This is a genomic window from Pseudomonas sp. GW821-FHT01C01, from assembly GCF_059422645.1.
Genome location: NZ_JBWKXF010000010.1, coordinates 1 through 165,770, shown reverse-complemented (window position 1 = coordinate 165,770; position 165,770 = coordinate 1). Strand labels below are relative to the sequence as shown.

The following is a 165,770-nucleotide window of genomic DNA, read 5'->3' as shown; positions in this document are numbered from 1 at the left end:
CCAAACACGCATCGAAAACAGTATTGCAGAAATGGGGGTATCCATAGATGTGGGAGCGGGCTTGCTCGCGAAAGCGGTGTATCAGTCGACATTTTTGGTGAATGTCATACCGCATTCGCGAGCAAGCCCGCTCCCACAGGTTCAGCGCATGACCACCGGTCATCACCAATGACCTCGATAGCTGGAGTCAACACCGACAACCCCCTAGAATCGCCGCCACGATTAAAGGAGACGACTTCATGCTGATGGTGATTTCACCCGCCAAGACCCTCGATTATGAAACACCGCCGGCGACCCAGCGCTTCACTCAGCCGCAGTACCTCGACCACTCCCAGGAATTGATCCTGCAATTGCGCGAGCTGACGCCGGCGCAGATCAGCGAATTGATGCACGTTTCCGACAAGATCGGTGGGCTCAATGCCGCTCGTTTCGGCAGCTGGACGCCCGCGTTCACCCCGGAAAACGCCAAGCAAGCACTGCTGGCCTTCAAGGGTGACGTGTACACCGGCCTGAATGCGCAAACCTTCAGCGAAGCCGATTTCGACTATGCCCAGCAGCATCTGCGCATGTTGTCCGGCCTGTACGGACTGCTGCGCCCGCTTGACCTGATGCAACCCTATCGCCTGGAAATGGGTACCCGGCTGGCCAACGCCCGGGGCAAGGACTTGTATGCGTTCTGGGGCACACGTATCAGCGAATGGCTGAACGAAGCCCTGGTCGATCAAGGCGATGACGTATTGCTCAACCTGGCCTCCAACGAGTATTTCTCGGCGGTCAAACGCAGCGCCCTGAACGCACGCATCATCAATACCGAGTTCAAGGACCTGAAGAACGGCCAGTACAAGATCATCAGCTTCTACGCGAAAAAGGCCCGCGGCCTGATGAGTCGCTTCGTCATCGAAGAACGCATCAACGATCCGGCCGCCCTCAAGCAGTTCGACGTCCAGGGTTATCGCTACAGCGCCGAGCAATCCAAACCTGACAATCTGGTGTTCCTGCGCGATCACGCACCAGAGTAATGCATCCAGTCGGCGCACAAGCTCCACAACTCTCGTGCGCCGACCCTTGATTCACTTCAGCCTTCCCCGCCTTTTTCGCCATATTTATGGCGCCAAAAAATCACCACTCGGTTTCCTAACTTTAGTTTCACTCGACATCAATCATTTTTTTGCGTAGTGGCACTGACTTTTTTTAACGGTAGTGGCAAAGAACTATCTACTCCATTTACCCGCCTATATATAAAGGGCGAAACGGCAAGTGCTATCAATTTGAGAGCAGTGCCATCTTTCTCAATATTTCAAAAAATTTCAGATTTCACGATGAGCGGACTGGAACTATGTCCAAACGCGCCGCTCATACCACCCGTAACGATTCTCGCCGAGCGTGTACGAGATAACTTACGCAGATAAGCGATTCTTGTAGCGAAGTTGTAATACTAACTTGCGCTGACTAATCACTGATTTGGACAACAGCAAGCGGACAGGAGATAACGCGGTATGACTATCCCCTACAAGGCCACGGCAGCGCCCCTATAAACGTGCTCACCCGAGCACCCAACCGCTTGATCCACGGGCTTTCGGCCTGAGATCAAGCGTGCAAAACCTTTTTGCACCTGCATCCCCTGAAAGGAGGATCTGCTGCATAACAGGGCAAATCATAATAACAAGGCCTAGTTGCGCACACCTTGAGTGCATTTATTTAGACACTCGTAACTTATATGCCAGCACACGGCATCGTTGCGCCTGTAAGGCGTACTTGCGAGTGCACTATCACCGCTGAACACCATTAACTCCGGCCATCTAATGGCTTGATCAATACAGAGGTAATTGCGATGCGCATCAGCATTTTTGGTTTGGGTTACGTCGGCGCAGTATGTGCCGGTTGCCTGTCTGCACGGGGTCATGACGTCGTTGGCGTCGATGTGGCCAAAGACAAGATCGATATGATCAATGCCGGCAAATCGCCGATTGTTGAACCGGGCCTGGGCGAACTTCTGGCCCAGGGCATCCAGACCGGTCGCCTGCGTGGCACCACCAACTTCGCCGAGGCGATTCGCGACACCGACCTGTCGATGATCTGCGTGGGCACGCCGAGCAAAAAGAACGGCGATCTGGAGCTGAACTACATCGAGGCGGTGTGCCGCGAAATCGGTTTTGTCCTGCGTGACAAGACCACCCGCCACACCATCGTCGTGCGCAGCACCGTGCTGCCGGGTACCGTGGCCAACGTGGTCATCCCGATTCTCGAAGACTGCTCCGGCAAAAAGGCCGGTGTTGATTTCGGCGTGGCCGTGAACCCTGAGTTCCTGCGCGAAAGCACCGCCATCGCCGACTACGACCAGCCGCCAATGACCGTCATCGGTGAATTCGACAAAGCGTCCGGCGACGTTCTGCAATCGCTGTACGAAGAGCTCGACGCACCGATCATCCGCAAGGACATCGCGGTCGCCGAGATGATCAAGTACACCTGCAACGTGTGGCATGCCACCAAGGTCACTTTCGCCAACGAAATCGGCAACATCGCCAAAGCGGTCGGTGTCGACGGTCGCGAAGTGATGGACGTGGTCTGCCAGGACAAGACCCTCAACCTGTCCCAGTACTACATGCGCCCAGGCTTCGCCTTCGGCGGCTCGTGCCTGCCAAAGGACGTGCGTGCCCTGACCTACCGCGCCGGTTCCCTGGACGTGGAAGCCCCGTTGCTCAACTCGCTGATGCGCAGCAACGAATCCCAGGTGCAGAACGCGTTCGACATCGTTTCCAGCCACGACAAACGCAAAGTCGCCCTGCTGGGCCTGAGCTTCAAGGCCGGCACCGACGACCTGCGCGAAAGCCCGCTGGTTGACCTGGCGGAAATGCTGATCGGCAAGGGCTATGACCTGAGCATCTACGACAGCAACGTCGAGTACGCCCGCGTTCACGGTGCCAACAAGGACTACATCGAGTCGAAGATCCCTCACGTCTCGTCGTTGCTCAACGCCGACTTCGACGCAGTGATCAACAACTCCGACGTGATCATCCTCGGCAACCGCGACGAGAAGTTCCGCGCTCTGGTGCAGGACGTTCCACACGGCAAGCAAGTGATCGACCTGGTCGGTTTCATGTCCAAGGCCACCAGCACCAATAGCCGGGCCGAAGGTATCTGCTGGTAACCGGCAGGTTGTAAGCGCTTCGCGCTGATCGCCGGCAAGCCGGCTCCTACAGGATCACCGCAAACCTGTTGGAGCTGGCTTGCCAGCGATGGCGTACCTGAGATCGCCATCGCCGGCAAGCCGGCTCCTACGGGGGGCGCGAGACTTGCAACTGACTTTAGGATTCCGATTATGCACAGGCTAAAACACGGCCTACTCCAGGCCGCCGGTTGGCTGTTCTACCTGAGTTTACTGATGGGCCTCGCCATGGCGTTGCCCGTGTCCACGTTCGACTCCGAGTCGAAGGACTTCATTTTCCTGATTGGCGCCGTGGGTATCTGGCGCTATTCGATGGGTGCCACGCACTTTGTGCGCGGCATGATTTTTCTGTACATCGTCTACCCGCACCTGCGGCGCAAAGTGCGCAAGCTGGGCAAAGCGGCTGACCCGTCCCACGTGTTTCTGATGGTCACCAGCTTCCGTATCGACGCGCTGACCACTGCGCAGGTCTACAGCTCGGTGATCCGCGAAGCCATCGACTGCGGCCTGCCGACCACCGTGGTCTGCTCCATCGTGGAGATGTCCGACGAACTGTTGGTGAAAAGCCTGTGGAACCGGATGAACCCACCGGCCCGGGTCAAGCTCGACTTCGTACGCATTCCCGGCACCGGTAAACGCGATGGCCTGGCCTATGGCTTCCGCGCCATCTCCCGGCACCTGCCAGATGATCGCGCCGTGGTCGCGGTGATCGATGGCGACACCGTGCTCGGCGAAGGCGTGGTGCTCAAGACCGTGCCGTGGTTCCAGCTGTTCGGCAACGTCGGTGGCCTGACCACCAACGAATTCTGCGAAGTGCGTGGCGGCTACATCATGAGCGAATGGCACAAGCTGCGTTTCGCCCAGCGCCACATCAACATGTGCTCGATGGCCCTGTCCAAGCGCGTGCTGACCATGACCGGTCGCATGTCGGTATTCCGCGCCACCGTGGTCACCAACCCGGACTTCATCGCCGACGTGGAAAGCGACTCGCTGCAACACTGGCGCCTGGGTCGCTTCAAGTTCCTTACCGGCGATGACAAATCGAGCTGGTTCAGCCTGATGCGCCTGGGCTACGACACGTTCTACGTGCCGGACGCGGCGATCAACACCGTTGAACACCCGCCGGAAAAGAGCTTCATCAAGGCCAGCCGCAAACTGATGTTCCGCTGGTACGGCAACAACCTGCGCCAGAACTCCCGGGCCCTGGGCCTGGGGATCAAACGCCTTGGCGTGTTCACTTCGGTGGTGCTGTTCGACCAGCGCGTGTCGATGTGGACCTCGCTGCTGGGCCTGACCGTAGCGCTGATCGCCAGCTTCAAGTACGGCACCGCGTTCATCCTGGTGTACCTGCTGTGGATCGGCATCACCCGGTTCATCCTGACCTTGTTGCTGTCGTGCTCCGGACACCGGATCGGCCCGGCCTACCCGGCAATTCTCTATTACAACCAGATCGTCGGCGCGCTGGTGAAGATCTACGTGTTCTTCCGCCTCGACCAACAGTCCTGGACCCGCCAGCCCACCCACCTGACCCGTGATCTCGCCAGCTTTCAACGTTGGTTCAACACCTGGTCGTCTCGGACCATGACCTTCTCTGCCGGCAGCATTTTTGTCGCCGTGCTGCTGTTGATGGTCTGACCGCCCCTTATTGAATTAACCAGGAAATCGCCCTTATGAATACCGCCGTCAACGCCAACGTAGTGCACGAATCCGAAGCCCAGCGCCAACACGCCCGCGTAAAAATCCCGGCCAAGTTGCGCTTCTTCGGCCCTGACCGGACACCGGTCGAAGCCCGGGTGATCGACCTGTCCGCCGGTGGCCTGGCGTTCAACGCCGGTCAGTTGCCGCTGAAAATTGGCGATGTGTACAAGGCCCGCCTGCAATTCGTCATCGACAACCTCGGCCTGGCCATGGACGTCGAGTTGCAGGTCCGCTCCTTCGATCGCGAGACCGGACGCGCCGGCTGCCAGTTCCAGAACCTGGAACCACGGGACATCTCGACCCTGCGCCACCTGATCACCTCGCACCTGGCCGGCGACATCGTCAGCGTGGGTGAAATGCTGGCGACCCTGCAGCGCGACAACTTCACCAAGGCGCGCAAGGTCAAGGACGGCGGCCACGGCATGTCCGCGTTCGGACGCCTGAAAGCCGTGACCTTCAGCCTGGGGATCTTCGTGGTGGGTGTGGCCGCCTTCGGCTTCGTTTTCAAATCGGTATACGGCATGTACTTCGTCAGCCATGCCCAGGCCGGTCTGGTCAGCGTGCCGGGCGTGAACATCACCATGCCCCGCGATGGCACCGTGCAGAGCCTGGTGAAAGCCGACGGCGTGGCCGCCAAAGGCGCACCGCTGGCGACCTTCAGCACCAGCATGCTCGACGTGCTCAAGGGCCATCTGGACGAAGACCAATTGCAACCGGCCAAGGTTGAAGAACTGTTCGGCAAGCAGATGACCGGCACCCTGACCTCGCCTTGCGATTGCACCGTGGCCCAGCAAATGGTCGCCAACGGTCAGTACGCCAGCAAGGGCGATGTGATCTTCCAACTGGTGCCGCGCAACAGCGAAGCCAATGTTGAAGCGCGCTTCTCCTATCGCCAGTTCGGCGACGTGCGCCCGGGGACTTCGGTGCGCTTCCAGATCGCCGGCGAGGACAAGAGCCGCACCGGCAAAATCGTCAGCAGCACCAGCCTGAAAAGCGCCGACCTGTCCTCGGACATCCGCGTGCTGATCCAGCCGGACGAAACCCTGGACAGCTCCCTCGCCGGCCGCCCGGCGGAAGTGAGCAGCGACCGTGGCCCGAACCTGAACTGGCTGATCGACAAAGCCATGGCTGTCGGTCTTTAAGTCGAGGACATGCCTGTGATTACTCCACCAATCCCAAGAACACCGCGCACCCTGTGGGAGCGGGCTTGCTCGCGAATGCATTCTGACATTCACCCTCAATGCCGGCTGACACACCGCTTTCGCGAGCAAGCCCGCTCCCACATGGGCTCTCTGTGTGCAGTTGCATTGGCGGTGAGCCTGGCCGGTTGCGCCGGCCTCCCCGACCAGCGCCTGGCCAACGAAGCCCTCAAGCGCGGCGATACTGCCACCGCCGCGGCGAACTACCGGCAACTGGCAGACCTGGGCTACAGCGAAGCGCAGGTCGGCCTGGCCGATATCCAGGTCGACAGCCGCGACCCGGCGCAGATGAAACAGGCCGAGGCGACTTACCGCGCTGCGGCCAGCGTTTCGCCGCGCGCCCAGGCGCGCCTCGGGCGCTTGCTGGTGGCCAAGCCCGGTTCCACCGAAGCCGAGCACCACGAAGCCGAAACCCTGTTGAAAAAAGCGGCCGCCGCGGGCGAAGGCAACACGCTGATCCCGCTGGCAATGCTGTACCTGCAGTACCCGCACAGTTTTCCCAACGTGAATGCCCAGCAGCAGATAAGCCAATGGCGTGCCGAAAACAGGCCGGAAGCCGGCTTGGCGCAAGTGCTGCTCTATCGCACCCAAGGCACCTACGACCAGCACCTGGATGACGTGGAAAAAATCTGCAAGGCCGCGCTCAACACCAGCGACATCTGCTACGTCGAACTGGCCACGGTCTACCAGAAACAGGCCAAGCCAGAACAACAGGCCGAGCTGATCAAACAGATGCAAGCGGCTCACGCTCGCGGCAGCGTTTCGGCGCAACGCGTCGACAGCGTCGCCCGTGTGCTCGCCGATGCGACCCTGGGCAAGACCGACGAAAAAACCGCGCAGTCGCTGCTCGAACCGATCGCACCGGGCTACCCGGCGTCGTGGGTCACCCTCGCGCAGTTGATCTACGACTTCCCGGAACTGGGCGACGTCGACCAGATGATGAAGTACCTGGACAACGGCCGCGCCGCCGACCAGCCCCGCGCCGAACTGTTGCTGGGCAAGCTCTACTTCGAAGGCAAACTGGTGCCGGCCGACGCCAAGGTCGCCGAGGAGCATTTCCAGAAAGCCGTCGGCCGTGAAGTCGCCGCCGATTACTACCTCGGCCAGATCTATCGCCGTGGCTACCTGGGTAAGGTCTATCCGCAGAAGGCTCTCGACCATCTGTTGACCGCTGCGCGCAACGGTCAGAACAGCGCCGACTTCGCCATTGCCCAACTGTTTTCCCAAGGCAAGGGCACCAAGCCTGATCCGCTGAACGCCTACGTCTTCAGCCAATTGGCCCTGGCCCAGAACACCCCGCAAGCCACCGAGCTTGCGCAAACAATCCAAACGCAATTGCCGCCCGACCGGTTGGCCGAAGCCCAGCGCCTGTTGAAACAAGAACAGGCCGTGCGCGGTGCCCTGAGCCCGAGCACGCCGGAACTGCATGCCCTGCAAGAAGAAGATGGCGAGGAATCCCAATGAAGTTGAATCCATTCATGAAGGCCGGCATTGGCCTGACATTCGCGCTGATCTGGTCTTGCCCGACGCTTGCTGCGATGACTGAAGAAACCAAGAACTTTGGCCTGGAAGTGAAGGTTACCGGCCAATCCGAAGACGACAGTGACCTCGGTACCCAGAGCGGTGGCGACGTCAACGGCGTCGGCCTCGATTTGCGTCCATGGATCTATGGCGAAAGCGGCGCGTGGAGCGCCTATGCCATGGGTCAAGCCGTGACGGCCACCGACATCATCGAGACGGACACCTTGCAAGGGACCGCCAGTGACGGCACCACGCCCACCGACAACGGTGATCGCAAGACCAAGAAAAACTACCTGGCCATGCGCGAATTCTGGGTCGGCTACAGCGGACTCACGCCGTATCCGGGCGAGCAGTTGAAGCTCGGTCGCCAACGTCTGCACAACGCCGACGGCCAATGGCGCGACACCAACATCGAAGCCCTGAACTGGACGTTCGACACAACCCTCTTGCGCGCCAACGTCGGGGTCGCCGAACGTTTCAGCGAGTACCGCACCGACCTCACGGAACTCGCCCCGAAAGACAAGGATCGCCTGCACGCCTACGCCGATGCTTCGTATCAGTGGACACCGGGCAACTGGGTCGGTATTCGCGGTCATCACACCCATGACAACGGCAAGCTCGACTTCCCGGAGCCGGGCGTACCGGCCGATTCGCTGGACAAGAAACAGAACGGTGACATCAGCTGGATCGGCCTGACCGCCGACAGCGACGCCTATAACTGGCGCAATACCAACACGGTCAATTACTGGGGCAGCATCACCGGCATGAGCGGTGACATCGACAAGGTCAACCCGCTGAACGCCGATGGTACGTCGCCGGCCGAAGCCAAGCGCGGTGAAAACCTCAACGGCTGGGCCACCGATATCGGCGTGCGCCTGCGCCTCGACCCGCAATGGCAAGTCGGTGCCGCCTATGCCCGAGCCAGCGCCGAGTACGAACAGAACGGTCTGGAAAGCAACCGCTCGAACTACACCGGTACGCGCTCGCGGGTTCACCGTTTCGGCGAAGCCTTCCGTGGCGAAATGCAAAACATGCAGACCGCGACTTTGTTCGGCTCGTGGATGCTCAACGACGAATACGACGCCAGCCTGATCTACCACAAATTCTGGCGCGTCGACGGCAACAAGCCGATCGGCAGCAATGGCATCAACGCCGTCGAAAACAACACCGACGATGCCACCGGCGCAATTCTTTCCACCACGTCCCTGCCGCTGAACGATGGCGAAAAAGACCTCGGTCAGGAGATGGACCTGGTGGTCACCAAGTACTTCAAGCAAGGCCTGTTGCCGGCGGCACTGAGCCAGTCGATCGACGAGCCTTCGGCCCTGGTGCGCTTCCGTGGCGGCGTGTTCAAGCCGGGCGATGCCTATGGCAGTCAGGTCGATTCGTACATGCACCGTGCGTTCATCGACGTGATCTGGCGCTTCTGATGCACATTGCGAAGGGAGTCTCCCAGATGAATCATCCAGCCCGAAAAGGCTCGATCAGCCTGTTGGCCGGCGCGATGCTGCTGGCCAGCGCGACTGGCTTCGCCAATGTAGAGCCGGCCAAAGTGGAACCGGCGAAGCCGGTAACCACGGCCAAGGAACTGCAACAGGCCAAGACCTACACCGTCAGCAGCGCACCGACCGCGCCGCTGGAACTGGCCACGCCGAAGCTGCCGGACGTTTCCGGCTACACCGCCGAGGCCATCGCCGCGAAGATCGTGCGCAGCAAACCGGGCAAGATCAGCCTGCGCCGGATGATGCAGGAAGACGCCCTGAAGGACTTCATCGGTGGCGACAACAAGATGGCCGAATGGGTGGTGCGTCAGCACGGCATCCCCCAGGCGATCTTCGTCGACGACGGCTACATGAACCTCAAGGACCTGGCGAAAAAGGTCCCCAAGCAGTACTTCAGCGAAACCTCGCCGGGCGTGTTCCTCTCCCGGTTGCCGATTGTGGTCGGTCGCCACGGCATCCTCGAAATCGACAAGCAGACCCAGGAACTGCGCCTGTCCCAGGAGGGCGGCGCGTTCCTGGTCAACGACGGCCAGCTGTTTGTGCGCGACACCAAAATCACTGGCTGGCGCGAGAAGGACAACGGCCCGGCGACGTTCAACTCGCCGAAGGAATTCCGCCCGTTCCTGCTGTCCTGGGGCGGCACCGAGACCTACATCGCCAACAGCAAGATCGCCAGTTTTGGCTACGCCAACAGTAAGTCCTACGGCGTGAGTATTTCCCAGTACACGCCAAACATGGCCAAGGTGCTCAAGCGTCCTGAGCCGACCGGCTGGATCGTCGGTTCCGAATTCTCGGACATGTGGTACGGCTTCTACTGCTACGAAACCCGCGACTTCGTGGTCAAGGGCAACACCTACAAAGACAACATCGTCTACGGCATCGACCCGCATGACCGCTCCCACGGTCTGATCATTGCCGACAACACGGTGTACGGGACCAAGAAGAAACACGGGATCATTATTTCCCGTGAGGTCAACGACAGTTTCATCTTCAACAATCGCAGCTACGACAACCACCTCTCGGGGCTGGTGATCGACCGTAACAGCGTGAACAACCTGATCGCCCACAACGAGATCTACCAGAACCACACCGACGGCATCACCCTCTACGAGAGTGCCGACAACCTGCTGTGGGGCAACCGCGTGCTGAGCAACAAGCGCCACGGCATCCGCATTCGTAACAGCGTGAACATTCGCCTCTACGAAAACGTCGCCATGGCCAACGGCCTGACCGGCGTCTACGGCCACATCAAGGACCTGAGCAACACCGACCGTGACATCAAGCTCGACCCGTTCGACGCCCAGGTGTCGCTGATCGTGGTCGGCGGTGAACTGGCAGCCAACGGCAGCGGGCCACTGTCCATCGACTCGCCGCTGAGCGTCGAGTTGTATCGCGTGTCGATGCTCGCGCCGACCAAATCCAGCGGCATCAGCTTCACCGGCATCCTTGGCGATCGCCAGGATGAAATTCTCGACCTGCTGGTGCGCCAGCAGAAAGCCGTGCTGATCGACCCCGTCGAACGCCAGACCGAAATGCGGGACTGAGGATAATCTTATGCACCCACACTTGATCAAACTACTCAGCCTGTCGGCCCTGACCGCCGGCATTCTCGCGGCCAGCACCGGTGCGCGCGCCGATGAGGTGCAAGCACCGAAATTCTCCGCCGAGCCGTGCTGCAGCCTGTGCCCGGCCGCTCATGATCCGAAGAACTACACCACCCGTTATCAGCAGAACTTCACCACGCTGGTGCAGGCTCAGGGTGACTGGTTGTTCCGTACGCAAGAAGACTTGCGCACCGAATTCGACACCACGCCCGCCGGCTACAAACGCATGAAACAACTGCACGATGCGTTCAAGAGCAAAGGCGTGGAACTCGTTGTGGTTTATCAACCTACCCGTGGCCTGGTGAACCGCAACAAGCTCAACCCGGCGGAGAAGGCCAGCTTCGACTTCGACAAGGCGCTGAAGAACTACAAGTCCATGCTCGGCCGTTTCGCGCAGATGGGCTACGTCGTTCCGGACCTGTCGCCGCTGACCAACGAGTCGTTGCCCGACACCCTGCCCGCCCACGATTTTTACTTCCGTGGCGACCAGCACTGGACCCCATACGGTGCCCAGCGCACGGCGAAAATCGTCGCCGAGAAGGTCAAGCAATTGCCTGAATTCGCCGACATTCCGAAGCGCGAATTCGAGACCAAAAAGTCGGGTCGCATGGGCAAGACCGGAACGTTGCACAACATGGCCGGTCAACTCTGTGGCACCAGCTACGCGATCCAGTACATGGATCAATTCACCACCGAGCCGAAAGGCGAAGCGGGTGATGGCGACTTGTTCGGCGATTCCGGCAACCCGCAAATCACCCTCGTGGGTACCTCCCACAGTGGCAAGAACTACAACTTCGCCGGTTTCCTCGAAGAGGCCATCGGCGCCGACATCCTCAACGTAGCGTTCCCCGGCGGCGGCCTGGAAGGTTCGATGCTGCAGTACCTGGGCAGTGACGAGTTCCAGAAGAACCCGCCGAAGATTCTTATCTGGGAATTCTCGCCGCTGTACCGCCTCGACCAGGAAACCATCTACCGCCAGATGATGGCGTTGCTGGACAACGGTTGCGAAGGCAAGGATGCACAGATGTCCGGCAGCGCCACGCTCAAGCCGGGCAAAAACGAGTTGATGGTCAACAGCAAAAACATGGACCTGCGCAACAGCAGCCACCAAGTCGACATCCGCTTCGCCGATACGTCGGTGAAAACCCTGCAAGCCACCCTCTGGTACATGAACGGTCGCCACGAGGACATCAAGATCGACAAACCGGAAACCTCCGAGACTGACGGGCGTTTCGCTTTCGAGTTGCGCACGGACGAAGACTGGGCTTCACAGAACCTGCTGGCCGTTGAAGTCCAGGGCCCCGAAGCCGGTGCCGCGCCTCAGAAAGTCGAAGCGAAAATCTGCAAACGCAACGTATTCCCGGGCGCCGAGCAGCGTACTGCTTCGGTCGGGCAATGAGGTCTGCTATGCGCAATCCGAAATTTTCAACACTGTTGGCACCCACGCTTTTGAGCCTGGCGATGTTCGCCGGGGCCACGCAAGCGGCGGCGCCACTGCGTCCACCCCAAGGCTATTTTGCGCCTGTGGATAAATTCAAGACGGGCGACAACAGCGAAGGCTGCGATGCGATGCCGACGCCGTACACCGGCTCGTTGCAATTTCGCAGCAAGTACGAAGGTTCGGACAAGGCCCGCGCGACCCTGAACGTGCAGTCGGAAAAAGCCTTCCGCGACAGCACCGCCGACATCACCAAGATCGAGCGCGGCACCAGCAAGCGCGTGATGCAGTTCATGCGCGACGGTCGCCCGGAACAACTGGAATGCACATTGAGCTGGCTGACGGCCTGGGCACAGGCCGACGCGCTGATGTCCAAGGACTTCAACCACACCGGCAAGTCGATGCGCAAATGGGCGTTGGGCAGCATGGCGTCGGCGTACATCCGCCTGAAGTTTTCCGACTCCCACCCGCTGGCCACCCACCAACAGGAAGCGCAAGTGATCGAAGCCTGGTTCAGCAAGATGGCCGACCAGGTGGTCAGCGACTGGGACAACCTGCCGCTCGACCAGACCAACAACCACTCGTACTGGGCGGCGTGGTCGGTGATGGCCACTTCCGTCGCCACCAACCGTCGCGACCTGTTCGACTGGGCGGTCAAGGAATACAAGGTCGGCGCCAATCAGGTCGACGCCGACGGCTACCTGCCCAACGAACTCAAGCGTCAGCAACGAGCGCTGGCCTACCACAACTACGCCCTGCCGCCGCTGGCGATGATCGCCAGTTTCGCCCAGGTCAACGGTGTGGATCTGCGTCAGGAAAACAACGGCGCACTGAAACGCCTGGGTGACCGGGTGTTGTCCGGGGTGAAGGATCCGGACCAGTTCGAGAAAAAGAACGGCAAAGAACAGGACATGACCGACCTGAAAGAGGACATGAAATTCGCCTGGCTCGAACCGTACTGCTCGCTCTACACCTGCTCGCCCGAGGTGCTGGCGAAGAAGCACAAGATGCAACCGTTCAAGACCTTCCGCCTCGGCGGTGACCTGACCAAGGTCTACGACCCGGCCAATGAAAAGGGCAAGGGTTCCTAAAGCCAGACACAACCTCCCTGTAGGAGCTGGCTTGCCAGCGAAAGCGCAGTGTCAGACGACATCTCTATCGGATGTGAAGACGCCTTCGCTGGCAAGCCAGCTCCTACAAGGATTTTGCGCTGGCTTTGAATGCAATACATCCCTCGGTTTTCGATGGGGGGTTTGGGGGGGCCGTTGGCCCTTGACTAACGCTGTAGGAGCCGGCTTGCCGGCGAATGGCCTGACCCGGTGTAACTGATGCACCGCTTTCGCTGGCAAGCCAGCTCCTACCTGTCAAACAAGGAGAGATCGGGATGGTTTTTTCGTCCAACGTGTTCCTGTTTTTGTTCTTGCCGATCTTCCTCGGCTTGTACTACCTGAGCGGGCAACGCTATCGCAATTTACTGCTGCTGATTGCCAGTTACGTGTTCTACGCCTGGTGGCGTGTGGACTTCCTCGCGCTGTTCGCCGGCGTCACGCTGTGGAACTACTGGATCGGCCTGAAAGTCGGTGCCGCCGGGGTCAGGACCAAACCGGCGCAGCGCTGGCTGCTGCTCGGCGTGGCGGTCGACCTGTGCATCCTCGGTTACTTCAAGTACGCCAACTTCGGCGTCGACAGCATCAACGCGATGATGACGTCAGTGGGTCTTTCGCCATTCATCCTGACCCACGTGCTGCTGCCGATCGGGATCTCGTTCTACATCTTCGAGTCCATCAGCTACATCATCGACGTCTACCGTGGCGACACTCCGGCGACCCGTAACCTGATCGACTTCGCGGCGTTCGTGGCGATCTTCCCGCACTTGATCGCCGGCCCGGTTTTGCGTTTTCGCGACCTGGCCGACCAGTTCAACAACCGCACCCACACCCTCGACAAGTTCTCCGAGGGCTGCACGCGGTTCATGCAGGGTTTCATCAAGAAAGTCTTCATCGCCGATACCCTGGCGGTAGTGGCCGACCATTGCTTCGCCCTGCAAAACCCGACCACGGGCGATGCCTGGCTCGGTGCACTGGCGTACACCGCGCAGCTGTATTTCGACTTCTCCGGGTACAGCGACATGGCCATCGGCCTGGGCTTGATGATGGGTTTCCGCTTTATGGAAAACTTCAAGCAGCCGTATGTCAGCCAGTCGATCACCGAGTTCTGGCGGCGCTGGCACATCAGCCTGTCGACCTGGCTGCGTGACTATCTGTACATCACCCTCGGCGGTAACCGCAAAGGCACGCTGATGACCTATCGCAACCTGTTCCTGACCATGCTGCTTGGTGGTCTGTGGCACGGCGCGAACATCACCTACATCGTCTGGGGCGCGTGGCACGGCATGTGGCTGGCGATTGAAAAAGCCATTGGCCTGAATACTTCGCCACGCAGCTTCAACCCGATCCGCTGGGTGCTGACTTTCCTGCTGGTGGTGATGGGCTGGGTGATCTTCCGCGCGGAAAACCTGCACGTCGCCGGTCGTATGTACGGCGCGATGTTCAGCTTCGGCGACTGGTCGCTGTCGGAACTCAACCAGGCCAGCCTCACCGGCCTGCAAGTGGCGACCCTGATCGTGGCCTACGTGACCCTGGCGTTCTTCGGCCTGCGCGACTTCTACACCAATCAGCCTCCGGTGAAGACCAAGCCTGCAGTGAACGTCGACGCCGACGGCCCGGCCGCTGCGACACCGGGAACGATCAAGGCCGTGCCTGGGGATAACCCGGCAAGCATCCATCAGCCTGGCTACACCGTCGGCGTCGAAGCCCAGGTGCAACCGGCCTACTGGAGCGCTGACTGGTCGCGCTACGTGATGCGTGCACTGGTGCTGCTGCTGTTCATCGCCTCGATTCTCAAACTCTCGGCGCAAAGCTTCTCGCCGTTCCTTTACTTCCAGTTCTGAGGGATCTGACCATGACCCGCTCATTACGCATCTTCTACATCGCGCTGTTCCTGGTGACCCTGCTGGTGCTCGGTCTGTGGTCGGTGCGCAGCTTCTTCGGCTTCAGTACCAACGCCGATGCGACAGTGCTCAACGGCCGCTGGACCAAGGCCGTGGAAACCCACTACGACGACGAGTTCCCGATCAAGCGCCTGGGTACCAATCTTTGGGCCGCACTGGATTTCAAACTGTTCAACGAAGGTCGTCCGGGCGTAGTGCTCGGCCGCGACCAGTGGTTGTACAGCGATGAAGAGTTCCATCCGGTGGTCAACGAAGAACTGAACCTGCAAGGCAACTACGCGCTGGTCGAAGGCGTGCGCCAGACTCTGAAAGAGAAAGGCGTGCAACTGGTGATGGCAGTGGTCCCGGCCAAGGTGCGCCTGTACCCGGAGCACTTGGGTGAAGTGAAACCGGCGAGCATCCACGCCAACCTCTACAAGGACTTCCACCAGCGCCTGGCCGCTGACCGGATTCCGGCCCCGGACTTGCTCGGCCCGCTGCAACAGGCCAAGCAGAACGGTCAGCAAGTGTTCCTGCGCACCGACACCCACTGGACTCCGGAAGGTGCCGAGATCGCCGCCAACCGCCTGGCCAAAACCATCGCCGACCAGTACCCGCTGAGCGGCGAGCCGCAGCGCTTCGTGACCGAACCTGCGGAGACCGTGACACACAAGGGTGACCTGCAGTTGTTCCTGCCGCTCGACCCGCTGTTCGAAAACCTGATGCCGGCGCAAGAGCCACTGCAAAAGCGCAACACCGTGGCGGCGGACGACCAGCCGGCCGGTGACGATGCCCTGTTCGCCAACACCGAAGTGCCGGTGGCCCTGATCGGCACCAGCTACAGCGCCAACCCCAACTGGAACTTCGTCGGTGCGCTCAAGCAGGCGCTGCACAGCGACGTGGTCAATTACGCCGAAGACGGTCACGGCCCGATTCTGCCGATGCTCAGCTACCTGAAAAGCGATGCCTTCAAGAACAGCCCGCCACAGGTGCTGATCTGGGAGTTCCCTGAACGATATCTGCCTGTGAACAACGAAATCGGCGACGCCGACCCGCAGTGGGTCGCAGAGCTTAAACAAGCCGGCGCGCGCCAACAAAACGTAGCCATCAACAACAAATCCGAGACGCCCGACCGGGCGCAAAACTGAAAGAGAGGTACACCATGACTTTCACTACAACTCCGCGTCGTCTCGCTAAACGCTTTGCCCTGGTTGCCGGCCTCAGCGTGCTGTCGGTGCAGGCTTTCGCCGGTGGCGACGCCGCCCTATACGGCCCGACCGCGCCGAAAGGCTCGACCTTCGTGCGTATCTACAACGCGAGCAACGCCGAAGTCAGCGCCACCGTCGGCAGCACCAACCTGAGCGATGTCGCGCCACTGTCGAGCAGTGACTTCAGCTTCATGCCGGGCGGCGACTACAGCGCCAAGGTCGGTAGCCAGTCCCTGCCGGTGAAACTGGCCGGCGACCACTATTACACCCTGGTCAACAACGCCAGCGGCGCACCGCAACTGATCGAGGAGCCGCCGTTCAAGAACAAGCAGAAGTCCCTGGTACGCGTACAAAACCTCAGCGACAAGGCGCTGACCCTGAAGACCGCCGATGGCAAGACCGACGTGGTCCCGAACGTTGCGCCCAAGGGTCGTGGCGAGCGTGAAATCAACCCGGTGAAAGTCAGCCTGGCGCTCTATGACGGCACCACCAAAGTCGGCGACGTGAAACCAGTCGCCCTGGAACGCGGTGAGGCGGCGGTGCTGTACGTCACCGGCAACGGCAGCAGCCTGTCGCCGGTCTGGGTGAAACGCCCGGTATCGACGCGCTAATACATTTGCCGGATTGCTGACCGGCACCTGTAGGAGCTGGCTTGCCAGCGAAGGCGTCCTCAAGGCCCCCTTCGCCGGCAAGCCGGCTCCTACAAAGGAACAGAGTCAGCCATTCGGGCTACGAAACAAAAACAAGAGTGAAACGACAGAACGCAGTAGCTCTAACCAATCGATATTAAAGGAGTAACAACATGATTCCGGTGATCTTGTCAGGTGGTAGTGGCTCACGTCTTTGGCCGCTTTCCCGTAAACAATTCCCTAAGCAGTTCCTGGCCCTGACCGGCGAACACACCCTCTTCCAGCAAACCCTGGAACGCCTGGTGTTCGAAGGCATGGACACGCCAATCGTGGTCTGCAACAAGGACCACCGTTTCATCGTCAACGAGCAGTTGGCCGCGCGCAAGCTGGAAACCCAGCGCATCCTGATGGAACCGTTCGGTCGCAACACCGCGCCGGCCGTGGCCCTGACCGCGATGATGCTGGTCAACGAAGGTCGCGATGAACTGATGCTGGTACTGCCGGCCGACCACGTACTGGAAGACCAGAAAGCCCTGCAACGCGCCCTGGCCCTGGCCACCGTCGCCGCCGAAAACGGTGAAATGGTGCTGTTCGGCGTGCCGGCCACCAAGCCGGAAACCGGTTATGGCTACATCAAGTCGACCAACGACTCGCTGCTGCCTGAAGGCGTCAGCCGTGTTTCGCACTTCGTCGAAAAACCCGACGTGAAACGCGCCACCGAGTTCGTCCAGTCCGGTGGTTACTTCTGGAACAGCGGCATGTTCCTGTTCCGCGCCAGCCGCTTCCTGGAAGAGCTGAAAAAGCACGATCCGGACATCTACGACACCTGCCTGCTGACACTCGAACGCAGCAAGCAAGATGCCGACACCATCACCTTTGACGAAGCCACCTTCGCCTGCTGCCCGGACAACTCCATCGACTATTCGGTGATGGAAAAAACCCAACGCGCCTGCGTCGTGCCGCTGACCGCTGGCTGGAGCGATGTCGGCTGCTGGTCGTCGCTGTGGGAAGTGAATGCAAAAGACGCCAACGGCAACGTCACCAAGGGCGATGTGGTGATCCAGGACAGCCGCAACTGCATGATCCACGGCAACGGCAAACTGGTATCGGTAATCGGCCTGGAAAACATCGTCGTGGTCGAAACCAAGGACGCCATGATGATCGCCCACAAGGACAAGGTCCAAGGCGTGAAACAGATGGTCAACACCCTCAACGAACAGGGCCGCAGCGAAACCCAGAACCACTGCGAGGTCTACCGTCCGTGGGGCTCCTACGACTCGGTGGACATGGGCGGGCGCTTCCAGGTCAAGCACATCTCGGTCAAACCGGGCGCGTGCCTGTCGCTGCAAATGCACCACCACCGTGCTGAACACTGGATCGTGGTCAGCGGCACTGCCGAGGTGACCTGTGACGAGAACGTGTTCCTGCTGACCGAGAACCAGTCGACCTACATTCCGATCGCTTCGGTGCATCGCTTGCGCAATCCGGGGAAGATTCCGCTGGAGATCATCGAAGTGCAATCGGGTAGCTATTTGGGCGAAGACGATATCGAGCGGTTCGAAGATATCTACGGGCGGTCGACGCCGGTTGAGCGTGGGGTTGCGGTGAAGACTATCGCGCAGTAAGCATCTGTAAACCTTGAGCCCCCGATCCACCTGCTGCGTTCCCTATCCGCAGCGGGTGGTTCGGGGGCTTTTTTTGTACTGAGTTTTTGTAGTGCCTCGACTGACCTCTTCGCGGGCAAGCCCGCTCCCACAGAAGACCGGGTGGAATACAACATTCGTGAACAACCAAAAAACCTGTGGGAGCGGGCTTGCCCGCGAAGGGGCCCCTGCAGTCATCGCGCAAATCTCTCCCATCGCCAATCGCACCTACGCTTAGGTAGGATGCTCTTCTCTGCTCCCGAGGTTTGCGCGTCATGTTCATCGGTGTCCTGCTGGTCATCACCTGGCTGATCCTGTTGTTGCGCTATCCGGCCAAGGCCTTGCCCGTTTCCATGGCTGCCGCCGTGGGGCTGGGCCTCGTCGCCACTTGGGTCATCTGGATGGACCACCGCGAACTCAAGCAACTGCAACGTCTTGAGCTGCGCATCAGCTACGCGCCGCAGCAGTGTCCCGCCGACCGGCCACTGCAATTGACCATGAACAACGGCAACGACGTGCCGTTGACCGAGCTGCGCTGGCGGGTCGCGGCTTACGCACCGGGCGATACGGTGAACCTGGCCGACAATCAATACACCGCTCCGCGCTATCGTGGCCCCGGCGAATTGCAAGCCGGTGGCAACTGGGAAGATTGCTTGCCGCTGCCGCCACTGCGCCCTGGCTACCGTCCGGAAACCCTGGAGTTTCGCGCCGAGCGATTGCAGGGCAGTTTTTCCGACTGATCCCTCCCCCCCATTTTTTGCACAAGGAATGCGCCATGCCCGTTGCGTTGATTACCGGTTGTTCCAGCGGCATTGGCCGTGCCCTTGCCGATGCGTTCAAGGTCGCCGGCTATGAAGTCTGGGCCAGTGCCCGCAAGGCCGAAGATGTCGCGGCACTCACTACCGCGGGGTTCACCGCCGTGCAACTGGACGTCAACGACGCTGCGGCGCTCGAAGCCTTGAGCGAGCGAATCAACCAACAAACCGGCGGCCTCGATGTGCTGATCAACAACGCGGGTTATGGCGCCATGGGGCCGCTGCTTGATGGTGGTGTACCAGCCATGCAACGCCAGTTCGAAACCAATGTGTTCGCCATCGTCGGCGTCACCCGCGCCTTGTTCCCGGTGCTGCGCCGGGCCAAGGGACTGGTGGTGAATATCGGTAGCGTGTCCGGTGTTTTGGTCACGCCATTCGCCGGTGCCTACTGCGCCTCGAAAGCCGCCGTGCATGCCTTGAGCGATGCCTTGCGCATGGAGCTGGCGCCGTTCGGCGTGCGGGTCATGGAAGTCCAGCCGGGGGCCATCGCTTCCAGTTTTGCCAAGAATGCCGGGCAGGAAGCCGAGCAATTGATCAGTGAACAATCGCCGTGGTTTCCGCTGCGCGAAGGTATACGCGCCCGGGCCAGGGCTTCCCAGGACAAACCGACCCCGGCCAGTGAGTTTGCTGCCGGATTACTCAAGGCTGTGCAGCAAGGCAAGCCACCACGGCTGGTGCGCCTGGGCAATGGCAGTCGTGCGTTGCCGCTGATGGCCAGTTTGTTGCCCAAGGGTTTGCTCGAATCCGGGCTGATGAAGCGGTTCGGGTTGCGTGGGCAGCTCTGACACCGCGTCGCCCCCTTCGCGAGCAAGCCCACTCCCACACTGGATCTTCAGTGAACTCAAAACTTGCACACGAAAGAGATCAAATGTGGGAGTGGGCTTGCTCGCGAAGAGGCCCGCACAGTCCCTACAAAACTTCAGGTAACAGCACGATGACCGACTACACCGAATACTTCGACGAAGTGATCCAGGCCCACGTGGCCATCGAACAATGGCTGGCCGAGGAACGCGAAACGTCCGAACTCGGAAAACTGCTGACCCGTTTTTCGCCGCAATTTTCCATGGTCTCGCCCCTCGGTCGGGTACTGGATTTTGATGCGCTGAACGAATTGTTCACGTTGGCAGGCGGCAAGAAACTCGGGTTCCGGATCGAACTCAGCGAGTTGCGTGGCATCGCGTTGCACGACGCTGGCGCGACCGTGAGTTACCGCGAACAACAGACCGATGCCACCGGACTGCACTCGGATCGCCGCTCCACGGTTGTGTTTGAAAAACACGCCGATGGCCGCGTGATCTGGCGGCATCTGCATGAGACGTTTTGCAAGGAGTGAATGCCCGACGCCTGCCTGATGGACCGCGCCGCGCCCTTCGCGAGCAAGCCCGCTCCCACACTGGATTTTCAGTGAACTCAAAACTTGCACACGAAAGAGATCAAATATGGGAGCGGGCTTGCTCGCGAAGCAGGCGACTCGGTCTGCAAGTCATGCATCAAACCCCCACCACCAACAGTATCCGAAGCCTCCTGTGGCGATTACTTTTGTATGCAACACCGCCACAGGACAATAGCAACAATCCAAAACATTCAATCAACAAACCCTTCTCGCCAAGTAGCAACCAACCCTATAACTTGCCTGCTAACCCATCATTCAATGGGTTACAACTAACAATTCCAAAAACCAAATTAGATGAAGGCAATAATATGGACGTTATTACTCACAACTCATTTAACTTTCCAATTACCAACGGGCGTGATCCGGACTTTGGCGACGAAGGTGCCATCACGTTATTCAAATTGGAGCACGAACTTGATATCGACCGGCACGTAAAAGGAATCAAAGTACTGGAGGACGACAAGATTCTGGTCGGTGCCTGGCTCGCCCGTAACCTGAAAGGGATTTATGGCCTGGCGCGTTTCAATCCCGACGGCAGCGTAGACACCTCCTTCGCCGACAACGGCCTGGCGCTTGGCAACTTCGCCAATGGCTACGACTCGGCCGGCGGTAGGCTGGCGATGCAGGCAGACGGGCACATCCTGATGCTCGGCTGGTCGCGAAAAGCCGACATCAACAGCCCCAAACGCCTGGTCATCGCCCGCTTCGACCACGACGGTGCAGTCGACCAAGGCTTTGGCCAGCGAGGCTGCGTGATGCTCGATAACAGTTCCCTCGGCGAACTGGTCAGCGACTCCAGCACACTGCAAATAATGGAAGATGGAAGAATCCTCATCAGTGCAACTTATCTCGATGGGGATATTTGCACCGCAGTGGCAATACGCATCAATACTCATGGCGACTTTGACAAATCTTTCAATAAGACAGGTCGAGTCGAAATTAAACATCCGACATTCATCGATACTTCAGTGAATGCACTGTTAGTAAAAGACAACACTATCCTGATCGCCGGAAGTGCCAAAACCCCAACTTCAGAAACACAGGGTTATATCGCGCGCTACTCCATCAATGGCGAACTGGACAACAGCTTTGGCGATCAGGCAACGCCTGGCTTTTCGACCTTAAAAATACCCAATGGCACGGTGATCTTTCATGATCTGATTGATACAACTGAAGGTCAGGTCGTCGGTATTGGCCAAGCCAGCACCGCGTACAGGAACTGGGGTCTGCTGGTGGGCCTGGACGCTACTGGTAACCCTCACTCTGCGTTTAATGGAGGCCGGCCAGTGTTGACGTTGTTCGATCCCGAGCATGGCAACGAATGGGTCTGCGGCCAAAAACAGGTCGATGGCAAAATCCTCACCGCGGGCGGCTCCCAGCGCCTGTACACCGCTCGCTATCAGGCCAATGGCTTGATTGACCGCAGCTTCGGCCAACACGGCAGCATCAAGGAAGACACGCCACTGGTGACCACCCCGGCTCAGCTTCAGCTTCAAGCCAACGGGCGCGTTCTACTGGCGGGCAACACCCTGGGGCTGGGCGGCGCACTGGGGCATATTTATGCCTATCCGGGCTGATCAACCTTAAGCCGCGAACGCGGGATCACGTTTTTTCAAAAGGATTTTGAAATGACAAAACTACTCAACATCAAAATGGACAACTTTGTTAACGGCATCCAGAAAGGTGTACCGGTGACGCTCGGCTTCGCCCTTGAAACCGATGGTGCACCCCCTCCTGTCGGGTCGCGCCTGCAGTTCCGGGTCTCGAAAGATGTGAGCCTGCTGCACGCCTCCATGCCGGCCACGGGTGCGCAAATGATCAACCATGCCCCCTTACATTTCAGCACCATCGCGATTAGCGATGTGCAGTCACAGGGATGGAATAGCAAACGTACGGTGACATTGAAGTCCGACAAGAACCTGTCCGGTTCCTCGATCGCCGAGTTGTGCGGGATCGTTTATTACCAGCCGACCTATCAGGAGGATATCTACTGCCCTGTCCTGGCAAGGATTGAAGAGCAGGAGATTCAAGCCTTCCAGGCGTTCAAAGGCACGTGGCAGGATCAGGTCAGCAAAGGCTGGATCTACAGCTATGACGTTATCCTGAGAGCCAATGGCAGGACGTTTACCCAGTGGAGATTCTCAAGTTCCGACTTGCCGCTGGGGACGAAAATCTTTGCCAATCCCTGGCTGGATGTGGTGCATGACGGTTCAGAAGGCGTGATGGAATTGCACACGCCACCTGGTGATCAGTACTTGCTGGAACCGGACAAGGATTTACCGGTGTCCATTCAACTTCTCTATCCGCCGGCATCGGGGCAGGATCCGGCATTGCGCAACCTTCCCAATCTCATGGCCTGGCCGCGCTAAACGATAAAAAACACCTCTATCCACCGGGATAGAGGTGTCCTTTGATAGCGAGCCTGCGCGCGAATGCAGCGACCCGATCTACCGGTTATGCCCCGCCATCCTGCTTCACCACCACCGTACAAGTAATCCCGGCCGCCAACACCACACCCTCCGGCACTTCATCGATGTGAATCCGCACCGGCACCCGCTGCGCCAGGCGTACCCAGTTGAAGGTCGGGTTGACGTCGGCGATCAGTTCGCGGCTCTCCGGGTTGTCACGGTCGTAGATACCGCGCGAGATGCTTTCCACGTGGCCCTTGAGTACTTCGCCACTCATCAGTTGCATGTCAGCCTTATCGCCGACGCGCACGTGGGGCAGTTTGGTTTCTTCGAAGAAGCCGTAGACCCAGAACGAGTTCATGTCGACCACGGCCATTTTCGCTTCGCCGATGCGCGCGTAGTCGCCGCGATGCACGTTGAGGTTGGTCACGTAACCGTCCACCGCGGCGCGCACTTCAGTGCGCTTGAGGTTGAGTTCGGCGGCTTCCAGTTGCGCCTGGGCCTGCTGGTAATCGGCGAGGGCCGAGTCGGCGAGATTGCTGGCGTCGTCGCGGTTTTCCCGGGAGATCACCAGGTTGTCCATATCGGCTCGACGATGGGCGTTGACCTTGCGCATCTCCCACGTCGCCTTGCGCGAGGCAACCAGCGATTGCGCCTGTTTCACCGCGAGGCGGTAGTGCTCGGAGTCGATTTGCATCAGCAAATCGCCCTTCTTCACCAGTTGGTTGTCACGCACCGGCACGTCTACCACTTCGCCAGTGACGTCGGCGGCGACGTTGATGATGTCGGCGCGCACGCGGCCGTCACGGGTCCACGGCGTGTTCATGTAGTGCTCCCACAAGGAGCGGCCGATCCACAGCGCAAGGGCCAGCACCAGCAAGGTCGCAAGCAGGCTGAAAAACTTTTTCATCGGGGCATTCTCAGTGATAGAGAGTCAACGGTAGACAGTCAGCGCCATGGCGCCGAACAGACAGGTAAACAGACTCAGGCGCAGCAACGCCGGGTGCCAGAAGAAGCGGTACAGGTCGAACCCGGACAGGAACCGGTCCAGCGCCCAGGCAAGCAGAGCCGCAATGAAAAACATCAGGGTCATGGTCGGCATGTACACGCCGTGGAAGGCGATTTCACGAGGCATGTTCAAGTCCTTGGGGCTGGCTGCGTGCGAAGGCGGCGAGCGGTGATTGCGGATCGAGCAGAGAGGTGCGGATGAAGTGCAGGTAGCTCTTCACCCGGCGCAACGCCGAGGTATCGAAGTGCGGGGCGAAGGGTTCGTCGGTGGACTGCACACGGTTGATCGCGTGATCGACGGCTATCAGTGCACGCTCGAGGTTGCTGCTGTTCGGTTGCAGGAACAACCGCACCAGTGCGCGTCCCATCACCCGGATCGCCTGACGCCACGGCTGGGATTCGGCATAGGCCGGATGCACCGGCAGAATCGCCTGCTCCTTGCGCAACTCGATGATCGCGTGGCCGACTTCCAGCACCACGAACATCCAGCGCAACAAGTCCCGCTGCACTTGCGGTTGACCCGCCGCAAAGCCGTAGGCCTGGTGCACCAGATCGCGGGTACGGCTTTCGAAACTCGATGCCAGCCCCTTGAGTTTGCCGCTGATGGCGTACACCACCTGAGCGCGCAAATCCTGCTCCAGCCGGCGCCACAGCCAGCGGCTGTTGGGCGGCAGAATGATCGCCCCGGCCGCTGCGCACACCAGCATGCCGAGCACCATGGCGATGTAGTCGTTGATGAAGGTGTAGGGGTTGTAAACCGTGAGGTTGTCCGGCACCGAACCGGTGCTGAAGAAGATCAGCAACCCCAGGCCAACTCCGGCGTATTGTGGCCGTGAACTGAGGAACGAACCGAGCACGATCACCGGGGCCAACACCATGCACAGCAATGGGAAACCGTCGATCCACGGATAGATGAAGAACATCTCGACGAAGCCGATCAATGCCCCGAGCAGCGTCCCGCAAGCCATCTGGAAGGCCATGCGTTTCGGGTTCGGTGTCGCCGCAGCCAGGCCAACGGTGGCGGCGGCAATCAGGGTCATGGTCGCCCCACTCGGCCAGGCCGTGGCCACCCAATAGCTGCCCAGCACTACCAGAATAAACGACGCACGAATACCCGACGCCGCGGCGGCCAGCCAGTTGGTTTGCCGGGTGAACGGCTCGTCCCAGCGCTCCCGTTCGTGACTGTGATCGGCCAGGGACGCATGGGTCTGCGCATAACCGTGCAGGTCGTCGACGAAGCGATACAGCAGCTCGTAGGCGGTATGGAAATCCAGTTGTTCGGCATCGCTCGGATTGCCCTGCTGGAACGTCGCCCGAAGACTGCGCACCCGCGCCGGCAAACCTTCCTTGTAGGCGGTAAGCACCGCGACCAGACGCGCCGCATCGGCGCTGGTCAGGGCGCGACCGCTGAAGCCGTCGAGCAACTCGGCGAGGTCTTGCAAGCCCGGTTTGATCGCCGCCACCACCTGGTCCGCCGCGCTGCTGCGCAAGCGTTCGAGCAATTGATGCAAGGCGTTGAAGCGCGTGGTGATGCCCATGAACTCGCTGTTCAAGCGACTGAGCCGGCCATTGCGCCGACGCATGTGCGGGTCTTCAAAAACCGTGACGCTGCGCAAGCCTTCCAGGCCCACCGCTTCGGCGATGAAACGCACGTTGCCGGCCTCGAACGCCTCGCGCTGACTGCGACCGCGCAAGCCGTCGGTGACGAACAAGGCGAACACACCAAAGCGCTGATACAACGCATTGCGCATCGCCGCACTGGCCGATTGCGGGAGGATGGCGGCACTGATCAGTGTCGAGCAAAGAATGCCCAACGAGATTTCCAGCACCCGCCAGACCGCGGCCATGAACGCGCCATCCGGATGAGCCAGCGCGGGCAAGCCGACCATCGCTGCGGTGTATCCGGCGAGTACGAAACCGTAGGCGCGAAAGTTGCGGCAGCGGGCGGCACCGGCGGTGCAGATACCAACCCAGATCGCCAGCGAACCGAGGAACAGTTCAGTGTTTTGCGCAAACAGCGCAATCAACGCGACCATCACCGACGACCCGGCCAAAGTGCCGAGAAAACGATAGAAGCCCTTGGCGAACACATGACCGCTTTGCGGCTGCATGACGATGAACACAGTAATCATCGCCGTGCGCGGTTGCGGCAGCTCCAGGCGCATGGCCAGCCATAGCGTCAGGAATGCCGCGAACAACACCTTGAAGATGTAGACCCAGGTCACGCCGTCGCTGCGTGCCCAGTCAAAGAAACCCCGGCGCCATTCAAGGGAGTAAAGCCAGCGCAAGGGTGCGGGCAAGGGAGTCATCAAATCCTGCTCAGTGAAAAATCAGCCAAAACTCGGAACCTGTGGGAGCGGGCTTGCTCGCGAAAAGGGAGTGTCAGGCAACAAAAGTGTCATCAGACACACCACCTTCGCGAGCAAGCCCGCTCCCACAGGTTTTGTGTTCAACGCAAAAGACTCGGGGTTTTCGGCGCCTGGGTCTGGCTGTCGTTCGGCACGTCGTTGCCGGCACCAAGGCCACCGCCCAACGCCGTCACCAGTTCGGCATGGGCGCTCAAACGCGCCGCCTGTACCTGCTGCTGCACTTGCTGCTGCTTGAACAGCAAGGTCTGGGCGTTGAGCACGTTGAGGTAGTCAGTCAGGCCACGCTGGTAGGCGATCATCGCGATGTCGTAGGTCTTCTGCGCGGTGGCCACCGACTCGGCGGCGAAAGCCTGTTGCTTGTCCATGGACTCACGGCGGATCAACTGGTCGGAGATGTTCTTCAGGGCATTGACCAGGGTCTGGTTGTACTTGGCCACGGCGATGTCATAGCCGGCCGAGGCTTCACCCAGCTCCGAGCGCAAACGTCCGCCATCGAAGATCGGTAACGAAATTGCCGGACCTACGCTGTAGTTGAGTTTCTTGCCGGTCAAAAACTCCAGGGCCCCGCCACCGGTGGCCATGTAGCCGAGGCTGCCGACCAGATCGACGTTCGGGTAGAAACCGGCATGGGCAACATCGATACCCCGCGCCTGCGCCGCCACTTGCCAGCGACTGGCAACCACGTCCGGGCGTTGGCCGAGCAATTGCGCCGGCAGCGACGACGGCAGTTTCAGTGGCGCCCCCAGCGACAGCGTTGGCCGCTGCAATTGCGCGCCTTCTCCCGGCCCCTTGCCGGCGAGGGCTGCGAGCTGGTTGCGGCTCAAGGCGATTTCTTCATCGAGGGCATCGATCTGTCGATGGGTTTCCGGCAGCGGCGTCTCGGCCTGGCTAACTTCGAAATGGGTGCCGATGCCACCGCTCAGGCGCTTTTGCGCCAGCTCGAGAATCTGTTGTTGCTGCTTCAAGGTCGCTTCGACGATGTCCCGCTGGGCGTAATGCAACGACAACTCGATGTAGACACGCACGATGTTGTCCTGCAATTCGAGCTGGGCCTGTCGCGCTTCGGCGACGGTCATGTGCGCCATGTCCACGGCGCGCTCGGTGGCATTGCTTTCGCGACCCCAGAGGTCAAGGGCATAACTGAAACCCAGCGCCGCGTTGTTGTCCCAGGTCGTGGAGTTGGCCAGCTCACCCGGCCCGTAGAATTGGTCGGTAGGCCAGTTGTGACGCTTGAGGGTGGCATCGCCATTGATCTGCAGCGACTCGGCTGCTTCGGCCACACCGGCCATGGACTTGGCCTGACGCACCCGGGCGGCGGCCATGGCCAGGGTCGGGCTGCCTTGCAGGGCGAGGTCGATCCAGCGATTCAATTGCGGGTCGCCATAGGCTTGCCACCATTGCGCGGTAGGCCAGTGCGCATCTTGCGCGGCGCTCTGGATCGCTTCGTCAGTGGCCAGTGAATTGACCTCCAGCGCCTTGTCCTGCGGGGCAATACCTCCGGTTCCGATGCAGCCGCTGATTGCCAGGGTTAAAGCCAAAACACTGAGCGGCTGAAGCGCTCTGCTGATGCGACGCGGCACTGCTGCGATTTCCTGAAATAGGGGGAAGGCATGAGATTTTCTGGAAACCGGAGATCCGCTTTTGTGGGAGCGGGCTTGCTCGCGAAGGCGGTCTGTCAGTCAACATCTCTGTTGAATGTGATGCCCTCTTCGCGAGCAAGCCCGCTCCCACAGGTTATGCGGTGGGTCGAGCCCCGGTTGCCCAAGTTGCGCAATTCTATGGGGAGGCCTGAAGGGCGATAAGCTGGGATTCCTGTGAATCTTTGTTACCGTTAACGAGATAATCCGTAGGTAGGGGTCACCGCCCCCGAAACTTCGTGTCACAATTTGCCATCGCACCCGAGAGCACCCCATGGACACTTTGCAAAACATGCGCGCCTTCAGTTACGTGGCCGAAGCCGGCAGCTTCACCGCCGCCGCCGTACAACTGGACACCACCACGGCCAACGTCTCGCGCGCGGTCTCCAACCTGGAAGCCCACCTGCAAACCCGCCTGCTCAACCGAACGACCCGACGCATCGCCCTGACCGAAGCCGGCAAGCGCTACCTGTTGCGCTGCGAACAGATCCTGGCCTATGTCGAAGAAGCCGAAGCCGAAGCCAGCGACGCCCACGCACGCCCGGCCGGGCAACTGAAAGTGCACACCATGACCGGCATTGGCCAGCACTTCGTGATCGACGCCATCGCCCGCTACCGCAAGACACACCCGGACGTGACCTTCGACCTGACCATGGCCAACCGCGTGCCGGACCTGCTCGACGAAGGCTACGACGTGTCCATCGTCCTCGCCCGTGAACTGCCGGACTCGGGCTTCGTCTCCCAGCGCCTGGGCATCACCTACAGCATCGTTTGCGCTTCGCCGGCCTACGTCAAAGCCAACGGCTGCGCACAAAAACCCAGCGACCTGCTCAACCACGCCTGCCTGCGCCTGGTGAGCCCGGTGATTCCGCTGGAAAAATGGGCCTTCGACGGTCCTGATGGCCAGGAAATGGTCACCATCAACAGCTCACCGTTTCTGGTGAACTCCGCCGACGCAATGAAATCCGCGATCATCAGCGGCATGGGCGTTGGCGTCCTGCCGCTGTACGCCGCGATAGAAGGCCTGCGCAACGGCACCCTGGTGCGCGTGATGCCCAATTACCGCTCGCAGGAACTGAACCTGTACGCCATTTACCCTTCGCGTCAGTACCTGGATGCGAAGATCAAGACCTGGGTCGAGTATTTGCGCGGATCGTTGCCGGAATTGCTGGCCGCGCATCAGGCGGAATTGGCGGCGTATGAATTGAGCGGGAGCCTGGGTGGGGTTCGGGTGGCGAATTGATGATCTCTCAGTTCACAGATTGATCCTTTGTGGGAGCGAGCTTGCTCGCGATGGCGTTCTTGCATTCAACATCACTGTGAGCAGATACACCGCTTTCGCGAGCAAGCCCGCTCCCACAGGTACTGTGTACACCGAACCAGACAATCAGGCCGGCCGGTAGGCCGCCTCGCTTTTGCTTTTACGCAGTGGGCAACCCGGCATGGATGGCCGATGGCGGCGGTCTCTGTAGGAGCGAGCTTGCTCGCGAAAAACCTGAGAGCACCGCGGGGTGTCAGGCTCCCCGCATCATCGTTGACCTCCATCGCGAGCAAGCTCGCTCCTACAGGCTTTTCCAAGTGACCCGCCGTAAGGGCGGAACCATAAGCCGCCGTTACCGCAGCAACGGATATGTACTCGGTCAACCAAGAACCTGGTCGGCTGAAAGGCCGCCAAGTCCCCCAAACTGACAGCGCCGTCAGTTAGCCGTCACCCTCCTGACCAGCAAACAGGTTTATAAAGGAAACTACCTTACCCACCTACCGACCACCCAGCCCCGGCGCCCCACTCGCATGCGAATCCAGACCAAATCCGCCCTGCTCGTCGCCCTTCTGATCGTCCTGGCAGCGCTGGGCCTGTGGTATGCCGCCAAACCGGCCAAGGCCAAACTCGCCACCCCCACCGCCATCCCCGTGCGCGTGGTCGCCGTCGCCGAAAAAGACGTGCCCCGCTATGTCAGCGGCATCGGCTCGGTGCTGTCCCTGCACAGCGTCGTGGTCCGCCCGCAAATCGACGGCATCCTCACCAAACTGCTGGTCAAGGAAGGCCAACTGGTGAAAAAAGGTGACCTTTTGGCCACCATCGACGACCGGTCGATCCGTGCCAGCCTCGACCAGGCCCGGGCACAACTGGGCGAAAGCCAGGCGCAACTGCAAGTGGCGCTGGTCAACCTCAAGCGCTACAAACTGCTCAGTGTCGACGACGGCGTGTCCAAGCAGACCTACGATCAGCAACAAGCGCTGGTCAACCAGCTCAAGGCCACCGCCCAAGGCAACCAGGCCTCGATTGACTCTGCAGAGGTACAGCTTTCCTACACACAAATTCGCTCCCCGGTCAGCGGCCGTGTCGGTATTCGCACCGTGGACGAAGGCAACTTCCTGCGCATGAGCGACGCCCAGGGTCTGTTCACCGTGACTCAGATCGACCCCATTTCGGTGGAGTTCTCCCTGCCGCAGCAAATGCTGCCGACCCTGCAAGGCCTGATCAACGACTCACAGCACGCCCAGGTCAAGGCCTACATCGGTGCCGACACCGACGGCGAAACCGGCAACCTGCTAGGCGAAGGCCACCTGACCCTGATCGACAACCAGATCAATGCCAACACCGGCACCATCCGCGCCAAGGCCGAGTTCGACAATCCGGGGCAGAAGCTCTGGCCGGGCCTGCTGGTGACGGTAAAGATTCAGACCGCTCTGGACAAAGATGCGCTGGTGGTGCCGCCGACAGTCGTACAACGCGGCCTCGACCAGCACTTCGTGTACCGGGTCAACGGCGACAAGGTCGAAGCCGTGCAGGTGCAGATGGTCTATCAAGGCAGCGGCCAGAACATCATCAAAGGCGTGAATCCGGGTGATGTGCTGGTCAGCGATGGTCAGTCGCGGCTCAAACCGGGTTCGACGGTGCAGGTGCTGACCGAGCCGTCGCAAGTGGTGCAATCGGAGGCCGCGCAATGAAGGGCCACGGTTCGATATCCGCCTGGTGCATCGACCACCCGGTGGCGACCGTCCTGTTGACGTTTGCCCTGGTACTGCTGGGCGCCATCGCCTTTCCGCGCCTGCCGGTGGCGCCTTTGCCCGAGGCGGAATTCCCGACCATCCAGGTGGCGGCGCAACTGCCTGGTGCCAGCCCGGAAACCATGGCCTCGTCGGTGGCCACGCCCCTGGAAGTGCAGTTCAGCGCCATCCCCGGAGTGACCCAGATGACGTCGAGCAGCGCCCTCGGTTCGACCAACCTGACCCTGCAATTCACCCTCGACAAGAGCATCGACACCGCCGCCCAGGAAGTGCAGGCCGCGATCAACACCGCCGCCGGCAAGCTGCCCAAGGACATGCCGAACCTGCCGACCTGGCGCAAGGTCAACCCGGCTGACAGTCCGGTGCTGATCCTCAGCGTCAACTCGTCGCTCATGCCCGGCCCGGAACTCAGCGACCTGACGGAAACCCTGCTGTCGCGTCAGATCAGCCAGATCGACGGCGTAGGCCAGGTCGCCATCACCGGTCAGCAACGTCCGGCGATCCGTGTCCAGGTCTCGGCGGACAAACTCGCGGCCATCGGCCTGACCCTCGCCGATATCCGCCTGGCGATCCAGCAAACCAGCCTCAACCTGGCCAAAGGTGCGTTGTACGGGGAATCGAGCATTTCAACCCTGTCCACCAACGATCAGTTGTTTCACCCCGAGGATTACAGTCAGTTGATTGTTTCCTACAAGAACGGTGCACCGGTCCACCTCAAGGATGTGGCCAAAGTCGTCAACGGCTCGGAAGATGCCTACGTACAGGCCTGGGCGGGCACGCAACCGGGGGTGAACCTGGTAATTTTCCGCCAGCCAGGCGCCAACATCGTCGAGACCGTGGACCGCATCCAGGCCGCCCTGCCGGGACTGGAAGCCATGCTGCCGGCCTCGGTGCAGGTCAAGACGCTGATCGACCGCACCCAGACCATTCGTGCCTCGCTGCATGAAGTGGAAATCACCCTGCTGATCGCGATCATGCTGGTGGTGGCGGTGATGGCACTGTTCCTGCGCCAGTTGTCGGCGACCCTGATTGTCTCGGCAGTACTCGGCGTGTCGCTGATCGCCAGTTTCGCCCTGATGTACGTCATGGGCTTCAGCCTGAACAACCTGACCCTGGTGGCGATCGTGGTGGCCGTGGGCTTTGTGGTCGACGATGCGATTGTGGTGGTGGAGAACATCCATCGCCATCTCGAAGCCGGCGACGGCATGCGCGAGGCGGCGATCAAGGGTGCCGGCGAGATCGGTTTCACCGTGGTGTCGATCAGCTTTTCGCTGGTGGCCGCGTTCATTCCGCTGCTGTTTATGGGCGGCGTGGTCGGGCGTTTGTTCAAGGAGTTCGCCCTGACCGCCACCTCGACCATCATGATTTCGGTGGTGGTGTCCCTGACGTTGGCGCCGACCCTCGCTGCGCTGTTCATGCGTGCGCCGGTGCATCACGCTCACGCCAAACCGGGCTTCGGCGAACGCCTGCTGGCGCTCTATGAAAAAGGCCTGCGCCACGCCCTCGCCCACCAGAAGCTGATGATCGGTGTGTTCGGCCTGTCCCTCGGACTGGCCATCGCCGGTTACATCTTTATCCCCAAGGGCTTCTTCCCGATTCAGGACACCGGTTTCGTTCTCGGTACGACCGAAGCAGCTGCGGACATTTCCTACGGCGACATGGTGAAAAAACACCTGGCGATGGCCGAAATCGTCGCCGCCGACCCCGCCGTCCAGACGTTTTCCCACTCGGTCGGCGTCTCGGGCAGTAACCAGACCATCGCCAACGGTCGCTTCTGGATCGCCCTGAAAAAACGCGCTGACCGCGATGTGTCCGCCAGCGAGTTCATCGACCGGATTCGCCCGCAGCTGATGAAAGTCCCGGGCATCGTGCTGTACCTGCGCGCCGGCCAGGACATCAACCTCAGCTCCGGCCCGAGCCGTGCCCAGTATCAATACGTACTCAAGAGCAATGATGGCGGCACACTCAGTACCTGGACCCAGCGCCTCACGGAAAAACTGCGGAGCAACCCGGCGTTCCGCGACATTTCCAACGACCTGCAACTGGGCGGCAGCATCACCCACATCAGCATCGACCGCAGCGCCGCCGCGCGTTTCGGCCTGACCGCCAGCGACGTCGACGAAGCCCTGTACGATGCCTTCGGCCAGCGCCAGATCAACGAATTCCAGACTCAGATCAACCAGTACAACGTGATCCTGGAGCTGGACACCCAGCAGCGCGGCAAGGCCGAAAGCCTCAACTATTTCTACCTGCGCTCGCCCCTGAGCGGAGAAATGGTGCCGCTGTCGGCGCTGGCCAGGTTCGATGCACCGACCATTGGCCCGCTGTCCATCGCCCATGACGGCATGTTCCCGGCCGCCAACCTGTCGTTCAACCTGGCACCCGGCGTGGCGTTGGGCGATGCGGTGATCATGCTCAACCAGGCCAAAGCCGACATCGGCATGCCGACCGCGATCACCGGCAATTTCCAGGGCGCGGCCCAGGCGTTCCAGAGTTCGCTGGCCAGCCAGCCGTGGCTGATTCTGGCGGCGCTGGTGGCGGTGTACATCATTCTCGGCGTGCTCTACGAGAGCTTCGTGCACCCGCTGACAATCATTTCGACCTTGCCCTCGGCGGGCCTCGGCGCGGTGATCATGCTATGGATTTGCGGCCAGGACTTTTCAATCATGGCCTTGATCGGGCTGGTGCTGTTGATCGGTATCGTCAAGAAAAACGGCATCCTGATGATCGACTTCGCCCTCGAAGCACAGCGCAATGGCGGACTGTCGCCTGAAGAAGCGATCTTCAAGGCCTGCATTACGCGGTTCCGGCCGATCATCATGACCACCCTCGCCGCCCTGCTCGGCGCCCTGCCGCTGATGCTCGGCTACGGCACTGGTGCCGAATTGCGCCAGCCCCTGGGGATCGCGGTGGTCGGCGGTTTGCTGGTGAGCCAGGCGCTGACGCTATTCACCACGCCGGTCATATACTTATGGCTTGAGCGGCTGTTCCATCGGCCTAAACCAGCGCCGGTTGTGGCGCTGGCGACCACAGACTGAGGCGGGGCCATGCGCGTTCTGATTATCGAAGACGAGGAAAAAACCGCGGATTATCTGCACCGCGGCCTGACGGAACAGGGTTACACCGTGGATCTGGCGCGGGACGGGGTCGAAGGCCTGCACCTGGCGCTGGAAAGCGACTACGCGGTGATCGTCCTCGACGTGATGTTGCCGGGCCTCGACGGCTTCGGCGTATTGCGCGCCTTGCGTGCGCGCAAGCAAACCCCGGTGATCATGCTGACCGCCCGCGAGCGAGTGGAAGATCGCATCAAAGGCCTGCGTGACGGTGCCGACGATTACCTGGGCAAACCGTTTTCCTTTCTTGAACTGGTGGCACGCCTGCAAGCGCTGACCCGGCGCAGCGGTGGCCATGAACCGGTGCAAGTGAGCATCGCCGACCTGTGGATAGATTTGATCAGCCGCAAGGCTACTCGCGGCGGCGCACGGCTGGACCTGACCGCCAAGGAGTTCTCGCTGCTCAGCGTATTGGCGCGCCGCCAGGGTGAAATCCTGTCGAAAACCGCCATTGCCGAGATGGTCTGGGACATCAATTTCGACAGCGACGCCAACGTCGTCGAAGTCGCGATCAAACGCCTGCGGGCCAAGCTCGACGGGCCGTTCGAAGAGAAACTGCTGCACACCATTCGCGGCATGGGTTATGTGCTGGAGAGCCGTGGTGTCCAGTAACTCCATTGCTCTGCGCCTCAGCGGCATGTTCACGCTGGTGGCACTGCTGGTGTTCCTGCTGATCGGCTGGGCGCTGTACCAGCAGGTCGACAAAGGCCTGGGCCTGTTGCCCGAAGCCGAGCTGGACGCGCGCTACAGTGTGCTCGAATCCACGGTCGGCCGTTACGGCACACCTGAGCATTGGGTGAAGATCAACAACAAGCTCAATCTGCTGAGCGAAGAAGACAAACGCATCAGTTTCTGGATCATCAGTGGCGATCCGCACTACGAATACGGCAACCTGACACCGACGATCCGCGCCTTTGCCCAAGGGCCGCTGGGCACGCGCGACATGCAACTGCCGGATCACCCGTATCCGCTGAAAGTGCTGGTCAGCGAATTTCCGGCCAAGGACCAACGTCCACCGCTGCGCTTCATGATCGCCATCGATACCGAAACGTTTTTCCAGACTCAGCATCAACTGTTGATCGCGCTGATCAGCCTGGCAATTGTCGGCGTGTTGCTGGCTTCGGCACTGGGTTATTGGGTGGCGCGGATCGGGCTCAAGCCGCTGATCAAACTGTCCCAGGAGGCCCAACGTCTGGCCCCGCCGTTGCGCTCGGGGCGCTTGCGATTGTCACCGTTGCCGCCGGAACTCGATCAATTCGTCAGCTCGTTCAACTCGACCCTGGAACGGGTTGAGCAAGCGTACTCACGCCTTGAATCGTTCAATGCCGACGTCGCCCACGAACTGCGCTCGCCACTGACCAACCTGATCGGCCAGACCCAGGTCGCCTTGACCCGCGGACGCTCCGCCGAGCATTACTTCGAAGTGCTGCAGTCGAACCTCGAAGAGCTTGAGCGACTGCGTTCGATCATCAACGACATGCTATTCCTGGCCAGTGCCGATCAGGGCAGCAAGGCGACCAAACTGATGTCCACATCGCTGGCGGATGAAGTGGCCACGACCCTGGAGTATCTGGATTTCATTCTCGAGGACGCTCAGGTCCGGGTTGAGGTCAGTGGTGATGCGCAAGTGCGGATCGAGATCGCACATCTGCGCCGGGCGTTGATCAACCTGCTGAACAACGCGGTGCAACACACCGGGCCCGGGCAGGTGATTCAAGTTCGAATCGAAGCCCGGGAGCATCAAGTCAGCATCGGCGTCGCCAACCCCGGCGAACCGATATCCCGCGAACACCTGCCACGGTTGTTCGAACGCTTTTACCGGGTCGATGCGTCGCGCAGCAACAGTGGCCACAATCACGGTTTGGGGCTGGCCATCGTCAAGGCGATTGCGTTGATGCATGGCGGCGATGTGTTCGTGCGCAGTGATCATGGGATGAACACCTTCGGCATTCACCTGCCCGTCTGAAACGCACAAACTACTGTGGCGAGCGAGCTTGCTCGCGCTGGGCTGCGAAGCGGCCCTGAAACCTGTGTACGCGTTCTTTCAGAAAGAACTGTGCTCTCCGGTTAACGACTGCTGCGCAGCCGAGCGGGAGCAAGCTCCCTCGCCACAAAAAGCGCTTTGCACTACTCACTATTGCCGTAACCGCAACAGTCCTTTCATCAATTCGCTCTTTTTCCCCTCGCCTCACATCCTTATCTTTGCCCGCACCAAACAGCACTTGCCAAGCAAGAAGGTTTTAAAGATGTCCAACAGTATGGGTATTGCCAGCGCTTTCGTTTTGTCCTCTTTGTTCCTGTCGCCATGGGCGATGGCGGAAGAATCGCAGACTTTCGTTGCGCATGGCGCGGCACGCGCTGCGGCGTTCGAAGACCATCAGATCGAGATGACGGCCAAGGCTGCGCAAGACTCCCAAGCCCCGCAAGCCTCCAGCACTCAGGCCCAGTCACCGGCCGAGAAAGACAGCTGATCGGCACCTGTCGCGCCTGTTTCCCTCGACACTTTTCATCGGCTCTTCCCTTTGAAAAGTTGTCTTCAAAGCCGCTGCTGTCAGCGGCTTTTTTTATAGTGGCGACTCAACCTTCATTGCAATTTTTGCAACGAAAGTCACTGACGTCCACGCCATTGATTAATCGTTTGAGCAGCCGGAACGAATCATTCGGCTGTTACGTTTATGGAACTACGCTTACAAGGTCCTTCCAGCAGACGTCTGTCTTATGACCGCAAGCCGAACCCCACAATTTTCAGGCAAAACCGGGCGACCCGAGATCATGGTGATCTTCGGCAGCACCCTGACTGTCATCTCGATCCTGTGCATCGTCACTTTTCTGCTGATCCGCGAACACGCCTACGCCCAGCAAACCGCTACACGCAGCGCGACCACCATTGCGCAACTGATCGATGCCGATGTCCTGCGTACGGTCGAACTCTATGACTTGACCTTGCAGGGCCTGATCGCCGCCGCCCAGCGGGACGACCTGAAGCAGGTTTCTGCGCAGATCCGCCATCTGGTGTTGTTCGATCGCTCCACCACCGCGCGCTACAAAGGCGACATCCTGTTGCTGGACAAGCACGGCGACGTGCTGGCTGACTCTTCACTGATCGAACCGAAACCGGGCAACTTCGCTGACCGCGACTATTTCCAGGCCCATGTCTTCAATCGCGACACCGGCATGTTTATCAGCCGGCCGTTCAAGCCGCGCTGCGACTGCGATGACCGCGACGAATGGCGCATCAGTTTCAGCCGGCGCATTTCCTCGCCCACGGGTGAGTTTCTGGGGGTCGCGGTAGCCTCGATGCGCATGAGCTACTTCGATCAGTTGTTCAACAGCCTCGACATCGGCACCGGCAGCACGCTGGGCATCATCAACAATGACGGGATCCTCCTGGCACAGAAGCCGTACCGGGAACCAAACTCCATCGGCAAAAGCTTCTCCAGCCGCCCCAATGTCGTGCGCATGCTACAGGAGCGCAATGGCACCTTCGAAAGCGTGTCGAGCGTCGACCATCAACGGCGCCTGTACACCTTTTCCCGGGTCGGCAATCTGCCGCTGACCGTCATCGTGGCCCTTTCCATCGATGAAGTGTTCGCCACCTGGAACCGCACGGCCTACGTGATCAGCGGTGCTACCGGAGTTTTGTGCATCGGCCTGTTGTGGCTGACCTGGCTGCTCTGCCGCGAACTGCGCCTGCGCCAATGTGCCGAGCAGGAGTTGGCGCAACTGGCGGCCACCGATGCCTTGACCGGCGTGGCCAACCGCCGGTCCCTTGATCAGGCTCTGCGCCATGAATGGTTTCGTGCGCAACGCAGCGGCAAGCCATTGTCATTGCTGATGATCGATGCCGATCACTTCAAGGCCTTCAATGATCGCCACGGGCATCAGGCGGGTGACGAAGCCTTACGGGCATTGGCCGAGGTCATCCGCGCCAACGTCCATCGCCCGGCGGACCTGGTGGCTCGCTATGGTGGCGAAGAATTTTCAGTGATCCTGGCCGAAACCGGCAGTGAAGGCGCGCGGCAGATCGCCGAACATATTCGTGAGGCTGTGCAAAAACTGCCACTGGTCGACGCCGGTGAGCAACCGATGAGCGTGAGTATCGGTATTGCCACCTGGACGGCGGCCAGCGAGATCAACCTGGAGCAGTTGCTGTTCAGCGCGGACAAGGCGCTGTATCAGGCCAAGGAAGGGGGGCGTAACCGGGTGGTGTGGGCCAGCTGAATTTTATGCTGAACCGACCTCTTCGCGAGCAAGCCCGCTCCCACAGTTGACCCCGCCCCCCCCTGTGGGAGCGGGCTTGCTCGCGAAGGGGCCTTCACTGCCACCATAGAAATCAGGACATAAAAAAAGGCCACCCGAAGGTAGCCTTTAAAAAACTAGAGAGGTTTTTTGCTTACACGGCCGCAACCGGGCGCATGTAAGAGATCGGTGCAGTGCTGGCGTCTTCGAACGTCACGACTTCCCAGGCATCTGTCTGCTCAATCAACTTGCGCAGCAGCTGGTTGTTCAGTGCGTGGCCGGACTTGAAGCCCTTGAACTCACCAATCAGGCTATTGCCCAGCAGGTAGAGGTCACCAATTGCATCGAGGATCTTGTGCTTCACGAATTCGTCTTCATAGCGAAGGCCGTCTTCGTTCAGTACGCCATCGGCGTCGACCACAATAGCGTTTTCAACGCTGCCGCCGAGTGCGAGGTTGTGCTTGCGCAGGTACTCGATGTCACTCATGAAACCAAAGGTACGGGCGCGGCTGACTTCTTTTACGAACGAAGTGCTGGAAAAATCCACGCTTGCACTTTGTGTGCGGTCACGGAAAACCGGGTGATCGAAATCGATCTCGAAGCTCACTTTGAACCCTTCGAAAGGGACGAAAGTAGCGCGCTTGTCGCCATCTTCCACTGTCACTTCACGCAGGATGCGGATGAACTTCTTGGCGGCGTCCTGTTCTTCCAGGCCAGCCGATTGAATCAGGAATACGAAAGGTCCGGCGCTACCATCCATGATCGGGACTTCGGACGCGGAGAGCTCGACGTAGGCGTTATCGATGCCCAGGCCTGCCATGGCCGAGAGCAAGTGCTCTACCGTGTCCACTTTGACGTCACCGTTAACCAGTGTGGTCGACATAGTGGTTTCACCAACGTTTTCCGCGCGGGCAGGAATCTGCACCACGGGATCGAGGTCGGCGCGACAAAACACAATGCCGGTGTCGACAGGCGCTGGCTTGAGGGTCAGGTAGACCTTCTCCCCGGAGTGCAGGCCGACACCTGTGGCACGGATAATATTCTTCAGGGTGCGTTGTTTAATCATGGCATGGGCCGCTTCAGCGCAAATTGCGAACTGGTATCAACAAAGGCTGGCGATGATAGCAGACCAGACCTTTGCTGAACACCAATCACCCGAATACCCCTGATACATTTCATCAATCGGCCTGACGACGCAGGAATGCCGGGATGTCCAGGTAGTCCAGGTCATCTTGCGGATTCATCTTCGCGGCAGTCGCAGCACCGGCCTGGGCCTGGTTGCGCATGACGGTCGGACGGTCCAGGTCACGGTAGTTCACCGCTGGAGCTTCCTGACGAACAGGGGCCTGTTGTTGTGGCTGCGAAGCCATCGAAGTGTGGACGGTGTTGTCGATGACCTTCACAGGCTTCTCGATTTTAGCGCCCAGACCGGTAGCGACGACAGTCACGTGCAGCTCGTCGCGCATGTCCGGATCGATAACGGTACCGACCTTGACCATCGCATGCTCGGAAGCGAATGCCTCGATGATGCTACCCACGTCGGAGTATTCACCCAGGGACAGATCCGGACCGGCGGTAATGTTCACCAGGATGCCGCGAGCGCCTTGCAGGTTCACGTCTTCCAGCAACGGGTTGCGAATGGCCGCTTCGGTGGCTTCGCGTGCACGGTTCGGACCGCTGGCGCAGCCAGTGCCCATCATCGCCATGCCCATTTCGCTCATCACGGTACGCACGTCGGCGAAGTCGACGTTGATCATGCCCGGACGCTTGATGATGTCGGAGATACCGCGAACGGCACCGGCCAGTACATCGTCAGCCTTGGCGAAAGCCGACAGCAGGCTTGCGTCTTTACCGAGGATGGTCAGCAGCTTCTCGTTGGGAATGGTGATCAACGAGTCGACGCTTTCGGAGAGCATGCGGATGCCTTCGTCGGCGATCTGCATACGCTTGCGGCCTTCGAACGGGAACGGACGGGTCACCACCGCAACGGTGAGGATGCCCATTTCCTTGGCCACTTCGGCAATGATCGGCGCAGCACCGGTACCGGTACCACCGCCCATGCCAGTGGTAATGAACACCATGTTGGTGCCCTGCAGGACTTCGGCAATGCGCTCACGGTCTTCCAGAGCGGCTTGACGGCCGACTTCAGGGTTGGCGCCAGCGCCCAGGCCCTTGGTCACGCCGGTGCCCAGTTGCAGGATGGTCCGCGCGCCAATGTTTTTCAGCGCTTGAGCATCGGTGTTGGCGCAGATGAATTCGACGCCTTCGATGTTGCTCTTGACCATGTGGTTGACAGCGTTGCCGCCGCCACCGCCGACACCGATAACTTTGATTACCGGGCTTGCGGGGATGTTGTCTACGAGTTCGAACATTTTCCCTCTCCTTTACATTCTCTAGTTTTTTCGCCTACTGCGTGCTTCGGTGTAACGGTGTTGCGGTAAATCTTCAGAAATTGCCCTGGACCCACTTCTTCAGGCGGTCCAGCAGCGGAGCCTGTGGCTCTTCGTTGCTGTAGCTGTCGCGGCTGCCGATGCCCGAGAACGAGATGCCATCGGACTGTTTCTGCAGGCCGTACATCAACAGGCCGACGCCAGTGGAATAGATCGGGTTGCGTACCACGTCATCCAGACCTTTCACGCCATGCGGCACGCCCAGACGGACCGGCATGTGGAAGATTTCCTCGGCCAGTTCGGTGGCGCCTTCCATCTTCGACGTACCGCCGGTCAGCACGATGCCGGCCGGGATCAGGTCTTCGTAGCCGCTGCGGCGCAGTTCGGCCTGGATCAGCGTGAACAGTTCGTCGTAGCGCGGCTCGACCACTTCGGCCAGGGCCTGGCGGGACAGCTCGCGCGGTGGACGGTCGCCAACGCTTGGCACCTTGATGGTTTCACCGGCACCAGCCAGTTTGGCCAGGGCGCAGGCGTAGCGAATCTTGATTTCTTCGGCGTACTGGGTCGGGGTGCGCAACGCCATGGCGATGTCGTTGGTCACCTGGTCACCGGCAATCGGGATCACGGCGGTGTGACGGATCGCGCCTTCGGTGAAGATCGCGATGTCGGTGGTACCGCCACCGATGTCCACCAGGCACACGCCCAGCTCTTTCTCGTCATCGGTCAGTACCGAATACGCGGAAGCAAGCTGTTCGAGAATGATGTCGTCGATTTCCAGGCCGCAGCGACGCACGCATTTTTCAATGTTCTGTGCGGCGTTGACGGCACAGGTGACCACGTGAACCTTGGCTTCCAGACGCACGCCGGACATGCCCAGCGGCTCGCGGACGCCTTCCTGGTTATCGATCACGTAATCCTGCGGCAGGGTGTGCAGCACGCGCTGGTCAGCCGGGATCGCCACGGCCTGGGCGGCGTCGAGTACACGCTCAAGGTCCGCAGAGCTGACTTCGCGATCACGAATCGCCACGATGCCGTGGGAGTTCAGGCTGCGGATGTGATTGCCGGCCACGCCAACGAATGCCGAGTGAATGCGGCAACCGGCCATCAACTGCGCTTCTTCGATGGCGCGCTGGATCGACTGCACGGTGGATTCGATGTTCACCACCACGCCTTTTTTCAGGCCACGGGACGGATGGGTGCCGATCCCGACGATTTCCAGCGTGCCGTCGTCCGCGACCTCGCCGACCAGCGCCACCACCTTGGAGGTGCCGATATCGAGACCGACGATCATTTTGCCGCTTTGCACGTTTGCCATGGGTCCTGCCTCTTCTTAATTCTTCGCGACAGCGGGTTGGGCTGCCGTGGGCGCTACAGGTTCCCGCCAGCCAACAGCGAGGCCGTTGGCGTAGCGCAGATCGATGCGCGCAATGTTCGTAATCTGTTCTTTGAGCGTCTTGTCATAGATGGCGATGAAGCGGCGCATCTTTTCCACCAGGTTGCCGCGTCCCAGCAGCAGTTCGATTCCAGGGCCGGCACTGCCGGGGCCGGTGGTCAGGAACCAGCTGCCGCGTTCACGCAATTCCAGGCGTGCAATCGAGAAACCCAGCGGCCTGAGCATTTGGCTCAACACCTGGTATTGCTGCATCACTTGCTGTTGAGCCCGCTGCGGGCCGAACAGTTGAGGCAAGTGTTCGTAGTTCGCCAGCTCGCGCGGGGTAAAGGCCTGGCCCTGGTTGTTCAATAGCGACTCGTCGCCCCAACGGGCCACCGGCAATTGTTCTTCCAGGCGGATCACCACTTGATCCGGCCAAACCCTGCGCACTTCGGCGTGGGCAATCCATGGCATCTGCTCAAGCTCGGTACGCATGCTTGCCAGGTCGATGGTGAAGAAGCTCGACGCCACGTACGGGGCGATCCGCTGCTGCACCGCTTGCTGGCTGATGTAACTCAAGTCGCCCTGCACGTTGATTTTGGTGATCGGCCGGTCGGCATACGGCAACAACCGTGTCGCGCCTTCGTAAGTACCGAACCCCAAGGCCACCAGCAGCACCGGCCAGAACAACGCTTTGAGAAAACCGAAGTTGGCTTTCGGCAGGCGCGCGGACATCGGCTCTTTGGCCACCATTCGGCTGGCACCCCGTGGCACCGGCTTGCGGCCGGGTGCGGGAGGCTGATGTCTGAGCTGAGCGCCTTGCATGGCCTTAACCTCTCGTCGACTCTTGGTTACCGGCAGTGTTGCCGGCAACGCTTTCGGCCAGAATGGCCAGAACCAGCTGCTGGAAATCCAGACCGGCGGCACGGGCCGCCATCGGCACCAGGCTGTGATCGGTCATGCCCGGTGCGGTGTTGACTTCCAGGAACCAGAACTGCCCCTCGGCGTCCTGCATCACGTCTGCCCTGCCCCAACCGGCGATACCCAGCGCTTCACAGGCTTTCGCCGTGAGGTCCATGAGTTCCTTTTCCTTGGCGCTGTCCAGACCGCACGGAATGCGGTACTGGGTATCGTTGGCGATGTACTTGGCGTCGTAGTCGTAGAAGCTGTGCGTCGTGCCCAGGGCAATCGGTGGCAACACCTGGTCACGCAGGGTGGCGATGGTGAACTCCGGACCGTGAATCCATTGCTCGACCAACACTTGCGAATCGTAGGTACTGGCCGCTTTCCAGGCGTCGATCAACTCGGACGCGGAACTCACTTTGGCCATCCCGATACTCGAACCTTCATGGGCCGGTTTGACGATCAAAGGGAAGCCCAGTTCCGTCGCTGCCGAAATACAATCGGCCTCGTTGCTCAGCACCGCATGACGTGGCGTCGGAATGCCCAGGCTGTGCCAGACCTGCTTGGTGCGCAGTTTGTCCATGGCCAGGGCCGAAGCCAGGATGCCGCTGCCGGTGTACGGAATGCCCAGGCATTCGAGCAGGCCCTGCATGCTGCCGTCTTCACCGCCACGGCCGTGGAGGATGATGAAGGCACGGTCGATCTTTTCATTGAGCAGACGCTGCAGAAGGTCATCGCCCACGTCGAGACCGAACGCATCCACACCGGCGCTTTGCAGTGCATCGAGAACGGCGTTGCCCGACTTCAGCGACACTTCGCGCTCGGCACTCTTGCCGCCGAACAGCACGGCAACGCGGCCGAAGTCTTTCGGCGCGATCGTGGAGACCAGGTTGGCGTAGGCAGCAGTCATTTCAACTTCCCCTTCTCCGGCGCGGCAACGGCACCGGCGAACAACTCACTTTTCAACAGTTTTGGCGCGAGACCGCCGATATCACCGGCGCCCTGGCACAGCAGAATGTCGCCGGCGCGCAGCAGCGGCTTGACCACGGGCGCGAGGTCGACACCACGCTCGATGTAGATCGGGTCGAGCTGGCCACGCTGACGGATGCTGTTGCACAGCTTGCGGCTGTCGGCGCCCGGAATCGGCTCTTCGCCGGCTGGGTAGACTTCCATCAGCAGCAGCACGTTGGCGTCGGCCAGCACATTGACGAAATCGTCGTACAGGTCGCGAGTACGGCTGTAACGGTGTGGCTGATAGACCATCACCAGACGGCGCTCCGGCCAGCCACCGCGTACGGCCTTGATCACCGCCGCGACTTCGGTCGGGTGGTGACCGTAGTCATCGACCAGCATCACGTTGCCGCCGTCCACCGGCAGTTCGCCGTAGACCTGGAAGCGTCGACCGACACCCTGGAACCCGGACAGGCCCTGGACGATGGCTTCATCGCTGACGCCTTCGTCGGTGGCGATGCAGATGGTTGCCAATGCGTTCAATACGTTGTGGTTGCCCGGCATGTTGACCGAAACATCCAGAGGCTCGCGGTCAGGGCGCAGCACGGTGAAGAAAGTCTGCATGCCTTGCTGGCGCACGTTGATGGCACGCACGTCACAGTCTTCGCCGAAGCCATAGGTGACCGTCGGGCGTTTGACCTGCGGGAGGATTTCACGCACCACAGGATCGTCCAGGCACACCACCGCCAGACCGTAGAACGGCAGGTTGTGCAGGAACTCGACGAAGGTTTTCTTCAGTTTGTTGAAGTCGCCGTCGTAGGTCGCCATGTGATCGGCGTCGATGTTGGTGACCACGGCCACCAGCGGCTGCAAGTGCAGGAAGCTGGCGTCGCTTTCGTCGGCCTCGGCGATCAGGTAGCGGCTGGTGCCGAGCTGGGCATTGGTGCCCGCGGCATTCAGGCGGCCACCGATGACGAACGTCGGGTCCAGGCCACCGGCCGCGAACACCGAAGCGATCAGGCTGGTGGTGGTGGTTTTACCGTGGGTACCGGCAACGGCGATGCCGTGGCGATAGCGCATCAGCTCAGCCAGCATTTCTGCACGCGGCACCACCGGAATACGACGCTCCAGGGCCGTGGCAACTTCCGGGTTGGACGTGTTCACGGCACTCGACACCACCAGCACGTCGGCGGCGGCGGCGTTCTCGGCGCGGTGGCCGATAAAGATCTGCGCCCCGAAGGACTCCAGGCGCTCGGTGACCGGCGACGCCTTCAGGTCGGAGCCGGACACGGCATAACCCAGGTTCAGCAGCACTTCGGCAATCCCGCACATGCCCACACCGCCGATACCGACGAAGTGGATGCGACGGATACGGCGCATTTCCGGTTGTGGCATGGCTTTCTGACTCTCAACCATGGGCCACCTCCAGGCAGCTATCGACAACGTTACGGGTGGCATCGGGTTTGGCGAGGCGGCGTGCCGCGTTGGCCATTTCGTTGAGTCGTTGTGGTTGCATCAGGACCTCTGTCAGGCGAGCGGCAAGATCCGCTGCACCAGTCGTTCTTTGCGGCATCAGGAAGGCTGCACCTTCACGGGCCAAATATTCGGCGTTGCGGGTCTGGTGATCGTCAATGGCATGGGGCAAGGGCACCAGCATCGAGGGCAGACCGGCAGCGGCCAGTTCACTGACGGTCAGCGCGCCTGCGCGACATACCACCAGGTCGGCCCAGCTGTAGGCTTGGGCCATGTCTTTGATGAAGGGCTGCACCTGCGCCTCGACGCCAGCCGCGCGATAGCGCTCTGCAGTCACTTCATCGTGGTTTTTGCCGGCCTGATGGAACACTTCCGGACGCAAGTCGGCAGCGACTTGCGACAGGGCTTCAGGCAGCAACTTGTTCAACGGCTCTGCGCCCAGGCTTCCGCCCAGGATCAGCAAACGCGCCTTGCGACCGGCCAGGGCGGGTCGCGATGTCTCGAGGAACAGTTCGGTGCGCACCGGATTACCGGTGGTCCGACGGCTGCTCGACAGGGTAAAGGTGTCGGGGAACGCTTCACAGACTCGGGCGGCCAACGGCACCAGCAACCGATTGGCGGTACCGGCCACTGCGTTCTGCTCGTGAACGATCACCGGCACACCGGCCAGCTTGGCGGCAACGCCCCCCGGACCGGTCACATAACCACCAAAGCCCACGACACAGACCGGTTGCAGACGGCGAATGATCGCCCGCGCCTGCCAGACCGACTTGAGCAACATGAACGGCGCCTTGAGCATCGACAGCTTGCCCTTGCCGCGCAGACCGCTGGCGTTGATCCGATGCAGCTCGATACCGGCGGCCGGCACCAGGTCGTTCTCGATGCCACGCGGGGTGCCGAGCCAGTGCACGGTATAGCCGCGTGCCTGGAATTCGCGGGCACAGGCCAGCGCCGGGAACACGTGGCCACCGGTGCCGCCAGCCATGATCATGACATTAGCGCCCATGGTGCGGCTCCTCGGCGAAGTCGCTCTCATGGAACTCCATCTCCTCACTGCCCAGGTGGGTTCGACTTTCCCACTCGATGCGCAGCAACAAGCCGAGACAGGCACAGCAAATCACCAACGAACTACCGCCATAACTGAGGAACGGCAGCGTCAGGCCCTTGGTCGGAAGCAGGCCCACGTTCACGCCGATGTTGATCAGGAATTGACCGATCCACAGAAAGGACAAACCGTAGGCAACATAAGCCGCGAAAAACTGCTTGGCCTTTTCAGCCCACAAACCGATGTACATGCCACGAATACACACGAAAACGAACAGTGCCACGGTGCACAGGGAACCTACCGCACCCAGTTCTTCGGCCAGGACCGAGAACACGAAGTCAGTGTGGGCTTCCGGCAGGTAGAACTGTTTCTGCACGCTGTTGCCCAGGCCGACGCCCAGCCATTCGCCGCGACCGAAAGCGATCAATGCCTGGGACAACTGATAGCCGGCACCGAACTGGTCGGCCCACGGGTCGGCGAAGTTGGTCAGACGCGCCATTCGATAAGGCTGCATTTGAATCAACAGCACCACCGCGCCGACAGCCAGGACCACCATCAGGGAAAAACGGAACAGCCCGACGCCGCCAAGGAACAGCATCGCCGCCGCCGCTCCCATCATCACGACGGTGGCACCGAAGTCCGGCTCCATCAGCAGCAGGCCCGCCATCGGCAGCAGCACGATGAACGGCTTGAAAAAGCCCATCCAGCTTTCGCGCACTTCTTTCTGACGACGCACCAGATAACCGGCGAGGTAGATCACCACGAACACCTTGGCGATCTCGGAAGGCTGGACGTTGAAGAAACTGAAGCCGATCCAGCGCATCGAGCCGTTAACTTCACGGCCGATCCCGGGAATGATCACCATCACCAGCAAGCCGAATGCCCCCAGCAGCATCAACCAGCCCAGGCGTTGCCAGGTGGCAATCGGGATCATCATGGTGACGATGCAGGCACCCAGGCCCAGCACCACATAAATAAGGTGGCGAATCATGTAGTACAGGGCGCTGCCCGACTGCACGGCCGCCACTTCGGTCGATGCCGAGGCAATCATGATCAGCCCCAGGCCGAGCAGCGTCAGGCAACCGGCGAGCATCGGGAAATCGAGGTCGATACCGCGCCCGGTGATGATCGGCGAAGGGTATGGCTTGATGATGTCTTTCAGGCTCATGCCAGTTCCTCCACGGCTTGGACGAACTGGTGACCACGGTCTTCGTAGTTCTTGAACATGTCGAAACTGGCGCAGGCTGGCGACAGCAGCACCACATCGCCCGGCTGGGCAGCGGCGCGGCATTGCTCGACGGCTTCGACCAGGGAGCCGGCGCGGATCAGCGGTACCCCATCGCCGATGGCTTCGCCGATCTTGTCGGAATCGCGGCCCATCAGGATCACGGCGCGGCAGTTGGCCGCCACCGGATCGCGCAGGTCCTTGAACTCGGCACCCTTGCCGTCGCCGCCGGCGATCAGCACGATCTTGCCGTCGATGTCCGCACCCAGGCCTTCGATGGCCGCCAGCGCGGCGCCAACGTTGGTGGCTTTGGAATCGTTGTAATAGCCCACGCCGTCGAGGTCGCGGACCCATTGGCAGCGATGCTCGAGACCGGCGAAGGTGCGCAGGCTCGACAGCATGGCATCGAACGGCAGGCCGACCGCATGGCCCAGGGCCAGGGCCGCCAGGGCGTTGGACTGGTTGTGGGCGCCACGAATCTTTAATTCGCGCACCGGCATCAGGTTCTGGAATTCGAAGGCCAGGTATTTCTCGCCGTCTTCTTCACGGATACCGAAGGCCTTGAAATCGGGTTTGCTCAGGCCGAAGGTCCAGCACGGCTGGCCCTCGCCGATCAACGGGCGACTCAGGGCATCCTGGCGATTGACCACGAACTGCCGGGCGCCACGGAAGATCCGGTGCTTGGCCAGGTGATAGGCCGGCAGACCGCTGTAACGGTCCATGTGGTCTTCGCTGATGTTGAGCACAGTTGCCACTTCGGCGTTGAGTTGATCGGTGGTTTCCAGCTGGAAACTCGACAACTCCATCACGTACAACTCGACGTCGTCGCGCAGCAGGTCCAGCGCCGGGGTACCGAGGTTGCCACCGACGGCAACACGCTTGCCCGCCGCAGCCGCCATTTCGCCGACCAGGGTGGTGACGGTGCTTTTCGCGTTGGAACCGCTGATGGCCACGATCGGCGCCTTCGCGTTACGCGCGAACAGCTCGATGTCACCGGACAATTTCACGCCACGGGCGGCAGCAGCCTGCAGGGCCGGGGTCGCCAGCGCCAGGCCGGGGCTGACGTACAGTTCGTCGGCACGGCACAGGAACTCGACGTCCAGCTCGCCACAACGCACTTCCACGTGCGGATAGTCACGCTTGAGCGTGGCCAGTTCCGGTGGATTGTCCCGCGTATCGGCCACGGCAAACGCCACGCCCCGGTTCGCCAGGAAGCGAACCAGGGACATGCCGCTCTTGCCGAGGCCGACAACGATGCGGAAGTGGTCAGAAGCGATCAGAGACACGAGTTTCTACCTCAGCTTCAGGGTGGCAAGGCCGATCAGCACGAGAATCACGGTGATGATCCAGAAACGGACGATCACACGTGGCTCGGGCCAACCCTTGAGTTCAAAGTGGTGGTGGATGGGCGCCATGCGGAATACGCGGCGACCGGTCAGTTTAAAAGAGGCGACCTGAATGACGACTGACAGGGTTTCCATCACGAACACGCCGCCCATGATGAACAGGACGATTTCCTGACGGACAATCACTGCGATGGTGCCCAGGGCCGCGCCCAGCGCCAGTGCGCCGACGTCACCCATGAAGACTTGTGCCGGGTAGGTGTTGAACCAGAGGAAGCCCAGGCCGGCTCCGATCAGTGCGCCACAGAACACGATCAATTCACCGGCGCCCGGTACATAAGGAATCAGCAGGTATTCGGCGAACTTCACGTTACCCGACAGGTAGCAGAAGATACCCAGACCGCCGCCAACCATCACCGTCGGCATGATCGCCAGGCCGTCGAGGCCGTCGGTCAGGTTGACCGCGTTGCTCGAACCGACAATCACGAAATAGGTCAGGACGATGAAGCCTGCGCCCAGCGGAATGCTGTAGTCCTTGAGCATCGGCAGGATCAGTGTGGTTTCCACCGGAGTGGCAGCCGTCACATAAAGGAAGATCGCCGCGCCCAGGCCAAATACCGACTGCCAGAAATACTTCCAGCGGCTTGGCAGGCCGCGGGAGTTTTTCTCGATCACCTTGCGATAGTCGTCGACCCAGCCGATGGCGCCGAACAGCAAGGTCACCAGCAGTACGACCCAGACGTAACGGTTGGTCAGGTCAGCCCAAAGCAGGGTGCTGACACCGATGGACGACAGAATCAGCGCGCCGCCCATGGTCGGTGTACCCGACTTGGACAGGTGCGACTGCGGGCCGTCATTGCGAACGGATTGACCGATCTGACGGTTCTGCAAAGTGCGGATCATCCACGGGCCGTAGCACAGCGACAAAACCAGCGCGGTCAGTACACCGAGAATCCCGCGCAGGGTCAGGTACTGGAAGACCGCGAAGCCTTTGTAGAACTGTTGCAGATACTCCGCTAGCAGCAGCAGCATTAATGTTTCTCCAGACTGGACCCGCACAAAGCGGCGACGACGTTTTCCATCGCAGCGCTGCGCGACCCCTTGATCAAAATGGTGGTGTTTGTGTCTTGCTCGGCGCCCAGGGCCTTGATCAGCTCAGCCTGCGTGCTGAAGTGAAAAGCCTGTGGACCGAATGCGTTCACGGCGTGGGCCATCATTGGCCCGACGGCGTACAGCGCAGAAACCTTGCCACGGGCGTACTCGCCCACGTCGCGGTGCCCTTGCTCCGCCCACTCGCCCAACTCGGCGATATCCCCGAGCACCAGAACGGTGCGGCCGGAAAAGCCGGCGAGTATATCAACGGCGGCGCACATGGAGGTGGGGTTCGCGTTGTAAGTGTCATCAATCACGCGCATGCCATTGCTGGCCAGTTGCGCGACGGTTCGACCCTTGACCGGTTGCACCGCGCCAAGGCCGGTGGCGATACCAAACAGCGACACCCCCAAGGCATGGGCGGCAGCGGCGGCGGCCATGGCATTGGCGACGTTATGGGTGCCGAGCAGGTTCAGTTGAACACGCTCCACACCTTCAGGACTGTGCAGGTTGAACGCCGGGCAGCCGCGGGCATCGGTGGCCAGGTCACTGGCATGGAAATCGGCGCTGGTGTTGCTCAACGCAAACGTCAGCACTTTGCGATCACCGGCGCGCGCCTTCCAGATACCGAATGCCTTGTCGTCGAGATTGAGAACGGCGACGCCATCGGCATCCAGCCCTTCGATAATCTCGCCCTTGGCCTCGACGATTTTTTCCGGGCCGCCGAATTCGCCGACGTGGGCGGTCCCGGCATTGTTGAGAATGGCCACATGCGGCTTGGTCAAGCCGACGGTGTAGGCGATTTCACCCAGGCGCGAGGCCCCCAGCTCGATCACCGCGGCGGTGTGCTCCGGCGCCAGTTCGAGCAAGGTCAACGGTACGCCAAGGTCGTTGTTCAGATTGCCACGGGTCGCCAGCACCGCGCCGCGCGTGCGCAGGATGCTCGCAAGCATTTCCTTGACCGTGGTCTTGCCGCTGGAGCCGGTCACGGCGGCAACAGGTTGGGTGAACGCGGCACGGTTCAACGCACCCAGTTGCCCCAGTGCCTGACGGGCGTCCTTGACCAGCAGTTGCGGCAGCGTACTGTCGGCGACCTCACGCTCGACCAGCGCCGCGACGGCGCCTTTGGCCGCCACGTCATTCAGATAATCATGACCATCGAAACGTGGCCCGGTCAGGGCAATAAACAGCTGACCCGGCTTGATCGCACGGCTGTCGATGCTGACACCGTCGAAACTGGCATCGACGGACACCAGGCGAGCATTCAGCGCAGCAGTCAGTTCGCTCAGCTTCAAGGCCTTAAGCATGGGCCACCTCCCACGCGGTCAAGGCATGATCGGCCTCGACCAGATCGGAGAAGGCATGACGCTCGCCGTTGATTTCCTGATAGTCCTCGTGACCTTTGCCGGCCAGGACAATCACGTCGTCCACCGATGCGCTGGCGATCAACCGGGCAATCGCCTGACCGCGACCGGCAACGAACGCCACTTTATCCACAGCCGTGAAACCGGCACGGATGTCATCGAAAATCACTGACGGATCTTCCGTACGCGGGTTGTCATCTGTTACCAGCACGCCATCGGCCAGGCGTTCGACCACTTCGGCCATCAACGGACGCTTGCCGCGATCGCGGTCACCGCCACAGCCAAACAGGCACAACAACCGGCCTTTGGCGTGTGGACGCAGGGCCAGCAGTACTTTTTCCAGCGCATCCGGGGTGTGGGCGTAGTCGACCACCACCAGCGGCTGCGAGCCACCGCCCAGACGCTGCATGCGCCCGGCAGGGCCTTCGAGCTTCGGCAGCACCTTGAGGATTTCGTCCAGGGCGTAATCCAGACCGAGCAGCGCACCGACCGCCGCCAGGACATTGCTCAGGTTGAAGCGACCGAGCAAGGTGCTGCGCAAGTGATGCTCGCCCTGTGGCGTGACCAGCGTGGCGCGCACGCCTTCGTCGTCGAATTGCGCCTGGCGGCAATACAGGTAGGCGCTGGAATCTTCCAGGCTATAGGTGATCAGCCGCGACTCGCGCTTGTCGGCGGCCAGTTGCCGACCGAACTCGTCGTCGAGGTTGACCACGCGGCATTTCAAATCATTCCAGGCAAACAGCTGGGCCTTGGCTTCGCCGTAAGCCTGCATGGTGCCGTGGTAATCCAGGTGATCGCGGGACAGATTGGTCATCACCGCCACATCGAAGGCCAATGCGGTCACGCGGCCCTGGTCCAGGCCATGGGAAGAAACCTCCATCGCCACGGCTTTGGCCCCGGCCTTTTTCAGGTCCGCCAGGGTCGCTTGCACGGCAATCGGGTTCGGCGTGGTGTGCAGGCCGCTTTCCAGTGCGCCGTAGAAACCGGAACCGAGGGTGCCGACCAGGCCGCAGTGCTGGCCGAGCAGGTCCAGTGCCTGGGCGACCAATTGGGTCACGCTGGTCTTGCCGTTGGTGCCGGTCACGCCCACCAGGTTCAGGTGATGGCTCGGCTCGCCATAAAAACGCCCGGCGATGTCCGACAGTTGGGCCGCCAGACCTTTGACCGGAATCAGCGGCACTTCAGTGATCGGCAGGACCGTGGCGCCTTCTACTTCATAGGCCACCGCTGCAGCGCCGCGCTGCAAGGCGTCAGCGATATGCGCGCGCCCATCGAATTTCCCGCCCGGCACGGCGAGGAACAGATCGCCCGCGCGCACATTGCGGCTGTCCAGGGCGAGTTCGCGAATCAGCAGATCGTGGCCGGCGTGAGGGAATATTTTGTTCAGGCTCAGAGACATCAGCCGCGCCCTCCATTAGCTTTCAGCGGAACGACCGGTGTTGCGTTCGCTTGTTGAGTGGGTGGCAGGTTGTCCGGCGTAATGTTCATCAGGCGCAGGGTGCCCGACATCACGCGACTGAACACCGGCGCGGAAACCAGGCCGCCGAAGTAACCGGCCTTGGTCGGTTCATCGATCACCACCACGATGGCGTAGCGCGGATCGCTCATCGGGCCGAAACCGGCGAACAGCGAGCGGTACGAGTTCTCGGCGTAACCCTTGGTGCCGACCGAGGTTTTACGTGCGGTACCCGACTTGCCGCCCACGTGATACGCCGGCACCTGCGCACGGAACACACCACGCGGGGCCTCGATTACTTGTTGCAGCATGCCTTGCATGGTTTTCGCAACCGCCTCCGGCAACACCTGAGTGGTTTGCGGCGCCTTGTCAGTTTTGATCAGGGTCAGCGGCGCGAGGCGACCGTTGTTGGCCAAGGCCGAGAAGGCGTGGACCAACTGGATCGCAGTCACGGAAATACCGTAGCCGTAGGACAGCGTGGCGGTTTCCGCCTTGCGCCATTCGCGGTAGTTCGGCAGGTTGCCGACGCGCTCGCCCGGGAAGCCCAGGCCAGTGTCCTGACCGAGGCCGACCTTCTGCGCCAGGCGGAAAATGGTTTCGCCGCCGATGTCGAATGCGACCTTGCTCATGCCAACGTTACTGGAGTTGATCAGGATACCGGTCAGGTCGAGCACCGGGCCTTCAGTCTTGGATACGTCCTTGATGGTGTATTTACCAATCTGCAAGCTGCCTGGATACACCTCGACAGTGTCGCTCGGCTTCCAGCGCCCGGTTTCAATCGCGGCGCTCATGGAAATCGCTTTCATGGTCGAACCCGGCTCGAACACGTCGATCATCGCGCGGTTGCGCATCATCGCCGGTTGCAGGTTGCGACGGTTGTTCGGGTTGTAGGTCGGCTGGTTGACCATCGCGAGAATCTCGCCGGTCTTCACGTCCATGATCACCAGGCTGCCGGCCTTGGCGCCGTTCTCGATGATCGCGTTGCGCAATTCACGGTTGGCCAGGTATTGCAGGCGCAGGTCAATGGACAACGCCAAGGGCTTGCCGGCCTTGGCGTTTTTGGTAACCTGGACATCCTTGATCAGCCGGCCGCGCCGGTCCTTGATCACCTGACGCTTGCCAGGGACCCCGGCCAGCCATTCGTCGTAGGCCAGTTCGACGCCTTCGCGACCGTGATCGTCGATGTCGGTAAACCCGACCATGTGGGCGGTGACCTCACCGGCAGGATAAAAGCGCCGGAACTCTTCGATGCCGTAGACACCCGGTACTTTCAGGTCAAGCACGGCCTGACCCTGCTCAGGCGTCAGCCCGCGCACCAGGTAAATGAATTCTTTGTTGGCCTGGGCTTCAAGACGCTCGGTCAGGGCTTTCGGATCTTGTCCCAGCGCGGCGGCCAGTGCTGGCCACTTGTCTTTCTCCAGCTGCATTTCCTTGGCGTTGGCCCACAGCGTAGTCACCGGGGTACTGACGGCCAAAGGTTCGCCGTTACGGTCGGTGATCAGACCACGGTGAGCGGGAATCGGAATATGACGAACGCTGCGCGCATCGCCCTGACCTTTAAGGAAGTCACGGTCGACCACTTGCAGGTCGATGATGCGCCAGGCAATCGCAGCCACCATGACGCCAAGCAACCCCAGCACTACGCGGAACCGCCACGGAAAGAGAGCGCCTTCGAGTTTCATCATGGCGCCACCATCTTCACGTCAGCGGCACCGGGGATGTGCATTTTCAATTGTTCGGAGGCCAGCACTTCGATACGACTGTGGGCCGTCCAGGTGCTCTGTTCCAAAATCAACCGGCCCCACTCGGCCTGTGCCTTGTCGCGCACGCTCAACTCGTTGTACAGCGAGTTCAGCAACTGGCGATTCCAGTGCGCGCTGTAAGACACGCCGATGGCCGACACGAGCACGCCGACAAACAGCAGCAGCATGAAGAAGCTTCCGCCGGGCAGTGGCTTGGCGAAAAGCTTGCTCACCGCAGCTTCTCCGCCACACGCATGACAGCGCTACGGGAACGTGGGTTGGCTTTGAGTTCGGCGTCGGAGGCCGTCTGCGCTTTGCCATGGACTTTGATTTTCGGTTCGAAGGCGACATGCCGAACCGGCAGGTTGCGCGGCAGGTTGTCGGCTTCGCCTTTCACCAGCTTGCGCATGAACAGTTTGACGATACGGTCTTCCAGCGAGTGGAAGCTGATCACCACCAGGCGACCGCCCACTTCCAGGCAATCCAGCGCGGCTTCGAGGCCGGTTTCCAGATCACCCAGTTCGTTGTTGACGTGAATACGCAATCCCTGGAATGCACGGGTTGCAGGGTTCTTGCCCTTTTCCCACGCCGGGTTGGCGACTTTCAGGACTTCTGCCAGATCACCGGTGCGCTCGAATGGCTTGATGTCGCGACGCTCGACCACGGCACGGGCCATGCGCCCGGAGAAGCGCTCTTCGCCGTATTCCTTGAACACCCGGGCGATTTCTTCCACGGGTGCGGTGTTGACGAATTCGGCAGCGCTGATTCCGCGGGACGGATCCATGCGCATGTCCAGCGGACCGTCATTGAGGAAACTGAAACCACGCTCAGGATCGTCAAGCTGTGGCGAAGACACGCCCAGATCGAGCAACACACCGCTGACCTTGCCGTTCATGCCGCGCTCGGCCACTTCGGCACCGAGCTCGGCAAAGCTGCGCTGCACAACGACAAAGCGGCCGTCTTCGGCCGCTAGCGTCTGCCCGGTGGCAATCGCTTGTGGATCTTTATCGAATCCGAGCAACCGACCATCAGGACCGAGCTGGCTGAGGATCAACCGGCTGTGCCCGCCGCGCCCGAACGTGCCGTCCAGATAGCAGCCATCAGGACGTACGGCGAGAGCCTCGACGGCTTCGTCAAGCAGTACGGTGATGTGGTTAAAGCCGCTATCAATAGTCACAGGATCAAATCACGCAGTTCATCAGGCATCGCGCCCGGTTGTTGAATAGCAGCCAGGTCAGCGGCAGAAACCGCGTTCCAGGCATCCTCGTCCCACAATTGGAACTTGTTCAGTTGGCCTACCAACATCGCGTGCTTATCCAACTTGGCATATTCACGAAGACGCGGCGGAACCAGAAAACGACCACTGCCATCGAGCTCGAGGTCGACGGCATTACCAATCAGTAAACGTTGCAGGCGACGGTTCTCTTCGCGAAGCGAAGGCAGTGCGCGCAGTTTGGTTTCAATAATTTCCCACTCATCGAGCGGGTAAACACATAAACAAGGATCAACGGCATCAATCGTGACAATCAACTGACCGGAACTACGCGAAACGAGCTCGTCACGGTACCGGCTCGGCATGGCGAGACGGCCCTTTGCATCGAGACTGATAGCGTTGGCTCCGCGAAACACGTCAGCGTTTCTCCAAATTTTAGCGTTTTGAGTTCAAAAAACCCACTTCATGCCACTTTTCGCCACTTGTGCACACTATAGGAATGCGCCCACCACACCGTCAAGGCGCGGGTTAAAGGAAAACCCTTACAGAACTGAGATTTAGGAGCATTAAGGGAGGAGCAACGAGAATCCGGCGGATGAAACTGCCCGATAACTTGAATCAGCACAGAAGGCTGCGTTCGGAAGTTAAAGTAATTTATTAAGAGTAAGATTTTTTTGGTATTACAAAAGAGGTTCTGCGGATGAATGTGCAAGGAGGGAAATTGCTATCACCATCCCCCTTGCTCAATGATTTAAGCAGAGGGGAGAAAAAGGTGGAGAGTCGATCTGTAAGCCGGGTTCTGTCTTGAACAGTCATTCGTCTACGATGGCCATCACTGGACATCTTTAGCAACCTACCCGGTCCCAGCGCGGGCCACGCCTTGGGACCCTATTTGGTCTTGCTCCAAGTGGGGTTTACCTAGCCACGAACTGTTGCCAGACGTGCGGTGCGCTCTTACCGCACCTTTTCACCCTTACCGGCGCCGAAGCGCTTAGGCGGTTATTTTCTGTGGCACTTTCCGTAGGCTCACGCCTCCCAGGCATTACCTGGCACTTCGCCCTATGGAGCCCGGACTTTCCTCCCCCCCCTAATTTTCATAGAGGGCAGCGACTGTCCGATCGACTCTCCACCGCGAAGGTTACCGGCAGAGCGCCCGAAGAACAAGCGCTAAGCGCCTTTGAGCGCGCCGGTACGTCGGGTTTTACTCCCCCTTCTGTTTATCCAGCGCAATCTGGTACAGCACATTCTTTCGCTCGCCGGTGATTTGCGCCGCCAACGCCGCCGCACGCTTGAGCGGCATTTCTTCGAGCAACAGGTTGAGGATGCGCATCGCTTCACTGCTGACGGCGCCCTCCTCCTCGGGCGCAGACCAGCCCGCCACCAATACCACGCACTCGCCGCGCTGCTGATTGCTGTCCGACTCGACAAACTCGCGCAGCTCAGCCAGCGGCAGCCCCTTGAGGGTTTCAAACGTCTTGGTCAGCTCGCGCGCAAGTAGCGCGAGACGCTCGGGGCCGAACACCAGTTCCATGTCTTGCAGGCATTCAAGGATGCGATGCGGCGCCTCATAGAAGATCAATGTGCGAGGCTCTTCCTTTACCTGCTCGAGGCGCGCTCGCCGCCCCACTGCCTTGGCCGGGAGAAAACCTTCGAATATGAAACGGTCGGAAGGCAGCCCCGCCGCCGACAACGCGGCAATCAACGCACAGGCCCCCGGAACCGGCACCACATTGATACCCGCAGCCCGGGCCTGCCGCACCAGGTGATAACCCGGATCGGAAATCAGCGGCGTCCCGGCATCGGAGATCAACGCCACGTTGTCACCGGCAAGCAGGCGAGTGATAAAGCGACTACCTTCATCCCGCTCGTTGTGCTCATGGCAGGCCGCCAATGGCGTCGAAATGCCGAAGTGTTGCATCAAGCGCAGGGAATGGCGGGTGTCTTCCGCGGCGATCAAGGCCACTTCACGCAGAATCTTCAGCGCCCGCGCACTGATGTCATCCAGGTTGCCGATGGGCGTCGCCACCACATAAAGCGAGCCAGCAGCGGAATTCAAAGCACCTGGAGCAGTCAAAGCGCACACCTCATGATCGGTAAAAGTCGCCATTGTAGCGCGTAGCGAGACTCGCGATACGCGCAACCAAACGCGGCTTCGGCGACCGTTTGTGCACTGGCGCAACATTTACACCAGCTAAATTGATCGATTCACGCCAGTAACATCGCGCCCCGGCCAGTGCTTGGGTACAATTCCACGCTAATTTGATCGAGTATCAGGAACGCTTACATGATCGCTTGCCTGCGGCTGTTATCTGCCCTCTGCCTCGCTGCCTTGCTGGCGGCTTGCGCCAGCTCGCCCTCCTCCAGCCTTGGCGAACTTCCACGGACACCGGACGCCAGTATCGAGCAGCTGCTTGAGAAGGCCGCCCAAAGCAAATCACCGGAAGATGCCGCCCTGCTGCGCTTGAGTGCTGCCGACCTGGCCTATCACCAGGGCAATGCCGGCCAGTCCGCGCAAATCCTGCAACAGGTGCCCATCGAGCAACTCAAGCCGGGCCAGCAGATTTTCGCCAACACCCTGGCGGCTGAATTGGCCATGACCCGCAATCAGCCCAAGGCAGCACTGACCGCCTTGAGCCATCCGAGCCTGCAACGCTTGAGCGAACTGCCTGTCGAACAACAGGTCCGTACCGGCACCGTTCACGCCCGCGCACTTGAAGCCGATGGCCAGACCCTCGCCGCCGCTCGCGAGCGCATTTTTATCGCGCCGATGCTCAGCGGTGAAGCCGCCCGCAAAAACCACGAAGCCATCTGGGTCCTGATCGCTTCGCTGCCAACCGAGCAGTTGCAGCCAAACACCGCCGATGACCTCGGCGGCTGGATGGCCCTGGCGCTGGCGGTGAAATCCGCCGGCACCCTGGAACAGCAACAAGCGGCCATCGACAACTGGCGCTCACGGAATCCGAAACACCCGGCAGCCATTCAATTGCCGCAGCCACTGACCCAGCTCAAGGAACTGGCCAGCCAGCCTCTGAGCAAGATCGCCCTGCTGCTGCCGCAGGACGGCCCATTGGCCTCGGTCGGCAAAGCACTGCGCGACGGTTTCATGGCCGCTCACTACCAGGCCCAACAGGCCGGGCAGAAACCACCCGCCATCGAGTTTTATGACAGCTCGCGCCTGACTTCCATGGACGAGTTCTACCGCAAGGCCCAGGCCGATGGCGTGCAACTGGTCGTCGGCCCGCTGGAGAAGCCACTGGTCAAACAGCTGAGCTCTCGCCCGCAATTGCCGATCACCACCCTGGCGCTGAACTACAGCGAGGGCGATCAAGGCCCGGCGCAGTTGTTCCAGTTCGGCCTTGCCGCTGAAGACGAAGCCCGTGAAGTGTCGCGCCGCGCTCGCGCCGATGGCCTGCATCGCGCAGCCATCATGGTGCCGAAAGGTGAATGGGGCGACCGCGTGCTCAAGGCGTTCAGCCAGGATTGGCAAGCCAATGGCGGCACTATCGTTGTTACCGAACGCGTCGATCAACCGGTCCAGCTGGCCCAGCAAATTGCCGACATGTTCCAGCTGCGCCAGAGCGAAGGCCGCGCCAAGAGCCTGCAAAGCACGGTTGGTTCTCAAGTAGCCGCCCAGCCGTCGCGCCGCCAGGACATCGAGTTCATCTTCCTCGCCGCAACGCCGCAGCAGGCCCAACAGATCAAACCGACCCTGAACTTTCAGTACGCAGGCGATGTGCCGGTCTACGCCACCTCTCACGTGTTCAGCGCCAGCGGTGACATCAACCAGTACAACGATATGAATGGCATTCGCTTCTGCGAGACGCCATGGCTGCTGGACGCCAATGATCCACTGCGCCGCCAGGTCACCGCCCAATGGCCTCAAGCCGCCGGCAGCCTGGGGCGCCTGTATGCGATGGGCGTGGACGCCTATCGACTGGCGCCGCGCCTGGGCCAGCTCAAGTCTCTGCCGGACAGCCGAATCGACGGTGAATCGGGCAGACTTGGCATGAGTCAGAGCCAGCGGGTCGTGCGCCAGTTGCCATGGGCCGAGTTCGCCAACGGCCAGGTTCAGCGCCTGCCGGACACCTCTCGCTGATGCCTGACAGGTCACGCCAGCAAAGCGGTAAGGATGCCGAGCGCCATGCGCTCGAGCATCTCCAACAACGGGGTCTGCGCCTGCTGGCGCAGAACTGGTTATGTAAACGCGGCGAGCTTGATCTGGTCATGCTAGATGGCGATACAGTAGTATTCGTTGAAGTCCGCTACAGAAAAAACACTCAATGGGGTGGCGCGCTCGATAGCATCGATGAGCGCAAACGGCAAAAACTGATTTTCGCCGCGCAATATTTTCTTCAGCGCGAGTCGCGCTGGGCCAATTCCCCTTGCCGCTTCGACGTGATTGCCATCGACAGCAACCTCGATCAGTTGAACTGGCTACAGAATGCCTTCGACGGCTGATCGCCGGCATTGCGAACCGGACACTATCACCCAACACTTTTGCTCTTTGCTTTGCGGGCTGCACATTCACGTGCCGAACAGCCGCGCTAATTAAGGTCACACAGATGGACATGCAATCCCGAATTCGCCAGCTTTTTCAGGCCAGTATCGACACCAAGCAACAGGCGATGGAAGTACTTGCACCGCACATCGAGCAAGCCAGCCAGGTCATGGTCAACGCCCTGCTCAACGAAGGCAAAATGCTTTCCTGTGGTAACGGCGGCTCCGCCGGTGATGCCCAGCACTTTTCATCCGAGCTGCTCAATCGCTTTGAGCGCGAGCGCCCGAGCCTGCCGGCCATCGCCCTGACGACCGACAGCTCGACGATCACCTCGATCGCCAACGACTACAGCTACAACGAAATCTTCTCCAAGCAGATCCGCGCACTCGGCCAACCGGGCGACGTGTTGCTGGCTATCTCCACCAGCGGCAACTCGGCCAACATAATTCAAGCGATCCAGGCCGCACATGATCGCGAAATGATTGTCGTAGCATTGACGGGACGTGATGGCGGCGGCATGGCGTCGCTGCTGTTGCCCGAGGACGTCGAGATTCGCGTACCGGCCAACGTCACCGCTCGTATTCAAGAAGTCCACCTGCTGGCGATCCATTGCCTTTGCGACTTGATCGACAGCCAATTGTTCGGGAGTGAAGAATGACCCCTAATCGCCTTGGCCTACTGGCCTTGACCCTGTGCCTCGGCATCAGCGGCTGCACCTCGGTAGTGACTGCCAGCCGTGAAGCACCGATTGAAGATGACCGCGGTACTCGTACGCTGGGCAGCAAGATCGACGACTCCCTGATCGACACCAAGGTTGGCGTGAACGTCGCCAAGGCCGACCCGGCCCTGGATAAAGACTCACACATCGTCGTCACCAGCTTCAACGGTGTCGTGCTGCTCGCCGGGCAAACGCCACGCGCAGACCTCAAGGCCAAGGCCGAACAGGCCGCCGCCGCCGTTCAGCGCGTGAAGCAGGTGCACAACGAACTGCAAATCCTGCCCCCCTCCTCGCTGCTGGCTCGCCAGAACGACACCTGGCTGACCACCAAGATCAAGACCCAGATGCTTGCCGATGCGAACATCCCCGGCTCGCGCATCAAGGTCGTCACTGAAAACGGCATTGTCTACATGCTGGGCCTGCTGACCAAACAGGAAGCTGCGCAGGCGACCAACCTGGTGCAAGGTGTTTCCGGTGTGCAGAAGATTGTGAAGCTGTTTGAGTACATCGACTGATCCCCCCCTGTGGGAGCGAGCTTGCTCGCGATGGACGTAAACGATGACGCGACTTTCAGGAATAACGCGTCGCCCTTGATCTCATCGCGAGCAAGCTCGCTCCTACAACGTAATAAAAAAGGCGATCCTTGCGGATCGCCTTTTTTATTACTTCACCACTTTCAGACTGGGTCGACCGCTTGGACGCGGCGGCTCGCTGTCAGGTGGTGGAAGATCGTCATCCGGTTCGATCTCTTCGTCCTCGCCCATCGGCGATTCCAGATCAAACACCATGCCCTGGCCGTTCTCCCGGGCGTAGATACCCAGGATCGATGCAATGGGCACGTACAAGGTGTGCGGCACACCACCAAAGCGCCCCTCGAAACTGACCGCCTCGTTGTCCATGTGCAAGTGGCGCACGGCTTGTGGCGATACGTTCAGGACAATCTGTCCGTCACTGGCAAAACCCTGAGGCACCTGCACCGACGGATACTCGGAATTGACCAGCATGTGCGGGGTGCAATCATTGTCCACAATCCACTCATAGAGCGCGCGGACCAGATAAGGTCGACTGGAGTTCATAGCGGCTCCTTAAGCCTTAGCGCATGTCGCGTTCGACACCAGACAGACTCGCCTGGAAAGCCTCACGCGCAAACTGGCGCTCCATATAATCAAGCAGCGGCTTGGCCGGCCGCGGCAGTTCTATACCCAGGATCGGCAATCGCCAGAGTATTGGTAGTAGGCAGCAGTCCACCAGACTTTGTTCCTCACTGAGGAAAAACGGCTTGTCGGCAAACAGTGGCGACACACCCGTCAGGCTTTCACGCAACTCTTTCCGAGCCACGGCACGGGCCGCTTCCTTGGTCCGCGAATCCAGAATCAGGTCCACCAGACCACACCAGTCCCGCTGAATGCGGTGTATCAGCAGACGACTGTTGGCACGCGCCACGGGATAAACCGGCAGTAGCGGCGGGTGCGGGTAACGCTCATCCAGATATTCCATCACCACAGTCGACTCCCACAACGCCAGGTCGCGATCGACCAGGGTGGGCAAGCTGCCGTAAGGGTTCACTTCAATCAGTTTAGGTGGCTGGCGACCAGCCTCCACGTAAATGATCTCGGCGCTGACACCCTTCTCTGCCAGTACGATGCGCACTCGGTGGGAATAGTGGTCGGCGGGGTCGGAGTAACAGGCCAACCGATTGGTCACGCCCATGGCGATCCTCCTCGCTTGTAGAAATTATCGAAAGCGGAAAAACGAGCGCGCCCAGAGGGCGCCTCTCGTAACGACTGGATCACCAGGTTCGCTACATCTTCAGAGGCGCCCTTGGGCGCGCGCGATTAACAGCAATAGCTTGAAGCTTTATCAGTGCACGTCTTTCCAGTATTCGCGTTTGAGCAGGTAAGCGAATACGAAGAAGAACGCCAGGTACAACAATACGTATGTACCGATGCGCTGATGTTGCAGCTTAACCGGGTTAGCCGAGTAAGCCAGGAAGGTTACCAGATTCTTGACCTTCTCATCGAACTGCTCTTCAGTCAGAGCACCGCTTTTCGGCACGATGGTCAGTTGATCACACGCTTCATGAGTCAGCTTCGCACCGTTCAACGGATCGTATTGCTTCTTGCCATCTTCGACGATCTGAACCTGTTTGCAACCGACGACCTGGCGACCTTGCAGGCCGGCCAGGACGTTAGGCATACCCACGTTCGGGAAGACCTTGTTGTTCACACCCCATGGGCGCGAAGGATCCTCGTAGAACGATCTCAGGTAGCCATAGAGCCAGTCAGTGCCGCGAACACGGGCAACCAGGGTCAGATCCGGTGGCGCCGCACCGAACCAGGCCTTGGCGTCCGCAGGCTGCATGCCGATGCTCATGTGGTCGCCGATCTTGGCTCCCGTGAATACCAGTTTTTCCAGCATCAACTCATGGGGAATGCCCAGGTCTTCGGCAACACGCTCATAGCGTTGGAACTTGGCACTGTGGCAACCCATGCAGTAGTTGGCGAACGTACGCGCGCCGTCCTGCATGGCTGCTTTATCGGAAACGTCAATGTCGACTTTTTCCAGCTCGGGGCCACCGTGCTCAGCTGCGAAAGCGAACACTGGCAGCGCAGCAAGCATCAATACAGCAAATAGTTTTTTCATCAGCCAGTCACCCTTTCCGGAACCGGTTTGGTCTTCTCGAGCCTGGTGTAGAACGGCATCAGAATGAAGTAGGCGAAGTACAGGAAGGTACATACCTGCGACAGCAACGTACGCTCAGGGGTTGGGGCCAATACGCCCAGTACACCCAGGATCACGAACGCGATGCAGAACACCCAGAGCCAGATCTTGCTCAACCAGCCTTTGTAGCGCATCGACTTGACCGGGCTGCGGTCCAGCCATGGCAGGACGAACAGCACAGCAATGGCCGCGCCCATGGCGATCACACCGAAGAGCTTGTCCGGAATCGCACGCAAGATGGCGTAGAACGGGGTGAAGTACCAGACTGGAGCAATGTGCTCCGGGGTCTTGAAGGCGTTCGCCACTTCAAAGTTCGGCTTTTCGAGGAAGTAACCGCCCATTTCCGGGAAGAAGAACACGATCGAGCAGAAGATGAACAGGAACACCACCACGCCGACGATATCTTTCACCGTGTAGTACGGGTGGAAAGCAATGCCGTCCAGCGGTATACCGTTTTCGTCCTTGTGTTTCTTGATGTCCACGCCGTCCGGGTTGTTCGAGCCGACTTCGTGCAACGCCAGGATGTGCAGCACCACCAGGCCCAGGATAACGATCGGCAGGGCAACCACGTGCAAGGCGAAGAAGCGGTTCAGGGTAATACCGGAAATCAGGTAGTCACCACGAATCCACTGGGTCAGGTCGTTGCCGATGACCGGGATCGCACCAAACAGCGAGATAATTACCTGGGCCCCCCAGTAGGACATCTGGCCCCACGGTAGCAGGTAACCCATGAAGGCTTCAGCCATCAGCGCCAGGTAGATCAGCATGCCGAAGACCCACACCAGCTCACGCGGCTTCTGGTACGAACCGTAGAGCAGGCCACGGAACATGTGCAGATAGACCACGATGAAGAACGCGGAAGCGCCAGTGGAGTGCAACAGACGCAGAATCGAGCCGTACTCGACGTCGCGCATGATGTATTCGACGGAAGCGAACGCTTCTTCCGCCGACGGGTTGTAGCTCATGGTCAGCCAGACACCGGTAACGATCTGGTTGACCAGAACGAGCAGTGCCAGGGAGCCAAAAAAGTAGAAGAAGTTGAAGTTTTTCGGAGCGTAATACTTGCTGAGATGGTCTTCCCACATCTTGGTTGCGGGAAAGCGCGCGTCAACCCAATCCATGAACTTGCTCATCACGCTTTCTCCGTATCGACGCCAATGACAATGATGTCGTCGGTCTCATAGGAATGCGGGGGAACCGGCAGGTTCAAAGGCGCAGGTTGCGACTTGTAGACGCGGCCAGCCAGATCGTAGTGGGAACCGTGGCAAGGGCAGAAATAACCGCCTACCCAGTCTTTACCCAGATCCGCAGGTGCCACTTCGGGACGGAAGGTCGGCGAGCAACCCAGGTGCGTGCAGATACCGATCAGCAGCAGAACCTCAGGCTTGATCGAACGGGTTTGCGGATCAACGTAAGTCGGTTGTGTCGAGTTCTTGGAGGTCGGGTCAACGAGCTGGCCCTCGATCTTCTTCAGATTCCCCAGGATTTCCGGCGTACGGCGGACGATAAACACCGGCTGGCCGCGCCACTCAGCAATCATCTGCTGGCCTGGCTCGACTTTGCTGACATTCACTTTCACCGGTGCACCTGCGGCTTTCGCCTTGGCACTGGGAAACCATGACCCCACGAACGGGACCGCAGCCCCCACCGCTCCTGCAGCACCCACCACGGATGTGGCTGCTACCAAGAAGCGACGCCGGCCTGCATTCACGCCGTCATTGCTCATTCAGTCCTCTCCCATCAGCTTTGTGGCCTGTTAAATCAGGCATCTACTAAGTAAATCTATGTACTTATAAAAATTTTGCCGAATGGTAATGAAAAGCCCCAATTCTGACAAGGTAATTACCGGAGCCCATCACCCCCAAGCCTTGTAGTATAGGGTGTCTATGGATGTGGCAAGTTGTCACAGCGCAATTCTTTGATAAATCGCAGGCACAAAAAAACGCCCAGCTCCGTGAGGAAACTGGGCGTTCTTTTTTTGAACGTGAAAGCGAATTAACGCTTCGAGTACTGCGGACGCTTACGCGCTTTACGCAGACCGACTTTCTTACGTTCAACTTCACGAGCATCGCGGGTTACGAAGCCGGCTTTACGCAGGGCGCTGCGCAGAGTCTCGTCGTAGTCCATCAGAGCGCGAGTGATGCCGTGGCGGATTGCGCCAGCCTGACCACTTACACCACCGCCGATCACGGTGACGTAGATGTCGAACTTCTCGACAGTCTCAGTCAATTCCAGCGGCTGACGAACTACCATGCGGGCAGTTTCGCGGCCGAAGAAATTATCCAGCGAACGGTTGTTGATGGAGATGTTACCAGTACCCGGACGCAGGAAAACGCGTGCGGTTGCGGTCTTGCGACGGCCAGTGCCGTAATTTTGAGTCGCCGACATAATGAACTATTCCGTTAAATCTTCAGTTCTTGGGGCTGCTGAGCAGTATGAGGGTGTGCAGCGCCCGCATAGACTTTCAGCTTACGGTACATGTCGCGACCCAGCGGGTTCTTAGGCAGCATGCCTTTGACCGCGGTCTCGATCACGCGCTCAGGGGCCTTGGCGATCAGCTTTTCAAAGTTGATCGACTTGATGCCGCCCGGGAAACCGGAGTGGGAGTAGTACATTTTGTCAGTGGTTTTAGCACCGGTAACACGGATCTGCTCAGCGTTGATTACGACGATGTAGTCGCCGGTGTCAACGTGAGGAGTGTACTCAGGCTTGTGCTTGCCACGCAGACGGCTCGCGATTTCGGTGGCCAGACGACCCAGGGTCTGACCTGCAGCGTCGACGACAAACCAGTCGCGCTTTACTGTTTCCGGTTTAGCAGTAAAAGTTTTCATTCTTTATAGCCTCAGGGGCCGCCCTGTAAATTAGACGGCGGATCTTACTGAATAGTGCGTACTTTGACAAGTCAAAGGCAGCCGGATACAGACGCTTTCGGGGGCTCGGGTCGGCGCGTCCGTTCAACGGCAAGATTCTTCGGCGGCGGCGCATCAATTCCACTGCAGAAAGAGGTGCGCAATTATGCAGATTGCGAAAAATAATTCAACCTGCTTTTATGATTGTTTTGCCCAAGGAGCACCCGATGGACTATCGCCAGCTAGGCCGAACGAATCTGAACGTGAGTGCCATCTGCCTCGGAACCATGACCTGGGGCGAGCAAAACAGCGAGGCAGACGCTTTCGCCCAGATTGAACGGGCCAAGAGTGCCGGGATCAACTTCATCGACACCGCCGAAATGTACCCGGTGCCGCCCAAGGCCGAAACCTACGCCACCACCGAACGCTATATCGGCAATTACTTCAAAAGCCGTGGCGACCGCGCCGACTGGATCCTGGCCAGCAAGATCGCCGGCCCCGGCAACACCATCGACTACATCCGCGACAAGAACCTTCGGCACAATCGTCAGCACATCACCGAAGCCGTGGATGCCAGCCTCAAGCGCCTGCAGACCGATTACATCGACCTGTACCAGTTGCACTGGCCGGAACGCAGCACCAACTTCTTCGGCCAGCTCGGCTACAAGCACAAGATCGAAGCCAACCTGACCCCGCTGGAGGACACCCTCGAAGCGTTGGACGAGCAGGTCCGCGCCGGCAAGATCCGTCACATCGGCCTGTCCAACGAGACGCCGTGGGGTACCATGCGCTTCCTGGCCCTGGCCGAAGCCCGAGGCTGGCCGCGCGCCGTATCGATCCAGAACCCGTACAACCTGCTCAACCGCAGCTTCGAAGTCGGCCTGGCGGAAATCGCCATCCGCGAGCAATGCGGCCTGCTCGCCTACTCGCCGCTGGCGTTCGGTTTCCTGTCAGGCAAGTACGAAGGCGGCGCCCGCCCGCCAAAAGGTCGCCTGAGCCTCTACAGCCGCTTCAGTCGCTATTTCAACCCGCAATCGGAAGCAGCCTGCAGCCGTTACGTGGCTCTGGCTCGCGAGCACGGCCTGGACCCGGCGCAAATGGCCCTGGCGTTCGTGACGCAGCAGCCATTCGTGACCAGCAACATCATTGGCGCGACCACGATGGAACAACTGGAGAGCAATATCGCCAGTTTCGACTTGAAGCTGTCGGAGGAAGTGCTGGAAGGGATCGAGGCGATTCACAAGGATCACCCGAACCCTGCGCCATAACCTTGCTTTTGTAGGAGCTGGCTTGCCAGCGAAGGCGACCTGCCAGGCACACCGCGTCGCCTGGTTCGCCGGCAAGCCGGCTCCTACACTCAGTACGCCAATCAAAGCGACCGCGCAATAATCTCCTTCATGATCTCGTTCGTCCCGGCATAGATCCGCTGCACCCGCGCATCCGCCCACGCCCGGGCAATCGGGTACTCCCACATGAACCCGTAACCACCGTGCAACTGCACGCACTCATCGAGCACCTTGCATTGCAGGTCAGTGCCCCAGTACTTGGCCATTGCCGCCGTCGGCACGTCGAGCTTGCCTTGCAGGTGCAACTCCAGGCAGCGGTCGACGAAAACGCGGCCGATCTGGATTTCCGTGGCCATCTCCGCCAGTTTGAACCGGGTATTCTGGAAATCCGCAATCGACTTGCCGAACGCCTTGCGCTCGCGGGTGTAGTCCAGCGTCCATTGCAGCGCCGCTTCGGCTGAAGCCAGCCCGCCAACGGCCACGGTGAGGCGCTCCTGCGGCAACTCCTGCATCAGGTAGGCAAACCCCATCCCGGCTTGACCCAGGAGGTTTTCCTTGGGCACACGCACGTCCTGGAAGAACAGCTCCGACGTGTCCTGGGCTTTCATCCCGACTTTTTCCAGGCGCTTGCCCTTGTCGAAACCTGGCGTATTGGCTTCCACCAGAAACAGACTGGTGCCCTTCGCGCCGGCCTTCGGATCGGTCTTGGCGACGACGATCACCAGGTCGGCCAGGTAGCCGTTGGTGATGAAGGTCTTGGAGCCGTTGATCACGTACTCATCGCCATCGAGCACGGCCGTGGTTTTCACCCCTTGCAGATCGGAACCGGCGCCCGGTTCGGTCATGGCAATCGCGGTAACCATCTCGCCGGACACCAGTTTTGGCAGGTATTTCTGCTTCAGCGTTTCACTGCCGTAATGCAGGATGTACGGCGCCACGATGTCCGAATGCAGGGAGAAACCGATGCCGGTCAGGCCAAGTCGCCCCACTTCCTCGATCACCACCGCACTGTAGAGAAAGTCCACCCCCAGGCCGCCGTACTCTTCCGGCAGGTGCGAGCAGAGCATCCCCGCCTCCCCTGCCTTGTTCCAGAGTTTGCGGTCGATATAGCCTTGTTTTTCCCATTGCCCATGGAACGGCACCGCTTCCTTTTCGAGGAACGTTCGCACGCTGTCGCGGAAAAGCTCGTGCTCGGAACTGAACAGGGTTCTGGGGATCATGCGGCACCTTTTCTTTATTTTTTGAAGGAGTTGACCTTCAGAGACTATGCCTCGCTTCCGATACAGGACACTGGACACATCCGACAAAAAATAAGACGATCCAGCCGTCTGGTGACCACTTCCCCCTATAAAAATAAAGTTGAATTATGTCTAACCAAGCCTCCACGCCCCTACGGCGCGTCAGCATCCTGGCCATTGACCGGGTTTTCGCTTCCACCCTCCTGCAAGCCAAGGATTTCTTCCACCTCGCCAGCCTGCGCTACGGCAAACAGCTGGGCCAGGGCCTGACACCGGCGTTCGAAACCCGCCTGGTCAGCCCCGACGGCAAGCCTGTCAACACGTTCAGCGATGTGATGATTCCGGTGGATGGCGCGCTGGAAAACGCCGACATCATCGTTCTTCCTGCGTTCTGGGACGATTTCGACAGCCTGTGCAAACGTTACCCGCAAGTCCTGCCCTGGCTGCGCCAGCAACATTCGCGCGGTGCCGTCCTGTGCGGCGAGGCGACCGGTGTTTTCTGGCTGGCCGAAGCCGGGCTGCTCAATGGCAAGGAGGCGACCACCTACTGGCGCTTCTTCAATGCCTTCGCCGAACGTTTCCCCCAGGTTCAACTCAATCAGGACAAGCACCTGACCGACGCCGATAACCTGTACTGCGCCGGCGGCACCACGTCGGCATGCGATCTGTACATTTACCTGATCGAGCGCTTCTGCGGCGCCAATGTGTCCCAGGCCGTGGCGCGGGACATTCTGTATGAGGTACAACGCAGTTACTCGCCAGGGCGCATCGGTTTTGGCGGGCAGAAGCTGCACCAGGACGTGATCATCCTGCAGATCCAGCACTGGCTCGAAGAACACTTCGCCGACAAGTTCCGTTTCGAAGACGTCGCCCGCGAACATGGCATGAGCATCCGCAACTTCATGCGCCGTTTCCAGACCGCCACCGGGGACAAACCGCTGCATTACCTGCAACGCCTGCGCATCGAAACCGCCAAGGGCTTGCTGTCCGGCAGCCGCAAGAGCATCAAGACCATCAGTTACGAAGTCGGTTACGACGATGCGAGCTTCTTCGCACGGCTGTTCCGCCAACACACGGAGTTGTCGCCGAACCAGTATCGCCAGCAGTTTCAGCAAGCGGCCTGAGGCCAGGGAAAGCATTGAGAAAGGCCTGCATCGCAGGCCTTTTTTTGTAGTTTTTTCCTACGTAAAAAGCGGAACGAAGAGCGCCAACGAACCCGATTGAGCTCATGTACGTGAAGTCTTCAACGCTTCAATCTCTCTCCCTGCATTCACCATCAGTGCTGACAGGGAAGATCAACAGTGACTATTGGATCAAGCGACAATTACCCTTCATCCGTTGCCGAAGAAGCCGCCACAACAACGCCCCCGGCTGATAACCCATGGGCCGCGCGTTTTCCCAATCCACCTGACTTGTGCTTCGACTATCGGGCGCTGGTTGAACAGGACAACGGCATCGCCCGGGCAACCGAGCAGCAACACCGGATTTGCATCATCGGCGCAGGCGTCACTGGACTGACGGCCGCCAGAGAACTCTATCGCTGCGGCTTTACCCAAATCACCCTCATCGAACAATCCAGGCGCATCGGCGGCAGGCACCTGACCGTCCTCGGCAGCCGGCACTCAACGCAAACTCATACACCATTTGAAATGGGCGCCATGCGCATGCCTTTTTTCAACCGGGCAGGCGAATCGCCGACAGAGGGCAGATCGCTGATGGCTTATTACGCCAAGGCGTTCGACCTGGCGTTTTCAGACTTTGCCAACCCCGGAAGCCAGTGGGTCAGTTCTACCGGGATCTATCTTCGCGAGGGCAGCATGGGCGGCGGAACAATTGCGCAGATGCTGGTATGGAAAAACCAGGATGGCCGGACTCCACCGCCCGGAGAAGAGCTGCAAAGGGTTTATGCCAAGTGGAAAGCTTTTGCCGATCGCATGACCCGGCATGTCGCGGCGGTGTACGCCAGCGACAAATGGGAAGCCATGTGGGCGGCGATCGTCGACAAATACGAGAGCGTGTCCTTCCGTAATCTGGTCAGCATGCCGGCCTTGCAAGCCTGGGATGAACGGTCGCCCGGAGACTTTGGCGGACTGGGAATGTCTGCGCAGGAGTCGGCCATTTTCTATGCCATCGGCATCGGTGACGGCAGTTGGGGGGCCTTTTACGATGTATGTGCCCTCTACCCCCTGCGCACGGCCATTTTCGGTTTCAGCAGTCATCTGCAACTGATCCATGGCCGGGTGGATACACAGGGTGATCCGCTGGCCTCACCCTGTCTGCACAGCGAAGCCGTTCATGACTCGGCGGGCCTTGGCTTCGACAGGCCGCGCTACATCGGGCTCGCCTCACTGAGCGAATGCCTGTTCTTCATGGCCATCGAGGAGACCGGAAAATCCGTCTATGAACACAGCCGCGAGCGAAGCAACGGCTTTCTCACCGACTCATCCGTTACCCGTCTGAGAAAGCTGGCCAACCGCAAAACACGCGTTTACTTCAACTGGAAACACAGCCAACCCACGTACACCCAGGAACACTTCGATGACTTCGACTCCGTCATCATGACCCTGCCGTCCTGGCTGATTGAAACCCGAATCAAACTTGAACATTTCACCCAGCAAATGCTGCCTTACGAGACAATCAATGCCTATAAAACGGCGCACTGGGAAACCAGCTGCAAAGTTTACGCACCCTTGAAAAAAACATTCCTGTCGAGCCCCGGAAAAATTCCGCAGGCCATCGTCACCGACAGTTTTATCCATGACGTCTATGCCTACCGCTACAACGATCACTACAGCGATGATTGCATTCTCTTGAGTTACACCTGGGAGGATGACGCCACCAAACTCGGTTTGCTGAGCGACAAGGAACTGGTGGCCCAATGTGTCGAAGAGCTGGACCGTATCCTGATGAACTGCGCCAATATTCAGGAGCGAATATCTCCCTACATTGGCATTGACCAGGCCGTGGTCCAACGCTGGATCACCGATAAAAACGCCCTGGGTTGTGCCAGGCTGTATCGCCCCGGCACCTATTACGACGCCGTCGGCTTGATGAGGTACAACAGGGATTTCGCCCACCTGTCAGGTTTGTATTTTTCCGGTGAGTCATTTTCAGTCGATGCCGGCTGGACGGAACCCTGCTTTCGCGGGGCCGTCGATGCGGTCATTCACATTTGCAACAAAACCGCCGCGACTTTCAATGGTGGCTTCACCATGAATAACTATCCGCACTACCAACTCCGCCCCTGATCCCCCTCACTCCAGAGCCATGCACGACGTGTATTGGCTCTTTCCCCGGCGCGCCTGTCGCCCCCGTCAACGCCTTCAATCTTCCATCTTGGGACAAGGACTACAGCCTTATCGGAAGCCGCTGACTTACGCCCAGTGGCTGATTCAACTCTTATAAACACGCAGTTAAACAGCGTGAATAACAATAAAAAGAGGTCATCCGTAATGAGCGAGCCAACAAGTCCTGTTCGTGTAGCCGTCGTGCAATTCGATCCACAAGTCGGCCTGGAGAATCGCGAAGCCAATCTGCGTCACAGCCTGGAACTGGCGCTGGAAGCGGTCAACGGCGGTGCGAATCTCATCGTCGTGCCTGAACTTTCCAACTGCGGTTACTTTTTCCACAACCGGCAGGATGCCTTCGACCATTCGGAGCGGGTTCCCGAAGGGCCAAGCGTGCAGAGCTGGATGGAGTTTGCCGGTAAACACAAGGTTTATCTGGTTGCCGGCCTGGCCGAGCGTAACGGCATGCGCCTGTTCAACACCAGCGTCCTGCTCGGGCCGGACGGCTTTATCGGCAAGTATCGCAAAGCCCATTTGTGGAATCTGGAGAAATTGTGGTTCACACCGGGTGATCTGGGTTTCCCGGTGTTTGATACGCCCATTGGCCGCATCGGGATGCTGATCTGCTGGGACATCTGGTTTCCGGAAGTACCGCGCATCCTCAGCCAGCAAGGCGCAGACATCATTTGCAGCCTGAACAACTGGGTCTGGACGCCACCGCCGCTGTTCGACGATGCCGGCAAGTGCATGGCGTCGTACCTGACGATGACCGCCGCTCATGTCAACAATGTGTTTATCGCGGCGGCGAGCCGGATCGGCGAGGAGCGAGGCGCTCGCTACCTCGGTTGTTCACTGATTGCCGGCACCAACGGCTGGCCGATTGGCGCGGTAGCCTCAGCGGACAAACAGGAAATCCTGTTTGCCGACATCGACCTGACCAGTTCACGCAGCGCCCCCATCTGGAACAACCTGAACGACCTGCATCGCGATCGTCGAGCCGACCTCTACGGCCAAATGCTCGGCTATACCCAGCACTCATGTCTCCCGCGTTGATCAGGAGACATCACTCATGAAAACCACAACCGACAAAAACCGCTCTATCCACCGAACGCCTTTCGATACGGCGATCATCTTGCTGATGATCGGCACGACATTGCTGATTATCTGGCTTTCATTCACCAACCGTTCCTTCTGGTCCGCTCACTGGCCAAGCTACAGCGACATGCTGTCGGGCCTGCCTGAGCCGAGCGCCTGGCTGCGCTGGGTCGTGGGAGACATCAGTGAAGTGGCTTTCTACAAACACGAGTTCGCCTCTATCGGGCTGCTGGCAGGGGCCTATCTGGCGTATTGGGCGAATCGCACGAAAAAGCCCTGGCAAGGCTTCGCCATTTCCTATGGCACCGGGTTGTGGCCGTGGCTGGTCACCAGCTCTCTGCTCGGTTTATTACTCAGCAATCTGCTGTGGGGCTGGACGGTGACCGCCACGAGCTGGCAACCCACCTTTGCCGCATTTGTCTCGCTGCCAGCGGCGATGGTGCTGATGTTTGGCGGCGGCTGGAAGGTCACGATCAACGGCGCGATCATGGGTGCCGTACTCGTCACGCCCATGTGTCTGCTGATCGTCAACCATGTCTGCAACCCACTGGGCTTGCCGGTGGTGATCGGTAATGTCTCGGGCATGGCGGTCGCCAGTGTGTTGGCTTTTCTGCTCTGTCGTTACCAGCCGAGCCTGGTGAAATCCGCCCCATGCGAAAGGCCCTCGGACCTTGCGCCCGCACCCGCCCTCACCAAAACGCCGGATTACGGCGTCGTCTGGAGCTTGCGCAGGGTCCTGGCCGACTTTTCGGAAGCACCGTTCTTTGGCAATGAACTGGCAAGCATCGGATTGTTGGCAGGCGCATGGCTGGCCTACACCTTGAACCCGATAAGCCCGGTTTACGGCTCAGGCCTGCTGCCACAACTGATCGGCGCCCAGGCGTTGACCTCTGCCATCGGCGTCGTGTTCTGGCGCCGACAATGGATGTTGCGCGGCTGGTACCCCACCTACGTACCGCTGGTGTCCGTCGTGCCTGCTGCGCTTTTGACTTATGGCGGCAGTTGGCAGGTCATCGTCTCAAGCGCAGTACTGGGAGCCTTGTGCGCACCACCACTGGCCTGTGCGATATCCGCCAGATTGCCGACCGACATGCACGGCTACATCGGCAATGTCCTGTCCATGGCTGTCAGCACGGTATTGATCATCCCACTGATCGGCTTCCTGATCGCGCCTTGAAGCACGCGGCCAATCGGCTGTATCACGACCTCAAAAGCGGATACAGCCACCTCTCATCGCAAGTAAGCGAGGTATGACATGGACCTACCCAAACTGGCCATCGCTGCGCTCGGAGGCACAGTGAGCATGCAAGCCAGGAACGCCGGCGAAGGCGTGATTCCGACGGTCAGCGGTGAAGCCCTGCTGGCATCCGTACCGCAATTGACGACGCTGGCCCGAGTGACGGTTGAAACCCTGGGCCTGCTGCCCAGTGCATCATTGAACTTCGGGTGCCTGCTGAGCGTACTTTCCTGGGCGAAATATCAGGTAGAGCAAGGTGCCGTCGGCGTGGTCATCACCCAAGGTACCGACACCCTCGAAGAAGCGGCCGTGTTTTTCGATTATCTATGGGATTGCGATGAACCCCTGGTCCTGACGGGTGCCATGCGTTCGGCCAAACAGGCTGGCGCCGACGGCCCGGCAAATGTGCTGGATGCCTGCCGTGTCGCGCTGGCCGAAAACAGTAGGCGGCGAGGTGTCCAGGTGGTGATGAACGGGCAGATTCATCAGGCCAGGTGCGTACGCAAAACCGACTCGCTTGCCCTGCAGGCATTCTCTTCGCCCAACTTCGGCCCCGCTGGCCTGCTGGTGGAAAACCACGTTGGCTATTTGTGTCCGTCGGTGCCGCGCAGCGTTCTGCCCTTGCCACAACAGACAACGCATAAGGTCGCCCTGCTGGAAGCGTCGCTGTCTGCCGATACCCTGTTATTGGAAAACATCCTCAAACTCGGCTACGACGGAGTGGTGATTGCCGGGTTCGGTGCCGGGCATGTCTCGGAGAGTTGGGCTGCGGTGATCGAGGTTATCGTCGGGAAGATTCCTGTGATCATTGCAACCCGCACCGGTTCTGGCTCCACCGCGCAACATTCCTACGGGTTTGCTGGCAGCGAGATCGATCTGATTCGCAAGGGCGCACTGATGGCAGGCTTTCTCTGCCCGCGTAAAGCCAGGATCCTGCTTTGGCTACTCCTCGGCTGCCAGCGGCAGGATGAATTGGCGAGTTATCTCAACGTTACCTTTCAACCCTGATGCAATCCCAGTAGGAGCGGGCTTGCCCGCGAAGGCGTCGGGCAAGTTGATATCCAGTTACTGACACACCGCTTTCGCTGGCAAGCCAGCTCCTACAGGGGATGGTGATGAGCCAACCAGTTTTTTCATTGCACAAAAAAGGCCTGCAATGCAGGCCTTTTTAGTTTTCGAATCTCGCCCTACGGCTTGTGCGCCCGGGACAGGAATTCGTGGGACTGCATTTCCAGCAGTCGGCTGAGGGTACGCTGGAACTCGAAGTTCAGGCGACCACCTGTGTACAGGTCTTTAAGCTCGACTTCGGCGGAAATGATCAGCTTCACGTTGCGGTCGTAGAACTCGTCGACCATGTTGATGAAGCGTCGGGCGATGTCGTCGGTAGTGACGCTCATCTGCTCGACACCGCTGAGCAACACGGCGTGGAAGATCTTGCCCAGTTCGATGTAGTCGTTCTGGCTGCGCGGGCCGTCGCACAGTTCGCGGAAGTTGAACCAGGCCACATCATCACAGGTGCGCAGGGCACGGATTTCGCGGTTCTCGATCATCAACACGTCGTTCTCGATCGCTGCCGTGCATTCCGGCGTCAGCGCGCGGAAACTCTTGCGCAGGCTTTCGTGGGACGCTTCGTCGAGCGGGAAGTGGAACAGTTCCGCTTGTTCGAGGTGACGCAGACGATAGTCGACGCCGCTGTCGACATTGACGATCTCGGTGTTCTGCTTGATCAGCGCAATGGCCGGCAGGAATCGCGCGCGTTGCAGGCCGTCCTTGTACAGGCCGTCCGGCACGATGTTCGACGTCGCGACCAGGGTCACGCCGTTCTTGAACAGTTCTTCCATCAGGGTGCCGAGGATCATGGCGTCGGTGATGTCGGAGACGAAAAACTCATCGAAGCAGATCACCCGGGCTTCGGTGGCAAAGCGCTTGGCAATGATGGTCAGCGGGTTTTTTTCGCCGCCCAGGGTTTTCATTTCTTCGTGCACGCGCTTCATGAAGCGGTGGAAGTGCGTACGGGACTTTTCCTTGAAGGGCAGCGCTTCGAAGAAGGTGTCCACCAGGTAAGTCTTGCCGCGACCTACGCCGCCCCAGAAATACAAGCCCTTGACCGGGGCCTGATCCTTCTTGCCAAACAACTTGCCCAACAGGCCCGGCTTGTTTTGCTCGGCCGCGACCAGGTCGTCGTACAGGCGCTGCAAATGACGCACGGCAGTTTCCTGCGCGGCGTCATGGAAGAATTCCGGGCGTTTCAGATCAGCTTGATATCGTTCTAGGGGCGTCATAATTCGTTAGCAAGGCAACAAAAACGGGCCGACACTGTAGCGACGGCCCGGAGGAATGGCAATCGGCCCTTGGTCGGGCCGAACTGTTGTTTATTCCTGAACAGGTGTCAGGGCGATGCGCAAAGCCTGGACGGCAGCATCACGCGCAGCACTGTCGGCAAAGGCCGGGCTGTCGGCAACGCACTCGCCTTCCAGCCAGACACTGAAGTTCAGGTCTTCATTTCGCACGTCCAGTGGCTGACCCGATTGCAGTTGCTTGGTCACCTGACCGGCGGTCTTGCCATCGGCGAAGTTGCGCGATAGCAGCAGTTGTTCGCCATCGGCGGCTAGCAGACGGAAGCGGAAACTGCCGTCGTCTTCACGGAAGCTGACAAAACGCGCAGCTTTCGCGGCTTTTTTCTTGATGGTCGTCGCCACCTGGGTCTGGGCAACAAAGGAGCGCAGGCCCACCGCTTCACGCAATTCATTGAGGAAGGGTGTCGCAACCGCACGAGCCTTTTTCGCGCCGTGTTGCAGGATGTCTTCCAGATCCGCCGGGCGCTCGATCAGTTGGTTGTAGCGCTCACGGGATTCGCCCAGTTCACTGTCCAGCAGCTGGAACAGACGATTCTTCGCTTCGCCCCAACCCAGGCCCTGCAATAGTTCGCTGTGGAACTCGTCGGCCTGCGCCGGGGTGGCGAACGCCTGGAACAAGGTGAACAGGTGCGAATTGTCCGGATCCTTGGCTTCGCCCGGTGCGCGGGAGTCGGTGACGATCCGCGAAATCGCGTCCTTCATCTCTTTGGCGCTGCTGAACAGCGGGATGGTGTTGTCGTAGCTCTTCGACATCTTGCGGCCATCCAGCCCCGGCAACGTGGCGACGCTCTCTTCGATCAACGCCTCGGGCATGGTGAAGAACTCTTTGCCCTGGCCGAACAGGTGGTTGAAGCGCTGGCCGATGTCCCGCGCCATTTCCACGTGCTGGATCTGGTCGCGACCGACCGGCACCTTGTGTGCGTTGAACATCAGGATGTCCGCAGCCATCAGCACCGGATAGCTGTACAGGCCCATGGTGATGCCGGCGTCCGGGTCTTCGCCGGTCTCGACGTTCTTGTCCACCGAAGCCTTGTAGGCGTGGGCGCGATTGAGCAGGCCCTTGGCGGCGACGCAGGTCAGCAGCCAGGTCAGCTCGGGAATTTCCGGGATGTCGGACTGGCGGTAGAACGTCACGCGGTCGACATCCAGGCCACCGGCCAGCCAGGTCGCGGCGATTTCCAAACGCGAGCGCTGGATGCGCAGCGGGTCATCGCATTTGATCAAGGCGTGATAGTCAGCCAGGAAGTAGAACGAATCGGCGTTGCTGTCGCGGCTGGCGACGATCGCCGGGCGGATGGCGCCGGCGTAGTTGCCCAGGTGCGGCGTGCCGGTGGTGGTGATGCCGGTGAGGATACGGGTACGAGTCGTCATGGGTAATCGCTTGTCAGACTGCAATCAATTCGAGAGACGCGGCAGGATCAGATCCTTGAGATCGGTCAGCTTGCCATGAAAAAAGTGTCCGCATTCTGCCACTTTCAGCAGCTCATGGGGGCGTTCGAGCTTGTCGGACCATTGGTAAACGACTTGTGGATCGATCACTTCGTCGGTTTCCGGCTGAATCAGTGTCAGTTCGCCGTGCTGCGGCAGCTGATCCTGATCCCCCAGGCGCATGACGGCGGGCGCGACCATGAACAGGTGCTTGAGCTGCTCGCCCTTGGCCTCAAGGCGCCCGCCGAGACTTGCGGCAACAAAACCGCCGAAGGAGAAACCGAACAGGGTCAGTGGCAATTCCGGGTGTCGGGCGCGCAACCACTCGGCCACGGCCTGGGCATCATCGACTTCGCCGGTGCCCATGTCATGTGTGCCTTCACTGGCACCGACGCCGCGGTAGTTGAAACGCAAGGTGATCAGTCCGGCGTCGCGCGCGGTGCGCTGCAGGGTTGAGACCACTTTGTTGAGCATGGTGCCGCCCTGCACCGGATTGGGATGGCAAATAAGCGCCAGACCACGCGGCTGCTCATTGTCCTGGCTGTTGTTTTCCAGAAGCAGTGCTTCCAGTTGACCCACTGGGCCATCAATCACTACAGGGGTTTCACGCATAAGCAAGGAAGGAACTCCGTGACCTCGAATCGGGTCGACTCGTCTAGCAAATTGTCTGTGGCTGTCTATTGCGAGTGAATCGCGGTATACAGCGCAGGTTCGAGCCGTTAACGTAAAGCAAAGCCGTTTATAGAGGAAGGACTCGTGGAACACTCGCTCTTAGTTTGGTTGTTACCGACTCTTGCCCTGGTTGTGGGTGTCGCCATTGGATTCCTGATCGCTCGCCTTGCGCCGAATGCCGCGCCTAGCAGCACACAACGTCAGCTGGACGATGTTCAGGAACGTTTCGACAGTTATCAGAACGAGGTGGTGACCCACTTCAACAGCACTGCGAGCCTGGTCAAGAAACTGACTGCGAGCTATCAGGAAGTGCAGGATCATCTCGCCGAGGGCGCCAACCGCCTGGCCCTGGACGAACAGACTCGCCAACGCCTGCTGGCTTCCCTGCACGCCGATGCGGCACAGGCACCCCGTGAACGCCTGACGCCACCACGCAATCAGGAGCCGCCTCGCGACTACGCACCGAAAGCCCCGAACGCGCCAGGCATGCTCGATGAGCATTACGGCCTGAAAAAGTAATCAGGTTTCGCGCATAGCAAAAAGCCCCCGGACAATCACTTGTCCGGGGGCTTTTTTGTTTCTGTTTCCAAATTTCTGTTGCCTGGCCTGGCCTCTTCGCGGGCAAGCCCGCTCCTACATTTGCACGTATTCCAATGTGGGAGCGGGCTTGCTCGCGAAGGGGCCGGATCTGACAACACAAAAAAAACCGCCCGACCTGTTAAGGATCGGGCGGTTTTTTTACGCCTGGGGTTCAATCAGACGATCAAGGGTACTGCTGAACCGTACCTTGCTGCTGGGCACCGTACTGCTGGCCCGGAATCGCCTTGAGGTTGACCTCTACGCGGCGGTTCTGTGCCCGGCCATTGATGTCGCCGTTGCTGGCAACCGGGCTATCCGGACCGGCGCCGCGAGCGCTCAGGTTGGCACCGCTGACACCTTGCGAAGTCAGGTAGGTTGCCACGCTCTGGGCACGACGCTGGGACAGGTCCATGTTGTGCTGGCGGCTGCCGGTGCTGTCGGTATAGCCGACGATCTCGATCTGGTTCTGGTTGAACTCTTTCAGCGAGCCCGCCAGGTTGTTCAGCGGCTGATAGAAACTTGGGGCAATGTTCGCCGAATCGGTAGCGAACGTGATGTTGCCAGGCATGATCAGCTTGATCTGGTCGCCCTGGCGCTGCACTTCAACACCGGTGTTGGCCATGCTGGCGCGCAGCTTTTTCTCTTGCTGATCGGCGTAGTAGCCGTAGCCGGCGGCGGAAGCACCGACCACTGCCGCACCGATCAGCGCGCCCTTGCCACGGTTATCGTGGTTGATGGCAGCACCGGCCAGCGCACCGGCCAGAGCGCCGAGGCCACCGTATTTCGCGGTCTTGCTCATGCCTTCGGAACCGCTATCCGCCTGGCCCTGTGCCTGGCCCTGACCGCCGTAAGGGTTAGGCGAGGCACAACCGGACAAAACGGCCACAGCCGTAGCGACAATAATCAAACGACGCGTGGTGAACATGTAAAGCTCCTACTTTTTGCATTCTGTGGTGCAACGGACCAAGGCATCAGCCTTTGCGGGCGTTGGATCATGTTAATCAGTAAAAATTCCAACTGTTACAAATCAGCCCCGAACAAACGGATTCTCGCGCATTTCGTCGCCCAGCCGGGTATCCGGACCATGTCCGGCTACCACGGTCGCGTCTTCGTCGAGGGTATACAGCCGCTGTTTGATCGAGCGCACGATGGTCGCCTGATCGCCACCCCACAAATCCGTGCGCCCGACGCCGCGACGAAACAGCGTATCACCGGCGATCAGCAGCTTAGCCTCTGAAAACCAAAAGCTCATGGAGCCCGGTGTATGGCCCGGCGTGTGCAGCGCCACGCCGCAGCCGCAGGCCAGTTCTTCATCATCGGCCAGCCAGCGGTCCGGGGACGGCACCGGGGTATAAGGGACGCCGAACATCTGGCACTGCATTTCCAGGTTATCCCACAGAAACTGGTCTTCCTTGTGTAAATGCAGGGTCGCACCGGTTTTCTCTTTGAGTTGACCGGAGGCCAGGAAGTGATCGAGGTGCGCATGGGTGTGAATGATGCTGACCACTTTCAACCCCAAGGCGTCGAGCCGCGCCAGGATCAGCTCATGATTGCCACCCGGATCGACGACGATGGCCTTTTTCGTCACCGGATCGCCGATGATCGTGCAGTTGCACTGCAAAGGGCCGACGGGGAAAGTTTCGCGGATTAAGGTGGGTTGCTGGGACATCGGGGCCTGCTCGATAAACGGGGACGAGCGATTTTCGCACAATTGAGTATCCAGCCAATGGCCACGATGTGTAACGTGAAAAATACTTAACCCAGTACTCCCAACTCCTTGGCCCGCGCCACGGCCTGCGTGCGTCGCTCGACCCCGAGCTTGCTGTTGATGTGGCTGGCGTGGGTCTTGACCGTGTGCAGGGAGATAAACAGCTGATCGCTGATTTCCTGGTTCGAACAACCTTGGGCGATCAATCGCAGGACCGCCAATTCCCGCGTGCTGAGCTGTTCCGCGGCCGCGCAGGACTCCAGCCCGGGACGGGCAGCCAATGCCGGCAGTTTTTCACTGAGGCTCAGGGAAACGGGGGTTGGCGGACAGAGTTGCAGCTGCCCCCGCAGCCAGTCCGGGTGTTCGGCCAGCAAGCCCTCAAAGGGTTGCAGCACCCCTCCGCCGGCGGCGTCCAGCGCCTGAGCCAGTGCCTTGCGTGCTTCCGGTTCGCGCCCGCTGCCAAGCAATAACATCACTTTCTGGGTCAACGCCATGGCACTGAGCATCTGCCGACCGCTTTGCTGGCCATGTTCCAGCAGCGCATTCAAACGCCCTTCGGCCAGCATCGGTTGGCCCTGGGTGACTTCCAGCAAGGCTTGTTGCAATTCGATATGCAGCGGCAATTGCGGGTGGAATTCCGGTGGTGCCGCGCCGTTTTCGCCGTTATAGGTCTGCCCCAGACGCGCCAGCCAGGCTTCGGCCAGATCGGTGCGTCCCTGGGCCAGCCAGAGTTCACATTTGACCAGGGTGATCATCGCCAGGTAGTAGATCGGCGGCACGTCCCAGATGTGCATCAGCCGTTCGGCTTCGGCAAGTTCGGCAAAGGCCTTGGCGAACTCGCCGCTGCTGCCTTCCAGCCTGGCAATCACGCAGTGGCCGATGAGCACGCTGATGTCACGACAGGCGCGCGCCTCGCTCAAACCGGCCTGCAATCGCACCCGCGCCACTTGCGGTTGCATGCGCAGGGCCAGCAAAAAGCCTTCGTACAAGGTCAGCCGGGCGCGAACCGCATACAGCCGTTGCGCAGACAAGCTCTGCAGGCGCTCCAATCCCTGACGGACCTCTTCCAGCGCCCGACAGACTTCCCCGCGCGCTTGCAGAACCCGGGCGCGATCGTAGTGCGCCAATGCTTCGAATAACGGGTTGCCGACCCGCTGTGCCAGCTCCAGCGACTCGCGGTTCAGCCCCCTTGCCCGCCACAAATCACCGTCGGCAATGGCCAGGTTGGACAAGGTCGAGAGACACATCAGGCGCTGGCCGTAACGCTTGGACGGAAGGCTGTCCAACGCTTCGCGGCAGTACCGCTGCGTCAGTTCGCGGTTGCCGCGCCCACGGGCAATGATGCCACTCAACGCCAGCCATTGAGCCAGCATGGACTTCTGTGCGGTGGCCGACGGCGCGGGCAGGAAGCGGCTCAAATGACTGGCCAGTTCCTCGGCCGCATCCAGTTGGCAAGCCATGCCCAGCGCCCAGCTATAGAGCACGATCAGCCGCGGCGTGCTGATCAGCAAGCTGTCAGGCAAGTCCATTTTCCAGCGCAGTAACATGCCGACGTTCTGCTCGGCCAGCAATTGCTCTTCGGAGAGGTTCTGTACCAGGTTCGCCGCGACGTCCAGATGACCGGCGCGCAAGGCCTGCTCCACGGCCTCATCGAGCAACCCCTGGGCATTGAACCAGCGGCAGGCACGCAGGTGCAGGCTGGCGGCCGGCACCATCGACTGGGAAGTCGGCCGCGTGCGCAACAGATCGGAAAACAAGTGGTGGTAACGATACCAATGGCCATGTTCGTCCAGCGGCACCAGGAACACCTGATGGGCGAGCAGGAAGCGCAGGATCTCCCCGCTGTCATGGGCGTCGCGAACGGCATCGCACAGTTCACTGCAAAAACGCTCTTGGGGCGCCGTGTCGTAGAGGAACGACTGGACCTCGGCGGGCAGGCAATCGATGACCTCTTCGAGCAGATAATCGCGGATCAGCCCTTCCCCACCGTGCAACGATTGCGGCAGCGCGCCATCGGTGCCCGCCTCCGAGGCGGCCAGCAGCCAGAAGCGCAGCCCCGCGACCCAGCCTTCGCTGCGCTGGATCAGGCTTTCCAGTGCCTCACCGCGCAAGGAACTGCTGTGCCGGTCGAGCAGGCTCAAGGCCTCGTCATGGGTCAGGCGTAAATCCTGTTCATGCAACTCAAGCAGTTGCCGTGACAGCCGCAGCCGCGCCAGGTGCCAGTCGGGACGCTGGCGACTGGTGACCATCACCAGCAAACCATCGGGAAGATGATTGAGGAAAAATTGCAGGCAACGGTCCAGCACCGGCCCCTGGGCCAGATGGTAATCATCCAGCACCAGCAGCAATGGCGCCGCCGTGGACAGGTGCCCGGCCAATTCGTCGAGCAGTCCGTCCAGCCATTCTTCGAACGCGAAGGGCTGATGGCGCTGGCGCATTTTCAATAGACCGAGGGATTGTCTGCCCAAGTGCGGAAAATAGTCCTGAAGGCCTTCCAGCAGGCGCTCGAGAAAACGCCCCGGGTCACTGTCTCGCGGGCTCAACCCCAGCCAGAGACTTTGCCAGTGCGCCGGCAACCCCTGACAAAACTCCACCGCCAACGAACTCTTGCCGAACCCTGCCGGTGCGCTGACCAGCAACAACCTGCCACCGAGCCCGGCACTCAGGCGCTCGCACAAACGTGGGCGCAACACATGGCCGTCGGGCAACGGCGGGCGGAAGAAGCGCCCGTCGAGTGTCGCGACAGCAACGTTTGCAGAACCTGGGGGTGTAGACAAATCAGTCATAGCCGGCTCTTGTTTGAATTGCGGGTGGCGGCGTTGCAGATGTCCGCAGCCTAGCCGTAAACGGATAGGGAATGAAGGTAATTGCTACAAATGGCTACAAAAAGTCTACAAACAAAAAAAAACGCCCCGAACCAGTCGGGGCGTTTTTCAGAGGGTGCGGCCTCTATTCAGTTCACCTCAGCGAACACCATCCTGACGCAAGGCGGCCGGGGTGAAGTCGCTGGTGGTTGCCTGGAAGCCGAAGTCATAAGCCGACTTCTCTTCGTTCTTCATGCCCAGTGCCAGGTAACGACCCGATTGCAGGTCATACAGGGCTTCGAGGGCATACCACGGCACTTGCTTGTCGTAGTAGTTCTCGGCATGCGCCTCGGCAACGCGCCACAGTTGACCACGACCGTCGTAATGGTCGATGACTGCTGCCTGCCAGGTGTCTTCGTCAATGAAGAAGTCACGCTTGGCGTAGATGTGACGCTGACCTTCCTTCAGGGTTGCAACCACATGCCACACACGACGCAACTCGTAACGAGCCAGGTCCTGGTTGATGTGGCCGGCCTTGATGATGTCGGCGTACTTGAGCTTCGGATCGTCGAGCTTGTAGGCATCGGAGGCGATGTACATCTCCTGCTTGCCTTCGAGCTTCCAGTCGTAACGATCCGGTGCACCGTTGTACATGTCCAGGTTGTCGGAAGTACGCAGGCCGTCGGCGGCAGTGCCCGGGCCGTCATAGGACACTTGCGGTGCACGGCGCACACGACGCTGGCCGGCGTTGTAGACCCACGCCGAGCGCGGCTCCTTCACCTGGTCGAGGGTTTCGTGCACCAGCAGTACACCACCGGCCAGACGTGCCGGCGCGGTCACTTTCTGCTTGAAGTAGAACAGGATGTTGCCCGGGTTTTTCGGGTCGTAATCCTTCATCTTGTCGCGGAACACGAACTGATCCTGGAAGTACACCAGGCTGAACGAACCGTTCGGCTGTGGTGTGGCCTGGGTTACCAGACGGGTCACGCTGCCCCCGCGATAGCGGGTGATGTGGTTCCAGATGACTTCCACGCCGGTTTTCGGAATCGGGAACGGCACGGCCGTTTCGAAGTTCTCCAGACCGTTACCGCCGGACACCAGGTTGGTGTTGGTGGCGTTGCGCTTGATGGCGGCGAACACGTCATCCGGCACGGTGGCACCGCGGTGAGACGGGTACACCGGCATCTTGAAGGTTTCCGGGTAGCGCTTGAACATCGCGTACTGGCCTGGGGCAAGCTTGGCCTTGTACTGGTCGACGTTCTGCGCCGTGATGGTGAACAGCGGCTTTTCGCTGGCGTACGGATCGGACAGGAAGCCTTTGCTGTCGACCGAACCGGCGTTCTTCGGCATCGGTTTCCAGGCCGGGATCGAACCGTCGGCGTTACCCGCCATTTCGGCGCCCATCGGGGTCAGGCTCTTGCCCAGTTTGTCGGCCTCAGCCGCAGGGACCGCCGCCATGACGCTGGTCGCCAGCAGCGAAAGACCCAGAACACCAGCGTGGAACAGACTCTTTGTTATTTTCATATGTGCGTTCGTCCTGAAAATACAGTGCTTAGAAGTTCACGCCGAGGCTGAGCGCAACGAAGTCGCGGTCATCCACGGTGGTGTACTTGCCGTCGAAGAAGTTGGTGTAAGCCAGGCTCGCGGTGTAGGTGTTCTGGTACTCGGCGTCGACACCCAGGCTCACCGCCTTGCGGCCTTCCTCAAAGTTGCCGCCAGGGCCAGGGGAATAACCGCTCACGTCATGGGACCAGGCAACGTTCGGCTTGAGGTTCACACCGGCAAACACGTCGTTGTATTCCCAGATGGCGCGACCGCGGTAGCCCCACGAAGTCGGGGTGGTGAAGCCTTCGTTGGTGCAGTTGCGGCTGCGGTTGTTGGTCGGAGTACCCGGACCGGCACCGTTGATGGTGCTGGTGTTGAGCGCCACGCAGGTATCGAGCGCGCCAGAGGCTGGCAATTCACCCGGGCCGTAGACCGGATCGCGGCCATAACGAACGTCGGAAGTGCTTTCCAGGCCGCCAACGTGGGTCACGCCCACTTCACCCACCAGGGTCAGACGGCTGGCGCCCATGACCTGGTCGAAGAAGTGCGTCAGGGTGGTCTGGAACTGGGTGACTTCCTTGCGACGATACCCGTGCAGGTCTTGACCCGGCACGCCGGTCAGCAGCGATGCATTGGTCAACGGGTTATTCGGGTTGTTATTGCCCAAAGGACGCACACCGGAGAACAGGATGTCGGTGGAGTTGAGCTGCACCGGAGCGTTCGGACGGTAGCTGATCTCACCGCTCCACGCCGTACCGGTAGGCAGGGTAGTGGAGAAGCTCAAGCCATACAGGCGAATGTCCTCGGGGTATTCGATGAAGTATTGCGAATTGCCTGCCACCAGCAGTGGCCCGAGTGCCGCGAACGGACCAGGGAGTCCCGCGGCCGTGTTGTAGACCGATTGCGGCGCACCGGTGGCGCTGAAGATCGGTGCACGGCTGTGGTAGTTCATGAAGTAGGCGCCGAACTCGGTGTCCAGCGGATCGAACATGTACTTGAAGGACGCGCCCCATTGACCGCTGTCGCGGGCATCACGATCCGGGCCACGACGCACCAGAACACCTTCTTCGTTGACGTCGACGCCGTTGGCGGCCAAAGGCCCCAGGGCAATGGCCGGAATTTGCGAGCGCTTGTTCAGCACGCGCAGGTTGTTGTCGCAGCCGTCGGCAACGATGTCCGGTTGAGAGAAGAACGTGCCGCAGTTATCGACGACGGTCTGGTCCCATTCAATTTGATAGAACGCTTCGGCCGAGAGGTTTTCGGTCAGGCTCTGGGACACATAGAACATGTTGACCGGGATCAGGCCTTCCTTGATCTCGGCACCCGGACGACGGAACGCGGACACGTCGATCGGGTTGATCGAGTTGATGCCGCCACCGATGAAGGTACTTTCACCCCAGCTCACGACCTGCTTGCCCAGGCGCACGGAGCCTGGCTGATCGGCGATGGAGTAGTTGTGGTAGACGAAGGCGTCGAGGAGTTGAGTGCCAGCGGACTTGGCGCCTTCCTTGCGACCGTCGTCACTGATGTCCTTGAACGGACGGCTTTCGTCTTTCAGTTCAAAGTCGTACCAATACTTGCCACGGACGAAAACACCGGTATCGCCGTATTTCAGTTCAAGGTCATGGATGCCCTTGAAGATCTTCGAGAAGGTTTCCCCGCTCTTGAAGTTCAGGTGACCGTCATCAGAGGTCTGCGACAGACCCTTGCCGCCGTTGTTGACACCAATCAGGTTCTTGTTCGGCTGCTGAGTAGACCAACTGGCACCAATCGACAGGGATGAGTCGAACTGACCTTCGATTTCACCAACGTTGAAACTGACGCCGAATGCTGGCCCGGCGAGCGTAGAGGCAAGACTGACAGCCAGGGGCAGTTTCGCCCGGCGCCAGAACTGGTTTACTGATGTCATCGACCCTACTCCATGTGCATTTTATTTTTATGGCAGTGAGCACTTCTAAAAACGCCGTGGATAACCGGGAGCCATGGCATCCCAAAGTCATTCCAAAGTTGCATCGCCCCGGTTCGTGCGGTTGCCCCGTTCTTAAAAATCCTTGAGCGGACTATAGCCAGCAGGTAGTAGCGCTTGATCCCTCTAAAGTGTGATTTGCAGTTGCCAGCCACTCTGGAACAGTCCTTTCGCCAGTCCGACACCCGTCGGCCCGGCAAGGATGGCTGAAAATTTTGATTTGACAAGCCAAGCGCTTGCTTGGTGGGGCTGGCGTGCCCTTTCGGGCACGCCGAGAGGCGCTTAAAGCGTCGAGAGGAAGGTGCTGTTGGTGGCTTGCCATTCGGTGATGTCGACACGAATGCGCTTCTTGTCGAGTTTGCCGACGCTGGTCTTGGGAATTTCAGTAACAAGGGCGATCTGGCTCGGAATCGCCCACTTGCTCAAGTGTCCCAGTTCCACAAACGGCTTGAGGTGTTCCTTGAGTTCCCGGGCCCCGATCGAATGCCCCTCACGGATCACCAGCAGGGCGAACGGCCGCTCGCCCCACTGCGGATCGGGGATCCCCACCACCGCTACTTCGCGTACCGCCACATGACGGCTGATCAGGTCTTCCAGATCCAGGGAGGAGATCCACTCGCCACCGGTCTTGATCACGTCCTTGATGCGGTCACGAATGTCGATCACCCCCATGCTGTCCAGGGTCGCCACATCACCGGTGTGCAGCCAGCCTCCGGCCCAGAGCTCGGCGCCCTTTTGCGGCTCGTTGAAATAACCCTCGGTGAGCCATGGCGCGCGTAACACCAGCTCGCCCTGGGTCTCGCCGTCGGCGGGCAGGAAGTTGCCCTCGGTGTCGACGATCGCCGCCTCCACCAGCGGCCCGGGCACGCCGGCCTTGATCCGGTAGGTGGTGCGTTCGTCTTCGGTGCCGGCCATCAATTCGTCGTTGAGGTGCGCGCACGACACTAGCGGCCCGGTTTCCGACATGCCGTACGCCGCGGTCAACTGAATGCCTTTGGCCTTGGCCGCCTCGTACAGCGTGCGGTTCAGGGCACTGCCGCCGATGACGATTTTCCAGCCGCCGAAGTCGACGTTCTGCGCGGCCTTGGCATTGAGGACCATCTGCAGGATGGTCGGCACGCAATGGGAGAACGTGACCTTCTCCTTGCGCCACAACTCCACCAGGTATTCCGGGTCATAGCGGCCGGGATACACCTGCTTGAGCCCGAGCATGGTCGCCACATACGGCAAGCCCCAGGCGTGGACGTGGAACATCGGGGTGATTGGCATGTACACGTCATTGGTGCCCAGCAGGCGCACGCTATCGATCGCGCCCATGATGGTCGACACGCCCATGGTGTGCAGCACCAGTTGCCGATGGGTGAAGTACACGCCCTTGGGATTGCCGGTTGTGCCGGTGGTATAGAACGTGGTCGCGACCGAGTTTTCGTCGAAATCCTCGAAGTCGTACTGCGGGCTCGCCGCTGCCAGCAGTTGCTCGTATTCGCCGACGAGGTTCGGCAGGTCCGCGTTTTTTTCCGGCTGGTCAGTCAGCAGCAGGGTTTTCTCGACCGTAGTCAGTTGCCCCTCGATTGCCTTGTAGAGGCCGACAAATTCGCTGTTGACCAGCACAAAGCGGTCCTCGGCGTGGTTCATGGTGTAGAGGATCTGCTCCGGCGACAGCCGCACGTTGATAGTGTGGATCACCGCGCCAATCATCGGGATGGCGAACATGCATTCCAGGTAACGATGGCTGTCCCAGTCCATCACACCCACGGCATCCCCGGGCTTGACCCCGGCCGCCGTCAGCACATTGGCCAGGCGGGCCACCCGTTCGATCAGGGTCGGGTAGCTGTAGCGCAACTTGTCGCGGTAGATGATCTCGCGGGTTTTCTCATAACGGGTACCGGACATCAGCAGCCGTTTGATCAACAGCGGGTACTGGTAAGCGCCTTCGGCCGGGGGAATAACGCGAGTCTGCAACATAAGAATCCCTTTAATCTGACTGCACGGTCGTGACTGAAAGTACGCACTGTAGTGCCCTTGAACGCCAGCCAAATCAGCCAAAGGAATGATTTGCAGAGCCCCGTAGATGCTAGCGTTACGCCATCATTCGTGAGGTTTGATCATCTGTAGGAGCGAGCTTGCTCGCGATGACCCCGGGATTACCGCGGGGTCAGATATCAAGTGTTATCGTTGACGAGCATCGCGAGCAAGCTCGCTCCTACAGCAATAAGTATCTGATCAATGCATCTCGGTAAAAGCCAGCTTTACGCCAATTGCAATCAGCACCGCGCCCATGGTCCGGTCGAACCAGTGGCCCATGCGAGCGAAACCGGCGCGTACGCGCTGCTGGCTGAACAACATCGCCACCAGACAGAACCAGACCGCTGTCGCCGCTGCCAGGTAAACCCCGTAACCGGCCTGCACGGCCAGTGGCGTGTGCGGGTTGATGACCACGGTGAACAGCGAGAGGAAAAACAGCGTGGCTTTCGGGTTGAGACCATTGGTGACGAAACCTGAGGTGAAGGCACCACGGGCCGTGCGCTCGCCGGCTTCCTTGTGCAGATCGTCCGCCACAGGCTTGGCCGGTTGCGCGCGCAGCGCCTTGTAACCGATGTACAGCAGGTAAGCAGCGGCGGCCCATTTCAAGGCATTGAACAGCACAATCGACTGGGACACGATCAGGCCGATCCCCAGCAGGGAATAACCCACGTGCAGGAAAATCGCTGTACCCACACCCAGCGCGGTCCAGGTGCCTGCGCGGCGACCGTGGGTAACACTCTCACGCACCACGACGGCGAAGTCCGGGCCGGGGCTGGCCACGGCCAGCAGGTGAATCAGGGCAACGGTCAAGAACTCTGTCCAGTACATGGGGGCTCCTCTGGGGCAGATTGATCAATAAAAATTCTGACGCGAACTCAGTTTCTGTGGCGAGGGAGCTTGCTCCCGCTCGGCTGCGTAGCAGTCGCAAAACCGGATAATACGTAATGGTTGAACAACTCGGGTTGCCTGGGTTGGGGCCGCTCCGCAGCCCAGCGGGAGCAAGCTCCCTCGCCACGGGTTTGGTATAACCGAGGCTTTGCGTATCTATTTATTTCATCTGGTAGGCTCGGCAGATTACGCCTTCAGTTCATTGCACAAAAGGTACAGTTGATGACGAACACTCGCCGCGCCGTTTTCCTCGACCACCCGTCCCTGGACCTCGGCGACCTTGACCTCAACCCGCTGCGCAGTTGTTTCAGCGATTTGCAGCTGTTCGCCCAGACCTTGCCCGATCAAGTCATCGAACACCTCAAGGGCGCCACCGTCGCCATCAGTAACAAGATCCTGATCGACGCCGCCGCCATGGCCGCCAGTCCCGACCTGAAGTTGATCCTGATCACCGCCACCGGCACCAACAACGTCGACCTCGCCGCCGCCCGCGCCCACGGGATTACCGTGTGCAACTGCCAGGGTTACGGCACGCCATCGGTGGCGCAGCACACGATCATGTTGCTGCTCAACCTGGCCACGCGCCTGGCCGATTATCAAAAAGCCGTCGGCGAAGGCCGATGGCAACAGGCCAAACAGTTCTGTTTGCTGGATTACCCGATCGTCGAACTCGAAGGCAAAACTCTTGGCCTGCTGGGTCATGGCGAATTGGGCGGCGCAGTCGCACGGCTGGCTGAAGCCTTTGGCATGCGCGTTCTGCTGGGACAAATTCCCGGACGCCCCGCCCGGCCGGACCGTCTGCCACTGGATGAACTGCTGCCCCGAGTCGATGCCCTGACCCTGCACTGCCCGCTCAACGAACACACCCGCCACTTCATCGGCGCCCGCGAACTGGCCTCGATGAAACCCGAAGCGTTCGTGGTCAACACCGCCCGTGGAGGCCTGATCGACGAACAGGCGCTGGCGGACGCCTTGCGCAACGGGCATTTGGGCGGCGCTGCCACTGATGTGCTGAGCGTCGAACCGCCCATCAACGGCAATCCGCTGCTGGCCCACGATATTCCGCGCCTGATCGTCACCCCGCACAACGCTTGGGGCAGCCGTGAAGCGCGCCAGCGGATCGTCGGTCAAGTGACCGAAAACGCACTGGGATACTTCAGCGGTAAGGCGCTGCGAGTCGTCAGTTGATAAACTGCGGCACTTTTTTCCACGGGAGCAGTTATGGATCCGCGCAGTGAAGTACTGCTTCGTCAGGCCGAGTTATTCCAGGGTTCGGTGCTGTTGGCCGGTTTACCCGCCGACGACTTGCTGGGCCGTCTGCCCGAGGCTCATGGCTGGTGCTGGCACGCCGGCGATCAGGCCGCGCTGGACGCCCGCTTCGCCGAGCGCAGCCATTTTGGCGTGAACGCGCCGGAGCGTGAATTCGATACCGCCGTGGTCTTTCTGCCCAAGGCCAAGGACCTGACCGATTACATTCTCAACGCCCTCGCCTCGCGGCTGGCCGGTCGCAAGCTGTACCTGGTCGGCGAGAAAAAAAGCGGCATCGAAGGTGCCGCCAAACAACTCAACCCATTCGGCAAGCCACGCAAACTCGACAGCGCGCGCCACTGCCAGCTCTGGCTGGTCACCGTGGCCAATGCACCGCAGGCCAAACCGCTGGAAAGCCTGGCGCAGACCTACGAACTGCCGCTGGCCGAAGGCCCGCTGAAGGTGATCAGCCTGCCGGGGGTGTTCAGCCATGGTCGCCTGGATCGCGGCAGCGCGCTGCTGCTGGAACACCTGGACAAACTGCCCAGCGGTCACTTGCTCGATTTCGGTTGCGGCGCCGGGGTTTTGGGCGCGGCGGTGAAACGTCGCTACCCGCACAATCAGGTCACGATGCTGGATGTGGACGCCTTTGCCGCTGCCAGCAGTCGCCTGACCCTGGCGGCCAATGGTCTGGAAGCCGAGGTGATAACCGGTGACGGAATCGATGCCGCCCCGATGGGCTTGAGTGCCATTTTGAGCAATCCGCCGTTCCATGTCGGCGTGCACACCGATTACTTCGCAACAGAGAACTTGCTGCGAAAAGCAGCGAAACATCTGAAAAACGGGGGTGAACTTCGCTTGGTAGCGAATAGTTTCCTGAAGTATCAACCGCTGATCGAAGAGCACCTTGGCGTGTGTGCGATCAAAGCCGAGGGACAGGGTTTCAGAATCTACCGGGCCAAACGCGGATAAAACCTCTTTGAAAAAGAAGGCTTGCCGAAAGGATTTTGCCTAGGCAGAATCCGCTCCGTCCTAGGGGAGTAGTCTCCCACGAGCGCCACGCTCGTCCGGCATGCGTCAACATACTTGGTCCTCAGACCATGGCGCATGCGACCCAAGCATCCACATCAGTTGGATAGCAGGGTTTGACAAGACCTATGACACGCACACCTTACCCGGGGCGGGAAGGCTGTACGTGTCATAGCCGTGTCGACCCGCCCCTTAGGAAAACCCCTGATGCTGGATTCACTACTCGTACCTACCGCAATCGTTGCCTTGGCCGAAATCGGCGACAAGACGCAACTGCTCGCGCTCATTCTCGCTGCCCGTTTCCGCAAGCCCTGGCCGATCATCGCCGGTATCGTCGCCGCGACCCTGGCCAACCACGCGGCCGCCGGCGCAGTCGGTGCCTGGGTCGGCAGTTTCTTCTCGGATACGATGCTGCACTGGATCCTCGCCGCGAGCTTCGCCGCGACCGCACTGTGGACCCTGGTGCCGGACAAGATGGATGACGACGAAGCCAGCACCGCCCGCAAGTTCGGGCCGTTCCTGACCACGCTGATCGCGTTCTTCCTGGCAGAAATCGGCGACAAGACGCAGATCGCGACCGTGATGCTGGCCGCGCAATATCCGGAGTTGTGGCTGGTGATCATCGGTACCACCCTCGGCATGCTGATTGCCAACGTGCCCGTGGTATTGGCCGGTAATTTTGCCGCAGACAAATTGCCATTGACCCTGATCCGTCGACTGGCGGCGTCGGCGTTCTTCATCCTGGCGATTGTCGCGGTGTACAAGGCGATGCAGAGCAGCGGGTGGGTTTGACGAGGTAACGCAGTAGACCGCGTTATCGTTCTTCGCGAGCAAGCCCGCTCCCACATTGGATGTTCAGCGAACACAAAATCTGTGATCAATTCAAAACCAGTGTGGGAGCGGGCTTGCTCGCGAAGAGGCCAGCAGTCTCACCGCATGACGATCAGGACTTCTTGGCCCGCTCGTACAAAGGCATGACCTTCGGAATCGCCGCCTTCAACGCCTCAATACGACTCGCCGATGCCGGGTGAGTGCTCATGAACTCCGGTGGCGCACCTTCCGAAACCTTGCTCATCTTGTTCCACAGGGTGATTGCGGCATTCGGGTTGTAGCCGGCGCGGGCGGCCAGTTCCAGGCCGATCAGGTCCGCCTCGTTTTCATTGGCGCGGCTGTTGGGCAAGGTCATGCCGTAGTTGGCCACGGTATCGGCCAGGGCCATGGTGTCCTGCCCCAATCCCAACAAGGCACCGGCGCCCTGCTTGGCCATTTCGATGCCGTAAGCCTTGGACATCGCTTCACGACCATGCTCGCGCAAGGCGTGGGCGATTTCATGGCCCATGATCGCGGCGATTTCATCGTCGGTCAGTTGCAGGGTGTCGATCAGCCCGGTGTAAAAGATGATCTTGCCGCCAGGGCCGCAGTTGGCGTTGAGTTCATCGCTCTTGATCAGGTTGACTTCCCACTTCCACTGGGCCGCATCCGGACGAAACGTCGGTGCCTGGGCAATCAGCCGGTCGGCAATCACCTGAACCCGCCTGGCTTCATTGCTGGTCTTGTCCAGCACACCTTTGCTGGACGCCTCACCCACTGTCTTCTGATAGGACTGGGCGTACATCTGGTCGACCTCTTGCGAGGACAACATGCTGAACATGTACTGCTTGCGCTCAACGCCTACAGCGCCACCACTGGTGGTGTTGACCGACTGACAACCGGTGAGCAGCAGCGCTGCGCTCAGTGCACTGGCAACCAAAATCTTGTTCATCAAAAAAACCCCTGAAAACATGCCGCGTATCCTAGGCGTGGAAATGTATAGACGCCAGATACAATGAACGTAAGACGCACAATTCGGACAAAGCTCTCATCGCTGTAGAAAAAATTCACATACGACGACAACCCACAGCCCATCACGCCGCACATTGATTCATTTGCGACATCCGGCGCGCAAAAACAATCATTTCAGCGGCCCGCACTCATGCCCGCCCGACACCCTGCCGATACACCTGGGCAGACGTCCTTTCGCGTGCGGAGCCCCCATGAAATTCAAGTCGATCCAGTTTTCCGTGGCGGCCCTTGCCGGCGCCATTGTCCTTAGTGTCGTGGCAGCGCTGGTGGTGTACGCACTGTTTTCCGGCGCCCGGACGCAAGACATGGTCCAGGAACGGACCCAGGCACAATTCGAGCAAGTCATCGAACAACGCCTGACGTCCCTGGCGCAAACCCAGGTCAGCCAGATCCAGCGCGAACTCGAAGCACCGCTGCTGATAGCCGGCGCACTGGTGCGGGTCAATGCCTTGATCGGCACACCGGGTGCCGATGGCGAGCCTGCGCTGAGCCTGAGCCGCGAGCAATTGATCGGTCTGATCAAGGAAAACGTGGTCAAGAACCCGAAGATCCTCGGCACCTACATCGGTTGGGAAAAAGACGCACTGGATCACAACGATGCGGCCTACGTCGGCACCCCGGTGGCCGGCATCGACGCCAGCAACGGGCGCTTCCTGCCCTGGTGGTTCCGCAACGAAGACGGCACCCTGGGCCTGGACAAACTGGTGGACGTCGACGACCAGAAAGTCCTGTCCACCGGCGTGCGCGCCAGCGAGTACTACCTGTGCTCGAAAGAAACCAAAAAATCCTGCGTGATCGATCCGGCGCCCTACAAGGTCGGCGACAAAATCGTCATGCTCGCCTCCTTTATTGAACCGATCATGCTCAACGGCGCCTTCCAGGGCATCGTCGGCGCCGACCTGTCGGTCAACTTCATTCAGGAAATGCTCCTGGGCGCCAACCAGAAGCTCTACAGCGGCGCAGGTGAAATGGCCCTGATCGGTGGCAATGGCCGGATCGTTGCCTACACCAAGGACCCGAGCAAATTCGGCGAGAAGGTCAGCGACATCCTCGACAGCAAGCAGATTGCCAACATGGCCAACCTCAAGCGCGGCGAAGTCACCTACACCGTCGACAAGGCCCAGGGCCGGATCGAGTTGTACCTGCCGTTCGGCATCGGCCAGACCGAAGCCCGCTGGACCCTGATGCTGCAATTGCCACTGAATGCGGTCATGGCCGACCTGCAAAAACTGCAGGCCGACCTGAATGCACAGCGCAAATCCGACACCTTCGGCATGGCGATGGTCGGTCTGGTGATTGCCGGTATCGGTTTGCTGGTGATCTGGCTGGTGGGCCACGGCATCGCCCGTCCGCTCAAGCAGATGGTGGCCATGCTCGACGATATCGCCCAGGGCGAAGGTGACCTGACCCGGCGCCTGACCAGCGACCGCGCCGATGAACTGGGTTCGATCGCCAAAGGCTTCAACACTTTCCTGGCCAAGTTGCAGGCGATGATCACCCAAGTGGTGACGTCGGTGCAGAGCGTCAGTGATTCGTCGGAACACACCGCCGACATCGCCATCCGCACCAACACCGGCGTACACAAACAAATGGCCGAGATCGATCAAGTGGCCACCGCCGTGCAGGAAATGACTGCCACTGCCCAGGACGTGGCGCGCAACGCAACCCAGGCCGCACAGGCCGCCAGCCACGCCGATCAGGCCGCGAGCCAGGGCATGCAGATCGTGCGCGACACCTCGAATTCGATTGGCGCTCTCGCCGTGGAGATCGGCAAGGCCGTCGGCGTGGTGCAAACCCTGGCCAAGGACAGCGAAAACATCAACGCCATCCTCACCGCCATTCGCGGGATCGCCGAGCAGACCAACCTGCTGGCCCTGAACGCGGCCATTGAAGCCGCCCGTGCCGGCGAGCAGGGCCGTGGTTTTGCCGTGGTGGCCGACGAGGTGCGTAACCTGGCGCAGAAAACGCAAAAGGCCACTGAAGAAATCCAGACCATGATCCAGCAATTGCAGCAAGGCACGCGGGACGTGGTGCGAGTCATGGAAGACAGCCAGAACCGCACGGACGAAAGCGTACTGCACGCCTCCAAGGCCGCCGAAGCGCTGGAAACCATTACTCAGGCGGTGTCGGTGATCAACGACATGAACACCCAGATTGCCAGCGCGGCCGAGGAGCAAAGTGCGGTGGCGGACGACATCAACCGCAACGTGATCAACATCGGCCAGGTGGCCAATGAAGTGGCGGGCGGTGCGGATGAGTCGAGCGCGGCGAGTGCGAACTTGACCAAACTGGCCGAGCAGCAGCGGCGGTTGATCAATCAGTTCAGGGTCTGATTCAAAGGCCCCATCGCTGGCAAGCCAGCTCCTACAAGGGATCTGCGGTGTAAACAAATCCCCTGTAGGAGCTGGCTTGCCAGCGAAGGCCTCAGCACACCCGACACATCAACCCGGCGTCAGACACTCCGGCCCATTGAGCTTCGGATCATTCACCATGTTGGCCAGCACCCGTTCGCGCAACGCGGCAGGTTCACTGGCCAGCAATGCTTGCAAAGCATGCAGCGGCGTCTCGGGGTCCAGCCACGCGGCCTGCCCCGCCTCATCAAGAATCAACGGCCGCCGCTGGCTCGCCGCCGGTTGGGTAATCACGGCGGTACTCAGCCAAACCTGCTCCTGGACCGGATACGCCTCCCAGATCGCCGCAAAAAACAATGACGAGCCCTCCCCCGGTGTCAGCCAGTACGGGCGCTTGCGCGTCGTTCCGCGCCATTCGTAGAAACCGTTGGCCGGCAACAGGCAACGCCGCAAGCGCAGGGCTTCGCGAAACATCGGTTGTTCGGCAACGGTTTCGGCGCGGGCATGGGCCGGGGTGCGAGACAGATCGGTCAGCCAGGGTGGCGTCAGGCCCCAGCGGGCGCGGGCCAGCGTGCGCTGGCCATCAGGCCCGGCCCGCAGCATCAACACCGAATCATTGGGGGAAATGTTCCACTGCGCCTGCTGGTCGGCGGGAAAACCGGGCAGCGCCGCGAAGGCGGGATTCCAGCGAAACAGGGCATAACGTCCACACATGGGGCAACACGGCTCTTGATCAAACGAACGCCAGCCTAACAGACCAGCGTGCCGGGAAAGCTCTCCGGTTCATCGCCGGACAGCGGCAGCGCGGCATTGTACGCGGTGATCAGCTCGCGGGCGTATTCGGCCTGGTCGTTATCGACCGACAGCCCGAGCAGGCCATAGATCGGCAACTCGCCACTGCCACCGAGCAAATCACGGCCCACCAGATGCGCCTCGATACCCTCGCTGGCGAGCATGCCTTGCAGCAACTCGCCTTCCATCAGGTTTTCCGGATCGTAGATTCGCTGCATATGCGCCCTCAATCGTTTTCACTGAAAACCTCGAGATGCCATTCCTCACCGTGAACCTGCAAAACAAAGGTTATTGGCTTGCAGCACACCTGACAGTCTTCAATATAGGTCTGATCGCCACCGGACAAATCCAGAGTAGTCTCAACCTCCTCACCACAATACGGACATTCATACTGCGCAGTTTCCAGCATCGCGGTCTCCCAAGTGACTTGTGCGTATAATCGCCGGTCTATTTGCAGGGCTATTTTTGTCTGGCTACTTTTTCAGACCGTGCCCCGCCGGTTTTCGATCAAAACCTTTACTTACCCTAGCCGTTTCTAACAAGAGAGCATGATGGGCGAATTCGATGCCATCCGACCTTACGACGACAGTGAAGTCCCGGCAGTGCTGGCACGACTGCTCGGCGACAAGGCGTTTCTAGATATCCTCACCCACTTCAGCTTTCCGCGTTTTGCCGGCGCTTTAGGTTGGGCACTCAAACCTTTTATAGCCCATCGGCTGCGCCGTGAGTTTGCCGGCGTGACCTCCGTGGCCACGCTGCAGGACAAAGTCGAGCATTACGTCGACCATACCATTGAGCGCGCCACCGACGGAGTTACCTATACCGGTGTGGAGCAATTCAAGTCCGGCAGTGCCTACCTGTTCATCGCCAACCACCGCGACATCGTGATGGACCCGGCCTTCGTCAACTACGCCGTGTACCACGCCGGCCTGCCGACTCCGCGCATCGCGATTGGCGACAACCTGTTGCAAAAGCCCTTCGTCAGCGACCTGATGCGCCTGAACAAGAGCTTCATCGTGCACCGTTCGATCAGCGGTCGCCGGGAGAAAATGGCCGCGTACCAGTTGCTGTCGGCGTACATCAATCACTCAATCCGCAACGATTGCGCCTCGATCTGGATTGCCCAGGCCGAGGGCCGCGCCAAGGACGGTGACGACCGTACCGAATCGGCGATCCTCAAGATGTTCCACATGAGCCGCAAGGACGAGCCGTTCGGCGAGGTCATTCAGTCGCTGAACCTGACACCGGTGTCGATCAGCTACGAATACGACCCGTGTGATCAGGCCAAGGCCCGCGAACTCTACATCCGCGCCACCACCGGCAGCTACACCAAGGTGCCGGGCGAGGATGACGTGAGCATCGCCAAGGGCATCACCGGCTACAAGGGCCGGGTGCACGTGAACTTTGCCGCGCCGATCACCGAACTGTTCGAAGACACCAAGCAATTGGCGGTCGAGATGGACAAGCAAATCCTCAGCGGATACCGCTTGTTCCCGGTGCACTACCTGGCTTACGCGCAATGGAAAGATGCTGATCCGCAGTTACAGGTGCCGAAGGCTGCCGAGGTGTTCCCGGCCGAAGAACTGTCCAAGGCCCAGGAAGAATGGCAACGCCGCCTGGACGCCTGTCCTGAAGAGCATCGTCCATTCCTGGTGCTGCAATATGCAACGCCGGTGCGTAATCAGTACCGGGTGAAGGCTGGCTTACCGCTGTAAGCGATTTCAATCAGATGCAAAAACGGCGCCCTTGAGGCGCCGCTTTTGTATCGGTTCACCACAACACCTGTGGCGAGGGAGCTTGCTCCCGCTGGGCTGCGCAGCGGCCCCAAACCTGCAAGCACTGTTGTGCCAGGCAAACCGCGTGCACTGTTTTTACGACTGCTGCGCAGTCGAGCGGGAGCAAGCTCCCTCGCCACAGGTGCTGCGTCAAGTCTTTAGACCTGCGTGCTGATCCACGACACCAGCAATGCCATGCCCATGCAGGCAAAGCCGAAGATGTAAAAAAACCGGTTCATGCGCAAGGTCGCCCAATCCAGCGTGGGCTCTACATTGGGGCGACTCTGGCGCTGCGCTTGCAAACTGGCCATCGCGCGCCGTTCGCGTCGACGGGTGGAGTGCAGCAACCAGCCGCCCGGGAAGACAAAGAGCAAGGCCAGCAGATTGACCAATTTGGCGGGATGGGCGGTAAACAGCGTCATCAATTGCAGCGACATCACAAACCTCAGGCAAAACAGGTGTGGCTGGTGCCGAACCGGCGACCGCGGCGCGAATTCTACCGAAAGCCTTAACGCCTGCCCTCTGTTTCCGACAAATAACGAAGCAATTGATCAATGGCTGTCCTGAGTCACGGCTTCGTCATCTGCATCGGCGACCATGCGCGCCTCGAAACCGACACGGACCACGTCATGCTCCACGCCGAAAACCAGGATCGTCTTTACCTCATCACCCCCAGCGAAGAACAACAAACCCTCGTCGGCAGCCTCGCCTTCAACGTTCAAGACCGCCATTGGCTGGTGTATTGCGCCTTGGGCGGGCATCAGCATGCGGATTTGCCGGAAACGGATTTGCTGACCGGTGTGAGTGTGCTGGATTTTTACTCAGAAGCAGCCTGACACCACGCCCCTTGTAGGAGCTGGCTTGCCAGCGAAAGCGTCTGACCATTCAATATAAACGTCGACTGACAGTCCGCCTTCGCTGGCAAGCCAGCTCCTACAGGTGCGGTTACGCATGAAAAAGCCCGGGGCCATTGCTGGCACCGGGCTTTTTCACATCCAGCGAGGTTTATTCGCCGAGAATCTGACCCACGGTCGGGTCCTTGAACAGGCGGGTCAATGCATCACTGAGCACATCGCTGACCAGTTTGGTGTTGGTTTCCTGGTTCGGCGCCATACCGAAGCGCTGGTCCAGGGACGAACCATAACGGCCGCTGTAGCGACGGTTGGCGTTCTGTACGTCCGAGCGGAACGTCGCGCCGATGGTGGCTTCGGTCACGTACAGGCCTTCCTTGGGCGACTGGTACTTCAATTCTGTAAGGGTCACGGTCAGTTGCGGTGCATTCATGGCATTGTTCGTCGGGGTGAAGCCCAACAGGCGCACGGCGGCTTCAGCCTGGGCCTGCAGCTTCGGCAGAATCTGCGCGCCCTGCACGGTAATCGCGCTGGTCTCCGGATACAGACCACCACGGGTACCCAGTGTCGGCGACGGACGACCGTCCACGACACGCACCACGACCGGCTGGCCATGGCCGACCGGGGCCAACTGGGCGGTCAGCTTGGGTTCCGGGCTCAGTTGTTGCGGGCTGTGGGCGCAGCCAACCAGGGTCAAACTGGTCACAGTGATCAAACCGAACAACAGGCGTTGCAACATGCTCTTCTCTCCAGAATCAGGCACAAACAGGCCCGCAGTATAGCGGTGCGCCACTGTAGGGAACCAGCACCTCACAGTGTTTGATGAAATCTCTGACAACCCTTTGGAAAGGCAGTTCTTGTCACACAGTTGTCACCGCCCATACACTTGCACGTAATGGCTTGCGACTATCGTTTTCTCCAGAAAACCAACAAGGTACTCCACCATGCGCCATCTGATCTCTCTGTTCGCGCCTCGCCCGCTGCATCGCTGCTTCGCCCTGCTCGACCGCAACGGCCACTGCCAGGCCTTCAAACAGTGCAGCCTCCAGCCCATGGGCGATGGCTGGGTTGAAATCGAAGAGATCCGCCTGAACTGGCTGAATCAGCCGCTGCCTGCCGACGCCCGCGTCGTTTCGCAACAGCATCAACCACGCTCGCGTGCACAACAACTGATGACGACCTGACCAAACACCTAATAAAAGTCATTAAACACGACCATTTCCCTGCGTTTCTTAGATACAATCTCCCCCCGATTATAAGGACGTCTCCTGATCGGGCCTCGCAGCATCGTCAATGCGCTTGTATTGACACCCCGCACCGCCCACAGAGAGCCGCCCACACAGATCGAGTGAAGCTGGCGCGCTTGCTGTTTTGTTGAGCAAAACCTCCACTTTTCGCGAATCTGCAGAGCTGTCATTACGCTCGGTCACTGAGCTGTTTGCCCGTTTTGCCTGCCCTGTATCCCATGGCGGCAATCCATCCGGGCACGGTGCCAGGCTGGGACAGCCCTTTTTGAGGTTCACGTCTTCAAAAGAGCGTGAAAAAAACGGGTTTTCACAACTTCACAAGAGTGTGGCGAGCAAATGAATAGTTTTGCGTCTGAACATGCACCATTAGCGTCTACAACAGCCCAACGACACAGGACCGAGTATTCCTCGAACACCGGAGCCTGAAGCCTGTCCGCTACGGATTTGGTTGCACAAACGGATGTATCGACCATAAGTCGAATTGCCTCCCGCGCGCTGAAATGAGTTCATATGGCTCATAGGCCCGGCAGGTAGCGTCCGTCGAAGTTGCGATAAATTGCGAAGATTCGGACATGGCGATCCTGCCATGGGTACCTGGGGCAACACTGACACGCCCCGGAACGCCTGGCAGCCATGCCGACAATTTGGTGCTGCAGATTTTGGAGACGCGTTAAATGGCGCATAACGAAGCAGTCGACGTAGTACTGGTTGGGGCCGGCATCATGAGTGCCACCCTTGCGGTACTGCTCAAAGAGCTCGACCCCGCGATCAAGCTGGAAGTCGTCGAGCTGATGGATTCCGGTGCCGCGGAGAGTTCCAACCCGTGGAACAACGCCGGTACCGGTCACGCCGGGCTGTGTGAGCTCAACTACACGCCGCAGGCAGCCGATGGCGCCGTCGACATCAAGAAAGCCGTGCACATCAACACCCAGTTCGAGGTGTCGAAGCAGTTTTGGTCGTACCTGACCAAAAAAGGCACATTCGGCTCGTGCAAATCGTTTATCAGTCCGGTGCCACACCTGAGTTTCGTGCAGGGCGACAGCGGCGTGTCCTTCCTCAAGGAACGCTTCAAGGTGCTGAGCAAGCACCATGCCTTCGCCGACATGGAATACACCGAAGACAAGGCCAAAATGGCCGAGTGGATGCCGCTGATGATGCCTGGCCGCGATCCTGGCGAAACCCTCGCCGCGACCCGCGTGATCAATGGCACCGACGTCAACTTCGGCGCCCTGACCAACCAGTTGCTCAAGCACCTGACCAGCGCACCCGATGCCCAGGTCAAGTACTGCAAGCGCGTGACCGGCCTCAAGCGCAGCAACGGTGGCTGGACCGTCAGCATCAAGGACGTCAACAGCGGCAACACCCGTGAAGTCGACGCCAAATTCGTCTTCCTCGGCGCAGGCGGCGCGGCACTGCCGCTATTGCAGGCCTCGGGCATCGAAGAAAGCAAAGGCTTCGGCGGCTTCCCGATCAGCGGCCAGTGGCTGCGCTGCGACAACCCGGAAGTGGTCAAGCACCACCAGGCCAAGGTGTACAGCCAGGCAGCCGTAGGTTCGCCGCCAATGTCCGTGCCGCACCTGGACACCCGCGTGGTCGATGGCAAGAAGTCCCTGCTGTTCGGACCTTACGCCGGCTTCACCACCAAGTTCCTCAAGCACGGTTCCTTCATGGACCTGCCGATGTCGGTTCGTGCCGGCAACATCGGCCCGATGCTGGCGGTGGCGAAAAACAACATGGACCTGACCAAGTACCTGGTCAGCGAAGTGATGCAGTCGATGGAGCAGCGCCTGGACTCCCTGCGTCGCTTCTACCCTGAGGCGAAAGCCGAAGACTGGCGCCTGGAAGTGGCCGGCCAACGGGTGCAGATCATCAAGAAAGACCCGAAAAAAGGCGGCATCCTGCAATTCGGTACCGAACTGGTCGCGGCCAAGGACGGTTCCCTGGCGGCACTGCTCGGCGCTTCGCCTGGTGCCTCGGTGACCGTTTCGATCATGCTGGAACTGATCGAGAAATGCTTCCCGGGCAAAGCCAAAGGCGAATGGGCTACCAAACTGGCCGAAATCTTCCCGGCCCGTGAAAAGGTTCTGGAAACCGACGCTGCGTTGTATCGCAAGATCAACACGCAGAACAACGTTGCCCTGGAACTGGTTGAAGCCAGCAGCGAGACCGAAAGCTACGCTTGATTCGGCCCCATGAAAAAACGCCCCGCCTCTGTAGGAGCTGGCTTGCCAGCGAAAGCGTCGCTTCAGATACACCGAAGCGCGTTCTTCGCCAGCAAGCCGGCTCCTACAGAGGCGGGGCGTTTTTTATGACCGGAAAACGATCTTAACCGCGAACCTTTTCGATCAGCTCGATGTAATCCGGCGCGTTGCGCTGATCCTTGATCAGGGCAACGAAGTCATTGCCGTGCTCATCCTTGCCATTCACGTCGTAACCCGCTTCGACGAAAAACGTCAGGAAACGCTCGAAATCGTCGATACGCAGGCCACGGTAGGCCTTGACCAGTTTGTGCAGGGACGGAGAAGTTGCGTCGACCGGTTCGAAATCGAGGAACAACTTGATCTGCTCGTCGCCGATCTCGTCACCAATCACTTGTTTTTTATCTTTACGCATTGCCGACTCCAGCTCGCAGACATTACACGGGGCGGGCAGTTTACCCCCGCGCAGGCACAGGGCTCAACGCGGACGAGTGCTGCCGGTGTGCAGATCGGCCCAGACATGGCCATTGGCGTAGCTGAGAAACTGGCAATACACCGTGTCGTTGCGCAACAAATCAATCACCACCCGGTATTGCGCCAGCGGGTAATAGAGGGTCAGGGTCTTGCTCGACTCGTCGTAAACCGGCTTCTTCAGGCTTTTGCTTTCACCATCGAAATTGACCAGCACCTGACTGATGGTGGCGCCCTTGTTCAAGGATTTGCCCTTGAGACGAATCAGCAGCGGCGACGTGACCGGGATCGGCTGTTGATTGGATTGACGCTGAGCACCGACCACTACCGAATAATCGGTAACCTGCATCAGTTGCTGCTGTTCGGGATCAGCATCGCGCAGAGTGAGGTCGTCCGGCGGCAGGAATTGACTGTGCATGGGCGCCGGCGCGGCGGCAAGGGGCAGGCTGAGGGTCAGCAACAGGGCGGCGCAGCAGCGGATGGAACGGCTCATGACAGGCTCCGGAATCGGGGCCGAGCACTCTAGCATGGGGCAGAAGGAAGTGGTTCAAGTCCACAGAACCCCCTGTGGGAGCGGGCTTGCTCGCGAAGAGGGAGTGTCAGTCAACATCACTGCAACTGACACACCGCATTCGCGAGCAAGCCCGCTCCCACAGGGGCAAAGATCAGTCGAACTGCGCGCGCATCCAGGCCTGATACTCGGCAACACCGGGCTCGCCTTCGCGCGGCGCCCAATGCGCCAGTTCACCTTCACCGACCGGACGATAAGGACCGGCCTTGCATTCGAACATCAGGCTGTCGGCCTCCAGCACCACCAAACCGTGGAACACACCGGTTGGCAGGTCCACGCCAACACAGTCGCCACCGGCCTGAAGCACGGTCTTGCTCAGCACCGTACCGGTCTCGTCAAAGATCAACACGCCCAGCCGGCCCTTGAGGACCAACAGGGTTTCAGCCTTGTTGTCGCCCAAATGCCGGTGAGGCGGGATATACGTGGACGGCTGCAACCCCACCGCCATGCGATGGCAAGCGTCTTCCATCTGATGGAAATTGTGATGCTGGCGCCCACGAGGATTGGCCGCGGCTTTCCCGGCCAGCTCGGCGAACAAGGTCTGATCCAGAAAGCGAGGCGTATCCATGTATTACATTCCTTTAACGGCGAAAATCCCGTTGGCGTTACGCCAGTAGCCTTTGTAGTCCATACCGTAACCGAAGATGTAGCGGTCGATGCACGGCAGACCGACGAAATCGGCCTTGAGGTCAGGACGGGCCTTGCGGTCGTGGTCTTTGTCGATCAGCACGGCGGTGTGCACTTTACGTGCGCCAGCGTGTTTGCAGAAATCGATGATCGCACCCAGGGTGTGACCTTCGTCGAGGATGTCGTCGATGATCAGCACATCACGGTCGATGAAGGAAACTTCCGGCTTGGCTTTCCAGAACAGGTCGCCGCCGCTGGTCTCGTTGCGATAGCGGGTGGCGTGCAGGTAGGACGCTTCCAGTGGGAACTGCAGATAGGTCAGCAGCTTGCCGGAGAAAATCAGCCCGCCGTTCATCACGCAGAACACCACCGGGTTACTGTCGGCCATTTGTGCGTTGATTTGTGCACCGACGCGGGCGATGGCCGCCTCGACTTCAGCTTCGGTGTACAGGCAGTCAGCCTCTCGCATGATTTGACGGATATGCTCGAGATCAGCGGACATGGCGCTCTCCAGGGGGTGACGGATTCGGAAAAGCGGGCAAAGGTACGCATCAAGCGAGGCCAGATCAAGCGTTTGTGGACTAACGTACTGTATGTCTATAGGACAACACCCTCGGATAGATTAATCTAGGCCGGTTTTTTTGCCCGCCGCCGGAGCCTTTCCCCATGCCCATCCATGAGATCCGCCACCCGCTGATCCGTCATAAACTTGGCCTTATGCGCCGCGCAGACATCAGCACGAAGAATTTCCGTGAGCTCGCTCAGGAAGTCGGCGCCCTGCTGACCTATGAAGCCACCAAAGACCTGCCGCTGGAAGCCTACGATATCGAAGGCTGGTGCGGCACCGTATCGGTCGAGAAAATCGCCGGCAAGAAAATCACCGTGGTGCCGATCCTGCGTGCCGGCATCGGCATGCTCGAAGGCGTGCTCAGCCTGATCCCGGGCGCCAAAGTCAGCGCCGTCGGCGTTGCCCGCAATGAAGAAACCCTGCAGGCCCACACCTACCTGGAAAAACTGGTCCCGGAAATCAACGAACGCCTGGCCATGATCATCGACCCGATGCTCGCCACCGGCAGTTCCATGGTTGCCACCATCGACCTGCTGAAAAAAGCCGGCTGCCGCGACATCCGCGCCATGGTGCTGGTTGCCGCCCCGGAAGGCATCGCCGCCGTAGAGAAGGCTCACCCGGACGTGATCATCTACACCGCTTCCATTGATCAAAAATTGAACGAACATGGCTACATCATCCCAGGGCTGGGCGATGCCGGCGACAAGATCTTCGGCACCAAGCAGAAGGACGCGTGACCATGCAGGATGAGTTCAACGATCCGCTCTGGCGCACGGTGCTGTCGGGTGCACAGATGCTGTTCGTGGCCTTCGGCGCCCTGGTGTTGATGCCGCTGATTACCGGTCTCGACCCGAACGTGGCGCTGTTCACGGCCGGCCTGGGGACGATCCTGTTCCAGATCGTCACCGGGCGTCAGGTGCCGGTGTTCCTGGCATCGAGCTTTGCCTTCATCACCCCGATCATTCTCGCCAAGGGCCAGTTCGGCCTGGCCGCGACCATGGGCGGCGTGATGGCGGCGGGTTTCGTCTACACCTTCCTCGGCCTCGCGGTGAAGATTAAAGGCACCGGTTTCATCGACCGCCTGCTGCCGCCGGTGGTCATCGGGCCGGTGATCATTTCCATTGGCCTGGCCATGGCGCCGATTGCCGCCAACATGGCCATGGGCAAGGCCGGCGATGGCAGCGAGCTGATTCATTACCAGACGGCGATGATGATCTCGATGCCCGCGCTGCTGACCACGCTGATCGTCGCAGTATTCGGCAAGGGCATCTTCCGCCTGGTGCCGATCATCTCCGGCGTGCTGGTTGGTTTCGGCATGTCGTTCTACTTCGGCGTGGTCGATACCGCGAAGATTGCCGCTGCACCGTGGTTCGCGATTCCGCACTTCACGGCCCCCGAATTCAACTGGCAGGCAATTCTGTTCATCGTCCCGGTGGCCCTGGCCCCGGCCATCGAACACATCGGCGGCGTGATTGCCGTGGGTAGCGTGACCGGTCGCGATTACCTCAAAAAGCCCGGCCTGCACCGCACCCTGCTCGGCGATGGCATTGCCACCACGGCGGCCGGTCTGTTCGGCGGCCCGCCCAACACCACCTACGCCGAAGTGACCGGCGCGGTCATGCTGACCAAGAACTACAACCCGAAAATCATGACTTGGGCGGCGATCTTCGCCATCAGCCTGGCGTTCATCGGCAAGTTCGGCGCACTGCTGCAAAGTATTCCGGTACCGGTGATGGGCGGGATTCTCTGCCTGTTGTTCGGTTCGATTGCGGCGGTGGGGATGAACACACTGATTCGCCACAAGATCGATCTGGGCGAGGCGCGCAATCTGGTGATTGTTTCGGTGACCCTGGTGTTCGGGATCGGCGGCGTGCTGATCGGCACCGGCACCGGGCCGGACGATTTCGGCCTCAAGGGCATCGCGCTGTGCGCGGTGGTGGCGATTGGTTTGAACCTGATCCTTCCGGGCAATGACAGCTGGAAGCACAAGAAGGCGAATGAGCCGCTGATCTAAGCAGGCTCGGATTTTTCGCTGACTGTAAGACCCTCTTCGCGAGCAAGCCCGCTCCCACAGTTTTGGAATGCATTTCCCTGTGGGAGCGGGCTTGCTCGCGAAGCTTTTAAAGCGCCAACGGCGCCCTTTCGCACAACACACTCAACGCCCGCGCCCAATGCGGGTCAGCGTTGAGGCACGGCACCAGCACCAACTCCTCGCCCCCCGCCTCGCGGAATTGTTCTTTGCCGCGATCACCGATCTCTTCCAGTGTCTCGATGCAATCGGCAACGAATGCCGGGCACATCACCAGAATCTTTTTCACACCGCTTTTGGCCAGTTCATCGAGGCGCGCTTCGGTGTAGGGTTCGATCCATTTGGCACGCCCCAGGCGCGACTGAAACGACACCGACCACTTGCCCTCCGGCAGCCCCAGGCGCTTGGCGACCTCTGCCGCCGTACGCAGGCATTGACCGCGATAACAGGTAGCGACCACCTCCGGCGGCGCCCCGGCGCAGCAGTCACCGCCGCCCTCGAAGCGGTGACCGGGGTTGAGTTTCTTCAAATGCCGTTCCGGCAGGCCGTGAAAGCTCATCAGCAAATGATCGAAATCCTGCTCCAGATAGGGCTTGGTCGTGGCCACCAGCGCATCGAGGTATTCCGGTTGATCGTAGAACGGTTGCAGCACCGACAACTGCAAATCGAGGTTTTTCTCACGTAAAACGCGTTTGGCTTCTTCGATCACCGTGGTGGTGGTGCTGTCGGCGAACTGTGGATAAAGCGGCGCCAACGTAATCCGCTTGTGCCCCGCCGCAGCCATGCGCACCAGCGTCGATTCGATCGACGGCTCGCCGTAGCGCATTGCCAACTCGACCGGGCCATGCTGCCACTGGCCGCTCATGGCTTGTTGCAGACGACGGCTGAGCACTACCAGCGGCGAACCCTCGTCCCACCAGATCGAAGCATACGCAAGGGCCGACTGCTCGGGACGCTTGATCAGGATCAGCGACACCAGCAGGCGTCGAACTGGCCATGGCAGGTCGATCACGTACGGGTCCATCAGAAATTGATTGAGGTAACTGCGCACATCCGCCACCGAGGTGGAGGCAGGTGAACCCAGGTTGACCAGAAGCAACGCGTGATCGGTCATGCAACGTCCTATTTCAAAGGCGACCGGACAGATCGTCCAGAGCCGCGCGCAAATCCGTGAACTGAAAAGTGAAACCAGCCTGTAACAAACGCACCGGAGTGGCGCGCTGACCGCCCAGCAATAGCAAGGACAACTCGCCCAGCCCCACCTTCAATGCAAAGGCCGGCATCGGCATGAAGGCCGGGCGATGCAGCACGCTGCCCAACGCCTTGGCAAACTCGCGGTTGCGCACCGGTTTGGGCGCGCACGCATTATAGGGACCGCCGACCTCGTTGCGATGCAGAAGAAAATCAATCAGGGCGATTTGATCGTCGATGTGAATCCACGGCATCCACTGCCGGCCGTTGCCGATCGGCCCTCCCAGACCCAGTTTGAACGGCAGTAACAGCCGCGACAAAAAGCCGCCCTCCGCCGACAGCACCAACCCGGTACGGATGAGGATGACGCGAATGCCCAACGCCTCAGCCCGCAGCGCAGTCTCCTCCCAAGCGATGCATAACTGACTGGCGAAATCTTCGCTGACCGGTGCCGAGTTCTCAGTCAGCTCGCGTTCGCCGCCATCGCCATACCAGCCGACAGCCGAACCCGAAATCAAAATCCGTGGTTTCTGTTCGCGATGTTCGAGCCACGCCAACAGGGTTTCAGTGAGCGTGATGCGGCTGCTCCACAACAAGGCTTTGCGCTTGTGCGTCCAGGGGCGGTCGGCAATCGGCGCTCCGGCAAGATTGATGATCGCATCCACGGGCTCCTGCCCCAGATCCTCCAGCCGAGCAACTCCACGCACTTGTGCACCACATATTTTCGCGACTTTTTCAGGCTTGCGACTCCAGACAGTCAGGCGATGTCCCTGGCCCAACCAGTGCCGGCAGAGCTGACGTCCTATCAAACCAGTACCGCCGGTCAGCAATATGTGCATGACTTCTTCCTCGCGTGGCGTTTTACCCTGTCCATTAGTCTATTTTTATAAGCAGGGATCTTTGGTATCGAGCAGGCTCTATGTTTAACAATAGGCCAAGCTGTCAGAACGAGAACGCTAAAAGTTATACCAAAAAACAATATTGTACAGGTTTGAACCCCGGCGTAGTCTGTACAGAAAGGTAAACGAGGCCCCTATGACTGTACCTATCGCGATCATTGGCACCGGCATTGCCGGACTCTCCGCCGCCCAGGCCCTGACTGACCTCGGGCATGTGGTTCAACTGTTCGATAAAAGCCGCGGTAGCGGCGGGCGCATGTCGAGCAAGCGCAGCGATGCGGGGGCTCTGGACATGGGTGCGCAATATTTCACCGCCCGTGACCGGCGTTTTGTCAACGAAGTCCAGCGCTGGCAGGCCAAGGGCTGGGTCGCCGAGTGGACACCGCAGCTGTACACCTACCATGGCGGCCAGCTCAACCTGTCGCCGGACGAGCAGACCCGCTGGGTCGGCACGCCGCGCATGAGCGCCATCACCCGCGCCCTGCTCGGTGACCTTGAAGTGCATTTCGCTTGCCGGATCACCGAGGTCTACCGCGGTGAAGAACACTGGCACCTGCAGGACGCCGAAGGCTTCACCCACGGACCGTTCAGCCACGTGGTCATCGCCACGCCGGCCCCGCAGGCCACGGCTCTGCTGGCATCAGCGCCGAAACTCGCCGGGGCCGCCGCCGGGGTGAAAATGGACCCGACCTGGGCCATCGCCCTGGCCTTCGAAACGCCGCTGGAAACGCCCATGGAAGGCTGCTTCGTACAGGACAGCCCCCTCGACTGGCTGGCCCGCAACCGCAGCAAACCCGGACGCGACAACATCCTCGACACTTGGGTGCTGCACGCCACCAGCGCCTGGAGTCGCCAGCACATCGACTTGCCCAAGGAAGCAGTGATCGAGCAGTTGCACGGCGCGTTTGCCGAACTGCTGCACGATTCCATGCCCGCGCCGAGCTTCAGCCTCGCCCACCGCTGGCTCTATGCCCGCCCCGCCAACAGTCACGAATGGGGCACCCTGGCCGATGCCGACCTGGGGCTGTACGCCTGTGGCGACTGGTGCCTGTCCGGACGCGTCGAAGGGGCCTGGCTCAGCGGCCAGGAAGCCGCCCGCCGCTTGCATGAACACCTGCAGTAAAGCGCACCATCCCGAGCAAATCGCTGCTGTCGCCATGGACAGCAGCCCGCCACAAAACTTATACACAGCATTTGACTTGTACAACTTCGAATCTATCATGAAGTTATCTTGTACAGACTCGAGCGTCTGCACAGGTTCAGATTCGAGGTGCTCCGATGTCCCACTCTCCCGCCAAACAGAAAATCGCCATCAGCGCCTGGCAGCAGCTATGCCAAGAGGGCCTGACCCGGCGTGGTCTCACGGACTTTCACTCGCGCTACAAATACCTGCTGATGGCCCATAACCCGGTGCAGTACAAAGCCCTGGGCCACCTGCTCGGCAACATGGGCCATACCGATCCGAAGGACCTGGGCCCCCGCTATTTCAGCGAATTGATGTCGGCACTGAAAAAATCCCCCACCCGCCGCACTCATAGCAACGTCCTGCAACACCTCAGTGGCTACCTGAAACAGGCCATCAGCCGCGAAGAAAGGCAGGAAGTGCAACATGTGATCAGCCAGTACCGCCTGGGCCTCGTGCCGCTGGTGGTGCCGCTGACGCTGCTCAAACATCACTTTCGCCAACACCCCGATCCGTACATCGCAAAGCAGGTCTACCTGCAACCGCACCCGGAAAACCCCAGCCTGCGAAATGCCATCTGATGAAAAAAGCACTCGACACCAGCGCCCGCGAAGATCTCGGCGATGACTTTGAAAAGGCGCTGGACGAAGGCTGGTTGCCGATCCGCGAAGTGGCGCGGCAAACCGGCGTCAATGCCGTGACCCTGCGCGCCTGGGAGCGGCGCTATGGCCTGATCGTGCCGCAACGCACACCCAAGGGGCACCGGTTGTTTTCGGCCGACCATGTACAACGCATCCAGACTATCCTCACCTGGCTCAACCGTGGCGTCGCCGTCAGCCAGGTCAAGCCGTTGCTCGACTCGCCGCAAGCCTCCAGCGAGCCCGTCGACAACGATTGGCACGTCTTGCTGCAAACAATGTTGAACGCGGTCAGCGGATTGCAGGAGCGCGCCCTGGATGACAGCGTTAATCAGGCGATGGCGCTGTATCCGCCGCGAACCCTGTGCGAGCAATTGCTGATGCCCTTGCTGGCCACTCTGGAACAACGCTGGCAAGGCCAGTTCGGTGCGCAGATGGAGCGGGTGTTTTTTTGTGCCTGGTTGCGCAGCAAATTCGGCGCACGCATCTACCATAACAATCGTCAGTTGCGCACTGTGCCGCTGCTGTTGATCAACCACTCGGACCTGCCCGTGGAGCCCCACCTGTGGCTCACGGCCTGGCTGATCAGCAGTGCCGATTGCCCGGTGGAGGTTTTCGACTGGCCGCTGCCTGTCGGAGAACTGGCATTGGCGGTTGAACTTCTGCAACCCCGTGGGGTTCTGCTTTACTCCAGCAAGGCCCTGAACCTGGCGCAACTGCCGAAACTTTTCAAAGGCGTCAGTTGCCCAAAAATGATTGCCGGACCAACGGTATGCATCCACCACGCCGAGTTGTCCGTGAGTACTACCGAGATCGCTGATTTGTACCTGGCCGAAGATCCGCTGTCGGCACATCAGGCACTCGTTCAGCGCGGGCTGATTTAAATGAATCGCGTGGATACCAAAATGCAATTGATCTGGCTGCGCAGCGACTTGCGTCTACATGACAACACCGCCCTCTCGGCCGCCGCGGCTTGCGGCCCGTGCGTGGCGGTGTATCTGCTGAGCCCGGAACAATGGCTGGAACACGACGATGCGCCCTGCAAAGTGGATTTCTGGCTGCGCAACCTGCGCGAGTTGAGCCGCGAACTGGGTCAACTGAACATTCCCCTGCTGATCCGCCAGGCACCTCGCTGGGAGGACGCGCCAACCGTGTTGCTAAACCTGTGCCGACAGTGGCGGATCGACGCGCTGTACTTCAACGAAGAGTACGGCATCCACGAATCCCGTCGCGATGCAGCGGTCACCCGGATGCTTAGGGCCGAAGGCATCGAGGTTCACCGCTATCCCGATCAATTGTTGTTCAAGCCCGGTAGCGTGCTGACCCGGTCCGGCACTTACTTTCAGGTCTTCAGCCAGTTCCGCAAAGTCTGCTACGAACGACTGCACCACTCGCTACCCAGCCTGGTACGCGCGCCGCAGAAACAAGCGCCGTTGAACATTGCCAGCGACGCGATCCCCTCGAGTGTCGACGGTTTCGCAACACCCGGTGACCACCTGCGCAGCCTGTGGCCGGCGGGCGAAGCCGAAGCCCGGCGTCGCCTCGAGCGCTTTAGCGATGCGCAGATCGAGCACTACCAAAGCGAACGTGATTTCCCGGCGAAGCCCGGCACCAGTCAGCTTTCGGCCTATCTCGCCGCCGGGGTGATCTCTGCTCGCCAATGCCTGCACGCGGCCCTGCACAGCAATCAGGGCGAATTCGAAAGCGGCAAGACCGGCGCCGTCACCTGGATCAACGAACTGCTGTGGCGCGAGTTCTACAAACACATCCTGGTGGGCTACCCACGAGTTTCCCGGCACTGCGCGTTTCGCCCGGAAACCGAAACGCTGGCCTGGCGCAACGCCCCCGACGAACTTGCCGCCTGGCAACAGGCACGCACCGGCTTGCCGATCATCGATGCCGCCATGCGCCAACTGCTGGCAACCGGCTGGATGCACAACCGCCTGCGCATGGTGGTGGCCATGTTCCTGAGCAAAAACCTGCTGATCGACTGGCGCGAAGGCGAACGCTTTTTCATGCGTCACCTGATCGATGGCGACCTGGCGGCGAACAATGGTGGCTGGCAGTGGAGTTCCTCCACCGGCACCGACTCGGTGCCGTACTTCCGGATTTTCAACCCGTTGAGCCAGTCGGAAAGATTCGACCCCGAGGGCCTGTTCATCAAGCACTGGCTGCCGGAACTGGCCGGGCTGAACAAAAAGGAAGTGCACAACCCGGCCAATCTCGGCGGCCTGTTCGGTGTTGTGGATTACCCCTCACCGATCGTCGACTTGAGTACCTCCCGTACGCGCGCGTTGACGGCGTTCAAAAATCTGCCGTCACGGCAATACGCAGCTGTTGGATCATGAGTTACCGCCACCGGGATTACTTCGATGCCGTGGCTCTGCCTTATGAATATTTACCCGTATTGGGCCGGCTAATTGCCTGGCTGAAAAGGAGATTGGGATGAGTCGTTCACTCGCACGACGATACTGGCTGACGGGTGCCAGCAGCGGCATTGGTGCCGCCCTGGCTGAAGAAATCCTGAAAAGCGGTGCGCACCTGGCCGTCAGTTCGCGCTCGGTGGCCCCCCTCAAAGACTTGTCGCGACGTTATCCGGGGCAAGTGCTGGTGGTTGCCGGAGACCTGACCAACAGCCAGACCGTGCGCGAAATCGGCGAGCAGATTGCCGAGGACTGGGGCTCGCTGGACACCGTGATACTCAACGCCGGCACCTGCGAGTACGTGGACGCCAAACAGTTCGATGCGTCGATTGTCGAGCACGTGGTGCGCACCAACCTGTTGGCCAGCAGCTATTGCATCGACGCCGCCCTGCCTTTGCTGCGGGCTGGCACCGCACCGCATATGGTAGCCATGGCCAGTACGGTAACTTATCTGCCGCTGCCCAGGGCAGAAGCCTACGGCACCTCGAAAGCCGGGCTGCGTTATCTGTTCGAATCCCTGCGCATCGACCTGGCCCCCGAAGGAATAGAACTCACGGTGATCAGTCCCGGGCTTGTCGAAACGCCGCCGGCAGCGAAAAACGACTTCCCCATGCCCTTGAGCTGGCCGGTGGAGAAAGCCGCGCGGTACATCTTCGAAAAACTCAGGGACCGCCCGCTGGAAATTGCTTTCCCGGCAGCGTTCATGGCCACCCTTTGGCCGCTCTCCAAACGGCCGGACCAAGTGAAACTGGAGATCGGCAGGCGCATGGTACGCAGCCAGCCGCCGATCAAGGATCAACCGTGAAAATCGTCATTATCGGCAGCGGTATCTCGGACGTTTCGATACTTGAGCGTCCGTCAGACCTTTCACACAGCGCCCGGTGACTGCCTTACACTGCGCGCCATGAAAACCATCCCCCACACGCAAATCGCGGAACCCGCGGTCACCTGTTCGACCTGCGCAGCCTGTTGCTGCCAGCTCGAAGTCATGCTGATCACCGATACGGGTGTACCTGAACGGTTCATCGATACCGATGACTGGGGCGGGGAAGTGATGCTGCGCCTGGACGACGGCTGGTGTGCCGCGCTGGATCGCAACACGATGATGTGCACCATTTACGAAAAACGCCCGCTGATCTGCCGGGAGTTCGAGATGGGCGCACCGGAGTGCATCGACGAACGCCAGGGGATTTCGACGGCGTATCGCTAGTCTTGAAGTCCCCCAATACAAATGTGGGAGCGGGCTTGTTCGCGAAGGCGGCGCGTCAGACAACAAGGTGTTGAATGCTCCACCGCTTTCGCGAGCAAGCCCGCTCCCACATTTAAAACAGCGTCGGTGCTTACAACGGCAACGTGTAGTGCAGCGAGTAGCTTTCTACACCGTCGTTGGAACTGGCGAGCCCGGCGTTGGAATAGTGCGTCGCACGGATCCCGACTTCATGGCCGCCATTAAAGCGCAGGCCAAAACCGAGACGGTCTTCAAACTGGAAAGCGCTGCCGATGTTGTTGTCTTCGAGTCGGGTATTGGAGAACGCCGCCACGCCAATGCCCGCTTCAACGTACGGCTTTACGTTCTGGCCGGCAAATTCGTAAACGAATACCGGGGAGAACGACAGGCTGTTAGTGCTGGAGGTCTTGTCGCCTTCCCAGTAGGTGTAGGCGCCGCTCCAGTAACCGGTTACGCGGCCGACGTCACTCTGCCACCAACTCTGGTCCCAATCGAATTGCATGCCCAGTCGATACGTCATGGTCGAATCGCTGGTCTGACCTACCGCGAACTCCACACCTGCCGCCTGAGCGGTAAAAGTGTGCCCCATCAGTGCGGCCGCAATCGCGGCCAAGCAGAATAGTCGCTTCACTAGAAACTTCCTTTTCCGAACAATTTCGTATGGTTTTTTTTTGTTGCCCAACCCTGCAAAACTATTGAAGTCAGCGATTTATCAGAAGTTCACCCCAATTCATCGTATTCCCCCGGACAACCTTCTACCTGTTGAAGCTTCGCACAATGCCGGAGGTATTCCACAGTGTCGGCAAGATATTTCTGAAATGAAGCGGATCGGCGCTGGTCCAGAACTGCGCCTCACGGGCAGGCCCATCGGCGAGCAGCTCGCCTTCGACCAGCAACCGCTGAAGCTGGCGTGCGACGGCGGCGCCGGTGTCGATCAGGCTGATGTCCTCGGGGATCATCTGCCGGAGCATCGGCTTGAGGAAGGGGTAATGGGTGCAGCCGAGAATCAGGGTGTCCGCGCCGGCGGCCAACAGCGGCTCGACATACCCGGTCAGCAGTTGACGCAGTTCGGGGCTATGCAGGTCACCGTTTTCAATCAGCTCCACCAGCCCGGGACAGGGCTGGGTGATCACTTTCACGTCCGTGGCAAAGCGGTCGAGCAACGCCGCGAACTTGGCGCTCTGCAAAGTGCCGGTGGTGGCCAGCACCCCCACCACGCCGGAGCGGGTTGCGGCGGCGGCCGGTTTGACGGCCGGCTCCATGCCGACAATGGGCCATTCGGGATAGTCACGACGCAAGTCGGCAACACCGGACACCGTCGCCGTGTTGCACGCCAGCACCAGGGCCTTGGCGCCCTGTTGCCGAAAGAAGTCGGCCATCACGCTGCAACGCTGTCGGATAAATTCCGGGGTTTTCTCGCCGTAGGGAACATTCCCGCAGTCGGCGACATATAACAGAGACTCATTGGGCAGCAAACGCTGGATCTCGGCCAGTACCGAGAGCCCGCCGACACCGGAGTCGAACACGCCAATCGGCGCTTCACGCATGTTTCGACCCACAGACGCTGCAACCCGGATCCCGCTTGACCCGCAACTCGCGAAAGCGCGTGCCCAAGGCATCGATCAACAGCAAACGCCCCACCAGTGGCTCACCGAATCCGGCCAGCAACTTCAGCGCTTCGAGGGCTTGCAGACTGCCGACCAGCCCCACCAGCGGTCCGACCACGCCGGCCTCGCTGCAAGTCAGTTCGGCTTCGCTGCCGTGCCCGTACAAACAGTGGTAGCACGGACTCTCCGGCCGACGCGGATCGAACACCGACAGTTGCCCTTCGAGGCGAATCGCCGCACCGCTGACCAGCGGTTTGCCGGCCGCCACACACGCAGCATTGACCGCTTCACGGGTGGAAAAATTGTCAGAGCAATCGAGGACCAGATCTACCCCGGCCACCACGGCGGCCAGGGAATCTTCGTCCAGCGCCGCACGATGGGCGATCAGTTGAATTTCAGGATTGATCGCGGTCAGGCGCTTGAGCGCCGAATCGACCTTGCTCATGCCGACGCTGTCGGTGTCGTGAATGATCTGGCGTTGCAGGTTGGTCAGGTCGACCGTATCGAAGTCGGCCAGGTGCAACTCGCCAACGCCGGCGGCCGCCAGATACAGCGCCACCGGCGCGCCAAGGCCGCCAAGACCGACGATCAATACGCGACTTTGCTTGAGCCGCAACTGTCCGTCGATATCGATGTGTTGCAGCAGAATCTGCCGGCTGTAGCGCAGCAACTCCTGATCATTCAGCACGGCAGGCGCCCCAGACTGGTGCGTTGGTGACCGCCCAGATCGGTGCGGCTGTGGACTTCTTCAAACCCTCGGGTCAGCAGCAAATCGCGGACCGCCTCGGCCTGATCATAGCCATGTTCGAGCATGAGCCAGCCGCCGGCGTCCAGATAATCCGGCGCCTGGGCGACGATCAGACGCAGATCGTCGAGCCCGTCGACACCCGCCACCAGAGCGCTGGCCGGTTCGAAGCGCACATCGCCCTCGACCAGATGCGGATCGGCCGCTGCAATGTAGGGCGGATTGCTGATGATCAGTTGAAAACGCTGACCTTCCAGGGCGCTGAACCAATGGCTGCTCAGCACCTTGGCGTTGTTCAGGTGCAGGCGCTGGCGATTGCGCTCGGCCAGGGCCACGGCTTCCAGCACGCGATCCACGGCCGTGACGCTCCAGGCCGGACGCTCGCTGGCCAGGGCCAGGGCAATCGCGCCACTGCCGGTGCCGAGGTCGAGCACCTTGGCCGGTGTGGCTGGCAACAGTTCCAGCGCAGCTTCCACCAGCAGCTCGGTGTCCGGGCGCGGGATCAGCGTGTGTGGCGCGACTTCCAGATCCAGCTTCCAGAAGCCTTGCTGGCCAAGGATATAGGCCACCGGCTCACCGCTGCGGCGGCGCTGCAAATACTCGGCGAACGTCAGCGCCGCTTCGCTCGGCACGATGCGCTCCGGCCAGGTGTGGAGGAAGCTGCGGGACTTGCCCAACGCCGCCGCCAGCAGCAATTCGGCATCCAGACGCGCCGTCGGCGAGTCGGGTAAATCGGCGGCGCGCAACAAACTGGCAATGATCGTCATTTACTCACCTATCGCTGCCAGTTGATCGGCCTGGTACTCGGCCAGCAACGGCTCGATCACCGCCTCGACGCCGCCGGCGAGGATCTCGTCGAGGGAATACAAGGTCAGGTTGACCCGGTGGTCGGTGACCCGGCCCTGGGCAAAATTGTAGGTGCGGATGCGCTCGGAGCGATCACCGGAACCGACCAGCAACTTACGCTCGCTGGCGATGGCGTTGGCCGCAGCGGAGGTCTGCTGATCGTTCAGCTTGGCCGACAACCAGGACATCGCCCGGGCACGGTTCTTGTGCTGCGAACGTTCTTCCTGGCACTCGACCACGATGCCGGACGGCAAGTGCGTAATGCGAATCGCCGAATCGGTCTTGTTGACGTGCTGACCACCGGCGCCGGAGGAGCGATAGGTATCGATGCGCAGGTCGGCCGGGTTGATCTCGATGGCTTCCTGTTCGTCCGGCTCGGGCAATACCGCCACGGTGCAGGCCGACGTGTGGATGCGGCCCTGGGATTCGGTCGCTGGAACCCGCTGCACACGGTGCGCACCGGATTCGAATTTGAGTTTGCCGTAGACGTTGTCGCCCTCGACCCGGGCAATCACTTCTTTATAGCCGCCGTGTTCACCCTCGTTTTCCGAGAGGATCTCCACCCGCCAGCCACGACGCTCGGCGTAACGCGAATACATGCGGAACAGGTCGCCGGAGAAAATCGCCGCCTCGTCGCCGCCGGTGCCGGCACGGATTTCGAGGAACACGTTGCGACCGTCGTTAGGATCCTTGGGCAGCAGCATGCGTTGCAGGTCGGCTTCAAGCGTGACCAGGCGTTCCTTGGCCTCGCGGACTTCTTCCACGGCCATTTCACGCATGTCCGGGTCGCTGTCCTTGAGCAGTGCCTGGGCACCTTCGAGGTCATCCTGCACTTTCAGCAGTTCTTTATAGGCGCTCACGATCGGTTCAACTTCCGCGTATTCCTTGGAATAAGTACGGAATTTGTTCTGATCGGAAATGACCTCGCCGTCGCCCAGCAGGGCGGTCAATTCCTCGAAACGGTCCTGGAGGATATCCAGCTTATTGAGCAGTGACGCTTTCATTGCGGTTTTTTATCCGAAAAGCTATCCGATGAGCCCTCACCGAGGGCAAAGAGTTCCTGGGCCATCGCCAGCGCATCCAGGCGACCTTCGGCAGAGAGCTTTTTCAACTGCACGCTGGGTGCGTGCAACAGTTTGTTGGTGAGCCCGCGAGCCAGTTGCACCAGCACCTCTTCGGCACTGCTGCCATTGGCCAGCATGCGCTGGGCCTTTTGCAATTCTTCGTCGCGCAGGCGTTCGCTCTGTTGACGATAGGCCTTGAGCACGTCCACCGCCGCCAATTCACGCAGGCGGACCATGAAGTCTTCGGCGCCGACCGAGACCATCTCTTCGGCGGCCTGGGCAGCGCCCTGGCGGCTCTTGAGGTTCTCGGCCACCACCTCGTGGAGATCGTCGACGCTATAGAGATAAACGTCGTCCAACTCACCGACTTCTGGCTCGATATCGCGCGGAACGGCGATATCCACCATGAAAATCGGTTTGTGCTTGCGCAGTTTCAAGGCGCTTTCCACGGCACCTTTACCCAGGATCGGCAATTGGCTGGCGGTGGAACTGATGACGATATCGCTGCGCACCAGCTCGGCCGGAATATCCGACAGCAACACCGCATGGGCGCCGAACTGTTCGGCCAGAATGCTGGCGCGCTCCAGTGTACGGTTGGCGACGACGATGCGCTTTACCCCCAGGTCATGCAGATGGCGGGCGACCAGGGTGATGGTCTCGCCGGCGCCAATCAACAACGCCTGGCTGCGTTGCAGGTCGCTGAAAATCTGTTTCGCCAGGCTCACCGCGGCAAACGCCACCGACACCGGGTTCTCGCCGATGGCAGTGTCGGTACGCACCTGCTTGGCCGCATTGAACGTGGCCTGGAACAGCCGCCCGAGCAATGGACCGATGGTGCCGGCCTCACGGGCCACGGCATAGGCCGACTTCATCTGGCCGAGAATCTGCGGTTCGCCCAACACCAGCGAGTCGAGCCCGGAAGCGACCCGCATCATGTGACGAACTGCCGCATCATCTTCATGCACATAGGAGCTTTCGCGCAGCTCGTCGAAGCTCAAATGATGATAATCAGCCAGCCAGTGCAGCACGGTGTCCGCCGACAGGTGATCCTGTTCTATATAGAGCTCACTGCGATTGCAGGTGGAGAGGATCGCAGCTTCGCGGCTGTCGGTGAGTCGGCAGAGCTGCTGCAAGGCCTCAACCAGCTGCTCAGGGGTAAAAGCCACGCGCTCGCGGACGTCTACTGAAGCTGTCTTGTGGTTAATACCGAGTGCAAGGAAGGCCATTCAAAGTCGCTGATGGTGACGTGAAGCCGGTAATTGTCCTACTTCGACGGAATCAGAACAACTACTCGATATCTATCGCCCCGGTAGGTGACGCTCACGTTGCGAGCGGTTCTCGTTTACACACAATCCCTGTAGGAGCTGGCTTGCCAGCGAAAGCGGCAGGACGGGCGCCCTATCTGTCGACCGGTCCACCGTATTCGCTGGCAAGCCAGCTCCTACAGGGGGCGGTGAGAATGTGAAAATGGCGGGCCGGTTATGTTTGGCCGAAAGCTTGTGTCATGATGATCTGACCGCAGGTTAGTCGTCCTCTTCCTATATGAATAGATCTTCCGCGTTGCTCCTCGCTTTTGTCTTCCTCAGCGGCTGCCAGGCCTTGGCACCCGTTTCGCCGGACGGTACGCCGCCGGTTGAAGACAGCACCCCGGCCCCTGAAAAGCCCAAGGTCTACAGCTCGTTCAGCGAGGAAACCATCTTCAGCCTGTTGAGCGCCGAACTGGCTGGCCAGCGCAATCGTTTCGACATTGCCCTGGACAACTATGTAACCCAGGCCATCAATACCCAGGATCCGGGCATTTCCGAGCGGGCATTCCGTATCGCCGAATATCTGGGCGCCGATCAGGCAGCCCTGGACACCGCGCTGATCTGGGCCAAAAACGCCCCCAACGACCTTGAAGCGCAACGCGCCGCCGCCGTGCAACTGGCACGCGCCGGGCGTTATGACGACTCCATGGTCTATATGGAGAAAGTCCTGCAAGGCAAGGGCGACACCCATTTCGACTTCCTTGCGCTGTCTGCGGCAGACACCGACCAGGACACCCGCAACGGCTTGATGAAAAGCTTCGACCGTTTGCTGCAACGCCATCCGGACAACGGCCAGCTGATTTTCGGCAAGGCCCTGCTGATGCAACAGGATGGCGACGCCAAAGGCGCGCTGAAGCTGCTGGAAAACAACCCTCCCGACAACGGCGAAATCGCACCGATCCTGCTGCGCGCACGCCTGCTGCAAACCCTCAATCGCGGTGACGAGGCTTTGCCGCTGCTGCAAAAAAGCATCAAGAAATACCCGGACGACAAGCGCCTGCGCCTGACTTACGCACGCATGCTGGTTGAACAGGACCGCATGAACGACGCCAAGGCCGAGTTCTCGAGCCTGGTTCAGCAGTACCCGGAAGACGATGAACTGCGCTACTCGCTGGCATTGGTCTGCCTGGAAGCCAAGGCCTGGCAAGAAGCCAAGGGTTATCTGGAAGACCTGATCGCCCGAGACAGCCACGTCGACTCGGCGCACCTGAACCTCGGCCGCATCGCCGAGGAACAAAACGACCCGCAAGGCGCGTTGATCGAGTACGCCAAGGTTGGCCCGGGCAGTGACTTCCTGCCGGCACAATTGCGTCAAGCCGACATCCTGATGAACAACGGCAAGACCGCCGAAGCGCAACGCAAGCTGGCGGCAGAGCGCGACGAGCAGCCGGATTACGCGATCCAGTTGTACCTGATCGAAACTGAAACCCTGTCCGCCAACAATCAGGGCGACAAGGCCTGGAATGTTCTGCAACAGGCTTTGCAGAAATACCCGGACGACTTGAACCTGCTCTACACCCGCGCCATGCAGGCGGAAAAACGCAATGACCTGGCGCAGATGGAAAAAGACCTGCGATTGATCATCAAGCGCGACCCGGACAATGCCATGGCGTTGAACGCCCTCGGCTACACCCTGTCTGACCGCACCACGCGCTACGCCGAGGCCAAGGCCCTGATTGAACAGGCGCACCAGATCAGTCCGGAAGACCCGGCGGTACTCGACAGCCTTGGCTGGGTGAATTACCGCATGGGTAATCTCGATGAAGCCGAGCGCCTGCTGCGCCAGGCCCTGGATCGTTTCCCCGATCAGGAAGTCGCCGCTCACCTGGGCGAAGTCCTGTGGGCCAACGGCAAACAGCGTGAAGCCAAACAAGTCTGGGGCAAGTTCCTCAAGGAACAACCCGACAGCCCGACCCTGCGCGGCACCATCAAACGCCTGACCGGATCAGAGACTCTTTAAGATTATGTTTTTGCGCCATTTTATCGTTTTCAGTTTTATCGCCCTGCTCGCTGGTTGCGCGGGTCTGGGTCCCCGCGAGTCGGTCGAGGGGCACGGCAACCCTGCCCAATGGCGTGAGCACAAAGAGCAACTGACCGGCCTCGATGGCTGGCAGATCGATGGCAAGATCGGCATTCGAGCACCGAAAGACTCGGGCAGCGGCACGCTGTTCTGGTTGCAACGCCAGGATTACTACGACATTCGTCTGTCCGGACCACTGGGCCGCGGCGCGGCTCGCCTGACCGGTCGGCCGGGCAAGGTGTCGCTGGAAGTTGCCAACCAGGGACGCTACGACGCGCCGACCCCGGAAGTGCTGCTCGAAGAACAGCTGGGCTGGAAATTGCCGGTATCCAATCTGGCCTGGTGGGTGCGCGGGCTCCCGTCTCCGGACAGCAAAAGTCGCCTGACACTGGATGCCGACAGTCGCCTGGCCAACCTCGAGCAGGATGGCTGGAAGGTTGAATACACCGACTACACCCAGCAAAACGGTTACTGGCTGCCCGAGCGAATCAAGCTGCATGGCACCGACCTTGACGTCACACTGGTGATCAAGGCCTGGCAACCACGCAAACTGGGGTCATGACATGCCGGCCAATCGCCTGACACTGCCTTCGCCGGCCAAACTCAATTTGATGCTGCACATCCTGGGTCGCCGCGAAGACGGCTACCACGAACTGCAAACGATGTTTCAGTTTCTCGATTACGGCGATGAAATCACCTATGCCCTGCGCGATGACGGTGTGATTCAACTGCACACCGAATTCGCAGGTGTGCCCCACGACAGCAACCTGATCGTAAAAGCCGCCAAAAAACTTCAGGAACAATCCGCCTGCACACTGGGCGTCGATATCTGGATCGACAAGATCCTGCCCATGGGCGGCGGCATCGGTGGCGGCAGCTCGAACGCCGCAACGACATTGCTTGGACTCAATCATCTGTGGCAATTGGGCTGGGATGAAGATCGCCTGGCCGGCCTGGGGTTGACGCTGGGCGCCGACGTCCCGGTTTTCGTTCGTGGTCACGCGGCTTTTGCCGAGGGCGTGGGGGAGAAACTGACCCCTGTCGACCCGGAAGAACCGTGGTATCTCGTGCTGGTGCCGCAAGTCTCTGTAAGTACGGCAGAAATTTTTTCAGATCCGTTGTTGACACGTAACACTCCTCCCATTAAAGTGCGCCCCGTTCCCAAGGGAAACAGTCGAAATGACTGCTTGCCGGTGGTAACAAGGCGTTATCCAGAGGTACGTAACGCTTTGAATTTGTTAGGTAAATTTACCGAAGCAAAACTCACCGGAACTGGAAGTTGTGTGTTTGGGGGCTTCCCAAGCAAAGCTGAAGCTGATAAAGTCTCGGCCCTTCTGACAGAGACCCTTACAGGTTTTGTAGCAAAAGGAAGCAACGTTTCGATGTTGCATCGCAAGCTGCGAAGTCTGCTCTAAAGGAATCGATTACTGGGTAATCGTTGCAACAGATACAGGGGCGTCGCCAAGCGGTAAGGCAGCAGGTTTTGATCCTGCCATGCGTTGGTTCGAATCCAGCCGCCCCTGCCATTTTCCTATACTCATCCAGGTTACCCTCAGCCTTCAGGTACTGCGCGTGTCCAAGATGATGGTCTTTACGGGGAACGCTAACCCCGATCTGGCTCGGCGTGTCGTACGTCAGCTGCATATCCCTCTCGGTGACATCTCTGTCGGTAAGTTTTCCGACGGCGAAATTACAGCCGAGATCAATGAAAACGTCCGCGGTAAAGATGTCTTCATTATTCAGCCGACTTGCGCTCCGACCAACGATAACCTGATGGAACTGGTAGTGATGGCTGATGCCTTCCGCCGCTCCTCGGCTACTCGTATCACTGCTGTTATTCCTTACTTTGGTTATGCCCGTCAGGATCGCCGTCCGCGTTCCGCACGTGTGGCTATCAGCGCGAAAGTCGTGGCTGACATGCTTACCGTAGTCGGCATCGACCGTGTTCTCACGGTTGATTTGCATGCTGACCAAATCCAGGGTTTCTTCGATATTCCGGTAGATAACATCTACGGCTCCCCGGTTCTGGTGGATGACATCGAAGATCAGCGCTTCGAAAACCTGATGATCGTGTCCCCGGACATTGGCGGCGTCGTGCGTGCACGTGCCGTTGCCAAATCCCTGGGCGTGGATCTCGGGATCATCGACAAACGCCGTGAGAAAGCCAATCACTCTGAAGTGATGCATATCATCGGTGATGTCGAAGGGCGTACCTGTATTCTGGTCGATGACATGGTCGATACCGCCGGCACCCTGTGCCACGCGGCCAAGGCCTTGAAAGAGCATGGCGCTGCCAAGGTTTTCGCCTACTGCACGCACCCTGTGCTGTCGGGTCGGGCGATCGAAAACATTGAAAATTCCGTGCTGGACGAGCTGGTGGTGACCAACACCATCCCGCTGTCCGCTGCAGCACAAGCCTGTGCGCGTATCCGCCAACTGGATATCGCACCGGTAGTTGCCGAGGCGGTCCGCCGCATCAGCAATGAAGAATCGATCAGCGCGATGTTCCGCTAAGGGCCCTGCCCTTCTCGAAATGTCTCGTTGACGAAAAGCGCCCCGCCCCGGCATTCCTGTCGGGGCGGGGCTTTTTTGCCCATATCGCCTTTAGCGCTGGTCGCAAACGCTGGGGCGAGTGTGGTTATTTTGGAGATACAACATGAACGATTTTACTCTGAATGCTGAAGTGCGTTCCGACCTGGGGAAAGGTGCGAGCCGCCGCCTGCGTCGTCTCGCAAGCCTGGTTCCAGCTGTAGTTTACGGTGGCGACAAAGCCCCTGAATCCATCAGCATGCTGGCCAAAGAAGTTGCCAAACTGCTCGAAAACGAAGCGGCTTACAGCCACATCATCGAGCTGAACGTTGGTGGCACCAAGCAGAACGTCGTGATCAAAGCCCTGCAGCGTCACCCGGCCAAAGGCCACGTGATGCACGCTGACTTCGTACGCGTAGTCGCTGGCCAGAAACTGACCGCTATCGTTCCAGTGCACTTCATCAACGAAGAAGCACCGACCAAGAAAGGCGGCGAAATCTCGCACGTTGTTGCCGAGATCGAAGTTTCCTGCCTGCCGAAAGATCTGCCTGAGTTCATCGAAGTCGACCTGGCTAACGCTGAAATCGGTTCGATCATTCACCTGTCGGACCTCAAGGCTCCTAAAGGCGTTGAGTTCGTGGCCCTGGCACACGGCGATGACAAGGCTGTTGCCAACGTCCACGCTCCACGTGTTGCTCCAGAAGCTGCAGAAGGCGCTGCAGAGTAATTTCACTCTGCACGCCGGAGTGACCGGAAACATCGCGGACTAGAGCGTAGCGAGAAAGCGGGCGAGAACGCGGAGTTTACATCATGGTAAATGAGCAATTTTCGTCCACTTTCGCCGCTCTCCCTGATTGCGGCGATGTTATCCACCACTCCAATGAAGGGCCCCTATCGTGACTGCCATCAAACTGATCGTTGGCCTGGGTAATCCAGGTGCTGAATACGAACAGACCCGGCATAACGCAGGGGCCCTTTTTGTTGAGCGCATCGCGAACGCACAAGGTGTAAACCTTGTGGCGGACCGCAAATATTTCGGCCTGACCGGGCGCTATTCGCATCAGGGTCAGGATGTTCGTCTGCTGATCCCCACCACGTACATGAACCGCAGCGGCCAGGCCGTAGCGGCACTCGCCGGTTTCTTCCGCATCAAGCCTGAAGAAATCCTCGTGGCGCATGACGAACTCGACCTGCCTCCGGGCGTTGCCAAGCTCAAAGTGGGCGGCGGCCATGGCGGTCACAACGGGTTGCGCGACATCATTGCGCAACTGGGTAATCAGAACACTTTCCACCGCCTGCGGCTTGGCATCGGTCACCCGGGCGTCGCCAGTATGGTTTCAAATTTCGTCCTGGGTCGTGCGCCACGCGCCGAACAGGAAAAACTCGATGCCAGCATCGACTTTGCCCTCGGCGTGCTGCCGGATATCCTCGCCGGGGAATGGAACCGCGCGATGAAAAACCTGCACAGCCAGAAGGCCTGACTCACTCCTCGGGGAAAACACCATGGGATTCAATTGCGGCATCGTCGGTCTGCCTAACGTCGGCAAGTCCACCCTGTTCAACGCCCTGACCAAATCCGGGATCGCGGCCGAGAACTTCCCCTTCTGCACCATCGAGCCGAACAGCGGTATCGTGCCGATGCCGGATCCGCGTCTGGAAGCCCTGGCGGCCATCGTCAATCCAAAGCGCATCCTGCCGACCACCATGGAATTCGTCGATATCGCAGGCCTGGTAGCCGGCGCGTCGAAAGGCGAAGGCCTGGGCAACAAGTTTTTGGCCAACATCCGTGAAACCGATGCCATCGCCCACGTGGTCCGCTGCTTCGAAGACGAGAACGTGATTCACGTCTCCAACAGCGTCGACCCGAAACGCGACATCGAAATCATCGACCTGGAACTGATCTTCGCCGACCTCGACAGCTGCGAGAAGCAACTGCAAAAAGTCGCGCGCAACGCCAAGGGCGGTGACAAGGACGCAGTGGTCCAGAAAGGCCTGCTGGAACAACTGATCGCTCACTTCACCGAAGGCAAGCCGGCGCGCAGCCTGATGAAGAACATGGGCACTGACGAGAAAGCGGTGATCAAGGGCTTCCACCTGCTGACCACCAAGCCGGTCATGTACATCGCCAACGTCGCTGAAGACGGTTTCGAGAACAACCCGCACCTGGACGTGGTCAGGGCCATCGCCGAAGAAGAAGGCGCCGTGGTTGTACCGGTGTGCAACAAGATCGAAGCGGAAATCGCCGAGCTCGATGACGGCGAAGAGAAAGACATGTTCCTCGAAGCCCTGGGCCTCGAAGAGCCTGGCCTGAACCGCGTGATCCGCGCCGGCTACGAAATGCTGCACCTGCAGACCTACTTCACCGCCGGTGTCGAAGAAGTCCGCGCCTGGACCGTCCGCGTCGGTGCCACCGCACCTCAAGCCGCTGGCGTGATCCACACCGACTTCGAGAAAGGCTTCATCCGCGCCGAAGTGATCGCCTACAACGACTTCATCCAGTACAAGGGCGAAGCCGGTACCAAGGAAGCCGGTAAATGGCGCCTGGAAGGCAAGGATTACATCGTTAAAGACGGCGACGTGATGCACTTCCGCTTCAACGTGTAACGGTGACCGTGGATTTACACGGAACCCGGTAGACTGAAAATCCCCGTAATCACTCGCTGATACGGGGATTTTTGCGTCTTGGGATCACCATCCTCCTCCATTGTGATCTGGGTTGTTGATTGACGCCTGAAGCCGGTTTTAAAAACCGGGTACGACGGAAATTCGGAGATCAAGGCATGCTGACCGACACCGCCGTGATACACCTTCTGTCAGGTCACTTCGGGTAAAGGGTGCGCTTTCTCAGGCGGTTTGATTGAGCCGATGTAAACCGCAAAGATAGTCACCAGTGCGCCGCAAATCTGCAGCGTGGAGCTGGCCTTGCCGAGAAAGGTGACATCAATGAAATACGTGATCACCGGCTCCAGTAACAGGATCAGTCCGGCCAACCCCAGGCTGATGGCTCCGATCGAACGGTTGACCAGCAACCAGCCGACAAACTGCACCAGTACCCCGTATATGATCAGCATCAGCAAGGTTTGCCCATCCACGATGGCCAAGCTCTCCCCAGTTGCCAGCGCGTATGTCAGCAGAACCAGTGCCGCCCAAAGACTCAAATTGAGCATCTGTGCGATCTTGTCACCCCCGCCGTCAGGCAACTGGGTGTTGATCTTCAGGAAGTACACGCAGATGGCATACGCCAGCCCCGAGAGCACGCCATACACCACGCCCTTGATCCCTACCGCACTGGTCATCTCGGGTAGCAACAACAGATAGAGCCCGACAAATGCCAAGGTAATGGATACCAGGAAGTAGATCGAAGGTTTTTCCTTCAACAGGTACAACCCCAGCAGGGTCATGAAGAACACCTGACAGTTGGTCAGGATCGACCCGATGCCCGGGCCGACGATATAGATGCTCTGGTGCCAGAGCACCAGGTCAATGGCCAAAAACACCCCAGCCAACGCGGTGTACAGCTGCGCCTTGGCGCTTTTGAGCAGCACCGGTGTTTTGCGCACCTTGAGCAGCAGGAAAAACAGGATCGAGGCGAACACCATCCGATAGAACCCTGCGCCACCCGCGCCGATATGGGCGAAAGCGACGGCTAGAGCAGACAGACTGAGCATCAGTCCACCGATGATCAATTCAATGATTGCCCGATTGTTATTAATCGACATGAGAAACCTCATTGATAACGTCCGGTATTAACTTTATGAGCACTCGCAACTCCCCCCTGGGCAACAAATATCAGACTCGACAAAGCAGAAAAGCCCCAAAGGTCTTTTCTGCCGCGCGCGAAAAAACAACTAACGTTTAATTGGCATTAATAGTTAGCAGCAACACAACTCTTTAAACTTCTTGCGCGGCCAACTTTAACCATTGTTGTACCGGTGCATAACCCAGAATGTTTTCGACATAGCCCTGCAGTTGCGCAGGGATGGCAATACCATAACGACGGAAGCGAAACACCACCGGAACAAACATCGCATCAACAATGCCGAAGTCACCGCAGAGAAACTGTGTTGAACCGCTCACCTCACGGAGTTGGTTCCAGATAGCGAATACCCGCACTATTTCCTCTCGGGTCTCGGCGGTCAGGCTTTCCGGGATGTCACCGGTGTTCAGGCCAAACGACATCTGCGTGCGCAGGTGGGTGAAACCGGAGTGCATCTCTGCCGCAGCAGCTCGTGCCAGGGCCTTGACCCGTGAATCTTGGGGCCAAAGGTTGGCGGCAGGATAGGTGTCAGCAATGTATTCGCTGATGGCCAGGCTGTCGTTGATGACGACATCATCCAGCAGCAGCGCCGGTACCTTGCCGGAGGGTGAGTGCTCCAGAATGCGTTGGCGGGTGTCGCTTTGTTCCAGTTTGATCTGAAGGGTTTCAAATGCAACATCCGCTGCCACAAGAACCAGCCATGCACGAAATGACCATGAAGACTTATTGAAATCCCCAACTACCAGTTTTGTAGACATCGCATCCCCTAGCTTGTGTTATGAAATAGGTGCTAAATTTAGCGACCTGCTTTCCATACGTATTGCACAAAACTGGACAATTCATGGATGAGAATCGCCGTAACAAAGCCCCTCAAAAAGACAAGGACTTTGTTCAATTCTGGCGTATACCCGAAGGCGACTGTGAGTTGTTATCTGCGCGTTACAGCACTCAATCTTTCGGCCGACATTCACATGACCGGTACGCTATCGGCGTTATAAGTAGCGGTGTTGAAAAACTTTTTTATCGCGGCAGTTACTACATGGGGGTCGCTGGCAGTGTGGTCACCATTCCCCCAGGGGAGATCCACGACGGCTTGCCGGGCCATGATGAGGGCTGGATGTATCGAATGCTCTATATCGACCCCGAATGGGTCAATCGGACAGTGTTTCAAGGGCGTTTTTCAGACGATCATATTCATCTTTTTCAAACAGCTCTGAGCCAGGCCCCCGACTTCGCCCGGACCTTTTTGCATCAACATCAAATCATTGAAAAATCCCCCCCCAGCCTTGAACGGGAAACTATCTTGCTGGATCTGGTGACGCAGCTCTTCGAGCGCAGCGGAGCACCCATCGAACCCGTCAGTGCGGCTGAGCAACATGCAGTGCAAAAGATCAAGAAGAAGCTCGAAGACGAGTTCGACAAACATCTGTCTCTGGAAGAACTGGCGCAACTGGTGAACCTTGACCCGCTTTACCTGATCCGGGTATTCAAAAAAAGCGTTGGCGTCTCCCCCCACAGCTATCAAATCCAGAAAAGAATCGCCCAGGTCCAAAAACTGCTGCGCACCGGGTCCAGCCTCACCGAAGCGTCATTCGCTTGCGGCTTCTTCGATCAAAGCCACATGACCCGGGCCTTCAAAAAAGTAGTCGGCATCACACCCGGCAGTTTCCGCAACAGCAGTGCCTGAACCTTTACCCAATGTGGGAGCGGGCTTGCTCGCGAAGAGGGAGTGCCAGTCATCATACATTTAGCTGACATACCGCATTCGCGAGCAAGCCCGCTCCCACAGGGATTTGTGTCGATTCAGGGCTTTTTGGTTCGCGGCAGGAAAATCGCCAGCACCCCGAACAACGGCAGGAACGAACACAGGTAGTACACGTATTCGATGCCGCGAATGTCCGCCAGGTGCCCGAGCAACGCCGCGCCGATCCCGCCGAAGCCGAACATCAAACCGAAGAACACCCCCGCGATCATCCCGACATTGCCCGGCACCAGTTCCTGGGCGTACACCACGATGGCCGAGAACGCCGAGGCGAGGATGAAGCCGATGACCACGCTGAGAATGCTGGTCCAGAACAGGTCGACATGCGGCAGCAACAATGTGAACGGTGCAACGCCGAGAATCGAGAACCAGATAACTGCCTTACGCCCGATCCTGTCGCCAATCGGCCCGCCAAAGAATGTCCCCGCCGCGACCGCGCCGAGAAACAGGAACAGGTGCAACTGCGAACTGGCCACCGACAGGTCGAACTTTTCGATCAGATAGAACGTGAAGTAACTGGTGAGGCTGGACATGTAGAAGTACTTGGAGAACACCAGCAGCCCGAGCACCACCAGGGCACTGATCACTCGGCCCCTGGACAGGCCGTGGGTCGCTGCCTGACCTTGCTTGAGCTTGAACAGGTTCAAGTGGTTGGCGTACCAGCGGCTGATCCGGTAGAGCACGAACAGCGCAAACACCGCGAACAGGCCGAACCACGCCACGTGCCCCTGGCCGTAGGGAATGATGATCGCTGCCGCCAGCAACGGACCGAACGCCGAGCCTGCGTTACCGCCGACCTGGAAGGTCGATTGCGCCAGCCCGAAGCGCCCGCCCGAAGCCAGTCGCGCCACGCGGGACGCTTCCGGGTGAAAGGTCGAAGAACCGATACCGATCAAGCCCGCCGCCAGCAGGATCAACGGAAAGTTGCCGACCATCGACATCATCAGAATCCCGACCAGAGTACAAACTGTACCGGCTGGCAGTAGCCATGGCTTGGGATGGCGGTCGGTGTAGTAACCGACCCACGGCTGCAGCAGCGAGGCCGTCAACTGGAATGTCAGGGTGATCAGGCCGACCTGGGTGAAGGTCAGGCCATAGTTGGCCTTGAGCATCGGGTAGATCGACGGCAGCACCGACTGGATCAGGTCGTTGATCAAATGTGCCAGCGCCACCGCGCCGATGATGCGCATCACCAGGGGACTGCTTTGGGGCGTAGCGGACGCCGGCACCGAGCCGGTCTGAGCGTTGCTGATAGCCATGGGGTTTTCCGTACAACAGGTGGGTGCAAACGGGCAGGTGCGTCAATGTGCCATTTTTCGGTGCGACAGCGCCATCCCCTTAGCCAGCTAACGAACTCGTTTTTCATCGCGACTACATTGGTGGCGCAAAGCCATGGTCTGAATCTTGCCTTGCTTATCCGCTTCAACGCGGCCGCCTTACAAAGGAGACCGAGAATGGGAAGTTTCGCCACAGAGTCGGCCTACAGAGCAGACAAGGGTGAACTTTCGAGGCCTTTTAAGAGGGCACCAGTCGGGGGCATCAACCTTCGACGCACGCCAATGGTGCGTGGTATCCAGAGGAGTCATGGGGCATGCAGGCTTTTTTATTACCGGGGATCGGACTGCTGGGGCGTTTCGGTTTTGCACGCAAATTCCAGCTGTTGTTTTTGCTGTTTATCCTGCCACTGGCTGGCAGCCTGTGGATGATCGGCCAGGACTATCGCGACAAACTCAGCCTGATCTCCGGCGAACGTGCCGGGGTGCGGCAACTGCTGGCTCTTGATGCGCTGGATGACCTGCTCGCCGCCCAGCGTGATCGCGCCGCCCGGTGGCGCGCCACGGAAACCAATCGCCAGCCAACACCCGCCACCCTCGCTTCGATGGCCGCCTTCGATGCGGTTCAACCCGCCGTCAGCCAGGCCACCTCCGAGCTGGGCAATGCCCTGCAAAAAGAAGGCGCCGAGGGCGAAAGCCTGACGCGTTACCAGGCCCTGCAAACCGCCCTCGATGGCCTCGACTCAAAAAGCCTGAGCAGTGTTGGCTGGTGGCCGGATGGCTACGATCGCTTCACCAACGCCTTGAGCGCCCTGCAAGCCTTACGCGAGCAAATCGCCATGGACAATCGCCTGACACTGGCGCCGTGGCTGGAGACTTATTTGCTGACGCAGATCTCTACCCAACACGCGCCAGAGCTGATTGAGCGAGTCGGTCGCCTGGCGGCGGTGGGCCAGGCGTCAGTGGTGTCCGGACAGTTCACCCTGCAAAGCCGTCTGCAACTGCGCGACTTGCGCAGCCGCATTGGCGACGCCCGTGAGCAGCTGGTCAAAACCGCGGGCTTGCTCGAAGCGCGCTTGCCCGGCGCCCTGCAAACCTGGGCCGGGCAATACCATGACAGCCTCAAGCACCTGGACGCCGGCCTGAAGGTGCTGGATGACGGCGTGTTCGGTGGCAGCATCAACCTCAAGCCGGATGACTTCGAGCGCAGTCTCGATGCCCTGCTCTCCGACCTCGCCTCATTGCGCCAGCAGTCGCTGGTGTCGCTGGATCAACGCCTGGATTATTACCACGGCTCGGCAATCCGCCAATTCACGGTGGTGGCCGCCGTGTTGGGTTGCCTTTTGCTGGCCGCGCTGTATCTGTTCATCTGTTTGCAGGCTTCGATTCGCCGTAGCGCCAGCGGCATCACGGTACTCGCCGAAGCCTTGCGCGATGGCAATCTGAGTGTGCAAGTGCCGGTTCAGGGACGGGACGAACTGGCGCTGATCAGCACCGCGCTGAACGTCGCCGTGGTGCAACTGCGCAGCAGCCTGCAAGGGGTCGATCACGAAACCCTGCAGCTGAGCAACGCGGTGCAAACCCTCAACCATCACTCCAGTGACGCCTTGGGCGAAGTCGAAGCCCAGCAGTTGCAGATCAGCCAAATTGCAGCGGCGGCGACGCAACTGGCCGCCACTTCACAAGGGGTGGCCCACAGTTGCGAACAGGCGTCCGGCAGCGCCCAGCACACCCGGCGCATTGCCGCCGACAGCAGCCGGGACAGCCTGCGCACCACCGCGAGCATCCAGCAACTCAATCAACGCCTGAACGAGACAGCGGCGGCACTGGGCCGGGTCAGCGAGCAGGGACAGCAGATTCAACTGGTGGTCGACACCATTCGCGGCGTCGCCGAGCAGACCAACCTGCTGGCACTCAACGCCGCCATCGAGGCGGCCCGGGCAGGTGAGCAAGGGCGCGGCTTCGCAGTGGTGGCCGATGAAGTGCGCAGCCTGTCGCAACGCACGCAATCGTCGACCGCACAGATTGCCGGCACGGTCGACAGCCTTCGAAATACCGTGAACGAGGCTGTCAGCCTGATGGAGGCCGCGTGCAGTCAGGCAGAGTCCGATGCACAAGCGGTCACCGGCCTCGGTGAACGACTCGGGGAAATCGCCAGTGCGGTGCAGAATGTCACCGATACCCTGGCGCAAATCGCCACGGCGGTGGAGGAACAGGCCAGTACCGCCGACGAGGTCAGCGGCAATATCCAACAGATCGATCAAGCGGCGCTGCGTTTGCTCGAAGGTGCCCGTGCGGTGAACCAGGCAGCGGACACCTTGAGCCACGGCAGCAAGGCCCTCAGCGACAACACCGGGCGCTTCCGTTTGAGTTGAATCCGGCGGTGCTTCTCAGGTGTGGATCACCGCTTCCGGAAAGTCCTGCTCCAGCTCGGTCTTGAGCCAATCGATAAACCACGCCACGTCCGCCGAGAGCTCGGCGGACGGCGTCAGCACCCGATAGCTTTCCAGCTTCACTTGCGCGTCCACCACCCGCACCAGCTTGCCTGTATTGAGTTCTTCGCGCACCAGCACTTCATTGGCCAGCGCAATGCCCTGCCCGCTCTCGGCCACCGACAATGCGTGGTCGTTGTTGACGTAGAGCATGTCCGAATTGAGGTGGATGTCGAGGTCATTGGCGGCGAACCACAGGTTCCACCACTCGCCGTCATCGACGTGAATCAGGTTGTGTTTCACCAGGTCCGCGGGGCTGCCAATGGGCGCGACGCTGGCCAGATATTCGGGGGAACAGATCGGAAACACCCGAGGACAAATCAGGCTGGTGCGGGAGTGGGCATATTGGCCGTCCACCCCGTAGACGATGCCCAGGTCAGCGCTTTTGCCATCCACTTCGGTGAAGGTCGAATTGGGTTCGATGGCGAACTTCAAACCCGGTCGCAGGTGACGCATGGCCTCGATTCGCGGCATCAGCCAGCGCTTGGCGAACCCCGGCACCACCATGATGCGCAGCCAGCGCTCGGCGTGTTTGGGCTGTGCCTCTTTTCCGGCTTCGATGATCAGTTGCAAGGCGGCGGCGATCTTGCGGTGGTACTTCTCCCCCGCCACTGTCAGGTTGACCCCGCGAGACGTACGTTCGAACAGCTGGATTCCCAGCCAGTCCTCCAGCAATTTCACGTGGCGGCCGATCGCAGGTTGGGTCACGTGCAGGGTTTTGGAGGCTTCGACATAGCTGCCCAATCGGGCCGCGGCATCAAAGGCACGCACCGCGTTGAGCGGCGGCAAACGGTGGTCAGCCATGGTTTCCGGGCGCCTTTTGCTGTTAAATTTTTTAACAGCCCCTATGTTAAAATTGAAGTTTCGCCCCCGCAACCCCTCGCTGATAATCGATCCACAGCAGAACAAAAAAACAGCTGGTTACAACACCCGAACGCAATCTCGATCCTGCCCAGAAAAATAATATCCATGGTCCGACGGCCCGGCTGTTTACAGCACTCGCGGACGATGGGGGAATCGGAGGTAACGCATGAATGCCCTGCATTCGCTGCAAACACTGGCGGTGTCCATCCGCTCAGTGCGTAAAGTCTACGGTGATCCACGCACCGGTCCGGTGGCACTGAAAAGCATCGACCTGGACATTCGCGACAACGAATTCTTCACCCTTCTCGGCCCTTCGGGCTGCGGCAAGACCACGCTCTTGCGGATGATCGCCGGGTTCGAATTTCCCACCGAGGGCGAGATTCTGCTCTACGGCGAAAACATCGCCGACCGCCCGCCCTTCCAGCGTCCGGTCAACACCGTGTTCCAGCATTACGCGCTGTTCCCGCACATGACCATCGCCGAGAACCTGGCCTTCGGCCTTGAATCCCACCCGATGGGCAAAGTCCTGAACAAAACGCAAATGGCCGAACGGGTGCGCGAGATGCTTGCCCTGGTGCAAATGGAACGCTTCGCCAACCGCAAGCCGGCGCAACTCTCCGGCGGCCAGCAACAGCGCGTTGCCCTCGCTCGTGCACTGGCGCCGCATCCCAAAGTCTTGCTGCTCGACGAACCGCTCTCGGCGCTGGACCTCAAGCTGCGCCAGGCCATGCGCGAAGAGTTGAAAACCATCCAGGCACGCACCGGGATCACCTTCATCTTTGTCACCCACGACCAGGAAGAAGCGCTGACCATGTCCGACCGCATCGCCGTGTTGTCCGAAGGCGAAGTGCAGCAGGTCGGTCGCCCGGAAGACATCTACGAACGCCCGCGCAATCGCTTTGTCGCGGACTTCATCGGCGAAACCAACTTCATCGAAGGTACGGTCACCCGCGTCGAAGACGGCCTGGCCTGGTTCGCCGGCCCGTCCGGACATCCGCTGCCTGCGCAGCCGTGCAGCGATGTGCGAGTCGGGGCCAACGTTGCATTGTCCGTGCGCCCCGAGCGCTTGCATCTGGTGCCGGGCAGCACCGAAGGCGCTTTGCCTTGCCGGATCGAAGCGCAGATCTACCTCGGCACTGATCTGCAATACCAGGTCAGCCTGAGCGATGGCTCGCGCCTCACCGTGCGCACCCCCAACTGCGTCGACCAGAGCAAACGCTTCGCAGTAGGAAGCCAGGCCGGTCTGTTGTTCGACCAGGGTAGCGCCAGCGTCCTGCACGATTGAGCACGAGGAATTGCCATGCACGCTTTACCGATTGCCAACACGCTGGAACGTCGGCGGGCCTTCCAGAGTTTTCTCGGTGTCAGCCCGGCGCTGATCGCCATCGGCCTGTTTCTGATCGTGCCGATCCTGATCGTCATCGGTTACTCATTGATGGAGGCCAACCCCTACGGCGGGGTGAACAAAGTGTTCAGCAGCGATGCCTACACCTCGCTGCTGTTCGAACGGCAACTGGACGACAGCCTGGCCTTTGCCGACTCCTATCTGATCATCGCCTTGCGCTCCATCGGCATCGCCGGGCTGACCACGCTCATCACCCTGTTGATCGGTTTTCCGGTGGCCGTGTGGCTGGCCATGCAACCGGCCCATCGCCGTGGCTTGCTGATCTTCCTGATCACCGTGCCGTTCTGGGCCAACCTGCTGATTCGCACCTACGCCTGGATTCTGCTGCTGCGTAACACCGGGGTGATCAATAACAGCCTGATGGGCCTCGGGGTCATCGACCAGCCGTTGCAACTGCTCTACACCGACGGCGCGGTGCTGCTGGGGCTGGTTTACACCTACGCGCCCTTCGTCGTGCTGCCGATCTACGCCACCCTGGAAAAAATGGACATCCGCCTGCTCGAAGCCGCTCAGGACCTCTACGCCGGCCGTGTGCGCACCCTGCGCAAAGTGGTGTTGCCGATCGCCAAACCGGGAATTCTCGCCGGCGCCATCCTTACGTTCGTGCCTTGCCTGGGCGCAATGATCGCCCCGGAACTGCTCGGCGGCGGCACGCGAATGATGCTCGGCAACCTGATCTTCCGGCAGTTCAGCGATGCCCGTAACTGGCCCTTCGGTGCGGCACTTTCGCTAGTGCTGATGGCGGCGGTGATGTTGGTACTGACGGTCTATGCCCTGCGTGCCGAACGCCAGCGCATTGCCAAAGGAGGTGCGTGATGATCGGCCTGTTCAAACGCAATACGCTGGGCGTGCAGGACTTCCCCGGCTTCGGCGGCTTCAGCTTCCTGTTCTACCTGTACCTCTACGCGCCAATCGTGGTGCTGGTGGTGTTCTCGTTCAACGCCAACCAATCGGCCACAGTGTGGACCGGTTTCAGCCTCGACTGGTATCGCGCGGCCTTCGCCAATCAGGCCCTGCGCCAGGCGGCCGGCAACAGCCTGTTGATCGCCGTCTGCGCCAGCATGGTCGCCACGGCCATCGCCACCCTCGCCGCCCTCGGCACTTCACGGGGTGCGAAGTTCAAGGGCCTGCAACTGTCCATGGGCGCGATCATGTTGCCCCTGGTGCTGCCGGAAATCGTGGTCGGCGTCGCCACCCTCGCGCTGTTCTCCACCATCGGTCTGTCCCTGGGCTACGGCAACCTGATCATCGCGCACACGGTGTTCTGTATTCCGTTTGCCTTTCTGCCGATACGGGCACGCCTGAACGACATGGACCTGTCCCTGGAACAAGCTTCGGCCGACCTGTATGCCGGCCCATGGCGGACTTTCCGCAAGGTCACCCTGCCGTTGCTGATGCCGGGGATTTTCTCGGGTTTGATGCTGGCCTTCATCGTCTCGCTAGATAACTTCGTGATCTCGATGATGGTCTCCCAGGCCGGCACCACGACCTTGCCGATCTTCATCTTCGGCCTGTTGCGCATGGGCGTGACACCCGACGTCAACGCCGTCTCAACGCTGATCCTGGGCGTCTCGGTGCTGTTCGTCACGCTTTCCTATCTGCTGGGCAAAAAGAAATCCTGAACCTTCTACGTACTGTGGGGAAATAGCATGAGCAAGTGGATTAAAAGCATCGGCACTTCGTTGTTCCTGACTTTGCCGCTGACCATGGCCGGCAGCGTTCAGGCCGCGGAAAAACTCAACGTGGTGAGCTGGAGCGGTTACTTTTCGCCGGAAATTCTCGCCAAATTCCAGAAGCAGACCGGCATCGAAGTCACCGTCGACTCCTACGACTCCAATGAAACCCTGTTGGCCAAATTGAAACAGGGCGGTGCCGGTTACGACGTGGCGATTCCGTCGCACCAGTTCATTCCGATCCTGATCAAGGAAAAACTGCTGGAGCGTTTCGATCCGGTCAACGAGCCCTACTACGCCGGCGTCGTCGACAACCTGAAAAAACCCACCTGGGACCCGGAAGGTGCGTACTCCGTGCCGTTCATCTGGGGCACCACCAGCGTGGTACTCGACACCGGGCGCTACAAAGGCCCTGCCGACAGCTACAAGGTGCTTTACGAGCCGCCTGCCGAGCTGCAAGGGCGGATCAACATGTTCGATTCGGTCAGCGACGTGGTGGACATGGCCAGCCTGTACCTGAACATTCCACTGTGCAGCGAAGACCCGAAACAGATGCAACAAATCCTGACCCTGCTAAAGGCGCAGAAACCGTTCGTCAAAACCTACAGCTCCAAGGCTGGCTCGATCCGCGAAAACCTCGCCTCGGGTGAAATCGACATGTCGACCTTCTGGGGTGGTTCGTCGATGCGCGCCCGGGAGATGAAACCGGGCCTGAAGTACCTGTACCCGAAAGAAGGCGTGCTGGCCTGGGTCGACAACATGGTCATCCCGACCGGCAGCAAGAACCCGGCGAACGCCAAGGCCTTCATCGCGTTCCTCAGCCAGCCTGAAAACGCCGCAATGACCCAGAACTTCCTCAAGCACCAGAGCCCGATCAAGGGTGTGGAACCGTTCCTCGACGCCGGACTGAAAGACGCCCCGGAACTGCACATTCCCGAAGGCACCCAGGTGGTGTTCAGCAAGACCTGCGGCGAAGGCGCGATCCGCCTGGCCGACCGTCTCTGGACCAACCTGATGCGTTGATCCCTGCCGCCCCGGCGCAATGGCGGGGCGTTTTTCCAGCCGTCTGAAAGGCCGCTTGCAATGACTTCTAACAACATCAGCGAACTGGTCCTGTTGCAGGCCCATGAACTCGCCGAACGTATCCGCCTGCGCCAGGTTTCCTGCCGGGAAGTGATGCAGACTTATCTTGCCCATATCGAACGCTTCAACCCGCAGGTCAACGCGCTGGTGAGCCTGCAAGCGCCGGAAGACCTGCTGGCCCAGGCCGATCAGCGCGACGCCGAACTGGCCCGTGGCGAGTATCGCGGCTGGATGCACGGCCTGCCCCACGCGATCAAGGACCTGTCCCTGACCCGCGGCATCCGTACCACCTTCGGCTCGCCGCTGTTCAAGGACTTCATTCCCGAACGTGACGGCATCATGGTCGAACGGATCAAAGCCGCCGGCGCGATCATCATCGGCAAGAGCAACACACCGGAATTCGGACTCGGCTCGCAAAGCTATAACCCGCTGTTTGGCGCGACCGGCTGCGCCTACGACCCGAGCAAAACCGCTGGCGGCAGCAGCGGCGGCGCGGCAGCGGCGCTGGCCATGCACCTGGTGCCGGTGGCCGATGGCAGCGACATGATGGGCTCGTTGCGCAACCCGGCCGCCTTCAACAACATCTTCGGTTTCCGTCCGTCCCAGGGCCGCGTGCCCTTCGATGACAGTGCCGACCTGTTTATCGACCAACTCGGCTACGAAGGCCCCATGGCGCGCAGCGTGCGCGATGCCGCATTGCTGTTGTCGGTGCAGGCCGGGGCCGATGTGCGGGCACCGCTGTCGATTGCCGAGTCCGGCAGTGCTTTTGCGGCGCCGCTGGATCGGGACTTCAAAGGCACTCGTTTGGGCTGGCTCGGCGACTTCAACGGCTACCTGCCGATGGAGAAAGGCATCCTCTCGCTGTGCGAAAAAGCCTTTGCCGATTTCGAAAGCCTGGGTTGCCATATCGAGCCCGTACAGTCCGAATTCGCTCCAGAGAAGCTGTGGAGCAGTTGGCGGACCTTGCGTCACTGGATGGTCGCCGGCTCGTTGGGCGCGACTTATGCCGACCCGCAAAAACGTGCGCTGTTGAAACCGGAAGCCCGCTGGGAAGTGGAAAACGGCCTGAAACTCTCGGCCAGCGACGTGTTTGCTGCCTCGGTGACGCGCAGCGACTGGTATCGGGCGATCTCCAGGCTGTTCGAACAATACGACTACCTGTTGCTGCCCAGCGCTCAGGTGTTTGCGTTCGATAAGACACAACCGTGGCCCGCCTCCATCGAAGGCGTGACCATGGACACCTATCACCGCTGGATGGAGGTGGTGATTCCCGCCACCTTGTCCGGGTGCCCGGTGGCGAACGTACAGGTCGGCTTCAACGCCAGCGGTCTGCCCATGGGCCTGCAAATCATCGGCAGACACCAGGCCGACTTCGCAGTCCTGCAATTGGCGCACGCCTATGAACAGGCCAGTCGCTGGTTCCAGCGCTGCCCTTCACCGCTGCTCAGAGGAGGGATTTTGATAAACGGTTGAAAGCGCAGAGAAATATTTTAGATTTGTGCTTGACGCATCCCCGTTACCGGTGAATAATGCGCGCCACTTGGCTACATAGCTCAGTTGGTTAGAGCATAGCATTCATAATGCTGGGGTCCGGGGTTCAAGTCCCTGTGTAGCCACCAAGTACTAAAAACGGCTTACCGAAAGGTAGGCCGTTTTTTTATGCCTCGTTTTTATATCCCTGCAGGAGCGAGCTTGCTCGCGATGGTCGTTAACGATAACGCGTGTTTACTGGTTAAACGCGGCGCTCTTGAGTCCATCGCGAGCAAGCTCGCTCCTACACCGTCGGCAAAGCGGACAACGCCCGCTCCCAGATCTGCCACGTCCGCAACCAGACCATCGCCTGCCAATCACTGTCGGCCGGATAGAACTGCTCCAGCAGATTCAGCTTGATCCCGCGCCCTGTCGCGTCACTCGGGTTGCCGTGCAAATGCAGCCAGTGGTCATCACGCAGATGACGATGAACGTCCGGCCCCGGATACGTCCCACACTCGATGACGAAAGGCATCAAGCGCACCTGCGGCAGCGCATCGATCAATGCCTGCGAGGTGTAGCCAGTGGCCGTTGCCGCCACGCCGGTTTCGCTGACGGTGTCGGCGCCGGTTTGCAGGCTGTAGAGCCACGGCCCGTAGATCGCCTGCGCATCTGGCAGCGCCGGATAAACGGACTCAGTGATGGTCAACAACATCGGATGACCGTACTCGCCAGCCCCAGTGTGCAGGTCGAAACACATGGCGACCTCGGCATGGGCCACGTGCTTTTGCAGGATCTGGTGCAGCGTGCGGTTCGACCAGCTCGGTGCCAGCCCGCCGAAAAACAGTCCATCGGGATGAGCATGCTGACCGCCCTCGACGATCGACATCACCGCCGGCCAGCCGTGCTGGCGAATCTGCTCGTCGAGCATGGCATCGGCGCGATCTCGCGCGGGTCCGTGCAACTGCGGGCAGACATAGATTTCGTGCAGGGCGTTGTAGGCCTGGTTGTCCGGCAGCGGTCGCTGGAAATCCAGGTGATTGCGGTTCAGGTCGATGTTGTCTTCATTGACCCGGCGCAACCATGCCATGCCCCAAGGGTTGATGGCATGGATAATGACCACGGCGACATCCGTTGGCAGGGATCGCTTGCCCAACTCCTGCAGCCATTTGATCTGGCAGCCCGAGCCATAGAAGCCTTCAACCCCGTGAGTACCGCTCAGCGCAATCAACAGGCGCTTGGCGCCCGGATCACCGAGCACCGCCACATCGGTACTCAGCGACTCGCCGAACGGACCTTTGAGCGGGTGTGGATATTCCGTCAGTGTTGCGCCTGCCGTGGTCGCGGCGGCCAGGAACTGTTCACGCTGGGTGCGGTAACTGGGCTGGGATGGAAACTCGGTTTGCATGTCTGCCTCTTGTTGATTTTCTGGCCTGTCTGTTGGCAACGACCCTACAGAAAATCCTGCCATTGATGAAGGACAAAAACGTCGTTGCCGTGGGACCTGGTTTGCGTCCCTCCCGGTCGGCCGATAAAGTCCATTGATCGTAGATCCAACGGACGGAGTACCCCACGTGTTTTCAACCTTCCCTTTGCAGCGCTTTCGCTTGCCAACCCTGGTTCTGCTCGCCAGCGCCTTGACCCTGGCCGCGTGCAACAACGCTTCGGTGCCGACGCTGCCGCTCGCCCCGGAAAGCGCTTCCGGTTTCCGCACCGACCTGCGCACCCAACACGCCGAAAAATACATGGCCGCGGCGGCCAACCCGCTGGCGGCCGAAGCCGGACGGGATATGCTGCGCCGGGGCGGCTCGGCCATCGATGCCGCGATTGCAATGCAAGCGGTGTTGACGCTGGTCGAGCCACAGTCTTCGGGCATCGGTGGTGGCGCCTTGATCGTACTTTGGGATGGCAAAGCCGTGCGCACCTACGATGGCCGTGAAACCGCCCCGGCCGGCGCCACCGAGAAACTTTTCCTGCAAGCCAACGGACAGCCGATGGCGTTCACCCAGGCGCAAATCGGTGGTCGCTCGGTGGGTACCCCCGGCGTGCTGCGCGCCCTGGAACTGGCCCATCAAAAACACGGACGCCTGCCTTGGGCGCAGCTATTTGAACCGGCCATCCAGCTCGCCGAACAAGGCTTCGCCATTTCGCCACGCCTGCACCAGTTGATCGCTGCGGATTCGTCCATGTCACGCTCGCCGGAAATGATGGCTTACTTCCGAAATGCCGACGGCAGCCCTAAAGCCGTCGGCACCAACTTGAAGAACCCGGCACTGGCCGCCGTGTTCAAACGCATCGCCCATGAAGGCCCGGATGCCTTGTACAAAGGCCCGGTCGCTCAAGAGATCGCGACCAAGGTGCAGGGCCACGCCAACCCCGGCAGCTTGTCCGTGAGCGACCTCGCCAACTATCAGGCCAAGCAACGCGCACCACTGTGTACCGACTACAAGCGCTGGCAAGTCTGCGGCATGCCACCGCCGTCGTCGGGCGGCATCGCCGTGGCGCAAATCCTCGGCACGCTGCAGGCCCTGGAGACTCGCGATAAACGCTTGGCGCTGGCGCCGCTGAAACCGGTCAAGACCAAGGCCCCGGCCGGCATCGAACCCGACCCGCAAGCTGTGCACCTGATCGCCGAAGCCGAACGCCTGGCCTACGCCGACCGCGCTCAGTACGTCGCCGATACCGACTTCGTTCCCGTGCCGGTCAAGGGTCTGGTCGAACCGGCTTACCTGGCCAGCCGCGCCGCCCTGATCGGCGAACGCAGCATGGGCACGGCCAAACCCGGCACCCCGCCGGGCATTCAGGTGGCCTACGCGCCAGACCGTTCGCCGCTGCGGATTTCCACCTCGCAAGTAGTGGCCGTCGATGACGCCGGCGGCGCCGTGTCGATGACCACCACCATCGAGTCGGCGTTCGGCTCCCACATCATGGTTCAGGGTTTCATGCTCAACAACGAGATGACCGACTTCTCGTTCATCCCCGAGGAAAACGGGCAGAAAGTCGCCAACCGCGTCGAACCCGGCAAACGCCCGCGCTCATCCATGGCCCCGACCCTGATCTTCGACCGCCAGAGCGGCGAATTCCTCGCCACTGTCGGCTCCCCCGGCGGCTCGCAAATCATCGAATACGTGGTCAAATCCACCATCGGCCTGCTCGACTGGAACCTCGATGCGCAAGCCGCCATCAACCTGCCCAATTTCGGCAGCCGAAACGGCCCGACCGAACTGGAACAGGGACAGTTCAGCCCGACGCTGATTCAGGCGCTGAAAGACAAAGGGCACAACGTAAGCGAGATCGACATGACCAGCGGCACCCAGGCGATCGTTCGGGTGAAGGATGCCCAGGGCAAAGCGTCACTCACGGGAGGTGCCGACCCGCGGCGTGAGGGGCAAGCGCTGGGGGATTGAGTCACGCGCTGGAATGATGAAGGGCCTTCACTGGTCTGGAACTCACTTCATTTTCGACTCGGACGCGATCTCTTGTAGGAGCTGGCTTGCCAGCGATGGTGGTTAACGATAACGCGTGTGAACTGGATAAACGCGGCGCACTTGCGTCCATCGCCAGCAAGCTGGCTCCTACAATTCCCCAGGAATGCGTGAAGAACCTTTTGTTTTTGAGCAAGCGAACTTCAGCAGCGCACTTATCGACTGATCTTCAACCCCTGCCGGACATGATGCTTTTCCAGCGCCAGCTCGATCAACCGCGTCACCAGTTCGCTGTAGGTCATGCCGGTGGCCTGCCACAGTTTCGGGTACATGCTGATGCGGGTGAAGCCGGGCAGCGAGTTGATTTCGTTGATCAGCACTTCGCCGCTGTCGGTCAGGAACACATCGACGCGGGCCAGGCCGGAGCAACCCAGCACCTGAAATGCCTCGACGGCCAGGGTCCGAATGCGTTCGCTGGCCTCGACGCTGATATTGGCCGGCACCACCACTTCAGCGGCCTTGTCGTCGATATATTTGCTGTCATAGGAATAGAACCCGCTGTGCACCACGATCTCGCCGCAGCCACTGGCGATGGCGTCTTCATTGCCGAGCACTGCGCATTCAATCTCGCGGCCGCTGACGGCAGATTCGACCAACACCTTGGTATCGAAACTCAAGGCCAGTTCCACCGCCGAGGTGTATTCGGTCTCGTCGGTAACTTTGCTCACGCCCACGGAGGAGCCCTGATTCGCCGGTTTGACGAACAGCGGCAAACCGAGCCGGGACTGAACCTCGGCAAACCCGGTACGCGCCGCCGTGGCGCGGGTCAATGTCACGAATGGCGTCACGGCCAGGCCGGCATCGCGCAGCAGGCGCTTGCTGATGTCCTTGTCCATGCACACGGCGGAGCCGAGTACATCGGAGCCGACAAACGGCAGATCGGCCATGCGCAGCAAACCTTGCAGGCAACCGTCTTCACCGAGGGTGCCGTGAACAATCGGGAAGATCACATCGACGTGACCGAGCAATTCCTGGCTGGAGGTTTCCACCAGTTGCTGGCTGGCTTTGCCTGGCACGACAGCCAATTCGCGATTGGACTGATTGAGGGCGATCAGCGCCGGGTTTTCCTGATTCAGCAAAAAGTTGGAAGGGTCGTTGAGGTGCCAGTGGCCTTGTTTGTCGATACCGATCAGCACCGGCTCGAAGCGAGAGCGATCAAGGGCGTCGACAATATTCTTCGCCGACTGCAGCGACACTTCGTGCTCTGCCGAGCGCCCGCCAAAGATAATCCCTACACGCAGTTTTCTCATCGCCTGGCCTCTTGGTGAATGTGCTTACAACTTGAATAGTCGAAACCTTACGGCTGCAAGGTCTTGCCGTCCACCGGCTCACCAATGGTCAGGAAGTGCCCGCCTGCCACATGGTGCAAGGTGCGCAAGGCATCTTGGCCTTCGAAGTGCCAGCGCCCTTCGCTGAACACGCGCTCGTCGGCCTGAGCGGCAATCACTTCGGCCAGGAACAGATCGTACTGCTGGTGATTGTTCGGCTCCGGCAACAGGCGACATTCCAGCCAGGCCACGCAGCCTTCAAGCATCGGCGCATCAATCGACTCACCGGTGAACGTCTGCAAGTCGTAGGTTTCAAACTTGTCGCGCCCCTGATCCTGGGTCAATTCCAGGCCGGAGGTCGAACCGACGGTCTGCACAATGTCGGCCTGGGCAGCGCAAGGAACGTTCAGCACAAACGTGCCCGAGGCTTCCAGCAACTGGCGAGTCCAGGTGGACTTGTCCAGCACCACGGCAATTTTCGGTGGTTCGAAATCCAGCGGCATGGCCCAGGCTGCCGCCATGATATTGCGCTGGCCACCGTGGGCGGCGCTGACCAGCACGGTCGGGCCATGATTGAGCAGACGATAAGCCTTGGACAAGGGAACCGGACGGCGGTGGGAAACGCTCATGGAAGTCTGCTCCTGGGGAAAAGAGCCGATTGTAGCGCCCACGTAACCCTGTGGGAGCGGGCTTGCTCGCGAAAGCGTCAGTTCAGTCACAGTTGCGTTGGATGACACACCGCTTTCGCGAGCAAGCCCGCTCCCACCAAGAGCTGATCGCAGGTCAGTTAGTGAGCTGATTGGCAAACTGCCCCACCGCATTGACCACTTTCTGCGCGCCGTCCTGGATCTCGACAATCACCGTACCCGCTTCCGCCGCCAGTGCCAGGCCCTGTTCGGCCTGAAGCTTGCCGTCGGTCATAAGCGCCACGGCGTTGCGCGCCATGTCCTGGTTCTGCCGCACCACAAGGACGATTTCATCGGTGGCCTGGCTGGTGCGCGAAGCCAGCTGCCGAACCTCATCCGCCACCACGGCGAACCCCCGCCCCTGTTCGCCCGCACGCGCCGCTTCGATGGCCGCGTTGAGCGCCAGCAGGTTGGTCTGCTCGGCAATGCCGCTGATGGTTTTGACGATGGTACCGATCACCAGCGACTGTTCGTTCAGGGCTTCGATGCCATCGCCGGCGGTTTGCATATGTTTGGCCAGGTCACGCATCACGTCCACGGCCTGGGTCACCACGGCATTACCGCGCTGGGCGCTTCGGTCGGTTTGTTGCGAGGTGCCGTAGGCGATGTTGGCGGCCTCGGCGACGGCTTGCTCCTGATTGACCTGATCGGTAATCACCGTGGCGAACTTCACCACCTTGTAGAGATTATTGCTGGCATCGGTCACCGGGTTGTAGGACGCCTCCAGCCAGACTGTACGACCATGGCTGTCGACACGTTTGAAACGGTCGGCCACGTACTCACCCGCGTTCAGGCGACGCCAGAAGTTCTGGTACTCGGCACTGTTGTATTCCTCCGGCTGGCAAAAGGTACGGTGATGTTTGCCCTTGATCTGCGCCAGGCTGTAGCCCATACCGTTGAGGAAGCGGTCGTTGGCGGTCAGCACGTTGCCGTTGAGGTCGAATTCGATCACCGCCGTGGAGCGAACCAGCGCACCGATCAGGTTCTCGTGTTCGCGGGAAGCCTCGATGGTGCGGGTCAGGTCGCTGGAGAAGATCGAAAAATGCTTGATCTGCCCGTCGGCCGAACGCACCGGTTGCAGGATCGAGCGCAACCACGCTTCCTGGCCCGTGCCGCGCAACAGGCGCACCGCACCGGCGAAGTGCTCGCCACGGGTCAGCGCGTTCTTGAAACGCTGCTGGAACTCGTCGGTTTTCACGTGATCCGGGACGAAGTCGTCGATGTGTCGGCCAATCAGGTCGGCGCTTTTGTAATGCATTTCGCCAAGGAAGTTCTGATTGACCGACTGAACCCGTCCATCACTGTCGAGGTTCAGCACCAGCATCTCGCTTTCCAGACTTTCCTTCACTTGCTGGAGGCTGGAGAGTTCTTCACGAAGAGCCGACAGCTCCTGCTTCAAGCGTTTATTGAACATGGGAAAGCACCGATGGACAGGGGTAGAAAGCGATATGCAGCCTAACCATCGGCCTTGGAAACATTTTCTTAAGCGTGCTTCAGGCTTGTCCTACAAAAAATAGTTACAAGCCGCACAATCAATGCGCGCCCGCGGCAGAACAGCCTGCGATTCTCGGCATCCGCGCACCGAAATATGCCGCGCTGCCCACGCCCACAGCTCCCATCACCGCACTGAACATCACACAGATCCATGGACTCCACGGCATCAGGCCGATCAACAACAGCGGCGTGACACTCGCCCATGCTGCGTAGGCGATGTTGTAAGTGAACGAGATGCCCGAGACACGAATCCGCGCCGGGAACAGGCTGACCATCACCGATGGCACCGCGCCGACCACCCCGCAGGCCAGCCCTGCCACGGCGTAGGCCAGGCCGATCCAGTCGCCGCCCATGATCAGGCAGCTGTAAAGCACACCGATGCCCAGCGGCAGCAGCAGGCTATAGAGCATCACCGTGCGCCAGGCGCCGATGCGGTCGACCAGAAGTCCTGCGAGCACGCAGCCGATGTTCAAGAACACAATGCCCAGCGCGCTCAAGGCGAAGGTATGGCTGGCGGTCATGCCAAAGGTTTTCTGCATCATGGTCGGGGTGATGACCACGAACACCACCACCGCCGAGGTCAGCACACAGGTGAGAATCATCGCCGGCAAAATGGCCAGGCGATGCTCGCGCAAGACCGTGCGCAGCGGCAGTTCGGCGGCCGCCTCGCGTTGCGCCTGCATGGCCGTGAACACTGGGGTTTCGCTGAGCCAGCGACGCAGCCAGACACCGATCACGCCAAACACGCCGCCCAGCAGAAACGGGTAACGCCAGGCGTAATCGAGAATTTCCGCCGGAGTAAATGCCTGCGCCAGGAAGGTTGCGGTCAACGCACCGATCAAATAGCCGAAGGTCAGCCCCGCCTGCAAAAAACCCAGGGCATAGCCGCGATGGGCAATGGGCGCGTGCTCGGCGACGAATACCCAGGCACTCGGCACTTCGCCGCCCACCGCCGCGCCCTGGAGGATGCGCAGGGCCAACAGCAGCAACGGTGCGAAATAACCGATTTGCGCGTAGGTCGGCATGATCCCGATCAGCAGGCACGGCAACGCCATCATCAGGATGCTCAGGCTGAAGACTTTCTTGCGCCCCAAACGGTCGGCGAAGTGCGCCATCAGGATGCCGCCCAACGGTCGCGCCAGGTAACCGGTGACGAAAATCCCGAAGCTTTGCAGCAGGCGCAGCCACTCGGGCATTTCCGGCGGGAAGAACAACTGGCTGAGGGTCAGGGCGAAAAACACGAAAATGATGAAGTCGTAGATTTCCAGCGCCCCGCCGAGGGCGGCGAGCCCCAGGGTCTTGTAGTCCGAGCGGCTAAACGGAGCCGGGCGCGAATCGGTGTTGGCAGTCATGTAAAGAACTCTGGCACAGGCAAAAACCAAGGCGCCCATGGTCTACGCAAACGCGCTGGCGGACAACCCGTTAGACCAAAGTCCCATAGCCACAAATCAGCCCCGCAAAAATCCTCGTCTTGAATTAATGTTGGCGTCTGTCCAGACGGGCGGTAACTGCCCCGAAGACCACAACAAACATAAAAATCCGAGGTACTCCCGTGGCCGCTGATATCGAAGATAGCCGCTCCGCCCGCTTTGCCCTGCGCTGCTCAAGTTTTGCCGAACGCTGGTTTCCTGACTCCTGGGTGTTTGCTGCCCTGGCGGTGATTATCGTGGCCCTGGCCACCATGGCGATGGGAGCCAAACCCACCGACGCTGCCATGGCGTTCGGTGACGGATTCTGGAGCCTGATTCCATTCACCATGCAGATGGCCTTCGTGGTGATCGGCGGTTATGTGGTCGCCAGTTCGCCACCGGCAGTGAAACTGATCGACCGTCTGGCGAAAATCCCGAAAAACGGCCGCTCTGCCGTCGCCTGGGTCGCCCTGATTTCCATGGTCGCGTCGTTGCTGAACTGGGGCTTGTCCCTGGTGTTCGGCGGATTGCTGGTGCGCGCCCTGGCCCGTCGCACCGATTTGAAAATGGACTACCGCGCCGCCGGTGCCGCCGCGTACCTGGGTCTCGGTGCTGTGTGGGCGTTGGGCCTGTCGTCGTCCGCGGCGCAACTTCAGGCCAACCCGGCCAGCTTGCCGCCATCGATTCTGTCGATCACCGGGGTGATCCCGTTCACTCAAACCATTTTCCTCTGGCAGTCCGGTGCGATGTTGCTGGCGTTGATCGTGATCTCGCTGATCATCGCCTACGCCACCGCGCCAGGCCCGAACTCGGCGCGTGACGCCAAGGCCTGCGGCGTCGACCCGAGTTTCAACCTGCCACCGTTGCAACCTCGCACCCGCCCCGGCGAATGGCTGGAATACAGCCCGTTGCTGACAATTCTGCTGGTGTTGCTGGCAGCCGGGTGGCTGTTCCATGAGTTTTCGACCAAACCGGCCATCAGTGCGATTTCCGGGCTGAACACCTACAACTTCCTGTTCATCATGCTGGGTGCCCTGTTGCACTGGCGTCCGCGCAGCTTACTGGACGCTGTGTCCCGCGCGGTGCCGACCACCACTGGCGTGTTGATCCAGTTCCCGCTGTACGGCTCGATCGCCGCGTTGATGACCACGGTAAAAGGCGCCGATGCGCAGACCCTGGCGCACCACATCTCGACCTTTTTCGTCAGCATTGCCTCCCACGACACCTATGCCCTGCTGATGGGCGTGTACTCGGCGATCCTCGGTTTCTTCATTCCGTCCGGTGGCGGCAAGTGGATCATCGAAGCGCCGTACGTCATGCAGGTGGCCAATGACCTGAACTATCACCTGGGTTGGGCCGTACAGATCTACAATGCCGCCGAAGCGTTGCCGAACCTGATCAACCCGTTCTACATGCTGCCGTTGCTGGGTGTGCTGGGGCTGAAGGCGCGGGACCTGATCGGCTTCTCGTTCGTGCAGTTACTGGTGCACACGCCGCTTGTGCTGCTGCTACTCTGGGTGTTGGGGACGACGCTGGCCTATACGCCGCCAGTGATGCCATAGCCTGAATTTACAACCTACGAAAATACATGTGGGAGCGGGCTTGCTCGCGAAGGCGGTGTGTCAATCAACGTGGAGGTCGATTGATCCAATGCCTTCGCGAGCAAGCCCGCTCCCACATTTGAAATGTGCCACCAGCGGTTTCAGTATGTAGTACCCCACTTCCGGGAACCCACGCTGAAAAGGATCTGAGCATGCTAAAACTCGCAGGACTCACCCTCGCGGCCCTCACCCTGAGTGCCACCGCCCACGCCGATGTCGCACTGAAACTGGGCAGTACCGAACGCGTTACCCGTCTCTTCGCCTATCCCAACAACTGCAACGTGATCTGCTTTCGCAACTGGACGCTTGAACAAACCGTCGAGCATTACCTGACCCAAAGCGTGCAGCGTGATGGCTATAGCGGGGCGAAGGTTCTGGTCAAGACCGATAACAATCAGCTCCATGCCGAAATCAGCGGCGTACCCAACGGCTATGAAAAGCCCCTGGCGGCGCTGCTCGACGCCGGTGATCTGGCCTACAACGGCGCCAGCAAACTGAATGCCGATGGCAAGTGGGCGTATAGCTGGTACCTGTTCCTGCCTTTGGGCATGGCCCTGGAAAACCGCAAAAGCGTCGAACTGCTGCACTTCCCGCCAGACTATTCGCTGACCCAGGCCCAGGATTACCTGAGGTCCGCCACCACCGATCGCTGGGCCACGCTGCTGACCGCAAACGGCATCCCGGCCGGGCAGACGCCGGGCTACCAGACGATCATCGACATCGCCCCGATTGCCGCACCGTCCAACGCTGGCAAGGACCTCGAAGGCGTTTACGGCTACTTCAAGGATTACCAGACCACCATGGTCAAGGAAGTCAGCCTGAACGCCAGTGGCGCAGCACTGCCGATGGTCGCCTTCGGCGCACCGGTGCGTAACTGGATCAAAGAGCAATACGGGCCGACGGTGAACGTGTTGGGCCTGGTCCAAATCAACCCGGACAACGGTGTGAAAGTACCCGTCTTGGGCTCCAACCACCCGAGTTACATTTGGTATGCCGCCGACCCGGCAAACTATACCGGCAGTGATGCCCAGGCCAAGGCCGATGCGGCAGGCCTGAAAGTCATGGGCCAGGATTTGAGTGCTGCGTGCTGGCAGGCCGCCATGGGCCGCCAACCGGACAGCAATCCAGACGTCGAGCTCAATACCTGCACGCAAACCTGGCAAGTGGCCCAGAAAGAAAAAACCTGCGAGCTGTTCTACACCTCGATCCGCAACCTGACGCCCCAACAGGCCGTGGGCAAATGCGCGACAGCTTCGATCGTGTCCCAGCTCAAACAGCTCAAGGCCCCAGCGCCAGCCACTGCGAAACCTGCTCCACCTTTGTAACCCGATGTACGGCTGTCAATCTGTCACTTATGACAGTAGACCGCCCGTAGTATCTGCGAGAGGCTTGGGCTGAACCCATGTGCTGCAGCGCTGACAGGACCGTCGGCGCAAGGAAGTCGCAGCACCGAGCAGACAAGGATCGTTATGAAAGCCAACGCATTGCGCAAGTCTCTCGCGCCGCCACCCGCAGGTGTTTATCCCTTCGCGGAGCTCCCCCTTCACCTCGGATTTCCTTCTCTGGACGATTTTGAAATCCTCTCCGACGACAAAGGCACAGCAAAGGCCGCTGTGGCGCTACGCGATTTTCCCCGGATCAGCCGAATCTGCCGGGTATCGGGACATTTGCTGCCCTATCGCCGTCGTCATACACGACAACTCGCGCCCGGCGTGCATGTCTACGACCCGCGTTTCTGTGGGCTGCTGCGACACTCCTGCGACCCGAATGTCTTTCTGGACATGAGTGAACTGTGGTTGTGGGCATTGAAAGACATACAAAAGGGCGACTGGCTGTCGATGGACTTCGCCGCCACCGAAGACAAACTGCTGCGCCAGTTTGCCTGTCGCTGCGGTTCGTATAACTGTCGGGGCTGGATCACCGGTTACGATGAGTCGCCCAACGCCGACGGCCAGGCGTTCCTGCAACGCTGGCGTCGGCAAAGCCACGATTGACGGACTTTATTGTGAATCGACCGGCCGCAGGCGGTATTGCGGCGGCAATTGCTCGAATCCGCTGATGGTGGTGTTCAGGCTTTTCCAGCGACCATCCTTGATGCCGTAGATGCAACCGTGGACCGACAGGCTCTGCCCGCGGTGCCAGGCATTTTGCACAATGCTGGTATGGGCGACGTTGGCCACTTGCTGAATCACGTTGAGTTCGCAGAGGCGGTCGACCTGTTCCTCTTCGGTGGCCAGTTTGGCCAGCTCTTCGCGCTTCTCGTAGTAGAGGTCTCGAATCGAACGCAGCCAGCCGTCGATCAAGCCGAACTGGCGATCCTGCATCGCGGCGCGCACACCACCGCAGCCATAATGACCGGTGACGAGAATGTGTTTGACCTTGAGCACATCGACTGCGTACTGAATCACCGACAGGCAGTTCAGGTCGGTGTGCAGCACGACGTTGGCCACATTACGGTGGACGAACAGATCGCCCGGCAACATGCCAACGATCTCGTTGGCCGGCACCCGGGCGTCGGAACAACCGATCCACAGGAACTCCGGTGTCTGTTGGCGGGCCAGCTTGGCGAAGAAGTCAGGATCTTCCTCCTTGATCGCAGCGGCCCAACGCTCGTTGTTATCAATCAGATCTTGTAATTCGTTCATGCTTTGAAGCCTCAAGAATGATGCGCAGCTTTGACTGACAACCGTCCGTCGGGGTCACGCGCGAAAATGCAGATGCTCTCCTGATCCGGAACACGGGGCTCCATGCCGGTGGAATTCTCGGTAGCCACGTGGGTCAACCGTAGTAGGGCCTACAGTATGAGGAATTGCCATGAATGATTCACGACGTCCGTACGATGCGGTGCAACCGGATCCCGTCGATGACGACGAAGACCGCATGGGCTCGGTGCGCGAGCTGGATTTCGACGCCGAAGAACCCAGCGCCAGAATCGGTGACGAACTGCCGGAAAAGGAGCGCGAGCAACTGATGCCACGCCAGCGCATACGTGAAGCGGGCCTGACCGGGGCCTCGACCGATGACCATCAACCTACCGACGATGACCTTAGCCCGGAAACCCTGATCCGTGAAGACGGCGCCCGGGATGCCCATGAGGCGGGCAATGATAGTCGTGCGGATTGGGACCTGAGCATCGTCGATGAGGACGATATCGGCGGTGGCAACGGACTGGATGAGGCGGAACTGGCGCTGCGCGATCCGATGGACGGCAAGCGATAGTTTTTTAGTGCCTGTTCAGCCGCCTTCGCGAGCAAGCCCGCTCCCACAGGGGAATGCATTCCAAATGTGGGAGCGGGCTTGCTCGCGAAGCTTTTAAGCTCAATCCACCAAAGTGCAGGCCATGACCACCGCATCTTCGCGCCCGCCCACTGCCGGGTAGTAATCCCGACGCCGGCCGATCTCGTTGAAGCCGTAACGCTCATACAGCTTGAATGCCGCGGTATTGCTGTCGCGCACTTCCAGGAAACACTCCCGGGCGTCGGCCTTGTAGGCAATCGACATCAAATGCTCAAGCAATGTCAGCCCCAGGCCACGACCCTGATTTTCCGGCTTGACCGTAATGTTCAACAGATGCGCCTCGTCGAGGATGATCTGCACCACACCGTGGCCTACCTGTTGCTGACCTTCGAACATCAGCCAGATCTGGTACTTGCCCAGGCCATCGAGGAAAATCCCGCGGGTCCAGGGATGGCTGTAGGCCGCGTATTCGATTTTCAGTACAGCTTCCAGGTCCGCCTCGGTCATCGGGCGAAACGATACAGCGTCACTCATTCGATTCTTTCCAGCGCGCCATCAGCCGACGCATGGCTTGCCAGACATCAGCCTTACGCTGTGGCTCTTCCATTAATAATTCCAGGCCCGGCACCGCCCAGGCCGAGCCCAGGCCTTCGATCTGCAACTCGCGATTGAACGCCCCGGCATCCGCTTCGCCGGCAAATCGCACGGCGGGCAGGCCGATCAGCCACAAGCAGACGCATGGCGTTTCTTCCATCCGCACCGAGAGAAAACCTTGCACGAAGTCGCGGGCCGCTTCCGGGCCTTGATCCATCGTGCCACGCACCAGCAACGGCCAGCGTACCGGCTCGCCGACGATCTGCGGGCTGTCCGGCAGACCGGCGGCGCGCAACATGTCCTTGAGCAGCAGGTAAGCAGGATCGCGAGTCTGGAAGGGTTCGCCTGTGGGTAACTCCACCAGCAGCAGGCAACGCCCGGCCCGTAGCAATTGCAGGGCGAAACGCGGCGGTGGCACGATCGGCGCCTTGACCGCGACGGGCGCCTCTTCGGCCTCCTCCACCGGTTTCGCCCCGGTGCGCGTGCTCGCCAGCGATGGCCGCGGAACTTCGATCTTCACTCGCTCGGCCGGTTTGACCGCCGGCGCCACGGGCGTCTCAGCCACGACAGCCGGCACGACAGGCGCGAGCATAACTGGCTCGGGCATCTCCAGCAGTTCGGGCCGGGAAGGCGCAGCAAAGGGCAATTCGGTGCGCGGCAGCCAATTGACCACCTGCATAGCAGCCAGATAAGCGCGACGACGGGACTCGATAAGCAAAGGTCAGCCACTTGTGGATAACTAAAGTGCGCTGATTCTACCGCCGTTCGCTCAAGATCGCCCGCAGTTGATCGATGCACATTACCGAAAAGAAGGCGACAGCCCGTCCCGCGAGTGAATCGCATTGCCCCCGATGCAGTACAATCGCGGCTTTTAATCGCCAACCAGCCGGCCATTCCGATGATCGAACCCAAGCGCGTCTTGCGCGCCCTCGCTGAACACTGGGCACTTCTGGAGCCACTGTGCGAGCACTTCGACCAAGGCACACTGAGCCTGAACGAACTGCGCACGCAACTGGCCGCCCAGCAACTGGACAGTACGCCGCAGGACATTACCAGCCTGCTGGACGTGTGGATTCGCCTCGACATCCTGGTTCCCGTGGCCAAAAGCCCGAACCGTTTCGAGCTCAATGCGCAGATTCACGACTTCCTCGCCTATCTGCGCCGTGAACACCGTCTGGGCCTGTGCCTGGAGATCGAAGCCTACCTGCGCCACCTCGAGCGCCTGGCCGGCTACATCCAGGACGCCTTCGAGATCCGCGATGGCAACGATCTGGCGCGCCAGTTGCGCCTGCTCGACATGCGCGTACGTGACGTGCTGAAAAAACTCGATAACGACGAACAGGCACTGGTGGCCGTCGCCGAACGGGCGAAAACCAGCGACCGGCAGATTCCGTTGCGCCAGCGTTACGCTGAAGTGCTGGCGACCTGGGACGAATACGTCGAGCCGATGATTGATCTGGTGAACGCCGATGGCGCCTTCGAACAAGGCGTGCGCAAGGTCGAAACCGTCCTGCTGAAGATGCTCAGCGAACAGCAACGCCTCGGCCACCTGGTCGACGACGACATGCTGCTGCGCACTCACGCGCGCATCCTCGAAATGCAGACCAGCGCCCAATTGACCTTGCGTCATGCCCGCGAGCTGCTGTTGCCGCTGCGTGAAGAGGCGCGCCGGCACAACGCCGTGACCCGTGGCGCGGCCCTGGCCCTGGCCGCCATCCGTCGCAAGGGCATCGACGCCGTACCACAAGCGGCGATGCCGCTGTTCACACGGCCGCAAAGCACGTTCCTCGGCAGCGCCAGTCAGGTTGAAGCCTACGTCTACGCGCTGGCGCGTTTCGAACCGAAACCGGCGCGTTTCCCCAAGGCCCACAAAACGCAAAAAGGCGAAGCCCCACGGGCGCCGCGCACGGTTCGAGAAATGCTCGAACGCTGCGAAGACGCCCTGCCGATGCCGGATCTGATGACCTGGCTGCTGGAGCAGGAACCGGACGGCGCCACCGACGAATTGCTGTACTGGTTCTCGCGCCTGTCGCGGGAAAAACGCTTCAAGCGCGAGCGTCTGGAACGCCGCGAATACCACACTCACGAGCATCAGGTCAGCCTGCGCTCCTTCGCCCTGCTCTCGGTCAGCGATACCGCCGAGGATTCTGCGAGCACTCCCTATGCATCTTGATCTTTCCGAACTGTCCCAACTGGCACCGATCTTTCGCGAGCTGTTCAAGGGTTACCACGTCAGCCGCCGCGATCCGGAACTGTACGCACAGTTATCGAACTTCCAGGACCAGTACCGCACGCTATTCAAGGCCCTGGGCTTTGAACTGGTCTGCGACACCCGCGGCTTCTACTACTTCGTGCCGGACCTCGCTGCGGCCGCGGTGAACAAGACCGCCCAGCGTCTGGCGCTGTTCACCTTCATCCTCGTCGAGCACCTGGCCGATCAGGGCCGCGACCCAATCGCCGTGCTCGACGGTGGCAGCCTGGGGCGCGATGAGTTGCCGTCGCTGCTGGAAAAATACCGGGACCTGTTCATCCAGGCCGAAGTGCAGACCCAGGATGAGCTGGAAGAAAAGATCATGCGCCGCATGACCCAACTCGGTTTCGCCAGCGAAGAAAACGGCGTCTACCGCTTCCTGCCGCCGATGCACCGCTTCCTCGACGTCTGCCTGTCGGTGCAGCAGGACCGCGATCTGGCCGCCAGCCTGCACAGCGTCCTGCCGTTGCCGGTGCCGGTGCTGATCGACGAAGACAGCGACGAAAAACTGCTGCAGACCGACGACCCGCTCGACCTCGCTGAGTTTGCCGATGAGAGCGAAGAAGACGCCCTGGCCCGGGCCATTGCCGAAGAACAGGAGCTCGACGCATGAGCAAGGAACGTTACGGCATCCGCCGCTTTGCCCTTTTGAACACCGCCGGCTACAGCCTCGGCCTGTTTCCGCTGGAAGAACCGCTGTCGGTCTATGGCGCGAACAACCTCGGTAAATCCGCCTCGATCAACGCCCTGCAGTTCCCGATCCTGGCGCGCATGTCGGACATGAGCTTCGGCAAGTACAGCCTGGAACAATCCCGGCGCTTCTATTTTGCCTCGGACACCAGCTACATCCTGGTCGAAGTCAACCTGCCCCACGGTCCGCACGTGATCGGTGTGGTCGGCCGCGGCCCGGGCGGCGGTTTCGGTCACCAGTTCTTTGCCTATGCCGGCAAACTGGACCTGGCCCACTATCAGAAAAACGACACCTGCCTGCGCCAGAAAGAACTGTTCACCAACCTTGAGCGCGAAGGCCTGAAAGCCTACGAACTCAAGCCGGACGAACTGCGCCGTTTGCTGGTCGGTGGCCACACCTCGATTCCGCTGGACTTGACGCTGATCCCACTGCGCTCCACCAGCGAGCAAAGCCTGAAGACCTTCCGCGCACTGTTCATCAACCTGCTGCACATGCGCGAAATCACCGCGGCCAAGCTCAAGCAACTGTTCCTCGATGCATTCGAACACAGCCTGCGTTCCGGCAGCGTCGATTACATTGCCGCGTGCGAAGAAGCGTTCCGCGATGTGCGACGCATGGAGCAGGACTACAACTCGCTGGTCGCCGCCGGCCCACTGGTCGAAGCCCTGGCCAACGGCGTGAAGCAACGCGACATCCTGCGCGGCAAACTGCACCGCATCTCGCCGCTGCTCGATTCGTTGCTGGGCACCTGGTCGGACTACGCCAGTGCGCGCAAGGAAGAGCTGACCATTCAGGCCGAGCACTACCGCAACGAGCAGGACGCCCTGCAAAACGACCAGCGCGGTGGCACTCAGGAACTGATGCGCCTGGAGCGGGAAATCACTGGCATCCAGCGCTGGCTCGGCGAACTGGCGGTACTCAAGCATCGCTTTGCCCTGATCGATGACGTCAAGGTGCTGGAGCAGCAACTGCTCGCGGCCAAGGACGCCCACGACGAACTCGCCGGTGCGCTCGCACAGTCCCGCCAGTTCAGCGCCGAGGACCTGGAAGAACGTTTGCGCGACCTGGAAAAACGCCTGAAGTCGGTCAAGCAGCAACTCGACCACGCAGACAACAACAGCTACGCCCGCCTGCGCGAAGAATTCTCACAGCAAGACGTCGAACGCCTGATGCGCCTGTTCAACAGCGCACTGTTCAGCCTGCCGCTGGGTGAACACGGCATCACCCTTGACGACGATGGCGAGTGGGTCAAATCCGTAGAGCTGATCCTCGATGGTTTCAAAGGCGAACGCTTCGAAGTGCCGGGCCTGTCGATCGACATCTCGCACATCGAACCACCGGCCTTGCAGGCGCTGGCTGACCGAGCGGCCCTGCGCGACCAGAAAGAACGCCTGGAAAAAGAACTCAAGCAACTGAAAACCCAGCAAGCCGTGGCTGCCGACCGCGCCGCGAGCAAGACTCAGACCGAAGCCCTCTACCAGCAAGTGCTGGATGCGCAGAAAGCCCTGGAAGATTTCCGCCGCGCGCAAACCCTGAGTGCCGAGGAAGGCGACAAGCTGGAACAACTGGCGCAGATGGAAGCCGCCCAAGACGAATTGAAGCGTTCCAGCGACGCCTTCACCGAGCGCGTCCAGCAACTGTCGGCCAAGCTGCAACTGGTCGGCCGCCAGATCGGCGATATGGAAGCCAAGCAACGCACCCTCGACGACGCCCTGCGCCGCCGTCAGTTGTTGCCGGCAGACCTGCCGTTCGGCACGCCATTCATGGACCCGGTCGACGATTCCATGGACAACCTGCTGCCGCTGCTCAATGACTATCAGGACAGTTGGCAAGGCCTGCTGCGGGCCGACGGCCAGATCGAAGCGCTGTACGCTCAGGTGCGTCTCAAAGGCGTGGCCAAGTTCGACAGCGAAGACGATATGGAGCGTCGCCTGCAACTGTTGATCAACGCCTATGCGCACCGTACCGACGAAGCCCTGACCCTGGGCAAGGCTCGCCGTGCCGCCGTGACGGACATCGCCCGGACCCTGCGCAACATCCGCAGCGACTACGACAGCCTCGAACACCAGTTGGCGCTGTTCAACCGCGAGATCAACAAACGTCAGGTCTCCAACCTGCAAAGCTTCCGCATCGTGCTCGCACCAAACAAGGAAGCGCTCAAGCACATCGACCAGATCATCCACAGCGCCGGTCAGTACGAGGAAGGCGAAACCCTGTCGGTGTTCGACCTCAGCCAAAGCGCCGAGCAGGACAACAAGAACGAAGAGGCCAAGGAATACCTGGCGCGACTGGTGGCAGCCAACCACAACCAACTCGGTCTCAAGGACTTGTTCGAACTGGCGTTCGAGATCACCAAGGTCAATGGCCAGCCGGTGATCCACACCGACATCGACGGCGCCGCCTCCAACGGCACCACCATGACCATCAAGGCGCTGACCAACATGTACTTGTTGCTGCACTTGATGGACCGTGACCAGGCCGGTCGCGTGCGCCTGCCGTACTACCTTGACGAGGCTGCGGACATCGACGAGAAAAACCAGGCAGCCTTGCTGGAAACCAGCCTGCAACTGGGCTTCGTGCCGATTCTGGCGAGCGTGAAGCCGCAGGTCTGCGCCAGTGTCGCCATCGACCTGGAAGGCGGCAGCGGCCCGGCCGGCATCTACATCGACGAAGCGGACTGGAAGTACATCCGTCGTCACGACCAGGTCAAGGCAACGGTCAACGAACAAGCGGATGAACCGGAGCTGGACGCGGTCTGACGCTTGAAGCGAAGGCAATAAAAAGGCCGCGATCCATTGGATCGCGGCCTTTTTTTGGGCGCTGAATTAGATTTTCAGTGAGTTCAAGGGCCTCTTCGCGAGCAAGCCCGCTCCCACATTTGATCGTATTTCTTCAGGAACAACCCAGCCCCTGTGGGAGCGGGCTTGCCCGCGAAGGCGTCTTCACAGACGCCCAATCAAATCCCTGTTATTTACCAAGGCTAATCTTCGGCGCCCAGCCCAGCCATTCCTCTTCAAACTTGTCGAACAGCGCGAACGTCTGCTCCGGTCGCGCCGGGCTGCCCATGCGCTCGCCGTCCGGCGTGGCGAAGGCGACACCGCCCTGAATCATCGTTTCCAGGGATTCAGTACGCACCGTTGCGCCTTTGAACAGGCCGACATCGAAGTCGAAACCGCTGGTGTTCCAGAACCGTGTGCCGCTGCGTACCAGTGGCGCGTACTTCGGCTCGATCAGGATATGGATCAGTACACGATCAGCAGTCTCTCCCAGCTCATAACCAGTCACCTTGCCCACTGTGATTTCGCGATACGTCACCGGCACGCCGGCCTTCAACGAACCGCGACGGGCGGCGCTCAGCACCAGACTCAATCCCGCTTCCTGCTTGGCCGTTTCCGGCGCAGTGGCCAAAGCGACAAAGTTCTTCTGCGGCCCCAGATTCTTCGGTGCCGGTTGCACCTCGATGTATTGCCCGGTTACCAGGGTCTCGAGGTTGGACGTCTTGATCAGGCCCAGTTCAGGCTTGACCACCCAGAACTGACTACCGACCCGGGCGATGCGCTCCGGCACTTCTGTAATCCGTGCGGTCAGCAGCACCGATTGCAGATCCTCGCTGAGATCAACGTCTTCCACCTTGCCGACATCCAGCCCCTTGAAACGAATCGGAGTGCCGGTACGCAAGCCATCAGCGCGATCGAGCTTGATCGTGATGACTTCGCCTTTCTGCGTGGCCTCTTCATGGTTCGCGAACAGCCGGAAACGTGGCACACGCTTTTGCAACGGGGCTTTGTCTCGTGGGGTCTCGAAGGCAATGCCGCCGGCCATCAAGCTCTGCAACGATTCACTTTTAACCTGGACCCCACCGGTCAGCCCGCCCGTGAGGGTGATGCCACTGGCGTTCCAGAAGCGCGTCGAGGCGTTGACCAGGCCTTCGTATTCCTTCTCGATGTGCACACCAATAATCAGTTGTTTCTTGGTGCGTGAGAACTGATAGCTCTGCACGGAGCCGACTTTAACCTGCTTGTAGAGAACCGGGCTGCCGACTTCCAGCGAGCCGAGATTTTCCGTGAACAACACCAGGTGCAGACCCGGTGCACGCAGATCCAGCGGCGGCGCCTTGGCCCGTGCCACAAACTCCCGTTGTGGAGCCGAACCCTTGTCGCCAGGTCGCACAGCGATGTAGTTGCCTTTGACCAACGCCTCAAGGCCGGTAATCCCCGCCAGGGAAATCGACGGTTTGACCACCCAGAATTGTGTGCCTTCGACCAGGTAATCCTCGGCCAACGGGTCCATCGTCAACTCGGCGGTGGCCCCGGACAGGTCAGGATCGACCTTCAGCGCCTTGAGATTGCCGACCTGAATGCCTTTGTACATCACCGGCGTGCGACCTGCCTGCAAGCCTTCAAAGTCGCTGAGCTTGACCTTGACCCGGATACCGGCTGCCGCCGCATCGAAATCTTCATAGAGCCTGAATGGCAGGCTTGGGTCGGTAGGCGGGCTGTCCTTGCGGTTTTCAGGCGTAGCGAACGCAATACCACCGGCGACGATGCTGGCAAGGGACTCGCTGCGCACTTTCACACCGGACAGATTGGCGTCGATGCTGATGCCACTGGCATTCCAGAAACGCGTGTGTTTACGCACCAGTTTGGCGTAGGTCGGCTCAATGAAGACCTTGAGCTCGACAGTGCTCTGATCTTCGGAGAGCACGTAGCTCTTGATCTGCCCCACCTTGATCTGTTTGTAGAACACCGGGCTGCCGCGGTTCAACGAACCCAGGCGATCAGCCTTGATGGTCAAGTGCAGGCCGGGCTGGGCATCGGAGAGCGGCGGCTCCTGGGCCAGGGCCTTGAACTTGCGAACCGGCTCGCCTTCCCCCGGGCTGATGGCAACATAGTTACCTGAAACCAGCGTCTCAAGACCGGTAATCCCCGCCAACGTCACGCTCGGCTTGACCAGCCAGAAACGCGTGCTGGTTCGCAGGTATTGCTCCACGTCCTTGTTCATTTCGATGCTGGCAATCACACCTTTGGAACTGCCCTCGTCATCGAGCTTGAGGCTTTTGACCTTGCCGACCGGCATGCCCTTGTAGACAACTTCCGTCTTGTTGGCCTGAATGCCTTCGCCACTTTCAAAGCGCACCTGAATCTCGATGCCATTCTCGTTGTAAGCACGCCAGCCAAGCCAGCCGCCGATGATCAGGGCGATCAGGGGCAACACCCAGATGGCAGACCAGTTCGAGGCCGGTCGGGTTTTCGCTACAGGCAAATCAGTCATGGTCGTCGTCCGACTCCGTGTTATCCCAAATCAGTCGGGGATCGAAAGTTACTGCGGCAAGCATCGTCAGAATCACCACAGTGGCGAAAGCGATGGCGCCAAGATTGGCTTCGATGCTGGCAAGCCGCCCAAAATTCACGACCGCCACGAGAATGGCGATCACAAAGATATCCAGCATCGACCAGCGGCCGATGAATTCAATGAAACGGTACATCCAGATACGCTGGCGGGCCGAAAGTGGCTGGCGGCGTTGCACGGAAAACAACAGCAGCGCGATGCCCACCAGCTTGAAGGTGGGCACCAGGATACTGGCGATAAACACCACGGCTGCAATGGGGAACATTCCGTAGTGCACCAACTCGATCACACCGGCCATGATCGTGCTGGGCGCGCCTTTGCCCAAGGAGTTGACGGTCATGATCGGCAACAAATTGGCCGGTATGTAAAGAATGGCGGCGGTAATCAGCAATGCCCAGGTGCGCACCAAGCTATTCGGGCTGCGGGCATGCACCAGCGCTCCGCAGCGCGTACAGATTTGCTCATCGGTATCAGCTTCCTGCCTGTTCAATTCATGACATTCCTTGCAAATCAGAATGCCTGCATCAATCGCCCGCATGGGCATCCTCTCCTGATAACGCTTGCCAGATCTGGTGAGGCGACATTACGACCTCCAGCCAGACTTGAATCAGCAACAAACCAATGAAACACGCCAGGCCGAGACCTACAGTGATTGCCGCCATATCTGCCAGCTTGACGATCGCCACCAGCACGCCCATGAAGTAAACCTCGAGCATCCCCCATTCGCGTATGTGGTGATAAATGCGATAGAGCAACAAGCCGTAGCTGCGTCCGACATCAAAACGGATACTCAACAATACGGCCAATTGGCACAGTAGCTTGAGCAGCGGGATCGCCATGCTGCACAGGAACACCACCACTGAAACGCTTTGCATCCCTGTGTCAAAAAGGGCGACAACACCGCTCCAGACAGTGTCTTGCGAAGATTGCCCGAGCAGATTGAGTTGCATGATGGGTAAAAAGTTCGCCGGAATAAACAACAACAGGGCGGCGATGACCAAGGCGAGACTACGCTGTACGACGTTGTAGCGATTGGCATAAAGCTCGTAGCCACAGCGCGGGCACAGGGCTTTTTCACCATGGGCGAGTACGGGTTTGCGCATCAGCAGGTCGCACTCATGACAGGCAACCAGATTGTCTAGCGGTAATTCTGACAGCCCTGGGGCGTCAACCGGATCCGGCATAAAGGCTCTGACTCTGAAGAAGTTGGGCCTATTCTAGTGCCATGGGCTGAAAATAACTGTGCAAAATGTGCAACGGCCAGCCCTGTTTTTTCACGCGCAAAAACAAAACCCCAACTGCTTTCGCAATTGGGGTTTCGGAATTTAATCTTGACGATGACCTACTCTCACATGGGGAAACCCCACACTACCATCGGCGATGCATCGTTTCACTGCTGAGTTCGGGATGGGATCAGGTGGTTCCAATGCTCTATGGTCGTCAAGAAATTCGGGTACTGAGTCGTGACCAGAGGGCCTCGCTTCAGCAAATTGGGTAGGTGATAGTTTGGTGTTTTGTGAGTATCTCGAACTTTCGGTTCATTGCGTCTTCACACACCGCAATCTGGTGCCTTTTCAGGTCAGCA

At 59.9% G+C, this 165,770-nt stretch carries 144 protein-coding genes, 2 tRNA genes, 1 rRNA gene, 1 other RNA gene, 5 pseudogenes and 1 riboswitch; of the genes and pseudogenes, 78 read left to right on the top strand and 75 right to left on the bottom strand.

Annotation, left to right across the window (positions count from 1 at the left end; translation table 11 throughout):
• The first annotated feature begins 239 nt into the window (after positions 1 to 239).
• From yaaA to AC07XF_RS10075, 18 genes are all read left to right on the top strand, one after another.
• Positions 240 to 1,019, top strand: a complete 780-nt coding sequence (yaaA, locus tag AC07XF_RS10160; RefSeq protein ID WP_495026355.1) for a peroxide stress protein YaaA — start codon at positions 240 to 242, stop codon at positions 1,017 to 1,019.
• A gap of 812 nt (positions 1,020 to 1,831) precedes the next feature.
• Entirely contained in the window at positions 1,832 to 3,148 is a 1,317-nt protein-coding gene (locus AC07XF_RS10155) for a nucleotide sugar dehydrogenase (RefSeq protein WP_116265018.1), read from the top strand.
• A 171-nt stretch (positions 3,149 to 3,319) separates the two neighbouring features.
• Positions 3,320 to 4,801, top strand: coding sequence for a mannuronan synthase (alg8, locus tag AC07XF_RS10150; RefSeq protein ID WP_007989947.1), 1,482 nt, complete (start codon positions 3,320 to 3,322; stop codon positions 4,799 to 4,801).
• 35 nt (positions 4,802 to 4,836) lie between these two features.
• Complete coding sequence (locus AC07XF_RS10145; RefSeq protein ID WP_495026354.1) at positions 4,837 to 6,006, top strand: PilZ domain-containing protein; 1,170 nt, start codon at positions 4,837 to 4,839, stop codon at positions 6,004 to 6,006.
• A 9-nt stretch (positions 6,007 to 6,015) separates the two neighbouring features.
• Entirely contained in the window at positions 6,016 to 7,527 is a 1,512-nt protein-coding gene (gene algK / locus AC07XF_RS10140; protein ID WP_495026353.1) for an alginate biosynthesis TPR repeat lipoprotein AlgK, read from the top strand.
• Positions 7,524 to 9,014 (top strand): alginate export family protein, encoded by a 1,491-nt coding sequence (locus AC07XF_RS10135; protein WP_007989940.1) that lies wholly within the window; start codon positions 7,524 to 7,526, stop codon positions 9,012 to 9,014. Before algK ends, AC07XF_RS10135 begins: the two co-directional genes overlap by 4 nt.
• Positions 9,015 to 9,040: 26 nt before the next feature.
• Positions 9,041 to 10,630: a mannuronan 5-epimerase AlgG gene (gene algG / locus AC07XF_RS10130; RefSeq protein WP_495026352.1), complete on the top strand. Its 1,590-nt coding sequence runs from the start codon at positions 9,041 to 9,043 to the stop codon at positions 10,628 to 10,630.
• Positions 10,631 to 10,640: 10 nt separating this feature from the next.
• Positions 10,641 to 12,089 carry an alginate O-acetyltransferase gene (locus tag AC07XF_RS10125; protein WP_007989937.1) on the top strand — a complete coding sequence of 483 codons (1,449 nt, stop codon included), beginning with the start codon at positions 10,641 to 10,643 and terminating at the stop codon, positions 12,087 to 12,089.
• 8 nt (positions 12,090 to 12,097) lie between these two features.
• A complete protein-coding gene (locus AC07XF_RS10120; RefSeq protein WP_495026351.1) occupies positions 12,098 to 13,219 on the top strand; it encodes a mannuronate-specific alginate lyase in 1,122 nt (373 codons plus the stop codon).
• Positions 13,220 to 13,512: 293 nt separating this feature from the next.
• Complete coding sequence (locus AC07XF_RS10115) at positions 13,513 to 15,078, top strand: MBOAT family O-acyltransferase (protein WP_495026350.1); 1,566 nt, start codon at positions 13,513 to 13,515, stop codon at positions 15,076 to 15,078.
• Between the two features lie 11 nt (positions 15,079 to 15,089).
• Positions 15,090 to 16,265 (top strand): alginate O-acetyltransferase, encoded by a 1,176-nt coding sequence (locus AC07XF_RS10110; protein WP_495026349.1) that lies wholly within the window; start codon positions 15,090 to 15,092, stop codon positions 16,263 to 16,265.
• 14 nt (positions 16,266 to 16,279) lie between these two features.
• A complete protein-coding gene (locus AC07XF_RS10105) occupies positions 16,280 to 16,936 on the top strand; it encodes an alginate O-acetyltransferase AlgF (protein ID WP_495026348.1) in 657 nt (218 codons plus the stop codon).
• A 191-nt stretch (positions 16,937 to 17,127) separates the two neighbouring features.
• A complete protein-coding gene (locus AC07XF_RS10100) occupies positions 17,128 to 18,579 on the top strand; it encodes a mannose-1-phosphate guanylyltransferase/mannose-6-phosphate isomerase (protein WP_495026347.1) in 1,452 nt (483 codons plus the stop codon).
• A gap of 293 nt (positions 18,580 to 18,872) precedes the next feature.
• Complete coding sequence (locus AC07XF_RS10095) at positions 18,873 to 19,337, top strand: multidrug transporter (RefSeq protein WP_495026346.1); 465 nt, start codon at positions 18,873 to 18,875, stop codon at positions 19,335 to 19,337.
• A gap of 35 nt (positions 19,338 to 19,372) precedes the next feature.
• Positions 19,373 to 20,197, top strand: coding sequence for an SDR family oxidoreductase (locus AC07XF_RS10090; protein WP_495026345.1), 825 nt, complete (start codon positions 19,373 to 19,375; stop codon positions 20,195 to 20,197).
• A 149-nt stretch (positions 20,198 to 20,346) separates the two neighbouring features.
• Positions 20,347 to 20,745: a DUF4440 domain-containing protein gene (locus tag AC07XF_RS10085; protein WP_495026344.1), complete on the top strand. Its 399-nt coding sequence runs from the start codon at positions 20,347 to 20,349 to the stop codon at positions 20,743 to 20,745.
• Between the two features lie 152 nt (positions 20,746 to 20,897).
• Positions 20,898 to 22,382 carry a hypothetical protein gene (locus AC07XF_RS10080; RefSeq protein WP_495026343.1) on the top strand — a complete coding sequence of 495 codons (1,485 nt, stop codon included), beginning with the start codon at positions 20,898 to 20,900 and terminating at the stop codon, positions 22,380 to 22,382.
• Between the two features lie 51 nt (positions 22,383 to 22,433).
• Complete coding sequence (locus AC07XF_RS10075) at positions 22,434 to 23,174, top strand: hypothetical protein (RefSeq protein ID WP_495026342.1); 741 nt, start codon at positions 22,434 to 22,436, stop codon at positions 23,172 to 23,174.
• A gap of 85 nt (positions 23,175 to 23,259) precedes the next feature.
• Here the strand turns inward: AC07XF_RS10075 and AC07XF_RS10070 are convergent, their stop codons facing one another.
• From AC07XF_RS10070 to AC07XF_RS10055, 4 genes are all read right to left on the bottom strand, one after another.
• On the bottom strand, positions 23,260 to 24,123 hold the full coding sequence (locus AC07XF_RS10070) for an efflux RND transporter periplasmic adaptor subunit (RefSeq protein WP_495026341.1): 864 nt from the start codon (positions 24,121 to 24,123) through the stop codon (positions 23,260 to 23,262).
• 24 nt (positions 24,124 to 24,147) lie between these two features.
• Complete coding sequence (locus AC07XF_RS10065) at positions 24,148 to 24,348, bottom strand: DUF1656 domain-containing protein (RefSeq protein WP_007989920.1); 201 nt, start codon at positions 24,346 to 24,348, stop codon at positions 24,148 to 24,150.
• Positions 24,338 to 26,530 (bottom strand): FUSC family protein, encoded by a 2,193-nt coding sequence (locus AC07XF_RS10060; protein ID WP_495026340.1) that lies wholly within the window; start codon positions 26,528 to 26,530, stop codon positions 24,338 to 24,340. Before AC07XF_RS10060 ends, AC07XF_RS10065 begins: the two co-directional genes overlap by 11 nt.
• A gap of 140 nt (positions 26,531 to 26,670) precedes the next feature.
• Complete coding sequence (locus tag AC07XF_RS10055) at positions 26,671 to 28,170, bottom strand: efflux transporter outer membrane subunit (RefSeq protein WP_495026339.1); 1,500 nt, start codon at positions 28,168 to 28,170, stop codon at positions 26,671 to 26,673.
• A gap of 331 nt (positions 28,171 to 28,501) precedes the next feature.
• On the opposite strand from AC07XF_RS10055, the gene AC07XF_RS10050 reads away from it, so the two are divergent.
• The 7 genes from AC07XF_RS10050 (at position 28,502) to AC07XF_RS10020 (ending at position 38,573) form a co-directional block, all read left to right on the top strand.
• Positions 28,502 to 29,470 (top strand): LysR family transcriptional regulator, encoded by a 969-nt coding sequence (locus tag AC07XF_RS10050; protein WP_046041939.1) that lies wholly within the window; start codon positions 28,502 to 28,504, stop codon positions 29,468 to 29,470.
• 548 nt (positions 29,471 to 30,018) lie between these two features.
• Positions 30,019 to 31,179: an efflux RND transporter periplasmic adaptor subunit gene (locus AC07XF_RS10045; RefSeq protein ID WP_495026338.1), complete on the top strand. Its 1,161-nt coding sequence runs from the start codon at positions 30,019 to 30,021 to the stop codon at positions 31,177 to 31,179.
• Positions 31,176 to 34,277 (top strand): multidrug efflux RND transporter permease subunit, encoded by a 3,102-nt coding sequence (locus tag AC07XF_RS10040; protein WP_495026337.1) that lies wholly within the window; start codon positions 31,176 to 31,178, stop codon positions 34,275 to 34,277. Before AC07XF_RS10045 ends, AC07XF_RS10040 begins: the two co-directional genes overlap by 4 nt.
• A 9-nt stretch (positions 34,278 to 34,286) precedes the next feature.
• Positions 34,287 to 34,964, top strand: a complete 678-nt coding sequence (locus tag AC07XF_RS10035; RefSeq protein WP_007989910.1) for a heavy metal response regulator transcription factor — start codon at positions 34,287 to 34,289, stop codon at positions 34,962 to 34,964.
• Positions 34,954 to 36,318 carry a heavy metal sensor histidine kinase gene (locus AC07XF_RS10030; protein WP_495026336.1) on the top strand — a complete coding sequence of 455 codons (1,365 nt, stop codon included), beginning with the start codon at positions 34,954 to 34,956 and terminating at the stop codon, positions 36,316 to 36,318. The genes AC07XF_RS10035 and AC07XF_RS10030 overlap by 11 nt, the downstream gene beginning before the upstream one ends.
• A 280-nt stretch (positions 36,319 to 36,598) precedes the next feature.
• Positions 36,599 to 36,823, top strand: coding sequence for a hypothetical protein (locus AC07XF_RS10025; protein WP_495026359.1), 225 nt, complete (start codon positions 36,599 to 36,601; stop codon positions 36,821 to 36,823).
• A gap of 247 nt (positions 36,824 to 37,070) precedes the next feature.
• Positions 37,071 to 38,573: a sensor domain-containing diguanylate cyclase gene (locus AC07XF_RS10020; protein WP_495026335.1), complete on the top strand. Its 1,503-nt coding sequence runs from the start codon at positions 37,071 to 37,073 to the stop codon at positions 38,571 to 38,573.
• A 172-nt stretch (positions 38,574 to 38,745) separates the two neighbouring features.
• Here AC07XF_RS10020 and lpxC read toward each other — a convergent pair whose 3' ends face one another.
• From lpxC to rsmI, 18 genes are all read right to left on the bottom strand, one after another.
• Positions 38,746 to 39,657, bottom strand: coding sequence for a UDP-3-O-acyl-N-acetylglucosamine deacetylase (gene lpxC, locus AC07XF_RS10015; RefSeq protein WP_007939852.1), 912 nt, complete (start codon positions 39,655 to 39,657; stop codon positions 38,746 to 38,748).
• Between the two features lie 112 nt (positions 39,658 to 39,769).
• Entirely contained in the window at positions 39,770 to 40,963 is a 1,194-nt protein-coding gene (ftsZ, locus tag AC07XF_RS10010; protein WP_108228495.1) for a cell division protein FtsZ, read from the bottom strand.
• A gap of 73 nt (positions 40,964 to 41,036) precedes the next feature.
• Entirely contained in the window at positions 41,037 to 42,296 is a 1,260-nt protein-coding gene (ftsA, locus tag AC07XF_RS10005) for a cell division protein FtsA (protein ID WP_007989901.1), read from the bottom strand.
• 15 nt (positions 42,297 to 42,311) lie between these two features.
• On the bottom strand, positions 42,312 to 43,178 hold the full coding sequence (locus AC07XF_RS10000; protein WP_495026334.1) for a cell division protein FtsQ/DivIB: 867 nt from the start codon (positions 43,176 to 43,178) through the stop codon (positions 42,312 to 42,314).
• A 4-nt stretch (positions 43,179 to 43,182) separates the two neighbouring features.
• Positions 43,183 to 44,166, bottom strand: a complete 984-nt coding sequence (locus AC07XF_RS09995; RefSeq protein WP_495026333.1) for a D-alanine--D-alanine ligase — start codon at positions 44,164 to 44,166, stop codon at positions 43,183 to 43,185.
• On the bottom strand, positions 44,163 to 45,623 hold the full coding sequence (gene murC / locus AC07XF_RS09990) for a UDP-N-acetylmuramate--L-alanine ligase (RefSeq protein WP_007989894.1): 1,461 nt from the start codon (positions 45,621 to 45,623) through the stop codon (positions 44,163 to 44,165). The genes AC07XF_RS09995 and murC overlap by 4 nt, the downstream gene beginning before the upstream one ends.
• Positions 45,616 to 46,686: an undecaprenyldiphospho-muramoylpentapeptide beta-N-acetylglucosaminyltransferase gene (gene murG / locus AC07XF_RS09985; protein WP_495026332.1), complete on the bottom strand. Its 1,071-nt coding sequence runs from the start codon at positions 46,684 to 46,686 to the stop codon at positions 45,616 to 45,618. The genes murC and murG overlap by 8 nt, the downstream gene beginning before the upstream one ends.
• Complete coding sequence (ftsW, locus tag AC07XF_RS09980; protein WP_007989890.1) at positions 46,676 to 47,893, bottom strand: putative lipid II flippase FtsW; 1,218 nt, start codon at positions 47,891 to 47,893, stop codon at positions 46,676 to 46,678. Before ftsW ends, murG begins: the two co-directional genes overlap by 11 nt.
• Positions 47,890 to 49,236 (bottom strand): UDP-N-acetylmuramoyl-L-alanine--D-glutamate ligase, encoded by a 1,347-nt coding sequence (gene murD, locus AC07XF_RS09975; RefSeq protein ID WP_495026331.1) that lies wholly within the window; start codon positions 49,234 to 49,236, stop codon positions 47,890 to 47,892. Before murD ends, ftsW begins: the two co-directional genes overlap by 4 nt.
• Positions 49,237 to 49,242: 6 nt before the next feature.
• Positions 49,243 to 50,325 carry a phospho-N-acetylmuramoyl-pentapeptide-transferase gene (gene mraY, locus AC07XF_RS09970; RefSeq protein WP_007989886.1) on the bottom strand — a complete coding sequence of 361 codons (1,083 nt, stop codon included), beginning with the start codon at positions 50,323 to 50,325 and terminating at the stop codon, positions 49,243 to 49,245.
• Positions 50,325 to 51,692, bottom strand: a complete 1,368-nt coding sequence (locus AC07XF_RS09965) for a UDP-N-acetylmuramoyl-tripeptide--D-alanyl-D-alanine ligase (protein ID WP_495026330.1) — start codon at positions 51,690 to 51,692, stop codon at positions 50,325 to 50,327. The genes mraY and AC07XF_RS09965 overlap by 1 nt, the downstream gene beginning before the upstream one ends.
• A complete protein-coding gene (locus AC07XF_RS09960; RefSeq protein ID WP_007989883.1) occupies positions 51,685 to 53,148 on the bottom strand; it encodes a UDP-N-acetylmuramoyl-L-alanyl-D-glutamate--2,6-diaminopimelate ligase in 1,464 nt (487 codons plus the stop codon). The genes AC07XF_RS09965 and AC07XF_RS09960 overlap by 8 nt, the downstream gene beginning before the upstream one ends.
• A complete protein-coding gene (locus tag AC07XF_RS09955; RefSeq protein ID WP_177323553.1) occupies positions 53,148 to 54,887 on the bottom strand; it encodes a peptidoglycan D,D-transpeptidase FtsI family protein in 1,740 nt (579 codons plus the stop codon). Before AC07XF_RS09955 ends, AC07XF_RS09960 begins: the two co-directional genes overlap by 1 nt.
• Entirely contained in the window at positions 54,887 to 55,180 is a 294-nt protein-coding gene (gene ftsL, locus AC07XF_RS09950) for a cell division protein FtsL (protein ID WP_046026702.1), read from the bottom strand. The genes AC07XF_RS09955 and ftsL overlap by 1 nt, the downstream gene beginning before the upstream one ends.
• Positions 55,177 to 56,124, bottom strand: a complete 948-nt coding sequence (gene rsmH / locus AC07XF_RS09945; RefSeq protein WP_007989877.1) for a 16S rRNA (cytosine(1402)-N(4))-methyltransferase RsmH — start codon at positions 56,122 to 56,124, stop codon at positions 55,177 to 55,179. Before rsmH ends, ftsL begins: the two co-directional genes overlap by 4 nt.
• Positions 56,121 to 56,576 (bottom strand): division/cell wall cluster transcriptional repressor MraZ, encoded by a 456-nt coding sequence (gene mraZ / locus AC07XF_RS09940; RefSeq protein ID WP_007989875.1) that lies wholly within the window; start codon positions 56,574 to 56,576, stop codon positions 56,121 to 56,123. Before mraZ ends, rsmH begins: the two co-directional genes overlap by 4 nt.
• A gap of 356 nt (positions 56,577 to 56,932) precedes the next feature.
• Positions 56,933 to 57,286, bottom strand: an RNA gene (gene rnpB / locus AC07XF_RS09935) — RNase P RNA component class A.
• Between the two features lie 75 nt (positions 57,287 to 57,361).
• Complete coding sequence (rsmI, locus tag AC07XF_RS09930) at positions 57,362 to 58,267, bottom strand: 16S rRNA (cytidine(1402)-2'-O)-methyltransferase (protein WP_495026329.1); 906 nt, start codon at positions 58,265 to 58,267, stop codon at positions 57,362 to 57,364.
• Between the two features lie 177 nt (positions 58,268 to 58,444).
• Between rsmI and AC07XF_RS09925 the strand changes: the two genes are divergently transcribed.
• From AC07XF_RS09925 to AC07XF_RS09910, 4 genes are all read left to right on the top strand, one after another.
• Positions 58,445 to 60,256, top strand: coding sequence for a penicillin-binding protein activator (locus AC07XF_RS09925; protein WP_495026328.1), 1,812 nt, complete (start codon positions 58,445 to 58,447; stop codon positions 60,254 to 60,256).
• Complete coding sequence (locus AC07XF_RS09920) at positions 60,256 to 60,618, top strand: YraN family protein (RefSeq protein WP_495026358.1); 363 nt, start codon at positions 60,256 to 60,258, stop codon at positions 60,616 to 60,618. The genes AC07XF_RS09925 and AC07XF_RS09920 overlap by 1 nt, the downstream gene beginning before the upstream one ends.
• 104 nt (positions 60,619 to 60,722) lie before the next feature.
• The gene (locus AC07XF_RS09915; protein WP_007972584.1) at positions 60,723 to 61,316 is read left to right on the top strand and encodes a phosphoheptose isomerase; all 594 of its coding nucleotides are present in this window, start codon (positions 60,723 to 60,725) and stop codon (positions 61,314 to 61,316) included.
• On the top strand, positions 61,313 to 61,891 hold the full coding sequence (locus AC07XF_RS09910) for a BON domain-containing protein (protein WP_007989868.1): 579 nt from the start codon (positions 61,313 to 61,315) through the stop codon (positions 61,889 to 61,891). Before AC07XF_RS09915 ends, AC07XF_RS09910 begins: the two co-directional genes overlap by 4 nt.
• A 147-nt stretch (positions 61,892 to 62,038) precedes the next feature.
• On the opposite strand, the gene AC07XF_RS09905 is transcribed toward AC07XF_RS09910, so the two are convergent.
• From AC07XF_RS09905 to rplM, 7 genes are all read right to left on the bottom strand, one after another.
• On the bottom strand, positions 62,039 to 62,452 hold the full coding sequence (locus AC07XF_RS09905; protein WP_085715923.1) for a ClpXP protease specificity-enhancing factor: 414 nt from the start codon (positions 62,450 to 62,452) through the stop codon (positions 62,039 to 62,041).
• A 16-nt stretch (positions 62,453 to 62,468) separates the two neighbouring features.
• Positions 62,469 to 63,086 (bottom strand): glutathione S-transferase N-terminal domain-containing protein, encoded by a 618-nt coding sequence (locus tag AC07XF_RS09900; protein ID WP_007972581.1) that lies wholly within the window; start codon positions 63,084 to 63,086, stop codon positions 62,469 to 62,471.
• Between the two features lie 150 nt (positions 63,087 to 63,236).
• Positions 63,237 to 64,019, bottom strand: a complete 783-nt coding sequence (locus tag AC07XF_RS09895; protein ID WP_495026327.1) for a cytochrome c1 — start codon at positions 64,017 to 64,019, stop codon at positions 63,237 to 63,239.
• Positions 64,019 to 65,230 (bottom strand): cytochrome b, encoded by a 1,212-nt coding sequence (locus AC07XF_RS09890; RefSeq protein WP_310053977.1) that lies wholly within the window; start codon positions 65,228 to 65,230, stop codon positions 64,019 to 64,021. Before AC07XF_RS09890 ends, AC07XF_RS09895 begins: the two co-directional genes overlap by 1 nt.
• The gene (gene petA / locus AC07XF_RS09885; RefSeq protein ID WP_495026326.1) at positions 65,230 to 65,823 is read right to left on the bottom strand and encodes a ubiquinol-cytochrome c reductase iron-sulfur subunit; all 594 of its coding nucleotides are present in this window, start codon (positions 65,821 to 65,823) and stop codon (positions 65,230 to 65,232) included. The genes AC07XF_RS09890 and petA overlap by 1 nt, the downstream gene beginning before the upstream one ends.
• Before the next feature lie 269 nt (positions 65,824 to 66,092).
• Entirely contained in the window at positions 66,093 to 66,485 is a 393-nt protein-coding gene (rpsI, locus tag AC07XF_RS09880) for a 30S ribosomal protein S9 (RefSeq protein ID WP_003228056.1), read from the bottom strand.
• A gap of 14 nt (positions 66,486 to 66,499) precedes the next feature.
• Entirely contained in the window at positions 66,500 to 66,928 is a 429-nt protein-coding gene (gene rplM / locus AC07XF_RS09875) for a 50S ribosomal protein L13 (protein ID WP_003228062.1), read from the bottom strand.
• A gap of 245 nt (positions 66,929 to 67,173) precedes the next feature.
• On the opposite strand from rplM, the gene AC07XF_RS09870 reads away from it, so the two are divergent.
• Positions 67,174 to 68,214, top strand: a complete 1,041-nt coding sequence (locus tag AC07XF_RS09870) for an NADP(H)-dependent aldo-keto reductase (protein ID WP_429365855.1) — start codon at positions 67,174 to 67,176, stop codon at positions 68,212 to 68,214.
• A 101-nt stretch (positions 68,215 to 68,315) separates the two neighbouring features.
• On the opposite strand, the gene AC07XF_RS09865 is transcribed toward AC07XF_RS09870, so the two are convergent.
• Complete coding sequence (locus tag AC07XF_RS09865; RefSeq protein WP_495026325.1) at positions 68,316 to 69,452, bottom strand: acyl-CoA dehydrogenase family protein; 1,137 nt, start codon at positions 69,450 to 69,452, stop codon at positions 68,316 to 68,318.
• 146 nt (positions 69,453 to 69,598) lie between these two features.
• Between AC07XF_RS09865 and AC07XF_RS09860 the strand changes: the two genes are divergently transcribed.
• The 5 genes from AC07XF_RS09860 (at position 69,599) to AC07XF_RS09840 (ending at position 76,097) form a co-directional block, all read left to right on the top strand.
• Complete coding sequence (locus tag AC07XF_RS09860) at positions 69,599 to 70,594, top strand: GlxA family transcriptional regulator (RefSeq protein WP_495026324.1); 996 nt, start codon at positions 69,599 to 69,601, stop codon at positions 70,592 to 70,594.
• A 177-nt stretch (positions 70,595 to 70,771) separates the two neighbouring features.
• Complete coding sequence (locus AC07XF_RS09855; protein ID WP_495026323.1) at positions 70,772 to 72,718, top strand: flavin monoamine oxidase family protein; 1,947 nt, start codon at positions 70,772 to 70,774, stop codon at positions 72,716 to 72,718.
• Between the two features lie 204 nt (positions 72,719 to 72,922).
• Complete coding sequence (locus tag AC07XF_RS09850) at positions 72,923 to 73,810, top strand: nitrilase family protein (protein WP_495026322.1); 888 nt, start codon at positions 72,923 to 72,925, stop codon at positions 73,808 to 73,810.
• Between the two features lie 16 nt (positions 73,811 to 73,826).
• On the top strand, positions 73,827 to 75,029 hold the full coding sequence (locus tag AC07XF_RS09845) for a hypothetical protein (protein ID WP_495026321.1): 1,203 nt from the start codon (positions 73,827 to 73,829) through the stop codon (positions 75,027 to 75,029).
• Between the two features lie 78 nt (positions 75,030 to 75,107).
• Positions 75,108 to 76,097 carry an asparaginase gene (locus AC07XF_RS09840; protein ID WP_495026320.1) on the top strand — a complete coding sequence of 330 codons (990 nt, stop codon included), beginning with the start codon at positions 75,108 to 75,110 and terminating at the stop codon, positions 76,095 to 76,097.
• A 179-nt stretch (positions 76,098 to 76,276) separates the two neighbouring features.
• Here the strand turns inward: AC07XF_RS09840 and zapE are convergent, their stop codons facing one another.
• The 3 genes from zapE to AC07XF_RS09825 form a co-directional block, all read right to left on the bottom strand.
• Complete coding sequence (zapE, locus tag AC07XF_RS09835; RefSeq protein ID WP_495026319.1) at positions 76,277 to 77,371, bottom strand: cell division protein ZapE; 1,095 nt, start codon at positions 77,369 to 77,371, stop codon at positions 76,277 to 76,279.
• 90 nt (positions 77,372 to 77,461) lie between these two features.
• A complete protein-coding gene (locus AC07XF_RS09830; RefSeq protein WP_495026318.1) occupies positions 77,462 to 78,817 on the bottom strand; it encodes a tryptophan--tRNA ligase in 1,356 nt (451 codons plus the stop codon).
• A 24-nt stretch (positions 78,818 to 78,841) separates the two neighbouring features.
• Positions 78,842 to 79,486 (bottom strand): alpha/beta hydrolase, encoded by a 645-nt coding sequence (locus tag AC07XF_RS09825; protein ID WP_495026317.1) that lies wholly within the window; start codon positions 79,484 to 79,486, stop codon positions 78,842 to 78,844.
• 144 nt (positions 79,487 to 79,630) lie between these two features.
• Between AC07XF_RS09825 and AC07XF_RS09820 the strand changes: the two genes are divergently transcribed.
• On the top strand, positions 79,631 to 80,065 hold the full coding sequence (locus tag AC07XF_RS09820; protein ID WP_495026316.1) for a Z-ring associated ZapG family protein: 435 nt from the start codon (positions 79,631 to 79,633) through the stop codon (positions 80,063 to 80,065).
• Between the two features lie 244 nt (positions 80,066 to 80,309).
• Here the strand turns inward: AC07XF_RS09820 and AC07XF_RS09815 are convergent, their stop codons facing one another.
• The 7 genes from AC07XF_RS09815 to AC07XF_RS09785 form a co-directional block, all read right to left on the bottom strand.
• Entirely contained in the window at positions 80,310 to 81,050 is a 741-nt protein-coding gene (locus AC07XF_RS09815) for a YiaD family glycine zipper/OmpA-like lipoprotein (protein WP_007989831.1), read from the bottom strand.
• A gap of 102 nt (positions 81,051 to 81,152) precedes the next feature.
• On the bottom strand, positions 81,153 to 81,794 hold the full coding sequence (locus AC07XF_RS09810) for an MBL fold metallo-hydrolase (protein ID WP_108228478.1): 642 nt from the start codon (positions 81,792 to 81,794) through the stop codon (positions 81,153 to 81,155).
• A gap of 86 nt (positions 81,795 to 81,880) precedes the next feature.
• A complete protein-coding gene (locus tag AC07XF_RS09805) occupies positions 81,881 to 84,619 on the bottom strand; it encodes a winged helix-turn-helix domain-containing protein (protein ID WP_495026315.1) in 2,739 nt (912 codons plus the stop codon).
• Between the two features lie 177 nt (positions 84,620 to 84,796).
• A complete protein-coding gene (locus tag AC07XF_RS09800) occupies positions 84,797 to 86,161 on the bottom strand; it encodes a DUF1329 domain-containing protein (RefSeq protein WP_495026314.1) in 1,365 nt (454 codons plus the stop codon).
• Between the two features lie 28 nt (positions 86,162 to 86,189).
• Complete coding sequence (locus tag AC07XF_RS09795) at positions 86,190 to 88,091, bottom strand: DUF1302 domain-containing protein (protein WP_495026313.1); 1,902 nt, start codon at positions 88,089 to 88,091, stop codon at positions 86,190 to 86,192.
• 339 nt (positions 88,092 to 88,430) lie between these two features.
• Positions 88,431 to 90,113, bottom strand: a complete 1,683-nt coding sequence (locus AC07XF_RS09790) for a fatty acid--CoA ligase (RefSeq protein WP_495026312.1) — start codon at positions 90,111 to 90,113, stop codon at positions 88,431 to 88,433.
• A gap of 258 nt (positions 90,114 to 90,371) precedes the next feature.
• Positions 90,372 to 91,001 carry a LysE family transporter gene (locus AC07XF_RS09785; protein ID WP_204932032.1) on the bottom strand — a complete coding sequence of 210 codons (630 nt, stop codon included), beginning with the start codon at positions 90,999 to 91,001 and terminating at the stop codon, positions 90,372 to 90,374.
• Between the two features lie 282 nt (positions 91,002 to 91,283).
• On the opposite strand from AC07XF_RS09785, the gene AC07XF_RS09780 reads away from it, so the two are divergent.
• The 3 genes from AC07XF_RS09780 (at position 91,284) to AC07XF_RS09770 (ending at position 94,130) form a co-directional block, all read left to right on the top strand.
• Positions 91,284 to 92,249 (top strand): 2-hydroxyacid dehydrogenase, encoded by a 966-nt coding sequence (locus AC07XF_RS09780; protein WP_495026311.1) that lies wholly within the window; start codon positions 91,284 to 91,286, stop codon positions 92,247 to 92,249.
• 33 nt (positions 92,250 to 92,282) lie between these two features.
• A complete protein-coding gene (locus tag AC07XF_RS09775; RefSeq protein WP_495026310.1) occupies positions 92,283 to 93,281 on the top strand; it encodes a methyltransferase in 999 nt (332 codons plus the stop codon).
• Between the two features lie 50 nt (positions 93,282 to 93,331).
• Positions 93,332 to 93,456: riboswitch (yybP-ykoY riboswitch) on the top strand.
• 89 nt (positions 93,457 to 93,545) lie between these two features.
• Positions 93,546 to 94,130 carry a TMEM165/GDT1 family protein gene (locus AC07XF_RS09770; RefSeq protein ID WP_008016665.1) on the top strand — a complete coding sequence of 195 codons (585 nt, stop codon included), beginning with the start codon at positions 93,546 to 93,548 and terminating at the stop codon, positions 94,128 to 94,130.
• Positions 94,131 to 94,281: 151 nt separating this feature from the next.
• Here AC07XF_RS09770 and AC07XF_RS09765 read toward each other — a convergent pair whose 3' ends face one another.
• Positions 94,282 to 95,100, bottom strand: coding sequence for a M48 family metallopeptidase (locus AC07XF_RS09765; RefSeq protein WP_495026309.1), 819 nt, complete (start codon positions 95,098 to 95,100; stop codon positions 94,282 to 94,284).
• Positions 95,101 to 95,371: 271 nt separating this feature from the next.
• Here AC07XF_RS09765 and AC07XF_RS09760 point away from each other — a divergent pair.
• Positions 95,372 to 96,658, top strand: a pseudogene (locus AC07XF_RS09760) (methyl-accepting chemotaxis protein); the annotation flags it as partial.
• 12 nt (positions 96,659 to 96,670) lie between these two features.
• Positions 96,671 to 97,513, top strand: coding sequence for a methyl-accepting chemotaxis protein (locus tag AC07XF_RS09755; RefSeq protein WP_495026357.1), 843 nt, complete (start codon positions 96,671 to 96,673; stop codon positions 97,511 to 97,513).
• Between the two features lie 108 nt (positions 97,514 to 97,621).
• Here AC07XF_RS09755 and AC07XF_RS09750 read toward each other — a convergent pair whose 3' ends face one another.
• The 3 genes from AC07XF_RS09750 to AC07XF_RS09740 are packed head-to-tail and all read right to left on the bottom strand — an operon-like array spanning position 97,622 to position 98,732.
• Positions 97,622 to 98,245 (bottom strand): SOS response-associated peptidase, encoded by a 624-nt coding sequence (locus AC07XF_RS09750; protein ID WP_007981312.1) that lies wholly within the window; start codon positions 98,243 to 98,245, stop codon positions 97,622 to 97,624.
• 35 nt (positions 98,246 to 98,280) lie between these two features.
• The gene (locus AC07XF_RS09745) at positions 98,281 to 98,541 is read right to left on the bottom strand and encodes a putative signal transducing protein (protein WP_310053940.1); all 261 of its coding nucleotides are present in this window, start codon (positions 98,539 to 98,541) and stop codon (positions 98,281 to 98,283) included.
• Positions 98,542 to 98,549: 8 nt separating this feature from the next.
• Complete coding sequence (locus AC07XF_RS09740) at positions 98,550 to 98,732, bottom strand: zinc ribbon domain-containing protein (protein ID WP_204932018.1); 183 nt, start codon at positions 98,730 to 98,732, stop codon at positions 98,550 to 98,552.
• Positions 98,733 to 98,874: 142 nt separating this feature from the next.
• Between AC07XF_RS09740 and AC07XF_RS09735 the strand changes: the two genes are divergently transcribed.
• Complete coding sequence (locus AC07XF_RS09735; RefSeq protein WP_495026308.1) at positions 98,875 to 100,038, top strand: 1-acyl-sn-glycerol-3-phosphate acyltransferase; 1,164 nt, start codon at positions 98,875 to 98,877, stop codon at positions 100,036 to 100,038.
• A 218-nt stretch (positions 100,039 to 100,256) separates the two neighbouring features.
• On the opposite strand, the gene AC07XF_RS09730 is transcribed toward AC07XF_RS09735, so the two are convergent.
• Positions 100,257 to 100,535 carry a hypothetical protein gene (locus tag AC07XF_RS09730; protein ID WP_495026307.1) on the bottom strand — a complete coding sequence of 93 codons (279 nt, stop codon included), beginning with the start codon at positions 100,533 to 100,535 and terminating at the stop codon, positions 100,257 to 100,259.
• A gap of 192 nt (positions 100,536 to 100,727) precedes the next feature.
• Between AC07XF_RS09730 and AC07XF_RS09725 the strand changes: the two genes are divergently transcribed.
• Positions 100,728 to 100,934 (top strand): hypothetical protein, encoded by a 207-nt coding sequence (locus AC07XF_RS09725; protein ID WP_253558854.1) that lies wholly within the window; start codon positions 100,728 to 100,730, stop codon positions 100,932 to 100,934.
• Between the two features lie 169 nt (positions 100,935 to 101,103).
• Here the strand turns inward: AC07XF_RS09725 and AC07XF_RS09720 are convergent, their stop codons facing one another.
• Positions 101,104 to 101,688 (bottom strand): YajG family lipoprotein, encoded by a 585-nt coding sequence (locus AC07XF_RS09720; RefSeq protein WP_007981326.1) that lies wholly within the window; start codon positions 101,686 to 101,688, stop codon positions 101,104 to 101,106.
• Positions 101,689 to 101,893: 205 nt separating this feature from the next.
• Between AC07XF_RS09720 and AC07XF_RS09715 the strand changes: the two genes are divergently transcribed.
• Positions 101,894 to 102,133, top strand: coding sequence for a hypothetical protein (locus AC07XF_RS09715; protein ID WP_495026306.1), 240 nt, complete (start codon positions 101,894 to 101,896; stop codon positions 102,131 to 102,133).
• 737 nt (positions 102,134 to 102,870) lie between these two features.
• Positions 102,871 to 104,379: a malate dehydrogenase (quinone) gene (mqo, locus tag AC07XF_RS09710; protein ID WP_495026305.1), complete on the top strand. Its 1,509-nt coding sequence runs from the start codon at positions 102,871 to 102,873 to the stop codon at positions 104,377 to 104,379.
• A gap of 142 nt (positions 104,380 to 104,521) precedes the next feature.
• Here the strand turns inward: mqo and AC07XF_RS09705 are convergent, their stop codons facing one another.
• The 4 genes from AC07XF_RS09705 to AC07XF_RS09690 form a co-directional block, all read right to left on the bottom strand.
• Positions 104,522 to 104,809: a PA4642 family protein gene (locus AC07XF_RS09705; RefSeq protein WP_007973850.1), complete on the bottom strand. Its 288-nt coding sequence runs from the start codon at positions 104,807 to 104,809 to the stop codon at positions 104,522 to 104,524.
• A 63-nt stretch (positions 104,810 to 104,872) separates the two neighbouring features.
• Positions 104,873 to 105,358: a hypothetical protein gene (locus AC07XF_RS09700; RefSeq protein WP_495026304.1), complete on the bottom strand. Its 486-nt coding sequence runs from the start codon at positions 105,356 to 105,358 to the stop codon at positions 104,873 to 104,875.
• 172 nt (positions 105,359 to 105,530) lie between these two features.
• Entirely contained in the window at positions 105,531 to 106,004 is a 474-nt protein-coding gene (locus AC07XF_RS09695; RefSeq protein ID WP_007981336.1) for a WbuC family cupin fold metalloprotein, read from the bottom strand.
• 3 nt (positions 106,005 to 106,007) lie between these two features.
• Positions 106,008 to 106,565: a hypoxanthine-guanine phosphoribosyltransferase gene (locus AC07XF_RS09690; RefSeq protein ID WP_495026303.1), complete on the bottom strand. Its 558-nt coding sequence runs from the start codon at positions 106,563 to 106,565 to the stop codon at positions 106,008 to 106,010.
• A 164-nt stretch (positions 106,566 to 106,729) separates the two neighbouring features.
• Here AC07XF_RS09690 and upp point away from each other — a divergent pair, with 164 nt between their 5' ends.
• Together upp and AC07XF_RS09680 are read left to right on the top strand one after the other, a co-directional pair.
• Positions 106,730 to 107,368, top strand: coding sequence for a uracil phosphoribosyltransferase (upp, locus tag AC07XF_RS09685; protein ID WP_495026302.1), 639 nt, complete (start codon positions 106,730 to 106,732; stop codon positions 107,366 to 107,368).
• 2 nt (positions 107,369 to 107,370) lie between these two features.
• The gene (locus AC07XF_RS09680; RefSeq protein WP_495026301.1) at positions 107,371 to 108,645 is read left to right on the top strand and encodes a uracil-xanthine permease family protein; all 1,275 of its coding nucleotides are present in this window, start codon (positions 107,371 to 107,373) and stop codon (positions 108,643 to 108,645) included.
• Between the two features lie 106 nt (positions 108,646 to 108,751).
• Here the strand turns inward: AC07XF_RS09680 and hemH are convergent, their stop codons facing one another.
• Both hemH and AC07XF_RS09670 read right to left on the bottom strand, forming a co-directional pair.
• Positions 108,752 to 109,774: a ferrochelatase gene (gene hemH, locus AC07XF_RS09675; protein ID WP_495026300.1), complete on the bottom strand. Its 1,023-nt coding sequence runs from the start codon at positions 109,772 to 109,774 to the stop codon at positions 108,752 to 108,754.
• A 13-nt stretch (positions 109,775 to 109,787) separates the two neighbouring features.
• Positions 109,788 to 110,690: a TIGR01777 family oxidoreductase gene (locus AC07XF_RS09670; protein ID WP_495026299.1), complete on the bottom strand. Its 903-nt coding sequence runs from the start codon at positions 110,688 to 110,690 to the stop codon at positions 109,788 to 109,790.
• 196 nt (positions 110,691 to 110,886) lie between these two features.
• On the opposite strand from AC07XF_RS09670, the gene AC07XF_RS09665 reads away from it, so the two are divergent.
• From AC07XF_RS09665 to AC07XF_RS09635, 7 genes and pseudogenes are all read left to right on the top strand, one after another.
• Positions 110,887 to 111,873 (top strand): NAD(P)/FAD-dependent oxidoreductase, encoded by a 987-nt coding sequence (locus AC07XF_RS09665; RefSeq protein WP_495026298.1) that lies wholly within the window; start codon positions 110,887 to 110,889, stop codon positions 111,871 to 111,873.
• Between the two features lie 185 nt (positions 111,874 to 112,058).
• A pseudogene (locus tag AC07XF_RS09660) lies at positions 112,059 to 112,514 on the top strand (YbgA family protein); the annotation flags it as partial.
• On the top strand, positions 112,514 to 113,455 hold the full coding sequence (locus AC07XF_RS09655; RefSeq protein WP_495026297.1) for a MerR family transcriptional regulator: 942 nt from the start codon (positions 112,514 to 112,516) through the stop codon (positions 113,453 to 113,455). The pseudogene AC07XF_RS09660 and the gene AC07XF_RS09655, both read left to right, overlap by 1 nt.
• A 21-nt stretch (positions 113,456 to 113,476) precedes the next feature.
• Complete coding sequence (phrB, locus tag AC07XF_RS09650; RefSeq protein WP_495026296.1) at positions 113,477 to 114,919, top strand: deoxyribodipyrimidine photo-lyase; 1,443 nt, start codon at positions 113,477 to 113,479, stop codon at positions 114,917 to 114,919.
• 2 nt (positions 114,920 to 114,921) lie between these two features.
• Positions 114,922 to 115,020 (top strand): annotated as a pseudogene (locus AC07XF_RS09645) (nuclear transport factor 2 family protein); the annotation flags it as partial.
• Positions 115,017 to 115,799 carry an SDR family NAD(P)-dependent oxidoreductase gene (locus tag AC07XF_RS09640; protein ID WP_495026295.1) on the top strand — a complete coding sequence of 261 codons (783 nt, stop codon included), beginning with the start codon at positions 115,017 to 115,019 and terminating at the stop codon, positions 115,797 to 115,799. The pseudogene AC07XF_RS09645 and the gene AC07XF_RS09640, both read left to right, overlap by 4 nt.
• 99 nt (positions 115,800 to 115,898) lie before the next feature.
• Complete coding sequence (locus tag AC07XF_RS09635) at positions 115,899 to 116,204, top strand: YkgJ family cysteine cluster protein (protein ID WP_007981864.1); 306 nt, start codon at positions 115,899 to 115,901, stop codon at positions 116,202 to 116,204.
• Positions 116,205 to 116,334: 130 nt separating this feature from the next.
• Here AC07XF_RS09635 and AC07XF_RS09630 read toward each other — a convergent pair whose 3' ends face one another.
• The 6 genes from AC07XF_RS09630 to hemA all read right to left on the bottom strand — a co-directional run bounded on the left by AC07XF_RS09630 (position 116,335) and on the right by hemA (position 121,710).
• Positions 116,335 to 116,853, bottom strand: coding sequence for an acyloxyacyl hydrolase (locus AC07XF_RS09630; RefSeq protein WP_495026294.1), 519 nt, complete (start codon positions 116,851 to 116,853; stop codon positions 116,335 to 116,337).
• A 124-nt stretch (positions 116,854 to 116,977) separates the two neighbouring features.
• A complete protein-coding gene (murI, locus tag AC07XF_RS09625; RefSeq protein WP_495026293.1) occupies positions 116,978 to 117,769 on the bottom strand; it encodes a glutamate racemase in 792 nt (263 codons plus the stop codon).
• On the bottom strand, positions 117,762 to 118,517 hold the full coding sequence (locus AC07XF_RS09620) for a molybdopterin-synthase adenylyltransferase MoeB (RefSeq protein WP_495026292.1): 756 nt from the start codon (positions 118,515 to 118,517) through the stop codon (positions 117,762 to 117,764). The genes murI and AC07XF_RS09620 overlap by 8 nt, the downstream gene beginning before the upstream one ends.
• Positions 118,511 to 119,341, bottom strand: coding sequence for a peptide chain release factor N(5)-glutamine methyltransferase (gene prmC / locus AC07XF_RS09615; protein WP_495026291.1), 831 nt, complete (start codon positions 119,339 to 119,341; stop codon positions 118,511 to 118,513). Before prmC ends, AC07XF_RS09620 begins: the two co-directional genes overlap by 7 nt.
• The gene (gene prfA / locus AC07XF_RS09610; protein ID WP_495026290.1) at positions 119,342 to 120,424 is read right to left on the bottom strand and encodes a peptide chain release factor 1; all 1,083 of its coding nucleotides are present in this window, start codon (positions 120,422 to 120,424) and stop codon (positions 119,342 to 119,344) included.
• On the bottom strand, positions 120,421 to 121,710 hold the full coding sequence (gene hemA, locus AC07XF_RS09605) for a glutamyl-tRNA reductase (RefSeq protein WP_495026289.1): 1,290 nt from the start codon (positions 121,708 to 121,710) through the stop codon (positions 120,421 to 120,423). Before hemA ends, prfA begins: the two co-directional genes overlap by 4 nt.
• Positions 121,711 to 122,026: 316 nt before the next feature.
• Between hemA and AC07XF_RS09600 the strand changes: the two genes are divergently transcribed.
• The 8 genes from AC07XF_RS09600 (at position 122,027) to ychF (ending at position 128,944) form a co-directional block, all read left to right on the top strand.
• The gene (locus tag AC07XF_RS09600) at positions 122,027 to 123,751 is read left to right on the top strand and encodes a tetratricopeptide repeat protein (protein WP_495026288.1); all 1,725 of its coding nucleotides are present in this window, start codon (positions 122,027 to 122,029) and stop codon (positions 123,749 to 123,751) included.
• 4 nt (positions 123,752 to 123,755) lie between these two features.
• Positions 123,756 to 124,373, top strand: a complete 618-nt coding sequence (gene lolB / locus AC07XF_RS09595) for a lipoprotein insertase outer membrane protein LolB (protein WP_495026287.1) — start codon at positions 123,756 to 123,758, stop codon at positions 124,371 to 124,373.
• A gap of 1 nt (position 124,374) precedes the next feature.
• A complete protein-coding gene (ispE, locus tag AC07XF_RS09590; RefSeq protein WP_495026286.1) occupies positions 124,375 to 125,226 on the top strand; it encodes a 4-(cytidine 5'-diphospho)-2-C-methyl-D-erythritol kinase in 852 nt (283 codons plus the stop codon).
• A 36-nt stretch (positions 125,227 to 125,262) separates the two neighbouring features.
• Positions 125,263 to 125,337, top strand: a tRNA-Gln gene (locus AC07XF_RS09585).
• 46 nt (positions 125,338 to 125,383) lie between these two features.
• Positions 125,384 to 126,325, top strand: a complete 942-nt coding sequence (locus tag AC07XF_RS09580; RefSeq protein ID WP_003171603.1) for a ribose-phosphate pyrophosphokinase — start codon at positions 125,384 to 125,386, stop codon at positions 126,323 to 126,325.
• 142 nt (positions 126,326 to 126,467) lie between these two features.
• Positions 126,468 to 127,067 (top strand): 50S ribosomal protein L25/general stress protein Ctc, encoded by a 600-nt coding sequence (locus AC07XF_RS09575; RefSeq protein WP_007973891.1) that lies wholly within the window; start codon positions 126,468 to 126,470, stop codon positions 127,065 to 127,067.
• Positions 127,068 to 127,236: 169 nt separating this feature from the next.
• Positions 127,237 to 127,821 carry an aminoacyl-tRNA hydrolase gene (pth, locus tag AC07XF_RS09570; protein ID WP_007973893.1) on the top strand — a complete coding sequence of 195 codons (585 nt, stop codon included), beginning with the start codon at positions 127,237 to 127,239 and terminating at the stop codon, positions 127,819 to 127,821.
• A 22-nt stretch (positions 127,822 to 127,843) separates the two neighbouring features.
• Positions 127,844 to 128,944 carry a redox-regulated ATPase YchF gene (gene ychF / locus AC07XF_RS09565; protein WP_007981836.1) on the top strand — a complete coding sequence of 367 codons (1,101 nt, stop codon included), beginning with the start codon at positions 127,844 to 127,846 and terminating at the stop codon, positions 128,942 to 128,944.
• Between the two features lie 209 nt (positions 128,945 to 129,153).
• Here the strand turns inward: ychF and AC07XF_RS09560 are convergent, their stop codons facing one another.
• Complete coding sequence (locus tag AC07XF_RS09560; protein WP_495026285.1) at positions 129,154 to 130,059, bottom strand: DMT family transporter; 906 nt, start codon at positions 130,057 to 130,059, stop codon at positions 129,154 to 129,156.
• A gap of 172 nt (positions 130,060 to 130,231) precedes the next feature.
• Positions 130,232 to 130,855: a glutathione S-transferase family protein gene (locus AC07XF_RS09555; RefSeq protein WP_008046055.1), complete on the bottom strand. Its 624-nt coding sequence runs from the start codon at positions 130,853 to 130,855 to the stop codon at positions 130,232 to 130,234.
• 83 nt (positions 130,856 to 130,938) lie between these two features.
• On the opposite strand from AC07XF_RS09555, the gene AC07XF_RS09550 reads away from it, so the two are divergent.
• The gene (locus tag AC07XF_RS09550; RefSeq protein ID WP_495026284.1) at positions 130,939 to 131,784 is read left to right on the top strand and encodes a helix-turn-helix domain-containing protein; all 846 of its coding nucleotides are present in this window, start codon (positions 130,939 to 130,941) and stop codon (positions 131,782 to 131,784) included.
• Positions 131,785 to 131,900: 116 nt separating this feature from the next.
• Here the strand turns inward: AC07XF_RS09550 and AC07XF_RS09545 are convergent, their stop codons facing one another.
• Positions 131,901 to 133,118 carry an MFS transporter gene (locus AC07XF_RS09545; RefSeq protein ID WP_495026283.1) on the bottom strand — a complete coding sequence of 406 codons (1,218 nt, stop codon included), beginning with the start codon at positions 133,116 to 133,118 and terminating at the stop codon, positions 131,901 to 131,903.
• 332 nt (positions 133,119 to 133,450) lie between these two features.
• On the opposite strand from AC07XF_RS09545, the gene AC07XF_RS09540 reads away from it, so the two are divergent.
• Complete coding sequence (locus AC07XF_RS09540; RefSeq protein ID WP_495026282.1) at positions 133,451 to 135,508, top strand: methyl-accepting chemotaxis protein; 2,058 nt, start codon at positions 133,451 to 133,453, stop codon at positions 135,506 to 135,508.
• A gap of 15 nt (positions 135,509 to 135,523) precedes the next feature.
• On the opposite strand, the gene AC07XF_RS09535 is transcribed toward AC07XF_RS09540, so the two are convergent.
• A complete protein-coding gene (locus AC07XF_RS09535; RefSeq protein WP_495026281.1) occupies positions 135,524 to 136,429 on the bottom strand; it encodes a LysR substrate-binding domain-containing protein in 906 nt (301 codons plus the stop codon).
• A 226-nt stretch (positions 136,430 to 136,655) separates the two neighbouring features.
• Here AC07XF_RS09535 and AC07XF_RS09530 point away from each other — a divergent pair, with 226 nt between their 5' ends.
• The 6 genes from AC07XF_RS09530 to AC07XF_RS09505 all read left to right on the top strand — a co-directional run bounded on the left by AC07XF_RS09530 (position 136,656) and on the right by AC07XF_RS09505 (position 142,269).
• The gene (locus AC07XF_RS09530) at positions 136,656 to 137,774 is read left to right on the top strand and encodes an ABC transporter ATP-binding protein (RefSeq protein ID WP_007997126.1); all 1,119 of its coding nucleotides are present in this window, start codon (positions 136,656 to 136,658) and stop codon (positions 137,772 to 137,774) included.
• A 15-nt stretch (positions 137,775 to 137,789) separates the two neighbouring features.
• Positions 137,790 to 138,710 (top strand): ABC transporter permease, encoded by a 921-nt coding sequence (locus AC07XF_RS09525; RefSeq protein WP_007981819.1) that lies wholly within the window; start codon positions 137,790 to 137,792, stop codon positions 138,708 to 138,710.
• Entirely contained in the window at positions 138,710 to 139,516 is an 807-nt protein-coding gene (locus AC07XF_RS09520) for an ABC transporter permease (protein WP_007981818.1), read from the top strand. Before AC07XF_RS09525 ends, AC07XF_RS09520 begins: the two co-directional genes overlap by 1 nt.
• A gap of 27 nt (positions 139,517 to 139,543) precedes the next feature.
• Positions 139,544 to 140,590 carry an ABC transporter substrate-binding protein gene (locus AC07XF_RS09515; RefSeq protein ID WP_007981817.1) on the top strand — a complete coding sequence of 349 codons (1,047 nt, stop codon included), beginning with the start codon at positions 139,544 to 139,546 and terminating at the stop codon, positions 140,588 to 140,590.
• Between the two features lie 60 nt (positions 140,591 to 140,650).
• Positions 140,651 to 142,123 carry an amidase gene (locus AC07XF_RS09510; RefSeq protein WP_495026280.1) on the top strand — a complete coding sequence of 491 codons (1,473 nt, stop codon included), beginning with the start codon at positions 140,651 to 140,653 and terminating at the stop codon, positions 142,121 to 142,123.
• 69 nt (positions 142,124 to 142,192) lie between these two features.
• Positions 142,193 to 142,269 (top strand) — tRNA-Met (locus AC07XF_RS09505).
• Between the two features lie 155 nt (positions 142,270 to 142,424).
• On the opposite strand, the gene AC07XF_RS09500 is transcribed toward AC07XF_RS09505, so the two are convergent.
• A complete protein-coding gene (locus tag AC07XF_RS09500; protein ID WP_495026279.1) occupies positions 142,425 to 143,528 on the bottom strand; it encodes a DUF2817 domain-containing protein in 1,104 nt (367 codons plus the stop codon).
• A 166-nt stretch (positions 143,529 to 143,694) separates the two neighbouring features.
• On the opposite strand from AC07XF_RS09500, the gene ggt reads away from it, so the two are divergent.
• Positions 143,695 to 145,527: a gamma-glutamyltransferase gene (ggt, locus tag AC07XF_RS09495; protein ID WP_495026278.1), complete on the top strand. Its 1,833-nt coding sequence runs from the start codon at positions 143,695 to 143,697 to the stop codon at positions 145,525 to 145,527.
• Between the two features lie 233 nt (positions 145,528 to 145,760).
• Here the strand turns inward: ggt and ddlA are convergent, their stop codons facing one another.
• The 5 genes and pseudogenes from ddlA to AC07XF_RS09470 all read right to left on the bottom strand — a co-directional run bounded on the left by ddlA (position 145,761) and on the right by AC07XF_RS09470 (position 150,405).
• Positions 145,761 to 146,855, bottom strand: coding sequence for a D-alanine--D-alanine ligase (ddlA, locus tag AC07XF_RS09490; RefSeq protein WP_495026277.1), 1,095 nt, complete (start codon positions 146,853 to 146,855; stop codon positions 145,761 to 145,763).
• Positions 146,856 to 146,902: 47 nt separating this feature from the next.
• Complete coding sequence (locus AC07XF_RS09485) at positions 146,903 to 147,502, bottom strand: flavin reductase family protein (RefSeq protein ID WP_495026276.1); 600 nt, start codon at positions 147,500 to 147,502, stop codon at positions 146,903 to 146,905.
• 154 nt (positions 147,503 to 147,656) lie between these two features.
• Positions 147,657 to 148,091 (bottom strand): annotated as a pseudogene (locus tag AC07XF_RS09480) (methyl-accepting chemotaxis protein); the annotation flags it as partial.
• Positions 148,092 to 148,244: 153 nt separating this feature from the next.
• Positions 148,245 to 148,883, bottom strand: a pseudogene (locus tag AC07XF_RS09475) (PAS domain-containing protein); the annotation flags it as partial.
• A gap of 208 nt (positions 148,884 to 149,091) precedes the next feature.
• Complete coding sequence (locus AC07XF_RS09470) at positions 149,092 to 150,405, bottom strand: MFS transporter (RefSeq protein ID WP_495026275.1); 1,314 nt, start codon at positions 150,403 to 150,405, stop codon at positions 149,092 to 149,094.
• Positions 150,406 to 150,605: 200 nt separating this feature from the next.
• Here AC07XF_RS09470 and AC07XF_RS09465 point away from each other — a divergent pair, with 200 nt between their 5' ends.
• The 3 genes from AC07XF_RS09465 to AC07XF_RS09455 all read left to right on the top strand — a co-directional run bounded on the left by AC07XF_RS09465 (position 150,606) and on the right by AC07XF_RS09455 (position 154,057).
• A complete protein-coding gene (locus AC07XF_RS09465; RefSeq protein ID WP_204931938.1) occupies positions 150,606 to 152,024 on the top strand; it encodes a TIGR00366 family protein in 1,419 nt (472 codons plus the stop codon).
• A gap of 191 nt (positions 152,025 to 152,215) precedes the next feature.
• On the top strand, positions 152,216 to 153,388 hold the full coding sequence (locus AC07XF_RS09460) for a hypothetical protein (RefSeq protein ID WP_495026274.1): 1,173 nt from the start codon (positions 152,216 to 152,218) through the stop codon (positions 153,386 to 153,388).
• 144 nt (positions 153,389 to 153,532) lie between these two features.
• The gene (locus AC07XF_RS09455) at positions 153,533 to 154,057 is read left to right on the top strand and encodes an SET domain-containing protein (RefSeq protein WP_495026273.1); all 525 of its coding nucleotides are present in this window, start codon (positions 153,533 to 153,535) and stop codon (positions 154,055 to 154,057) included.
• Positions 154,058 to 154,063: 6 nt separating this feature from the next.
• On the opposite strand, the gene can is transcribed toward AC07XF_RS09455, so the two are convergent.
• A complete protein-coding gene (can, locus tag AC07XF_RS09450; RefSeq protein WP_007981797.1) occupies positions 154,064 to 154,708 on the bottom strand; it encodes a carbonate dehydratase in 645 nt (214 codons plus the stop codon).
• Between the two features lie 169 nt (positions 154,709 to 154,877).
• Here can and AC07XF_RS09445 point away from each other — a divergent pair, with 169 nt between their 5' ends.
• The gene (locus tag AC07XF_RS09445; RefSeq protein WP_495026272.1) at positions 154,878 to 155,282 is read left to right on the top strand and encodes a serine kinase/phosphatase; all 405 of its coding nucleotides are present in this window, start codon (positions 154,878 to 154,880) and stop codon (positions 155,280 to 155,282) included.
• Between the two features lie 99 nt (positions 155,283 to 155,381).
• Here AC07XF_RS09445 and rimI read toward each other — a convergent pair whose 3' ends face one another.
• Complete coding sequence (rimI, locus tag AC07XF_RS09440; protein ID WP_007981794.1) at positions 155,382 to 155,834, bottom strand: ribosomal protein S18-alanine N-acetyltransferase; 453 nt, start codon at positions 155,832 to 155,834, stop codon at positions 155,382 to 155,384.
• Entirely contained in the window at positions 155,827 to 156,573 is a 747-nt protein-coding gene (locus AC07XF_RS09435; RefSeq protein ID WP_495026356.1) for an energy transducer TonB, read from the bottom strand. The genes rimI and AC07XF_RS09435 overlap by 8 nt, the downstream gene beginning before the upstream one ends.
• Positions 156,574 to 156,792: 219 nt before the next feature.
• Between AC07XF_RS09435 and mksB the strand changes: the two genes are divergently transcribed.
• The 3 genes from mksB to mksF are packed head-to-tail and all read left to right on the top strand — an operon-like array spanning position 156,793 to position 161,595.
• On the top strand, positions 156,793 to 158,067 hold the full coding sequence (gene mksB / locus AC07XF_RS09430) for an Mks condensin complex protein MksB (RefSeq protein ID WP_495026271.1): 1,275 nt from the start codon (positions 156,793 to 156,795) through the stop codon (positions 158,065 to 158,067).
• On the top strand, positions 158,057 to 158,758 hold the full coding sequence (gene mksE / locus AC07XF_RS09425; protein ID WP_008016584.1) for an Mks condensin complex protein MksE: 702 nt from the start codon (positions 158,057 to 158,059) through the stop codon (positions 158,756 to 158,758). Before mksB ends, mksE begins: the two co-directional genes overlap by 11 nt.
• Positions 158,755 to 161,595, top strand: coding sequence for an Mks condensin complex protein MksF (mksF, locus tag AC07XF_RS09420; protein ID WP_495026270.1), 2,841 nt, complete (start codon positions 158,755 to 158,757; stop codon positions 161,593 to 161,595). The genes mksE and mksF overlap by 4 nt, the downstream gene beginning before the upstream one ends.
• Positions 161,596 to 161,803: 208 nt before the next feature.
• Here the strand turns inward: mksF and AC07XF_RS09415 are convergent, their stop codons facing one another.
• The 4 genes from AC07XF_RS09415 to rrf form a co-directional block, all read right to left on the bottom strand.
• Positions 161,804 to 164,107: a PqiB family protein gene (locus tag AC07XF_RS09415; protein WP_495026269.1), complete on the bottom strand. Its 2,304-nt coding sequence runs from the start codon at positions 164,105 to 164,107 to the stop codon at positions 161,804 to 161,806.
• Positions 164,100 to 164,723 carry a paraquat-inducible protein A gene (locus AC07XF_RS09410; RefSeq protein ID WP_495026268.1) on the bottom strand — a complete coding sequence of 208 codons (624 nt, stop codon included), beginning with the start codon at positions 164,721 to 164,723 and terminating at the stop codon, positions 164,100 to 164,102. Before AC07XF_RS09410 ends, AC07XF_RS09415 begins: the two co-directional genes overlap by 8 nt.
• Positions 164,710 to 165,369: a paraquat-inducible protein A gene (locus AC07XF_RS09405; protein ID WP_495026267.1), complete on the bottom strand. Its 660-nt coding sequence runs from the start codon at positions 165,367 to 165,369 to the stop codon at positions 164,710 to 164,712. The genes AC07XF_RS09410 and AC07XF_RS09405 overlap by 14 nt, the downstream gene beginning before the upstream one ends.
• Before the next feature lie 145 nt (positions 165,370 to 165,514).
• A 5S ribosomal RNA gene (gene rrf, locus AC07XF_RS09400) occupies positions 165,515 to 165,630 on the bottom strand.
• Between the last annotated feature and the right edge of the window lie 140 nt (positions 165,631 to 165,770).

Excerpts from the sequence above, each read along its gene's own strand:
- yaaA (WP_495026355.1), top strand. The coding sequence starts at position 240 with ATGCTGATGGTGATTTCACCCGCCAAGACCCTCGATTATGAAACACCG.
- AC07XF_RS10155 (WP_116265018.1), top strand. The coding sequence starts at position 1,832 with ATGCGCATCAGCATTTTTGGTTTGGGTTACGTCGGCGCAGTATGTGCC.
- alg8 (WP_007989947.1), top strand. The coding sequence starts at position 3,320 with ATGCACAGGCTAAAACACGGCCTACTCCAGGCCGCCGGTTGGCTGTTC.
- AC07XF_RS10145 (WP_495026354.1), top strand. The coding sequence starts at position 4,837 with ATGAATACCGCCGTCAACGCCAACGTAGTGCACGAATCCGAAGCCCAG.
- algK (WP_495026353.1), top strand. The coding sequence starts at position 6,016 with ATGCCTGTGATTACTCCACCAATCCCAAGAACACCGCGCACCCTGTGG.
- AC07XF_RS10135 (WP_007989940.1), top strand. The coding sequence starts at position 7,524 with ATGAAGTTGAATCCATTCATGAAGGCCGGCATTGGCCTGACATTCGCG.
- algG (WP_495026352.1), top strand. The coding sequence starts at position 9,041 with ATGAATCATCCAGCCCGAAAAGGCTCGATCAGCCTGTTGGCCGGCGCG.
- AC07XF_RS10125 (WP_007989937.1), top strand. The coding sequence starts at position 10,641 with ATGCACCCACACTTGATCAAACTACTCAGCCTGTCGGCCCTGACCGCC.
- AC07XF_RS10120 (WP_495026351.1), top strand. The coding sequence starts at position 12,098 with ATGCGCAATCCGAAATTTTCAACACTGTTGGCACCCACGCTTTTGAGC.
- AC07XF_RS10115 (WP_495026350.1), top strand. The coding sequence starts at position 13,513 with ATGGTTTTTTCGTCCAACGTGTTCCTGTTTTTGTTCTTGCCGATCTTC.
- AC07XF_RS10110 (WP_495026349.1), top strand. The coding sequence starts at position 15,090 with ATGACCCGCTCATTACGCATCTTCTACATCGCGCTGTTCCTGGTGACC.
- AC07XF_RS10105 (WP_495026348.1), top strand. The coding sequence starts at position 16,280 with ATGACTTTCACTACAACTCCGCGTCGTCTCGCTAAACGCTTTGCCCTG.
- AC07XF_RS10100 (WP_495026347.1), top strand. The coding sequence starts at position 17,128 with ATGATTCCGGTGATCTTGTCAGGTGGTAGTGGCTCACGTCTTTGGCCG.
- AC07XF_RS10095 (WP_495026346.1), top strand. The coding sequence starts at position 18,873 with ATGTTCATCGGTGTCCTGCTGGTCATCACCTGGCTGATCCTGTTGTTG.
- AC07XF_RS10090 (WP_495026345.1), top strand. The coding sequence starts at position 19,373 with ATGCCCGTTGCGTTGATTACCGGTTGTTCCAGCGGCATTGGCCGTGCC.
- AC07XF_RS10085 (WP_495026344.1), top strand. The coding sequence starts at position 20,347 with ATGACCGACTACACCGAATACTTCGACGAAGTGATCCAGGCCCACGTG.
- AC07XF_RS10080 (WP_495026343.1), top strand. The coding sequence starts at position 20,898 with ATGCATCAAACCCCCACCACCAACAGTATCCGAAGCCTCCTGTGGCGA.
- AC07XF_RS10075 (WP_495026342.1), top strand. The coding sequence starts at position 22,434 with ATGACAAAACTACTCAACATCAAAATGGACAACTTTGTTAACGGCATC.
- AC07XF_RS10070 (WP_495026341.1), bottom strand. The coding sequence starts at position 24,123 with ATGAAAAAGTTTTTCAGCCTGCTTGCGACCTTGCTGGTGCTGGCCCTT.
- AC07XF_RS10065 (WP_007989920.1), bottom strand. The coding sequence starts at position 24,348 with ATGCCTCGTGAAATCGCCTTCCACGGCGTGTACATGCCGACCATGACC.
- AC07XF_RS10060 (WP_495026340.1), bottom strand. The coding sequence starts at position 26,530 with ATGACTCCCTTGCCCGCACCCTTGCGCTGGCTTTACTCCCTTGAATGG.
- AC07XF_RS10050 (WP_046041939.1), top strand. The coding sequence starts at position 28,502 with ATGGACACTTTGCAAAACATGCGCGCCTTCAGTTACGTGGCCGAAGCC.
- AC07XF_RS10045 (WP_495026338.1), top strand. The coding sequence starts at position 30,019 with ATGCGAATCCAGACCAAATCCGCCCTGCTCGTCGCCCTTCTGATCGTC.
- AC07XF_RS10040 (WP_495026337.1), top strand. The coding sequence starts at position 31,176 with ATGAAGGGCCACGGTTCGATATCCGCCTGGTGCATCGACCACCCGGTG.
- AC07XF_RS10035 (WP_007989910.1), top strand. The coding sequence starts at position 34,287 with ATGCGCGTTCTGATTATCGAAGACGAGGAAAAAACCGCGGATTATCTG.
- AC07XF_RS10025 (WP_495026359.1), top strand. The coding sequence starts at position 36,599 with ATGTCCAACAGTATGGGTATTGCCAGCGCTTTCGTTTTGTCCTCTTTG.
- AC07XF_RS10020 (WP_495026335.1), top strand. The coding sequence starts at position 37,071 with ATGACCGCAAGCCGAACCCCACAATTTTCAGGCAAAACCGGGCGACCC.
- lpxC (WP_007939852.1), bottom strand. The coding sequence starts at position 39,657 with ATGATTAAACAACGCACCCTGAAGAATATTATCCGTGCCACAGGTGTC.
- ftsZ (WP_108228495.1), bottom strand. The coding sequence starts at position 40,963 with ATGTTCGAACTCGTAGACAACATCCCCGCAAGCCCGGTAATCAAAGTT.
- ftsA (WP_007989901.1), bottom strand. The coding sequence starts at position 42,296 with ATGGCAAACGTGCAAAGCGGCAAAATGATCGTCGGTCTCGATATCGGC.
- AC07XF_RS10000 (WP_495026334.1), bottom strand. The coding sequence starts at position 43,178 with ATGCAAGGCGCTCAGCTCAGACATCAGCCTCCCGCACCCGGCCGCAAG.
- AC07XF_RS09995 (WP_495026333.1), bottom strand. The coding sequence starts at position 44,166 with ATGACTGCTGCCTACGCCAACCTGGTCTCCACGATCGCGCCGAAAGAC.
- murC (WP_007989894.1), bottom strand. The coding sequence starts at position 45,623 with ATGGTTGAGAGTCAGAAAGCCATGCCACAACCGGAAATGCGCCGTATC.
- murG (WP_495026332.1), bottom strand. The coding sequence starts at position 46,686 with ATGGGCGCTAATGTCATGATCATGGCTGGCGGCACCGGTGGCCACGTG.
- ftsW (WP_007989890.1), bottom strand. The coding sequence starts at position 47,893 with ATGAGCCTGAAAGACATCATCAAGCCATACCCTTCGCCGATCATCACC.
- mraY (WP_007989886.1), bottom strand. The coding sequence starts at position 50,325 with ATGCTGCTGCTGCTAGCGGAGTATCTGCAACAGTTCTACAAAGGCTTC.
- AC07XF_RS09965 (WP_495026330.1), bottom strand. The coding sequence starts at position 51,692 with ATGCTTAAGGCCTTGAAGCTGAGCGAACTGACTGCTGCGCTGAATGCT.
- AC07XF_RS09960 (WP_007989883.1), bottom strand. The coding sequence starts at position 53,148 with ATGTCTCTGAGCCTGAACAAAATATTCCCTCACGCCGGCCACGATCTG.
- AC07XF_RS09955 (WP_177323553.1), bottom strand. The coding sequence starts at position 54,887 with ATGAAACTCGAAGGCGCTCTCTTTCCGTGGCGGTTCCGCGTAGTGCTG.
- rsmI (WP_495026329.1), bottom strand. The coding sequence starts at position 58,267 with ATGGCGACTTTTACCGATCATGAGGTGTGCGCTTTGACTGCTCCAGGT.
- AC07XF_RS09925 (WP_495026328.1), top strand. The coding sequence starts at position 58,445 with ATGATCGCTTGCCTGCGGCTGTTATCTGCCCTCTGCCTCGCTGCCTTG.
- AC07XF_RS09920 (WP_495026358.1), top strand. The coding sequence starts at position 60,256 with ATGCCTGACAGGTCACGCCAGCAAAGCGGTAAGGATGCCGAGCGCCAT.
- AC07XF_RS09915 (WP_007972584.1), top strand. The coding sequence starts at position 60,723 with ATGGACATGCAATCCCGAATTCGCCAGCTTTTTCAGGCCAGTATCGAC.
- AC07XF_RS09910 (WP_007989868.1), top strand. The coding sequence starts at position 61,313 with ATGACCCCTAATCGCCTTGGCCTACTGGCCTTGACCCTGTGCCTCGGC.
- AC07XF_RS09905 (WP_085715923.1), bottom strand. The coding sequence starts at position 62,452 with ATGAACTCCAGTCGACCTTATCTGGTCCGCGCGCTCTATGAGTGGATT.
- AC07XF_RS09900 (WP_007972581.1), bottom strand. The coding sequence starts at position 63,086 with ATGGGCGTGACCAATCGGTTGGCCTGTTACTCCGACCCCGCCGACCAC.
- AC07XF_RS09895 (WP_495026327.1), bottom strand. The coding sequence starts at position 64,019 with ATGAAAAAACTATTTGCTGTATTGATGCTTGCTGCGCTGCCAGTGTTC.
- AC07XF_RS09890 (WP_310053977.1), bottom strand. The coding sequence starts at position 65,230 with ATGAGCAAGTTCATGGATTGGGTTGACGCGCGCTTTCCCGCAACCAAG.
- petA (WP_495026326.1), bottom strand. The coding sequence starts at position 65,823 with ATGAGCAATGACGGCGTGAATGCAGGCCGGCGTCGCTTCTTGGTAGCA.
- rpsI (WP_003228056.1), bottom strand. The coding sequence starts at position 66,485 with ATGTCGGCGACTCAAAATTACGGCACTGGCCGTCGCAAGACCGCAACC.
- rplM (WP_003228062.1), bottom strand. The coding sequence starts at position 66,928 with ATGAAAACTTTTACTGCTAAACCGGAAACAGTAAAGCGCGACTGGTTT.
- AC07XF_RS09870 (WP_429365855.1), top strand. The coding sequence starts at position 67,174 with ATGGACTATCGCCAGCTAGGCCGAACGAATCTGAACGTGAGTGCCATC.
- AC07XF_RS09865 (WP_495026325.1), bottom strand. The coding sequence starts at position 69,452 with ATGATCCCCAGAACCCTGTTCAGTTCCGAGCACGAGCTTTTCCGCGAC.
- AC07XF_RS09860 (WP_495026324.1), top strand. The coding sequence starts at position 69,599 with ATGTCTAACCAAGCCTCCACGCCCCTACGGCGCGTCAGCATCCTGGCC.
- AC07XF_RS09850 (WP_495026322.1), top strand. The coding sequence starts at position 72,923 with ATGAGCGAGCCAACAAGTCCTGTTCGTGTAGCCGTCGTGCAATTCGAT.
- AC07XF_RS09845 (WP_495026321.1), top strand. The coding sequence starts at position 73,827 with ATGAAAACCACAACCGACAAAAACCGCTCTATCCACCGAACGCCTTTC.
- AC07XF_RS09840 (WP_495026320.1), top strand. The coding sequence starts at position 75,108 with ATGGACCTACCCAAACTGGCCATCGCTGCGCTCGGAGGCACAGTGAGC.
- zapE (WP_495026319.1), bottom strand. The coding sequence starts at position 77,371 with ATGACGCCCCTAGAACGATATCAAGCTGATCTGAAACGCCCGGAATTC.
- AC07XF_RS09830 (WP_495026318.1), bottom strand. The coding sequence starts at position 78,817 with ATGACGACTCGTACCCGTATCCTCACCGGCATCACCACCACCGGCACG.
- AC07XF_RS09825 (WP_495026317.1), bottom strand. The coding sequence starts at position 79,486 with ATGCGTGAAACCCCTGTAGTGATTGATGGCCCAGTGGGTCAACTGGAA.
- AC07XF_RS09815 (WP_007989831.1), bottom strand. The coding sequence starts at position 81,050 with ATGTTCACCACGCGTCGTTTGATTATTGTCGCTACGGCTGTGGCCGTT.
- AC07XF_RS09810 (WP_108228478.1), bottom strand. The coding sequence starts at position 81,794 with ATGTCCCAGCAACCCACCTTAATCCGCGAAACTTTCCCCGTCGGCCCT.
- AC07XF_RS09805 (WP_495026315.1), bottom strand. The coding sequence starts at position 84,619 with ATGACTGATTTGTCTACACCCCCAGGTTCTGCAAACGTTGCTGTCGCG.
- AC07XF_RS09800 (WP_495026314.1), bottom strand. The coding sequence starts at position 86,161 with ATGAAAATAACAAAGAGTCTGTTCCACGCTGGTGTTCTGGGTCTTTCG.
- AC07XF_RS09795 (WP_495026313.1), bottom strand. The coding sequence starts at position 88,091 with ATGACATCAGTAAACCAGTTCTGGCGCCGGGCGAAACTGCCCCTGGCT.
- AC07XF_RS09790 (WP_495026312.1), bottom strand. The coding sequence starts at position 90,113 with ATGTTGCAGACTCGCGTTATTCCCCCGGCCGAAGGCGCTTACCAGTAC.
- AC07XF_RS09785 (WP_204932032.1), bottom strand. The coding sequence starts at position 91,001 with ATGTACTGGACAGAGTTCTTGACCGTTGCCCTGATTCACCTGCTGGCC.
- AC07XF_RS09780 (WP_495026311.1), top strand. The coding sequence starts at position 91,284 with ATGACGAACACTCGCCGCGCCGTTTTCCTCGACCACCCGTCCCTGGAC.
- AC07XF_RS09775 (WP_495026310.1), top strand. The coding sequence starts at position 92,283 with ATGGATCCGCGCAGTGAAGTACTGCTTCGTCAGGCCGAGTTATTCCAG.
- AC07XF_RS09770 (WP_008016665.1), top strand. The coding sequence starts at position 93,546 with ATGCTGGATTCACTACTCGTACCTACCGCAATCGTTGCCTTGGCCGAA.
- AC07XF_RS09765 (WP_495026309.1), bottom strand. The coding sequence starts at position 95,100 with ATGAACAAGATTTTGGTTGCCAGTGCACTGAGCGCAGCGCTGCTGCTC.
- AC07XF_RS09755 (WP_495026357.1), top strand. The coding sequence starts at position 96,671 with ATGATCACCCAAGTGGTGACGTCGGTGCAGAGCGTCAGTGATTCGTCG.
- AC07XF_RS09750 (WP_007981312.1), bottom strand. The coding sequence starts at position 98,245 with ATGTGTGGACGTTATGCCCTGTTTCGCTGGAATCCCGCCTTCGCGGCG.
- AC07XF_RS09745 (WP_310053940.1), bottom strand. The coding sequence starts at position 98,541 with ATGCAGCGAATCTACGATCCGGAAAACCTGATGGAAGGCGAGTTGCTG.
- AC07XF_RS09740 (WP_204932018.1), bottom strand. The coding sequence starts at position 98,732 with ATGCTGGAAACTGCGCAGTATGAATGTCCGTATTGTGGTGAGGAGGTT.
- AC07XF_RS09735 (WP_495026308.1), top strand. The coding sequence starts at position 98,875 with ATGGGCGAATTCGATGCCATCCGACCTTACGACGACAGTGAAGTCCCG.
- AC07XF_RS09730 (WP_495026307.1), bottom strand. The coding sequence starts at position 100,535 with ATGTCGCTGCAATTGATGACGCTGTTTACCGCCCATCCCGCCAAATTG.
- AC07XF_RS09725 (WP_253558854.1), top strand. The coding sequence starts at position 100,728 with ATGCTCCACGCCGAAAACCAGGATCGTCTTTACCTCATCACCCCCAGC.
- AC07XF_RS09720 (WP_007981326.1), bottom strand. The coding sequence starts at position 101,688 with ATGTTGCAACGCCTGTTGTTCGGTTTGATCACTGTGACCAGTTTGACC.
- AC07XF_RS09715 (WP_495026306.1), top strand. The coding sequence starts at position 101,894 with ATGCGCCATCTGATCTCTCTGTTCGCGCCTCGCCCGCTGCATCGCTGC.
- mqo (WP_495026305.1), top strand. The coding sequence starts at position 102,871 with ATGGCGCATAACGAAGCAGTCGACGTAGTACTGGTTGGGGCCGGCATC.
- AC07XF_RS09705 (WP_007973850.1), bottom strand. The coding sequence starts at position 104,809 with ATGCGTAAAGATAAAAAACAAGTGATTGGTGACGAGATCGGCGACGAG.
- AC07XF_RS09700 (WP_495026304.1), bottom strand. The coding sequence starts at position 105,358 with ATGAGCCGTTCCATCCGCTGCTGCGCCGCCCTGTTGCTGACCCTCAGC.
- AC07XF_RS09695 (WP_007981336.1), bottom strand. The coding sequence starts at position 106,004 with ATGGATACGCCTCGCTTTCTGGATCAGACCTTGTTCGCCGAGCTGGCC.
- AC07XF_RS09690 (WP_495026303.1), bottom strand. The coding sequence starts at position 106,565 with ATGTCCGCTGATCTCGAGCATATCCGTCAAATCATGCGAGAGGCTGAC.
- upp (WP_495026302.1), top strand. The coding sequence starts at position 106,730 with ATGCCCATCCATGAGATCCGCCACCCGCTGATCCGTCATAAACTTGGC.
- AC07XF_RS09680 (WP_495026301.1), top strand. The coding sequence starts at position 107,371 with ATGCAGGATGAGTTCAACGATCCGCTCTGGCGCACGGTGCTGTCGGGT.
- hemH (WP_495026300.1), bottom strand. The coding sequence starts at position 109,774 with ATGACCGATCACGCGTTGCTTCTGGTCAACCTGGGTTCACCTGCCTCC.
- AC07XF_RS09670 (WP_495026299.1), bottom strand. The coding sequence starts at position 110,690 with ATGCACATATTGCTGACCGGCGGTACTGGTTTGATAGGACGTCAGCTC.
- AC07XF_RS09665 (WP_495026298.1), top strand. The coding sequence starts at position 110,887 with ATGACTGTACCTATCGCGATCATTGGCACCGGCATTGCCGGACTCTCC.
- AC07XF_RS09655 (WP_495026297.1), top strand. The coding sequence starts at position 112,514 with ATGAAAAAAGCACTCGACACCAGCGCCCGCGAAGATCTCGGCGATGAC.
- phrB (WP_495026296.1), top strand. The coding sequence starts at position 113,477 with ATGCAATTGATCTGGCTGCGCAGCGACTTGCGTCTACATGACAACACC.
- AC07XF_RS09640 (WP_495026295.1), top strand. The coding sequence starts at position 115,017 with ATGAGTCGTTCACTCGCACGACGATACTGGCTGACGGGTGCCAGCAGC.
- AC07XF_RS09635 (WP_007981864.1), top strand. The coding sequence starts at position 115,899 with ATGAAAACCATCCCCCACACGCAAATCGCGGAACCCGCGGTCACCTGT.
- murI (WP_495026293.1), bottom strand. The coding sequence starts at position 117,769 with ATGCGTGAAGCGCCGATTGGCGTGTTCGACTCCGGTGTCGGCGGGCTC.
- prmC (WP_495026291.1), bottom strand. The coding sequence starts at position 119,341 with ATGACGATCATTGCCAGTTTGTTGCGCGCCGCCGATTTACCCGACTCG.
- prfA (WP_495026290.1), bottom strand. The coding sequence starts at position 120,424 with ATGAAAGCGTCACTGCTCAATAAGCTGGATATCCTCCAGGACCGTTTC.
- hemA (WP_495026289.1), bottom strand. The coding sequence starts at position 121,710 with ATGGCCTTCCTTGCACTCGGTATTAACCACAAGACAGCTTCAGTAGAC.
- AC07XF_RS09600 (WP_495026288.1), top strand. The coding sequence starts at position 122,027 with ATGAATAGATCTTCCGCGTTGCTCCTCGCTTTTGTCTTCCTCAGCGGC.
- lolB (WP_495026287.1), top strand. The coding sequence starts at position 123,756 with ATGTTTTTGCGCCATTTTATCGTTTTCAGTTTTATCGCCCTGCTCGCT.
- ispE (WP_495026286.1), top strand. The coding sequence starts at position 124,375 with ATGCCGGCCAATCGCCTGACACTGCCTTCGCCGGCCAAACTCAATTTG.
- AC07XF_RS09575 (WP_007973891.1), top strand. The coding sequence starts at position 126,468 with ATGAACGATTTTACTCTGAATGCTGAAGTGCGTTCCGACCTGGGGAAA.
- ychF (WP_007981836.1), top strand. The coding sequence starts at position 127,844 with ATGGGATTCAATTGCGGCATCGTCGGTCTGCCTAACGTCGGCAAGTCC.
- AC07XF_RS09560 (WP_495026285.1), bottom strand. The coding sequence starts at position 130,059 with ATGTCGATTAATAACAATCGGGCAATCATTGAATTGATCATCGGTGGA.
- AC07XF_RS09555 (WP_008046055.1), bottom strand. The coding sequence starts at position 130,855 with ATGTCTACAAAACTGGTAGTTGGGGATTTCAATAAGTCTTCATGGTCA.
- AC07XF_RS09550 (WP_495026284.1), top strand. The coding sequence starts at position 130,939 with ATGGATGAGAATCGCCGTAACAAAGCCCCTCAAAAAGACAAGGACTTT.
- AC07XF_RS09545 (WP_495026283.1), bottom strand. The coding sequence starts at position 133,118 with ATGGCTATCAGCAACGCTCAGACCGGCTCGGTGCCGGCGTCCGCTACG.
- AC07XF_RS09540 (WP_495026282.1), top strand. The coding sequence starts at position 133,451 with ATGCAGGCTTTTTTATTACCGGGGATCGGACTGCTGGGGCGTTTCGGT.
- AC07XF_RS09535 (WP_495026281.1), bottom strand. The coding sequence starts at position 136,429 with ATGGCTGACCACCGTTTGCCGCCGCTCAACGCGGTGCGTGCCTTTGAT.
- AC07XF_RS09530 (WP_007997126.1), top strand. The coding sequence starts at position 136,656 with ATGAATGCCCTGCATTCGCTGCAAACACTGGCGGTGTCCATCCGCTCA.
- AC07XF_RS09525 (WP_007981819.1), top strand. The coding sequence starts at position 137,790 with ATGCACGCTTTACCGATTGCCAACACGCTGGAACGTCGGCGGGCCTTC.
- AC07XF_RS09520 (WP_007981818.1), top strand. The coding sequence starts at position 138,710 with ATGATCGGCCTGTTCAAACGCAATACGCTGGGCGTGCAGGACTTCCCC.
- AC07XF_RS09515 (WP_007981817.1), top strand. The coding sequence starts at position 139,544 with ATGAGCAAGTGGATTAAAAGCATCGGCACTTCGTTGTTCCTGACTTTG.
- AC07XF_RS09510 (WP_495026280.1), top strand. The coding sequence starts at position 140,651 with ATGACTTCTAACAACATCAGCGAACTGGTCCTGTTGCAGGCCCATGAA.
- AC07XF_RS09500 (WP_495026279.1), bottom strand. The coding sequence starts at position 143,528 with ATGCAAACCGAGTTTCCATCCCAGCCCAGTTACCGCACCCAGCGTGAA.
- ddlA (WP_495026277.1), bottom strand. The coding sequence starts at position 146,855 with ATGAGAAAACTGCGTGTAGGGATTATCTTTGGCGGGCGCTCGGCAGAG.
- AC07XF_RS09485 (WP_495026276.1), bottom strand. The coding sequence starts at position 147,502 with ATGAGCGTTTCCCACCGCCGTCCGGTTCCCTTGTCCAAGGCTTATCGT.
- AC07XF_RS09470 (WP_495026275.1), bottom strand. The coding sequence starts at position 150,405 with ATGACTGCCAACACCGATTCGCGCCCGGCTCCGTTTAGCCGCTCGGAC.
- AC07XF_RS09460 (WP_495026274.1), top strand. The coding sequence starts at position 152,216 with ATGCTAAAACTCGCAGGACTCACCCTCGCGGCCCTCACCCTGAGTGCC.
- AC07XF_RS09455 (WP_495026273.1), top strand. The coding sequence starts at position 153,533 with ATGAAAGCCAACGCATTGCGCAAGTCTCTCGCGCCGCCACCCGCAGGT.
- can (WP_007981797.1), bottom strand. The coding sequence starts at position 154,708 with ATGAACGAATTACAAGATCTGATTGATAACAACGAGCGTTGGGCCGCT.
- AC07XF_RS09445 (WP_495026272.1), top strand. The coding sequence starts at position 154,878 with ATGAATGATTCACGACGTCCGTACGATGCGGTGCAACCGGATCCCGTC.
- rimI (WP_007981794.1), bottom strand. The coding sequence starts at position 155,834 with ATGAGTGACGCTGTATCGTTTCGCCCGATGACCGAGGCGGACCTGGAA.
- AC07XF_RS09435 (WP_495026356.1), bottom strand. The coding sequence starts at position 156,573 with ATGCAGGTGGTCAATTGGCTGCCGCGCACCGAATTGCCCTTTGCTGCG.
- mksB (WP_495026271.1), top strand. The coding sequence starts at position 156,793 with ATGATCGAACCCAAGCGCGTCTTGCGCGCCCTCGCTGAACACTGGGCA.
- mksE (WP_008016584.1), top strand. The coding sequence starts at position 158,057 with ATGCATCTTGATCTTTCCGAACTGTCCCAACTGGCACCGATCTTTCGC.
- mksF (WP_495026270.1), top strand. The coding sequence starts at position 158,755 with ATGAGCAAGGAACGTTACGGCATCCGCCGCTTTGCCCTTTTGAACACC.
- AC07XF_RS09415 (WP_495026269.1), bottom strand. The coding sequence starts at position 164,107 with ATGACTGATTTGCCTGTAGCGAAAACCCGACCGGCCTCGAACTGGTCT.
- AC07XF_RS09410 (WP_495026268.1), bottom strand. The coding sequence starts at position 164,723 with ATGCGGGCGATTGATGCAGGCATTCTGATTTGCAAGGAATGTCATGAA.
- AC07XF_RS09405 (WP_495026267.1), bottom strand. The coding sequence starts at position 165,369 with ATGCCGGATCCGGTTGACGCCCCAGGGCTGTCAGAATTACCGCTAGAC.